This is a genomic window from Morganella sp. BCCO 40_0007 (assembly GCF_032989665.1).
GTDB classification, from domain to species: domain Bacteria; phylum Pseudomonadota; class Gammaproteobacteria; order Enterobacterales; family Enterobacteriaceae; genus Morganella; species Morganella sibonii.
On sequence record NZ_JAVBIN010000004.1, the window covers coordinates 1 to 230,686 of the forward strand.

205 protein-coding genes, 2 tRNA genes and 1 pseudogene (1 of these 208 cut by a window edge) are annotated in these 230,686 nt (G+C 51.1%); 92 read left to right on the forward strand and 116 right to left on the reverse strand.

The annotated features are described in order from the left end of the window. From R5268_RS05755 to fkpA, 9 genes are all read right to left on the reverse strand, one after another. Positions 1-92: GTP-binding protein (locus R5268_RS05755; RefSeq protein WP_001978617.1), on the reverse strand; the 92-nt coding region annotated here is incomplete at its 3' end. A gap of 77 nt (positions 93-169) precedes the next feature. Beyond that, a complete protein-coding gene (gene fusA / locus R5268_RS05760) occupies positions 170-2,296 on the reverse strand; it encodes an elongation factor G (protein ID WP_317419031.1) in 2,127 nt (708 codons plus the stop codon). Between the two features lie 80 nt (positions 2,297-2,376). Beyond that, entirely contained in the window at positions 2,377-2,847 is a 471-nt protein-coding gene (gene rpsG, locus R5268_RS05765) for a 30S ribosomal protein S7 (RefSeq protein WP_107680779.1), read from the reverse strand. Positions 2,848-2,943: 96 nt separating this feature from the next. After that, the gene (gene rpsL, locus R5268_RS05770; RefSeq protein ID WP_004236497.1) at positions 2,944-3,318 is read right to left on the reverse strand and encodes a 30S ribosomal protein S12; all 375 of its coding nucleotides are present in this window, start codon (positions 3,316-3,318) and stop codon (positions 2,944-2,946) included. Positions 3,319-3,450: 132 nt separating this feature from the next. After that, complete coding sequence (tusB, locus tag R5268_RS05775; protein ID WP_025154801.1) at positions 3,451-3,741, reverse strand: sulfurtransferase complex subunit TusB; 291 nt, start codon at positions 3,739-3,741, stop codon at positions 3,451-3,453. A gap of 19 nt (positions 3,742-3,760) precedes the next feature. After that, positions 3,761-4,120, reverse strand: a complete 360-nt coding sequence (tusC, locus tag R5268_RS05780) for a sulfurtransferase complex subunit TusC (protein WP_046894368.1) — start codon at positions 4,118-4,120, stop codon at positions 3,761-3,763. Positions 4,121-4,129: 9 nt separating this feature from the next. Next, the gene (tusD, locus tag R5268_RS05785; RefSeq protein WP_107680778.1) at positions 4,130-4,525 is read right to left on the reverse strand and encodes a sulfurtransferase complex subunit TusD; all 396 of its coding nucleotides are present in this window, start codon (positions 4,523-4,525) and stop codon (positions 4,130-4,132) included. A gap of 14 nt (positions 4,526-4,539) precedes the next feature. After that, positions 4,540-5,241 (reverse strand): transcriptional regulator, encoded by a 702-nt coding sequence (locus R5268_RS05790; RefSeq protein ID WP_046894370.1) that lies wholly within the window; start codon positions 5,239-5,241, stop codon positions 4,540-4,542. A gap of 337 nt (positions 5,242-5,578) precedes the next feature. Next, positions 5,579-6,337, reverse strand: a complete 759-nt coding sequence (fkpA, locus tag R5268_RS05795; protein WP_181257683.1) for an FKBP-type peptidyl-prolyl cis-trans isomerase — start codon at positions 6,335-6,337, stop codon at positions 5,579-5,581. A gap of 243 nt (positions 6,338-6,580) precedes the next feature. Between fkpA and R5268_RS05800 the strand changes: the two genes are divergently transcribed. Beyond that, a complete protein-coding gene (locus tag R5268_RS05800) occupies positions 6,581-6,799 on the forward strand; it encodes a SlyX family protein (RefSeq protein WP_046894372.1) in 219 nt (72 codons plus the stop codon). 71 nt (positions 6,800-6,870) lie between these two features. On the opposite strand, the gene slyD is transcribed toward R5268_RS05800, so the two are convergent. From slyD to kefG, 4 genes are all read right to left on the reverse strand, one after another. Further along, positions 6,871-7,506: a peptidylprolyl isomerase gene (slyD, locus tag R5268_RS05805; protein WP_046894373.1), complete on the reverse strand. Its 636-nt coding sequence runs from the start codon at positions 7,504-7,506 to the stop codon at positions 6,871-6,873. Positions 7,507-7,632: 126 nt separating this feature from the next. Next, on the reverse strand, positions 7,633-7,836 hold the full coding sequence (locus R5268_RS05810; RefSeq protein ID WP_046894374.1) for a YheV family putative zinc ribbon protein: 204 nt from the start codon (positions 7,834-7,836) through the stop codon (positions 7,633-7,635). A 3-nt stretch (positions 7,837-7,839) separates the two neighbouring features. Further along, positions 7,840-9,687 carry a glutathione-regulated potassium-efflux system protein KefB gene (gene kefB / locus R5268_RS05815; RefSeq protein WP_182105887.1) on the reverse strand — a complete coding sequence of 616 codons (1,848 nt, stop codon included), beginning with the start codon at positions 9,685-9,687 and terminating at the stop codon, positions 7,840-7,842. Continuing rightward, positions 9,674-10,240, reverse strand: coding sequence for a glutathione-regulated potassium-efflux system ancillary protein KefG (gene kefG, locus R5268_RS05820; RefSeq protein WP_218454927.1), 567 nt, complete (start codon positions 10,238-10,240; stop codon positions 9,674-9,676). The genes kefB and kefG overlap by 14 nt, the downstream gene beginning before the upstream one ends. Before the next feature lie 148 nt (positions 10,241-10,388). Between kefG and R5268_RS05825 the strand changes: the two genes are divergently transcribed. Then, positions 10,389-12,317 (forward strand): ABC transporter ATP-binding protein, encoded by a 1,929-nt coding sequence (locus R5268_RS05825; protein WP_317419030.1) that lies wholly within the window; start codon positions 10,389-10,391, stop codon positions 12,315-12,317. Positions 12,318-12,354: 37 nt separating this feature from the next. Here R5268_RS05825 and R5268_RS05830 read toward each other — a convergent pair whose 3' ends face one another. Next, on the reverse strand, positions 12,355-13,215 hold the full coding sequence (locus tag R5268_RS05830) for an SIS domain-containing protein (RefSeq protein WP_317419028.1): 861 nt from the start codon (positions 13,213-13,215) through the stop codon (positions 12,355-12,357). A gap of 265 nt (positions 13,216-13,480) precedes the next feature. On the opposite strand from R5268_RS05830, the gene murQ reads away from it, so the two are divergent. Both murQ and murP read left to right on the forward strand, forming a co-directional pair. Beyond that, entirely contained in the window at positions 13,481-14,392 is a 912-nt protein-coding gene (murQ, locus tag R5268_RS05835) for an N-acetylmuramic acid 6-phosphate etherase (RefSeq protein ID WP_317419027.1), read from the forward strand. A gap of 15 nt (positions 14,393-14,407) precedes the next feature. Continuing rightward, positions 14,408-15,853 (forward strand): PTS N-acetylmuramic acid transporter subunit IIBC, encoded by a 1,446-nt coding sequence (murP, locus tag R5268_RS05840; RefSeq protein ID WP_182105869.1) that lies wholly within the window; start codon positions 14,408-14,410, stop codon positions 15,851-15,853. Between the two features lie 70 nt (positions 15,854-15,923). Here murP and R5268_RS05845 read toward each other — a convergent pair whose 3' ends face one another. Both R5268_RS05845 and R5268_RS05850 read right to left on the reverse strand, forming a co-directional pair. Continuing rightward, positions 15,924-16,277, reverse strand: a complete 354-nt coding sequence (locus R5268_RS05845) for a type II toxin-antitoxin system HicB family antitoxin (RefSeq protein ID WP_218427225.1) — start codon at positions 16,275-16,277, stop codon at positions 15,924-15,926. Positions 16,278-16,428: 151 nt separating this feature from the next. Next, positions 16,429-17,031, reverse strand: a complete 603-nt coding sequence (locus R5268_RS05850; RefSeq protein WP_181257639.1) for a LysE family translocator — start codon at positions 17,029-17,031, stop codon at positions 16,429-16,431. A gap of 92 nt (positions 17,032-17,123) precedes the next feature. Here R5268_RS05850 and R5268_RS05855 point away from each other — a divergent pair, with 92 nt between their 5' ends. The 3 genes from R5268_RS05855 to R5268_RS05865 are packed head-to-tail and all read left to right on the forward strand — an operon-like array spanning position 17,124 to position 19,222. Next, positions 17,124-18,110, forward strand: coding sequence for a hydrolase (locus tag R5268_RS05855; RefSeq protein ID WP_107679937.1), 987 nt, complete (start codon positions 17,124-17,126; stop codon positions 18,108-18,110). After that, positions 18,107-18,325, forward strand: coding sequence for a YheU family protein (locus R5268_RS05860; RefSeq protein ID WP_046891934.1), 219 nt, complete (start codon positions 18,107-18,109; stop codon positions 18,323-18,325). Before R5268_RS05855 ends, R5268_RS05860 begins: the two co-directional genes overlap by 4 nt. A 21-nt stretch (positions 18,326-18,346) precedes the next feature. After that, entirely contained in the window at positions 18,347-19,222 is an 876-nt protein-coding gene (locus R5268_RS05865) for a phosphoribulokinase (RefSeq protein WP_046891933.1), read from the forward strand. A gap of 63 nt (positions 19,223-19,285) precedes the next feature. Here the strand turns inward: R5268_RS05865 and R5268_RS05870 are convergent, their stop codons facing one another. Continuing rightward, entirely contained in the window at positions 19,286-19,693 is a 408-nt protein-coding gene (locus R5268_RS05870) for an OsmC family protein (protein ID WP_015422409.1), read from the reverse strand. A gap of 303 nt (positions 19,694-19,996) precedes the next feature. On the opposite strand from R5268_RS05870, the gene crp reads away from it, so the two are divergent. Further along, positions 19,997-20,629: a cAMP-activated global transcriptional regulator CRP gene (gene crp / locus R5268_RS05875; RefSeq protein ID WP_004240730.1), complete on the forward strand. Its 633-nt coding sequence runs from the start codon at positions 19,997-19,999 to the stop codon at positions 20,627-20,629. 411 nt (positions 20,630-21,040) lie between these two features. On the opposite strand, the gene R5268_RS05880 is transcribed toward crp, so the two are convergent. From R5268_RS05880 to ppiA, 3 genes are all read right to left on the reverse strand, one after another. Then, the gene (locus R5268_RS05880; RefSeq protein ID WP_317419026.1) at positions 21,041-22,261 is read right to left on the reverse strand and encodes an aspartate aminotransferase family protein; all 1,221 of its coding nucleotides are present in this window, start codon (positions 22,259-22,261) and stop codon (positions 21,041-21,043) included. A gap of 112 nt (positions 22,262-22,373) precedes the next feature. After that, positions 22,374-22,949, reverse strand: coding sequence for an aminodeoxychorismate synthase component II (locus R5268_RS05885; RefSeq protein WP_107679933.1), 576 nt, complete (start codon positions 22,947-22,949; stop codon positions 22,374-22,376). Between the two features lie 267 nt (positions 22,950-23,216). Then, positions 23,217-23,783 (reverse strand): peptidylprolyl isomerase A, encoded by a 567-nt coding sequence (gene ppiA, locus R5268_RS05890; RefSeq protein ID WP_107679932.1) that lies wholly within the window; start codon positions 23,781-23,783, stop codon positions 23,217-23,219. Positions 23,784-24,339: 556 nt separating this feature from the next. On the opposite strand from ppiA, the gene yihA reads away from it, so the two are divergent. The 4 genes from yihA to def all read left to right on the forward strand — a co-directional run bounded on the left by yihA (position 24,340) and on the right by def (position 26,668). Further along, positions 24,340-24,963 (forward strand): ribosome biogenesis GTP-binding protein YihA/YsxC, encoded by a 624-nt coding sequence (gene yihA / locus R5268_RS05895; RefSeq protein WP_046891929.1) that lies wholly within the window; start codon positions 24,340-24,342, stop codon positions 24,961-24,963. Positions 24,964-25,133: 170 nt separating this feature from the next. Next, positions 25,134-25,505, forward strand: a complete 372-nt coding sequence (locus tag R5268_RS05900) for a hypothetical protein (RefSeq protein ID WP_317419025.1) — start codon at positions 25,134-25,136, stop codon at positions 25,503-25,505. A gap of 3 nt (positions 25,506-25,508) precedes the next feature. After that, on the forward strand, positions 25,509-25,736 hold the full coding sequence (locus tag R5268_RS05905) for a hypothetical protein (RefSeq protein ID WP_046891927.1): 228 nt from the start codon (positions 25,509-25,511) through the stop codon (positions 25,734-25,736). A 419-nt stretch (positions 25,737-26,155) separates the two neighbouring features. Then, positions 26,156-26,668, forward strand: coding sequence for a peptide deformylase (def, locus tag R5268_RS05910; RefSeq protein WP_107679930.1), 513 nt, complete (start codon positions 26,156-26,158; stop codon positions 26,666-26,668). A gap of 245 nt (positions 26,669-26,913) precedes the next feature. Here def and polA read toward each other — a convergent pair whose 3' ends face one another. The 4 genes from polA to R5268_RS05930 all read right to left on the reverse strand — a co-directional run bounded on the left by polA (position 26,914) and on the right by R5268_RS05930 (position 31,965). Beyond that, a complete protein-coding gene (polA, locus tag R5268_RS05915) occupies positions 26,914-29,712 on the reverse strand; it encodes a DNA polymerase I (protein ID WP_317419024.1) in 2,799 nt (932 codons plus the stop codon). 346 nt (positions 29,713-30,058) lie between these two features. Then, on the reverse strand, positions 30,059-30,682 hold the full coding sequence (gene dsbA, locus R5268_RS05920; RefSeq protein WP_046891924.1) for a thiol:disulfide interchange protein DsbA: 624 nt from the start codon (positions 30,680-30,682) through the stop codon (positions 30,059-30,061). An 18-nt stretch (positions 30,683-30,700) separates the two neighbouring features. Next, on the reverse strand, positions 30,701-31,696 hold the full coding sequence (locus R5268_RS05925; protein ID WP_317419023.1) for a serine/threonine protein kinase: 996 nt from the start codon (positions 31,694-31,696) through the stop codon (positions 30,701-30,703). Beyond that, positions 31,696-31,965, reverse strand: a complete 270-nt coding sequence (locus R5268_RS05930) for a YihD family protein (RefSeq protein WP_046891954.1) — start codon at positions 31,963-31,965, stop codon at positions 31,696-31,698. Before R5268_RS05930 ends, R5268_RS05925 begins: the two co-directional genes overlap by 1 nt. 274 nt (positions 31,966-32,239) lie before the next feature. On the opposite strand from R5268_RS05930, the pseudogene mobA reads away from it, so the two are divergent. The 10 genes and pseudogenes from mobA to R5268_RS05980 all read left to right on the forward strand — a co-directional run. After that, positions 32,240-32,776, forward strand: a pseudogene (gene mobA / locus R5268_RS05935) (molybdenum cofactor guanylyltransferase MobA); the annotation flags it as partial. Positions 32,777-32,812: 36 nt separating this feature from the next. Next, the gene (mobB, locus tag R5268_RS05940; protein ID WP_230061381.1) at positions 32,813-33,331 is read left to right on the forward strand and encodes a molybdopterin-guanine dinucleotide biosynthesis protein MobB; all 519 of its coding nucleotides are present in this window, start codon (positions 32,813-32,815) and stop codon (positions 33,329-33,331) included. Positions 33,332-33,541: 210 nt separating this feature from the next. Further along, positions 33,542-33,844 carry an HdeA/HdeB family chaperone gene (locus R5268_RS05945; protein ID WP_004236529.1) on the forward strand — a complete coding sequence of 101 codons (303 nt, stop codon included), beginning with the start codon at positions 33,542-33,544 and terminating at the stop codon, positions 33,842-33,844. A gap of 127 nt (positions 33,845-33,971) precedes the next feature. Then, positions 33,972-34,493: an isopentenyl-diphosphate Delta-isomerase gene (gene idi / locus R5268_RS05950; protein WP_317419022.1), complete on the forward strand. Its 522-nt coding sequence runs from the start codon at positions 33,972-33,974 to the stop codon at positions 34,491-34,493. Then, entirely contained in the window at positions 34,490-34,891 is a 402-nt protein-coding gene (locus tag R5268_RS05955) for a GNAT family N-acetyltransferase (RefSeq protein WP_182105857.1), read from the forward strand. The genes idi and R5268_RS05955 overlap by 4 nt, the downstream gene beginning before the upstream one ends. 630 nt (positions 34,892-35,521) lie before the next feature. Next, entirely contained in the window at positions 35,522-36,109 is a 588-nt protein-coding gene (locus R5268_RS05960; RefSeq protein ID WP_052927236.1) for a common pilus major fimbrillin subunit EcpA, read from the forward strand. 80 nt (positions 36,110-36,189) lie between these two features. Next, a complete protein-coding gene (locus R5268_RS05965) occupies positions 36,190-36,867 on the forward strand; it encodes a hypothetical protein (RefSeq protein ID WP_317419021.1) in 678 nt (225 codons plus the stop codon). Between the two features lie 32 nt (positions 36,868-36,899). Continuing rightward, positions 36,900-39,446 (forward strand): CS1-pili formation C-terminal domain-containing protein, encoded by a 2,547-nt coding sequence (locus R5268_RS05970; protein WP_317419020.1) that lies wholly within the window; start codon positions 36,900-36,902, stop codon positions 39,444-39,446. Next, complete coding sequence (locus R5268_RS05975) at positions 39,436-41,082, forward strand: hypothetical protein (RefSeq protein WP_107679922.1); 1,647 nt, start codon at positions 39,436-39,438, stop codon at positions 41,080-41,082. The genes R5268_RS05970 and R5268_RS05975 overlap by 11 nt, the downstream gene beginning before the upstream one ends. Positions 41,083-41,097: 15 nt before the next feature. After that, positions 41,098-41,769, forward strand: coding sequence for a molecular chaperone (locus R5268_RS05980; RefSeq protein ID WP_046891916.1), 672 nt, complete (start codon positions 41,098-41,100; stop codon positions 41,767-41,769). A 161-nt stretch (positions 41,770-41,930) separates the two neighbouring features. Here R5268_RS05980 and R5268_RS05985 read toward each other — a convergent pair whose 3' ends face one another. Both R5268_RS05985 and R5268_RS05990 read right to left on the reverse strand, forming a co-directional pair. Beyond that, a complete protein-coding gene (locus tag R5268_RS05985) occupies positions 41,931-42,854 on the reverse strand; it encodes an aminoimidazole riboside kinase (RefSeq protein WP_218454915.1) in 924 nt (307 codons plus the stop codon). 159 nt (positions 42,855-43,013) lie between these two features. Then, on the reverse strand, positions 43,014-44,009 hold the full coding sequence (locus R5268_RS05990) for a LacI family DNA-binding transcriptional regulator (protein ID WP_182105851.1): 996 nt from the start codon (positions 44,007-44,009) through the stop codon (positions 43,014-43,016). Between the two features lie 251 nt (positions 44,010-44,260). On the opposite strand from R5268_RS05990, the gene R5268_RS05995 reads away from it, so the two are divergent. Both R5268_RS05995 and R5268_RS06000 read left to right on the forward strand, forming a co-directional pair. Continuing rightward, positions 44,261-45,520, forward strand: a complete 1,260-nt coding sequence (locus R5268_RS05995; RefSeq protein WP_166706846.1) for an MFS transporter — start codon at positions 44,261-44,263, stop codon at positions 45,518-45,520. Further along, positions 45,517-46,950 carry a glycoside hydrolase family 32 protein gene (locus tag R5268_RS06000; protein WP_218454914.1) on the forward strand — a complete coding sequence of 478 codons (1,434 nt, stop codon included), beginning with the start codon at positions 45,517-45,519 and terminating at the stop codon, positions 46,948-46,950. Before R5268_RS05995 ends, R5268_RS06000 begins: the two co-directional genes overlap by 4 nt. A gap of 57 nt (positions 46,951-47,007) precedes the next feature. On the opposite strand, the gene gorA is transcribed toward R5268_RS06000, so the two are convergent. Next, complete coding sequence (gene gorA, locus R5268_RS06005) at positions 47,008-48,360, reverse strand: glutathione-disulfide reductase (RefSeq protein WP_046891950.1); 1,353 nt, start codon at positions 48,358-48,360, stop codon at positions 47,008-47,010. Positions 48,361-48,429: 69 nt separating this feature from the next. Further along, positions 48,430-49,272, reverse strand: coding sequence for a 23S rRNA (adenine(2030)-N(6))-methyltransferase RlmJ (locus tag R5268_RS06010; RefSeq protein WP_052927210.1), 843 nt, complete (start codon positions 49,270-49,272; stop codon positions 48,430-48,432). Between the two features lie 189 nt (positions 49,273-49,461). Here R5268_RS06010 and R5268_RS06015 point away from each other — a divergent pair, with 189 nt between their 5' ends. Next, positions 49,462-49,851 (forward strand): DUF1090 domain-containing protein, encoded by a 390-nt coding sequence (locus R5268_RS06015; RefSeq protein WP_182105845.1) that lies wholly within the window; start codon positions 49,462-49,464, stop codon positions 49,849-49,851. A 45-nt stretch (positions 49,852-49,896) separates the two neighbouring features. Here R5268_RS06015 and R5268_RS06020 read toward each other — a convergent pair whose 3' ends face one another. Continuing rightward, positions 49,897-50,346, reverse strand: a complete 450-nt coding sequence (locus R5268_RS06020) for a putative T6SS immunity periplasmic lipoprotein (protein WP_410795824.1) — start codon at positions 50,344-50,346, stop codon at positions 49,897-49,899. 201 nt (positions 50,347-50,547) lie between these two features. Here R5268_RS06020 and yhjD point away from each other — a divergent pair, with 201 nt between their 5' ends. From yhjD to R5268_RS06035, 3 genes are all read left to right on the forward strand, one after another. After that, positions 50,548-51,540 (forward strand): inner membrane protein YhjD, encoded by a 993-nt coding sequence (gene yhjD, locus R5268_RS06025; RefSeq protein WP_046891913.1) that lies wholly within the window; start codon positions 50,548-50,550, stop codon positions 51,538-51,540. Between the two features lie 107 nt (positions 51,541-51,647). Then, entirely contained in the window at positions 51,648-51,854 is a 207-nt protein-coding gene (locus R5268_RS06030; RefSeq protein WP_046891912.1) for a 2-hydroxymuconate tautomerase family protein, read from the forward strand. Between the two features lie 2 nt (positions 51,855-51,856). Continuing rightward, the gene (locus tag R5268_RS06035) at positions 51,857-52,885 is read left to right on the forward strand and encodes a serine hydrolase domain-containing protein (protein ID WP_317419019.1); all 1,029 of its coding nucleotides are present in this window, start codon (positions 51,857-51,859) and stop codon (positions 52,883-52,885) included. A gap of 56 nt (positions 52,886-52,941) precedes the next feature. Here the strand turns inward: R5268_RS06035 and R5268_RS06040 are convergent, their stop codons facing one another. The 9 genes from R5268_RS06040 to R5268_RS06080 all read right to left on the reverse strand — a co-directional run bounded on the left by R5268_RS06040 (position 52,942) and on the right by R5268_RS06080 (position 63,648). Next, complete coding sequence (locus R5268_RS06040) at positions 52,942-54,627, reverse strand: M16 family metallopeptidase (RefSeq protein ID WP_218454909.1); 1,686 nt, start codon at positions 54,625-54,627, stop codon at positions 52,942-52,944. 163 nt (positions 54,628-54,790) lie between these two features. After that, positions 54,791-55,498 carry a HAMP domain-containing protein gene (locus R5268_RS06045; protein ID WP_107679917.1) on the reverse strand — a complete coding sequence of 236 codons (708 nt, stop codon included), beginning with the start codon at positions 55,496-55,498 and terminating at the stop codon, positions 54,791-54,793. A gap of 190 nt (positions 55,499-55,688) precedes the next feature. Beyond that, positions 55,689-56,687, reverse strand: coding sequence for a dipeptide ABC transporter ATP-binding subunit DppF (dppF, locus tag R5268_RS06050; RefSeq protein ID WP_247715701.1), 999 nt, complete (start codon positions 56,685-56,687; stop codon positions 55,689-55,691). After that, positions 56,680-57,663, reverse strand: a complete 984-nt coding sequence (dppD, locus tag R5268_RS06055) for a dipeptide ABC transporter ATP-binding protein (protein WP_107679916.1) — start codon at positions 57,661-57,663, stop codon at positions 56,680-56,682. Before dppD ends, dppF begins: the two co-directional genes overlap by 8 nt. 10 nt (positions 57,664-57,673) lie before the next feature. Further along, entirely contained in the window at positions 57,674-58,576 is a 903-nt protein-coding gene (dppC, locus tag R5268_RS06060; protein WP_046891907.1) for a dipeptide ABC transporter permease DppC, read from the reverse strand. Between the two features lie 12 nt (positions 58,577-58,588). Continuing rightward, entirely contained in the window at positions 58,589-59,608 is a 1,020-nt protein-coding gene (gene dppB, locus R5268_RS06065) for a dipeptide ABC transporter permease DppB (RefSeq protein ID WP_317419018.1), read from the reverse strand. A 200-nt stretch (positions 59,609-59,808) separates the two neighbouring features. Continuing rightward, positions 59,809-61,422 (reverse strand): dipeptide ABC transporter periplasmic-binding protein DppA, encoded by a 1,614-nt coding sequence (gene dppA, locus R5268_RS06070; RefSeq protein ID WP_218455564.1) that lies wholly within the window; start codon positions 61,420-61,422, stop codon positions 59,809-59,811. Positions 61,423-61,858: 436 nt separating this feature from the next. Further along, a complete protein-coding gene (locus R5268_RS06075) occupies positions 61,859-63,406 on the reverse strand; it encodes a ShlB/FhaC/HecB family hemolysin secretion/activation protein (RefSeq protein WP_317419017.1) in 1,548 nt (515 codons plus the stop codon). 165 nt (positions 63,407-63,571) lie between these two features. Continuing rightward, positions 63,572-63,648: transfer RNA gene (locus R5268_RS06080), tRNA-Pro, on the reverse strand. A gap of 267 nt (positions 63,649-63,915) precedes the next feature. Here R5268_RS06080 and R5268_RS06085 point away from each other — a divergent pair. Continuing rightward, on the forward strand, positions 63,916-65,193 hold the full coding sequence (locus R5268_RS06085) for a filamentous hemagglutinin N-terminal domain-containing protein (RefSeq protein ID WP_317419016.1): 1,278 nt from the start codon (positions 63,916-63,918) through the stop codon (positions 65,191-65,193). A gap of 44 nt (positions 65,194-65,237) precedes the next feature. Here R5268_RS06085 and glyS read toward each other — a convergent pair whose 3' ends face one another. Continuing rightward, positions 65,238-67,307, reverse strand: a complete 2,070-nt coding sequence (gene glyS / locus R5268_RS06090; RefSeq protein WP_317419015.1) for a glycine--tRNA ligase subunit beta — start codon at positions 67,305-67,307, stop codon at positions 65,238-65,240. Between the two features lie 9 nt (positions 67,308-67,316). Beyond that, positions 67,317-68,225: a glycine--tRNA ligase subunit alpha gene (gene glyQ / locus R5268_RS06095; RefSeq protein WP_046891903.1), complete on the reverse strand. Its 909-nt coding sequence runs from the start codon at positions 68,223-68,225 to the stop codon at positions 67,317-67,319. A gap of 186 nt (positions 68,226-68,411) precedes the next feature. Here glyQ and R5268_RS06100 point away from each other — a divergent pair, with 186 nt between their 5' ends. Continuing rightward, positions 68,412-68,981 (forward strand): DNA-3-methyladenine glycosylase I, encoded by a 570-nt coding sequence (locus tag R5268_RS06100; protein WP_046891902.1) that lies wholly within the window; start codon positions 68,412-68,414, stop codon positions 68,979-68,981. Between the two features lie 456 nt (positions 68,982-69,437). Next, the gene (locus tag R5268_RS06105; protein WP_080947934.1) at positions 69,438-69,776 is read left to right on the forward strand and encodes a YceK/YidQ family lipoprotein; all 339 of its coding nucleotides are present in this window, start codon (positions 69,438-69,440) and stop codon (positions 69,774-69,776) included. Positions 69,777-69,787: 11 nt separating this feature from the next. On the opposite strand, the gene R5268_RS06110 is transcribed toward R5268_RS06105, so the two are convergent. After that, positions 69,788-71,068, reverse strand: coding sequence for a DUF3748 domain-containing protein (locus tag R5268_RS06110; protein ID WP_317419014.1), 1,281 nt, complete (start codon positions 71,066-71,068; stop codon positions 69,788-69,790). A 138-nt stretch (positions 71,069-71,206) separates the two neighbouring features. On the opposite strand from R5268_RS06110, the gene R5268_RS06115 reads away from it, so the two are divergent. The 6 genes from R5268_RS06115 to recG all read left to right on the forward strand — a co-directional run bounded on the left by R5268_RS06115 (position 71,207) and on the right by recG (position 77,999). Next, a complete protein-coding gene (locus tag R5268_RS06115; RefSeq protein WP_046891899.1) occupies positions 71,207-71,824 on the forward strand; it encodes a trimeric intracellular cation channel family protein in 618 nt (205 codons plus the stop codon). 293 nt (positions 71,825-72,117) lie between these two features. After that, complete coding sequence (gmk, locus tag R5268_RS06120; protein ID WP_046891898.1) at positions 72,118-72,741, forward strand: guanylate kinase; 624 nt, start codon at positions 72,118-72,120, stop codon at positions 72,739-72,741. Positions 72,742-72,795: 54 nt separating this feature from the next. Further along, on the forward strand, positions 72,796-73,071 hold the full coding sequence (rpoZ, locus tag R5268_RS06125; RefSeq protein ID WP_004236565.1) for a DNA-directed RNA polymerase subunit omega: 276 nt from the start codon (positions 72,796-72,798) through the stop codon (positions 73,069-73,071). 17 nt (positions 73,072-73,088) lie between these two features. After that, positions 73,089-75,194 carry a bifunctional GTP diphosphokinase/guanosine-3',5'-bis pyrophosphate 3'-pyrophosphohydrolase gene (gene spoT / locus R5268_RS06130; RefSeq protein ID WP_182105814.1) on the forward strand — a complete coding sequence of 702 codons (2,106 nt, stop codon included), beginning with the start codon at positions 73,089-73,091 and terminating at the stop codon, positions 75,192-75,194. Positions 75,195-75,203: 9 nt separating this feature from the next. Further along, positions 75,204-75,899 carry a tRNA (guanosine(18)-2'-O)-methyltransferase TrmH gene (gene trmH, locus R5268_RS06135; RefSeq protein ID WP_046891896.1) on the forward strand — a complete coding sequence of 232 codons (696 nt, stop codon included), beginning with the start codon at positions 75,204-75,206 and terminating at the stop codon, positions 75,897-75,899. Between the two features lie 18 nt (positions 75,900-75,917). Then, positions 75,918-77,999: an ATP-dependent DNA helicase RecG gene (recG, locus tag R5268_RS06140; RefSeq protein WP_317419013.1), complete on the forward strand. Its 2,082-nt coding sequence runs from the start codon at positions 75,918-75,920 to the stop codon at positions 77,997-77,999. Positions 78,000-78,047: 48 nt separating this feature from the next. Here recG and gltS read toward each other — a convergent pair whose 3' ends face one another. Next, on the reverse strand, positions 78,048-79,280 hold the full coding sequence (gltS, locus tag R5268_RS06145) for a sodium/glutamate symporter (RefSeq protein ID WP_046891894.1): 1,233 nt from the start codon (positions 79,278-79,280) through the stop codon (positions 78,048-78,050). 241 nt (positions 79,281-79,521) lie between these two features. Here gltS and R5268_RS06150 point away from each other — a divergent pair, with 241 nt between their 5' ends. Both R5268_RS06150 and R5268_RS06155 read left to right on the forward strand, forming a co-directional pair. Next, entirely contained in the window at positions 79,522-80,907 is a 1,386-nt protein-coding gene (locus tag R5268_RS06150) for a uracil-xanthine permease family protein (protein ID WP_317419012.1), read from the forward strand. 129 nt (positions 80,908-81,036) lie between these two features. Next, the gene (locus tag R5268_RS06155; RefSeq protein ID WP_317419011.1) at positions 81,037-82,797 is read left to right on the forward strand and encodes a hypothetical protein; all 1,761 of its coding nucleotides are present in this window, start codon (positions 81,037-81,039) and stop codon (positions 82,795-82,797) included. 235 nt (positions 82,798-83,032) lie between these two features. On the opposite strand, the gene fabY is transcribed toward R5268_RS06155, so the two are convergent. From fabY to typA, 4 genes are all read right to left on the reverse strand, one after another. Continuing rightward, positions 83,033-83,950 (reverse strand): fatty acid biosynthesis protein FabY, encoded by a 918-nt coding sequence (gene fabY, locus R5268_RS06160; RefSeq protein WP_046891891.1) that lies wholly within the window; start codon positions 83,948-83,950, stop codon positions 83,033-83,035. Between the two features lie 50 nt (positions 83,951-84,000). After that, positions 84,001-84,438, reverse strand: coding sequence for a D-aminoacyl-tRNA deacylase (gene dtd / locus R5268_RS06165; protein ID WP_032098009.1), 438 nt, complete (start codon positions 84,436-84,438; stop codon positions 84,001-84,003). Positions 84,439-84,471: 33 nt separating this feature from the next. Beyond that, positions 84,472-85,089: a glucose-1-phosphatase gene (gene yihX, locus R5268_RS06170; RefSeq protein ID WP_107679902.1), complete on the reverse strand. Its 618-nt coding sequence runs from the start codon at positions 85,087-85,089 to the stop codon at positions 84,472-84,474. A gap of 221 nt (positions 85,090-85,310) precedes the next feature. Beyond that, positions 85,311-87,131: a ribosome-dependent GTPase TypA gene (gene typA / locus R5268_RS06175; protein WP_107679901.1), complete on the reverse strand. Its 1,821-nt coding sequence runs from the start codon at positions 87,129-87,131 to the stop codon at positions 85,311-85,313. Positions 87,132-87,693: 562 nt separating this feature from the next. Here typA and glnA point away from each other — a divergent pair. From glnA to glnG, 3 genes are all read left to right on the forward strand, one after another. After that, entirely contained in the window at positions 87,694-89,103 is a 1,410-nt protein-coding gene (gene glnA / locus R5268_RS06180) for a glutamate--ammonia ligase (protein ID WP_107679900.1), read from the forward strand. 153 nt (positions 89,104-89,256) lie between these two features. Then, on the forward strand, positions 89,257-90,306 hold the full coding sequence (gene glnL, locus R5268_RS06185; RefSeq protein ID WP_046895002.1) for a nitrogen regulation protein NR(II): 1,050 nt from the start codon (positions 89,257-89,259) through the stop codon (positions 90,304-90,306). 18 nt (positions 90,307-90,324) lie between these two features. Beyond that, the gene (gene glnG / locus R5268_RS06190; RefSeq protein ID WP_317419010.1) at positions 90,325-91,779 is read left to right on the forward strand and encodes a nitrogen regulation protein NR(I); all 1,455 of its coding nucleotides are present in this window, start codon (positions 90,325-90,327) and stop codon (positions 91,777-91,779) included. On the opposite strand, the gene hemN is transcribed toward glnG, so the two are convergent. The 3 genes from hemN to yihI all read right to left on the reverse strand — a co-directional run bounded on the left by hemN (position 91,776) and on the right by yihI (position 94,343). Further along, positions 91,776-93,146 (reverse strand): oxygen-independent coproporphyrinogen III oxidase, encoded by a 1,371-nt coding sequence (hemN, locus tag R5268_RS06195; protein ID WP_317419009.1) that lies wholly within the window; start codon positions 93,144-93,146, stop codon positions 91,776-91,778. The genes glnG and hemN overlap by 4 nt on opposite strands. A gap of 151 nt (positions 93,147-93,297) precedes the next feature. Continuing rightward, entirely contained in the window at positions 93,298-93,576 is a 279-nt protein-coding gene (locus R5268_RS06200) for a SemiSWEET family transporter (RefSeq protein ID WP_046895005.1), read from the reverse strand. A 263-nt stretch (positions 93,577-93,839) separates the two neighbouring features. Continuing rightward, complete coding sequence (gene yihI / locus R5268_RS06205) at positions 93,840-94,343, reverse strand: Der GTPase-activating protein YihI (protein ID WP_218454898.1); 504 nt, start codon at positions 94,341-94,343, stop codon at positions 93,840-93,842. 216 nt (positions 94,344-94,559) lie between these two features. Between yihI and R5268_RS06210 the strand changes: the two genes are divergently transcribed. Beyond that, positions 94,560-96,032: a glycosyltransferase family 39 protein gene (locus tag R5268_RS06210; RefSeq protein WP_317419008.1), complete on the forward strand. Its 1,473-nt coding sequence runs from the start codon at positions 94,560-94,562 to the stop codon at positions 96,030-96,032. A 66-nt stretch (positions 96,033-96,098) separates the two neighbouring features. Here R5268_RS06210 and R5268_RS06215 read toward each other — a convergent pair whose 3' ends face one another. From R5268_RS06215 to R5268_RS06230, 4 genes are all read right to left on the reverse strand, one after another. Then, positions 96,099-97,433 carry an NCS2 family permease gene (locus R5268_RS06215; protein WP_046895008.1) on the reverse strand — a complete coding sequence of 445 codons (1,335 nt, stop codon included), beginning with the start codon at positions 97,431-97,433 and terminating at the stop codon, positions 96,099-96,101. Between the two features lie 129 nt (positions 97,434-97,562). Then, positions 97,563-98,336: an amino acid ABC transporter permease gene (locus R5268_RS06220; RefSeq protein WP_317419007.1), complete on the reverse strand. Its 774-nt coding sequence runs from the start codon at positions 98,334-98,336 to the stop codon at positions 97,563-97,565. Between the two features lies 1 nt (position 98,337). Further along, on the reverse strand, positions 98,338-99,075 hold the full coding sequence (locus R5268_RS06225; RefSeq protein WP_046895010.1) for an amino acid ABC transporter permease: 738 nt from the start codon (positions 99,073-99,075) through the stop codon (positions 98,338-98,340). 77 nt (positions 99,076-99,152) lie between these two features. Next, positions 99,153-99,986 carry an ABC transporter substrate-binding protein gene (locus R5268_RS06230; protein ID WP_025151537.1) on the reverse strand — a complete coding sequence of 278 codons (834 nt, stop codon included), beginning with the start codon at positions 99,984-99,986 and terminating at the stop codon, positions 99,153-99,155. 631 nt (positions 99,987-100,617) lie between these two features. Here R5268_RS06230 and R5268_RS06235 point away from each other — a divergent pair. From R5268_RS06235 to R5268_RS06255, 5 genes are all read left to right on the forward strand, one after another. Next, positions 100,618-101,205, forward strand: coding sequence for a fimbrial protein (locus R5268_RS06235; protein ID WP_046895012.1), 588 nt, complete (start codon positions 100,618-100,620; stop codon positions 101,203-101,205). Between the two features lie 55 nt (positions 101,206-101,260). Next, positions 101,261-101,953, forward strand: coding sequence for a molecular chaperone (locus R5268_RS06240; protein ID WP_317419006.1), 693 nt, complete (start codon positions 101,261-101,263; stop codon positions 101,951-101,953). 14 nt (positions 101,954-101,967) lie between these two features. Continuing rightward, the gene (locus R5268_RS06245; RefSeq protein WP_317419005.1) at positions 101,968-104,478 is read left to right on the forward strand and encodes a fimbria/pilus outer membrane usher protein; all 2,511 of its coding nucleotides are present in this window, start codon (positions 101,968-101,970) and stop codon (positions 104,476-104,478) included. Positions 104,479-104,487: 9 nt separating this feature from the next. Then, on the forward strand, positions 104,488-105,567 hold the full coding sequence (locus R5268_RS06250) for a fimbrial protein (protein ID WP_218454894.1): 1,080 nt from the start codon (positions 104,488-104,490) through the stop codon (positions 105,565-105,567). 76 nt (positions 105,568-105,643) lie between these two features. After that, the gene (locus tag R5268_RS06255) at positions 105,644-106,273 is read left to right on the forward strand and encodes a molecular chaperone (protein WP_247719142.1); all 630 of its coding nucleotides are present in this window, start codon (positions 105,644-105,646) and stop codon (positions 106,271-106,273) included. Positions 106,274-106,305: 32 nt separating this feature from the next. Here the strand turns inward: R5268_RS06255 and R5268_RS06260 are convergent, their stop codons facing one another. The 9 genes from R5268_RS06260 to greB all read right to left on the reverse strand — a co-directional run bounded on the left by R5268_RS06260 (position 106,306) and on the right by greB (position 114,128). Continuing rightward, positions 106,306-106,560 carry a zinc-ribbon domain-containing protein gene (locus R5268_RS06260; protein WP_247716710.1) on the reverse strand — a complete coding sequence of 85 codons (255 nt, stop codon included), beginning with the start codon at positions 106,558-106,560 and terminating at the stop codon, positions 106,306-106,308. A gap of 123 nt (positions 106,561-106,683) precedes the next feature. Further along, on the reverse strand, positions 106,684-107,454 hold the full coding sequence (gene phoU, locus R5268_RS06265) for a phosphate signaling complex protein PhoU (protein WP_046895087.1): 771 nt from the start codon (positions 107,452-107,454) through the stop codon (positions 106,684-106,686). 13 nt (positions 107,455-107,467) lie between these two features. Continuing rightward, complete coding sequence (gene pstB / locus R5268_RS06270) at positions 107,468-108,244, reverse strand: phosphate ABC transporter ATP-binding protein PstB (protein WP_317419004.1); 777 nt, start codon at positions 108,242-108,244, stop codon at positions 107,468-107,470. Between the two features lie 31 nt (positions 108,245-108,275). Then, the gene (gene pstA / locus R5268_RS06275; RefSeq protein ID WP_107679889.1) at positions 108,276-109,163 is read right to left on the reverse strand and encodes a phosphate ABC transporter permease PstA; all 888 of its coding nucleotides are present in this window, start codon (positions 109,161-109,163) and stop codon (positions 108,276-108,278) included. Between the two features lies 1 nt (position 109,164). Further along, positions 109,165-110,121: a phosphate ABC transporter permease PstC gene (gene pstC, locus R5268_RS06280; RefSeq protein ID WP_046895018.1), complete on the reverse strand. Its 957-nt coding sequence runs from the start codon at positions 110,119-110,121 to the stop codon at positions 109,165-109,167. Positions 110,122-110,205: 84 nt separating this feature from the next. After that, positions 110,206-111,246, reverse strand: a complete 1,041-nt coding sequence (gene pstS / locus R5268_RS06285) for a phosphate ABC transporter substrate-binding protein PstS (protein ID WP_107679888.1) — start codon at positions 111,244-111,246, stop codon at positions 110,206-110,208. Between the two features lie 295 nt (positions 111,247-111,541). Beyond that, positions 111,542-112,876 carry a two-component system sensor histidine kinase EnvZ gene (envZ, locus tag R5268_RS06290; RefSeq protein ID WP_317419003.1) on the reverse strand — a complete coding sequence of 445 codons (1,335 nt, stop codon included), beginning with the start codon at positions 112,874-112,876 and terminating at the stop codon, positions 111,542-111,544. Further along, the gene (ompR, locus tag R5268_RS06295; RefSeq protein WP_046895021.1) at positions 112,873-113,592 is read right to left on the reverse strand and encodes a two-component system response regulator OmpR; all 720 of its coding nucleotides are present in this window, start codon (positions 113,590-113,592) and stop codon (positions 112,873-112,875) included. The genes envZ and ompR overlap by 4 nt, the downstream gene beginning before the upstream one ends. Positions 113,593-113,642: 50 nt before the next feature. After that, positions 113,643-114,128 carry a transcription elongation factor GreB gene (greB, locus tag R5268_RS06300; RefSeq protein ID WP_052927185.1) on the reverse strand — a complete coding sequence of 162 codons (486 nt, stop codon included), beginning with the start codon at positions 114,126-114,128 and terminating at the stop codon, positions 113,643-113,645. A 185-nt stretch (positions 114,129-114,313) separates the two neighbouring features. On the opposite strand from greB, the gene R5268_RS06305 reads away from it, so the two are divergent. From R5268_RS06305 to R5268_RS06325, 5 genes are all read left to right on the forward strand, one after another. Continuing rightward, positions 114,314-116,641, forward strand: a complete 2,328-nt coding sequence (locus R5268_RS06305) for a Tex family protein (protein ID WP_052927184.1) — start codon at positions 114,314-114,316, stop codon at positions 116,639-116,641. Between the two features lie 325 nt (positions 116,642-116,966). Then, positions 116,967-117,194 carry a ferrous iron transporter A gene (gene feoA, locus R5268_RS06310; protein WP_004237966.1) on the forward strand — a complete coding sequence of 76 codons (228 nt, stop codon included), beginning with the start codon at positions 116,967-116,969 and terminating at the stop codon, positions 117,192-117,194. Between the two features lie 85 nt (positions 117,195-117,279). Beyond that, positions 117,280-119,601, forward strand: coding sequence for a Fe(2+) transporter permease subunit FeoB (feoB, locus tag R5268_RS06315; RefSeq protein ID WP_052927183.1), 2,322 nt, complete (start codon positions 117,280-117,282; stop codon positions 119,599-119,601). Positions 119,602-119,616: 15 nt separating this feature from the next. Beyond that, on the forward strand, positions 119,617-119,850 hold the full coding sequence (locus R5268_RS06320; protein ID WP_046895025.1) for a FeoC-like transcriptional regulator: 234 nt from the start codon (positions 119,617-119,619) through the stop codon (positions 119,848-119,850). Between the two features lie 159 nt (positions 119,851-120,009). Next, positions 120,010-120,909 (forward strand): hypothetical protein, encoded by a 900-nt coding sequence (locus tag R5268_RS06325; RefSeq protein ID WP_317419000.1) that lies wholly within the window; start codon positions 120,010-120,012, stop codon positions 120,907-120,909. Positions 120,910-120,975: 66 nt separating this feature from the next. Here R5268_RS06325 and bioH read toward each other — a convergent pair whose 3' ends face one another. After that, positions 120,976-121,749: a pimeloyl-ACP methyl ester esterase BioH gene (gene bioH / locus R5268_RS06330; RefSeq protein WP_317418999.1), complete on the reverse strand. Its 774-nt coding sequence runs from the start codon at positions 121,747-121,749 to the stop codon at positions 120,976-120,978. Positions 121,750-121,785: 36 nt separating this feature from the next. Here bioH and R5268_RS06335 point away from each other — a divergent pair, with 36 nt between their 5' ends. From R5268_RS06335 to glpD, 6 genes are all read left to right on the forward strand, one after another. Next, positions 121,786-122,469, forward strand: a complete 684-nt coding sequence (locus R5268_RS06335; RefSeq protein WP_317418998.1) for a phosphoribosyltransferase family protein — start codon at positions 121,786-121,788, stop codon at positions 122,467-122,469. Positions 122,470-122,530: 61 nt separating this feature from the next. Next, a complete protein-coding gene (gene nfuA, locus R5268_RS06340) occupies positions 122,531-123,109 on the forward strand; it encodes a Fe-S biogenesis protein NfuA (protein WP_004237958.1) in 579 nt (192 codons plus the stop codon). Positions 123,110-123,243: 134 nt separating this feature from the next. Then, positions 123,244-123,570: a thiosulfate sulfurtransferase GlpE gene (gene glpE / locus R5268_RS06345; RefSeq protein ID WP_004237957.1), complete on the forward strand. Its 327-nt coding sequence runs from the start codon at positions 123,244-123,246 to the stop codon at positions 123,568-123,570. 14 nt (positions 123,571-123,584) lie between these two features. Further along, positions 123,585-124,418 carry a rhomboid family intramembrane serine protease GlpG gene (gene glpG / locus R5268_RS06350; RefSeq protein WP_054423444.1) on the forward strand — a complete coding sequence of 278 codons (834 nt, stop codon included), beginning with the start codon at positions 123,585-123,587 and terminating at the stop codon, positions 124,416-124,418. A gap of 84 nt (positions 124,419-124,502) precedes the next feature. Further along, complete coding sequence (locus tag R5268_RS06355) at positions 124,503-125,261, forward strand: DeoR/GlpR family transcriptional regulator (RefSeq protein ID WP_046895030.1); 759 nt, start codon at positions 124,503-124,505, stop codon at positions 125,259-125,261. Between the two features lie 216 nt (positions 125,262-125,477). Next, the gene (gene glpD, locus R5268_RS06360; RefSeq protein ID WP_317418997.1) at positions 125,478-126,965 is read left to right on the forward strand and encodes a glycerol-3-phosphate dehydrogenase; all 1,488 of its coding nucleotides are present in this window, start codon (positions 125,478-125,480) and stop codon (positions 126,963-126,965) included. A gap of 50 nt (positions 126,966-127,015) precedes the next feature. Here the strand turns inward: glpD and R5268_RS06365 are convergent, their stop codons facing one another. Further along, positions 127,016-127,648: a LysE family translocator gene (locus R5268_RS06365; RefSeq protein ID WP_317418996.1), complete on the reverse strand. Its 633-nt coding sequence runs from the start codon at positions 127,646-127,648 to the stop codon at positions 127,016-127,018. A 216-nt stretch (positions 127,649-127,864) separates the two neighbouring features. Continuing rightward, a complete protein-coding gene (locus R5268_RS06370; protein WP_230059748.1) occupies positions 127,865-129,295 on the reverse strand; it encodes a DUF4026 domain-containing protein in 1,431 nt (476 codons plus the stop codon). Positions 129,296-129,642: 347 nt separating this feature from the next. Here R5268_RS06370 and R5268_RS06375 point away from each other — a divergent pair, with 347 nt between their 5' ends. After that, entirely contained in the window at positions 129,643-130,554 is a 912-nt protein-coding gene (locus R5268_RS06375; RefSeq protein ID WP_317418995.1) for a 3-methyladenine DNA glycosylase 2, read from the forward strand. Between the two features lie 44 nt (positions 130,555-130,598). Here the strand turns inward: R5268_RS06375 and poxB are convergent, their stop codons facing one another. Then, positions 130,599-132,320: a ubiquinone-dependent pyruvate dehydrogenase gene (gene poxB / locus R5268_RS06380; protein ID WP_052927178.1), complete on the reverse strand. Its 1,722-nt coding sequence runs from the start codon at positions 132,318-132,320 to the stop codon at positions 130,599-130,601. 679 nt (positions 132,321-132,999) lie between these two features. Between poxB and R5268_RS06385 the strand changes: the two genes are divergently transcribed. Further along, the gene (locus R5268_RS06385; protein ID WP_046895089.1) at positions 133,000-134,178 is read left to right on the forward strand and encodes a M20 family metallopeptidase; all 1,179 of its coding nucleotides are present in this window, start codon (positions 133,000-133,002) and stop codon (positions 134,176-134,178) included. A gap of 76 nt (positions 134,179-134,254) precedes the next feature. On the opposite strand, the gene R5268_RS06390 is transcribed toward R5268_RS06385, so the two are convergent. Further along, complete coding sequence (locus R5268_RS06390; protein ID WP_107679876.1) at positions 134,255-135,232, reverse strand: LysR substrate-binding domain-containing protein; 978 nt, start codon at positions 135,230-135,232, stop codon at positions 134,255-134,257. 210 nt (positions 135,233-135,442) lie between these two features. Beyond that, the gene (locus R5268_RS06395) at positions 135,443-135,754 is read right to left on the reverse strand and encodes a helix-turn-helix domain-containing protein (protein ID WP_046895037.1); all 312 of its coding nucleotides are present in this window, start codon (positions 135,752-135,754) and stop codon (positions 135,443-135,445) included. A 1,230-nt stretch (positions 135,755-136,984) separates the two neighbouring features. Between R5268_RS06395 and proP the strand changes: the two genes are divergently transcribed. Then, positions 136,985-138,487 carry a glycine betaine/L-proline transporter ProP gene (gene proP, locus R5268_RS06400; RefSeq protein ID WP_046895038.1) on the forward strand — a complete coding sequence of 501 codons (1,503 nt, stop codon included), beginning with the start codon at positions 136,985-136,987 and terminating at the stop codon, positions 138,485-138,487. A gap of 64 nt (positions 138,488-138,551) precedes the next feature. Continuing rightward, entirely contained in the window at positions 138,552-139,991 is a 1,440-nt protein-coding gene (gene phrB, locus R5268_RS06405; RefSeq protein WP_317418994.1) for a deoxyribodipyrimidine photo-lyase, read from the forward strand. Here phrB and R5268_RS06410 read toward each other — a convergent pair. Then, on the reverse strand, positions 139,988-141,634 hold the full coding sequence (locus R5268_RS06410) for a sigma-54 interaction domain-containing protein (protein ID WP_317418993.1): 1,647 nt from the start codon (positions 141,632-141,634) through the stop codon (positions 139,988-139,990). The genes phrB and R5268_RS06410 overlap by 4 nt on opposite strands. 706 nt (positions 141,635-142,340) lie before the next feature. Between R5268_RS06410 and megL the strand changes: the two genes are divergently transcribed. Together megL and R5268_RS06420 are read left to right on the forward strand one after the other, a co-directional pair. Further along, positions 142,341-143,537 (forward strand): methionine gamma-lyase, encoded by a 1,197-nt coding sequence (megL, locus tag R5268_RS06415; protein WP_072872402.1) that lies wholly within the window; start codon positions 142,341-142,343, stop codon positions 143,535-143,537. Between the two features lie 240 nt (positions 143,538-143,777). Next, positions 143,778-145,061, forward strand: coding sequence for an aromatic amino acid transport family protein (locus R5268_RS06420; protein WP_107680155.1), 1,284 nt, complete (start codon positions 143,778-143,780; stop codon positions 145,059-145,061). 350 nt (positions 145,062-145,411) lie between these two features. Here R5268_RS06420 and R5268_RS06425 read toward each other — a convergent pair whose 3' ends face one another. From R5268_RS06425 to R5268_RS06490, 14 genes are all read right to left on the reverse strand, one after another. Beyond that, positions 145,412-145,744: a helix-turn-helix domain-containing protein gene (locus R5268_RS06425; protein WP_004237940.1), complete on the reverse strand. Its 333-nt coding sequence runs from the start codon at positions 145,742-145,744 to the stop codon at positions 145,412-145,414. A 556-nt stretch (positions 145,745-146,300) separates the two neighbouring features. Further along, positions 146,301-147,482 carry an acetyl-CoA C-acetyltransferase gene (locus tag R5268_RS06430; RefSeq protein WP_218454879.1) on the reverse strand — a complete coding sequence of 394 codons (1,182 nt, stop codon included), beginning with the start codon at positions 147,480-147,482 and terminating at the stop codon, positions 146,301-146,303. A 27-nt stretch (positions 147,483-147,509) separates the two neighbouring features. After that, entirely contained in the window at positions 147,510-148,832 is a 1,323-nt protein-coding gene (locus R5268_RS06435; RefSeq protein ID WP_317418992.1) for a TIGR00366 family protein, read from the reverse strand. After that, positions 148,829-149,494 carry a 3-oxoacid CoA-transferase subunit B gene (locus tag R5268_RS06440; protein ID WP_046895045.1) on the reverse strand — a complete coding sequence of 222 codons (666 nt, stop codon included), beginning with the start codon at positions 149,492-149,494 and terminating at the stop codon, positions 148,829-148,831. Before R5268_RS06440 ends, R5268_RS06435 begins: the two co-directional genes overlap by 4 nt. 10 nt (positions 149,495-149,504) lie before the next feature. After that, positions 149,505-150,155: an acetate CoA-transferase subunit alpha gene (gene atoD / locus R5268_RS06445; protein ID WP_004237936.1), complete on the reverse strand. Its 651-nt coding sequence runs from the start codon at positions 150,153-150,155 to the stop codon at positions 149,505-149,507. Between the two features lie 304 nt (positions 150,156-150,459). Next, complete coding sequence (atoC, locus tag R5268_RS06450; RefSeq protein WP_046895047.1) at positions 150,460-151,845, reverse strand: acetoacetate metabolism transcriptional regulator AtoC; 1,386 nt, start codon at positions 151,843-151,845, stop codon at positions 150,460-150,462. After that, positions 151,832-153,652 carry a two-component system sensor histidine kinase AtoS gene (gene atoS, locus R5268_RS06455; RefSeq protein WP_218455563.1) on the reverse strand — a complete coding sequence of 607 codons (1,821 nt, stop codon included), beginning with the start codon at positions 153,650-153,652 and terminating at the stop codon, positions 151,832-151,834. Before atoS ends, atoC begins: the two co-directional genes overlap by 14 nt. Positions 153,653-153,847: 195 nt before the next feature. Next, positions 153,848-154,483: a bifunctional 4-hydroxy-2-oxoglutarate aldolase/2-dehydro-3-deoxy-phosphogluconate aldolase gene (locus R5268_RS06460; protein WP_218454877.1), complete on the reverse strand. Its 636-nt coding sequence runs from the start codon at positions 154,481-154,483 to the stop codon at positions 153,848-153,850. A 20-nt stretch (positions 154,484-154,503) separates the two neighbouring features. Further along, entirely contained in the window at positions 154,504-155,466 is a 963-nt protein-coding gene (locus tag R5268_RS06465) for a sugar kinase (protein WP_317418991.1), read from the reverse strand. Beyond that, positions 155,466-156,887: a glucuronate isomerase gene (gene uxaC / locus R5268_RS06470; RefSeq protein ID WP_218454875.1), complete on the reverse strand. Its 1,422-nt coding sequence runs from the start codon at positions 156,885-156,887 to the stop codon at positions 155,466-155,468. The genes R5268_RS06465 and uxaC overlap by 1 nt, the downstream gene beginning before the upstream one ends. Positions 156,888-156,900: 13 nt before the next feature. Beyond that, positions 156,901-158,367, reverse strand: a complete 1,467-nt coding sequence (locus tag R5268_RS06475; protein ID WP_317418990.1) for a fructuronate reductase — start codon at positions 158,365-158,367, stop codon at positions 156,901-156,903. Positions 158,368-158,434: 67 nt separating this feature from the next. Beyond that, positions 158,435-159,619, reverse strand: coding sequence for a mannonate dehydratase (gene uxuA / locus R5268_RS06480; RefSeq protein WP_317418989.1), 1,185 nt, complete (start codon positions 159,617-159,619; stop codon positions 158,435-158,437). 321 nt (positions 159,620-159,940) lie between these two features. Then, positions 159,941-161,251 (reverse strand): TRAP transporter large permease, encoded by a 1,311-nt coding sequence (locus R5268_RS06485; protein WP_107680147.1) that lies wholly within the window; start codon positions 161,249-161,251, stop codon positions 159,941-159,943. A gap of 21 nt (positions 161,252-161,272) precedes the next feature. Beyond that, positions 161,273-161,776: a TRAP transporter small permease gene (locus R5268_RS06490; protein WP_317418988.1), complete on the reverse strand. Its 504-nt coding sequence runs from the start codon at positions 161,774-161,776 to the stop codon at positions 161,273-161,275. A gap of 258 nt (positions 161,777-162,034) precedes the next feature. Between R5268_RS06490 and R5268_RS06495 the strand changes: the two genes are divergently transcribed. The 9 genes from R5268_RS06495 (at position 162,035) to R5268_RS06535 (ending at position 173,436) form a co-directional block, all read left to right on the forward strand. Then, positions 162,035-163,015 (forward strand): TRAP transporter substrate-binding protein, encoded by a 981-nt coding sequence (locus R5268_RS06495; RefSeq protein WP_046895055.1) that lies wholly within the window; start codon positions 162,035-162,037, stop codon positions 163,013-163,015. A gap of 141 nt (positions 163,016-163,156) precedes the next feature. After that, the gene (locus R5268_RS06500; protein ID WP_317418987.1) at positions 163,157-163,918 is read left to right on the forward strand and encodes an FCD domain-containing protein; all 762 of its coding nucleotides are present in this window, start codon (positions 163,157-163,159) and stop codon (positions 163,916-163,918) included. Between the two features lie 295 nt (positions 163,919-164,213). Further along, positions 164,214-165,359 (forward strand): trans-sulfuration enzyme family protein, encoded by a 1,146-nt coding sequence (locus R5268_RS06505; RefSeq protein WP_046895057.1) that lies wholly within the window; start codon positions 164,214-164,216, stop codon positions 165,357-165,359. A 37-nt stretch (positions 165,360-165,396) separates the two neighbouring features. After that, the gene (locus R5268_RS06510; RefSeq protein WP_107680145.1) at positions 165,397-166,842 is read left to right on the forward strand and encodes a Na+/H+ antiporter NhaC family protein; all 1,446 of its coding nucleotides are present in this window, start codon (positions 165,397-165,399) and stop codon (positions 166,840-166,842) included. A 30-nt stretch (positions 166,843-166,872) separates the two neighbouring features. Beyond that, on the forward strand, positions 166,873-167,892 hold the full coding sequence (locus R5268_RS06515; protein ID WP_218454873.1) for a D-cysteine desulfhydrase: 1,020 nt from the start codon (positions 166,873-166,875) through the stop codon (positions 167,890-167,892). Positions 167,893-168,546: 654 nt separating this feature from the next. Beyond that, complete coding sequence (locus R5268_RS06520) at positions 168,547-169,113, forward strand: fimbrial protein (protein WP_317418986.1); 567 nt, start codon at positions 168,547-168,549, stop codon at positions 169,111-169,113. Between the two features lie 61 nt (positions 169,114-169,174). Continuing rightward, entirely contained in the window at positions 169,175-169,861 is a 687-nt protein-coding gene (locus R5268_RS06525) for a molecular chaperone (protein ID WP_317418985.1), read from the forward strand. Between the two features lie 12 nt (positions 169,862-169,873). Beyond that, positions 169,874-172,381, forward strand: a complete 2,508-nt coding sequence (locus tag R5268_RS06530) for a fimbria/pilus outer membrane usher protein (protein ID WP_317418984.1) — start codon at positions 169,874-169,876, stop codon at positions 172,379-172,381. Beyond that, the gene (locus tag R5268_RS06535; protein ID WP_218454869.1) at positions 172,381-173,436 is read left to right on the forward strand and encodes a fimbrial protein; all 1,056 of its coding nucleotides are present in this window, start codon (positions 172,381-172,383) and stop codon (positions 173,434-173,436) included. The genes R5268_RS06530 and R5268_RS06535 overlap by 1 nt, the downstream gene beginning before the upstream one ends. 39 nt (positions 173,437-173,475) lie before the next feature. Here the strand turns inward: R5268_RS06535 and R5268_RS06540 are convergent, their stop codons facing one another. From R5268_RS06540 to acs, 4 genes are all read right to left on the reverse strand, one after another. Continuing rightward, positions 173,476-174,054, reverse strand: coding sequence for a hypothetical protein (locus R5268_RS06540; protein ID WP_046895064.1), 579 nt, complete (start codon positions 174,052-174,054; stop codon positions 173,476-173,478). A 122-nt stretch (positions 174,055-174,176) separates the two neighbouring features. Further along, positions 174,177-175,832: a cation acetate symporter gene (locus tag R5268_RS06545; protein WP_182105740.1), complete on the reverse strand. Its 1,656-nt coding sequence runs from the start codon at positions 175,830-175,832 to the stop codon at positions 174,177-174,179. Next, on the reverse strand, positions 175,829-176,140 hold the full coding sequence (locus tag R5268_RS06550; protein ID WP_107680139.1) for a DUF485 domain-containing protein: 312 nt from the start codon (positions 176,138-176,140) through the stop codon (positions 175,829-175,831). The genes R5268_RS06545 and R5268_RS06550 overlap by 4 nt, the downstream gene beginning before the upstream one ends. A gap of 73 nt (positions 176,141-176,213) precedes the next feature. Then, a complete protein-coding gene (gene acs / locus R5268_RS06555; protein ID WP_317418983.1) occupies positions 176,214-178,169 on the reverse strand; it encodes an acetate--CoA ligase in 1,956 nt (651 codons plus the stop codon). Between the two features lie 369 nt (positions 178,170-178,538). Between acs and sodA the strand changes: the two genes are divergently transcribed. Together sodA and yiiM are read left to right on the forward strand one after the other, a co-directional pair. Then, positions 178,539-179,159, forward strand: a complete 621-nt coding sequence (sodA, locus tag R5268_RS06560; RefSeq protein WP_052927161.1) for a superoxide dismutase [Mn] — start codon at positions 178,539-178,541, stop codon at positions 179,157-179,159. A gap of 88 nt (positions 179,160-179,247) precedes the next feature. Beyond that, positions 179,248-179,937 carry a 6-hydroxyaminopurine reductase gene (gene yiiM, locus R5268_RS06565; RefSeq protein WP_317418982.1) on the forward strand — a complete coding sequence of 230 codons (690 nt, stop codon included), beginning with the start codon at positions 179,248-179,250 and terminating at the stop codon, positions 179,935-179,937. On the opposite strand, the gene R5268_RS06570 is transcribed toward yiiM, so the two are convergent. The 7 genes from R5268_RS06570 to R5268_RS06600 form a co-directional block, all read right to left on the reverse strand. Then, positions 179,908-181,155: a RhtX/FptX family siderophore transporter gene (locus tag R5268_RS06570; protein WP_046895070.1), complete on the reverse strand. Its 1,248-nt coding sequence runs from the start codon at positions 181,153-181,155 to the stop codon at positions 179,908-179,910. The genes yiiM and R5268_RS06570 overlap by 30 nt on opposite strands. Beyond that, the gene (locus R5268_RS06575) at positions 181,143-182,624 is read right to left on the reverse strand and encodes a PepSY-associated TM helix domain-containing protein (protein WP_317418981.1); all 1,482 of its coding nucleotides are present in this window, start codon (positions 182,622-182,624) and stop codon (positions 181,143-181,145) included. The genes R5268_RS06570 and R5268_RS06575 overlap by 13 nt, the downstream gene beginning before the upstream one ends. Continuing rightward, positions 182,579-182,842 (reverse strand): hypothetical protein, encoded by a 264-nt coding sequence (locus tag R5268_RS06580; RefSeq protein WP_107680135.1) that lies wholly within the window; start codon positions 182,840-182,842, stop codon positions 182,579-182,581. Before R5268_RS06580 ends, R5268_RS06575 begins: the two co-directional genes overlap by 46 nt. Further along, positions 182,842-185,004, reverse strand: coding sequence for a TonB-dependent siderophore receptor (locus tag R5268_RS06585; protein ID WP_317418980.1), 2,163 nt, complete (start codon positions 185,002-185,004; stop codon positions 182,842-182,844). The genes R5268_RS06580 and R5268_RS06585 overlap by 1 nt, the downstream gene beginning before the upstream one ends. A 46-nt stretch (positions 185,005-185,050) precedes the next feature. Beyond that, the gene (locus R5268_RS06590; protein WP_317418979.1) at positions 185,051-186,754 is read right to left on the reverse strand and encodes an ABC transporter ATP-binding protein; all 1,704 of its coding nucleotides are present in this window, start codon (positions 186,752-186,754) and stop codon (positions 185,051-185,053) included. Continuing rightward, entirely contained in the window at positions 186,744-188,459 is a 1,716-nt protein-coding gene (locus R5268_RS06595) for an ATP-binding cassette domain-containing protein (RefSeq protein WP_218454864.1), read from the reverse strand. The genes R5268_RS06590 and R5268_RS06595 overlap by 11 nt, the downstream gene beginning before the upstream one ends. Positions 188,460-188,560: 101 nt before the next feature. After that, positions 188,561-189,445 carry a helix-turn-helix domain-containing protein gene (locus R5268_RS06600; protein ID WP_182105722.1) on the reverse strand — a complete coding sequence of 295 codons (885 nt, stop codon included), beginning with the start codon at positions 189,443-189,445 and terminating at the stop codon, positions 188,561-188,563. Positions 189,446-189,536: 91 nt separating this feature from the next. Here R5268_RS06600 and R5268_RS06605 point away from each other — a divergent pair, with 91 nt between their 5' ends. Then, a complete protein-coding gene (locus tag R5268_RS06605) occupies positions 189,537-189,827 on the forward strand; it encodes a hypothetical protein (protein ID WP_218454862.1) in 291 nt (96 codons plus the stop codon). 66 nt (positions 189,828-189,893) lie between these two features. On the opposite strand, the gene dmsD is transcribed toward R5268_RS06605, so the two are convergent. From dmsD to dmsA, 4 genes are all read right to left on the reverse strand, one after another. Beyond that, on the reverse strand, positions 189,894-190,505 hold the full coding sequence (gene dmsD, locus R5268_RS06610; protein ID WP_317418978.1) for a Tat proofreading chaperone DmsD: 612 nt from the start codon (positions 190,503-190,505) through the stop codon (positions 189,894-189,896). An 85-nt stretch (positions 190,506-190,590) separates the two neighbouring features. Further along, positions 190,591-191,451, reverse strand: a complete 861-nt coding sequence (locus tag R5268_RS06615) for a DmsC/YnfH family molybdoenzyme membrane anchor subunit (RefSeq protein ID WP_317418977.1) — start codon at positions 191,449-191,451, stop codon at positions 190,591-190,593. A gap of 1 nt (position 191,452) precedes the next feature. Further along, a complete protein-coding gene (locus tag R5268_RS06620; protein ID WP_046895077.1) occupies positions 191,453-192,070 on the reverse strand; it encodes a DMSO/selenate family reductase complex B subunit in 618 nt (205 codons plus the stop codon). 11 nt (positions 192,071-192,081) lie between these two features. Next, positions 192,082-194,535 (reverse strand): dimethylsulfoxide reductase subunit A, encoded by a 2,454-nt coding sequence (gene dmsA / locus R5268_RS06625; RefSeq protein WP_317418976.1) that lies wholly within the window; start codon positions 194,533-194,535, stop codon positions 192,082-192,084. Positions 194,536-194,868: 333 nt separating this feature from the next. Here dmsA and R5268_RS06630 point away from each other — a divergent pair, with 333 nt between their 5' ends. Beyond that, positions 194,869-195,714 carry a 4Fe-4S dicluster domain-containing protein gene (locus tag R5268_RS06630; RefSeq protein WP_218454858.1) on the forward strand — a complete coding sequence of 282 codons (846 nt, stop codon included), beginning with the start codon at positions 194,869-194,871 and terminating at the stop codon, positions 195,712-195,714. 426 nt (positions 195,715-196,140) lie between these two features. Next, a complete protein-coding gene (locus R5268_RS06635; RefSeq protein ID WP_218454857.1) occupies positions 196,141-196,869 on the forward strand; it encodes a YadA-like family protein in 729 nt (242 codons plus the stop codon). Positions 196,870-196,944: 75 nt separating this feature from the next. On the opposite strand, the gene trpS is transcribed toward R5268_RS06635, so the two are convergent. The 11 genes from trpS to R5268_RS06690 all read right to left on the reverse strand — a co-directional run bounded on the left by trpS (position 196,945) and on the right by R5268_RS06690 (position 206,495). Further along, positions 196,945-197,973, reverse strand: a complete 1,029-nt coding sequence (gene trpS / locus R5268_RS06640; protein ID WP_218454856.1) for a tryptophan--tRNA ligase — start codon at positions 197,971-197,973, stop codon at positions 196,945-196,947. 2 nt (positions 197,974-197,975) lie between these two features. After that, positions 197,976-198,695 (reverse strand): phosphoglycolate phosphatase, encoded by a 720-nt coding sequence (locus R5268_RS06645; RefSeq protein ID WP_046895081.1) that lies wholly within the window; start codon positions 198,693-198,695, stop codon positions 197,976-197,978. Continuing rightward, complete coding sequence (rpe, locus tag R5268_RS06650) at positions 198,692-199,366, reverse strand: ribulose-phosphate 3-epimerase (RefSeq protein WP_046895082.1); 675 nt, start codon at positions 199,364-199,366, stop codon at positions 198,692-198,694. The genes R5268_RS06645 and rpe overlap by 4 nt, the downstream gene beginning before the upstream one ends. A gap of 40 nt (positions 199,367-199,406) precedes the next feature. Beyond that, a complete protein-coding gene (gene dam / locus R5268_RS06655) occupies positions 199,407-200,225 on the reverse strand; it encodes an adenine-specific DNA-methyltransferase (RefSeq protein WP_107680157.1) in 819 nt (272 codons plus the stop codon). Between the two features lie 87 nt (positions 200,226-200,312). Beyond that, entirely contained in the window at positions 200,313-201,266 is a 954-nt protein-coding gene (locus R5268_RS06660; RefSeq protein ID WP_046895083.1) for an SPOR domain-containing protein, read from the reverse strand. A gap of 148 nt (positions 201,267-201,414) precedes the next feature. Continuing rightward, a complete protein-coding gene (aroB, locus tag R5268_RS06665) occupies positions 201,415-202,497 on the reverse strand; it encodes a 3-dehydroquinate synthase (protein ID WP_218454854.1) in 1,083 nt (360 codons plus the stop codon). Positions 202,498-202,528: 31 nt separating this feature from the next. Next, the gene (gene aroK / locus R5268_RS06670) at positions 202,529-203,053 is read right to left on the reverse strand and encodes a shikimate kinase AroK (protein WP_004237896.1); all 525 of its coding nucleotides are present in this window, start codon (positions 203,051-203,053) and stop codon (positions 202,529-202,531) included. Positions 203,054-203,568: 515 nt separating this feature from the next. Next, positions 203,569-204,627 carry a secretin N-terminal domain-containing protein gene (locus tag R5268_RS06675; protein WP_317418974.1) on the reverse strand — a complete coding sequence of 353 codons (1,059 nt, stop codon included), beginning with the start codon at positions 204,625-204,627 and terminating at the stop codon, positions 203,569-203,571. Beyond that, positions 204,620-205,132: a hypothetical protein gene (locus tag R5268_RS06680; protein WP_317418973.1), complete on the reverse strand. Its 513-nt coding sequence runs from the start codon at positions 205,130-205,132 to the stop codon at positions 204,620-204,622. The genes R5268_RS06675 and R5268_RS06680 overlap by 8 nt, the downstream gene beginning before the upstream one ends. Then, a complete protein-coding gene (locus R5268_RS06685) occupies positions 205,129-205,689 on the reverse strand; it encodes a hypothetical protein (protein ID WP_218454851.1) in 561 nt (186 codons plus the stop codon). The genes R5268_RS06680 and R5268_RS06685 overlap by 4 nt, the downstream gene beginning before the upstream one ends. After that, a complete protein-coding gene (locus R5268_RS06690; protein WP_317418972.1) occupies positions 205,686-206,495 on the reverse strand; it encodes a hypothetical protein in 810 nt (269 codons plus the stop codon). Before R5268_RS06690 ends, R5268_RS06685 begins: the two co-directional genes overlap by 4 nt. Before the next feature lie 150 nt (positions 206,496-206,645). On the opposite strand from R5268_RS06690, the gene mrcA reads away from it, so the two are divergent. Beyond that, positions 206,646-209,171 carry a peptidoglycan glycosyltransferase/peptidoglycan DD-transpeptidase MrcA gene (gene mrcA / locus R5268_RS06695; RefSeq protein WP_218411114.1) on the forward strand — a complete coding sequence of 842 codons (2,526 nt, stop codon included), beginning with the start codon at positions 206,646-206,648 and terminating at the stop codon, positions 209,169-209,171. A 122-nt stretch (positions 209,172-209,293) separates the two neighbouring features. Here mrcA and nudE read toward each other — a convergent pair whose 3' ends face one another. Then, positions 209,294-209,848 (reverse strand): ADP compounds hydrolase NudE, encoded by a 555-nt coding sequence (gene nudE / locus R5268_RS06700; RefSeq protein WP_046895329.1) that lies wholly within the window; start codon positions 209,846-209,848, stop codon positions 209,294-209,296. A 342-nt stretch (positions 209,849-210,190) separates the two neighbouring features. On the opposite strand from nudE, the gene R5268_RS06705 reads away from it, so the two are divergent. From R5268_RS06705 to pckA, 4 genes are all read left to right on the forward strand, one after another. Continuing rightward, positions 210,191-212,314, forward strand: a complete 2,124-nt coding sequence (locus tag R5268_RS06705) for an IgaA/UmoB family intracellular growth attenuator (protein WP_317418971.1) — start codon at positions 210,191-210,193, stop codon at positions 212,312-212,314. A 28-nt stretch (positions 212,315-212,342) separates the two neighbouring features. After that, positions 212,343-212,759 carry a ribosome-associated heat shock protein Hsp15 gene (hslR, locus tag R5268_RS06710; RefSeq protein WP_052927143.1) on the forward strand — a complete coding sequence of 139 codons (417 nt, stop codon included), beginning with the start codon at positions 212,343-212,345 and terminating at the stop codon, positions 212,757-212,759. A gap of 25 nt (positions 212,760-212,784) precedes the next feature. Continuing rightward, complete coding sequence (hslO, locus tag R5268_RS06715) at positions 212,785-213,675, forward strand: Hsp33 family molecular chaperone HslO (protein WP_046895326.1); 891 nt, start codon at positions 212,785-212,787, stop codon at positions 213,673-213,675. Between the two features lie 202 nt (positions 213,676-213,877). Beyond that, positions 213,878-215,497 carry a phosphoenolpyruvate carboxykinase (ATP) gene (gene pckA, locus R5268_RS06720; RefSeq protein ID WP_218454848.1) on the forward strand — a complete coding sequence of 540 codons (1,620 nt, stop codon included), beginning with the start codon at positions 213,878-213,880 and terminating at the stop codon, positions 215,495-215,497. 68 nt (positions 215,498-215,565) lie between these two features. Here the strand turns inward: pckA and R5268_RS06725 are convergent, their stop codons facing one another. Both R5268_RS06725 and R5268_RS06730 read right to left on the reverse strand, forming a co-directional pair. After that, complete coding sequence (locus R5268_RS06725; protein WP_317418969.1) at positions 215,566-216,264, reverse strand: pirin family protein; 699 nt, start codon at positions 216,262-216,264, stop codon at positions 215,566-215,568. Between the two features lie 880 nt (positions 216,265-217,144). Next, positions 217,145-218,347 (reverse strand): NAD(P)/FAD-dependent oxidoreductase, encoded by a 1,203-nt coding sequence (locus R5268_RS06730; protein ID WP_317418968.1) that lies wholly within the window; start codon positions 218,345-218,347, stop codon positions 217,145-217,147. 253 nt (positions 218,348-218,600) lie between these two features. On the opposite strand from R5268_RS06730, the gene pitA reads away from it, so the two are divergent. Further along, positions 218,601-220,091, forward strand: coding sequence for an inorganic phosphate transporter PitA (gene pitA / locus R5268_RS06735; RefSeq protein WP_046895323.1), 1,491 nt, complete (start codon positions 218,601-218,603; stop codon positions 220,089-220,091). Between the two features lie 73 nt (positions 220,092-220,164). On the opposite strand, the gene uspB is transcribed toward pitA, so the two are convergent. Next, positions 220,165-220,500 carry a universal stress protein UspB gene (uspB, locus tag R5268_RS06740; RefSeq protein WP_046895322.1) on the reverse strand — a complete coding sequence of 112 codons (336 nt, stop codon included), beginning with the start codon at positions 220,498-220,500 and terminating at the stop codon, positions 220,165-220,167. A gap of 349 nt (positions 220,501-220,849) precedes the next feature. On the opposite strand from uspB, the gene uspA reads away from it, so the two are divergent. Both uspA and gdhA read left to right on the forward strand, forming a co-directional pair. Further along, positions 220,850-221,287, forward strand: a complete 438-nt coding sequence (gene uspA / locus R5268_RS06745; RefSeq protein ID WP_127378677.1) for a universal stress protein UspA — start codon at positions 220,850-220,852, stop codon at positions 221,285-221,287. A gap of 368 nt (positions 221,288-221,655) precedes the next feature. Beyond that, the gene (gdhA, locus tag R5268_RS06750) at positions 221,656-222,996 is read left to right on the forward strand and encodes an NADP-specific glutamate dehydrogenase (protein ID WP_046895321.1); all 1,341 of its coding nucleotides are present in this window, start codon (positions 221,656-221,658) and stop codon (positions 222,994-222,996) included. Positions 222,997-223,123: 127 nt separating this feature from the next. Here gdhA and rsmJ read toward each other — a convergent pair whose 3' ends face one another. Together rsmJ and prlC are read right to left on the reverse strand one after the other, a co-directional pair. Next, the gene (gene rsmJ / locus R5268_RS06755; RefSeq protein ID WP_046895320.1) at positions 223,124-223,882 is read right to left on the reverse strand and encodes a 16S rRNA (guanine(1516)-N(2))-methyltransferase RsmJ; all 759 of its coding nucleotides are present in this window, start codon (positions 223,880-223,882) and stop codon (positions 223,124-223,126) included. 3 nt (positions 223,883-223,885) lie between these two features. Next, positions 223,886-225,934, reverse strand: a complete 2,049-nt coding sequence (gene prlC / locus R5268_RS06760; protein WP_218454845.1) for an oligopeptidase A — start codon at positions 225,932-225,934, stop codon at positions 223,886-223,888. A gap of 241 nt (positions 225,935-226,175) precedes the next feature. On the opposite strand from prlC, the gene R5268_RS06765 reads away from it, so the two are divergent. Both R5268_RS06765 and R5268_RS06770 read left to right on the forward strand, forming a co-directional pair. Continuing rightward, a tRNA-Sec gene (locus R5268_RS06765) sits at positions 226,176-226,270 on the forward strand. A gap of 210 nt (positions 226,271-226,480) precedes the next feature. Continuing rightward, entirely contained in the window at positions 226,481-227,689 is a 1,209-nt protein-coding gene (locus R5268_RS06770; protein WP_262864146.1) for a tyrosine-type recombinase/integrase, read from the forward strand. A gap of 493 nt (positions 227,690-228,182) precedes the next feature. On the opposite strand, the gene R5268_RS06775 is transcribed toward R5268_RS06770, so the two are convergent. After that, entirely contained in the window at positions 228,183-228,947 is a 765-nt protein-coding gene (locus R5268_RS06775) for an HNH endonuclease family protein (protein WP_317418967.1), read from the reverse strand. A gap of 171 nt (positions 228,948-229,118) precedes the next feature. Here R5268_RS06775 and R5268_RS06780 point away from each other — a divergent pair. The 3 genes from R5268_RS06780 to R5268_RS06790 form a co-directional block, all read left to right on the forward strand. Further along, positions 229,119-230,287 (forward strand): IS3 family transposase gene (locus R5268_RS06780; RefSeq protein WP_317418966.1). Its coding sequence is split into 2 segments (ribosomal slippage): positions 229,119-229,368 and positions 229,368-230,287, totalling 1,170 coding nucleotides; the frame shifts between segments, so codons are not numbered across the junction. Positions 230,288-230,331: 44 nt separating this feature from the next. Beyond that, the gene (locus R5268_RS06785) at positions 230,332-230,628 is read left to right on the forward strand and encodes a hypothetical protein (RefSeq protein ID WP_317418965.1); all 297 of its coding nucleotides are present in this window, start codon (positions 230,332-230,334) and stop codon (positions 230,626-230,628) included. Continuing rightward, positions 230,625-230,686: the 5' end (the start) of an ogr/Delta-like zinc finger family protein gene (locus tag R5268_RS06790; protein WP_317418964.1), read on the forward strand. 181 nt of this gene lie beyond the right edge of the window; the window shows 62 of its 243 coding nt (coding positions 1-62); its start codon is at positions 230,625-230,627; its stop codon lies off the right edge, out of view. Before R5268_RS06785 ends, R5268_RS06790 begins: the two co-directional genes overlap by 4 nt.

The following is a 230,686-nucleotide window of genomic DNA, read 5'->3' on the forward strand; positions in this document are numbered from 1 at the left end:
GCAGCAGTCAGGGTAGTTTTACCGTGGTCAACGTGGCCGATAGTACCAACGTTAACGTGCGGTTTCGTACGTTCAAATTTTTCTTTAGACACGACTCTATTCCTTATGGAGTCCCTTCTTCATTCTGAGAAGGGACTGAAATTAACGAGTTAAACCGGTAAATTACCGATTATTTTGCATTACGAGCTTCAATAACAGCCTGAGCTACGTTGTTTGGTGCTTCATTATACTTCAGGAATTCCATGGAGTAAGAAGCACGGCCCTGGGTCTGTGAACGCAGGTCAGTTGCATAACCAAACATTTCAGACAGTGGCACTTGCGCACGGACGATTTTACCGGTAGGCATGTCATCCATACCTTCAATCATACCGCGACGACGGTTCAGGTCACCAATGACGTCACCCATGTAGTCTTCCGGTGTTTCCACCTCAACTTTCATGATTGGTTCCAGCAGAACTGGTTTCGCTTTTTTGAAGCCGTCTTTAAACGCCAGAGATGCCGCCAGTTTAAACGCCAGTTCAGAGGAGTCAACATCATGGTATGAACCGTAATGCAGACGAACACCCATGTTCACAACAGGGTAGCCTGCTAACGGACCAGATTTCAGCTGCTCCTGAATACCTTTGTCAACCGCAGGGATGTATTCACCAGGAATCACACCACCTTTGATTTCGTTGACAAATTCGTATTCCATGTTGACGCCGTCAGCATCTTTCTTGTTCAGCGGGTACATGTCGATAACAACATGACCGTACTGACCACGACCACCAGACTGTTTAGCGTGTTTACCTTCGATATCAGTCACTTTCATAGTGATTGCTTCGCGGTAAGCTACCTGTGGTTTACCCACGTTCGCTTCAACTTTGAACTCACGACGCATACGGTCGACCAGAACGTCCAGGTGTAATTCACCCATACCGGCGATGATAGTCTGATTAGTCTCTTCATCACTTGATACGCGGAATGACGGGTCTTCCTGTGCCAGACGGCCCAGTGCGATACCCATTTTTTCCTGGTCAACTTTGGTTTTCGGTTCAATTGCAACAGAGATTACCGGCTCAGGGAATTCCATACGCTCCAGGATGATTGGTGCTTCAATCGCACACAGAGTATCACCTGTAGTGACGTCTTTCAGACCGATAGCAGCCGCGATGTCACCAGCGCGAACTTCTTTAATCTCTTCACGTTTGTTAGCGTGCATCTGAACGATACGACCGAAACGCTCTTTCTTGGATTTAACCGGGTTCAGTACGGTATCACCGGAGTTAACAACACCAGAGTATACGCGGAAGAACGTCAGGTTACCCACAAACGGGTCGGTTGCAATTTTAAATGCCAGCGCAGCAAACGGATCTTCATCAGAAGAGTGACGTTCAGCAGGAGTGTCTTTACCGTCGTCCAGAATACCTTTAATAGCAGGAACTTCTGTCGGAGATGGCAGGTACTCAACAACCGCATCCAGCATCGCCTGAACACCTTTGTTCTTAAATGCAGAACCACAGGTTACCAGGATAATTTCGTTAGCCAGTACGCGCTGACGTAATGCTGTTTTGATTTCAGCTTCAGTCAGTTCTTCACCGCCGAGATATTTTTCCATCAGCTCTTCAGAGGCTTCAGCTGCGGCTTCAACCAGATTCTGGTGCCATTCAGCAGCTAATTCCTGCATGTTTGCCGGGATATCTTCGTAAGTGAAAGTAACGCCCTGGTCTTCTTCACTCCACTGAATCGCTTTCATTTTAACCAGGTCAACAACACCGGTGAATGACTCTTCAGCGCCGATAGCTAACTGAAGTGGTACCGGGTTGGCCGCTAAGCGGGTTTTGATCTGATCAACAACTTTCAGGAAGTTTGCACCCATACGGTCCATTTTGTTAACGAACGCGATACGAGGTACATGATATTTGTTTGCCTGGCGCCATACGGTTTCAGACTGTGGCTGAACACCACCAACGGCACAGTAAACCATTACAGCACCATCAAGAACACGCATAGAACGTTCTACTTCGATTGTGAAGTCAACGTGCCCCGGGGTGTCGATGATGTTGATGCGGTGTGGTTCAAATTGTTTACCCATACCAGACCAGAACGCAGTGGTTGCTGCGGAGGTGATAGTAATACCACGCTCTTGTTCCTGTTCCATCCAGTCCATCGTTGCTGAACCTTCGTGGGTCTCACCAATTTTATGGTTCACACCTGTATAAAACAGAATACGTTCTGTTGTGGTGGTTTTACCGGCGTCGATATGTGCACTGATACCGATATTACGGTAACGTGAAATGGGTGTTTGACGAGCCATTTTTTCCTCTCTCTTGGACGTTCGTTTAATTTGGTCGGGCAGCCTTACGGCTACCCTATACACAATTCACTACGGTTTGATTACCAACGGTAGTGTGCGAACGCCTTGTTAGCTTCTGCCATACGGTGAACGTCTTCACGTTTCTTAACGGCAGTGCCTTTGTTTTCAGCTGCATCGGATAATTCATTTGCCAGGCGCAGAGCCATGGACTTATCACCGCGTTTACGGGCAGCTTCAACGATCCAGCGCATTGCTAATGCATTACGACGGACCGGACGAACTTCAACCGGCACCTGGTAAGTAGAACCACCAACACGGCGGGACTTAACTTCGACAGTCGGACGCACGTTATCCAGTGCGGTTTCGAATGCTTCCAGGTGATCTTTACCTGAACGCTGAGCCAGGGTCTCAAGCGCGGTATATACGATTGATTCTGCGGTAGATTTTTTACCGTCTACCATCAGGATATTTACAAATTTGGCCAGCAGCTCTGATCCGAACTTAGGATCTGGCAGAATTTTACGTTGACCAATTACACGACGACGTGGCATGGAAATACTCCGTTGTTAATTCAGGGTTGTCCAAAACTCAATGAGTTTATTTGACATTAATGCGATAAATGTTTGGCCTTACTTAACGGAGAACCATTAAGCTTTTGGCTTCTTCACACCGTACTTAGAACGAGCTTGTTTACGGTCTTTAACACCGGAACAGTCCAGTGCGCCGCGAACAGTGTGGTAGCGAACACCCGGTAAGTCTTTAACACGACCACCGCGGATCAGGATCACGCTGTGTTCCTGCAGGTTATGACCTTCACCACCGATGTATGAAGAAACTTCAAAACCGTTGGTTAAACGTACACGGCATACTTTACGCAGTGCTGAGTTAGGTTTTTTAGGTGTGGTGGTATATACACGGGTACATACGCCACGTTTTTGCGGGCAGGCTTCCAGTGCAGGAACGTTGCTTTTCACAACTTTCGAGCTACGGGATTTGCGAACCAGCTGATTAATCGTTGCCATTATAAAAAAAGCTCCTGGTTTTTTGCTTCGTAAACACGGATTTGTGCCTCGTATCTGTCAAAGACAAAACACGAGGACGCGAAATTTTATTGCTGACGCAACAGGGTGTCAAGAAATATACAATGATATTTGCTATTCCCACGCAAAATGTTGCGTGTGTGTGACGGTGAGTGCCACAAAACCAGTATAGTCTGTGATTCTCACTTTGCCCGAAAGGAACGGTAATAAACCGCGTGCTTCGGCATCCTCCCGCAGCACACAGGGAATATGACCCGACTGAATAAGCGCCTGCAACAACGGGTTACCTTCCGTTGCTGCGATTACGCCATCTTCGGTAAAAAGGATGTCATCCTCAGGGGATAACAGATTCAGTAATGATTGGATATCAGTACGAAATGGCGATTGGCTGACAGTATATAGCATCTTGCTCACCGTATGTAGATCAAAATGACACCACGGCGTCAAATGCCGCCAGTTTCCGCGCCAGTTCCGCCGCACTCAGGCAGGTCACCGGCAGAATATACGGTGTCTCCGGAGACAATCCCCGTGCGGCCATATCTTCTGTGCAGCAGTAGCACTCTTCAATATCGTAAAGCGGCAGGACTTTGAAGGTGGAAATATAATCACGGGCAAGAATATTTGCCGGTGTTTGTTCCGGTAATAACTGTAACACCCCGTCGGACACAAAAAAGGCCGCGACCCCTTCAGTATAATTACTGGTTGCCAGCAGCGCATCCAGCCCTTCCCGGCCACTGCTGCTGCCGTGAGGCGCACTTCTGAAAACAAAGGCAATACGTTTCACCGGATCTCCCTAAAACTGGATAACACGGTCACAGGTCACCATGGCTTCTGCCAGCGTGCCCAGACCGCTGAGGGCGAACCCGTCCGCCAGATTAGCAGCCGTCAGCTGCAGCGATGCCGCCTGAGCAGCATCAGTGACACCTCGGCGCAGTGCCGCCGCCACACAAACCGCAAGCTGAATATCGTTGTCACGGGCAAGCTGCTGCCACTGACGCACCATATCGGTTTCGTCCCCGGCCGGTGATGTCAGCACATTGGCGTTGCTGACGCCTTCACGGTAAAAAAATACACACTGAATCCGGTGTCCGGCCGCAATCACATGCCGGGCAAACAACAGTGCGCTGCCGGCACGCTGTGTACCGTAGGCAGGGCCGGTAACCAGCAGGCAGTAAGATAACGGTGTCATTGCTCCGCGCTGCCTTACTCGCCGTTTTTAAACTGGCGGATGTAGAGATAAACCGTGTGTTTGGAGATATTCAGACGCACAGCAACAAGGTTGATGGCATCTTTGATATCAAATATCCCTTTCTCATACAGGTTCAGCACCACTTGTTTGTTCTTCGCGTTGTTTGCCACATTGCGGTCGGCATTCACTTCTTCGATTGTCTGTTCCAGCGTCTGTGCCACCAGGTCTTCAACGGAAGAGGCGAAGTTTACATTGGACGTTTCTTCCGCCAGTTCTTTCGGGATGAAGGTCTGAACGACCTGAGAAAAAGGCACATCCAGGTTCATGTTGATACACAATAACCCGATGATACGGCGTGACTTATTGCGGATAGCAATGGTCAGCGATTTCATCAGTGCCCCGGTTTTTGCCCGGGTAAAATAGGCTTTCGACGTGCTGCAGTCTTCATCAGTAATGTCGTGCAGCATACGCAGCGCCAGGTCTGTGATCGGAGAACCGACTTTACGGCCGGTATGGTGACCGTTTGCGATCTTCACCGCTGAGCGCTTCAGGTCTTCCAGTGAGTGGAGAACGATTTCACAGTGCTCACCGATGAGCAGCGCCAGACCATCAACGGCCGCCTCATAGGATTTCAGAATTTCATAATCCGTTTCAGTAAACGGATGATTTACGATGTAATCTGAATCATTGTCATTAAATAATACTGGGTTAGACATTTAATACACCACTCTTTGTAACGTGTGAACGTCGTTGGTTTTACTCATCTGTAATCTTTCACTGCAGGAGGATTACCCTGTCATCATGTATCAATTATATACCCGGATTTACCGGGTGCAGGAAAGCTGCAAATGACGGGCTTCCGGCTCTGTGCAGATACCCGCAGGTTAAGTTATAGCGAAAAACAGGCCGTTTTGCGCCTGAGGTGATCAAATTCTGGTAAAAAATACAAAAAAACACGGATGTTTTGCAAATTTTTCATAATCCTGATCGCCGCGGAAACAAAAACCCGCACAAAAAAGTGCGGGTTTTGTCAGTTTCCGGTATCAGCAGGGCTTATTTGGCCGCTGGTTTGATATCCAGTAACTCAACGTCAAAGACCAGGGTAGAGTTTGCAGGGATACCCGGAACACCATCGGTGCCGTAAGCAGCTTCAGGCGGGATAACCAGTTTGGCTTTACCGCCTTTTTTCATCTGCTTCAGGCCATCAGCCCAGCCTTTAATCACGCTGTCCAGACGGATAGTCAGCGGCTCGTTACGATCGTAAGAGCTGTCAAACTGAGTGCCGTCGATTAATGCGCCTTTATAGTGAACGACAACGCTGTCTGTTTCTTTCGGAGATGCACCGTTACCGTTTTTCTCAGATTTGTAAAGCACACCGCTTTTGGTTTTTTCCACGCCTTTTTCTTTGGCGAATGCCGCACGGTATTTGTCACCGGCTGCTTTGTTCTCAGTAGCCTCACGTGCCATTTTTTCCTGAGCGGCACCTTTCACCTGCTCTTCAAAACCACGCAGAGTCTGGTTGATCTCTTCATCACTCAGCTTACTTTTGTTGCTGAATGCATCCTGAACACCCGCCATCATCTGGTCACGATCCAGATCCAGACCAATGGATTTCTGCTCATTCAGGGCATTTTCCATATAACGACCCAGTGACGCTCCCAGCGCATAAGCATTCTGCTGACTTGCGGTTTTAAATGCGCTGTTCAGTTTTACTTCTTCTTTTTTCGGCGCGGTATCCGCATAAGCCTGTGACATACCTAATGTCATTGCCAGCGAGGTTGCGACAACAGTCGCTTTAAACAGTGATTTCATCCTTTTCTCCATAAGTTTTGCAACAGTTACAGGACATACCGCACAGCAGATCACGCCAGAGAGTCCTTGCAGCCGTCACCGGGCGACATCATAATGTCACGGTTTTGTGATGCTGAGACAACCTTAGCAAAAAGAGGTTTCATAGTAACCCCCCAATAAAATATATCCTCTCACTCTAAGTGTATTTCACAGGAATATTACATACTTTTACACAGTAATCCCCGTCTCAGACAGGAGAAAACGATGGACCTTTTTGAACTGGAACAACGCCTCGAACAACTGGAGAGCAAAACTGCCTTTCAGGATATGACTATTGAGGAACTCAATCAGGTGGTCACACAGCAGCAGATGGATATCACCCGGCTGAATGAAAGGCTCCGCCTGCTGACCGAACGCCTGAAAGCCACCCCGGGCTCAAATGTGGCACCGCTGTCAGAAGAAGTGCCGCCGCCGCACTACTGATAAACAACGGACATAAAAAAAGCGCATCCGTCAGGAATGCGCTTTTTTTTGTCCGGTTCAGACGCGGGTTATCAGTGACAACCGCAGCCGCCGTTACCGTGGCCGTGACCTTTACCGTGACCACCGCCGCCACAGCAGCCGCCTTCACCGTGTTCGTGACCATGGTCGTGATCGTGACCATGACCGCCGCCGCAGCAACCGCCTTCTTCGCCGTGGTCGTGACCACCGCAGCAGCCGCCTTCTTCACCGTGAACGTGACCATGCTCCAGCTCTTCTGCTGTTGCTTCACGCACACCGATAACTTCGACGTGGAATTTCAGGTTCTGACCGGCCAGCATATGGTTGCCGTCAACGATCACTTCGTCACCTTCGATACCGGTGATTTCAACCGGCACAGGACCCATATCGGTGTCTGCCAGGAAACGCATGCCGACTTCCAGTTCGTCAACACCGACGAAAACATCTTTCGGTACGCGCTGAACCAGGTTTTCGTCATACTGACCGTATGCATCATTTGCGCCGACATCAACGTCGAACACATCACCGGCAACGCGGCCGTCCAGTGCACTTTCCAGCCCGCTGATCAGCGCACCGCGACCGTGCAGATAGTCTAACGGAGCACTTGCCGGAGACTCATCAACTAATACACCGTCTTCTGTTCTTACCTGATAAGCCAGGCTCACTACCAGGTCTTTTGCTACTTTCATTGGTATCTCCTACACATCCGCGGGGGATAAGATTTTAATTAACGCGCCGATTGTAACGGAATTTACAGCCACTGTATCTGTTTTGGGACAAATTCCCCCAAATTCTCTGTGAAAAACCGTTGCCTGTTATTCCCCCGGTGTAAAGATACCAATTACCTGTTCATCTTTACGTATATGCTGCTCCGCGGGTGCATCCGCCCGGCGCTCAAGATGGCCGCACTGCACGCACTGAACCACATCCACATTATCTTCACGCCACATCGCGAGTGTGTCCTGCGTCTGACACTCAGGGCATACCGCACCCGCAATAAACCGTTTCCGGTTGCTCATTTTTCAGCTCCTGTCATCTGTCCGTCCGCTGCCCGGAGAGTCTTCCGTCAGGTTCCAGCTGTCCGGCAGATGTTTTTCCCGTTTCATTTCATTATCAAACAGATTTTCCAGCTCACGCCGCGCTTCTTTGACGCGGGAGATATGCGAGATTTCCTCTTCCGCCTGCGGAATCAGCTCACGCAGCAGCTGCATATCCAGCCTGCGGAATAACTGTTGTGCCCGGTGAGCCTCTGCCGGGTGTGTTCCCAGCCCGATCAGGGTTTTTCGTGCCAGTTCCAGTGCCGACGAGAACGTTTCACGGCTGAACTGCGTCACGCCGTGTGTGAGCAGCTCATGCGCTTCCACCCTGCCCCGTGCGCGGGCAATGATTTGCAGGTGCGGAAAGTGCTCCTGACACAACTGCACAATCGTCATGGTATCTTCCGGTTTATCACAGGTAATGACAATCACCTTTGCTGTCTCTGCCCCGGCAGAACGCAACAATGCGAGTCCGGTCGCATCCCCGTAATACACTTTGTAACCGTAACGCCGCATGGCACTGACCGCACTGACATCTTTTTCCAGCACCGTCGGATGGATTTTATTGGCCATCAGAAGGCGGCCGATGACCTGTCCCATCCGCCCGAAACCGACCAGAATCACATGCGGATGATTATCTTCCACAAACGGCGTTTCACCCGTTCCCGGTTCAGCATTATTGTAACGACGTGCCAGAATCATATCGATTCCCTGCATCAGCAGCGGCGTGGTCATCATGGAAAGAGTAACCACCACCAGCAGCAGTGCCATCTGATGATCCGTGATAACACGGCTGGCCAGCGCCGCCGAGAACAGGACGAACGCAAATTCACCGCCCTGGCTGAGCACCCCGGCAAACTGTAAGCGCCCGCTGCGGCGGCAGGTAAGATGTGCCAGCAGATACAGCACCGTCATTTTGACACTCACCAGCACAATCACACCCAGCAGGATTTGCGGCAGATACTGCCACAGCACGCCGATATTCAGCGACATGCCGACAGAAATGAAGAACATCCCCAGCAGCAGCCCTTTGAACGGCTCGATGGTGATCTCCAGCTCATGGCGGTATTCCGTATCCGCCAGCATCACACCTGCAATAAATGTCCCGAGCGCCATGGAGAACCCGAGCTGCTCCATAAACACCGCTGAGCCGATCACCACCAGCAGTGAGGCAGCGGTAAAGACTTCACTGACCCCGGATTTCACCACCAGCCGGAACAGCGGCCGCAGCAGGTAGCGCCCGCCGATCAGCAGTCCGGCGAAGGCCAGAATTTTGATACCGATACGATACCAGTCACTGCCCGCGGTTTCCCCGCCCAGCAGCGGGATCACCGCGAGAATCGGGATCACCGCCATATCCTGGAACAGCAGCACAGAAAATCCCATCTGGCCGCTGTCGTTGTTGGTCATGCCCTTTTCATCCATCAGCTGTAATGCCATCGCGGTGGAGGACATCGCCAGTCCCAGTCCGCCAACAATGGCCGCCTGCCAGGAAAAATCAGTCAGCCAGAGCAGTATCCCGAGGATCAGTGCGGAAAACACCACCTGGGCGGTTCCGGTGCCGAAAATAGATCGCCGCAGCTTCCATAACTCACGCGGATTCAGTTCCAGCCCGATCAGAAACATCAGGAACACCACCCCCAGTTCGGAGAAGTGCAGTAATTCATTGACGTTTTTGATAAATCCCAGCCCCCACGGGCCGATAGCAATTCCCGCCAGCAGATACCCCAGTACCGCACCGATGCGCAACCGCTGCGCCACCGGCACCATCACCACGGCCGCTGCGAGAAAAACAATACCTGCATGCAGCAGGTTGCCGTCAGCTGGCTCCATAATTACGTCCTCCGGTCAGTTGTGGTTCCCGCAGCCAGTCACAATAAGCCTGCGCCTGTTCATGCAGCATCGCTTTCCCCTGACGGCGCGCAGCATAAAGGATCACCGGCGCCAGCCAGTGCATTGCACACAGTGCCGCGGTCAGTTCAAAGGGGCGCAGTAATTCACTGATCGGAAAGCGATTATAACCGCCGTGACGGTATGCTTCGGCAGGTTCTCCGGTGGTGATTACCTGCCGCCAGTATTTGCCCGACAGCTGTCTGCCGCCCTGCTCACCGGAGAAATCACGGGTCAGCACGCGGTCAAACCACTCTTTCAGCAGTGCAGGACAGCTGTAGGTATACAGCGGGTGCTGAAACACAATGATGTCATGCTGCCGCAGCAGTTCCTGCTCATGCCGGATGTCGATAAAAAAGTCCGGATAAGTGCCGTACAGGTCGTGCACCGTGACATGCCCGAGCTCCGACGCCGCAGAGATAAGCGCCTTGTTGGCGATGGAGTGATGCGGTTCCGGATGCGCGTAAATCAGTAATATGGTCGGATTATTTATCATCACTTCCTCTTAAAAACGTGAGAATCTTTGCGATTTTCGCTACTATGCCCGCTGCAACGATACTCCTCGCCTGCTGACGGGTGATTTGCTGCTGACAACGCACGAATTACATTAATTTTACTCTCAATTACTTACCCTATCGATATTTATGATTGTTTTCTCTTCACTTCAGGTCCGCCGCGGCGTCCGTGTTCTGCTCGACAACGCAACGGCCACCATCAATCCGGGTCAGAAAGTCGGCCTGGTGGGAAAAAACGGCTGCGGTAAATCCACTCTGCTGGCACTGCTCAAAGGCGAATTACAGGCCGAAGCAGGCAGTGTGACGTTTCCGGGAAACTGGTCCATGGCCTGGGTCAACCAGGAAACCCCGGCGCTGGATGAACCGGCGATTGAGTATGTCATTGACGGTGACCGTGAATTCCGTGAGCTTGAGGCAAAATTACAGCAGGCGAATGAACAGAATGACGGCCATGCGATTGCGGTGATCCACGGTCAGCTCGATACCCTCGATGCCTGGACCATCCGTTCCCGTGCCGCCACACTGCTGCACGGGCTGGGATTCTCGCAGGAACAGCTGGAAACACCGGTGCGGGCTTTCTCCGGGGGCTGGCGGATGCGTCTGAACCTGGCACAGGCACTGATTTGCCGCTCAGATCTGCTGCTGCTCGATGAACCGACCAACCACCTGGATCTCGATGCCGTGATCTGGCTGGAAAAATGGCTTAAAAGCTATCCCGGCACCCTGATTCTCATCTCCCATGACCGCGATTTCCTCGATCCGATCATCGATAAAGTGCTGCATATTGAGCAGAACGGCCTGTTTGAATACACCGGCAACTATTCCTCCTTTGAAGTACAGCGCGCTGAAAAAATGGCACAGCAGCAGGCACAGTATGAAAGCCAGCAGTTACGCCGCGCACATCTGCAGAAATATGTGGATCGCTTCCGCGCCCAGGCCACCAAAGCCAAACAGGCACAGAGCCGCCTGAAAATGCTGGAACGCATGGAACTGATCGCCCCGGCCCTGGCGGATAACCCGTTCCGTTTCAGCTTCCGCCCGCCTGAAGTGCTGCCGAACCCGCTGCTGAAAATGGAAAAAGTCAGCGCCGGATACGGTGAGAAAGTGGTACTGGACAATATCAAACTGAACCTGGTGCCCGGTTCACGTATCGGCCTGCTGGGACGTAACGGTGCGGGTAAATCCACCCTGATAAAAATGCTCGCCGGTGAACTGGAGCCGTTACAGGGTAAAATTGGTCTCGCCAAAGGCATTAAACTGGGGTATTTCGCCCAGCATCAGCTGGAATTTTTACGGGCGGATGAATCCCCGTTACAGCATATGGTGCGCCTCGCGCCGGATCAGACAGAACAACAGCTGCGCGATTATCTCGGCGGTTATGGTTTTAAAGGCGATCAGGTGACCGATAACACCGGCCGTTTCTCCGGCGGGGAAAAAGCGCGTCTGGTATTGGCTATGATTATCTGGCAGCGCCCGAATCTTCTGCTGCTCGATGAACCGACCAACCACCTGGATCTCGATATGCGTCAGGCGCTGACCGAAGCGCTGATCGAATTTGAGGGCGCGATCGTCGTGGTTTCCCACGATCGTCACCTGCTGCGATCCACTACCGATGATCTGTATCTGGTACATGATGGTCAGGTCGAACCGTTTGACGGTGATCTGGACGACTATCAGCGCTGGCTGGCAGACAGCCAGAAACAGATGCGTCAAAATGCAGAACCGGCAGCGGAAAACGGTGAGGAAAAAAATACCGTCACCGCCCAGGATCGCAAAGAGCAGAAACGCCGTGAAGCGGAATTCCGCCAGCAGACTCAGCCGCTGCGCAAAGAATCGGAAAAACTGGAAAAAACCATGAGCCGGTTGTCAGATGCCATTGCCGCCGTTGAGGAAAAACTCGGTGACAGCGGCCTGTATGATCAGTCCCGCAAAGCCGAGCTGAACACCTGCCTTCAGGAACAGGCACAGTTCAAAGCTGAGCTGGAAGAGGCGGAAATGGCCTGGATGGACATTCAGGAAAACCTCGAAGCCATGACACAGACGTTTGAAAATCAGTAAGTGATGAAGAGCGGCAGATGCCGCTCTCTTTACCTTATCAGCTGTCCAGGCTGTTAATCATGGTGCGGGCATTAATCACCAGTTGCCGTGCCTGTTCTTCCCGCCGCTGTAACAGCGCCATAAACAGTAAATCCGTCACCGTATTTTGCGCTGTCCGTGAGGAAATGGACGAACTGCGCCACTCATTTTCCTCCGCGACCGTTTCCAGCACATAATCCGCCATTTTCGCCAGCGGTGACTGACGGTTGCCGGTAATCGCAATCAGCGTGGCATCCTGTTTTTTCGCCGTGGCTGCGGTGACCAGCATATCCTTGCGCTTGCCGCTGAATGACAACACCACCAGCACATCTTTTTCGGTCAGCGTCTGGGAAAAGGCGATCTGGATATGGTGATCCGCTTCCGCCAGTGTCATCAGCCCGATTTTCTGAAGTTTGTACGCCAGGTCTTTCGCCGTCAGCCCGGAGCCGCCGATACCGGCAACCTGAATACAGCGGGCATGATCCAGACACGCGACAATCGCTGCCATCTGTTCAAAATCGATCCGCCGTGTGGTTTCCGTGATGGAATGCTGTTTTTCCTGTGCCAGTTTCTGGGCAATCACCAGCAGCGAGTCATGTGCCTCTATCCGGTTATGCAGCGCCTGCTGCTGATTGGCCGCCAGTACCCGGTTACGGCCAATCTCTTCACTGATAGCCACTTTCAGTGCCGGAAAGCCCTTAAATCCCATTTTCTGACTAAACTTCACAATAGCAGACTGACTCACCCCCACCCGCTCAGCCAGTACCTGAGAGGAGAGCGTTACCGTCTCTTCCGGCTGCGCCAGGATAAAATCAGCAATATGCTGCTGATTGGCCGCCAGCTCTGCTTTTGCCCAGCTGATTTTTGTCAGGATCGCCATGCGTGTCTGTTTTCCTTATCCGGATAATAAAAAAGGAATAAAGTATTTCAAAAATTAATGCCGAATTATTCCTGATAAATAACGACCTTGAATAATAAAAAATACATTTATATTCAATGCAATACTTAAAAATAAAAGATGGCGGGATACAGAAATATTCCTGCTATACCATCATAGTTGAATAGATCGCTCTGTGATAACTCTCACATAAAAAGAATAATTAATTCTCTAGCATGCCGATTATATCTTATACAAAGGATCACGCATGAAGATTGACTTAACCTCTATGATTACCGAGAGCCGCAACCCGGCCAGCGCGGATATCGACAGTCTGCCGACACTGGATATGCTGCGGGTGATTAACCGCGAAGACCAGACCGTCGCGCTTGCCGTGGAAAAAACCCTGCCGCAGGTGGCACAGATCGTGGATGCAGTGGCTCAGGCGTTCCGTCTGGGCGGACGGCTGATCTATATGGGCGCGGGCACCTCCGGCCGCCTCGGGATACTGGATGCCAGCGAATGCCCGCCGACCTTCGGCACCCCGGCTGAGCAGGTAGTCGGTCTGATTGCCGGCGGTCATAAAGCCATTCTGAAAGCCGTTGAAAATGCAGAGGATAACCGCGAACTGGCCGTAAATGATCTGAAAGCGCTGAATTTCAGTGAGAAAGATGTACTGGTCGGGATCGCCGCCAGCGGCCGCACCCCTTATGTACTGGGCGGCATGGAATACGCGCTGTCTCTCGGTGCTACGGTTGCCGCCGTCAGCTGCAACCCGGACAGTGAAATGAGCCGCCTGGCCGGTATCGCCATCACACCGGTGGTCGGTCCGGAAGTGATCACCGGCTCCTCCCGCATGAAAGCCGGGACCGCCCAGAAACTGATACTCAATATGATCACCACCGGGGCGATGATCCGCTCGGGGAAAGTGTACGGCAACCTGATGGCGGACGTGGAAGCGACCAACGCCAAACTGGTTGAGCGGCAAAAACGTATTGTGATGGCCGCAACGGAATGTGACAGAGCGACCGCAGAACAGGCGCTTACCGCCTGTGACGGACACTGCAAAACCGCCATCGTGATGATCCTGGCACAGCTGAGTGCCGGTGACGCCAAAGCCCTGCTGGCACAGCATCAGGGGTTTATCCGTGACGCGCTGACCGGTGCGGCACACTCTTAACGCAAGGTAATCACCATGGCCAAAATCAGTCAGTCAACCATCATACAGATTCTGGATGCCATCGGCGGTCCGGGTAACGTGGCGCAGAGCGGAAACTGTATGACCCGCCTGCGTCTGACACTGCACAACACACAGCTGGCGGATAAAATCGCCATCAAAAAAATTGAGGGCGTGCTGGGTGTGATTGAAAGTGATGAGCAGTTCCAGATTGTGCTGGGACCGGGAAAAGCACAAACCGCCGCAGAACTGATGCAGAAACATCTCGATGACTATGTTCCCGGCAGTGAACCGGACAGCCGCAGTCTGAAAGAGATTGCCGCCGATCAGAAACAGCATCTGAAAGAGAAACAAACGAACCCGGTACAGCGTTTTCTTGCCAAATTTGCCACGATTTTTACCCCGCTTATTCCGGGTTTTATCGGCGTGGGTCTGCTGCTCGGCTTTGCCACACTGTTTGAATCGCTCTGGGTCACCGGAAATCCGGCCCCGAACAGCACGCTGGTTGAAGTGCTCAGTTACATGAAGGTCTTCGGCAAGGGGCTGTTTACCTTTATGGGAATACTGATTGGTTATAACGCGCAGAAAGCCTTCGGCGGTTCCGGCGTCAATGGCGCAATTATCGCGGCGCTGTTTATCCTTGGTTATGATCCGCAGGCAACCAAAGGTTTCTACTCCGGTATGGAAACCTTCTTCGGTCACGGCATTGACCCGCGCGGTAATATCATCGGTATTCTGATCGCCACCATCACCGGTGCTTGGGTGGAGCGGCAGGTACGGCGCTTTATCCCGGCAAACCTGGATATCATTCTGACATCCGCCATCACCCTGCTGATTATGGGTGCACTGACCTTTATTGTGATTATGCCGATCGGCGTCTGGCTGTTTGACGGCATGTCCTGGCTGTTTATGCACCTCAACGCCAATCCGTTCGGGGCGGCAGTTCTCGCCGGTCTGTTCCTGATTGCAGTGATGTTCGGTATCCATCAGGGGTTTATTCCGGTGTATACCGCACTGGTCGGCACTCAGGGTTTTAACTCCTTGTTCCCGATCCTTGCCATGGCGGGTGCCGGTCAGGTCGGTGCGGCACTGGCACTGTATATCCGCGCTAAAAAAGACTCGGTTCTGCGCAATCAGATCCGCGGGGCGATTATCCCGGGTTTCCTCGGCATCGGCGAACCGCTGATCTACGGCGTAACCCTGCCGCGCGTGAAACCGTTTATTACCGCCTGTTTCGGCGGTGCGGCGGGCGGGTTCTTTATCGGACTTATTGCCTGGTTCGGCTATCCGGTCGGGCTGAATACGGTTTTCGGACCATCCGGCATTATCGCCATTCCGGTCATGACATCCGACAGCGGTATCTTCATGGGGATGGCGGTCTATACCGGCGGGTTACTCGTCGCCTATCTGGCCGGATTCCTGCTCACCCTGCTGTTCGGCAGTAAGAATGTGGATTTAAGCTGATTTCGCTGTAGTGATACAAAAACAGACCGCAATGCGGTCTGTTTTTCATGATTATTCAAACAGGATAAAATCAGCGGGAAATAAGTGCCTGCTCCAGTAACTGAACAATAAACTGATTTTTTGAGACCGAATTCGCTGTTGTGGCAGCATTCAGCCGCGCCTCAAGCCAGCCCGGATAACGCAGCGTAAAGGCCTTTAATTTATCAGTCTCTTTAAAAGGCTCAATGCCTTCTTCAGTACAAGATTGTATAAACTCCGCCAGAGACACTGCACCTTCTTTTTTCAGGCCTTCAATGCTGTCAGATACAAAATCGCAATACCCGTTTACATCCAAAAACTTACCGCGGAATGCCTTAATTTCATCCTCATAAGTTACGGATGCAGGGTGACCTTCGATAGTCATGATATTTGTGCTCTTAATCATTACTTATCCTGCCGGTATCATTCAATGATATCACTCTATGCAGGAGTAGCATGACGTCAACTCATGATATCACATGAAATAGTGAGGCAGATTATTGTGAGCCATTTTTCATTCAGCTTCTGTTTTTGTTCCGCAGGTTATATTATGTCGGCTATTCAAGCCAGATGAGCGGCACACAGGCGGCGGTGAGTAACCCCATCACAATGTTGAAGGTGAACCAGGTATTGCGGCTGCGCAGAAAACGGCCGATAAAGGCACCGAATCCGATCCAGATAAACCCGGCAACCAGGTTCACTGAGACCATCACGATACTCATCACCCCGACAGACAGCATATAGGCGTCACCGCTCAGGCTGTAACTGCCGACAGCGCCCAGTCCCATCAGCCAGGCCTTGGGATTGATAAACTGTAACAGTGCGCCCTGATACCAGGTAACGGCTTTACTGACCTGAGGTTCATTAAGAGGCTGATAAGGTGCGGTGGCCAGTTTTTTGGCAAGCCACAGAAGGTAAAGACTGCCCGCAATTTTCATAGCAGTATGCAATGTCGGATAAATAAGTAAAATAGCCGCAACGCCAAAGGCAGAAAGGTATAATACTGTCTGCATACCGAGCATAATACCGGCCATCAGCACCAGTGTGCGGCGGAAACCGTACTGCGCACCGGAGGCAGTCAGCAGCAGATTATTAGGCCCCGGCGTGACTGCCGCAATAAACATAAAAACAGAAAGTGAGATAAAAAGGTGTGCAGTCATGAATAATCCGGCAACATGGTCATTTCCTTTACCGGAAATTACCAGCATGTTTTTCATTAAACAAGAGACGTTTTTTCATTACGAACCAAACTATGTCTAGTCATTTTCAACCGATTTCCTGGGCAACAAATCCGCACCTGCAAACACTGCTGCCCCGGATTTTCCGCCGGAAACCGGCGATAAAACCATTCTGGCAGCGCCTGACGCTGCCGGATAATGATTTTATTGATCTTGCATGGAGCGAAGACCCGGATACCGCACGCCACAAACCACGCCTGGTTATTTTTCACGGCCTGGAGGGCAGTTTCCGCAGTCCTTATGCGCACGGTATCCTGGCAGCAGCCGCCCGTCAGGGCTGGCTGGGCGTTGTCATGCATTTTCGCGGCTGCAGCGGCGAGCCGAACCGATCAAAACGGATTTACCACTCCGGGGAAACCGGTGATGCCCGTTATATGCTGAAGTGGCTGCAGGATACCTACGGCAAAGTGCCGACCGGTGCGGTCGGTTATTCACTCGGTGGCAATATGCTGGCCTGTTATCTCGCCGAAGAGGGTGAAAATGCGGCGGTGGATGCAGGTATTATAGTTTCTGCCCCGCTGATGCTGGAACCCTGTTCCTTCAAAATGGAAAAAGGGTTTTCCCGTTTTTATCAGTGGTATCTGCTTAAAGGACTGAAACGCAATGCCACCCGCAAGCTGGTGCGCTACCCGAATTCGCTGCCGACAAACCTGCTGCATATCCGTGCAATTAAACGTATCCGGGAATTTGATGACATTATCACTTCACGCATCCACGGATTCCGCGATGCCTCTGATTACTACCGCCGGTGCAGCGCCCTGCCGAAACTCCCGGCCGTACGTAAGCCGATGCTGATCATCCACGCCAAAGATGATCCCTTTATGGCTCAGGAGGTGGTGCCGGATCTGTCACAGCTGCCGCCATGTGTGGAATATCAGATGACCGAGCACGGCGGCCATGTCGGCTTTGTGACCGGCAGCTGGCGCCGCCCGCGCTTATGGCTGGAAGAACGCATTCCTGAATGGCTGGCACCGCATCTGACCGCGAAGGAGACCGAATGATTATTCCCTGGCAGGATATCGCGCCGGAAACACTGGAAAGCATCCTGGAAAGTGTGGTGCTGCGCGAAGGCACCGATTACGGCGAACATGAAAAATCACTCAGTGATAAAGTGGCGGATCTTTACACGCAACTCAAAAACGGCGACATTGTGATCGTCTGGTCGGAATTACACGAAACACTCAACATCATGCCGTCGGCAGAATTCCGCGGCTGATTCAGCCGGAGGAAATGCCGCATGTCACGGACCCACCCGATTATCGCCGTTACCGGCTCCAGCGGAGCCGGTACCACTACCACCAGTCAGGCTTTCCGTAAGATTTTCCAGCAGCTGGATGCGGTTCCGGCCATTATTGAGGGTGACAGTTTCCACCGTTACACACGGCCGGAAATGGATGCCGCCATCCGTAAAGCCCGCGAACAGGGGCGTCACATCAGCTATTTCGGGCCGGAAGCCAATGACTTTGCCCTTCTCGAAAGTACATTCCGTCAGTACAGTGAAAACGGCAGCGGTGAGCGCCGTAAGTACCTGCATACTTATGATGAAGCAGTGCCCTATAACCAGTTGCCCGGTACCTTTACCCCCCGCGAGGCACTGCCCGCCGGTACAGACGTGCTTTTCTATGAGGGTCTTCACGGCGGCGTGGTCACACCGGAACATAATATTGCCGGACACGTGGATTTGCTGGTCGGCGTAGTGCCGATAGTCAACCTGGAGTGGATACAGAAGTTAGTCCGTGACACCAGCGATCGCGGGCATTCGCGGGAGGCAGTGATGGATTCCGTCGTACGTTCGATGGATGATTACATCCGCTATATCACCCCGCAGTTTTCCCGCACCCACATTAACTTTCAGCGGGTACCGACTGTGGACACCTCGAATCCGTTTTCGGCCAAATCCATTCCGTCACAGGACGAGAGCTTTACCGTGATCCGCTTCCGTGGCCTGAAAAAAATCGATTTTCCCTATTTGTTATCCATGCTTCAGGGGTCGTTTATTTCCGCCTCAAATACGATTGTTGTACCCGGCGGCAAATTAGGACTGGCAATGGAATTAATAATGGCGCCCCTGGCAGAGCAATTATTACAGGGAAAACAAATAAACAAGCGATAAAAAAACCGGGTAATAATGTATTACCCGGTTTATGTTCAAAAATAAAAATAATCTTTCAAAAAATTATTCAATATTTTTCACTTCAAAACTATGTGTAATGTTAACACTTTCGCCTAACATTAATGAAACAGAACAATATTTTTCAGCGGATAATTGCACGGCACGCCCGACAACGTTTTCTGTCAGGTCACGACCGGTTACAATAAAATGCAGATTGATGTGAGTGAATAAACGCGGCGCGGTTTCACGACGTTCAGCAGTAAGTTTTACATCACAATCAATGACTTGATTACGGCCTTTTTGCAAAATAGAGACAACATCAATGGCGCTGCAGCCGCCGGTTGCCATCAGTACCATCTCCATCGGGTTCGGGGCTTTTTCACCGGCATTACCGTCCATCGTAATCTGGTGTCCTGACGCGGATTCCCCTAAGAAAGTCATGTTCTCAACCCACTTTACACGCGCTTCCATTTTTATACCCTCATCATCAATATAATTCACGACAGACTACCCTTTCATTCACGGGCTGGCAATCTATCTCATAGTTTATTATGCTGAAGCGAGACAGTGGAAGACAGGACTGTTTTCCTGTGCTAAAAACACGGCAAGGATTTATCTATGGCTAAGATCAATATCTTTCCGTGTGGATTATTATACTATTTTAATAAACTAACTTGCCGGAAATTCAGCAAGTTAATATGATAAGCTAAGACTTTATATAATTGCAGAGCGTAAACAACGGTTTGCAATAACTAACAACAGAGGATAACGCGAATGGTTCTCGGCAAGCCACAAACAGACCCCACGCTTGAATGGTTTTTGTCTCACTGCCATATCCACAAATATCCATCCAAAAGCACACTTATTCATCAGGGCGAAAAGGCAGAAACACTCTACTACATTGTAAAAGGTTCTGTTGCGGTACTGATCAAAGATGAAGAAGGCAAAGAGATGATTTTATCCTATCTCAATCAGGGTGATTTCATCGGTGAACTCGGATTATTTGAGGAAGGTCAGGAACGTACAGCGTGGGTACGGGCAAAAAGCGCCTGCGAAGTTGCAGAAATCTCGTACAAAAAGTTCCGCCAGCTTATCCAGGTTAACCCGGATATCCTTATGCGCCTTTCCGCGCAGATGGCAAGCCGCCTGCAAACCACATCAGAAAAGGTCGGAAACCTTGCATTCCTTGATGTGACAGGCCGCATCGCCCAGACATTACTGAACCTGGCGAAACAGCCGGATGCGATGACGCACCCGGACGGTATGCAAATCAAAATTACCCGTCAGGAAATCGGCCAGATTGTGGGATGTTCCCGCGAAACAGTCGGCCGTATTCTGAAGATGCTGGAAGATCAGAACCTGATCTCCGCACACGGTAAAACCATCGTGGTATACGGCACCCGTTAATCCGGACGACCTTTATCACCAAAACAGGCGCAATTGCGCCTGTTTTTCTTTTCTTAATCATCAGTGATTACTGAAGAATATCTGCCCTGCGGTATCGCAGCTTTCCTTCACGGCAGGCTTGATCAAAGGATGCTTTCAACTGACGCATTGCTGCTGTTTTACGCTCTGCAATGTTCATTTTTTTATCTCAGAAATGTCGTGTTTTAAGTACATACCCTTTACCTCCTTCACCAAGACCAGCCCTTGGTAAAGATGAACATAAAAGCTGCCATGAAGAAATTCTTCAAATTTGCCTGAAAGCCGGATTGTTATTATTTTACTGAAAGCAGATAAACATCCGGCAAACTTATCATGACAAAAACAATAATAAAATATACAAATCAGTTAGTTAAATACGTTAATGCGGTAAAATTACTGCATTTCCCGGAAGTCATTCAGGGTTTTTGCCAGTCGTTTCATTCCCTCATCCACATCTGCTTTTTCAATAATCAGCGACGGCGTAAAACGCAGAACATTGGTGCCGGCATTCAGCAGCATCAGGCCATTTTTGGCCGCGAGTCCCAGCAGTATTTTTGATTGATCGCGGAAGATACCCGCCAGTTCGGCACCTATCAGCAACCCTTTACCGCGGATCTCCGCAAACGCGCCAAATGTGCTGTTCAGGGATTGCAGAGCATCGGCAAACCACCGGTGACGTTCATCCACTCCCGCCAGCAGCGCCGGGTCATTAATCAGATCAAAGGCGGCATTGCCGACAGCGCAGGCCAGCGGATTGCCGCCATAGGTGGTACCGTGGGTACCGGGCACCATGACCTGCGCGATCGCCTGTTTTGTCAGCATCGCACTGATCGGAAAACCACCACCCAGCGCTTTCGCCGTGGTCAGAATGTCCGGCTCAATGCCGTAATCCATATAGGCAAACAGTTTTCCGCTGCGCCCCATCCCGCTTTGCACTTCATCAAAGACCAGCAATGCCTGATGTTTATCACACAGATCACGCACACCCTGCATAAAAGCAGGAGTGGCAGGCGTGATCCCCCCCTCACCCTGGATAGGTTCCAGAACCACGGCACAGGTGTGATCGTCCATCACCGCTTTGACAGCATCGAGGTCGTTGAAAGGTACATGAATAATATCTGCCGGTTTCGGCCCGAAGCCATCGGCATATTTCGGCTGGCCGCCGACAGAAACAGTGAAAAGTGTCCGGCCGTGGAAGCCATGGTGAAAAGCAATAATTTTGGTTTTATAAGGATGATGACGGGTCAGTGCATAATGACGTGCCAGTTTGAATGCAGCTTCATTCGCCTCCGCGCCGGAGTTGGCAAAGAAAACCCGTTCCGCGAACGTGTGTTTTATCAGCTTCTGCGCCAGTGTCAGTGCCGGTTCATTGGTAAAAATATTGCTGACATGCCAGAGTGACTCACTCTGGGTTTTCAGCGCAGCGACCAGCGCCGGATGACAATGCCCCAGAGCCAGTACGGCAATACCACCGGCAAAATCGACATATTCGGTGCCGTTCTGATCCCATACACGGCTTCCCTGTCCTCTGACAGGAATAAAATCAGCCGGTGCATAAATTGGCAGCATTACTTCATCATAAGTGCCGCGCGTTACCGCATTCTGTTTTGTCATCGTTCCTTACCTGATCTATCCACAAGTGAAAATATAATCACCAAATATGAATAAAAAATCAAATTAAAACGAATGAAAAAACAGAACCTAGGATAAAATAATCGATAACTGATTAGTATTTCAGGAAATTATTCAGGAGTTCATGCCCCTGTTCACTGAGAATACTTTCCGGATGGAATTGCACACCTTCAATCGGCAGGGTTTTATGGCGGATACCCATGATTTCATCCACATTACCGTCGTGCAGGCTCCATGCCGTGACTTCAAAAGAGGCCGGCAGTGTTTCCGGGGCAATCACCAGTGAATGATAGCGGGTGACGGTCAGCGGACGGTTCAGCCCTTTGAACACCCCCTGCTGATTATGATGGATTGCGGTGGTTTTGCCGTGCATGACTTTACGTGCCTTCACCACCTGTGCGCCAAACGCCTGACCGATAGCCTGATGCCCGAGGCAAACCCCGAGGATCGGAATCTCACCGGCGAAATGACTGACGGCATCCAGTGAAATACCGGCGTCAGACGGCGTACAGGGACCCGGTGAGATCACCAGGTGAGACGGCGATAATTGCTCAATATCACTGAGGCTGACGGCATCATTTCGTTTAACCTGTACATCTGCACCTAACTCACAGAAGTATTGATACAGGTTATAAGTAAATGAGTCATAATTATCGATAATTAATAGCATGATTAATCTATATCCAACTGATATATTTATCTTTTTTATTTTCAAACTGCTGCGTCAGGCACACGTTGACAGCGCCCGGCAACCACAGGGGATTGCACAGTCAGCTTCATGAAGCGGGCTATAATACCACAGCCGGACAGAGAAAATAGCCCGAATGCGGCATGGTACCGCAGAGGCAGATATCGTCTGATTCAGACTATCAGGGAGTTTGACATGCTTACGGGGAATATCCGGAAATATTCCCCTTAGTCTGCACGAAAATACGGTTTATTTTACGATAGTTGCAGAAATAATTTTGATCGGTGTTGACGGTACATTCTGGTAAGGACCGATGTTTTCAGTCTTCACTTTTGAGATTTTATCGACAACATCCATGCCGTTCACGACTTTACCAAACACGGCATAGCCAAAATCACGCTGGCCGTGGTCGAGGAATGCATTATCCGCCACGTTGATAAAGAACTGGCTGGTTGCGCTGTCTTTATCTGCGGTACGCGCCATCGCAATGGTTCCGCGCAGATTACGCAGGCCGTTATCCGCTTCGTTTTTGACAGGCGGGCGGGTCTGTTTCTGATTCATATCCGCCGTAAAGCCGCCGCCCTGCACCATAAAGCCCGGGATGACGCGGTGGAATGTTGTATCGTCATAGAACTTATCTGAGACATACTGTTTAAAATTTTCCACAGTTTTCGGCGCTTTTTCATTATCCAGCGCAATTTCAAAATCACCTGCGGTGGTGGTAAATTTAACATGCGTCTGCTCCGCCGCGAACGCCAGCGAAGTTGCACTGAGGGTACAGGCTGCCACAAATGAAACTAAAACTCGTTTTAACATTCCCAATTCCTTTCAACGAAATAAACTTACACTAATCTTAACGATTTTAATGGGCAATGGCGCGAAGTGCCACCGATTTACTTTAATTTACTTTCACGGCAGGGATGAAGAATTAATATAAGAATTTTTCACGTATTTGTACTGATGATATTTCGCTCACGGCCCGTAATTAAGCAAAATTCGGCGAAATTTTTCATCCCGCTGATACATTTATTCCATTTAACGTGTAAATATAAATATCATACTGATCTTTATGGATAATTTTCATTTACTGATAAAAAACTCAACTTATGCCAAATAAAAAATAACATCCGGACTTATAACCAATAATAAACCGCCCTGATTTTTTATCTTTTTACGCGTAAATATCAGTGTCTTTTCTGCCGGAAACACTTTGTTTTCTCCGGATTATATCTGCTGCCGCCCCCCATCCTATTATTGTTGTCACTTTTTTCATTTCTGAAAATAAACAGGCGCAGTAATCTGTCTGCCGCAGTTCTTAAACAACATGCATTAGGCTATAATCATCCCGGTTTCGACCTGAGGAGAACAGATTTTGACCATTAAAACGCACAACTACCAAGTGACCCATTTTGTCATCAGCGCACCGGATATCCGCCATTTACCGGAAGATACGGGGATCGAAGTGGCGTTTGCCGGTCGCTCCAATGCCGGAAAATCCAGTGCACTGAATGCACTGACACAGCAAAAAAGCCTGGCGCGGACCAGTAAGACACCGGGACGTACCCAGCTTATCAACCTGTTTGAAGTCACTGACGGCTGCCGTGTGGTTGACCTGCCGGGCTATGGATACGCTGAAGTTCCGGAAGCAATGAAACGGAAATGGCAGGCCGCACTGGGCGAATATCTGCAAAAGCGCAACTGTCTGCGTGGTCTGGTGGTACTGATGGATATCCGTCATCCGCTTAAAGACCTGGATATGCAGATGATTGAGTGGGCAGTGGCAATGCAGGTACCGGTACTGGCATTACTGACCAAAGCCGACAAACTGGCCAGCGGCGCACGCAAAAAGCAGCTGATGGCTGTTCGCGATGCTCTGGCAGAACTGAGTGACACCGGCGATATTCAGGTGGAATACTTCTCCGCCCTGAAAAAAATCGGCATTGATAAGTTACGTCTGAAACTGGACACCTGGTTCAGCGAAAGCGACGCAGAGTGATCCCCTCCCGAAACAGATGGTTATTACTGACCATCTGTTCTTTTCTGTAATCATCATCCCTTAGCCAAAAGACCGAAAAAAGCCGCTCTGCCGGCCATAATCTGTCCGACCCCTCTCTTCCCTGCTATACACAATCTGATGATATGTTCACAAACATAAGGATGTGTTTTATGCGGGAAAAAACATTATATATTCTGGCCAACGATTTATACCGTATGGGCAACAGTAGTTCATCCCGGCTGGCGAATGTCAGAAAGAGCGATATTAATACCAGAGAAATTGGTGAAACGGATTTCATTGTTGCTGATAATAACGGTGTGAGTGTATTTACCAAAGAAGGTCTGGATGAATGTCCGCTGAGCGGGTGGGTATGGGAGTTAAAAGCAGGTACTATCCTGCCTGCCGGCCTGACTATTGTTAAACGGGGTTCAAAGGGCCATCATATGATTGTACCGGCGGAAAATATGCCGCTGACAAAATATATCAGCCTGCTGGAAAGTGTGGCCATGTTCTGTGAAAAACAATATATGAAGAGAGCATAACAGATGCGGGTACTCGAACTCAAAATCGACAGAAGCACATTTAACTTACTGTGGAAATCACTCCATGCCAGGGAAGAAGCACTCCTTCGCAGAGTTGAGGAATACGGGGAAGATTCAGATGAAGGTGCTGATGCCCTGAACGATATCATGGCACTCCGCCTTTACCGGAACGAACTCCGGGAAGATGCCGAACCGGTTTTTGATGCGAATGCCTTTCTCACTGACGATTAACCTTTCCCCGCCTTTATTCAGGACAAAAAAAATGCTCCGGTCAGAAGTTGTCTGACCGGAGCAGCTAATATTCAGCTAAATCCGATTACGTGAAGTAAAAGGTCTGAAAGATAGAACATCTTACCTCTGTACCCTACACAAATAACTTTACAGCAAATTTACGGACAAAAAAACCTTTTTTGTAATTTTTTTTCAGATTACGCACGATTCAGCTTGTCATAAAACCGTAAAATTCATCTCAAATGTTCTTTAATTACATATTTATGCGATCTGGATCTATAGGTAGTCCGAGCCTGTCCGCACAAAATAGCAACAAAACAGCACAAATGATGCCGTTTTAATACCATACTGTTATGATAGTCTGAGCGCATCCGGGAGTATGCCTCCCCATTATTCCGAATTATATTAGTGAGTTAGCTATGGCATTACTGACATTACGGCATTTTCCTGATCCCTGCCTGCGGGAAACGGCTCAACCGGTCACGGTTTTTGATGACGACCTGAAAACATTTGTTACTGATATGACAGAAACCATGTATGCCGAACGGGGCATCGGCCTTGCTGCGCCGCAGGTGGGTGTCTGTAAACGTGTGATTATCGTTGATGTCTCTGAAAACCGGGATCAGCCGATGGCGCTGATTAATCCTGAGTTTATTCAGTGTGACGGAGAAATGATGATGATGGACGGTTGCCTGTCCCTGCCGGAGAGTTATACGGAGACACAGCGCTATTCTTCAGTCATGGTCCGCTATCAGGATGTGAACGGTACAGAGCACACTCTTGAGGCAGAGGGATTACAGGCCGGTTGCCTCCAGCATGAAATAGATCATCTCAACGGTAAGCTGTTTATCGACCATCTCTCGCCGCTGAAGCGCCAGCGCATTGAGAAAAAAGTGAAGAAAACCCTGAAAATGCGGGAAGAAAACGCATAACAGAAAAATCCCCCCGGAACACAATACCTTTGCGCTATAGATTTAGTTTGTGGCTGAAAAATGATACCGGATGCTAAGGCTAAATCATTCGGTTTGCAGCGGAACCAGAGCACAATCCCTTTACGCTATAGATTTCAATTCGTGGTAAGGCGGCAAAGGAAGAAATCCGGGGAGCATACACCAGTATGTGACCCGGATTTCTGAGTGCGGCCAACGCAGCCACGGATTGAAAGATGACGCGTAAATTAGTGGGCTTCGTCCCAATTGGCACCGACTCCCGCTTCCACTTTTAACGGCACATCCAGTTTCATCGCTGCTTCCATCAGCCCGCGGATCTTCTCTGCCATCTCTGCCTGCTGTTCTTTTCTGACTTCAAACACCAGTTCATCGTGTACCTGCATAATCATCAGCGCATCGATGTTCTCTTTTTGCAGCCAGTCATCCACGGCGATCATCGCTTTTTTGATGATATCCGCTGCGGTACCCTGCATCGGGGCGTTGATCGCCTCGCGCTCAGCAGCCTTGCGGCGCATACCGTTACGGGAATTGATTTCCGGCAGCCAGAGACGACGGCCTTCCAGCGTTTCCACGTATCCTTTTTCTGCCGCATGTTCACGGGTGCGGGCCATATACTCCAGCACGCCCGGATAGCGTTCAAAATAGAGATCCATATAACGCTGTGCTTCACCGCGCGGGATACCCAGCTGACGTGCAAGACCAAATGCGCTCATGCCGTAAATCAGGCCGAAGTTAATCGCTTTCGCGCTGCGGCGCTGATCAGACGTCACTTCTTCCAGCGGCACACCAAACACTTCTGCGGCGGTGGCGCGGTGGATATCCTTGCCTTCGGCAAAGGCTTTCAGCAGCCCTTTGTCCTGTGACAGATGCGCCATGATACGCAGCTCAATCTGCGAATAGTCCGCCGCCATAATGCAGTAGCCGTCACGGGCGATAAACGCCTGACGGATACGGCGTCCTTCATCCGTCCTGACAGGAATATTCTGCAGGTTCGGGTCACGGGAAGACAGGCGGCCGGTTGCCGTCACGGCCTGGTGATAAGAGGTATGCACACGGCGGGTTTTCGGGTCCACCATCAGCGGTAGTTTATCGGTATAGGTAGTTTTCAGTTTGGACAGACTGCGGTGCTCCAGGATCACACGCGGTAACTCATGGTTATCCGCCAGCTCTTCCAGCACTTCCTCATTAGTTGACGGTGCGCCGCCCGGGGTTTTCTTCACCACCGGCAGATTCAGTTTTTCAAACAGAATGGCCTGTAACTGTTTCGGTGAAGAAAGATTGAATTCTTCACCGGCGATGGCAAATGCCTGTTTTTCCAGCTCATCCAGACGGGCTGTCAGTTGTACTGACTGTGCCGCCAGCACATTGGCGTCGATCAGAACCCCTGTCCGTTCCATACGGGAAAGCACCGGCACCAGCGGCATTTCGATATCCTGATAGACATGCAGCAGGGATTTTTCCGCTTCCAGCTGCGGATAGAGCGCCTGATGCAGCAGCAACGTGATATCCGCATCTTCCGCCGCATAATTGGCGGCTTCTTCCAGCGGGATCTGATTAAACGTCAGCTGCTTTTTGCCTTTCCCGGCGATCTCTTCAAATGTCGTGGTTTTATAATTCAGATGGCGATCGGCCAGGCTGTCCATATCATGACGCCCGGCAACACTGTTGAGCACATAGGATTCCAGCATGGTGTCGAAAGCGATACCGCGCAGCTCCACATCGTAATTTTCCATAATCCCGCGATCAAACTTGAGGTTCTGACCGATTTTACGGATTTTTTCATCTTCCAGAATCGGTTTCATCACCCGCAGCACCTGCTCAGTCAGCAGCTGATCCGGTGCATCCAGGTAATCATGGCCGATCGGCACATAAGCTGCATGGCCCGCTTTTGCGGCAAATGACATGCCGACCAGGCGTGCAGAAAGGTTATCCAGACTGTCGGTCTCGGTATCAAAAGCAAATTCACCAGCTTCACGCAGGATATCCGCCCAGCGGTTCAGTGCCGCTTCATCAAGGATAGTTTCATAGTTTTCATTGCTGATTTCCGGCGCCGTTACCGGTGCTGCCGGAGGTTGTGCTGCGGAGGCGGCACTCACAGCTGTTTTTGATGGTGCGCTGCGGGTGCTTTTCTTCGCCAGCCAGCCGCCGTTTTCCAGATCACTTATCCAGCGTTTGAATTCATACTGCGTGAATAATGCATGCAGCTTATCCAAATCCGGCTCTGACAGCACAAGGGTATCCCAGGTACGATCAAGCTCCACGTCGGTTTTGATGGTCGCCAGGGTGTAAGAGAGATACGCCATCTCTTTGTTGGTTTCCATCTTCGGCGCGAGGGTTTTGGCACCACGGAAGCTCAGTCCGGCAATTTTACTCAGGTCTGTATAGATATCATCCAGACTGCCCAGCCCCTGTAACAATGCCTGAGCCGTTTTTTCACCGACGCCCGGTACGCCCGGGATGTTATCGGAGGAATCGCCCATCAGCGCCAGATAATCGATAATCAGTGACGGCGGAACACCATACTTGGTTTCCACTTCCTCCGGCCCGAGAATGGTATTATTCATGGTATTGATCAGCGTGATGTCCGGCGTCACCAGCTGCGCCATATCTTTATCACCGGTGCTGATCAGCACCGCGCGGCCTTCGGCTGCCGCCTGTTTCGCCAGTGTCCCGATAACATCATCGGCTTCCACACCGGAAACAGATAACAGCGGCATGCCCATCGCGATAACCATGTCATGCAGCGGCGCTATCTGCTCACGCAGATCATCCGGCATCGGCGGACGATGTGATTTATAGGCTTCGAACAGTTCATCGCGGAACGTTTTACCTTTGGCATCAAATACCACGGCAACATGGCTGGGTTCATACTGCATCACCAGGCTGCGCAGCATATTCAGCACGCCGTACATGGCACCGGTCGGTTGCCCGGCACTGTTGGTCAGCGGAGGGAATGCGTGGTAAGCACGATAGAGGTATGATGAACCATCGACTAAAATCAAGGGGTTGTCTGCAATCTGAGCCATAATTGCCTTCACAGTATTAAATGGAGTCTTGCGGGTAGCATGCCACAGACTGCGGCATCCGACGACTATTATCGGCCGCAGCCGTTAATCTTCCCGCACATCAGAACAGGACGGGTACGCCGGTAAAATAAAAAATAACAAACTGTGGATAACTTTGTGGGTAAATTTATGAACCCTATGTAAATCACTGTCTGCAGCGTGATATGCCTGAATCTCATTCAAAAAAATCAATAGGTTATAAACGAATAGCGCAAGATAATCTGCCGTTGTAATCACTTGATTAATGTGGATAGTAAAAAAGCAATGGCGTTACCGCCATTGCTTCCGGGAGATACAGATTCTGAGATTAGTTCTGCTTCAGCAGATAATTGACCGTATCAGAGAACGCTTTGCCGTATTCATTCACATCTTTGACTTCCAGACCGGCGTTGTTGATCTGGTATTTGCCTTTCACAAAGACGGCCGGAACACCGCGTAATTTGTAATCTGCCGCCGCTTTCTGCTGCTTGGCGATCAGCGATTTCACAAAAATGCTGTTAGCGGCGGAGTCATAATCCTCACCGGTCACACCCGCTTTGATAAAGGCTTCACGGACATCAGCAGGGGTTTTGATTGTGCCGGTTTTCTGAATGCCTTCAAACAGGATCGGCGTGACTTTATCCTCAACGCCCATCGCCATTGCCACAGCCCAGGCTTTGGTCATTTCAGGACCCATCGGGCCACCGAGGAAATCAACATGATAGCGCTCATGTTTCGCGCCTTCCGGCAGGTTTTTGCTGATGGATTCCGGCACTTTGAAGTTTTCTTCAAACTGGTAGCAGTGCGGGCAGTAGAAGGAGAAAAACTCCACCACATCCGGCTGATTTGTTACTGGTGTGCTCAGCTCGTTATACTGTTTCCCGGCCACCGGGTTTGCAAAAACACTGAATGACATCGCAAATCCGATCAGCGCTAACCAAAGTTTCTTCATCTTTATCTCTCCTGAAAATCAATAAGGCAGATAACGTGTCAGCGGAGGCTCCGCCAGCACAGCTATCTGTTCAGTCATCAGTGATTGCTGCTGTGACCAGAAATCACTTTCCGCCATCCATGGAAAAGCTTTAGGAAAAGCGGGATCCTGCCAGCGGCGTGCCACCCAGGATAAAAAATGAACCATGCGCATGGCGCGCAGCGGTTCAATCAGTGCCAGCTCGCGCGTATCAAAGTCACAAAACTCCTGATAGGCATCGAGCAGAATGTCCAGCTGATAACGGCGCGAGTCGGTATCCCCGCTGAGCAGCATCCACAGATCCTGCACTGCCGGGCCGTTGCGGGCGTCATCGAAATCCACCAGCCACGGCTCATCACGCCATAAAATATTACCGGGATGACAATCCCCGTGCAGACGAATGGAATGCCAGTCATCGTGCCAGCGGGCAGATGTCTCGCGGATCAGGGTATCCAGCGTCTGTATAAAATCACTCCGCCGCGCCTGCGGGATCAGCGGACACTCCGCAAGAATCTCACGCGGTGTCAGCAGATATTCCTGCAATCCGATCGTCGGCCGGTGCTCAAAACAGCGCTCACGGCTTATCTGGTGCAGCCGTCCGAGCAGACGCCCGGTGCTTTCCAGCTGATCAAGATTATCCGTTTCATACGCCCGCCCGCCGACTGACGGGAACAGCGCAAACAAATAACCGTCCTGTGACAGCAGTGTGTCGCCGTCAAAGGCCAGTGGTGCCGCGACCGGCAGCCCGGCCTGAGCCAGTGTCAGCGTCAGCTCGTGTTCCTCACGGATTTGAGCCTCATTCCAGCGTGCCGGACGATAAAATTTCACCACATAGCGGGTGCGGTTTTCATCGGTAAACTGATAGACACGGTTTTCATAGCTGTTCAGCTCGGTCAGACCGGAATCTAACCAGATGCCGTAACGGCTCAGACTGTCGATCAGGCGGTCAGGCCGGAAATCCTGAAACGTGAAAACCGGCGGAGTCGTCGTCTGCATTACTCTTTGATGATGCCGCGGGCGCGTAACAGCGCCGTTTTAAAATCGTCTTCGTAATCTTTTTTCAGACCCGGAATTGCGTCTGTTGCATCAGAGCCGCGCATTTTCAGGTGATAAATAAGAATATCATCGGTCAGATCTGACAGTTCGCCCTCAAACCCGGCTTCATCCGCCAGTTTCTGCAGCATCTGCATCAGGTTCAGATCAGAATGTTGCTGCCAGACCGGCTGCAGGAGTTCGATAACCTCATTAAGGCGATGACATTTCATAATAAATTCCTTATAAGCAAGATCGTAACACATTACCAATTATCCGCCGCTCCGGAAAGAACAGGACTGTCAGGATGCGTAAATATTGGCTGTCTGTAATAACTGCGGCATATTATCCGTGATTATCACAACCATTGCATTGATATTTGCGTACATAGGTATTCGCGGACATAGATATTTGCGTACATCGATATTCGCGCTCACTATACCGGAATCCTTGTTAAGATAAGTTCAGAATATTTATCAGAGATTGTCAGAGAAACTGAAAATGATGATGCAACTCAGCGGCTGTATTCTTGCCGGCGGCCGGGCCACCCGGATGCAGGGACAGGACAAAGGCCTGATATTACTGGGCGGGCAGCCGCTTTATCAGCACAGTGTAAAACGGCTCGCTCCGCAGACAGATGACATTTTTATCAATGCCAACCGCAATGCCCGGGATTATCACGCCACCGGCCTGCGGGTGGTGGCGGATACATTACCGGACTTCCCCGGTCCGCTTGCCGGGATGCTGGCCGGGCTTGAAAATGCCCTGCACGACTGGGTACTGTTTGTGCCCTGTGATGTGCCGCAGTTCCCGGCGGATCTGGCGGAAAAACTCTGGCAGCAGAAAGGGGATGCCCTGTGCGCTTATGCCTGTGATCACCAGCGGGCACATCCGGCCTTTGCGCTGTGTCACCGCTCACTGATCACCCCGCTGAAAGAATACCTTACCGGCGGTGATCGCAAACTGCTGCTGTTTATGGATAACATCGGCGCAAAAGCCGTCACATTCGATGCAAATCCCGGCGATTTTATTAATCTCAATACCCTTACAGAGTGCCGCGAATGGGAAAAACAGCACCGGCTGCCGCATCCGGTACCGCTGCTGGCGGTCACCGCCTACAGCGGTACCGGTAAAACCACCCTGCTGAAAAAACTGATCCCGCAGCTGCGGGAAAGCGGACTGCGTATTGGCCTGGTTAAACACACTCATCACGATATGGATGTCGATACCCCGGGAAAAGACAGTTATGAGCTGCGCAAAGCGGGAGCTTACCAGACTCTGGTGGTCAGTCAGGAGCGGTTTGCGCTGATGACAGAAACGCCCGGCGGTGCGGAGCCTGATCTGATGCAACTGGCCGCCCGCTTTGATACGCGGGAGCTGGATCTTATCCTGGTGGAAGGGTTTAAAGGTGAATCCGTGCCGAAAATCGCCCTGTTCCGCGATGTGACTGACCGTCCGTATCAGACATTACTGGATGAATTTGTCATTGCCTTTGCCTCTGATAAGCCACGGCAGGATGTCACGGTGCCGCAACTGGATATCAACAATATCACTGCCATCCGCGACTTTATTGTCAGCTGGCTGGAAAACAATCCGTAACCGCCACTCATATCGGGACTGACATAAAATCGTGTTACCCGGCCCGATATGAGTTTCATCTGCATGCTCATACTTTTTATCCTGAAAAAACCATTTAATCTTATTATTTACGTTTTAAAAACGGAGAAATATTGAATATGACGTTATTTGATCTATTCTGAAAACGTATTTGTTGTATTTCCCGAAACAAAAAAATGAGGTTTCTTTATCATGAAAAAGTATTTCGTCACCGCGTGTCTGGTTGCTGCAAGTGCATTTTCCTCAGTGGCTCTCGCTGAACCTGCTGATATTCAGGTTCCGGATAAAATGACCTGTAAAGAATTCGTGAATCTCAATCCGCAAAGCTGGGCGCCGGTTGCCCTGTGGGTGATCAGCAAAGATACACAATACCCGGGCGGTGACTTCGTGGCACTGTCAGAAAAAGGGGTTGCGGAAGCACCAAAAATTGTTGAATTCTGTAAGAAATTCCCGGAAGGCACACTTCAGGATTACCTGGCTGCCCGCAATAAATAACCCCCCCGAATAAATAATGAAGCGCCGGAGATATATTCCGGCGTTTTTATGCCACTATTCCGGCAAACTTTCCGCTGCATATTTGCTACAGTATATCTTTCAGCCGCTTTACCGGATAAAAGATATAATGAGTGATGAACTGATTCTGGTCGATGAACATGATAATACCGTCGGGTACGACGAAAAACTCCGTGTTCATCAGCTCGGGTTACTGCACCGTGCATTTTCTGTGTTCCTGTTTAACAATGCCGGTGAGCTGCTGATCCAGCAGCGTGCGCTCAGCAAATACCATTCCGGCGGATTGTGGGCTAACAGCTGCTGCAGTCATCCCCGGCGCGGGGAATCGCTGGCGCAGGCCACACAGCGTCGTTTGCAGGAAGAGTTAGGTATCGCCTGTCCGTTACAGCCGGCCGGTCATATCATTTACCGCGCCGAAGTCCCGCCATCACTTATTGAGCACGAGTATGATCACCTGTTCACCGGTCACTATAACGGAACATTTTCCCTGAATCCGCAGGAAGTGGCCGCCGTGCGCTGGATATCCCTCACTGAACTGAAAAAAGAGTTACAGAGCCATCCGCAGCAATTTGCCGAATGGTTTAAAGTCATCGCCGGAAAATTTCCGCCATTACAGATAACAATCTCATGACACTGATTACTGAAGAACGCGTACCTTCCGCACAGGAGTACTGTGCGCTGCGTATTAAAGCCGGATTATCGGCAAAATCACTGAAAGCCGCAGAGATCGGGCTGCCCAACAGTTTATATATGGTGACCATCCGTGATGCCGGAACACTTATCGCCATGGGACGCGTAGCCGGTGACGGTGCCTGCAATTTTGAGGTCGTTGATGTTGCCGTTGATCCGGCGTATCAGGGAACAGGACTCGGCCGTCAGATAATGGCATGTATCGATAGATACCTGGCATCTGCCACACTGGAAGGCTCCTATGTCTCGATGATTGCCGATAAACCCGGTTTCTATGAAAAACTCGGCTGGAAATCTGTCGGCCCGGCATCAGAGGGGATGTCGAAGAAGTTCAGGTGATTATCTTCGCTCTCAGGTGTTGTAATAACAAATAATAAAATTCCGGAATATGAATAAGCGTTTTACAGCACCTGAAATAGCGGCACGTTTCTGAATCTGTTAATCATAAATTGATGTGATGACCTGAAAAAAATATAGCCTGATACGCATCATTACAGAAAAATTAATGTATTAATTTAATGTCAATTACTTAACCGGTTGTTTTATATGAGGCGTTCTGTATACTACCTGCGGATGACAGAAGATAAAACATATCAGCTCCTGTTATCTTCTGAATATTTCTGTGTTGTTAACATGCCATCAAAAATGTATAAACCTTTCATTTACACTCATATATATCAGTAATATCAAAAACCAAAACAATCATGCCATGTTCATCTGACCGATACTTAATCGCGTATTCACCATAGTGATTTTATTTCTGTTTACTTATAATAAATATACGTAGATACTTTTAACTAGAGTATATTCAGATGTTATTCCATCTGCGTCTGGTTATTTTTTAAAAATCATATTGCACAGGTTAATTAACCAAACACATCTGAATCTATATCAGTATATTAGTCATTATTTATTTTATATCCGTTAATAATGGCTAATCAGTTTTATACATTACTTTCGGAATATATTATGAAAAAGCATTTAATCGTTGCTGCTTTAATCGCGTCCTTTTCAGGTATCAGTGCAGTGCAGGCAGCGGATGTTACAGCTCAGGCAGTAGCAACCTGGTCTGCAACCGCCAAAAAAGATACCACCAGTAAACTGGTTGTCACACCGTTAGGCAGCCTGTCATTTCAGTATGCTGAAGGTGTGAAAGGTTTTAATACCCAGAAAGGTTTATTTGATGTTGCTATTGAAGGTGATACTACCGCAACCGCATTTAAACTGACTTCCCGTCTGGTCAGCAATACATTAACTCAGTTAGATAACTCAGGTTCCACGCTGACTGTCGGCGTCGATTACAACGGCGAAGCGATTGAGAAAGCGCAGGATACAACTCTGATTGATACTAAGACAAGTAAACTGGGCGGCAATCTGAGCGCACTGTCTCAGGGCTATAAAACGACCGGCCGTACTACCGCACAGGATGCATTCACATTCTCCATCATCGGCGGCACAACTGACGGAACAACTCCGGCAACTGACTATTCCACATTACCGGAAGGTATCTGGAGTGGTGATGTCAGTGTTCAGTTTGATGCAACCTGGACCAGCTGATATTCCGCTGACAGCCTCGTTATCTTTTTAAGGGCAGATAACTGCCCTTCTATATCTTCATATTATGCCACGGAGTTATTATGAAAAAGTATCTGGCTGCCTTCAGTTTGCTGGCAGGCATAATATCACCATCCTACGCTATTGATGTCGGCGATATTTCAACCTTTATTTACAGTGATAAAGACAGTGTCAGTAAAGAAATTAAAAATACAACTGACAGCGGACGACTGATTAATATTTCTGTTGAACGGATCTCATCACCACTGGAAGACGGGCGGGTTATCCCGAAAGAAAGTAATGATGAATTATTATTGTCTCCGGCAAGTTTATTATTACCGGCTGACTCAAAAGAAAATATTCGTTTTTTCTACCATGGTCCGAAAGATAACACTGAGCGTTATTATCGTATTGTCTGGTTTGATCAGGCACTGAGTGATGCACAGAGCAATAATAATAACCGCAGTGCAATTGCCACCGCTTCTGCACGCGTCAGTACAATTCTGGTGGTTTCTCCGCGGAATATAAATTACGGCTACCGTTATGATAACGGCAAACTGACCAATACCGGGAATGGTACGCTGCGCGTGATTGCCTATGGCCCGTGCCTGAAACCATCAAAAGACAATCCGGAAAACGAGTATAAAGAAAATTATTATTTAATGCCGGGTCGTGACCGGACATTTTCCGCTGTTGATGTGACAGATAAAAAAGGCCGCGTTGCATTATGGCAGGCTGAGCAATTTATTTCCGTCAAATAAACTTCCGTTTTTATTAATTACAGGCATCCTCTATGAACAGGTATATTAATCAGACTATTGCGGCATTTCTTACCGCAGGAATAGTTACTGTTATACCTGTATCCGGATATGCTGGTAAACCATCATCCTCTGCTATCCGGGTCGGTGATGTTGTTATTCCTCAGGCATTTGGTAATGCACTACGCGACGGAATGAGTATTCCGCTGTTTATCCATCTGGACGATAATAAAGACAAAAATTCTGATATTCGTATTGGTACTGCCTTTCTCTGGCTGGACGGCGATAAGCTGACAATACGTAATATCGAACCGGATAATGATAACTCACTGCTTAATACCGATACCCATAAGCAATTAACCGCTTTAAGCGAACAGCCGTTTAATGATGAGCTTCGTATTCCTGTTTCGTCAGACAGCGAATTATATCTGGATCTCAAACAACTCAATTTACAACTGGTGATCAGCAAATCTGCATTAGGTACAGTGATGCAGTCCAAAAGCTCAGATATCGGTGAATCCGGTGTCAGTCAGCTCAGCAGCACCCTGAATTATAACCTCGGCGTTTATAATAACCGTGCACGCAACAGCTCAAGTAATACATCCGGTTATCTGTCCCTGGAAAATATCACAGCATTACTTGAGCATCATATTATCCTGAACGGCGCACTTTACGGTCTTGGCAGCGGGCACAATACCAGTACGCTCTACAAAGCCTTATATGAACGTGACTATAATGGTCACCGCTTCGCAGCCGGTTTACTCGACAGCTGGAGTCTCCAGTCTCTCGGGCCGGTCACCGCGATCCCGTCAGGAAAAGTGATGGGATTTTCATGGGGAAACCGGGCCGATTCAACCATTTTTGATAATAACCAATCTGTCACCCCGGTGGTGGTTTTTCTGCCTGCAGCCGGTGAAGTTTATCTCTACCGTGAAGGCCGGTTACTGAGTATCCAGAATTTTGATATGGGTAACCATGAGGTAGATACCCGCTCACTGCCTTACGGCAGCTATGATATCGATGCGGAAGTGATGGTTAACAGTAAAATAATCGAAAAAAGAAGCTACCGAATCAATAAATTATTCACCCGTAATGGCAATAATGCACCGTTCAGCTGGCAGTTCTGGGGCGGCAGTCTGAAGATGGATCGCTGGTATCCCGGCGGCAAACAGACCTCAGATAAAATCACCGCTGAACATACTGTTGTTGAACGCGAAAAAATCACGTCTCTTGCCGGGATTTCCGGCTCCGGTTCTTTCGGGGTTTTCAGCTGGTCAGCAACCGCCTACGGCTATGATAAAAACGCCATTCTGGAAACACAGGCATCCGTTCCGGTCTCCGATAAAGTTAATATCAATATCCAGAATATGGTTGCCAATGACGGCTCACACAGCAATATTGCCAATATCAGCGCAACATTGCCGGGCGATTTCAGTTCTGTCTGGATAACCAGAGAGAAAACCAATATCGGGGATCGGATACGGCGCAGTGATGTTGACAGCCTCTCTGTCGGGGGAACAATAAACCTGGGCGCAGCCTGGTCACCACTGGGTACACTGACAGCAAGTTATACTGATGATAAAACACATGAAAACCGTTATTACACCGTAGATTATAATCAGAACCTGTATTCAGGTTCATGGGGTAATCTGAGTATGCGGGTCGGTATGCAGGCCTATAACAATACGAATAATAACAATACCGGAAAATATGTTTCACTGGATTTCTCATTGCCGCTCGGGAATTGGTTCAGTGCAGGTATGACCCATCAGCGTGGTTATACTATGGCTAACGTTTCCGCCCGGAAGCATTTCGATGACGGCGCGGTACGTACCCTAGGTGTGAACGCATCACGGGCTGTTTCCGGTAATACCGGCGATGATAAAACACTCAGTGGTGGTGCATATGCGCAATTTGATACCCGTTACAGCAAAGGCACCGTCAATATCAGCAGCGGAGCCGACGGATACGTCAATACCAGTCTGACAGCCAGCGGATCCGCCGGCTGGAATGGTAAATATATTGGCGCCAGTGGTATGACAGACGGTAATGCCGGTCTTATTTTTAATACCGCTATCGATAATGACGGCTTATTAAGTGCCGATGTTAACGGCCGCAGAGTGGAACTGAAAAACGGATATAACTACCTGCCGGTATCATCCTATGCTCAATATGATATTGAAATCATGAACAGCAAGAAGTCCACCGCCAGCTATAATATTGCCGGTGGCCGGAAAACAAAAGTAACCCTCTATCCGGGGAATGTCGCTGTTATCGAACCGGAAATAAAACAGATGGTTACGGTATTTGGCAGATTCAGAGCGGAAGATGGCACATTACTCACCAATGCACATATTAATAATCATATCGGCCGGACACGTACTAACGAGGCAGGTGAATTTGTGATGGATATTGATAAAAAATTCCCGGTTATTGATTTCAGTTACGGCAATAATCAGACCTGTGAGGCTGAACTGAACTTAACCGGCAGCAACGGCGCAATCTGGGTGGGTGATGTGGTCTGTACCGGTCTGAAAACATATGCACAAATACAATCATCAGGGAAAAATTATGAAGGTTAATCATTTTGTTACTTCACTGATACTGGTCATTGCCATACTGGGCAGCACCCCGTTTTTTGCTTCTGCGGCAATCACCAAAAATCAGCTCCCTGATGGTGCAGAAAGGCAGTTTGCTTTTATCGAAAATAATACAGATAACAACTATTTTGTGACCCCTCTCGGTCCCCGTGATCCGCGAATGGGTGGTGCAAACCGATGGACCGGGCTGAAATATCAGGGTTCCGGCACCGTTTACCAGCAAAGCCTGGGATATATCGATAACGGATATAATACCCCTCTCGTTGCCGGCTACCGGTTTGATATGTGGCTGGAAAATACCCCGATCCGGAATCCTCTGCTCGGACTTCGTTGTATCAACTGGTATGCAGGCTGCAATATAGAAACCAGTCTGATACCTCCGCAGACAACTGACAATAAAGGTTTTTATGGCACGGTTGTCACCAGCGGCGGTGCAAAATGGATGCACGGCATGATGTCCGACCCGTTTTATGAATATCTCAAAGGTATGGCGGTCGGCGATATGCTGAATATGGAGATCAATACCTGCCAGACTGCTGTTCAGTATGATGCCGCCCGGGGTGAGCGTTGTATCGATCAGAAAACCGGTACATGGAATGCTGCCGTCATGCACCACCGGAAAGGGGCGCATATGTCACTGCATAATACTAATTCGCTCTCCGAAGTATTTATTAACAGTGATGGTATTCCGCTGATTGGTGAAGGAAACAGTGACTGTAAGGTCATGACCATTGGCCGGAAGAGCGGGCTTGCCTGTAAAATGGTGAACTACACCCTGCAAACCAGCATGAGTAACGTGACAATCCACATCTTCCCGGCGATTAACAATGCCGCACTGGCCTCCGCAATTGCCGCTGATGACATGCAATTCAGCCTGAATGGTTCAAACTGGAAATATGTGCTTAATAACGCGTATTACTACACATTCAATGATCTGAAATCCGCAGATTCTGTCTATATTTTCATGTCGAGTGATTTTTTTAAACAGATGGTAAAACTGGGGATCGCGGATTCAAATACCCGTGACTTATTTAATATCCGTTTTCAGAATACAGAGTCACCGGAATCCGGCTGGTATGAATTTTCCACATCAACGGCGCTGATTATAAAGCCACGCGACTTTGGCGTCAGTATCATATCAAAAGAGTATGAACTTCATCCGCACCGTGAGGGGAAAGTTGAACATATGGCTCCTCCGCTCGATTTCGAATATATTGTGACAACCAGCGGACGGACGAAAGCAGACCAGGTTTTAATTAATGTCACCGGCCCGTCACAATCACTGGGCGGAAAAAGTTACTGTATATTTTCCTCTCCGGACAAAAACGTCAACGTTCCGTTTCCGGGCTACCTGAGCTTTATAACGCAAAACGGAAAACAGGTGAAAGACGCCGGATGTAACGGTACCTGGTATGATATGACAGATGCATTATGGACAGCTACTCCGTGGACAGACATCTCCGGTGATCCGGGATTTCTGAATAAAACCACCGTTATGTTCAGCATTCCGATGGATAATAAAATATCGGAACGAACCGTGGAAAATAACGGCTGGTTTGGTGAGGTCAGTGCATCCGGCGAAATACACGTACAGGCAACATGGCGTAACGTTCAGTAACTGAAGGAGAATTCTGTGCTACGGTATTTAACTTTCATTATCGCGCTTGGTACCGTATCACTACCTGCGGCGGCGATTTACATCGGGAATATCACGTTCACACTGCCGTCAGATCAGAATTTCACATCAAAAAATGTTCTGAATAATAACCAGAGCGCGCGGATCTATCAGGTCAGTATTATCGGGATAGACAGCCCCGGTGAATCAGAAACCCGGACCAGACCCGCTGATGGTGAATTACTGTATGCACCGAAAGCAATGGCTCTGAGCGCCGGACAATCTGACTATTTTAAATTTTTCTACCATGGCCCGCAGGATGATAAAGAACGTTATTACCGCGTTTCATTCCGGGAGATCCCCCCGGAAAACCGGGCCGGACAAAATACCACCGGCGGAAAAATCAATATCGCACCGGTCATCATTATGGATTCAATTCTGGTCGTACGTCCGAGAAAAATTCATTTCAGTTATGACTGGGATAAAAAAAATCATACGCTGACCAATAACGGAAATACCTATTTTAAAATACTGCTGAAAAATGGCTGTCACTCATCGGAAGAAGACAGCGACAGCTACTATTTACGTCCCGGTGAGGTATTACGCAGCCCGGCACTGCAACGTTCCGGTGAAAAATATATTCTTTATAATGAGAAATTTATTTCACTTTCTGAGGAATGCAATAAATAGCAGCAGTTAAAAACCTGACGATAAGCTACGGCTAAAAAAGCATTTACCGGTAAATAATGGCATGAGATGAACGTTCCCTTCCCTTACAGATATATTTAAAAGGAACGTTCATCCGGCTCTGTTATACAAAACCCGGCAGAATAATTATAAACTGATTTTATTTAAAGACTATTCAGCAACTCCCGCCGGTAAGGTAATGCAGTCATAGCCCCTTTCGCTGTTGTCGCCAATGCACCGCAGACCTGAGCCTGCCTGATTATCGTACTGAGTACCTGCTCATTCTCCGCCAGTCCGTATATTGCAAGACCTGCCAATAAACCGGCCACAAATGCATCACCGGCTCCGGTGGTATCAACAGTAACAACAGGTGTTGCCGGGAAATGCTGTGTTTTTCCGTCCCAATATACCATTACTCCCTGTTTTCCCAGGGTTACCAGTAATAGCTCAGGAGAATACTTCGCCGCCAGCAGATCAATTCCCCGCTGAATATTCGTTTCACCACTGATAAAAAATAATTCTTCCTCTGATAATTTTACAACAGATGCAAACGTCAGTGCTTTATGCAGACAATCCCGCAGTAATGTTTCATCCTGCCATAAATCGGTACGGATATTGGGGTCAAAACTGACACGCCCCCCTGCATTACATATCTGAGCCATCGCCTGAAATGCTGTACTCCGGCATGGTTCGGCACTTAGTGCAATAGAGCAGACATGAAGCCATTCATTTTCATGAAATACCGGTAAGTCTTCCTGCTCCAGAAAAAGATCAGCCGAAGGACGAACCATAAACGTGAATGTCCGCTCACCATACTCATCAAGTTCCACCACAACAACTGATGTCCGGTGGCGGGGGTCACGGACCATATACGCTGTATCCACTTTTTCATTTGTCAGCGTCCGGTACATAAAACGACCAAACGGATCATCCCCCACCCGGCCGATAAAACCACTTTTCCCGTCAAGACGAGCAATACCGGCTGCCACATTGGCCGGAGCGCCTCCCGGAAGCTGCAACAGACAACCCGGTTTATCCGTTAATAAATCAACAACTGCATCACCTAAAACCCATACTTTTGATGTCATAATTAACTCCGCTGACAATTTCAAATCAAGCTAAAACGATTAAGCCACCACACCAAAAGATACAGCCCCGATAAATACGGAATAATAGTAACGCTATTCAGGGAGAATCTTACGGCATAAACTATGCGGAATACCGGCGCATTTTCCGGTTACAGCTATTCACACTGAGGCCCGATTCAGCCACGGCGAAGAAATACAAACTGTATCATGGTGCGTTTCACCGTTAATAATATGCAGGGCACTCTGCCTTCCTATTTCATAATGCGGCAATTGCACTGTTGAAAGTGGCGGAATAAACAGCCCTCCGATCCCGACCATATTGTCATAACCGGTCACAGCAACATCAGCAGGAATATTCAGTCCGCAGGCCAGTAAAATCTGATATACAATAAACGCGATTCTGTCATTTCCGCAGATAACAGAATCAAACTCCGGTTTACCGTGACGGATATACCTGCGCACCACATCCGGAATATCGGAATAATGTTCATCAGATAAATAATGATGCGGTAAGTTTCCGGTATCCACACCATAATCCCGGAAGGCACGCGTCAGGCCTCTTATACGGCGGGCTGTCGCCGGATGTTCAGCCGGCAGGTACAGGCACAGGGGCCGCCGGCGGCCTGCATTCAGCAATGCACTTACCGCATCATATTGTCCGCTTTCATCATCTGGTATATAAGACGCTGTCGATGTGTTAATACTTTCACAATTCGCCAGCACCAAAGGAACTTTCAGCATCCGTCCTGAAATTTCGACCTGCCGCAGACCCATTGTGGTAAAAATTATTCCGTCCGGGCGATGCGAGAGCAAAAGATCCGCAATGGATTCCGGATTATCCTCTGCCAGCATATTGACGATATAGCTGTTCCAGCCGTACGAGCGGGCCGTTTCCTCAACAGATAAAATAATATCAACACAGAATGGTGATGTTGCGGTATCCAGTGCTAACACACCTATCGTCCGCGGCCCCTGCCCTGAACGGGTGCTGCGTATCATCCGCGCCGACAAATCCGGCGTGTAGCCGGTTTTGCGGATGGCATCCTGAACACGAGCCAACGTTTCTTTTTTTAGTTTATCCGGCTTGTTGATAGCTCTTGATACGGTCATCATGGAAACTTCAGCCAGCTTAGCCACATCCTTCAGAAATACCATCCTTCCTCCCCGATTGCTCTGGCTGCTTTCTTAATCCCGGAAATAACGGTCACACCCGACGACCGGAGAGAGTATAGCAACCAATAATATAATTATTTATTCCACCTATCAGAGTAACGTGACATTAGTCACAAAACCTCAGTGTTAACATTAACATTAGTGATTAACATCCGGTTATCACCTTATTCGGGTTTTCGTAAAACAGTATTGACATTAAGAATATGACCAATCCAACGAAAGAGAATCTGCCCATGAGTAATAAAATACGTATTAATCGCTATGCTTACATGACTCTGAGCGGCCTGTTATTCACATTCTTCTGGACATGGTCATCAGTGTTTTCTTTGGTATCACTCTGGCTCAGCCAGAAAGTCGGTCTGAAGGGAACAGATACCGGTATTATTTTTTCCGTTATCAGTCTGACAGCATTTTGTGCTCAGCCGCTGTACGGATTCATTCAGGATAAACTCGGTTTACGTAAAAACTTACTGTTGTTTATCGGCTTACTGCTGCTTATCAGCGGTCCGTGGTTTATTTTTGTCTGTACCCCGCTGTTACGGTGGAATATTGTTTCCGGTGCTATCAGTCTGGGTGTTTACGTCGGGGCAACTTTTTTTGCAGGCATAGGAGCACTGGAGTCTTATACTGAACGGGTCAGCCGCATTGCCGGATTTGAATATGGCCGTGCCCGCATGTGGGGCTCTCTTGGCTGGGCTGGTGCCACATTTTTAGCAGGGATATTATTTAATATCGATCCTAATCTGAACTTTGCAATGGGATCTGTTTCTGCGGTCCTGTTTCTGATTTTATTATGGACGCTGCGGGACGTACGGCCTCACGCAATGAATGAACTTGAATTCGGAAAAAGCAATGCACTGACATACTCAGATGCCTTTGCTCTGCTTCGTATGCGTTCATTCTGGTCACTGGTTATATTTGTCTGCGGGGTCAGTGTCTATAATGTGTATGATCAACAGTTTCCGGTATATTTCGCTTCCATGTTCACCGATGTGAATGAAGGAAATGAAATGTTCGGATACCTGAATTCCCTTCAGGTTTTTCTGGAAGCAGGCGGAATGTTCCTCGCACCTTTTCTGGTAAACCGCGTCGGAGCCAAAAATGGCCTGCTTATCAGCGGATTTGTGATGGCGTTACGTATTTTCGGATCAGGGCTTGCAGCGGATGCTGTCACTATTTCACTGATGAAATTACTGCATGCAGTAGAACTTCCTATCCTTCTGATTTCACTATTTAAATATATAACAACTGTATTTGATAAACGCTTATCAGCAACGATTTATCTGGTCGGATTCCAGTTTATTTCCTCACTATGTGCGGCGATTCTGTCCCCGCTGGCAGGGTACGGTTACGATACCCTGGGCTTCGCCGATACCTATATGATCCTCGCCTCCATCGTTCTGATCATGACGATAGTATCAGGACTGCTGCTTAAGCAAACCGGCACACCCGGAACCCGCCACATCACCATTGAAAAACGGACGGTAATATGATGAAACAACAACTTCTGGACGCGCAATCAGCACTTGAACAACTCCGCTCCCGGCGTGGTGACCAATTCTATCCTGACTTTCATCTTGCCCCGCCGGCCGGATGGATGAATGATCCGAACGGGCTTATCTATTTTAACGGGTATTATCACGCCTTTTATCAGCATCATCCGGTTAATGCAGACTGGGGGCCAATGCACTGGGGGCATGCAACCAGCAAAGATATGATCCGATGGCAGCACGAACCGATAGCGCTGGCTCCCGGAGCAGAATATGACCGTGATGGCTGTTTTTCCGGTTGTGCTGTTGATGATAACGGTGTGTTATCACTCATTTATACCGGACATGTCTGGCTTGGTGATGAAGGAGATGACAGTGCTATCCGCGAGGTTCAGTGTCTGGCGACAACAACTGACGGGATACATTTCCGGAAACAAGGCGTTGTGCTGACGCCGCCTGATGGCATCATGCATTTTCGCGATCCGAAAGTCTGGCGTGAAGATAATGTATGGTGGATGGTTCTGGGGGCCCGTGATGCCTCAGATACAGGACAGGTATTACTGTATCGCGGAACGTCACTGAGAGAGTGGCAATTCGATCGTGTTCTGGCTCATGCCGGTTATGGCAACAGTTATATGTGGGAATGTCCTGATTTTTTCCGCTGCGGTGAACATCACTATCTGATGTTTTCACCACAAGGCATGCAACCTGACGGTTATCAGTACCGTAATCGTTTCCAGAGCGGTACTATTCGGGGACACTGGCAGCCCGGTACTGTATTTGCGCAAACACAGAAATTTCAGGAGCTGGATCACGGGCATGACTTCTATGCTCCGCAGTCTTTTACCGCGCAGGACGGACGCCGTATCGTCATGGCATGGATGGATATGTGGGAATCACCAATGCCGTCAAAACAGGAAGGCTGGGCCGGATGTATGACACTGCCGCGGGAATTATTCGAACGGGATGGACGGTTATGTCAGCGCCCTGTCCGTGAAACAGCGTTATTACACCGGGAAAGTACCCCGGTAACCAGCGGTATACTACATGGCAAAAAAGTATTAGCTGAAAATATCGGTGCGACAGAACTGGAAATAACCTGGAATACCGCAGAGAGTCATGCCGAACGTTATGGTATACGGCTGGGCAATGCCATGGAATTATATGCCGATAATCAGCAAAAACGCCTGATACTGTGGAGATATAATCCCGGCGACAATTCAAACAGTTACCGCAGTATTGCATTACCGGAAGGAGAGCAACTGACACTCCGTGTATTTATTGATCGTTCCTCTGCGGAAGTCTTTGTTAATGACGGGGATGCAACGCTGTCCAGCCGGATTTACCCGCAACCGGGTACCCGCGAACTCGCCTTATTTGCCGACGTGGGAAGTGCTGTAATATCCGCAGGCACTCTGCGGAAACTGGGATAATCTGAAAAAACGCAGCCGGTAACCCTGTTTCCCGGATAATCCGGCTGCGGTTTTCTGTCAGCGCATAGTCACAAACTCTTCCGCTGCTGTCGGGTGAATGGCCACGGTGTTATCGAAATCTTTTTTGGTTGCGCCCATTTTCAGTGCAACCGCAAAACCCTGAAGGATTTCGTCCATACCATAGCCGATGCCGTGGATGCCGACGATTTTCTCGTCTTTACCCGCACACACCAGTTTCATTTTGCATGGCTGGCGGTGGCTGGTGACCGCGGTATACATGGCGGTGAAAGAGGATGTGTAGCATTTCACATTGTCTGCGCCGTACTGCTCAATCGCCTGCGGTTCAGTCAGACCCACGGTGCCGATAGCCGGGTGGCTGAAAACAACGGTCGGGATATTGGTGTAATCCAGGTGTTCATCCGGTTTGTTGTTGAACAGACGCTCAGAGAGACGGCGGCCTGCGGCAACCGCAACCGGTGTCAGTTCAACTGCACCGGTGTTATCACCCACCGCGTACAGGCCCGGAACCGAGGTGTTCTGGTATTTATCCACCTGAATATAACCACGGTCATTCAGTTGCACGCCGGTCACATCCAGATTGATATTGTCTGTTGCCGGTTCACGGCCGATAGCCCAGATCAGGCAATCCACAGTCTGCTCGTGGCCATTTTCCAGTTGCAGGGTCAGACTGCCGTCCGCATTTTTCACAACGGCTTTCGGTACAGAGTTGGTGTGCAGTGAAGGCCCTTCGGTGTTCATGACTTCTACCAGCGTTTCGGTGATCAGCGGGTCAAAGTTACGCAGCGGCGCATGTTTGCGGACAAACAGGTGTGTTTCGCTGCCCAGCGCATTCAGCACCCCGGCCAGCTCCACAGCGATATAACCGGCGCCGACAACCGCCACACGCTGCGGCAGGGCTTTCAGTGCAAAGAAACCGTCAGAATCAATCCCGTATTCCGCGCCCGGAATGGACGGCGGAACCGGACGGCCGCCGGTGGCGATCAGGATATGATCCGCCGTGTACGTTTCGCCGTTCACTTCCACAGTATGCGCGTCTTTAAAGCGGGCAAACCCGGTGATCACGTCCACTTTGTTATTGCCGAGAACGCGCTCATAAGACTGGTGAATACGATCAATATATGCAGAACGGCTTTCCAGCAGTTTGTCCCAGCTGAAGTGGTTGATGGTGGTATCAAACCCGTAATCCGGGCCGTACTGGCGAATGGCTTCTGCAATCTGCGCACCGTACCACATCACTTTTTTCGGGACACAACCGACGTTAACACACGTGCCGCCGAGCGCCTTTGCTTCAATCAGGGCACATTTCTGCCCGTACATCGCAGCCCGGTTTACAGACGCAATACCGGCACTGCCGCCGCCGATTGCAATATAATCGTAATGTTTGCTCATAGTTGGCTCGTTCCATTTATCAGTCAATACATAAACACCCGCTGCTGTCATGCCCGCAGCGGAAACGAATTATTCCGGTGTGATCCATTCAACCAGTGTATGCCCTGTGCCTTCCGGCACCAGGACTTTATGCAGCCACGGCAGAACAGATTTCATCTGCGATTCCAGCTTCCACGGCGGGTTAATCACGATCATACCGGATGCGGTCATACCGCGCTGATCACTGTCAGGACGCACTGCCAGTTCGATTTGCAGAATTTTGCGGATACCGGTTGCCTGAAAATCTTTTACCATCCGTTTGATCTGCTGGCGCAGCACCACCGGATACCAGACAGCATAAGTGCCGGTGGCAAAACGGCGGTGGCCTTCCTGAATCCCTTTAACAACGGCCTGATAATCACTTTTCAGTTCATACGGCGGGTCAATCAGCACAAATCCGCGCCGGGATAACGGCGGTAACTGTGATTTCAGTTGCTGATAGCCATCTTCCCGCACCACACGGGCACGATTATCACGGCTGAATTCATTACGCAGCAGCGGGAAATCAGACGGATGCAGTTCGCTGATATTTAACTTATCGTAGTCACGCAGCAAATGTGCGGCGATCAGCGGAGAACCCGGATAAAAACGCAGATCACCGCGCGGGTTCAGTGCGCTCACTGCTTCAAGATACGTTTTCAGTTCTTCCGGTACCGATTCCTGCGCCCAGATACGGGCGATCCCTTCCAGGTACTCCCCGGTACGCTCCGCGTGCTCGCCACTGAGCTGATAACGCCCGGCACCGGCGTGCGTATCCAGATACAAAAAAGGTTTGTCTTTCTCTTTTAATGATTCAATGATCAGACTCTGGACGGTGTGTTTTAACACATCCGCATGGTTGCCGGCGTGAAAGCTGTGGCGGTAACTAAGCATACAAGGGCCTCAGATGGTCGGGTGTGAACCACCCGGAACAAGAATATCAGTACAGATTGAAGTACTCAGTATAACCTGATTTCAGCAGGAAAGAACCAATGCCCTTTCCTCATCTGTGCGGCGTGATAATGAACCATTATCATTACAGGTAGTCATAAAATGACGACTAATATAAAAAACGAGGTAAACATGACACGTTTTACAACCGCCGTTCTGGCACTGGGAACATTACTGGTAAGCACCTCTGCACTGAGTGCGCAGAATGGCTGTGATATCAAAAAGAGCAAAATTCAGGAGCAAATCAGCTATGCCAAAGCACACGGCAATACACACCGGGTGCAGGGGCTGGAGCGGGCTTTGCAGAATGTGAATACTTACTGCACACCAAACAGCCTGCGTGATGATGCCCGCGATGAAGTCAGCGACCGGACAAAAGAAGTCGCTGAACGCAAAGCGGATTTACAGAAAGCCGTTGATAAAGGTGATATCAGTAAGATTGCCAAACGCGAACGCAAACTGGCCGAAGCCGAAGCGGAATTAAAAGAAGCGCAGGCGGAACTGGATACATTATTAAAGTGATAACACTGCTGCCGGTTTTTTGAAAATAAAAACCGGCAGGCCCGGTTAAATTTCGGTTACTCTTAACCCGCCAAAATAATTAGTCAGATGAAAGCGGATTTCAAAATTCCGTGTTCCCGGGTGAATATTCAGGCGGCGCTGAATTTCTGACCCGACAGTTATCAGTGCCGTATAAGCATAGCCGCTCCGGAACGGATAATTTTGCGTTGAAATACAGTGTTCCCGGCTGACAGCAGACTGCTCCGGAGTAAAAGTCTGTGTTAACAGCCGTTTATTCACACTCCCGATCTCATTAATATCCAGCCGGATAATTTTTTCATCACCCTGCGGACGGATCAGCAGACAGACCTGATCTGAAACAACCATGACTTGTGCCGGTAAATACGGCCCTTCGGGTTTATAAACACATCCGGTGATAAACAACGGAATAATAAGCATCAGAAAAGAGAGATTCTTTTTCCTGTTATTACGGAAAAAAACATATTTATTATTCATATTATGAACACATTATAAGGTGATATTTACTTAATTGTTTTAAGCGCTAATACGCTGATTAATTAAATATTATTATCCCTGTTAATCAATCGGTAAATTCTGAAGCCGGTTATATCCGGTTCCGGTCAGAGCCTGAATTGTTCATCCGGTTAGTCCTGTAGTAAACTTAAACGGAATCAATTTCCGAACAAGCGAGGATACATGACCCGGGAACACGACACACCGGAAGATGACAACAGCACATCATCATTAAAACCCCTGCGGAAGAATTTTGATGAAGGGATAAAACAGGGAAAAAAAGCCCTGAAATGGAGTGTGAAAGCCGGAAATTATATCCGCAATATTCCGTTTATTTCTCATCTGATCCGCACAGCAACCCGCTTTAATGACAGAATGGGCAGCCCGTTCGGTGCAGCGATTACCTATTTCTCGTTTTTATCCATGATCCCGATCCTGATGGTCTCTTTTGCCGCAGCCGGTTATGTGCTGGCCTTCAATCCGGAGCTGCTGACCCGGCTTATCCGCGGTGTCGCCAACAGTATCAGCGATCCGACACTCGCCGGCACCATCGAGCGCAGCATTGATACCGCTATCCGCCAGCGTGCGACGGTCGGGTTAACCGGTCTGGCGCTGGCTCTCTATTCGGGGGTGAACTGGGTGGGTAATCTGCGGATGGCTATCCGTGCGCAATATCACGACCAGTGGGAGCCGGATATTGAAGTGAAAGAAAATATGTTCCTGCGCTATCTGCGCGATTTCCTGGCGCTGATCGGCCTGCTGGTGGCGCTGGTGGTCACCCTGTCCCTGACGTCTATTGCCGGTGCCGCTCAGGCCCGGATTGTCGCGTTTCTCGGCCTGGATGCAATTGAGTGGCTGCGTCCCGCCTGGACAGCGATCGGCCTGACAATCTCTATCCTCGCCAACTATCTGCTGTTTACCTGGATTCTCTGGATACTGCCGCGGATGAAGCTGAACCGCAAATCACTGCTTAAAGGCACGCTGCTGGCCGCGATCGGGTTTGAGATCCTGAAAACCATTATGACCTGGCTGCTGCCGAATATGGCGGCTTCCCCGTCCGGTGCCGCATTTGGTTCTGTTATCGGCCTGATGGCCTTTTTCTATTTCTTCGCGCGGCTGATCCTCTTTTCTGCTGCCTGGATTGCGACTGACATCCAAAAAAATAAAACCGCCTGAGATTTTGGCTGCAATATGGTATGAATATCAGTCAGTGTAACGGATACTGAACCGTTACCGGCTGATATTCAGACAGTTGCAGACCAACACATCTATCAGGAGTCACTATGCCATTCATCAATATCCGCATCACCAAAGAGGGTGCGACCGCAGAACAAAAACAAAAGCTGATTGAAGGTGCCACACAATTACTCGTTGATGTGCTGGGGAAAAATCCGGCCTCAACCTTTGTGATTATTGATGAGGTGGAAACCGACAACTGGGGTGTCGGCGGGCAGACCGTAACAAAACTGCGCGCCGGTGCGAAGAAATAATCATGCCGGTACAGAATTTGTCATCCCTGCTACAGGATGTTCAGCCGGAAGGTTTTGCCACGGCATTTTACTTCACCGGTGCAGGTTGTGACCTTCCGGACGGAGCAGCACACGGCGGGCTGAGCAAACACGACAGCACGCCGGTCACACCGGATACCCCGGTGCGGATCGCCAGCAATACCAAAACCTTTACGGCAGCAGCGGTATTGCGCCTGTATGAACAACAGAAACTCAGTCTCAGTTCACCTGTCGCCCCACTGCTTTCCCCGCAGTATGTCCGCTGGCTGACAGAGGCGGGTTATGATCTGAACGCCATCACCGTACTGCATCTGCTCAGTCACAGCAGCGGGCTGTATGACCATGCTGATGAAAAATATATCCGCGACGTACTGGCTGATCCGGAGCACCTCTGGACACGGGATGAACAGATCCGCCTGTATGTCAGCCGGGGTTATCCGCTGATGAAACCGGGTCTTTGTTATCTGTATTCTGATACCGGATATCTGCTTCTGGGGGATATTATTGAGCGGGTCACACAGCTGCCGCTGGCACAGGCTGTCCGGCAGCTGCTGCGCTTTGATATGCAGGGCATGGAATCCGCTTACTGGGAACTGGAAGAACCGGCTCCGGCGGGTCTTCCGCCGCGGGCACATCAGTATCTCGGCAATACCGACGGGGATACCATCAGCCCGACAATGGATCTTTGGGGCGGCGGCGGGCTGATTATGTCCGTAAGCGCCCTCGCCGCTTTTATGGCGAATCTGTTTGAGGGACGTATTTTTGATAAACCGGAAACCCTTGAAATCATGATGAAACAAGGCAGCCATGACGGTGCGGAAGCGTACCGTTGCGGTGTGATGGTCACAGAGCGGGACGGGCAGACACTCTGGTATCATTTGGGATTCTGGGGAACCGCCGCTTATTATCATCCGCAGAAAAAAATTGCGGCGGCGGGATTTGTGAATAACCGGGATACCCGGCCGTGGCTGATGAATCTGCTGGAAAGCAGCTTGTGTCAGGACGATGAATAGTCATAAAAAAAGGGTATCTTGCAGATACCCTCTTTATTTCATATCGTTACCAAAAATCAGGCACTGACACCGTCGGTATTATTATCTGCCGCCGGTGGCTCGGCATTACCGTTTTGCCCGCCTTTTTTAGCCGGAGCCTGAACCGGTGCTTCCGGTGCTGCCGGTTTCACCGCCGGTGACGGCTCTGCTGCCTCCGGGGTTACTGCCTGTGCTTTAGCCTGCTCTGCTGCGGCTTTCTCTGCCGCTGCCTTTTCCGCAGCGGCTTTTTCAGCCAGTTCCGCATCAGCCGCAGCCTGTTTCTCCGCCGCCGCAACGGCTTTCTCCGGATGCATTATCTTATCGAACTGCGCGCGCAGCTGATCCACATTCATTTCTGTCTCGCCTTTAGGCTGAGTAAAGAAGAATGCGGTATCCTGCTCTAAAATCGCATGAATTTCGGTATTCAGAACTTCCGGTGTCAGATTATTCAGAAATGCCTGACGCAGACGCTGATACTGTTCCGGCGGAATATCAATGATATTACTCTGCTGGGACATCAGACGCTGGTTGATCAGAATATCGCTGGTGGTACGGGCATAGATAGCAAACAGCTGCTGAAGCTGGGCCTGTTTCATGGCAATCAGAGCATTGAAATTCTCAGCAGAAATACCTTTCTCTTTCAGAACAGCCAGTTCACCCGCCAGTTCCGGGACAATCCCCGGCATTTTTTCATTCGGTGCACGCAGGCTGAGCATGCAACTGGCACGCTGGTACTGCATCCGGCAATCCATGTTCATCGCCATGAATTTTTCATTTTTCCTGCCGATGCCCTGCTGTAATGAACCGAAAATTGCTTCGCGGGCAAGGTCATTTAACCAGTAGCGGTTCAGTGCCTCCGAATCTTTGACAGAAGACCAGTTCAGATCCCAGACCAGTGCCAGCATGTCGTCTTTCTGATTTTCATTTACGGCATGGACTGAGCGCGGTTTCATCCGCGGCAGTGTGGCCACACTGACCGGCGCCTGACGTTTGCCTTCCAGGGAACCGAATGCTTTGCTGATACCCTCTTCCAGTGCACGTTTATCAACCGGACCGGCAACATACAGTGTCGCCATATCCGGCGTGTACCAGCGCTGATAGAAGTTGCTCAGCGCTTCGATATCAATTTTGCCCGCAGGCGGCGGAACCGGGTCAAACCCCTGCAGAGTGGTGCCTTTTATCCGGGCACGCCAGATAGGATCATTGATATTCGGCGGATAGGTGGCGACAGGTGAATCCGGTGCGGCCAGAGCGGCGGCAACGGTTTCCTGATTAAAAATTCCGTGACCGGAGACATCCGCCATCCAGCTCAGTGCCGCTTTCAGCACCTCCGGATTATTATTCGGCAGGCTCAGGTTATAAAGTGTGAAATCATAAGAAACAATCGCCGGCGGCAGTGGCATATCCGGGCTTATCCCGTTACGCAGCAGGTTCGATAACTGCTGTGTGTTCAGGCTCTGACTGTTGAACATAACCACTTTCGGAATGAGATAAGCAAACCCTTTTTCAGCCGGTTTTTCCATCATAGAACCGGTCTGAACAGAAAGACGCATCTGTATACGATCATTCGGGCGTTGTGGCGTCTGAAGCAACTGCCAGCTGAATCCGTTTGCCAGTTTCCCCTGCTGCCACGCAGGGTCCGGCTGCAGAGCTTCTGCGTGTAACTGAGATGTGACGGCAATCAGGACGCCACCGAGTAAAACACGTAAATAAGAGCGTTGCATGCTAACCTCTTTTAATATGAATCCCTGGTATGCCTTCTTCTGAGGTTTACCACTGATGCCGGAAATACTGCTATGTCAGACGATACGCACAGGCAAAACTGACCGGCTTCCGGGACGTCCCTTTGATTCGTCTGGGTTTAGACAGCAAACCGTCCGGGAAGTTTTATGATGAGCCTGATTTATGTTTGTTCACCTGGTTCCGGTAACCCTTCGCCAGCAAACCGAGTTCATCATCCTCATGATATGCCGAACAACTGAGCTGCTCCGCAGGCTCATCACTGTTCAGTTCACAGGCCATATTACGCAGCGGCCGCACGATCAGGCGGTTAATACACCAGCTTATTGCGATCACCAGCACCAGTGCCAGTAACAGATAACTGGTCACCATCAGTGCCACGATATTCATCGCGAAGTGGTATATGCGGTTATCATCCACCTGAAGAATGAGATAACCCTGCGGGGGTTTCCCGGTATGTGCCACGCCGTAAGCGTAAAGCGGCACCTGAATTTCAACCGGTATCCCGAAAATCATTTTTGCTGCGCCGGGAATAGGACGGTGTGTGGCAAAATCCAGGCTTATCACCTGAACATTTTCCGGCGTCATCACAATCGCGCGTCCTAAAATCCCGCTGGCCCGTAATGTTATCAGCGTCGATTTTACAGCGTTTAAATCTGACCCTAACAAAGCATCTGCCAGCGGTTTCCTGACCTGTACTGACGAGTTATAAAGCTGATTGATATAATCCGCTTTTCGCTGTTGTATCAGATGTGATAACAGAAGCGTCATAAAAAGTGCGATAGTCACCAAAGTCACCGCAGCGACAACTGACATCTGTTTGATAGTCAGTGACTTTCTGACTTTTACACGCATATTCCACGCCTTTCGTTACAATTCAGTTATCACATCTTTCGTCGTACGCAGTGATTATACGTCATCATTATGCTTTGTGCTGATCTAATCTCACCCCTCAGACAGCAAAAAGCGATAACGGAGCCCTCCATTATCGCTGTTTGTGTTCAGTTAAAACATATTTTTCTGTAATTTCCGGTAAAACAGAATGTTATGCAGATGTTTTTTCCTGTTCTTCCCTGTCTGCCGCAAAACAGGCAATCAGCTGTCCGCCGTAGGATTTCAGCTCCGGGCGGAACTGGGTACAGGTGCCGAACGCATGACGGCAGCGGGCGGCAAAAGCGCATCCCGGCGGAGGATTCAGCGGGCTCGGCAGTTCACCGGTCAGTTTTATCCGCTCGCGGCGCTGCGCCGGATTCAGCCGTGGTGTTGCGGACAACAATGCCTGTGTGTAAGGATGGCGCGGATTCTCAAAAATCTGCGCTTTAGTGCCTTTTTCCACACAACGCCCCAGATACATGACCATCACATCATCCGCGATATGCTCCACCACGGATAAATCATGCGAAATAAACACATACGACAAGCCCAGCTCATCCTGGAGATCCATCATCAGATTCAGCACCTGAGCACGGACTGACACATCCAGTGCCGATACCGGCTCATCGGCAATCACCACATCCGGGTCCAGCATCAGACCCCGGGCAATCGCAATACGCTGGCGCTGACCGCCGGAGAACATGTGCGGATAACGGCTGTAATGCTCGGTTTTCAGACCGACTTTCGCCATCATCGCCAGCACCTTCTCTTTTCGCTCCGCCGCACTGAGTGATGTGTTGATAATCAGCGGCTCTTCCAGAATCTGCCCGACTTTTTTACGCGGATTGAGCGAACCGTACGGGTTCTGGAACACAATCTGGATTTTCTGCCGCCGCAGTTTCTCCGCATGTTTATCCGCCACCAGCAGATCCTGCCCCTGATAAAACAGTTCCCCGCCGGTCGGTTTTTCAATCATGGTCAGCAGACGGCCGAGTGTCGATTTACCGCAGCCGGACTCCCCGACCACTGCCAGGGTCTTTCCCCGGTTCAGATCAAAGGATACGCCGTCGAGGGCTTTCACCATCCGTTCCGGTGAAAAAAAGCCTTTCTTCACCGGATAATATTTTTTCAGATCACTGACATGTAACAGCGGCTGTGTGGTTTCACTCATGGCCCGGTCTCCCTTCATCATCCAGCGGGGTATGACATTTCACCTGACGCGCCCCGACAGTACGCAGTTCCGGTTCCGTGCTGCGGCATAAATCCGTGGCATACGGACAGCGCGGGTTCAGCAGACAGCCTTCCGGCCGGTCATATTTTCCGGGCACCACGCCCGGCAGTGATGCCAGCCGGCTCTTGTTACCGGCAAACTCCGGCAGCGCCCGCAGCAGCGCCTGAGTATACGGATGACGCGGCGCGCGGAAGATATCCGACGCCTTACCGGACTCCGCCACCTGCCCCGCATACATCACAATAATGTGATGAGCGGCTTCCGCCACCAGCGCGAGGTCATGGGTGATCAGCACCAGCGCCATGTTTTCCTGCTGCTGCAATTCCAAAAGCAGTTCAATAATTTGTGCCTGAATAGTCACATCCAGCGCCGTTGTCGGCTCATCCGCAATCAGCAGCTTCGGACGGCAGGCTATCGCCATGGCAATCATCACCCGCTGGCTCATCCCGCCGGACAACTGGTGCGGATACACATCCAGCCGCGATTTCGGATCCGGGATACCGACCAGTGTCAGCAGATCAATAGTCCGCTGTAACCGGGTTTTCCGGTTGCCGCCCTGGTGAACTTTCAGGGCTTCCATAATCTGATACCCCACGGTATAGCAGGGATTCAGGCTGGTCATCGGATCCTGGAAAATCATCGCCACATCCGCACCCACCAGCTCGCGCCGCTCTTTTTCTGAGATGGTCAGCAGATGACGGCCGTCAAATTCCAGGTTCTCCGCCATCACGCGGCCCGGAAAATCGATCAGCCCCATAATCGCCAGTGAACTGACGGATTTACCGGAGCCGGATTCCCCGACAATCCCGAGCACTTCCCCTTCCTCAACCTGATAACTGATCCGGTCAACGGCGCGGAATGGCATCTCTTTTTCACCGAAGTGAACAGATAATTTATCAACTGTTAATAACGCCATGTCTGCACCTCTACTGCTTAAGCTTAGGATCAAGGGCATCACGCAATCCGTCGCCCATCAGGTTAAACGCCAGTACCGTCAGTAAAATCGCCAGGCCGGGGAAAGTCACCACCCACCACGCGCTCTGCGTAAACTGTAAAACATCGGACAGCATGGTTCCCCACTCCGGTGTCGGCGGCTGTGCCCCCATCCCGAGGAAACCTAATGCTGCCATGTCCAGAATAGCGTTGGAGAACCCCAGCGAGGCCTGCACAATCAGCGGTGCCAGGCAGTTCGGCAGAATATTGACAAACATCTGGCGCACCGGGCCTGCACCCGCCACCGCAGAGGCGGTCACATAGTCACGGCTTACTTCAGTCAGCACCGCCGCGCGGGTCAGACGGATATAGTGCGGCAGTGCCACAAAAGTCAGTGCCAGCGAGGCGTTAACAATCGACGGGCCGAAAATCGCCACCAGTACCAGCGCCAGCAGCAGGCTCGGCAGTGCCAGCATAATATCGACGATACGCATGATCAGAGCATCAACCCAGCCGCCGAAATACCCGGCCGCCAGACCAATCACCACACCCAGCAGCAGCGATAACGCTACCACCAGACAGCCGACCAGCAGCGAAAGCCGGGCGCCGTACATCAGGCGTGACAGAATATCGCGGCCGATATCATCAGTACCGAGAATAAACTGCCATGAGCCGCCCTCCTGCCAGACCGGCGGCTGTAATAAATGGTCACGGAACTGCTCATCCGGCAGATGCGGGGCGAGCAGCGGGGCAAAAACAGCGATCAGCAGCATCGCCAGGATATAAATCAGACCGATCAGCGCGCCTTTGTTGCGCCGGAAGTAGTGCCAGAATTCGCGCAGCGGGGAAAGCGGCTCAGGCGCGCGGGTCACGGTAGTATTTGTCGTTTCAGACATTGTGCGCTCCTGTTATTTTTTATGACGAATACGCGGGTTAACGACGCCGTAGAGTAAATCCACGCACAGGTTAACCAGGATAATCAGAATGGCGATCAGCAGAACGCCGCCCTGCACCACCGGATAGTCGCGGCGCTGAAGCGCATCGATCAGCCAGCGGCCGATACCGGGCCAGGAAAAGATAGTTTCGGTCAGAATCGCCCCGGCCAGCATCACACCGACCTGTAAGCCGATCACCGTCACCACCGGCAGCAATGCGTTGCGCAGTGCATGTACCACAATGACGCGGAGGCGGCTCAGCCCTTTGGCACGGGCAGTACGGATATAGTCCTCACCCAGCACTTCCAGCATCGCCGAGCGGGTCATACGGACAATCACCGCCAGCGGAATAGTACCGAGCACAACGGACGGCAGAATAAGATGCATCACGGCATCATGGAAATCGCCGTCCTCACCCCAGATCAGGGTATCAATCAGCATAAATCCGGTCAGCGGCTGGCTGTCATCGAGGAACACGCTATCTGATAAGCGCCCTGAAACCGGTGTCAGATCGAGATTTACGGATACCAGCATGATCAGCATGATGCCCCACCAGAAAATCGGCATCGAATAACCGGTCAGGGAGATCCCGATAGCGGTGTGATCAAAGACCGATCCCCGTTTGACTGCCGCCAGCACCCCGACAGGGATCCCGACAGAGATAGCGAAAATCATGGCGCAGGCCGCGAGTTCCAGCGTAGCTTTAAAGCGGGGAACAAATTCGTCCCATACCGGCTGACGGCTCTTCAGAGAGAGGCCAAGGTCACCTTGCAGGACACCATTGATATAATGAAGGTACTGTTTCCAGTATGGCTGATCCAGCCCCAGAGCCGCCATCAGCTGTGCGTGACGTTCAGGGGAGATCCCACGCTCACCCGCCATGATAGTGACCGGGTCTCCCGGGATCAGATGAACAAATATAAACGTCAGTAACGTAATACCGATAAATGTCGGTATTACCATCCCGACACGCCGGAGGATAAATTGCAGCATATCCCTGTTTCTCTTGTAATGGCCGCTGACAGCGCTCAGGTCATAAGACCGGACGAAAGGGAGGACTTTCCCTTTATACTCACACGATGAATAATATTGTTTTAATTATGTGTTCTGCGTCGTCCGTGCAATGCGGTTCGATACAGGGTTGCCGCCTCCGGGTGGAGGCGGCAGACCGGTAACACTGATTTCCGGTTTACTTATTTTTCGATAGAGACATTGTCAAAGTGGTGTTTACCCAGCGGGTCCACCACGTAGCCTTTCACTTCTTTGCGAACCGGCTCAAACACGGTGGAGTGCGCAACGATCAGAGCAGGTGCCTGATCTTTCATCACTACCTGAGCCTGTTCATACAGCTTGGCGCGCTCTTTCGGATCAGCCGTGGTGCGTGCCGGCTGAATGATGTTTTCAAAGGACTGATCACACCATTTCGAGTAGTTCGAACCCTGCTCTTTGGCCGCACAGCTGAAGAGTGTGGCGAAGAAGTTATCCGGGTCCCCGTTATCACCGGTCCAGCCCATCATGACGGTCTGAGGCTCACCCGCTTTCGCGCGCTTGAGGTACTCACCCCACTCATAGGTCACAATCTTGGCTTTCACGCCGACTTTCGCCCAGTCAGCCTGGATCATCTCAGCCATACGGCGGGCGTTCGGGTTATACGGACGCTGAACCGGCATCGCCCACAGGTCGATTTCAAAGCCGTTTTCCATACCCGCTTCTTTCAGCAGCGCTTTGGCTTTCTCCGGATCATACGGATAGTCTTCGATACCGTTGTTATAACCCCACATGGTCGGCGGGATCAGGTTTTTCGCTTTCTGGCCTGCACCCTGATAAACCGCGTCAATGATGGCATCTTTATTAACGGCCATATTCAGCGCCTGACGGACTTTGACGTTATCCAGCGGTTTTTTCGTGACGTTATAGGAGAGATAGCCGACGTTCAGGCCCGGCTGCTCTTTGAGAACAATGTTTTTATCCGCACGCATACGCTCCAGATCAGCCGGATTCGGGTACGGCATTACCTGGCACTCATTCTTCTGTAATTTGGCGTAGCGGACAGAAGCGTCCGGTGTGATGGAGAAGACCAGGCGGTCAATTTTCGGTTTACCGTTCCAGTAATCATCATTAGCTTTATACAGGATACGGGAGTCTTTCTGGTACTGCTGTAACACAAACGGCCCTGTACCGATCGGGTTCAGATCCACTTTCTCCGGTGTACCGGCTTTCAGCATTTGATCGGCATATTCTGCGGAGAGAATTGAGGCGAAGTCCATCCCGAGGTTGGCCAGGAATGGCGCTTCAGAGCGGCTCAGCTGAAAACGGACGGTGTTGTCATCGACTTTCTCAACTTTGTCGATGATCTTGTCCATATCCATACCGCTGAAATATTCATAACTACCGCCGGATACTTTGTGATACGGGTTATCCGGGTTTTTCTGACGATCGAAAGTAAATATCACATCATCAGCATTTAAATCGCGGGTTGGTTTAAATTCCTTGCTGCTGTGGAATTTCACCCCTTTACGCAGGTGGAAAGTATAGGTTTTTCCGTCTTCGCTCACTTCCCAGGATTCAGCCAGACCCGGCTCCAGCTCTGTCGTACCGGCTTTAAACTCGACCAGCCGGTTATACAACGGCACGGAGCTGGCATCATAGGTGGTTCCCGAGGTGAACAGCTGCGGGTTAAATCCTTCCGGTGACCCCTCAGAACAAAAAACCAGCGTTCCCGCCGCATTGACGCTTGCAGACACCGCCAGGGCAACCAGTGTAATACCCAGCTTCGCAAATCCTGTCTTACGTTTGGCGCTTCTCATCATCATTATCTCCGCCTGTCGTTGAATGTCGTGTTTGCTCTGTCGTCCGGCAGCACCGGACCACAGATTTCAGTTTGTTTATTATTTTCTGACACTTCACTAAATCAACTGTCACAGAGGCAGTCAATACTATTGACTATGGATGATGACTACACATAAAACACATAAATCAAACGTTTTAGTAACAAAAACAGCTAAAATGTTTGAGCAGGCGTACACCTGAGCATTTATTCACCTGCCAGGCAAAACGTTCACAGAATAAACAGCTGACAAAAATTATCCGGATTTTGTGACTGAATGCTTAATTACTGCGCGATTATTTTGTCTGATATCATTGTCACAGTGTTTTCCGTTGCACCTTTTGCCACGTTTGCCGCTGTAATCCGCTTCCGGCCTGATATACAGCGGAACTATCACGTAACGAAAGCAATTATCGTCAGTAACTGACGCTGACCGAGATCCCGCCCTCCGGGGAGAATGCCCGCACACCTTCAGCCTCTTTCAGCGGCATACCGGCAAAAACCTGATAACCCAGTGACTTATAAGCACCTCTGATTCCGATCTCTGTACCTGCCAGGCCATGAGACCGCGCACCCCCGGCAATTTTCACCCCGGGCAGAGCGGCATCCGCCGCCAGATAGAGGTTATGCCCCGGCAATACCTGCTGCCAGACCACCTCATTACGGCTGATAAATACCCGCGCAGCGCTCATGCTGTGGGAAAAAGGATAACCGCGGACCGAATAGCGGCCGCTCAGCGATTCATAATCCATCTCATCCGCTTTATCCGCATTGACGGAGCCGCGCATCACATTTTCATAATAAAACGGCAGACCGGCCAGACGGAACGGCACTGTCAGTGTTGTTTCCGCCATCAGTTGCCGAGTCGGTTTCAGTTTTTTTTCTGTTACCGGCAGAGCACCAAAACGGTTCAGCGAATGCTTATACTGAACCTGATACTGAAAGGTGAATGCCGGATGATACCAGCGATGGTTCAGCCCGGTATTCCAGTAAACAGAACGGCGCTCAGGTAATATCAGTGGCGAGTGCCCGAGCGTAACCTGCCGGGTTACCACAGAAATTCCGCTGCTGAGAGTGACATCATGCACGGGGGTCAGAAACAGTTTGCGGCCGAGATTCAGATCCAGTGTTTTACTGCGGGTAAAATAGTCCAGTGATCCCCGGTATACCGGGTATTGCTGCTTTTGCTCAATATAACTGCCGTCTGCCGTAAACTCCCAGTGCCGGAAAGGGATTCGGTACTGACCATAAATAAATTTCACACCGGCAGAATGATCGCGATCCATATCCCGCTGGGTATAAATAAACAGACGATCATACAGCTGCAACGGATTCTCAATACTGAGCCGGTTGCTTATCTGCCTGTTACCGGTTGACCGGCTGCCGTGATTATTGACTTCAAGCGAACCGCTTATGCTGCGTTTTTTCTGCTGTGTAATCGTGATCACACTGTTGCCGGGGTTCAGCGGATCGGGTTCCACTGCTGCCTGAGCACCCAGTCCCGGCAGCTGATTCAGATGTGCCATCCCCTGTTCGGTATCGCGGATATTCAGTTGTCCGTCAGCCCGCTGCGGAAAAATCAGATTCAGGCCGAATCGTGTATCCCCGCTTTCCTTATCGCGGTAACCGCTCAGATAACCGGGCTGATAGTGGAGTGTCAGCGTACCGTCACTGACATTCTGCGGCGGCACACTGATTTGTGCCGTGATGAACCCGGCCTCGTGCACCGCTGACTCCAGCGCAATAACCGCTTCCGCCATCTGTTCTGATGTCAGGCAGTGTCCGGTAATATTCTTTTCAAATTGATCCGCCAGATAAGACGGCCCGATTAATTCCCGCTGTTCAATCACCACCTCTGACAGTATGGCGCAGGAGGCCGGAGAAACCGCAGAAGAGGTGTAAGTGCTGCCCCATGCACAGCCACAGGCCGCCATCGCAACAGCAACCACTGTTTTTTTTATCATGTATCCGTCCGTCTGATGAAATCCTTTCAGCGGGCAGTTAAACGGATAACAGAAAACAGCGATATCAAAAAAGCAGCGTAATTTTTGAAAGCAGCAGATAAGAGAAGAATGCAAGGATGCTGAAAAGCAAAAAACCCTGCTGTAAAAGCAGGGTTTTTCTTAATATGGTCGGCGAGATAGGATTCGAACCTACGACCCACTGGTCCCAAACCAGTTGCGCTACCAAGCTGCGCTACTCGCCGAAAGCGGGATGGATATTACTGCCGGAAAGGATAAACGTCAAGAGCCGGAACCGGAATTTTTTGTTTTTCGCCGTATTATTTTTATTTCGCCGGTTTATCAGCCAAATTTCTGTTTTCTCTCCGCTTATTGGTAAACGATATGTTTTTTATTTGCTATCGGAATGCTGAAAACTGACAAAAAATAACCACTTCATTCATATCTGTCAGCAGAGACTTTATTTATTCTGCCTGTGTTTTTTATATCTCAACAACAACCAGGGAGTGGTTATGCAAAAAATAGTGAAGCTATCCGTTATCAGCAGTGCCCTTTTACTCGCTCAGTTTGCCTCAGCAGCCGGTATTACCGTTAATCCGGTATCCGCAGAGACGACTCAGGTCACCCGCCATAAAAACAAAACGACCATTGATATCGCACCGGCAAACACACACGGTGTTTCTTATAATGCCTACGATCAGTTTAATGTTAATAAACATGGTGTGGTATTTAATAACCGTGAAGCTGGTGCTGGGACAATTATTAACGAAGTGCTTTCAACCGAAAAATCACAACTGCGCGGTAATATGCATGTCGATGGTAAAAAAGCCCATCTGATTATTGCCAACCCGAACGGTATTGCCTGTAACGGATGCAGTGTTTCCGGTGCAGAAAAACTGACACTGGCTGCCGGAAAAGCGGTGATATCTCAGGAAGGAGAGTTTCTGGGTTATTACGGTAATACAGGTACTATCCGCTTTAACCAAATTAACGATGATGCATTTTCATCAGTTCAACGACTTGCTGTGATTGCCGGCAATATTGATTTTCGTGACAGTAACGTCCGGACACCTAATCTGACCTTATTTACCGGCCATGAATTAGTTAAATATATACCAAGCGGTATACGTGACCTGGAAGCACTCCAGAGTGACAGTGACCAGACAGGTAAACTAACTATTCGCCACGGCAGCCGGATTAAAACAGATGATCTGCATATCAGTGCGAATAATGCCATGATAAAAAACCACGGTGAAATTGAAACAGGCCCGGTGAATAATCCCCAGAAACAGCGTTATATGAACAGCCAACTGACAATGGACCTGATGAATTCAGTACTGACAAATGGCAATAAAGGAATTATCCGTACCACCAAAATCGATTCTGTACTGAAAAACAGTACACTCACCAATAATGGCAACATTCAGATTGACGGCGACCATAAAATAACGGCTATCGGCCGGGCAATTATCAATAATAAAGGCAATATATCTGCCACTGCCACACATATCCGGGGATTAGACGGTATTGAAACCGGAGTAGGTATTAATAACCATGGTAGCATGTCAGGAAGCTTATTTATAAAGGCAAATACCGTTGCTTTAAATAATAAAAAATACCTGGAAGCACTTGATATCGCAACCGACAGTGATGTTTTAGCCTACATTAATGATGGTGAGATAATGAATGAAACAGCTAAATTCCGAGCCTACGAGCTTTACCATTCCGGTAACGGGAAAATTTCATCTACGCCGGTATTCGAATCTGAAATAAAAAAATCACTTCCGTAAAAAAATGAAGCCCGGCAACGCCGGGCTTTTCATTTTTCAGCCGATTACTGCAACAGCGAGATATCCGCGACACCCAGGAACAGGTTGCGCAGTTCATTTAATAATGTCAGACGGTTGCGGCGGATATTGTCATCCTTATCCATCACCATCACGCTATCAAAGAACGCATCCACCGATTCGCGCAGAGAAGCCAGTTCAGTCAGCGCTTCCTGATATTTGCCTTCCGCGTAAAGCGGAGCCAGCTGGGTTTTCAGGTCAGTCACATACGCAGCCAGACGGATCTCTTCCGGTGCATTCATTAATGACGCCAGAACCGCATCATTCAGTGCATCATCACTCTTCGACAGAATGTTAGATACACGCTTGTTCGCCGCGGCCAGAGCTGCTGCTTCATCCAGTGTGCGGAAGTGAGTGACCGCTTTCATGCGGGCATCAAAGTCCGCAGGGCGGGTCGGGCGGCGCGCCAGAACGGCCTGGATAGTATCAATCGCATAACCTTGTTCCTGATACCAGGCACGGAAACGGCCTAACATGAAGTCAACCACGTCAGTGACCACATTCGCGTTTGTCAGCTTATCGCCATACAGACGAACCGCTTCCTGTGTCAGCGTTTCCAGGTCGAGGTTGTAACCTTTCTCAACGATGATACGCAGCACACCCAGCGCGGCACGACGCAGTGCAAACGGGTCTTTGTCCCCTTTCGGATGCTGGCCGATACCGAAGATCCCCGCCAGGGTATCCATTTTATCGGCAATCGCCAGTGCATCAGAAACCGGCGTTGACGGCAGGCTATCACCGGCATAACGCGGCTGATACTGCTCTTTCAGTGCCAGTGCCACATCTTCAGATTCACCGTCATGGCGTGCATAGTGCATCCCCATCACACCCTGGGTATCGGTGAATTCAAAGACCATGTTGGTCATCAGGTCACATTTGGCCAGCAGACCTGCACGGGTGGCGTGATTCACATCTGCACCAATCTGCCCGGCAATCCAGCCTGCGAGCGCTTCAAGGCGATCTGTTTTATCACGCAGTGTGCCCAGCTGCTGCTGGAACAGAACGGTGCTCAGACGCGGCAGGTTATCTTCCAGACGTTTTTTACAGTCGGTTTTAAAGAAGAACTCAGCATCTGCCAGACGCGGGCGAACCACTTTTTCGTTCCCGCTGATGATCTGTACCGGGTCAGAAGACTCGATGTTAGCGACAAAGATAAAGTTCGGCATCAGGTTGCCGTTTTTGTCGTAAACCGGGAAGTACTTCTGGTCACCTTTCATGGTGTAAACCAGCGCTTCTGACGGAACTTCGAGGAATTTTTCCTCGAATTTTGCTGTCAGCACAACCGGCCATTCCACCAGTGAGGTAACTTCCTCCAGCAGGCTGTCAGTCAGATCAGCCACGCCGCCCAGTGCCTGTGCTGCTTTTTCCGCGTCGCGTTTAATCATGGCTTTACGGGCATCGTATTCCGCCATCACTTTACCGCGGGTTTCCAGAATAGCCGGATATTCATCCGCATGCGCGATAGTGAATTCCGCTTCGCCCATAAAGCGGTGACCACGGATAACGCGGTCAGAAGTGATTCCCAGGACTTCACCCGGAATAACATCCGCACCCATCAGCATTGTGACGGTATGAACCGGACGTACAAAGTGAGTCTCTTTATCACCCCAGCGCATCAGTTTCGGGATTGGCAGTTTTGCCAGCGCACGGCTGACCATACCGGCCAGTAATTCTTTGGCGTTGTTCCCTTTTTCCACCGCACGGTACAGCAGCCATTCACCTTTATCGGTGACCATGCGATCCGCCTGATCAACGGTGATCCCGCAACCGCGGGCCCAGCCTTCCGCAGCTTTGGTCGGTTTGCCTTCGGCATCAAATGCCTGAGCAATTGCGGGGCCGCGTTTTTCCACTTCGCGATCAGCGGCAGATTCCGCCAGACCGGCAATTTTTACCGCCAGGCGGCGCGGAGCCGCGTACCAGGTCACATCACCGTGAGCCAGGTTAGCCGCGGCCAGTTCTGCGGTCAGGTTAGCCGCAAAAGATTCAGCAAGAGAACGAAGCGCCTTCGGCGGTAACTCTTCTGTGCCGATTTCCGTCAGGAAAGTCTGTTGTGTCATGACAGCCTCTTAGTTCTTTTTACACATCGGGAAGCCCAGTGCCTCACGGGAGGCATAGTAAGCTTCGGCAACGGCTTTGGTCAGGGTACGGATACGCAGGATATAACGCTGACGTTCTGTCACCGAAATCGCTTTGCGCGCATCAAGCAGGTTGAAAGAGTGAGCCGCTTTCAGAATACGTTCGTAGGCCGGTAACGGCAGCGGAGTTTCCAGTGCCAGCAGCGCCTGCGCTTCTTTTTCATACTGTTCAAAACAGGTGAATAAGAAATCCACATCCGCGTATTCAAAGTTATACGTGGATTGCTCAACCTCGTTCTGATGATAGATATCACCATAGGTGGTTTTGCCCAGCGGGCCGTCACACCAGACCAGATCGTAAACGCTGTCCACGCCCTGGATGTACATCGCCAGGCGCTCCAGACCGTAAGTGACTTCCCCGGTAACCGGTTTGCACTCCAGGCCGCCGACCTGCTGGAAGTAAGTGAACTGAGTGACTTCCATCCCGTTCAGCCAGACTTCCCAGCCTAAACCCCAGGCACCCAGAGTCGGGTTTTCCCAGTTATCTTCAACAAAACGGATGTCATGAACCGTCGGGTCAATACCCAGCTCTTTCAGCGAGCCGAGATACAGCTCCTGGATGTTATCCGGGGACGGTTTGATAATGACCTGAAACTGATAATAGTGCTGCAGGCGGTTCGGGTTTTCCCCGTAACGGCCGTCCGTCGGACGACGGGATGGCTGCACATAGGCCGCCGCAATCGGCTCCGGCCCTAACGCTCTCAGACACGTCATCGGGTGTGAAGTGCCGGCGCCGACTTCCATGTCCAGTGGTTGAACAATGGTACAGCCCTGGCGCGCCCAGTAATCCTGTAATGTCAGGATAAGACCCTGGAAGGTTTTGGTATCAAACTTTTGCATGTTGGATCCGCACGCGAGAAAATGAATAATAAAATAAAAGTCATTCAGTATACCCTCTGACCGCCGGACTATACAGCGCTTCTCTGATCTTTTTCCGCCCGGATCGAAAAACCGGGAATATCCCCGTTTACATGGATATTTATCCAGTATAAATTAATGAAAACGCCGTTTTCCGGGAGAACATAAATGCCAATATCCGCTGCTGCTCAGACCCGCTGTGCCTGGGTTACTGATGATCCGCTCTATATTCAGTACCATGACACGGAATGGGGTGTCCCCGAGCGGGATAATCACAAACTGTTTGAAATGATCTGTCTTGAGGGTCAGCAGGCGGGGCTTTCCTGGCTGGTGATCCTGAAAAAGCGTGAAAATTACCGGCAGGCATTTTTTCAGTTTGATCCGGAAAAAGTCGCCGCCATGACAGATGCGGATACCGACAGGCTGATGCAGAACCCCGGCATTGTCCGCCAGCGGGCAAAAATCAATGCCATTATCAGCAATGCCAAAGCGTATCTGGCAATGAGAGAAGCCGGTGAAGATTTCAGTGAATTTTTGTGGGCGTTCACCGGTAACACACCGCAGATTAATCACCATACAGACAGCAGCACAATCCCCGCGGATACCCCGCTGTCTCATACACTGGCGAAAGCGCTGAAAAAACGCGGATTTAAATTCTGCGGGCCGGTTATCTGTTATTCCTTTATGCAGGCCGTCGGTATGATTGATGATCACCTGGCACATTGCCGCTGCCGGTAAAAAAAATCCCCGTTATGTGGTAAGAACATAACGGGGTAAAGGTATAACGAGGACTTTGGATCTGTTAACTGACATCACTGACCGGTATAAAGCACAAGGCATATTTCCCTCATACCGTTCAGTAATGCGTCCCAGTTTACCCGGAAGATCTTCCCGCAATGACTGAAATAATCCTGTTATTACCACTGTATTAGCGTCAAAAAACCGAACTGTTTAATAAATTTCGTCACATTTTCTGACAGATTATTTTGCTGGTTCTGTTAAAACAGTTCCCGTGAATGATACCCTTTGTCTGTAACCTGTGTGTTTCAGCCGGTAACAGAACGCCGGCAGTAAGCAGAAATCCGGATCACACAAAAAAACAAAAACTTCTCAGTACACTCTATTTATGGAATAGTACGCCGGTCGGGTGAAATAATTACCGGTACCCGCCCGCTGTATATGCAGGGATATGTTATGACGCGCAAATATATGATGATAAGCGGATTGCTGGGACTGAGTACGATACTCGGCGGCTGCTCAAGTATTATGACCCGGACCGGCCCGACAGAGGGCTACTATTCCGGCACCAAAAACAGCATCGCGATGTTGCAGGATGACGAAACCGGCTGGGTAATGAAACCGATTGTCGCCATTGACCTGCCTTTCTCTGCTGTGCTCGATACCCTTCTGGCGCCGGTCGATTATGCATTCGACGGCAAAGACAACACTGAGTCATCTCCTGCGGAACGGGTAAAACGCCTGGAAGCAGCGGAAACGGCTCATAATTCCCCGGCACCTGCACCGCAGGAGTAATCAGCCCGCCGTTACAGCCCGGTATCTGCCCCCCAGATCTGCTGCCAGCCATTTGTACGGCGCAGAAATGCCACCCGGCGGTTATCCGGTGAGAACACGACCGCATCTCCTGAAACCGGTTCTGCCGATGGTGCTGTCACCGCCCGGCACGCACCGGTTTCTGCACAACACACCACCACCTGCCCTTTGCGGACAAAAGTCAGATACTGCCCGCGGCTGTCCCAGCTGAATGCAGATGCAATACCGTCACTGCCGGAAGTGACCTGACGCGGCTCTCCGCCTTGCGGGGAAATCGTCCACAGCTGAACAATCCCCTGATCGTCCTGCATCAGAAACGCAATTCTGTCGCCCTGCGGTGAACTGCGCAGCCAGAAACGCGGCTGTTTTGCCAGCCCCGGGTATTTGCGCTGATGAGTAAACGTCAGACGTGTCTGGATAACACCGGCCGGTGGTGCGGGCATCGTACGGTCTGTTCCCTCAAGCGGCTGATCACCGGCAATGGCATAATCTTCAGGCATTTCCGGTAAATCGAGACGGAAAACCTCCGGGATCACTTCCCCGTTTTCTGCCCGGGTGTCACCGATAAACGCAATCGCCCGCCGCTGACGGGTACCGTCAGCACGCAGATACCCCTGCTGACCAATCCAGCCCTCTTCATATGCACGGCTGATATCATCACTGCCCTGCTGCGGCACCGGCGTTGTCCGCGATACCACACAACAGAAAAACTCACCGTCATATTCACGCGGGTGATGTTTCCCGGTACATACCGGATGCAGCGGAACCGCCACCGCCACATTGCGCAGATCCTCCGCCGGGTTCCGTTCATGCAGGACATGGTCGTTATACGTGAAACTCAGCCATTCCCCGTCCGGACTGAACACATGCACATGTGTTCCGCCGCGCAGAGCGCCGGGCTGATAAGGCGGTGTAATGCAGAAAGCATCAATATTATGTGCGATACCCGGTGCGTCATCGCTGACTATCACCCCCTGACGGTGGTGAAAATCATACTGCCACTGCTGATCCGGATTCAGCGGCCCGCGGATAAAGGCATAACGCACGGGGAGCTGCGGACTGACAGTCACCACACCGGCACAGGCACCGGCGGTTCCCCGGTAGATTTTACGGATCTCCTGTGTATTCACATGAATTTTTTCTATCGTTTCACCGGTAAATGACGATCCCTGAGGCCGGACATCATAAACAAGCCATTGGCTATCCGGTGTCCATATATTAATATTAGTAAGCTGATGATGACGGGGTGTTGTTGTTATCTGATATTCATTCATTAGAGTGATACTCTCTTTTTATACCATCAGTTCGGATAACCTCAGGTAATCCGATTGGGTCAGACTAAAAAAACTCAGTCGAGACTTACGGCTGCGCTGACTATGCTAACCTTCCGATAAACCGGCAATGATAAAACTATGTTACTCAGTATCCTGTACATTATTGGTATTACCGCTGAAGCCATGACCGGTGCTCTTGCTGCCGGCCGCCGTAAAATGGATGTCTTCGGGGTGATTATTATCGCCTCCGCCACCGCTATCGGCGGCGGGTCTGTCCGCGATATGCTGCTGGGCCATTACCCGCTGGGCTGGGTCAAACACCCTGAATATATTATTACGGTTGCCTGTGCTGCCGTTATCACTATCTGGGTTGCGCCGATGATGAAACATCTGCGCCGCCTTTTCCTGATCCTGGATGCCATCGGTCTGATGGTATTTTCCATTATCGGCGCCCAGATAGCACTCGATATGAATTACGGCCCGATCATTGCCGCCATTGCCGCTGTTATCACCGGTGTTTTCGGTGGTGTGCTGCGCGATATGCTGTGTAACACCATCCCGCTGGTCTTCCAGAAAGAATTATATGCCGGCATCTCCTTTGCCGCCGCCTGGCTCTATATGGGATTACTGTTCTACACACCGCTGCCCCGCGATGCCGTCATTATTATTACCCTGGTGGCTGGTTTGTCATCCCGGTTAATTGCCATCCGCTACCGCCTCGGGTTGCCGGTCTTCAATTACGAAAACCAGGATTAACCGCATCCGCCCCGCCCGGAACCGGACAATACCTGCTCCGGTTCCGGTTATCAGCCCGGTTTGTCTGTTTTTTCCTGCCGGTCCGCACTGTCATGTAATCCCGGATCTGTACGTACATTTTTATTCCGCCGGAGCGGAAAAATGAAATATCCGCCCTCATCTGACCGGAAAAATAAGAAATTTTCAGCAGATAATCACCTGAACGCTGCATGTCGCTGCGCGTGTGTGTATACTATATACGGGGATTTATTCCCCGAGGCTTTTTCAACCCCCAATCAGACAAGACATCAACAATGACCCAAGGTACGTTATATATTGTCTCTGCGCCGAGTGGCGCGGGAAAATCGAGTCTTATTCAGGCATTACTGAAAACGCAGCCTTTATATGACACCCAGGTTTCTGTTTCGCACACCACCCGCGGTGTCCGCCCGGGCGAAGTGCACGGAGAGCACTATTTCTTCACCACTGAAGATGAATTCAAAAGCATGATCGGCCGTAATGAGTTTCTCGAGCATGCCTGTGTTTTCGGTAATTATTACGGCACCGCCCGTAAAACAGTGGAAGATATCCTGAACTCCGGTGTTGATGTTTTTCTTGATATTGACTGGCAGGGAGCCCGCCAGATCCGGGAACAGATGCCGGCAGCACGCAGTATCTTTATTCTGCCGCCGTCCCGCGAAGAATTGCTGCGCCGTCTGCGCGGCCGTGGTCAGGACAGTGACGAAGTCATTGCCGGACGTATGGCACAGGCGGTCAGTGAAATGCAGCACTATGGCGAGTACGATTATCTGATTGTGAACGATGATTTCAATGTCGCACTGACCGATTTGCAGACCATTATCCGTGCGGAACGTCTGCGTTCAGGTCGCCAGGTTCAGCGACATGATGCTTTAATCGCCAAATTATTGGCACAGTGATACAACTTTCAGTATCATGCCGAGTCATTTATTTATCTGTGGAGTAGCACACCTATGGCACGCGTAACAGTCCAGGATGCAGTAGAAAAAATTGGTAACCGTTTTGACCTCGTATTAGTGGCAGCACGCCGTGCGCGTCAGTTACAGGCCGGCGGCAAAGAGCCTCTGGTTCCGGAAGAAAACGATAAAGTCACCGTGATCGCCCTGCGCGAAATCGAAGAAAATCTGATCAACGGCCAGATCCTTGACGCCCGTGAGCGCCAGGAACAACAGGAGCAGGAAGCTGCTGAAATGCAAGCGGTTTCTGCAATCGCCGAAGGACGTCGTTAAGTTAAGGTAGGTCTGCCTTGTACCTGTTTGAAAGCCTGAACCATATTGTTAAGGATTATCTGCCGAAAGAGCAGATTGATCTGTTAAAACAAGCCTATGTCGTTGCGCGGGATGCTCACGAAGGGCAGACCCGTTCCAGTGGCGAACCGTATATTACCCATCCGGTCGCTGTTGCCTGTATCCTGGCCGAGATGCGTCTCGACCTCGAAACACTGATGGCTGCACTGCTGCACGACGTCATAGAAGATACACCTGCCACCTTTCAGGACATCGAACAACTGTTCGGCACGACCGTTGCCGGGCTGGTGGAAGGGGTATCAAAATTAGACAAACTGAACTTCCGCGATAAAAAAGAAGCTCAGGCTGAAAACTTCCGCAAGATGGTAATGGCGATGGTAAAAGACATCCGCGTCATTCTTATCAAGCTGGCAGACCGCACGCACAATATGCGCACGCTCGGGTCTTTGCGTCCCGATAAGCGCCGCCGTATTGCGCGCGAAACCCTTGAAATCTACAGTCCTCTGGCTCACCGTCTTGGTATTCACCATATCAAAACGGAGCTTGAGGAGCTGGGATTCGAAGCCCTTTACCCGAACCGCTACCGCGTTATCAAAGAAGTGGTGAAAGCCGCACGCGGCAACCGTAAAGAGATGATCCAGAAGATTTTATCTGAAATCGAAGGACGTCTGACGGAAGCCGGTATCAGTTGCAAAGTCAGCGGGCGGGAAAAACACCTTTACTCCATCTACCGGAAAATGCACCTGAAAGAGCAGCGATTTCACTCGATCATGGACATTTATGCTTTCCGCGTGATTGTGAGCACCGTCGATACCTGCTACCGCGTACTGGGTCAGGTTCACGGCCTGTACAAACCACGTCCCGGCCGCGTCAAAGATTATATCGCTATCCCGAAAGCCAACGGCTATCAGTCATTACACACCTCCCTTATCGGTCCTCACGGGGTGCCGGTAGAAGTGCAGATCCGTACCGAAGATATGGATCAGATGGCAGAAATGGGGGTCGCGGCACACTGGGCTTATAAAGAGCACGGAGAATCCGGCACCACCGCACAGGTGCGTGCTCACCGCTGGATGCAGAGCCTGATAGAACTTCAGCAAAGCACCGGCAACACCTTTGAATTTATTGAGAGCGTGAAATCCGATCTCTTCCCGGATGAGATTTATGTCTTCACCCCGGAAGGCCGGATTGTTGAGCTGCCGACCGGCTCCACGCCGGTGGATTTCGCCTATGCCGTCCATACGGATATCGGCCACTCCTGTGTCGGTGCGCGTGTTGACCGCCAGCCGTATCCGCTCTCCCAGCAACTGACCAGCGGACAAACCGTTGAGATTATTACCGCGCCGGGCGCAAGACCGAATGCTGCGTGGCTGAACTTTGTTGTCAGCTCAAAAGCCCGGGCAAAAATCCGTCAGCTGCTGAAAAACCTCAAGCGCGATGATTCCGTCAACCTCGGCCGCCGTCTGCTTAACCATGCCCTCGGTAACGGTCGTAAGATCACTGATATCCCCCAGGAAAATATCAGCCGCGAGCTGGTGCGGATGAAACTGGCCACTCTGGATGATCTGCTGGCGGAAATCGGTCTGGGGAATGCCATGAGCGTGGTGGTTGCCCGTAACCTGCTGAATGAACCGGAAAGTAACACCGAAGAGAACACCACCCGCAAACTGCCGATTAAAGGTGCGGACGGGGTGCTTATCACCTTCGCCAAATGCTGCCGTCCGGTACCGGGTGACCCGATTATCGCTCATATCAGTCCGGGTAAAGGTCTGGTTATCCACCATGAATCCTGCCGCAATATCCGCGGATATGAAAAAGAGCCGGAAAAATTCATGGCCGTTGAGTGGGACAGCGACATCGACACGGATTTCATTGCTGAAATCAAAGTGGATATGTTTAACCACCAGGGCGCGCTGGCTAACCTGACTGCCGCAATTAATGATGCCAACTCCAGTATTCAGAGCATGAATACCGAGGAGAAAGATGGCCGCGTTTACTGCGCCTTTATCCGTCTGACCGCAAAAGACCGTATCCAGCTTGCGAATATTATGCGTAAAATCCGCATTATGCCGGATGTCCTGCGCGTCAGCCGCAACCGGAATTAATCACACGGTATGAATTCCCAACGTTATGAGCGCATCTGCCGGATGATGGCGATGCGCCAGCCCGACCTCACTCTGTGTCTTGAGGAAGTGCATAAGCCGCACAATGTCTCCGCCGTGATCCGCAGTGCGGATGCTGTCGGTATCCATGACCTGCATGCCGTCTGGCCGGAGAAAATCAAAACCCTGGTTTCTTCCGCCGCCGGCAGTAACAGTTGGGTGAATGTGCATAACCATGACACACTCGGCGATGCCGTGACACTGCTGAAATCGCAGGGTATGCAAATTCTTGCCACTCATCTGTCTGACAGTGCGGTCGATTTCCGGGCTGTCGATTTTACCCGCCCGACCTGCATTATCATGGGCTCGGAGAAAACCGGCATATCTCAGGAAGCGGTCAGACTGGCGGATCAGCATATTATGATCCCGATGTCCGGCATGGTACAGTCACTGAATGTGTCTGTTGCCGCCGCCGTGATCCTCTATGAGGCACAGCGTCAGCGTGAAGCCGCCGGTCTTTATGAACATCCCAGTTGCGCCCTGGCACAGGATGAACAACAGCGCCTGCTGTTTGAACGCGGCTATCCGGTGCTGGCACAAGTCGCCCGTGAGAAAAAACTGCCCCGTCCGCAGATTGATGAACAGGGTCATATTATTGCGCCGGACAGCTGGTGGGCTGCCATGCAACAGAAGAAACCATCCGCCTGATACGAAACGGAGCAGAAAATGAAAGGTCAACTGCTTGATGCTATCCCACTCACGACTTTGCACGGCGTCGGGGCCGGACAGGCGGGCAAACTGGCCGGTATCGGTCTGCATACCCTTCAGGATCTGCTTTTCCATCTGCCGCTGCGTTATGAAGACCAGACCCGGCTGTATTCCATCACCGATCTGTTACCGGGAATTTATGCCACGGTCAGCGGTGAAGTGCTGCGCACCGATGTGGTCTTTGGCCGCAAACGGATGATGACCTGTCAGATAAGCGACGGCACCGGTATCTTAACCCTGCGTTTCTTTAATTTTTCAGCCGCAATGAAAAATGCACTGGCGGCCGGCAAACAAGTCACGGCCTACGGCGAAATCCGGCGCGGCAAAAATGGCCCGGAAATCTTTCACCCCGAATACAAAGTCCGCCAGAGTGATACTTCCGTTGAATTGCAGGAAACACTCACCCCCATCTACCCGACCACCGAAGGTGTCCGCCAGGCCACGCTCCGCAAACTGCTCGATCAGGCGCTGGAGCTGCTCGATACCTGTGCCATCAATGAATTACTGCCGCCGGAACTGACCCGCTCCATGATGAGTCTGCCGCAGGCGCTGAAAACACTGCACCGGCCACCGGCGGATACACAGCTTGCCGAACTGGAAAGCGGGCAGCATCCGGCACTGAAACGGATTGTGCTGGAAGAACTGCTGGCGCATCACCTCAGTATGCTGGCGGTCAGAGCAGGGGCACAGCGCTACCATGCACTGCCTCTGCCGCCACAGGAGACGCTGAAAAGTCAGTTCCTGGCACAACTGCCCTTCTCTCCGACTAACGCCCAGCAGCGCGTGGTGGCGGAAATAGAGCAGGATCTGGAAAAACCGGTGCCGATGATGCGCCTGATTCAGGGGGATGTCGGTTCCGGGAAAACGCTGGTCGCCGCGCTGGCGGCACTCCGTGCTATCGCACACGGCAAACAGGTCGCACTGATGGCACCGACAGAACTGCTGGCTGAACAACATGCCAATACTTTCCGTCAGTGGCTGGAGCCGCTGGGTATCAGCGTCGGCTGGGTAGCCGGAAAACAGAAAGGCAAGGCACGGCTGGCGCAGGAAGAAGCCATTGCCGCCGGTGATGTGGCGATGGTTATCGGCACGCACGCCATTTTTCAGGAACATATCCGTTTTCATTCCCTGGCGCTGGTGATTATTGATGAGCAGCACCGCTTTGGTGTTCACCAGCGGCTGGCGTTATGGGAAAAAGGCGAACAGCAGGGATTCCATCCGCATCAGCTGATTATGACCGCCACTCCGATCCCGCGCACCCTGGCCATGACCGCCTATGCGGATCTCGACACCTCCGTTATCGATGAACTGCCGCCGGGCAGAACCCCGGTGACCACGGTGGCCATTCCGGACAGCCGCCGCCATGAGATTATTGAACGGGTGCGCAGCGCCTGTCAGGATGAAAAACGCCAGGCCTACTGGGTCTGCACACTGATCGATGAATCTGATTTGCTGGAAGCACAGGCCGCTCAGGTGACGTTTGATGAGCTTTCCGCCACTCTGCCGGACCTGCGGGTCGGGATGGTGCACGGTCGTATGAAACCGGCAGAAAAGCAGGCGGTGATGGCGCAATTTAAGGCCGGAGAGCTGGATCTGCTGGTCGCCACCACAGTTATTGAAGTCGGGGTGGATGTACCGAATGCCAGCCTGATGATCATCGAAAACCCGGAACGGCTGGGCCTGGCGCAACTGCATCAGCTGCGCGGCCGGGTCGGACGCGGCTCTGCGGTCTCCCACTGTGTGCTGCTGTATAAAACCCCGCTGACTCAAACAGCAAAACTGCGTCTTCAGGTACTGCGGGACAGCAACGACGGCTTTGTTATCGCGCAGAAAGACCTCGAAATCCGCGGGCCGGGTGAACTGCTCGGTACACGGCAGACCGGTAATGCGGAATTTAAAGTCGCGGATTTACTGCGCGATCAGGGTATGCTGCCGGAAGTACAGCGTGTGGCACGTCATCTGCACCAGAATTACCCGGAGCAGGCAAAAGCGCTGATCGAGCGCTGGCTGCCGGAACGCACGCAATACACTAACGTATAACGAAAAAAGCCACCCCGGAAGGTGGCTTGCCTGCTTAAGCGTTGTTTGTTACCCGCCCGCAACCGGGAAGATAGGTAATGCCAGGAAGAACGGGATAACCAGTGCGTTAATCAGATCGAGGAAGAACGCCCCCACCATCGGTACCACCAGGAAAGCCACATGGGAAGGACCGAAACGATCTGTCACTGCCTGCATGTTGGCAATCGCGGTTGGTGTGGCCCCCATCCCGAAACCACAGTGACCGGCCGCCAGAACCGCCGCATCATAATTTTTGCCCATCACACGGTAAGTGACGAAGACAGCATACAACGCCATCACGATAGTCTGTACTGCCAGGATTACCAGCATCGGTACCGCCAGAGAGGCAATTTCCCACAGTTTCAGGCTCATCAGTGCCATCGCCAGGAACAGTGACAGACTGACGTTACCCAGTACCGACACCGCCCGCTCAAACACACGGTAAAAGCCCATCAGTGACAGACTGTTGCTCAGGATAACCCCGATAAACAGAACACACACAAATGCCGGGATCTGGAACTTCCACTGCATTGACGTGAAGAAATCCGTCAGAACACCATACAGATACGTTCCCGCCAGTAAACAGATAGCAATCAGTGCAATTGTTTCAAGCAGAACCATTGAAGTGATCATGCGTCCGGCCTGCGGTTTTTCAAACGCGGTCGGTGCTTCATCATCCTGTAATTTCACATCGCTCATGGCCGTTTTTTTGATCAGGAAACGGGCTACCGGACCACCAATCAGGCCGCCGAGCACCAGACCAAAGGTTGCGCAGGCAATCGCGATTTCTGTTGCGGAGCTGAAACCATAGCTGTCGCTGAAAATTTTACCCCATGCAGCCCCGGTACCATGACCACCGGAGAGTGTGATAGAACCGGCCAGCAAACCAATCAGCGGATCAAGCCCCATCATTTTTGCCAGAGAGATACCGACTGAGTTCTGCACAATCAGTAAACCCACAACCGCAATCACAAAGATAAATAACGTTCTGCCGCCCGCCTTAAGGCTGGCTAAGTTGGCGTTTAAGCCGATGGTGGCAAAGAAAGCCAGCATCAGCGGGTCTTTGAGTGAATCATCAAATTTCACTTCCAGATCCATACCGGATTTGAACCCCAATAATACGATCGCAACCAGAAGACCACCGGCCACAGGTTCAGGAATTGTATACTTTTCGAGGAATGGTACAGTTTTTACGAGTTTACGTCCCAGTAATAGGACGAGTGTGGCCGCAACCAGCGTGCCGTAAACGTCGAGTTGATACATTCACGTACCCCTTTTATTGTTGGTATTTGTTACATCAATATCGCGTTAATAACGTCCCTGTTACGCAAAAAGAAAAAGCAGGTATCCGGATTAAAGAAAAAAAAGCGGATAAAGACAAGTTAAAATAAATAAAACTGTGATTATATTCCGCTATAAAAAATAACATCTCATCGGCGCAAACGATTGCTTTTGTGCCCCGGATCATTAAAATACGGTAATTGCTTATCCCGGACCTGTTGATATGAACTCTGCAATTTCTGATAAAACCAGTGTAAATCCCGCAACTAACACAAATAGTGAACTCATCTACCGGCTGGAAGATCGTCCGCCGCTGCCGCAGACGCTCTTTGCCGCCTGTCAGCATCTGCTGGCGATGTTTGTGGCGGTGATTACACCGGGGTTGCTTATCGCCCAGGCGCTCGGCCTTTCCGCCCACGACACCCAGCGGATTATCAGTATGTCACTGTTCGCTTCCGGACTGGCATCACTGCTGCAAATCCGCACCTGGGGGCCGGTCGGTTCCGGGCTGCTTTCTATCCAGGGCACCAGCTTTAACTTTGTGGCCCCGCTGATTATGGGCGGTATGGCGCTGAAAAATAATGGTGTGGATACCGAAGGGATGATGGCTGCACTGTTCGGCACTCTGATGCTGGCGGCCATGACAGAAGTTATCCTCTCCCGTTTTCTGCATCTGGCGCGCCGCATTATCACGCCGCTGGTTTCCGGTGTGGTGGTGATGATTATCGGGCTGTCGCTGATTCAGGTCGGGCTGACCTCCATCGGCGGCGGTTATGGCGCCATGGCGGATAACACCTTCGGCTCTGCTAATAATCTGATCCTCGCCGGTATTGTGCTGGCGGTGATTGTGCTGCTTAACCGCCAGAAAAACCCGTATCTGCGTGTCGCCTCTCTGGTGCTGGCGATGACAGCAGGCTATCTTGCTGCCTGGTGGATGGGTATGCTGCCGGATAACCATGCGGAAATCCCGGAGGAAGTGGTGGTGATCCCGGCCCCGCTCTATTACGGCTTATCCATCGACTGGAACCTGCTGCTGCCGCTGATCCTGATCTTTATGGTGACCTCGCTGGAAACCATCGGTGATATCACCGCGACGTCCGACGTCTCCGAACAACCGGTATCCGGCCCGCTCTACATGAAGCGCCTGAAAGGCGGTGTGCTGGCAAACGGACTGAACTCCGCCCTGTCTGCGGTCTTTAATACCTTTCCGAACTCCTGTTTCGGGCAGAATAACGGGGTGATCCAGCTGACCGGCGTTGCCAGCCGCTATGTCGGTTATGTTGTGTCGCTGATGCTGATCATACTGGGGCTGTTCCCGGCCGTCGCCGGATTTGTACAGCACATTCCGGAACCGGTACTCGGCGGAGCCACCATTGTCATGTTCGGTACGATTGCGGCATCCGGTGTGCGGATTGTCTCACGCGAAACCCTGAACCGCCGGGCGATTATGATTATCTCGCTGTCACTGGCTGTCGGCATGGGTGTTTCCCAGCAGCCGCTGATCCTGCAATTTGCACCGGACTGGCTGAAAACCCTGCTCTCTTCCGGAATTGCGGCGGGCGGCCTGACCGCGATTGCCCTGAATCTGATTTTTCCGCCGGAGAAATAATCATCTGTTTAACCGCGTGACCGGAAACGGTCACGCGTGCTGCTCTGTGCGGAAAAACCGCGATAATCCTTGTCACCGTAAAGAGCCTCACGCTAGTATGCCCTCAGGATTATCTCTCGGGAGCGCATTATGAAATGGTTGGGACGGGCTGTTTTCTGGCTGATAACACTGGTCATTATTCTTATCGTTGCCACTGCCCTTGTGGTGCAGACATCATGGGGCACAAAACAGATTTCAGCCCTTATCAGTGACAATACACGCTACAAGGTGTCACTTTCTGCGATAAGTCACTCGCTCTCCTCCCCTTCCCTTATTTCACTCAGTGATATCAGTATCAGCACAGTATCGGGGGATTTTGCCCTGGAAGCAGCCAATGTTGAGCTGACGCTGGACTGGCGCAGTTTCTCTGAACCCGGCTGGTTTGCCCGCATTATTGTGCAGAAAGGGGATATCGAAATTTCTGATGCTGCTGACAGCGGCACTCTGCCGGTCAGTGCCGGGCTGTTACAGCTCAATCAGACAAATGTCCGCCGCACCGACGGCAACCGCAGTATTGATGCAGAGGGCGTCACCGGAGGTATCACCCCGTGGCAGCCGCAGGGTAGTGACCTGACCGGTAACGGCAAATATCAGTTTTCCGCTAACGGCCTGAATTACTACGGCCTGCCGCTGAAAAATATCCTGACGCAGGGTGAGGTCAGCGGAAAACAATTCACGTTTGATAACCTGACCGCCACCCTGGAAAACGGGCTGATCACTGCGACCGGCCGCCGCAGCGCCGAAGGTCAGTGGCAGCTTGATACTCTGCTGCTCAATGACATACGCTGGCAGACACCTCAGTCTCTGACACAATTGGCAGACAGTACAGAAAGTCTGCCGGATATTCAGGCCAAAAATATCACTGCCACCAATATTAAACTTGAAGGCCATCAGTGGGCGGTAAACTATCTGGAAGGCACGATCAAAAATCTGGCCTTTAAACAGGGACGCTGGCAGACGGACAACGGACAGGCAGATATCGCCGCAGCGGATCTGACACTCAGCGGGCAGCATTTTTCTGACATTATCAGCACGCTGGAACTGCGCGGCGATCAGATTGACGTCAACCGCCTGACCGGCCGCTATGACAAGAGTATTCTGCGTTTTACCGGGAACTGGAACCGCGCCACCCGGACACTCGATATCACCAGCGGTGTTACCGACAATCTGCTGTACAGCTTCCCGGAACAGTGGTTCTCTGCATTGCAGGAAGCGGCCCCGCAGGGGATTGATACTATCCGCTTACAGGATATAAAAGTCTCCAATGCCCTGCTGATTGATACACAAGCGATTTTCCCGTTCCAGCTCACCAATGTGAACGGCTACATCAAAACGATGCAGATCCTGAAATCCGGCCAGTGGGGACTATGGGACGGCGAACTGTCGGTCAGTGCGGGCAATGCCACCTTTAACCGCGTCGAACTGCACCGTCCGTATCTGACACTGACCGCCGGGGCGGACAGTGCGGCAACCACACAATTTGCGGCTTCCGCCGGAGAGGGACTGCTGAAAATGCAGTTTCAGGTCACCCCGTCCGGTACTGCGCCTTTCCGTTTCGCATTACAGGCTACCGGAGCTGACAGCCAGATCCTGTCACAATGGGGCTGGCAGCCTGCTCCGCTCTCCGGCAGTGCCAATTACACACTGCACCTGAACGGACAACTGCGGACAGAAGATATCCGCAGTACACTGAGCGGTATGCTCTCCGGACAGGATAAACAGGGGAATCAGATAAACCGGGCTATCACGCAGGGGCAGATGGATAACGCCCCGGTATCCGCAGAGCCGGTGCCTTCTGCCCCGCCTGCACAGCGGGTGATCCCGGATAACAGCGAAACCGGGGAAATTTAGCAGCACCTGCTGATACAGAAACAGCGCCGTAAGGCGCTGTTTTTCTTTATCGGTAACATGGCGGGTTATGTACCGTGATGATAACAGGCAAGCAAACGAAAAGCGTAAGCGCCATGGATGGCGCGATCCGAGCGCACAGGGATGTGTTTACAGCGTCTTTTCGTTTTGCCTGTTATCAGAGCATCCCGGATCTGACAAATTCGATCAACAGCGTCGTAAGACGCTGTTTTATCCGTTACTCCGCACTGTGTTTCTGTCCGGGCAACACCATATAAGTGCCGGTAAAGACCGCCCCGACCTCATCGCCCTGTCCGACGGTCACTTCCAGCTTAATCCGCGCCTTACTGCCGCGCGCCAGGCGATCCAGGTCACCGCTGAGTTTATCGCGGGAAGCAATCGCCTCCGGCCGGCCTGCCACTGCTTTGCGGTAACGGATGTTGGCATCCACCAGCACGATATCGCCGTCCAGTGAATTTTCCTGTAACAGCAGCCAGATAAGTCCCCAGCCGGTCAGTGTCGCCATAGAAAACTGGCTGCCTGCAAAAATTGTCTGATGCAGATTCTGATTCGGGCCTTCCGGCATGGTGGTCATAAATTTCTGACCGGTATACTGCGTAATACGAATCCCCATCTTTTCACTCAGGGGGATGGTTTCATACCATGCTTTCTGTAACTCAGCACACCAGTCGGGGCGATGCAGAATCGCATCGAGGGTTTCAACGGATTTAATCATAAAAAAATGACGAACAGGCGTCGTTTGCGGGCCTGTAATCGGTCCTCTGTTTTCAAAACCTGATTTTTCAAAAAATGCGACCGCTTCCTCACGGGCACTGCACACAATCCGCTTCACACCCTCCTGACGGGCCACTGACTCCAGTGCGCGTGCAATCAGTGTTCCGAACCCGCGTCCCTGCATCTGCGGATCAACAGCCAGAAAGCGGATCGCGCCTTCATTTTCTGCATTGATATACAAACGGCCGACAGCCACAGGCTGCCCGGTTTCATCCACCACCATCTGATGATGTGCATAGGTATCATAGCCGTCCTTTTCCGACCCCTGCGGCTGATTCAGCGGTTTGCGCAGCATCGCCCAGCGGAAATGAAAATAGCTTTCCAGCTCCTGATCGGTTTTGGGTACCCGTAAATGATACATTGCACTTTCTCCTGTCAGTGGTAACCGGTGACCGGCCTGAGACTGTTGTATCATACCTGCAGCCAGAAAGTGACCGGACCATCGTTTGTCAGACTGACCTGCATGTCTGCCGCAAACCGGCCTGTTTCCGTCACCATTCCTGCTGCCCGGCACTGTGCCACAAAGTGCTCATATAAGGCATTGGCTTTTTCCGGTGCCGCGCCGTTTGAAAATCCCGGGCGCATTCCTTTTTGTGTTTCTGCTGCTAACGTAAATTGTGACACCACCAGCAGCTGACCGCCGGACTGCGCCACATTCAGGTTCATTTTTCCGTCCGCATCACTGAAAATGCGGTAACCCATCACTTTCTCACTGAGGCGTTTCGATTTCTGTTCGTCATCATCCCGCTCAACACCCAGCAGAACCAGTAATCCGGGACCGATTTCACCGGCAACTTCCCCGGCGATCCGGACATCCGCGCGGGTCACACGCTGTATTAATGCAATCATGTCATATCCGTTTAAAAAACAATCAAATCTGAATTATTCAGTCACTTCTGCGGAAAAATCATATTCTGCAAAATAACGGGAGACAGTATCGCGATCAGTAACAAACACGCCTTTGATACCGAGTTCCGTTGCCGCATCCACGTTCTCACGGACATCATCGAAGAACACGACGTCCTGCGGTTCAAACTCTTCGGTTTCAAGCACATACTGATAAATATCCGGGTCCGGCTTGCGCAGCCCCAGATCCTGGGAAAGATACAGAAAATCGGCGGAAGCGGCGATTTCCGGATAGTGCTGCGGCCAGTAATCCTGATGCAGACGATTGGTGTTAGAGAGTACCACCACGCGGTGCCCCTGCTCACGCAGCCTGTTCATGATATCAATCACTTCAGGGCGGACAGAGATAAAGATAGCCTGCCAGCCTTCGGCAAACTCATCGAAACTCAGCGACATTCCCAGCTCATCATTAATGGCTTCGGCAAATTCAACATCGGAAATTTTGCCGCATTCATGCTGTTTAAAGGTTTCGCCGTGAATAAAATCACTGCTCAGTTCAGACAGCGGCTTGCCGCTCAGATTACTCCAGACTGATAAAACACGTTTAAAATCAATATCAATAATGACATTACCCATGTCAAAGATATAAAGCATACCATCCCTCCGGGTTGATGAATTATTTTTACTCTACCCGCAGACTCTCTTCCTGAACAGAGTGAAAACCGTTTTCGGTGAGAAAAAATATCCGGGACTGCGATCGCCGCCCATATTTCAGTGCAGTTATCAGTCTGTGACCGGTATGTAACGGCAGACAGAAAAAGCTCAGGGCGCCCGGAGGCGCCCTGAGTGGCATGAATCAAAACAACCGGCAGAGATTAATCTTTGCTGCGGTGTGCGCGTTTGCGGTCGTTTTCAGTCAGGTGGCGTTTACGCAGACGGATAGACTTCGGCGTAACTTCCACTAATTCGTCGTCATCGATAAATTCTAACGCCTGTTCCAGGGTTTTCTCGATAAACGGAGTCAGTGTGGTCGCTTCATCTGTACCGGACGCACGCATGTTGGTCAGTTTCTTACCGGTCAGGCAGTTAACTGTCAGGTCGTTTGAACGTGAGTGAATACCGATCAGCTGGCCTTCATACACTTCAGTACCGTGACCGACAAACAGCTTACCGCGATCCTGCAGGCTGTACAGTGCATAAGCAACTGCTTTACCCTGGCCGTTGGAAATCATCACACCGTTCTGACGGCGGCCGATTTCACCCTGTTTAACATCATCATAGTGACTGAATGTGGCATACAGTAAACCGGTACCGGAAGTCATGGTCATGAATTCAGTACGGAAACCGATCAGACCACGGCTCGGGATGCTGTAATCCAGGCGTACGCGGCCTTTACCATCCGGCATCATGTTACTCAGTTCGCCTTTACGCTCACCGAGTGCGCGCATAACGTCACCCTGATGCTGCTCTTCGATATCCAGAGTCACCTGCTCGAACGGCTCTTGTTTACGGCCATCGATAGTACGGAAGATAACGCGCGGACGGGATACCGCCAGCTCAAAACCTTCACGGCGCATGTTTTCGATCAGAACAGATAAGTGCAGCTCACCACGGCCTGATACACGGAATGCATCCGGGTCTTCAGTTTCTTCAACACGCAGTGCCACGTTGTGAACCAGTTCTTTCTTCAGGCGGTCAAGGATCTGACGGGAAGTCACGTATTTCCCTTCTTTTCCGCAGAACGGAGAGGTGTTAACGCAGAAATACATGCTGACGGTTGGTTCATCAACGGCCAGTGGTGTTAATGCTTCAACACAACCGGTGTCACAGATAGTATCGGAGATATTCAGTTCGCCCAGACCGGTCAGTGCGATGATATCACCGGCTTCCGCGATTTCAGATTCGATACGATCCAGACCTAAATGGCTCAGCACTTTACCGATTTTAGCGTTACGGGTTTTACCTTCCGCATCAATAATAGTTACCTGCTGGTTTGGTTTGACTTTACCGCGCTTGATGCGGCCAATCCCGATAACACCTAAATAGTTGTTGTAATCGAGCTGGGAGATCTGCATCTGGAACGGGCCGTCGAGGTCAACCTGAGGCGGCTCAACATATTTCACGATCGCTTCGTACAGCGGGGTCATGTCATCCGCCATATCGTTATAATCGGTACCCGCGATACCATTCAGCGCAGATGCGTAAATGATCGGGAAGTCGAGCTGCTCGTCGGTTGCGCCGAGGTTGTCAAACAGGTCAAACACCTGGTCGATAACCCAGTCAGGACGTGCACCCGGACGGTCAATTTTGTTGATAACAACGATTGGTTTCAGGCCGTTTGCAAACGCTTTCTGCGTTACAAAGCGGGTCTGCGGCATAGGACCGTCCATCGCATCCACCAGCAGCAGTACGCTGTCAACCATGGACATCACACGTTCTACTTCACCACCGAAATCGGCGTGCCCCGGGGTGTCAACGATGTTGATGTGATAGTCGTTCCACGTAATCGCGGTATTTTTTGCCAGAATAGTAATGCCGCGCTCTCTTTCCAGATCGCCGGAGTCCATTACACGCTCTTCCGGTTTTGAACGCTCATCAAACGTACCGGACTGCTGTAATAATTTATCGACCAGCGTGGTCTTGCCATGGTCAACGTGAGCGATGATGGCAATATTTCTTAATTTCTCGATAGACAAAGACTTGTACCGTTTTCGTTAATGGATGGGAATTACGTCACAGATAGCATTCTTTTCAACAACGCCCATCTATGGTGTAGATGTTTGGTGGTATTTTACACGTTCTCTGAGGCAAGTGAAAGAAGTGTGATACATCTCACTTAAAAAATAAATGATTATAAAACATAGAGATAAAATCCATCCTGCCATTTTTTTACAAAATCAGCGGCGCATACCACGCTCAGCGACGAATTCAGAGGGGCATATCATAAACCTATTCAGGATAAAAGAGATACTTTTTTTGCGTTTGCGGCCGGGAAACAAGCGGGCCGGCCTGATTGCACCACATTGGTGCACTACCATCTCACAGACAGAATCAGAAACGCACCAATATGGTGCAATTTACGGCATTTCCGCTATCCTTATTTGAGTAATACGCTGCAGTAACGCGGTTTACCCCCTTTTAAAAAAGTTGGCACGCTTTTCGCTTTATATTTATCAAGCAATGTGAGAACCGCAATCAGTGTCCCTCCGGGTGACCACCAGAGGATTGACGGAACATCCCAAACCAGGAGATCTGAATATGTCTGTTGAACATGTATTGACCATGATGGAAGAGCACAACGTTAAATTCGTGGACTTACGCTTTACCGATACCAAAGGCAAGGAACAGCATGTATCGATCCCTGCTCATCAGGTAGATGAAGATTTCTTCGAAGACGGAAAAATGTTTGACGGTTCCTCAATGGCCGGCTGGAAAGGCATCAACGAATCCGACATGGTACTGATGCCGATCGCGGAATCCGCCCTGATCGACCCGTTCTTTGAAGTCCCGACACTGGTTCTGCGCTGTGATGTCTTAGAGCCGAACACCATGCAGGGTTATGACCGCGACCCGCGCTCTATCGCCAAACGTGCCGAAGATTTCCTGCGCACCAGCGGTATTGCGGATACCGTCCTGTTCGGGCCTGAACCTGAGTTTTTCCTGTTTGATGACATCCGTTTCGGTGCGGATATCTCCGGCGCTTACTATCATATCAATGATATCGAAGCGGCCTGGAACACCGGTACTGTCTATCCGGAAGGCAACAAGGGTCACCGTCCGCGTGTGAAAGGTGGTTACTTCCCGCTGCCGCCGGTCGATTCCTCACAGGATCTGCGTTCTGAAATGTGCCTGGTTATGGAAGAGATGGGCCTGGTCGTTGAAGCGCATCACCATGAAGTCGGTACTGCCGGCCAGAACGAAATCGCCACCCGCTTCAATACCATGACACTGAAAGCGGATGAAACCCAGATGTACAAATACGTGGTGCAGAATGTGGCGCACCGCTACGGTAAAACCGCAACCTTTATGCCAAAACCGCTGATCGGCGATAACGGCTCCGGTATGCACTGCCATATGTCTCTGTCAAAAGACGGCGTTAACCTGTTCTCCGGGGATAAATATGCCGGTCTGTCAGAAATGGCGCTCTATTACATCGGCGGGATCATCAAACACGCCCGTGCCCTGAATGCCTTTACCAACCCGACCACCAACTCTTACAAGCGTCTGGTGCCGGGCTATGAAGCACCGGTGATGCTGGCATACTCTGCGCGTAACCGTTCGGCTTCAATCCGTATTCCGATTGTGTCCAGCGCGAAAGCCCGCCGTATTGAAGTCCGCTTCCCGGACCCGGCAGCTAACCCGTACCTGGCCTTTGCCGCACAGCTGATGGCCGGTCTGGATGGCATCATCAATAAAATTCATCCGGGTGATGCAATGGACAAAAACCTGTATGACCTGCCGCCGGAAGAAGCAAAAGAAATCCCGACAGTCGCACCATCTCTCGGTGATGCACTGGATGCACTGGCTGCTGACCACGAATTCTTAACCCGTGGCGGTGTATTTACCGAAGATGCGATTAACACCTATATCGACCTGCTGCGTGCTGATGTTCAGCGCCTGAATATGACTCCGCATCCGGTTGAATTTGATATGTATTACAGCGTGTGATTCTGATTGTGCCTCAGAATGAGGCACACAGAGTGACAGGTTCCGGTTTATTTTGTTGCCGTGAAGCACTTGACCCGCCGTTGGGCGGGTCCTTTTCTCCTGCGGGGTAAATACGCTACAATGCACCAAATTGGTGCAAAGAGGTGGATGACAATGAACCCGGATAACAGACCGCAGGCGGAACAACTCCTTGATTCACTGATTAACTGTGTCCTGCTGCTGGATAATGACCTGATTATCCGCTACGCCAATCAGTCGGCTATGCAGTTATTCGCCCAGAGTGCCCGTAAACTCACCGGCACACCGCTCCCTATTTTATACAGTTACCTTTCCCTCGATACCGCTGCCTTTCAGTCCGCACTGGCAGAAGGCCACAGTTTTACTGACAACGATGTGACCCTGGTGGTAAATAATCAGATGCATGCACTGTCCCTGAGTGCACAGCCGGTATCCGGGAATTTTATTCTGCTGGAACTGACCCCTCTCGACAGTCACCGGCGCATTACCCAGGAACAGTTACAGCAGGCGCAACAGGCCGCTGCCCGTGATCTGGTGCGCGGACTGGCTCACGAAATCAAAAATCCGCTCGGCGGACTGCGCGGTGCCGCACAGCTGTTATCCCGCGCGTTACCGGACCCGTCACTTCAGGAATACACACAGGTTATTATCGAACAGGCTGATCGCCTGCGGGCGCTGGTTGATCGCCTTCTTGGCCCCCAGCATCCGGGCCGGAAAAGTATGCAGAGCATTCACCATGTGGCGGAGCGGGTCTTTCAGCTTATCAACCTGGAAAAGCCGGACAATATCACGCTGGTCAAAGATTATGATCCCAGTTTGCCGGAGTTATCGCATTATCCCGACCAGATCGAACAGGTTATCCTCAATATTATGCGTAATGCCCTGGAAGCCCTGCACGCCTCAGGGGGCACGATTATTCTGCGTACCCGCACTGCATTCCAGGTGATGCTGCACGGCGAGCGCTACCGGCTGGCAGCCAGAATTGATATTGAAGACAACGGCCCGGGAATTCCGCCGCATATCCTGGATACCCTGTTTTACCCGATGGTCAGCGGCCGTGAAGGCGGCTCCGGGCTGGGTTTATCCATTGCCCGTAATCTGATCGATCAGCATAACGGCAAAATTGAATTCAGCAGCTGGCCGGGTCATACCTTATTTTCACTTTATCTGCCAATCCGTCAGTAAGCCTGTTGAGGAGGTCATATGCAGCCGGGAAAAATCTGGGTCGTTGATGATGACAGCGCGATCCGCTGGGTGCTTGAACGGGCACTGAACAGCGCCGGTTATACCTGTCTCTGTTTTGACAGTGCTGAAAATGCCCTGGCGGCGCTGAACAGCGGGCAGCCGGACGTGCTGATCTCCGATATCCGGATGCCGGGCATGGACGGATTGTCCCTGCTGGCGGCGGTCAAACAGCATAACCCCCTGCTGCCGGTAATTATCATGACCGCCCATTCCGACCTGGATGCCGCGGTAAATGCGTACCAGCAGGGTGCGTTTGATTATCTGCCGAAACCCTTTGATATTGATGATGCCGTCACGCTGGTCGCCCGTGCTCTGGAACATTACCGGGAACAGCATCTGCCGGTACGGCAGGAAGTCACTGCTGATCCGGTTTCCGGCATTATCGGGGAATCCCCGGCAATGCAGGAAGTGTACCGGGTGATAGGCCGGTTATCCCGCTCCTCCATCAGTGTGCTGATTAACGGTGAATCCGGGACCGGGAAAGAGCTGGTGGCTCACGCTCTGCACCACCACAGCCCGCGTGCGGACGCGCCGTTTATTGCTCTCAATATGGCAGCGATCCCGAAAGACCTGATTGAATCAGAACTCTTCGGCCATGAAAAAGGGGCGTTTACCGGTGCCTTACAGGTACGTCAGGGGCGTTTTGAGCAGGCTGACGGCGGCTCGCTGTTTCTCGATGAAATCGGTGATATGCCGCTCGATATTCAGACCCGGCTGCTGCGCGTGCTGGCAGAAGGCCAGTTTTACCGTGTCGGCGGTTATGCACCGGTGAAAGTGGATGTCCGGATTATTGCCGCGACTCACCAGGATCTGGAACGGCTGGTAACAGAAGGTAAATTCCGCGAAGATCTGTTTCACCGCCTGAATGTTATCCGCATACAGTTACCGCCGCTGCGGGAACGGCCGGGGGATATTCCGCGTCTGACACGTCATTTTCTGCAAAAAACAGCAAAAGAGCTGGGAACCGAAGCGAAAACACTGCATCCGGATACGGAAAAATTACTGATGCAGCTACGGTGGTCCGGTAACGTCCGCCAGCTGGAAAACGTCTGCCGCTGGCTGACCGTGATGTCCGCCACTCAGGAAGTGCTGCCGCAGGATCTGCCTGCTGACCTGACAATGACCGCTGCCGGAGAGCAAATCTGTTATGAAAACAGTTATGGCCCGGCTGCCGGCAACTGGGATAAACAGCTGGCACAGTGGGCGGATGCACAGTTACAGGCCGGAAAAACAGATTTGCTGGCGGATGCCCTGCCGCTGTTTGAGCGCACCCTGTTGCAGTGCGCACTGAATTACAGCAACGGACACAAACAGGATGCCGCCCGTCTGCTGGGCTGGGGGCGTAATACACTGACACGGAAACTGAAAGAGGCCGGGATTGATGACACCGCATCAACCCCGGAAGCAGATTAAATCACGCGGGAGAACTGACGCTGCCGCATCTGGTTACGCAGGTAAGTATCAAAACACATACAGATATTACGGATAAGCAGACGTCCGCGCAGCGTGACCACCAGAGCATCATCGCGGATCTCAACCAGCCCGTCATCGGCCATCGGCTGCAATAATTGCAGATCTTCGGCGAAATGGGTTTTAAAATTCAGATTGTACTGTTTTTCAATCTGCGCATAATCCAGGCGGAAATTACAGATCAGCGCCTTAATCACATCACGGCGCAGGCAATCCTCTTCCGTCAGCACCAGCCCGCGGCACAATCCGTTGCCGTACTCTTCCACCTGTGCATACCAGGTTTTCAGGTCTTTCTGGTTCTGGGCATAGTGATCACCCAGCATGCTAATCGCAGAGACGCCAAAGCCCAGCAAATCACACTCTTCATGGGTGGTATACCCCTGAAAATTGCGGTGCAGAATGCCGTTATTCTGAGCGATAGCCAGTTCATCATCCGGTTTGGCAAAGTGATCCATCCCGATAAACTGATAGCCGCTGCCGGTCAGGCTTTCAATCGTCTGCTGTAAAATCGTCAGTTTCTGCTCTGCGGACGGCAGGTCTTCATCTTTGATTTTCCGCTGGGCGGCAAACAGGTTCGGCAGATGAGCATAGTTAAAGACACTCAGGCGATCCGGTGACAGCTCCGCCACCCGTTTCAGGGTAAACGCAAAGCTCTCCGGGGTCTGTTTCGGCAGGCCGTATATCAGGTCGATACTGACGGATTCAAACCCGGTTTCACGGGCACGCTCCACCAGGGCAAAAATCGTGGCTTCATCCTGCTCGCGGTTGACCAGGCGCTGTACTTCTTTATTGAAATCCTGCACACCCATACTCAGGCGGTTAAATCCTTCCGCCCGCAGATGGTCGATAACATCCAGTTCTATTTCACGCGGGTCGATTTCAATAGAAAGCTCGGCATCCGCCGCAAAATCAAAATGCTGACGCAACATACCGGTCAGACGGCTGATCTGCGCTTTATCGAGATAGGTCGGCGTGCCACCGCCCCAGTGCATCTGATGCACTTCGCGCCCGGCAAATAACGGGGCACGGGCGGCGATCTCTTTCTCCAGCACAGCCAGATATTCATCCGCCTTATGCTTCTGCCGGGTGACTAATTTATTACAGCCGCAGAAATAGCATAATTTATGGCAGAACGGGATATGCACATATAACGACAACGGGCGCTGCGGATAGCGGTGTGCCGAGGCGATAAAATCACTGTCACTGTACTGCTGATTAAATTCCAGTGCAGTCGGATACGACGTGTATCGCGGACCGGAATAGTTATATTTCCGGATCAATGCCAGATCCCAGATGATCGCGTCAGACATGCTCTCCCCTTTGCTCACCTTTGCAGAATTAATATGTTTCCGTTCTCTGACGGTTTAGTGTGCCGCACAGTTTATCGGATCTGCCGCCCGATTAATATGATCACACCACAGACAGACAATCCGGTGTACATCACTTGATCCGGTGACATTACTACAGAGCCGTCAGCATCGCCGCTAATCCGAACAGAACACCGGGCGCATTGGCGACCGCCACCGGCAGATCTTTCACTTTAATGCCGTAAATCACCCAGAGTGTACAGTTAAATGCGGCAGCCAGCGGCTGTAACGGGGATGTTTTATGCCCCGCCAGATTGTCCATTATCTGAGGAATATACGAGACATACATACAGAATGCTGTAAAGGTTGCCACCCAGCCAAGGCAGCGGATAAAGCGGCTGTGATCATGCGGCTGACGTTGTGTATTACTCATTGGAATCTCCCGGAGAACCGTATCAGCATAACTTTGCATTATTCTTCAGAATTATTTATTATTTTCAATAATATATCTGCTCGTGCCGTCACAGAAAAACCGCTCTGATATTGCAGATAACCGCCTTAATGCCGGTATTTAATCCGCTATTAAGGCAGATAACACGGCAAACACGTAGGCTGAATATAAGAAAACCGGCATAACAGTCGCCTGTTACGCCGGTTTTAATGCAGTACCGCCGGTTTCAGCGGAATAACGGAAGATCAGCGCCCTTTCAGCAGTTGCATGATGTCATCGGTTTTCTCTTCATCATCATCTTCATCAAGAGAAATACCGAGTTTTTCCATCAGCGCATCGATACGTTCAAGCATGGTATCGACGTAAGTATTTTCTTCTGCGGTCAGGGTTTCATTGTTCTCAAGACGCTGCAGTAATGCATCGAGACGCTCGTCGTTCTCGAGTTTTACCAGCTCTTCTTCCGGAGACAATCCGGCTTTGAGCGGCTCAGCCGGTTTTTTTACCGCCGGTTTGACAGAGGTTCTGCCTTCAGCAATCAGCGGAACCGGTTTTTTACTGCCGATACGCGGATCAGCAACCGCATTATCCGTACCACGGCCGGTCTTGCGGGCATCATCCTGCTGACGGGCACCGGACGGATTACCGCGGTGCTTTTTCTGCCGTTTACGTTCACGGCCTTCCGCGTTGAGCTCCTCACGGCTTTTTTTGGGTGTCCGTGACCGGGATGGTTTTTTTGAAATAGCGGCCATATACCTTACTCGCTTAAAAATTAACTGATTAATTTGTGTTAACATTTACCACGTAAATGAACAGTACAAAACTATATTCACGGCTTCCGGGTTACCCGCAGCCATGACAGTGATTCGCTGGCGGCTAGTTTACCCTGATTTCCGTCAAAACGATCTATCATTTCGCCTCCGGGTGAATAATGAACACAGCTATTATTTTAACCAAGATATAGAATTATGCACTTTTCACAACAAACGTCACACCGCCCCGTCTGGTTTTGGGTCGCAGCTTATGTCACGCTCTGGATTATTATCAGTTACAGATTCGATCCGACAGTACCGTATGATGCAGTAGAAGCCCTCAACTGGGGAAAAACCGGTGAATGGGGTGCGCCGAAAAACCCGTGGCTGGTCGGCATGCTGATGTATCCGGTCATCGCCTTCCCTGATCTGATTGCCGCCGATTTCTACTGGTATTTCATTCATTTTACCGGCATCGGGATCGGTATGGCCGGCGTGTGGTATCTGACACACCGCCTCACACAGCGTACTGATTTTGCCTGGCTGGCACTGCTGTCACTGAATCTGTCGGGGATCATTAATTTTGATTTAATTCCTTATAATGATAACTATATCCTGGTCACCTTCTGGCCATGGGTGCTGTACTTTTTTGTCCGTGCCGTTTATGACAATCCCGCCTGGTGGATGGGTTTTGCACTGACGTCGGGGCTTGCCACCATGGGCAAATATTCCACCCTGGCGCTGGTCGGTATGGTCTTTCTGTTTACCTTGTTTGTGCCGAAAGCGCGGGAAAGTTACCGCTCGCCCTGGTTTTATGCCGCTATCGCCCTCTGGTTTGCTCTGGTCATTCCGAATGTTATCTGGCTGGTTAACAATGATTTTGCCGCCTTTAAATGGGTCGGTTCACAAATTAAAACCGGTTTAACCCTGAAAACCACCGGTTCACTGTTCACGGTTTTTTATCCGCTGATCATTATTGCCGTCATTATCCGTCTTAAAGGCGGCCGTTTCGGCTGGCCAAAAGAACAGGCAAAACGGCTTATCAATATTATGATTCTGGCACCGCTCGCCGTAATTTATATCTGGTTCACCTTCCATAAAGGCGGACGCATTACCGAGTGGTTACAGCCTTTTGTCCTGCTCAGCATCCCCGCGCTGATCTGCTCGGTGGTAACACCGCCGGTAAAACCGCTGAAAAACGTGATGAACGGGCTGATAGCCTTTGCGGTTATCGTTATCGCAGGCTATGCCACAGTGATGAGTCTCAATATCCGCGATGCCGGACAGAAAAATATCGGGCTGAAAATCTTTACTGCGGAGGCGGAAACCTGGTGGGAGCAGGAAACCGGAAAACCGCTGAAATATACCGGCGGGGAATACCTGCATGAGTGGCTGACCTTTTACGGTAAGCACCAGCCGGAAACTATCCAGCCGTGGATCAATGAGTTTGGCCATACCTACCGGGCAACCAATATTTATAACCTGCATGTCACCCGTGAGGATATCCGCCGGGACGGTGCCCTGCTGATCGGCAAAGCGAACAGCACCTGCGCGGATGAGCCGTTTACCGGCGCGCTGGAAGACTGGCCGGATCTGGTTATCGCGAAGCGGAAACAGGTCGTATATCAGTCACAGCCCGGCGCAAAAGAAGAAGCCGTCTGTCTGGGGATTGTGTATCCCGCCCGCTAAAACAGAGACAAAAAAACCGCGCCGGTATCACCGCGCGGTTTTTTCACATCTGACTGACGGCCTGAATCAGGCGTCCACAAATACCATCTTCAGAATAAACAGCAGTGACACCACCACCACACACAGGTTCAGCTCACGCCAGCGGCCGGTGCCCAGCTTCATGGCGCAGTAAGCGATAAACCCTAATGCAATCCCTTCAGTGATAGAGAAACTGAACGGCATCATCACGGCGGTCACAAACGCCGGAACCGATTCGGTCAGATCATTCCAGTTCACGCGCACCAGGCTGGAAGTCATCAGAACGCCGACATAAATCAGCGCTCCGGCAGTCGCATAAGCAGGAACCATCGCTGCCAGCGGTGAAATAAAGATCGCCGCGAGGAACAGCAGACCGACCACAATGGCGGTCAGACCGGTACGTCCGCCGACAGAAACCCCGGAAGTACTTTCAATAAATGCGGTCACGGAAGATGTCCCCATCGCAGAGCCGGCGACGGAGCTGATACTGTCCACATACAGCGCTTTTTTCATGTTCGGGAAACGGCCTTTCTCATCCGCCAGCCCGGCTTTATCTGTCACACCGATCAGGGTTCCGGAGGAGTCAAACAGGTTCACCAGCATAAACGAGAAGATAATCCCGGCGAGGGATAAATCCAGCGCGCCCATGATATCCACATGACCGACCACAGAAGTAATTCCCGGCGGCACATCAAATATGCCCTTATAGGTGACATCGCCGAGGAAAAGCCCGATGGAGGTGGTCACCACGATTGACACCAGTACAGCCGCGTGGATATTACGCGCAGCCAGAATGGCGATAATAAAGAAGCCCAGTGCGCCCAGCACCACACCGTGATCGGTAAACTTACCGATAGTCACCAGCGTATCCGCGTTCGGCACAATAATACCGGCGTTTTTCAGCCCCATCATGGCGATAAACAGCCCGATACCGCTGGTGATCCCCACCCGCAGGCCCAGCGGGATATGCGCAATCAGCCAGTAACGGATGCGCAGCAGGGTCAGGATAAACAGCCCGACCGCCCCCCAGAAAATCGCGCCCATCGCCACTTCCCAGGAGTAATGCATTGCACCCACCACCACAAAGGCAAAGAAGGCATTCAGCCCCATCGCCGGCGCAACCGCCACCGGCAGGTTAGCAAATAACCCCATCCCGATACTGCCGATGGCCGCAATCAGACAGGTGGTGACAAACACCGCTTTGATATCCATCCCGGCGAACGAGAGGATTTGCGGGTTTACAAAGATGATATACACCATGGTGAGGAACGTGGTCAGCCCGGCAATAATTTCTGTGCGGACAGTTGTGCCGTGTTCCTGTAATTTAAACACGCGCTGGAGCAGGCCCTGATGAGGATCAGTGCCGGAAGTCGGAGTAGTCATGAATAAGGAGTCCCGGAAATTTGTTTTTTTCGGCTTATCCTACCGCATCATTTTCAAAAAGAAAACGTTTGCGTTTCATTGCGGGAAAATCCCGGCCATTAACTGTACCGGGATTGTCACTGATCAAACTTATGATGTACAGGCAGCCGGTTTTTCTGACAACTGTACCGGTTTCTCCCTGCCGCGGCCAAACAGACGGGCGAGCCATGACTGACGGGGCTGCCGCTGCAATGAATAACGGTGCATCAGGGCATTTGCGCCCAGTTCCAGCCCGGAACACATCACAAAATAGATAAAGGCGACAAACAGGAAAATCTCTGTCGGATACACCATACTGCGGTTATTGACCTGAGTCGCAAGAAACGACAGTTCCCCCACACCGACAATATAGGCCAGCGAGGTGTCTTTAATCAGCGCAATCCACTGATTAATAAAGGACGGGATCATCATCCGCAGCGCCTGCGGTAACACGATATGCCACAGCACTTCCCACCGGCTGAAGCCGAGAGACATACCCGCCTGCCACTGCCCTTTACCGATAGCCAGAATACCGGCCTTCACGCCATGAGCGATATAGGCCGAGGTGACCAGCGCCAGCGCACAGACCACCGTGGTGATTTCCGGCACATCCACGCCGAACGCGATTGGCAGCAGGAAATAGACCCAAAATATCAGCATAATGATGGGAATAGCACGGAAAAAACCGAGAAATGCGGCAAACAGGTTCACCCACCAGCCGCGCAGCATCGCCAGCATCACCCCGCCGATAGTCCCCAGCACCACGGAAATGGCCCCCGCAATCAGGCTGATCACCAGCGTCAGTGCCGCACCTTCCAGCGGTCCGTCAGGAAAAGTACCAAACAGCAGATATTCCCAGTTATCACGAATTACAGAAAAATCCATCTTAATACCCCCGTGCCAGAGCCCGCTGTGTCCGCCACTGTCCGAATGCTTCCATCACAGCGATAATGGCGATATAGAGGATCGTCGCGACGCCGAAAGCTTCAAAAGTTTGTAAGGACTGACTTTCTACCTGACGCGAGGCATAAGAGAGCTCAGCCACACCGATCGCCATGGTCAGGGACGAGTTTTTCACCACATTCATATATTGGCCGAGCAGCGGCGGCATGGCGATTCTGACCGCCTGCGGCAGCACCACATACCGCATGGACTGCCACGGCGTCAGCCCGAGCGCCAGCGCCGCTGATTTCTGCTGACGCCCGGTACCGGCAATGCCCGCCCGCAGTTCTTCCGCAATAAACGGTGCGGAGTAGAGCGTCAGCCCGAACCACCCGGCGATAAATTCAAATGACGGCCAGGCGAGTGTCAGCCCGGCCAGTTCAATCTCATGCGGCGTATTCAGCCAGATTTTCAGCGCCTGCGGCAGAATTTCCCCGGAGGCGAAATACCAGAAAAACAGCTGTACCAGCAGCGGCGTGTTACGGAATACACTGGTGTAAGCACTGACTAACCAGCGGGTCGGTGCAAACTGACTGTCCCGCCCGGCCACAAGCAGAAAACCGAGCAGTGTCGCCGCGAGAATTGTCCAGAATGCGATAAGCAGGGTGATTACAAACCCCTGCCCCAGCCATTCCAGATATTCCGGCGCAAGTAAGTGCGTACTTATAAATTGCTCAAACATCCGCTAATCCCGTCTGTTACCGCAGAAATGCAGGAAGCCTCACCGGAGTGAGGCCTGAATCAGATAATACAATCACATTACTTCGGCTGGTCAGCCAGCGGTGCAAACTTAAATTCACCGCGTGGCTGTTCCGCTTTGGTACCCGGACCAAACCACTGGTTATAAATCTGCTGTGATTTACCCTCACTTTCGAGTTTCAGCAGGGTTTTATTCACAGCTTCCACCAGACGGGTTTCCCCTTTCGGTGCGGCCAGCGCCTGATATTCACGGGTCAGGCTGAACGGTGAGAGTTCAAATTCTGCTTTTACTGACTCCGGCAGGTTACCCAGCAGCCCGACCAGTTTGGCATCATCCTGCGTGATAGCATCAACGTTACCATTACGCAGCGCGGCGAACGCCAGTGGGGTATCATCATAAGAAATCACTTTGGTACCCGGATATTTCTCGCGCAGCGTCACTTCCTGAACGGTACCTTTATCCGCACCGATGCGCAGTTTGGCTACATCTTCCGGCGTTTTCAGCACACCTTTGCGGGCGATAAATTTCTGTCCGGTCTGAAAATCAGGAATGGAGAAATCCACCTGTTTGGCGCGCTCATCCGTAATGGTGAAGTTCGCCCCGATTAAATCCACTTTGCCGGAGACCAGCAGCGGAATACGGTTTGCCGGGTTGGTCGGGCGCAGCTCCAGTTTAACACCCAGGTCATCCGCGACAGCCTGCGCAATATCCACATCATAACCGGCCAGTTTTTTGGTCTGCGGGTCGATAAATCCGAACGGCGGGTTGCTGTCAAAAACCGAAATACGGATCACACCGGCTTTCTGAATATCATCAAGCTTATCCGCCTGTGCGGTACCACTTACTAACGCTAAACCGGCAAGCAGAGCCGGAACAAATAATGTCGGTTTCATACACACCCCTGGAATCAGTCACGGAAAACGTCAATTTGTGTAAATCACACTCTCACGCTACCAACTCCTGCTTAGTTCCTGAAATACTAAGAAAGAATAATTCCATAACTGATTGTTCTAAGATGAACATAAGAGCAGATGCTGCGTCCGTAATAACAAGCCATTATCTTTAATTCATATACTTTTATCAAAAAAACTAATTACATTATTTATGATTATTTTTTGAAATAAAATCATGCGTTATTTTCTCCATTGAAATATTTCCTGTTCCCGATAAGAGATACTTAACAACCAACATTCTATTTAATTAAAATTAATATCATAGAGAAATTATTTATTTGCAACCCATTAATAAATAATCACATCTTATTATTTGTATATTTATCTTTCCGGCACAACCAAAGTAAAAAACGGATACAAATTTATAAAAAAAATACAGGACAGAAAAATAAAAATTTATAAAATTTGATAATAATCACATATCTGTAAAATACAAAATTAAGTACTGGTAAATATACCTGGTGATTCTAGATTTAAAGAGACTAATCCACATAGTCTCTTTAAATGAAAAACCGCAAAAATAGACGCTTATTTTTGTCAGTCTGGTATCTTATTTTTACCGGAGTTAACCATGTTAAAGAAAACGCTTATTACAGCAGTAGTTTCTGCCGCTCTTTTTTCAGGCTCCGCGTCTGCAATAACAGCAGCAGGCGGTATTATTAACATCACAGGTGCTATCAGTGATACTACCTGTACTATTAACGGAGGCAACAGCGCCGACTTCGCCGTATTATTAGATCCGATTACCGTAACCGATGCCGGCGTGACGGCAAATACCGTCATTACCAAAAATCAGAAAGCATTTACCATGACGTTCTCTGATTGTGCACCCGCATCAGTCCCGCCCGGAAGTAACCTGAAAATACATTTCGCATCCCCCAATAATATATCGTCAACCGGGAATTACCTGATTAACGATACTGTTAATGAAGGGGACCCGGCTGTCGCGAAAAATGTCGGGTTCAGTTTATCGTCAACAACCGCACCGTCAGTGGCACTTTCACTGAATGCGGCGTATGACACCGGAGTGAAAGGCGATAAAACGGCACCGGCATCGGATCAGGTGACATTAATTGCCAGTTATTACAAAACCAATACATCTCCTGCAAAAGTCGGGCCTGTACATTCCAACGTGATTTATACAGTCTCTTATTTATAACCATTGTCAGACAGTCAGGCTTGTCAAAAAGCCTGACTGTTTACGGGTGAATATAATGAAACGCCGATTCTTTTTTCTGATAATGATTATTTTGTCCGGTAATGCCGCTGCAAATATCGTGATTAACGGCACGCGGCTTATTTACCATGAAGAAAATGACAGCATTACTGTTCAGCTGAATAACAACAGTCAGATATCATCATTAGCCCAGAGCTGGACTGATGACGGTGATATTAATGCAACACCGGAAAACAGCAATTCCCCGTTTTATGTTTATCCGCCGATTGTCAAAATAGACGGAATGCAGGGACAGCAGCTTAAAATAAAGAAAAATAATGAAAAACTGCCGGATGACCGGGAAAGTGTCTTTTATCTCAGTGTGCTGGATATTCCGGCCACACCCGCCAATGCCAAAGGAAAAAGTGTGTTACAGGTGGCCCTGCGGTCACGGATAAAGCTGTTTTACCGCCCTGCCGGGCTGACCGCAAACCCGGAAACCGTCATTGATAATATTCAGTGGCAGCTTAAAGGTGATCATTTATCTGTCACCAATAATTCTCCGTACCATTTTACTATTGCGGCAGTCAATGCCAATGACAGCAGCCGCACATGGCTGGCGGCATCCGAAATGATCCCGCCCTTTTCTGAAAAACAATTGCCTCTGAAAAATAAACTCCCGGCCCGTAATGCCTCAGTAACCTATGTGGATGATTACGGTGTGTATAAGCCGAAGAATATTACTTTCTGACGGACGATAATAACGTGAAAACACAACACTGCCTGCCGATTCTCATTATTGCCGGATTATGGAGTTATCCCCGCGAAGGCGTTACGGAGGAATTCGATACCACTCTGCTGGCCGGAGAGTCCGCCAAAGGGGATATTTCACGTTTATATCAGGAAAATACACTGCCGTCCGGCGAGCAGCTGATGGATGTTTATGTCAATAACACCTGGAAAGGCCAGTTCACGGTTGAGGTGGGAGAGCACAATAATGCCCTGAATTTTCAGCCGGAAGATATTAATAAGCTCGGACTGAACCTTTCTGATGATGCAAAAAAATTATCCGCAGAGAAACAGCCGGTTCCGGCAGATACTCTGACATCCGGACTGACTTACCACCTGAATAAAAGTACATTACGGTTAGATCTGTCCGTTCCGCAAATCGGGGTAAAAACAGCCGATGCCGGTTATATCGATCCGGAATTATGGGATCACGGACAACCCGCCTTTATTCTCGGCTATAACGCCAATTACTATAACGCCAGACAAAAAAAGAATAACAAACAAAGCAACGACAGCTTTTTTGCCACGGTAAATACCGGGCTGAATCTCGGTGTCTGGCAATTTCGTGATGAATCCGTTTACTCCGCTTATTCCGGCGGACATAAGGGCTGGAAAAATAACAGCCGTTACCTTTATCGTCCGCTCAGCCGTATTTTATCTGCGCTGACACTGGGGGATTTTTATACACCACCTTCTCTGTTCGGCAGCTTTAAATTCAGAGGGGTATCACTGGCTACGGATATGAATATGCTGCCACCGTCCGGCCAGGGATTCGCGCCGATCATCCGGGGGATTGCCCGGACTAACGCTCTTGTCAGTATTTACCAGAACGGTAATCTTATTTTTCAGGAAAATGTGCCGCCGGGTGAGTTTATGTTCCGTGATATTCAGCCGACCGGCGGCAGCGGTGATTTTTCTGTCGTAATTCAGGAAGCAGACGGCCGGAAAGAATCATTTACCGTCCCCTTCTCCGCGGTGCCCGATATGCTGAAAGAGGGGATTTATAATTACAGTCTGACCGCCGGTCAGGCGCGGCTGGATAATACACATTACCGCCCGGAGTTTATTCAGGGAGAATTTCGTTACGGGCTGAATAATACCGTAACGCTCTACACCGGCGGGATTGCCGGAAAAGATTACCGTTCCGTTCTGGCGGGCAGTGCCTGGAACCTGCCGTTCGGCGCGCTTTCCGTGGATGTCACTCAGGCAAATGCGGACTTTAAAACCGGCCGCAAAAGCGGCCAGAGCTACCGTATCGCATACAGTAAGTTTGTCAGTACCACCTCCACAAACCTGACGCTGGCGACATACCGCTACTCCACCGGGGATTTTTACAGTTTCACGGATGCTGTCTATCAGCAGGATAATTACCGTGCCTGGGATGCTTACCGTAATGAGCAGGAAAACCTCACCGATAACACGCCGCGGCAGATACCGGATCTGATGACACTGGATGCCATGCGCGGTGCACGGGCTAAAAATACGTTCACCGTGAATTTAAATCAGTATCTGGGGGAAAACCGGGGGGTGATTTATATCTCCGGTACCCACCGGGATTACTGGAATTCCGGCGGCAGCAACCGCGAATATCAGCTCGGATATTCAAACAGTTATAACGATATCAGTTATACCGTGTCCGCATCACGGACACGTAATTTCGATGATAAAAATGAAACCCGGTTTTACCTGAATGTCAGCGTGCCGGTTTCTGTTTTCGGCAAAAGTGCATCACTCAGCAGTGGTATTTACGCCACCGATTCCCGCTATCAGCAAACAACAGTCAGCCTGAGCGGTACTGCCGGTAAAGATGACCTGGTCAACTACACGCTGACCGGTTCAAATCAGAACGGCGGCAATAACATGGCGGGCGCTAACATCAATTACCGCAACCCGTACAGCACGTTGTCCGGCTCATTCAGTGAGGGCAGTGATTACCGTCAGGCGGGAGCCGGGGCGAAAGGCACTATCGTCGCGATCCCGGGCCATATCGCCATGTCCGGTGACACCGGCAATACCTATACCATTATTGATGCCCCGCAGGCCGGTAACCGGATGGTGAATTCAGATAAAGCGTCACTGACAAACAGTGATGGTGTGGTGCTGATGACACAATCCGTCCCTTACCGCACTAATTCATACACGCTGTCAGACACAGAAAAAAGTTCCGGTGCCGAAGTGACCGGTAATATCGGCCAGATCAGCCCGTATAAAGGTGCGGTCAGTTATATCCGCATGGAAACCGATCCCCGTCAGACCTTCATTCTGCGGGCGGCACGGGAAAACGGCGGCATACTGCCGTTCGGCACAGAAGTTACCGATGAACAGCATCAGCCGCTGGGGTATGTCGGGCAGTCCGGGTTGCTCTATCTGAAAAGCGGGCAGTTGCCGTCCTCGCTGCTCATAAAACTGACAGCGGACGGGAAACAGCAGTGTGTTATCCGCAATCCGGTGGTGACACCGGATAAAAACCACAATATCTGCCGGTAAAAGGAAACAATGATGAAAACCTCCGCCGCTGTATTACTTTTATTCCTGACCGTGATAAGCAGCAGGGCGGCTTATGCCACCTGTTCGGTAACATCCACCCAGACAGCACCGGCCGTAATACTGGATATTTCCACTGATCTGACAGGCGCCACCACACCGGTATCGAAAGTATCTCAGACCAACTTCAGCGGCCAGTTTACCTGTACGACAGCAGTGGTGCTGTTTCCGAATACCATCGGAATCGACTCCCCTTTTAATGGCCGGACAGCGACAATCGGATTTAATAACGGTGCACAACTCGTCAATATCACCCTGACGGCTCAGACAAAAAAGAGTGTTTCCGGCCTGGCGGCAGGTACTCACAACGGGACAGAACTCAATACCGGTTTCACACTGCGTTTTGATCTCGTCACTACACCAACCGGTAACTACACTAAAGTCCCGGGTGATACAGTGACGATTACACCCGTCATTTTTGCCTCTGATGCCACCACACTGGGGCTGGTCGGCTGGCTGGCCGCGCTTGTCAGTAAGATTGTGCAGTTTTTACTGACACTGCAATGGCCGGCTGACCCGAATGATATGTTTTTGCAGCCGGTGCAGATTACCTACAACCCGCCGGTGACCACCTGCACCTTTACTAACGCCGGGCTGACCGTCAATCTGCCGCTGATGAGCATCAATGCCGTTAAAACCACGGATAAAGCCGGATATACCCCGTTCCGCCTGAATTTTACCTGTGGCAGTCTCCTCCCGGGCAACACCGCATCACGGGATATTACCGTTTTCCTGTCCTCATCCAATTTGCTGCCGGCCGATAAAAGCGTGCTGACCAATACCGTTTCCGGCGGTGCGGGCGGTGTCGGCTTCCGGGTGGTGAAAGCCAATAACCTCAGCAGCCCGGTACAATTTTCTGACAGTGCCAATGCTCAGGGCAGCGCCACCGGCATTTTCACTGCCGCCAAAGGCAGTGCGGTTTCACCGGCTTTCTCTGTCGATCTCGGTGCGTATTACTATCCCTACAGTCCGGGTACGGTGACACAGGGAAAAATAAGCAGTTCCGCGACCCTGGTTTTTTCCTACAACTGAACCACCGGAGGACACTATGCGGGCAGCTGTTTTTATTATCATGCTTATGTGCATTCCGGCGGGATATGCGGGAGTGATGATCAATACAACCCGGGTTATTTTTCCGGGAAATCAGGATAATACCGTGATCCAGCTGACCAACAGCGGAGAAATACCATCACTGGTACAGAGCTGGGCAGATGAGGGGGATATCAATTCCTCACCGGAAACGACCGGTGCGCCGTTTATGGTTGTGCCGCCGGTGACGCGGATCGCCGGAGGCGGCGGGCAGCAGCTGAAAATCCGGATTACGGAGAACAGCCTGCCCCATGACCGGGAATCTGTTTTTTATCTCAATGTGGTGGATATTCCGGCGAAAACCGCCGCCACCGGTAATACTCTGCAATTTGCCCTGCGGACGCGGATAAAGCTGTTTTACCGGCCGGATGACCTGCCGCTGCCGCCGGATGACGTCCCTGAACAAATTTCTGTTTCTCTGTCAGGCGAAACACTGATTCTGAACAACCCGTCACCTTACTATTTCACATTATCCGCACTCGTTTCCGGCGGAGGCAATACGCCGTCACATATCAGCACCGTGATGCTTGCCCCTTACTCAGAGAGCCGGGTGGCATATGCTGGGCATTTATCTGCGGGCGGGTCTGTCACATTGATCAGTATTGATGATAAGGGGCACAGTGTGCGGACAGAGAAAACGCTGAATTGAAAATGCCGGTCAGGTGATGACCGGCATTTGCCTTACGGATTGAGTGTATTACCGCACCGGCCGCAGAAACGGCTGTCCGGCGGATAGCCGGTGCCGCACTTCTGACAATATCCGCTGATATCCTGCGGTGCTTCCCTGCTGATCTGCTCCGGGTAACCATTATTGTCACGGCCATGCTTGTTGTAACCGGTATTACCGTGTTTGCTGCCATGACCACTACCGCCGCCGCGGTTTCCGTGACCGGAACCGGAGCCGCTATTAAAAAACCGGTTGAATAAACTCATCATATACACCTCCGGAAACACTGTTTTGTCTGTTTTAAAAAGTATAAACCCCGGAGTTAACTCCAGGGTCAAATCAAAACGGGTACTTTTACAAAAACAGACAATAGAGCCGGAGAACCCCCCCTGTTACGCCGGGTCATCCCCTTTTTCGCCGCTGTTACTGTGTGCGGAAACTTCAATCACATGCTCACCGAGCAGGATGCGTTCCACATCATCCCCTTTTACATGACGGAAATCCTGTCCCTTCACATAGTAGAAGATAAACTCACAGATATTCTGGCAACGGTCACCGATACGTTCGATAGAGCGGGCGCAGAACAGTGCGGTCAGGACACTCGGGATAGTGCGCGGATCTTCCATCATATAAGTCATCAGCTGACGGACGATCCCCTCATATTCCTGATCGACTTTCTGGTCTTCGCGGTAGATACGGATAGCTTCCTGAATATCCATACGCGCAAAAGCATCCAGCACATCATGCAGCATCTGAATCGCATGACGACCAAGGGATTCAAGGCTGACCAGCAGCGGCTGATGCTGTTGTGAGAATTTTTCCAGTGCAGTTTTGGCAATTTTATCCGCCACATCACCAATGCGCTCAAGTTCGGCGATTGTCTTTGAAATTGCCATAATCAGGCGCAGATCACTCGCCGTCGGCTGACGCTTGGCAATAATACGGACGCAGGCCTCATCAATCATCACTTCCATGATATTGACCTGCTTGTCACCGGCGATAACCTCACGCGCCAGGTCTTCATCCTGGTTATGCATGGCGGTGATCGCTTTGCTGAGCTGCTCTTCCACCAGCCCGCCCATCGTCATCATTTCTGTGCGGATATGCTCTAATTCAGCATTAAACTGCCCGGAAATATGTTTATTGTGATTCAGATTTTCCATGATTGTCTCCGCATCAGCCATAACGACCGGTGATGTAATCTTCGGTTTGTTTCTTACCCGGGGTGGTAAACAGGGTATCAGTATCACTGAATTCAATCAGTTCGCCCAGATACATAAACGCAGTGTGGTCAGAACAGCGCGCCGCCTGCTGCATGTTATGGGTGACGATCACCACGGTATATTCTGATTTCAGCTCGCTAATAAGTTCTTCAATACGCCCGGTGGAGATGGGGTCCAGCGCCGAGCACGGTTCATCAAGCAGCAGAACCTCAGGGCGGATAGCAATACCGCGCGCAATACACAAACGCTGCTGCTGACCGCCGGAGAGGCTGTAACCGCTCTGATGCAGCTTGTCTTTGGTTTCATTCCACAGCGCCGCTTTGGTCAGCGCCCACTGTACCCGCTCATCCATTTCGGCACGCGGCAGTTTTTGAAACAGACGGACACCGAAAGCAATATTGTCATAAATAGACATCGGGAACGGTGTCGGTTTCTGGAACACCATCCCCACTTTGGCGCGTAATAACGCGATATCCTGGGTATCTGTCAGAATATTGGTGCCATCCAGCAGGATTTCACCTTCCGCACGCTGTTCATTATACAGCGCGTACATTTTATTGAAGGTGCGCAGCAGGGTCGATTTCCCGCAACCGGACGGGCCGATAAAGGCCGTGACTTTATTTTTGGCAATATCCAGCGAAATGTTTTTCAGCGCGTGGAACTGGCCGTAATAGAAGTTCAGATCACGGACCTGAATTTTGCTTTCAGTTACGTTTTGAATTTTACTCATGACTCTCTCTCATTCATCCGCAGTCATTTAATCAGTGCTTTTTCTTCGCAAACAGCACACGCGCCACGATATTAATTAACAGCACACACAGTGTGATCAGCAGGACACCCGCCCAGGCCAGACTCTGCCACTCCGCGAACGGACTCATGGCAAACTTGAAGATGGTGACCGGCAGGTTGGCAATCGGCTGCATCAGATCCGTACTCCAGAACTGGTTGGAGAGGGAGGTAAAGAGCAGCGGAGCCGTTTCCCCGGCAATACGGGCAATCGCCAGCAGTACCCCGGTGATAATCCCGGAAACCGAGGCTTTCAGGGTAATCGCTGAAATCATTTTCCATTTCGGTGTGCCGAGGGCATACGCCGCTTCACGCAGGCTGTCCGGTACCAGACGCAGCATGTTTTCCGTGGTACGGATAACAATCGGGATCTGTAACAGTGCCAGGGCAATCACCCCCGCCCAGCCGGAGAAGTGCTGCATTTGCATCACCACAATGGTGTAAACAAACAGCCCGACCACAATCGACGGTGCGGATAATAAAATATCATTAATAAAACGGGTCACTTCCGCCAGCCAGGATTTACGGCCGTATTCCGCCAGATAAACCCCGGCGAGAATGCCCAGCGGTGTCCCGATAACCGTAGCCCATAAGATCAGCAGGCCGGAACCGACAATGGCGTTCGCCAGCCCGCCGCCTTCCGTATTCGGCGGTGGTGTCATTTCGGTGAACAGCGCCAGCGACATGCCGTCCATCCCTTTGGTGACTGTCGAGAACAGTATCCAGATTAACCAGAACAGCCCGAATGCCATCGTGGACATGGATAAGAACAGGGCAATGCGGTTTTTCTGGCGGCGCCAGTACTGACGTTTCTGCCGTGCGCTGATATCCACTTTCGGTTGTTGAATATTCATTTCAGCCATCTCAGCGCCCCTCTTTCTTATTCAGACGCATCACCATAAATTTGGAGATAGCAAGGACGATAAAAGTGATGACAAACAGAATCAGCCCAAGCTCCATCAGTGCTGCGGTATGCAGCCCGGATTCCGCTTCCGCGAATTCGTTCGCCAGTGCCGAGGTAATACTGTTGCCCGGCATATACAACGAGAAGCTGTCCAGCTGATAGGTGTTACCGATGATAAAGGTCACCGCCATGGTCTCCCCCAGGGCGCGCCCCAGACCCAGCATCACGCCGCCGATCACCCCGTTTTTGGTGTACGGCAGTACAATCCGCCAGATCACCTCCCAGGTGGTACAGCCGATGCCGTAAGCCGATTCTTTCATCATCACCGGCGTCTGCTCGAACACATCACGCATGACCGAGGCAATATAAGGGATGATCATAATGGCGAGGATAACACCCGCCGCCAGAATACCGATACCGAATGCCGGACCGGAGAACAGCTCGCCGACAATCGGGATGCTCGACATCACCTCGCCGACCGGCTGCTGGAAATAGGTGGCAAATAACGGGGCAAAGACAAACAGTCCCCACATGCCGTAAACGATACTCGGAATAGCCGCTAACAGTTCGATTGCGATACCCAGCGGGCGGCGCAGCCAGTTAGGTGCCAGTTCTGTCAGGAACAGCGCGATCCCGAAACTCACCGGGACGGCAATCAGCAGTGCGATAACCGAGGTCACGATGGTGCCGTAAATCGGTACCAGTGCCCCGTATTCTTCCGCCGGCGGGTTCCACTCTTTATTCCATAAGAAACCTAAGCCGAATTTTTCAATACTCGGCCAGGACGCAATAATCAGTGAAATAATAATTCCGCCCAGCAACAACAGCGTAATCAGCGCCGCCAGTTTTACCAGGGCACTGAAAAATTGGTCGCCGCGTTTGCCGGGTGGTTTCATTGCCGTGTTCAGTTCGGCCATAGTCGCTTCCGTCTTTAACACAGATCCCCCCGGTACGGGGGGATCAATTACTGGTAATTCAAAATCACTTCATCATCTGCCGCATCAGTACAGCGGCTTACCGCTGCTGTCTTTGACACTGGTTTTCCATGATGCACGGACTTGTTCAATCACTTCCTGCGGCAGTACTGCATAATCCAGTTTTTCTGCCTGCTCACCGCCGTTCTTGTATGCCCAGTCAAAGAATTTCAGAACTTCCTGCCCTTTGGCGGCATCTTTCTGATTGGTGTGAACCAGGATAAAGGTCGTGGAGGTAATCGGCCACGCATTCGGCCCCGGCTGGTTAGTCAGATCCTGAGCGAAGCTTTTTGTCCACTCGGCTTTACGCGCTGCGTTACTGAAGCTTTCACCGGTCGGGGAAACCGCATCACCGTCCGCAGAAATCAGCTTGGTGTAAGCCAGTTTGTTCTGTTTGGCGTAGGCGTATTCCACGTAACCGATAGAGCCCGGCAGACGCTGAACGAACGCTGCGATACCGTCGTTACCTTTACCGCCCAGGCCGACCGGCCAGTTAACGGTAGAGCCTGCGCCGACTTTCTCTTTCCAGTCAGGGCTGACTTTGGACAGGTAGCTGGTGAAGACGAACGAGGTACCGGAACCATCCGCACGACGGACAACCGCGATATCCTGATCCGGCAGTTTCACTGACGGGTTCAGTTTGGTAATTGCCGGGTCATTCCATTTTTTGATGTTACCCAGGTAGATATCACCCAGGGTTTTACCGTCGAGCACCAGTTCACCGGACTTCAGACCCGGCAGGTTGACGGCCAGTACCACACCGCCGATTACGGTCGGGAACTGGAATAAGTTATCAGCGGCCAGTTTATCTTCGGACAGCGGCGCATCTGACGCCCCGAAATCAACAGTGTTGGCGACAATCTGCTTCACGCCGCCGGAGGAGCCAATCCCCTGATAGTTGACTTTGTTACCGGTTTCTTTCTGGTAAGTATCAGCCCACTGCGCATACACCGGCGCAGGGAATGTTGCACCCGCCCCGGTCAGACTGGTCGCGGCAAATGCAGAAAATGCAGAGAGAGAAAGTGTCGCTGCCATAACAGTGGCTACTGCGGTACGCATCGGTTTCATGATCCCTCCTGACGGGATTTATAGATAATGACGATAAACGTTGTATCTGGTTAATGTCGGAACATGAGGGAAAATAGGACAATCTGGTGACAATAATATGTAGGTTATATGACAGTTTTATGACACTGCAGGTGCGCGGGAACACAAAAGCGGAAAAATGATGCGAAAGAACAAAAGCAGGAGACACAACCAACAAACTGATTTTATTGAGATTAAAAACAAAACCCCCGGGATAATCGCTTACCGCAGGGATTTATGACAGCCACATGACGATGACATGCCGCTGTCACAATAATTAATCGTCTCTGTCATCCGGCAGCGGCAGCATCACGCGGATACGGAATCCGCCGCGCTGACTGCGGCCGACCTCAACTTTACCGTCATGCGCATCCACAATACGGCGCAGAATCGCCAGCCCCAATCCGGTGCCTTTATTGCTGCGCGCTTTCTCACCCTGCACAAACGGCTGGAACAGGTGCGGGATATCCGCCTCATCAATACCGTTGCCGTCATCTTCCACCTGAAACCAGGCAAAATGCCCATCCAGGCCACTGCTGACACGTATCCAGCCGTTACCATAGCGGGTGGCATTGACCAGCATGTTGCCCAGCGCGCGTTTAATCGCAATCGGGTTACCGGTGAGATAAACCGGCGCCTGAATAACATCATTCTGAAGTGTGACATCCGAGTGGATGTGCGCTTCAGTCACTTCATTAAGAATGGATGTCAGTTCCAGATGCATCATCTCCATTTCACGGCCGGTACGCAGATACGCCATAAACTGCTCAATGATACCGTCACACTCTTCGATATCATTGTTAATGGATTCCGCCAGATAGTCATCCTCCGGGCTCATCATTTCCGTTGCCAGACGGATGCGCGTCAGCGGCGTGCGCAGGTCATGACTGACACCGGCCATCAGGACAGTACGATCCTGCTCCAGTGTTTTGATATCGCGGGACATCTGGTTAAACGAACGGATCACCGAGCGCACTTCCGCAGCGCCGGCTTCCCGTACGGGGACCAGTGGCCCCCCGGTTCCGATTTGCCGCGCAGCGGATTCCAGCTCGGTCAGCGGGCGGTTCTGATAACGGATAAATAACCAGACCCCGGCAAAGACAATCAGCAGAAAGGCAAAAATATAACGGAAGACCGGCGAGAACTGATCCTGACCAATTTCGGTCAGCGGCACTCTCACCCAGACATCCGGCGCAATATAGGAGTTCAGCCACAGCACGGGATAATCACGGCTGACTTCCAGCCGGACATCCGCATAGCCATCCAGATAATGACTCATCTGTTTACTGAGGGATTCAAAATGACGCGCCCAGCGCAATCCGCCCTCATCAGCTGTTTCTTCGGTAAAAAAGGTAATGCCCAGCTCTTCATAAATTTTCTTACGCAGTGCCGGCGAAACACGTACTGCGGTTCCGTCCTTCAGCACCATTTCTTCGCTCATCAGTGTGCGCACTTCATAAGCCAGAACCCGGTTAAACTGTTGCAGACTGGGCATGACAATAAAGTTCACTACGGCCAGATAACTTGTTGTTATAGTTGCAAACAACAGGAAGATGACCAGAAATAACGAGCGCGAAAAGGTACTTCTCGGCGAGAACCGCAGCCGCTTCATGCTTTATTGCCGTCCGGAACGAAGACGTAACCCAGTCCCCAGACGGTCTGGATATAACGCGGGTGTGTCGGATCTTCCTCAATCATGCGGCGCAGACGGGAAATCTGCACATCGATTGAACGTTCCATCGCACTGTATTCACGGCCGCGCGCCAGGCTCATCAGCTTATCGCGGGACAGCGGTTCACGCGGGTGTGACACCAGCACTTTCAGTACGGCAAACTCACCGCTGGTCAGCGGCATGTTTTCATCTTCGTGGAACATCTCGCGGGTGCCGAGGTTCAGCCGGAACTTACCGAACTGAATCACCGCGTCATCCTGGGACGGCGCACCCGGCAGTTCATTCGCCTGACGGCGCAGCACCGCACGGATACGTGCCAGCAGTTCACGCGGGTTAAACGGTTTCGGAATATAATCATCCGCACCGATTTCCAGCCCGACGATACGATCCACTTCTTCCCCTTTCGCCGTCACCATAATGATCGGAATCGGGTTATTCTGGCTTCTCAGACGGCGGCAGATAGACAGCCCGTCTTCGCCCGGTAACATCAGATCCAGGACAATAAGATGAATTGATTCGCGCGTCAGCAGACGATCCATTTGTTCCGCGTTTGCGGCGGTACGGACCTGGAAACCCTGCTCACTCAGATAGCGCTCAAGCAGCGCACGCAGACGCATGTCATCATCAACGACAAGGATCTTATAACTTTCCTGCATGTTTGACTCCCGGGTTCATTTTTTCATGCAACTCTTCAGATTAATTGTGCCTATTCAGCAATCGGCTGATAGCGGATAGACAAAATGACATAATTCACTTCACCGTTAGGTGTTATTACCGTTACTTCATCTTCCGCCTGTTTTCCGATTAATGCCCGGGCCACAGGGGAATCAACTGAAATCCATTTCTTTGCCGGTGAAAATTCATCAGGTCCGACGATGCGAAAAGTCTGAATTTCTTCATCATCATTTTCCAGCTCCACCCACGCCCCGAAAAATACTTTTCCTTCCTGGCGGGGGTCCGGCTCAACTATTTTTAAATTATCCAGACGTTTTGAAAGAAACCTCACGCGTCTGTCAATTTCACGCAGACGTTTCTTTCCGTATATATACTCGGCATTTTCCGAGCGATCACCCTGCGCAGCGGCTTCTGACACTGCCTGAGTGACTTGCGGGCGTTCTGTTTTCCAGAGATATTTTAACTCCTGATCCAGCGCATCCCATCCTTCACGGGTAATCAGGTTACTTTTTGCCATATGTTACCTAAACAAAAAATAAATTATTTAAATAAATTGTAATACTAAATGCATTTTCTGAAAGATAACAGCCATGCATAATTCATTTATATTACTTTATATCGGCTGGTAATTCCCGTTTTGAACACGTATAACTGTCCCCTGAAATTTTTTTACGTCAATTTATCGCAGCCGGAAAGAATATCATGATGAATGAATCTCTGAGCCAGATTATTGCCGGTGAACTGAAGGCGCAAACCCGCCAGGTCACCGCCGCAATTACCCTGCTGGATGAGGGAAATACTGTCCCTTTTATCGCCCGCTACCGGAAAGAAGTCACCGGCGGCCTGGATGATACTCAGCTGCGTCAGCTGGAAACCCGTCTCAGCTACCTGCGCGAACTGAACGACCGCCGTCAGACCATCCTCAAATCCATTGAGGAACAGGGCAAACTGACTCCTGAACTGGCGGGGGCGATTAACGGTACTCTCAGCAAAACAGAGCTGGAAGACCTCTACCTGCCTTACAAACCCAAGCGCCGCACACGCGGACAGATTGCGGCGGAAGCCGGTCTGGAACCGCTGGCAGACACGCTGTGGCAGGATCCGTCACAGACTCCGGAAACCCTCGCCGCCACCTATATTGACAGCGAAAAAGGCGTGGCAGACACCAAAGCCGCCCTTGACGGTGCACGCTACATTCTGATGGAGCGTTTCGCGGAAGATGCCGGTCTGCTGGGAAAAGTCCGTGATTACCTGTGGCGTAATGCGCACCTGGTTTCCGTTGTGATCAGCGGCAAAGAAGCGGAAGGCGCTAAATTCAGTGATTATTTTGATCACCATGAACCGATTGCCAATGTCCCGTCACACCGCGCCCTGGCGATGTTCCGCGGCCGTAATGAGGGAATTCTGCAACTCTCCCTCAATGCTGATCCGCAGTGTGAGGAGCCGCCGAAAGAGAGCTATTGCGAAGAACTCATCCGCGATTACCTCGGTGTCCGCTTTAACAATGCCCCGGCAGACAGCTGGCGCAAAGCGGTGGTGAGCTGGACATGGCGGGTGAAAGTGCTGCTGCACCTCGAAACCGAACTGATGGCCGCGCTGCGCGAAAAAGCAGAAGATGAGGCCATTAATGTCTTCGCCCGCAACCTCAGTGATTTGCTGATGGCGGCACCGGCCGGTATGCGCGCGACGATGGGACTGGATCCGGGTCTGCGTACCGGGGTGAAAGTCGCGGTGGTGGATGCCACCGGTAAAGTGCTGGCCACTGACACCATTTATCCGCACACCGGACAGACCGCCAAAGCAGCGGCGTCAGTCGCGGCACTCTGCCTGAAATACCATGTAGAACTGGTGGCTATCGGTAACGGTACCGCCTCCCGCGAAACCGAGCGTTTCTTTGCGGATGTGCAGAAACAGTTCCCGGATATCAAAGCCCAGAAAGTGATCGTCAGCGAAGCCGGAGCCTCAGTTTACTCCGCGTCAGAACTGGCAGCGGCAGAGTTTCCGGATCTGGATGTCTCACTGCGCGGCGCGGTTTCCATCGCCCGCCGGTTACAGGACCCGCTGGCTGAGCTGGTAAAAATCGACCCGAAATCCATCGGAGTCGGCCAGTATCAGCATGATGTCAGCCAGACACAACTCGCCCGCAAGCTGGATGCGGTGGTGGAAGACTGCGTAAACGCCGTCGGCGTTGACCTCAACACCGCCTCTGTCGCCCTGCTGACCCGCGTTGCCGGACTGAGCAAAGTCATTGCACAGAATATTGTTGACTGGCGTGATGAAAACGGCCGTTTTGCTGACCGTAAACAACTGCTGAAAGTCGCACGTCTCGGCCCGAAAGCTTTTGAACAGTGTGCCGGATTCCTGCGTATCGCGGGCGGAAAAAATGCGCTGGATGCCTCCACTGTTCACCCGGAAGCCTATCCGGTAGTGGAAAAAATCCTTCAGGCCACAGAGAAAACCCTCAGCGACCTGATGGGTAACAGTGATGTGCTGCGTAACCTGAAAGCACAGGACTTTGTTACTGAACAATTCGGTGTGCCGACGGTTTCCGACATCCTCAAAGAGCTGCAAAAACCCGGCCGTGACCCGCGTCCGGAGTTTAAAACCGCGACCTTTGCCGATGGCATTGAAACCATGAATGATCTGCGTCCGGGTATGGTACTGGAAGGTGCGGTCACCAACGTGACCAATTTCGGTGCTTTTGTGGATATCGGTGTTCATCAGGACGGACTGGTGCATATCTCCTCGCTGGCAAACCGCTATGTGGAAGATCCGCATACTGTGGTGAAAGCCGGGGATATTGTCAGCGTCAAAGTGCTGGATGTGGATATCGCCCGTAAGCGTATCGCGCTGACCATGCGGATGGATGAGGAGCCGGAAACGGCAGCCCGCCGCGGCGGCGGCAGTGATAAGCCACGGGCGGAAAAACGTCAGAACAGCCGCCCTGCCCGTAACGGTAATAGTGACACCTCTGCCGGCAACAGCGCGATGGGTGATGCCCTCGCCGCCGCTTTCGGTAAGCGTAAGTAACTCCCCTCTGTATCCTGTACGCGGCAGCGCCTGCTGCCCGTACTTTCCCCTCCCGTTAGTCGTGTATTGCGTTAATCAGTGGTAAAAATTGTTACTAACGTAAATCAATACGTGAAATATCTGCTCTCAATTGTTTTATACGCCGGATATCTTGATATACATCAAACTTCACTGGTTACTTTTCGGGCTAAATAGGTAAAACATTGTTGGTTATGATTTGCATTTACAGTATCAATTAAATTTGTAAGGATATTTTTCTGCCGGACTGTTCGTGCGATAATCATTTGCAATATCATTCCTTTTTGCATGGTTAACCGGAGCCTTTATGACACTTCAGCCACAACACAGTTATAAAATTCTGGGCTTTTCCGGGCAAATCAGCCCGGCATACCGTCAGAAATTATTGTCTCTGGGCATGCTGCCCGGCTCCGTTTTCCGGGTGATCCGCAGCGCACCGCTGGGCGATCCGATCCAAATCGAAACCCGGCACGTCAACCTGATGCTCAGAAAAAAAGACCTGGCGCTGCTGATGCTTGATGACGTGCAGGCATAACCCGCCGCACATCCCGCGCTGACTCACTTCTTTCCTTCTGCCACCGGCAGGAGGGGTTTGTATTTATTGATTGGCATATGACACTATGAAAGCACTCACCCTGGGACTCATCGGTAATCCCAATTCAGGGAAGACCACGCTGTTCAACCAGTTAACCGGTTCCAAACAACGCGTCGGCAACTGGGCCGGTGTGACCGTGGAACGGAAAATCGGTTATTTCACCACACCGGAACACAAGATTGAGCTGGTGGATTTGCCCGGTACCTACTCACTGACCACCATCTCCGAGCAAACGTCCTTAGACGAACAAATTGCCTGTCACTTTATCCTCAGCGGTGAAGCGGACATGCTGATTAACGTCGTCGATGCATCCAACCTCGAGCGTAACCTTTATCTGACACTGCAACTGCTGGAACTGGGTGTTCCCTGCATTATTGCCCTCAATATGCTGGATATCGCTGATAAAGCGAATATCAATATTGATATCAAAGCCCTGTCAGAACGCCTCGGCTGCCCGGTCATCCCGCTGGTCTCCACCCGCGCGTCCGGTATCTGTGAGCTGAAAGCGGCGATCGATAAACACTCAATGGCACCGCATGACGTGCTGGTGAACTATCCGGCGGCACTGCTCGACAGCATGAACAGCCTCGCACAATCTATTCCCGCAGAGGAATTCAGTGCCACACAGCGCCGCTGGCTGGCACTGCAAAGTCTGGAAGGGGATATCTACAGCCAGGCCCGCGCCGGTTTCACACCGGAGCATGTACAGTCCGTCCGTGATGCGATGCAGGCACAGCAGCAGGAAGAGCCGGAACTGGTGATTGCGGATGCCCGCTACCAGACGATTGCGGATATCTGCGAAAAAACCATTGATAACAGCCATTCCGAGCCGAACAAACTGACCGCCTCGATGGACAGAATTGTCCTCAACCGCTGGCTGGGCGTGCCGGTATTCCTGTTTGTGATGTATCTGATGTTCGTGCTTGCCATCAATATCGGCGGGGCATTGCAGCCGTTGTTTGAAGGCGGTTCGGAAGCCATTTTCATTAACGGGACACAATGGCTGGGGATCACCCTCGGCTTCCCGGACTGGCTGACCATCTTCCTCGCCCAGGGGGTCGGCGGCGGTATCAACACCGTGCTGCCGCTGGTACCGCAAATCGGGATGATGTACCTGTTCCTCTCCTTCCTGGAAGATTCCGGCTATATGGCCCGCGCTGCATTTGTGATGGACAGACTGATGCAGGCACTCGGACTGCCGGGTAAATCCTTTGTGCCGCTGATTGTCGGTTTCGGCTGTAACGTACCGTCCATTATGGGTGCCAGAACCCTGGATGCGCCGCGTGAGCGGCTGATCACCGTCCTGATGGCACCGTTTATGTCCTGCGGGGCACGGCTGGCAATCTTTGCGGTTTTCGCCGCGGCGTTCTTCGGCAAAAGCGGCGCAAGCATTGTATTCTCCCTGTATATCCTCGGGATTGTGGTGGCTATCCTCACCGGTCTGCTGCTCAAGCACACTATCATGCGCGGGGAAGCCTCACCGTTCGTGATGGAACTGCCGGTGTACCATGTACCGCATATGAAAACCCTGTTTATGCAGACCTGGCAGCGCCTGAAAGGCTTTGTGGTACGTGCGGGTAAAGTGATTATTGTCGCCAGTATGGTGATCGGTGCACTGAACAGCTTCAGTTTCTCCGGCAAACCGGCTGACAGCATCAATGATTCCGCACTGGCTTCGGTCAGTAAAGTGGTCACGCCGCTGCTCAGCCCGATTGGTGTAACCAATGATAACTGGCAGGCGACTGTCGGTCTGATCACCGGTGCGATGGCGAAAGAAGTGGTGGTCGGGACACTGAACACCCTCTACACCGCCGAGAGTATCACCAACGAACCGTTTGATCCGGAAGCTTTCGATTTATGGGGTGAGCTGGGTGATGCCGTCAATGAAACCCTGGATTCACTGGCAGATACGTTCACGTTCGCAGCCTTATCCAACCCGATCGAAGCCAGTAAAGGCGACGGTGAAATGGATGGCGGCACCATGGGTACCATGGCCGCGAAATTCGGTTCTGGTGTCGCCGCATACAGCTATCTGATCTTTGTACTGCTGTATGTACCGTGTGTGTCGGTGATGGGGGCTATCGCCCGTGAAACCAGCCGCGGCTGGATGACGTTCTCTATCCTGTGGGGTCTGAACGTGGCTTACTCACTGGCCGCACTGTTCTATCAGGCAGCCACATTCAGTGCGCATCCGGGCAGCAGTTCTGTGATTATCGCTGTGGTGGTGATTTTCAACCTGATTCTGTTTGCGCTGTTGCGCCGCACACGCAGCCGGGTGAATCTCAGCGGCTTCCGCCGTGATGCACACAGCCGCTGCGGTGGATGCTCCGGTAACGAGTGCCACTGATAAAAGGACACGGACATGATCAGCCTGATCGCAGTACGTGACGCCATTGCTCTGAACGGCCGGGCAGATGCCCGGCTCCTCAGCCACCAGCTGAATACCCCGGAAACCCTGGTGCAGGCCATGATGGAAAAGCTGGCAGCCATGGGAAAAATTGAGGCCGTGGATGTCAGCAGCTGCCTGAGCAGCAGTTGCAAACAGTGCCCGGAAAGTCAGGGCTGCGATACAAAGGTGTATCAGATCCGTTCATAATAAAAATTTAAAACGAATCATTTTTAATTAAATGATTCGTTTTTTATTAAAAATAAGCACTGACATTCCATATTATTAAGACATCCGAAATAAATAGCATCAATTTTTATCAGAATATAAAATATTATTGTTCTCTGCTCACAGCCAATAAAAATAAAGATGACAACAATAATATCAAAAGAAACTGTTTTTTCCGCAGCGGATGAGCGCTGGACAGATCAATTTGATCGGCCAGCCCAACCTCCCTTTAAAAAATTCTATGTCTTTAATGACAGCATCCTGTTTTTTTCCGGTGATATTAATCCGATATTAGCAACGCTGGCCTCATATCTGACATCCGCCCCCGGTGTGGATGAAGAATACGCGGAACGAATGGCCGAAATATCTGAAATCGATAACGATGAATGTGAAATCATAGAGGTAGACCGTACTGACGGGCGGGTTGTTTACTCGCAGAATGCATCTGTCAGTGAAGAAAACGGCCACATTTTTTACGGTGCAGGCTCAGGCTCTGCCCGCGCTATACAATCATTTATTACCGGTATCCGGGTGATTAATGAGTCAGGCAATCACTATCAGTTTATAAAACACGGGCTGCATCTTCTTATGCGAAGTATGAAATATGCGTTTAAGACAGACAAATGCTCCGGCGGAAATATTGCAAAAATAATATGGTATGACGATGGTATTATTGATAACCAACTTAACTGGATAAAACCATCAGAAATTAATAATTACCATGATAGTATAATAAAAAAGATCGCTGAGAGATTTGAAAATAAAAACGCATTAACTGAACTGATAACCATGATAATTGATGAAGAAAAACAATATGCAAAAGAATTAGAATTTGAGTCAAAAATTTTTGACGATAATTCTGCCCCGCGTTATAGTGCAAAAAACAATCAGGCTGCCAAAGGAAGATACAGCATGAATCAAACCGCCAATACAACACCGGGAGTCGCCGTTAAAACATCAGGCTCTTCTGAGGGCAAAGTCTTCAGTGCCGCATCACTTAAAGCACGCCTGGCGCAGCGTAAAGCAGAAGGCCGCAGCTGAGTCCTTCATCTGAATCAGAATTCGGCAAAAGCCGGTTGGTGATTAAACTGACCGGCTTTTTTCTGATTACCGGCCTGCAAACCCCGTCAGTACCTCACAAAACTCATCCGGATGTGAAATAAAAGGCGCATGTGCACTGTTGCGCATAATCACGGAGGATGATGACGGCAGTTGTTCATCCAGCAGTGATGCCACTTTACGCGGCACCAGCCCGTCCAGATAGCCGTAGATCCGCAGGAACGGCATCGTCAGGGACGGCAGTCCGCCGCGCAGATCGGCGGTTCTCAGAATTTCCAGTCCGGCGTTCAGTACTGCCGCATCCGGCATCGGCTGTTCCAGCACGACGGATTTCAGTGTGCGGGCATCCTGACGGGCACTTGCGGTTCCCAGTGTCTGCAATGCCAGAAAACGCTCCACGGTGCGCTGAAAATCTGTTGCCAGCTGATGCTGAAAACCGCTCAGTACTGTCGGTTTGATCCCCGGCCAGCCCTCTTCTTCCTGCGCACTAAAACAGGGCGACGAACAGATTGTCACCAGATGACTCACCGCCTGCGGATAACGCAGCGCAATATCAGCAGCCACCAGCCCGCCCAGCGACCAGCCTGCCAGTACCGCATTTTCCGGCATCTGTGCGAATACGGTATCCGACATCTCCGTCAGTGACATCTCACCAAATTCCTGACTGCGCCCGTAACCCGGTAAGTCAACCTTGTGAATACGAAAATGCGGTGCGAGCCGCATTTCAATGCTGTTCCACACTTCGCTGTTCAGTCCCCAGCCGTGTAACAGCACAAGATCGCGTGAACCTTGTCCGCTCTGCTGCCAAAAAAGCGTAGCCATCGTTATTGTTTCCTTATTTATCCGGAGGGAAGACGGATGGTTATTATTGAGAATTACTGCCTGCTGTGCAATCAGCCGCTGGCAATTGCCGTACACGGTATCTGCGGATTCTGCATGTGCGGACTCCCGGAGATGCCACCGGTCTGCCGGAGATGCGGCCTGCCGCTGGTAACCCCGGAGCCGGAGTGCGGCCGTTGTTTGCAGACTCCGCCGCCGTGGCAGAGCCTGCTGGCGGTGACCGGCTATCAGCCGCCGCTGGCCGCCCTGGTTCACCGTCTCAAATACAGCGGGCAGACCCATACAGCACGTGCGCTGGCACGACTGCAGCTGCTCCGGGTTCTGGCATCTTACCGCGCGGGAGAATATCCGAAGCCGGATTTGCTGCTCAGTGTGCCGCTTTACCGTTACCGGCAATGGCGGCGCGGGTTTAATCAGAGCGAACTTATCACCCGCCCGCTGGCAAAATGGCTGCGCTGTCCTTATGACAGTTCCGGCCTTATCCGTACCCGTGCTACACTGAGCCAGCGGATGCTGTCCCGCACGCAGCGCCTGACAAACCTGTCTTCTGCTTTTGCCTTAACCCGGGATGTCCGCGGACTGCATATTGCGCTGACCGATGATGTCATCACAACAGGGGCGACCATGACAGCGCTGTCTGAATTGCTCATTCGTGCGGGTGCGGCGGCAGTCCGGGTGTGGTGCCTTTGCCGCACCTTGTAGTGAACCCGCAAATGGGCGTATTATAACCAACCGGAACAGTCAACTATTTTTGGGCAATGTTATGATTACTATTACTGACGCTGCGCAGGCACATTTTTCCAAACTGCTTGCCAACCAGGAACCCGGCACACAAATCCGTGTTTTTGTTATTAACCCGGGCACTCCCAATGCGGAATGCGGAGTCTCTTATTGTCCGCCTGACGCTGTGGAAGCGACCGATACCGCGCTGCCGTTTGAGCAGCTGACCGCCTATGTTGATGAACTGAGCGCGCCGTTCCTTGACGAAGCCGTGATCGACTTCGTGACCGATCAGCTCGGCTCTCAGCTCACCTTAAAAGCCCCGAACGCCAAAATGCGTAAAGTGGCTGATGACGCTCCGCTGATCGAGCGTGTCGAATATGTCCTGCAATCTCAGATCAACCCGCAGCTGGCCGGACACGGCGGCCGTGTTTCCCTGATGGAAATCACGGATGAAGGCTATGCCATCCTCCAGTTCGGCGGCGGCTGTAACGGCTGCTCAATGGTCGATGTCACTCTGAAGGAAGGGATCGAAAAAGAGTTACTGAATATGTTTGCCGGTGAACTGAAAGGCGTTAAAGACCTTACTGAACATCAGCGCGGCGAACACTCTTATTACTGATAGTGCTGTTTACTGATAGTGCTGTACCGGCCGGATATCGCACGGCCTTGATATACACCGTCCGGTGAACTGCCGGGCGGGTTTCCGGCGGTGCTCTGTCACCGCTGATATTCACCTGCATACGAAAAATCATTATGGAACAAATCCGCTTAATCACACCCGATACGGCGTATGAACTCTGGCAGCAGAACGGCGCTGTCCTGGTTGATATCCGTGATCCGCAAAGCTTCCGTGCCGGTCACACTGACGGCGCATTTCACCTGACAAACGACACTGTAAACACCTTCATGGATCAGACAGATTATGAGCAGCCGGTTATGGTCATGTGTTACCATGGGCACAGCAGTCAGGGCGCGGCTCAGTATCTGCTTAATGTCGGCTATGAAACGGTATACAGCATCAACGGCGGCTTTGAGGCCTGGTTGCGCAACTACCCGGACACAGTCAGGTCACTCGCTTAACAACGGACAGCTATATGGTTTATCTGATCACCATCGCCAACCCGCGCATTGCCCAGTCATTTATTGATTATATGGCCTCGCGGGATATTGAGCTTACCATGCGTGCCACCCGCGAAGGGCGCGGTGCGGAATTGTGGCTCGAAGACGAAAGCAAGCTGGCGCAGACACAGTCTGAGCTGGACACCTTTATGCGTGATCCGATGAACAAACGCTATCTCGCGGCCAGCTGGGAATCCGGAGAAACCGATTCCCCGTTCCGCTATCCGGCTTCCCGCGTCTTCAGCAATCTGGTGACGCCGGCCGGGCCGCTGACTATCGCCGTCACGGTGCTGTGCGCACTGGTCTTTCTGTGGATGCAGATAAGCGGTACTGACGCGGTGATGGACTATCTGGCATGGCCGCAGCCTGACCAGCAGGGTGAACTGTGGCGATGGGTAAGCCCGGTTTTCCTGCATTTTGGTCTGACGCATCTTCTGATGAACCTGGCGCTGTGGTGGTATCTCGGCAGCCAGGTGGAAAAACAGCTCGGCAGCGGACGGCTGCTGGTGATCACCCTAATCTCTGCCCTGGTCAGTTGCTGGGCACAATCCTTTTTCAGCGGTTCATCTTTCGGCGGCTTATCCGGCGTGGTCTTCGCGCTGATCGGTTATGTCTGGTACACCGGCGCACGCAATCCGTCGGCCGGTATTTATCTGCCCGCCGCCATGATGATGTTCTCCGTATTATGGCTGGTTATCGGTTACTTTGATTTATTTGGTACAATACCGATTGCAAATATGGCGCATGCGTCCGGTCTGGCGACCGGCCTGCTGATGGCTGTATGGGATAACCGCCGCCGGGCGGCCTGAATAATAATGACAATATGACACCACCACCGCCTGTCACAGCACGATCCTGACTATGAGGTGGTATTGATCTGACCGGGGGATTTTGTGAAACAAACACAGCGTCACGATGCTATCGTTGAGTTAGTCAGTAAACAGGGCTATGTCAGCACAGAAGAGCTGGTCGAATACTTTAAGGTCAGCCCGCAGACCATCCGCCGTGATCTCAATGAGCTGGCGGAACAGAATAAAATTCACCGTCACCACGGCGGGGCGGCACAGCCGTCCAGTTCGGTAAATGCCGCGTATCATGAACGGAAAAGCATGTGGTCGGATGAAAAACGCCGGATTGCGCGCCGCGTCGCGGCACTGATCCCGGATGGCGCCACACTGTTTATTGATATCGGCACCACGCCGGAAGCCGTTGCGCATGAACTGCTGGAACACAAAAATCTGCGTATCGTCACCAATAACCTGAATGTCGCCACCCTGCTGATGGCGAAAGACGATTTCCGTCTGATCCTGGCCGGTGGTGAAGTCCGTTCCCGCGACGGCGGAATTGTCGGCGAAGCCACACTCGATTTTATCTCTCAGTTCCGTCTGGATTTCGGTATCCTCGGGATCAGCGGTATTGATACTGACGGCTCCCTGCTGGAATTTGATTATCACGAAGTCCGCACCAAACGGGCGATTATTGAAAACTCCCGCTGTGTGATGCTCGTTACCGACCATTCCAAATTCGGCCGTAACGCTATGGTTAACCTCGGAAATATGGGGCTGATTGATTGCCTGTTTACCGACAAACGCCCGCCGGAAAGCATCATCAAAATTCTCGGTGAGCAACAGGTACAGCTCGAAGTCTGCTGATTTTCTCCGCCCGCGTCACCGCCCGGTGGCGCGGTATTTCACCCTCTTTTCTCCCCCGCCTTAATTCATTACTTTTTGTATGGATATGCTAACAAATTGTTATCCGTGTCACGGAGAACGTTTTTTTATGTCATGAATGTTGGAATATCGTTCACATTGAACTATTATGAGCGATAACGAACATTAAAGAACAAATATGGTCATGCGGGAGTGAGGATGGAAACGAAAGATTTGATCGTTATCGGGGGCGGAATCAACGGCGCGGGAATTGCCGCTGATGCTGCCGGACGCGGGTTGTCAGTGCTGATGCTGGAAGCCCGGGATCTGGCCTGTGCCACCTCATCGGCCAGTTCAAAACTGATCCACGGCGGATTGCGCTATCTCGAACATTATGAGTTTCGTTTGGTGAGCGAAGCGCTGGCTGAACGTGAAGTATTATTAAAAATGGCACCGCATATCGCCTTCCCGATGCGTTTCCGCCTGCCGCATCAGCCACATCTGCGTCCGGCATGGATGATCCGCGCCGGGCTGTTTCTGTATGATCATCTCGGCAAACGCACCACATTGCCGGGCAGCCGCGGCCTGACGTTCAGCAATGCCTCCCCGCTGAAAGCGGAATTTAAAAAAGGATTCGAATACTCTGACTGCTGGGTGGATGACGCCCGTCTGGTGGTGCTGAATGCACAGGAAGTTGTGCGTCAGGGCGGCGAAGTCCGCACACGGACAAAAGTCACCCGCGCATGGCGCGAAAACGGCTTATGGCAGGTGGAAGCGGAGAATGCCCTGACCGGCGAGACGCTGCGCTGGCAGGCAAAAGGGCTGGTCAATGCCGCCGGGCCGTGGGTGAAAACCTTCTTTGATGACGGATTACAGCTCAAATCCCCTTACGGTATCCGTCTTATCAAAGGCAGCCATATTGTGGTACCGCGCGCGCATGATGAACCGCAGGCCTATATTCTGCAAAACGAAGATCACCGTATTGTGTTTGTTATCCCGTGGATGGATGAATTTTCCATTATCGGCACAACCGACGTGGAATATCACGGTGATCCGGCAGACGTTAAAATCGATGATAACGAAATTAATTATCTGCTGGATGTCTATAACGACCACTTCCGCAAAACCCTGACCCGCGACGATATCCGCTGGACATACTCCGGCGTCCGTCCGCTGTGTGATGATGAATCGGATTCACCGCAGGCAATCACCCGTGATTACACGCTCGATCTGCATGATGATAACGGGCAGACACCACTGCTGTCGGTCTTTGGCGGGAAACTCACGACTTACCGCAAGCTGGGCGAACACGCACTGGATAAACTGGCAGCCTACTATCCGCAGGCCGGAAAAGCGTGGACAAAACAGGCGGTACTGACAGGCGGTGAACTGAACGGCCTGAGCCGCGACGACTATGCACGGACACTCACCGGACGCTGGCCATGGCTGCCGAACGGACTGGCGCTGCGCCTTGCCCGTACCTACGGCAGTCAGACAGAAAAAATTATCGGTGATGCGCAGTCCATCAGCGACCTCGGACAGTTATTCGGCCATAACCTGTATGAAGCCGAACTGCGCTATCTGGTACAGCACGAATGGGTGATCACCGCAGAAGACGCACTCTGGCGCAGAACCAAGCTGGGGATGTGGCTTACACAGGAAGAACAGCGTCAGGTGGAGCAGTGGCTCCGCCGGGAAGAACAGTAAGATAACAACACAGACCGGCTCACAAAGCCGGTCTGTTTTTTTTTATGACCTCAGCGCCGGGATTCCAGCGCCATCCGGACAGCCAGTCCGGCCAGTACCGTTCCCATCAGCCAACGCTGCACAACCTGCCAGAACGGGCGGCCTGTCATGAATACAGAAACCGATCCCGCCATCAGAATAATCAGTCCGTTCACTGTCAGACTGATCATAATTTGAGTTGTTCCGAGTGCCAGAGACTGCACCAGCACACTGCCGTGTCCCGGCACAATAAACTGCGGCAGCAGCGACAAATACATCACTGCCACTTTCGGGTTCGCAATACTGGTCAGAAACCCCATCGTGAACAGTTTTTTTGGCTTATCTTCCGGCAGCTCCCGCACTGAAAATGCAGAGCGGCCGCCGGGTTTTACTGCCTGCCAGGCCAGATAAAGCAGATATAATGCACCCGCGATACGCAGGACATCATAAGCATAAGGAACTGCCAGAAAGAGAGCCGTGATCCCGAACGCCGCACTCAGCATATAAAAAATAAATGCCAGACCGACACCCGCAAGAGAAATATATCCCGCCCGCCTTCCCTGACAGAGTGAACGGGAGATCAGATAAATCATATTAGGGCCCGGCGTTAATACCATTCCCAGCGCAACCAGAGCAAATGCAAACAATGACGTAATATCAGGCATAATGCACTCCATAACAGATAATGCATAACAAATAATAATGTAATTTATTGTTTTTTCAGGATATGTAACCACCATGAACAGGTGATCATTGATTATAGCCGGAACAAAAAAAAAGCAGCAACAACATAATTTAGTATGTATTAATAACGTGGGTTACTGCACAAAACAGCAGACACAAAAAAAGCGCTTTTCAGCGCTTTTCCGGACCGGTTGTTCTCAGTGCACCTGTGCCGGGCTGAGAAGCTGATAGATCGTGTCCGGGGTATATTTCTCACCGGAAAAATAGATATTCCAGTCAGTGAGCATCGCGGTATTCAGCGGATACACGCCGCCCTCTTCCATCTCTTTCACATAGAACGGATGGTTAATCAGTTTGCCGGTAAAGACATCATTATCGAGGGTTTCCGGGATAAACCACATGTGTTCCAGGTCATCCTCATCCCCGTACGGAATGCCGCATTTGACCATAAATACCCACGGATTTTCGTCCTCATCATCACGGGTTTTTTTGCCGAATAACCCGCCGAACAGACCTTTTTTCACTTTGGCCTCCGGCTGCCCGTACTCTGTAAACATCTGGGCAAAATAGTGCCAGCGCAGCCGGGCTTTTACCGCCATTTCGTGAGTTTCACTGTTCGGGCGATAAAACATGATGGCGGCATCATCGTCGAAACCACGGAAAAATGTCTGTAACTCCGGCGAACTTTCATTCACACGGAACAACATGCAGGACGGATGGTCATGCTGATCATCACGGTCGCCGCGATCACCAAGAAACTCATTTTCCGGCATATTATCGTGAGAATAATCAATATCTTCCAATGATTTCAGCTGGTCGATTGGCGTATTTTTGTTGATCTGCCGAATACCTTCCTGGTAAGGCAGCGCCACAATATATTCCAGCTGTTTTTCAGTCTGTCCGCACAACATAGGCTCATTGAACAGTACTTTGCCTTCATTGAGGCTCTGTCCGATAAAACTGCGCAGCAGATCAGGAATGCCGTAGTACGCATTAATGGTATGCGGCAGCAAGAGTTCCACTTCAGGGATGCCGCAGCGCAGCAGGCCGTGTGTATGGAACCAGTACATGGTCGGCGGGGTGTTTTCCGTGTCATAGATAGCATGAATGGTATACAGAGACTCGATGTTCAGCTGCACGTCATTTTCCAGCTGAAAATTGAGCCACTCACGGGTAAATCCGCGTCCGGCTGCTGAGATATCAATACCCAGCAGTAAATCCGGCACCAGAATCTGTACCATTTTCAGCTGATGCCGGTAACTTCTCAGTACGTCATTCTGCAAAAGGCACTCAACATAAATGTCCTGCACGGTCTGGTTGACTTCAGCCAGCAGCGCGGCAGAAAGCGGGTCCGTTGAGTAGTAAGGATTGATTTCCAGTTCCGGTGCCCGCGGTGCCAGCGACACCAGAAACAGCAGTTCTTCATCGCCATAATGACAGCTGTAATAAAAGCTGTTTTCATCATGTTCTGCGTATTCAATATCACCCTGTGTGAAAAAGGTTTGTGATGCCAGACGCTCTTCTAACTCTGCGAGGTTAAGCCGCGAGGGAGGGAATGCCACTACCTCCGACGTCATCCTCTTACCTTTACCTTCCGCAACCTCAAGGTAATATTGTTTTATATCCATCGGTAATGCCTTTATCCGCTCTGAGTTATGCTGCTGTGCTGTAATAGTCTCCGGCGGAACACTCCTTCCGGGGAACATAAGAACTTCGGGCGTCAATTATATTCATTGTGGCAACAATAACCTCTGCTTTTGTCCCGGTTATGCCAAACGAAGTACTGTAAAAAATGAATGTGCTGAAATTAAACTCATTTGTTCATACGTATAAGTACCATACTTCGTATGTGTCTTTCATTCAGAATAATCCACCTATTATTCTGTAAACAGATATTTTGGCCAAAATTATACGGCCGGAAGCAAAAACGGCTATAATCCGATCAGTTGACCGCACCGATCTGAGGTATGAGAAGTTGATAAATAACAAAAAGTTAACGATTACTGTTCCGTTACCGGAGCCTTATCATACCGCGGATTTTCTCGCATTTCATTTACGTGATAATCACCATGTGGCTGAGCAGGTCACAAAAAACCGGGTGATGAAAGGTATTTGCCTGCACGGCCATCCTGCTTTACTGACACTTGACATCCGCGCCGGGGAAGCCGGCATCACACTCAGTACTGACGGCCCGGCCATTCTGCCGGAAGACGGGGCGCGGATGCATCATCTCGCCCGGCATATGCTCGGTCTGATCCAGCCGGTTGAGGAATTCGAGGCACAATATCAGGATCACCCGCTGGCCGGGCCGCTGATCCGGCGGCAGAAAGGCCTGAGGATCTACCAGTCCGCCACCCCGTTTGAAGCGATTAACTGGGCGATTATCGGACAACAAATCAGTGTACAGGCCGCGATATCCATCCGCCGCCGCCTGATTCAGCATATCAGTCTGCGCCACTCCTCCGGGCTGTTGTGCTACCCGGATGCGGCACATATTTTACAGACCAATTTTGACGGACTGCGCAGCTGCGGTTTTTCTGCCGGTAAAGCCCATGCGCTGCTGGCACTGAGCGAACAGCTGGTAAGTGGTAAACTGACGCTGCCTGATGTGGTGACGCCGGATAATGCGGATACGGTTTCCGCCTCTCTGACCGCCATTAAAGGTATCGGTACCTGGACCGTCAGTTATGCCCTGCTGCGCGGCTTTAACTATCTGAACGGCTCACTGCACGGTGATGTTGCGGTGCGGCGCAATCTGCAGCGCCTGCTGATGCGGGATGAAAAGATAACCGCGGATGAAACTCAGGCGTGGCTGGCGGATTTTGCCCCCTGGCGGGCACTGATAGCAGCGCATCTGTGGCGGCAGGAATCCGCCGCCGGGTACTGAGCAAAAAAAATGCCGCACATGCGGCATTTTTTCCCTCTGCTGACTCAGCGCAGCCAGTTGGTTTTTGCCAGCTCCACAATCTCATCACCGCGCCCGTTAATAATCGCACGCAGCATATACAGACTGAAGCCTTTGGCCTGCTCAAACTTAATTTCCGGCGGCATGGCCAGTTCCTGTTTCGCTGTCACCACATCCACCAGAACCGGGCCGTCATGGGCAAATGCGGTTTTCAGTGCATCATCCAGTGATTCGCTGTCTTCAACCCGTATCCCTTTGATCCCCATAGCATTAGCCATCGCAGCAAAATCCGGGTTATGGAGATCAGTTCCGTCAGTCAGGTAACCGCCTGCTTTCATCTCCATCGCAACAAATCCCAGCACACTGTTGTTAAAGATGACAATTTTTACCGGCAGCTGCATCTGTGCCAGGGAAATAAAATCCCCCATCAGCATACTGAACCCGCCGTCACCGCACATTGCCACCACCTGACGTTTGCGATCAAGTGCCTGAGCACCGATAGCCTGCGCCATAGCATTTGCCATTGAGCCGTGGTTAAAGGACCCAATCAGCCGCCGTTTGCCGTTCATAGTGAGATAACGTGCCGCCCAGACCGTCGGCGTGCCCACATCACAGGTGAAAACGGTATCGTCATCCGCCAGTTCACTGATTTTTTTCGCCAGATACTGCGGGTGGATCAGTTCCCGTTTGCTTGCGGTTGCCAGTGCATCGAGGTCACTGCGGGCGGTCTGATAGTGTTTCAGTGCCGCATCCAGATGGGTGCGATCCTCTTTGGCCTGTAAACGCGGCTGAATGGCATTAAGTGTGGCTTTGATATCCCCGATAACCGCCATATCCACCGCGCAGTGCGCGCCGAGGCTGCCCGGGTTGATATCCACCTGAATAATCTTTGCTTTGGCCGGATAAAACGCGCGGTACGGGAAGTGTGTGCCGAGCAGCACCAGGGTATCCGCGTTCTCCATAGCATAATAGCCGGAGGAGAAGCCGATAAGCCCGGTCATCCCGACACTGTACGGGTTATCATACTCAATATGCTCTTTCCCGCGCAGCGCATGCACCACCGGCGCTTTCAGGGTTTCCGCCAGTTTGATAACCTCATCATGTGCCCCGGCACATCCGGCGCCGCACATCAGTGTGATATTTTTCGCGCCGTTAAGGGCATCCGCCAGTTTCACCAGCTCATCCCGCTGCGGCATGACCAGCGGCAGCGACGGCTCATACCAGACATTGCGGGCCGATTCCGGAGCCGGTCTTAACGCCACATCCCCCGGAATGACCACCACGGCCACGCCGCGTTCCAGAATAGCCTTGCGCATGGCAATACCGAGTACCTGCTGGATCTGTTCCGGATTGGAAACCAGCTCACAATAGACGCTGCACTCGCGGAACAGCTCCTGCGGATGGGTTTCCTGGAAGTAGTGGCTGCCGATTTCGCCGGAAGGAATATGTGCGGCAATTGCCAGCACCGGCACGCGGTTGCGCTGGCAATCAAATAATCCGTTGATTAAGTGGAGGTTACCCGGCCCGCAGGAACCGGCGCATACCGCCAGTTTCCCGGTCAGATGCGCTTCCGCCCCGGCGGCAAACGCGGCCACTTCTTCATGCCGGGTGCCCATCCATTCAATGCTGCCCAGTTTACGTAAGCTGTCACTCAACCCGTTCAGTGAGTCGCCTGTGACACCCCAGATACGGTTGATTCCTGCATCCGCCAACATTTTTGCGATATAACCCGCTACAGTCTGCTTCATCGTAAATCTTCCCTCTTAACTGGTGATAAATCTGATTCGCAATAAGGTGCTGCACAGAACAATACCCGACTGCTCTGTGTGTTTATCCTGTCAATTCAGTGTAGCCCGGGCTTGGCGCAGATAAAACCACCAGTAATAAGGTAAATTTTCAGTACTAATTCAGGATATTGCCGGAGATTCGGCGGAATAATACAAAACCGGCTGTAATTATATATAAGTACACTTCTCTTAATTTCTGTTTAATAATATTTATATTATCTTTATTTCGGAGAATGAATTTATATTCCATCCGGAATAAACATAAAATCAGAGTAAATGAAGATAGAGTATAACCAATTGATAAATATAAATTAAATAATAGATCCACATCGGTATAATATTATTTCAATACAGATATCATCGTTATTATTCATGCACCATGAAATACTGATATGATATAAACACGATCTCCGTCACGCTCGTTTTTTTAATACTGACGTTAAAATCCCTCCTGCAAATAATAACGAAAACAACTGCTGACAGAAACCCGCCGGTTCCGGAAGGCAGATTCTTTTCGTAAAAATAAAATGTACTCATGTTGCGCCGGCGCTGTGGTATGACCGGTTTCCGGTCATACCCGCGCTTACATCAGGGATTCTTTATCAGCACACAAACCGGTTTCAGTTACGGGGTAAATGTAATGACCAACAAATACAATATCAGTGAAAAACTCTTTGCGCTTGAGGCGTTCAGCAAGAAAACGCGCCAGGATTTACATAAAATCCCTGAGCTGTCCGGTGAAGAATATAAAACCTCAAAATACTGCCGCGAACTGATGGAAAGCTTCGGCTACACCATCCGTCAGTTTGAGGGCTACACCGGCTTTACAGCTGAACTGACCGTGAACCCGGCATACCGGCTGATTGCTTACCGCACCGATATCGACGGCCTGGAAATGCCGGACATGACCTGCAACGAACACAGTTCCGTACACGAGGGTTGTGCCCACAACTGCGGCCATGACACCCATATGACCATCGCCCTGACGGCGGCAAAATACCTCAGCGAACACCGTGATGAGCTGACACACAACGTCCGTTTTATCTTCCAGATGGCAGAAGAAGATATGCGTGTGCCGGGTGCGGATAAAATGGTGGAAATGGGCTGTATGGACGGCGTGGATGAAGTCTACGGTCTGCATAACGACGCGGCGATTGAAACCGGCTGTATCCGTTTTAACGCCGGGGTGATGTCCTCTTACGGCTCTGCCTGGACGCTGGACGTACACGGCGTTTCCGCGCACGGCTCCACCCCGCACAAAGGACTGGATGCTATCCGCGAAGCCACCCGCATCATTGATTACATGGATTATATCGTCGCCAAGAAAACCGATCCTTTCAGCCCGGCCGTTTTCGGCTGCGGTATGATCAACGGCGGTACTATTCCGAATGCACTGGCTGATTACGTGCAGGCACGCGGCACCATCCGTTCAATGGATGAAGAAACCGATAAGATCTTAAAAGCCAGCTTTAAAGAAATTGTTGCCCGCAGTGAAGCCGGTGGTTTTAAAACCACACTGGAAGCCTGTGGCTATCCGGCCGTGATTAACCATCCGCAGGCAGCAGACGTGATTAAAAACGCAGCAGCCGCTTTCTTACCGGCTGAAAATATTGATTCGAACGGTAAGCCGATGACCGGCAGTGAAGATTTCAGCTATATGATTAATGCCACCAAAGATAAACTGGGTGCCATGTATTTCCTCGGCAGCGGTAATAAAGCCAAAGGAATTAATAACTATCTGCATGCCAATCCGTATTTTGTTGATGACGATTGCCTGCTGATCGGTGCGCAAATCTTTATTAATATTGCCACCCGGTAAAAAAAGATAACACACAGCAAATGCAAAGCCCGGTAACTGATGTTACCGGGCTTTTTTTATCAGAAATACAGAAAAATCAGAGTTCAGGTAATGCGCGGTAAAGCAGATCACGGGCTTTTTGATCAGCCGGCAGCCACTGTTCCGGCTGGTGAATATAATTCAGGTCAAGATGCGGCGCATAACAGGAAATAAAGTCATACATATAATCCTTCAGATGTGTATGACGGCTGATACAAATATGGGTATAGCTCGGTTTCACCAGATTACCGATATTAATACAGCGCAGTGAATCACTGTCTTCTGCCGGATCAAATGCCACGGATGAAATAACACCGACACCCGTTCCGCGCTTGACATAAAATTTAATAATTTCTGTATCGACGGCGGTTAATACCACATTCGGCGTCAGGTGATTCTGATAAAATACCTGATCCAGTTTGGAACGGCCGGTAAATCCGAATACATAGGTAATCAGCGGATAATGCGCCAGTTCCTGAATCGTCAGCTGCTCATGTTGTGCCAGCGGGTGATCATGCGGCACAATCGCACTGCGGGACCACTGATAGCAGGGCAGCGTCAGTAAATCATCATAAAGATGCAGGGATTCCGTGGCGATCGCAAAATCCACATCCCCGTTTTTCACCATTTCTGCCAGCTGTGCCGGTGCTCCCTGATGAAAATGCAGCGAAATATTCGGATAACGCGCATTAAAGCGTTCGATTACCTTCGGTAATTTATAGCGGATTTGTGTGTGCGTGGTGGCAATACGGAGATTCTGTTTTGTCGTGGTATCTTCATGTGAAACCAGACTTTTAATTTTATCAAACTGCGCAAGAATATCGCAGGCAACACGATGAACTTCTTCACCAATCGGACTGAGCGATAATAAGTTATTATTTTTCCGGTTGAATAAAGAAACGTTCAGTTCATCTTCAAGAATTTTGAGCTGTTTACTCACTGTTGGCTGTGAGGTATACAGCTTCTCGGCAGCATTCGTGATATTAAAGTCACTCCTGACCACCTCAACAAAACTTTTGAGCTGATTAATGTTCATTGCTTATTTATCCAGTAATAAAACGGATTAAAAATACTAAAATTATTAAGAAACAGGGTTATAAGAGTAATACAACATGCTGTGTATCAGAATGATAGCACAAGGCAGGTGACGAATAAATAAACACGTCCCGCAAAATGCGGTATCCGTTATTAGCAGGCTAATAACGGATTTTTGAGATGAGATTCAGTATCACTCAATATCACAACATTACATCAGTTCGGATTCGACCGGCAAAATAACGGTTTCTGCTTTCCAGGATTCCCGTTCATTTCCGCTGTCGCGTTTACTCCGGCCTTCAATCCCGGTGAAGAACCAGCCAACCGGTACTTCAAAGATATCCGCAATACGGACTAAACAATCCACATCCACACGATTTACACCACGTTCATAACGTGACATCTGCTGCTGGCTGATTTCAATCATTTCAGCCAGTCTTGCTGCTGTAATACCATGATCTTTTCGTAACACCTGAATTTTTTGCCCGACTGCACGCGCGATCGAGTTTTTTGCTTTGGTCATGTCGCTATCCCTCACATATGGCTGTGATAATCACCGGATTCCTCTCCGGTAACTAACAAAAATATGCGTTTATTAAAGAAAGTGGACCAATTGATATTCACAAAGTTTTACTCTTTGTTGTTGTTTTAACTTCCGCATGATTGTACTTATTACAAACCAGCAAAGTACACATGTTGAAACATATATTACATATTCATTTACTAAATTGAAACCTGCCTTTCCTTCACTTAACGGATTGTAAAAAAAGAATTATTCGGTGCATGAAAGAGTTATAACCCTATGTATTATAGTATATTTACCTCCGCAACCACCCTTGGACTAGGTATAAACCACTAAAAATAAAATGACTCATCATTAGCATAAAATAGTAATTATTTAGCTTTAATGGAGTAAGAAACCACAATTAAATGGAAAAAAAACGATATATCTTGAAACATTTATGTCTTTCTTAAATTGCCATTGACAGATATCACTTCATGAAACGCATATTCAGCATATAATTCCAAAGTTTATCTTATAATTACGTAAAGAAATCATTGATGGCTGTTATTATGCATTAATGACCAGCAGCACCACCTTCGGAAAAATACATACAGAAAATTGAGAAATAAGATGAAACATACTGATAACATTGTTTGTTTTCTGAATTCACCTTATATTTTGCTTATATTTAAACCATAAGCACTATTATTTCACTAACAATTTCAAATACATCGGATTTAGATACCTTTAATTACTCCTTTAATGCAATAAAATCGCCCGGAAAACATCATTTCAGGATAAGATTTTTCAAAAAAAACCGCCTTTTCGTTGATTTTTAAGAAAAAAACAACGCTGAATATTTAGTGACAATCAGACGTTAAATGCCAAATCAGCAATTAAATTCAGTACAAAAAACCGTTAATTTTACAAAAAATACGATTTATGCTAAATTAGGTGACCTCGTTTCAAAACAAAGGTACTTTTTTTGGTTATTACAACGCACAACTTTCCTATTCTCCCTATCCTGTCTGCGGTTTCCTGTGCCGTCTGCCGTTAGCGCCGCTATACTGATTAATCAATCTATTTAACGGGAAACATGAATACGGGAAAAATTACGTATTTATACTTACCAATTTAGTATTAAACATCTTCTGCTACCGATGAATTCACTATCATACAAAAAGTCGTTGTGGGTTTGAGTGAATCTCAGTCACGTGAATCCCCGTCATAAAACAAAAGGATACAACGATGAGACGCAAGAAAACAAAACAAAAACCTTTAAATATCAATGATATTACTATTATTGATGATGGAAAATTAAAGAAAGCTATCACCGCTGCCTCACTGGGTAATGCCATGGAGTGGTTTGACTTCGGGGTCTACGGCTTCCTGGCGTATGTGCTGGGTCAGGTCTTCTTCCCTTCCGCCTCCCCGGGTATACAGATGATCGCGGCGTTAGCCACGTTCTCCGTACCGTTTCTGGTGCGTCCGCTGGGCGGGGTATTTTTCGGCATCATGGGCGATAAGTTCGGCCGCCAGAAAGTCCTTTCCGTCACCATCATTATTATGGCCATCAGTACCTTCTGTATCGGTCTGATTCCGTCTTATGAAAGTATCGGGATCTGGGCACCGGTTCTGCTGCTGCTGGCAAAACTGGCTCAGGGTTTCTCCGTGGGCGGTGAGTATTCCGGTGCAGCTATCTTTGTAGCGGAATATTCACCGGATCGTAAACGCGGATTTATGGGCAGCTGGCTGGACTTCGGCTCAATTGCCGGTTTCGTCTGCGGTGCCGGTGTGGTGGTTCTGATCTCCAGTATTCTCGGCGAAGCAGCATTCCATGAGTGGGGCTGGCGTATCCCGTTCTTCCTGGCACTGCCGCTGGGCGTCATCGGCCTGTATCTGCGTCATGCCCTGGAGGAAACACCGGCTTTCCAGCAGCATGTTGAGGATATGAAAAGTGCCAACCCTGAAACCGGCGAAGATAAGCCACGGGTTTCACTGCGCAGCATTGCCTCACAATACGGTAAGGGTCTGATGATCTGTGTCGGACTGGTCATTGCCACCAACGTCACGTATTACATGCTGCTGACCTATATGCCGAGTTATCTGTCGCATAACCTGAATTACAGCGCGGATCACGGTGTACTGATTATTATCGCAATCATGATTGGTATGCTGTTTGTACAGCCGCTGATCGGCATGATGAGTGACCGCATCGGCCGTAAACCGTTTGTTCTCGCGGGCAGTATCGGGTTATTTTTCCTTGCTATTCCGGCATTTATGCTGATTAATAGTGATGTTATCGGACTGATTTTCTTAGGGTTGCTGATCCTGGCGGTTCTGCTGAACTGCTTTACCGGCGTGATGGCATCTATCTTACCAGCCATCTTCCCGACAAAAATCCGCTACAGTGCACTGGCTATCTCATTCAATATTTCCGTGCTGATTGCAGGTGCCACGCCGACAGCCGCAGCCTGGCTGGTCGAGGTCACCAATAACCTGTATATGCCGGCTTACTATCTGATGGTCATTGCGGTTATCGGGATGATCACCGCGATTGTGATGAAAGAAACCGCCAATAAACCGTTACGCGGTGCCACACCGGCGGCATCAGACCGGGCGGAAGCCAAAGAGATTTTACTGGAGCATTACGATAATATTGAACACAAGATTGAGGCGATTGATGAGGAGATTACCGCGTTGCAAAAACGCCGTCAGTCACTGATTGATCAGCATCCGAAGCTGGACTGATGTCCTGCTCAGGCCCGCCTCTCCGGACGCGGGCTTTTTTATTGTTTATGCGGGAGATAAGACGATGACGGACTCAGCACCGGCGGTTGTCTGGCTGCGGCAGGATCTGCGGCTGACAGATAACACAGCGCTTTATGCCGCCTGTCAGGCACACCGGCAGGTAAAACTGATTTTTACCCTCACACCGGGACAGTGGGAACAGCACGCCATGTCTCCGTCACAGCAGGCACTGATTTTCTGTCAGCTGCATTCCCTGAACACATCCGCTGCCGCACTCGGGATCACCCTGCATGTGCAGACGTGCAATACCTTTGAGGATGCCGCAGACTGGCTGGCGGCGTGGTGCCGTGAGCATCGCATCCCCGCCGTGTATGTCAATAAACAGTACGGACTGAATGAACAGCGCCGTGATGAACGTCTGGCTGCCCGCCTGCCGGAAAGCTGCCGTTTTTATGCCTTCGATGACAGTGTCCTGCTGCCGCCGGGAAGCGTAAGTACACAACAGGGCGGGCTCTACAAAGTGTTTACCCCATTCCGCCGCGCCTTTCTCACCGCACTGATGCAGGCCACTGTCCGTGTCTTACCGGTACCGGACGCCAAAGGGCCGCCTGTTTCCCCGGCACCTCTTAATCTGCCGCAGCAGGAACACACTCTTTTTCCTTCCGGAGAAGAGGCTGCCCTGCAACGGCTGGCGGATTTCTGTCAGAAGCATGCTGCGGATTACAAAACTGAACGGGATTTCCCGGCGATTGACGGCACCAGCCGGATCTCCGCCTATCTCGCGACCGGAATTTTGTCCCCGCGCCAGTGCCTGAGCCGTCTGCGCCTGCATTTTCCTATGGTGTCAGATCAGCCGGAGAGTGGCGCTTATACCTGGCTCAGTGAGCTTATCTGGCGTGAATTTTATCTGCATCAGCTGGCACTCCACCCGGATATCAGCCGCCACCGTCCGATGCAGCGCTGGACGGAGGCCATTGTCTGGTCACCGGACAGCAGCGGGCTGCTTGCCTGGCAGCAGGGAAAAACCGGCTTTCCGCTGGTCGATGCGGCCATGCGCCAGCTGAATGAAACCGGCTGGATGCATAACCGCCTGCGGATGATCACGGCAAGTTTTCTGGTCAAAGATTTATTAACGGACTGGCGGCGTGGTGAGCACTACTTTATGTCACAACTGATTGACGGTGAATTTGCCGCCAATAACGGCGGCTGGCAGTGGGCGGCGTCCACAGGCCATGATTCGGTGCCGTATTTCCGGATTTTCAACCCGGTCACCCAGGGAAAACGGTTTGACCCGGACGGCAGTTTTATCCGCCGCTGGCTGCCGGAACTGGCTGATGTACCCGCAAAATATATTCACACCCCACATGAATGGGCGGAGAAGAATCAGCGGGAGATTGATTATCCGAAGCCGGTGGTTGATCACCGGATGGCGAGGATCAGAGCTATCGATGCGTATGAAACTGCCCGCCGGACAGCTGCCGGCGGGGATGAAAACCAGGGTTAATCTGCTTTACCTGCTGACCGCCGCACAGTGCTGTAGGTCAGCAGATGTTCCAGATTATAATAACGGGCTTTATTCAGCACGGTCGTGTGAGACATCCCGATTTCGCGGGACACCTTACGGGCTGAACCATAGCGGCGCAGATAATCCTCCAGCAGGCTTTTTTCCTGACGCGCCAGGGACTCTTTCAGGTTGATCTCTTCCGGTACCGGCTGCACCGCAGGCAGCACATCGGCTCTCTGTACCGGATGAGGCCGCTGCACCGGAGAAACCATCACTTCCTCATGCGGCAGCCACAGATCGCCGACGGTAATTTCCCGGCCGGACGCCAGATGAATCGCCCGCAGAATCACGTTTTGCAGTTCCCGCACGTTACCCGGCCAGGAATAGGCCATTAACTGATGATAAGCGTCCTGAGATAAACTGAGCTGCTTATTCAGTTCCGTTGTGTATTTGCTGATAAAACGCTGTAATAACAGAGGAATATCCGTTTTCCGCTCTTTCAGCGGCGGAATGTTAATCGGGATCACGTTGATCCGGTAATAGAGATCTTCACGGAATGATTTGTTCTCGATCATCTCTTCCAGATTCCGGTTGGTCGCCACAATGATCCGCACATCTACCGGGATCTCTTTATGCCCGCCGACCCGCCGGATCACACCTTCCTGTAATACCCGCAATAATTTACTTTGCAGGATAAGAGAAAGCTCGCCGAATTCATCCAGAAATACCGTACCGTGGTTGGCGGATTCAAACAGCCCCATTTTCCCGCCTTTGCTGGCACCGCTGAATGCGCCGCCCTCATAACCGAACAGCTCGCTCTCAATCAGGTTTTCCGGCAGCGCGGCGCAGTTAATCGGTGCAAACGGATGAGCACTGCGGTCACTGGCGTTGTGAATGGCGCGGGCAAACAGTTCCTTACCGGTTCCGGTTTCACCGCGGATCAGCACGGTATAAGGACTTACTGCGATCTTTTTAGCAAAATCAATAAGATTCATCATGATTCCGCTTTCGCAGATAATGTCATCAAAACTGAACGGCAGGCTTTTATTCACTGATGATGCCATCTGCTGTACAGATCGCAGGCTTTTGAAGGTGATCACCGCCCCCATGACCTGGGACTCTTCACTCAGAATCGGACGGCCGGAACAGATATAGTACAGCTCCCCTTTCGGGGTACTGGTCACCATCTGATAGTGATCGAAACTGTTGCCGCCGAGCAGTTTGGTGAGCACGGCCTGGTTTTTGCCGCTGAGAATTTTACTGATATTAACGCCGACAATATTTTCCCGCGATATCGAGAAAAAGTCTTCCGCCACTTTATTAAAGTAGTTGATGTTACCCTGATTATTGATACCGATAATACCGTCAGTGGTGGATTCCAGAATCGCCTGTAATTCTTTTTCTTTACGTTCGTAGGGCTGTAATTTGGAACGGGTGACACTGATAACATCAGGATTAAGCAGGAGTTTACTCAGCAGCAGCTTAACATCCCGCTCGCATTCCGCGTTGAATTTGACATAAATTTTGCACGGAAAAACTTCCATGGAATTGATGCTGATTTCTGAGGCCGAAAACTCATTGATGACTTCTTCCACCATGGCGACGCGGTCAATGGTATTAATTAACCATCTATATGCAGACATGTGTTTAGTCACTCCCGGTTAGTGTATGTAGTGCTCTGTTTCACCCGCCTACCTACCAGAGTTACCTATCTTAGGTACTCACTGAAAGGTGAATCAAAAGCGAAATACAACAAAATGGTGCGCAATTAAGGAAAAACCACATGATAAGTAACCTTATCATATAGATGTAATTATTATTTTTTGGTTCAGTTATACTACCTACTATAAACAACTTGAATCAGCTTGTACCCGCCATATATCTCAATTCTATGAAAAAAATCGGCCAGACATCGGGTTTACATCCGGACGTAGTGAGATCGAAAATCATTAAAAATGCGGTAATTAATAGAATTGATTATTTCTGACGTTGATCATTATCAATCACCGGACGTATCGATTCAGGAAAAAATTTAAAAAGAGATCTGGATCACCCTTCCCTTTTGGGGCTATAATGTGACGCAAGTCCGGTTTTATACCCCAATGTGATTAACCTCACTATCAGAAAGTGGCAACCTACTGTCAACTTTCTTTCCACTTTGTCATTTTTACTTACACTCTGCTTTCCACTTCCTCTGCGTTGTCTTTGTCTAAGCTATGCCTTAAAATTATTTATCTCTTTTAATTCAATATGTTATAAACATAAATCCTGAGTTGGCACGGCTATTGCTTTTATTACTGCAACAACAGCACATGTTGGCATAATAAAAAATTATTCTTTGGAGGATTTATGCACGATTATACGAATAAAGGTTATGACACTAAGATTGTTCACGCTGGCCAACAGGCAGATCCACTGACTGGCGCGTTATCAACCCCAATCTATCAGACCTCTACATTCGTCTTCGACAGCGCAGCACAAGGGGCAGCACGTTTCGCATTAGAAGAAGAAGGTTATATCTACTCACGTTTAGGTAACCCAACTAACGCAGCATTAGAAGAAAAAATGCGTGTACTGGAAAACGGCGAAGCTGCTCTGGCGACTTCTTCCGGTATCGCAGCTATCTCTACCACTATCCTGACTATGTGCGGCCAGGGCGACCATATCGTTGCTTCTGACACTCTGTACGGCTGTACTTATGCTCTGCTGTCTCACACCCTGCCTAAATTCGGTATCGAAGTCACTTTCGTTCGCGCAAATGACCCTGCGAACATCAAAGCGGCAATGAAACCAAACACCAAAATGGTTTACGTCGAAACTCCGGCTAACCCGACTCTGGCAATGATCGACCTCGAAGCAGCGGCAAATGTTGCTCACGAAGGCGGCGCGATGCTGGTTGTGGATAACACCTTCATGTCTCCGTACTGCCAGCGTCCTCTGGAATTAGGTGCGGACATCGTTGTTCACAGTGTGACCAAATACATCAACGGCCACGGTGACGTTATCGGTGGTGTGATTGTCGGTCCTGCTGACTTCCTGGTTCCTGCGCGTCTGGTTGGTGTTAAAGACATCACCGGTGGCGTAATGAGCCCGTTCAACGCATGGTTAACCCTGCGCGGTCTGAAAACACTGCACGTCCGTATGGAACGTCACTGCTCTAACGCAATGAAAGTTGCTAAGTATCTGGAATCTAACCCGAACGTGGAAGCTGTCTTCTATCCGGGTCTGCCATCTCACCCGCAGCACGAATTAGCGAAAAAACAGATGAGCAACTTCGGCGGTATGATCAGCTTTGAAATCAAAGGCGGTATCGAAGCAGGCCGTAAAGTGATGGATGCTGTTGAGTTATGCATGCTGGCAGTAAGCCTGGGCGATACTGAAACTCTGATTCAGCACCCTGCATCAATGACTCACTCTCCGGTTCCGGCTGAAGAGCGTCTGAAAGCAGGTATCACCGATGGTCTGATTCGTATCTCTGTCGGTCTGGAAACACCTGAAGACATCATTGCTGACCTGGAACAGGCTATTGCGAAAGCAGTTGCTTAAGATCAGAGCGGAAAATTAAGTCTTGCAGTATGTACTCACCTCATTTGCCATTTACACAGACGGGGTGAGTACACGAAGCACGCGGAAAAATTCATTGAGAGCCACTCTGAATTCTCTCCGGCGTGCTTTTTAAGTATTTAACAGGTTATTTTTAGCGGTAACAAAAAGAACAACGCAGTGCTGAAATTTTTTAGAAACCATAATCACAATAAATTATTATGAAAACCAAGGGGGCTTAGTATGGCGGACATGACCTCAACCGATAATTCCGCGAAAGCGCTGGGCAAAATACCATTCACAATGTATGACGCCGGCTGGGTTGTGCTTTGTATTGGTATGGCTATCGGTGCCGGTACCGTTGTAATGCCGATTCAGATCGGTCTGAAAGGTATTTGGGTATTTATTTTAGCTTTCATGATTGCGTATCCGGCAACGTATATGTTGCAGAAGCTGTACATGAATACGTTATCTGAAAGTGAAGAATGTGAAGACTACACAAACATAATCACACAGTATCTGGGCAGTAACTGGGGTGTGGCTCTGGGGGTTATTTACTTCCTGATGCTTATCCACGGTATCTTTATTTACTCTCTTTCTGTTATTTTCGACAGTGCTTCCTATCTCCATACGTTCGGTGTTACTGAAGGTGTGCTTTCAGATTCACTGATCTATCGTGTCGTTGTTTTTGCCGCGCTGATTTTTATTGCCTCCAAAGGTGAGAAGCTGCTGTTTAAAATCTCCGGTCCGATGGTTATCGTGAAAGTGGGTATCATTGTATCGCTGGGTCTGGTGATGATCCCTCACTGGGATTTCAATAACATCACTGCGTTCCCGCCGATTGCTGACTTTACCCGTGACGTGCTGCTGACCGTCCCGTTTGCTTTCTTCTCTGCGGTCTTCGTTCAGATCCTGAACCCGATGAATATCGCATACCGTAAACTGGAATCTGACAAACGTGTCGCCACCTACCGTGCTATCCGCGCTCACCGCGTGGCCTATATCACCCTGGTGACTATCATCCTGTTCTTCTCATTCTCCTTTACGTTCTCTATCAGTCATGAGCAGGCCGTATCCGCGTTTGAACAGAACATCTCTGCACTGGCCATTGCCGCTCAGGTTATTCCGGGCGCGGTCGTGAGTGTGATGACAACCGTTCTGAACATCTTTGCGGTTCTGACAGCATTCTTCGGTATCTATCTGGGCTTCCAGGAATCCGTGAAAGGTCTTGCGATTAACATCCTTTCCCGTTTCATGGATAAAGAAAAAATCAACCACACGTTATTAAACATCTGTATCTCTGTCTTCATCGTTGCATTACTGACTGCATGGGTGTCCACAGGGTTCTCAGTGGTTGTCTTCTTCCAGATCGGTAGTCCGTTATACGCTATCGTTTCCTGCTTAATTCCTGTTTACCTGGTATTCCGTGTCGCGAAACTGAAAAAATTCAAAGACTGGAAAGCCTGGTGTGTTATGGGCTTCGGTATCCTGCTGCTCATCGCACCATTCTTCAAATACCTTGAGTGACGGGTAAGATAAAACAGGCCATTTGTCAGTGCACGCACTGACAGAAATAAAGTAACACCCCGGAACCGGTCACAATACCGGTTCCGGAAAGTTAAAAAACTCAGCACCGCAGTCTGAATAAAAAAACCTCTGTCCTTCTAACCATATTTATTAAGTTCCTTGATTGGTTAGCATATTGCGGGAGATATCATCTCCCGCTTTTTTTCGCCTGAACGCAGCCTCTGACCAGACATATCACCATTCCCGCTGTTTTATTTCCGCCGGATGAGAGACACGGCAAACCCGTACAGTAATCCGCAAATCAGCTGTACTGGTCTGTCTTTTTTATTTAAAAACGGAAATTCTGGTAATTAAAAATCGCGCGGAGAAATAATACTGTCCGCAATAAGGCTCATCCGGATTTCCTGAATATCCCCTTCTTCATTTTCATAAAGAATGTCATCCAACCCGGTTCCGGTCATATTCATTTCCTCAAAGAAACGACCCGGTGTGAGTTTAAAGGCCAGACTGACACGCAGGAGTGTGTCCACATCAATACGATTAACACCCCGCTCATAACGCGAGAGCTGCTGCTGGCTAATCCCTATTCTGTGTGCCAGCTGCTTTGTGGTTAAACCTGCATTGGTCCGGTATTGTCTGATAACCTGTCCGATAGCTTCGGAGATCGCATATTTCTTCATCATTAATCAATAACCCTATAAAGACCATCACTAAAATTCCTTATTTAGCTCACTGATCATAGAAAAAGCACTTAAAACTATAAGTAGTTTATCGTAGATAGGGGCATTTTTGAAAAACCAAAGGATATGCTGTTTGTGAGTACATTACGGGGTAAGTGAGACTGAATGTTTCAGTATATTTCGCCTTTAAAATCATAGCGTAACGCAACAATATGACAAAATATAAATCGATTGAAAGTGCAATGGGTTAGTAGAATAAGTGTTATATACCAAATAATTAGGAAAAAAATATGTTTTCACTCCATTCGAATACAAATACCGAGTTTTTACAGGATGTGAAAAAGTGTGTTTGATCCCACACATCGGATTTCAGAATAATAAGTTAATACATAGTCTTAATATGAATATCAAACAGAACTTAATAAATTAAATTAATGTAAATATTTTGCACGAATAATTAACTTATTTCGGATTTTGTCAAAAATACTGAAAACAGCGCAAAAAAGCCGGTGACAGTTATCCTGACACCGGCTGAATATACGGCGGTTATTTAACCGGATTACAAACGTTCAATCACCATCGCAATTCCCTGCCCGCCACCGATGCATAATGTCGCCAGCCCGGTGGTCTTATTCTGAGCCTGTAATGCATGCAGCAGTGTCACCAGGATACGGGCACCACTCGCACCAATCGGGTGACCCAGGGCAATCGCCCCGCCGTTGATGTTTACTTTGTCAGGATCAAAACCCAGGTCACGGCCGACCGCAAGGAACTGGGAGGCAAATGCTTCGTTGGCTTCGATAAGATCGATATCCTTCAGTGACAGCCCCGTTTTCTCCAGCACTTTCCGCGTGGCCGGAACCGGCCCCAGCCCCATCATCGACGGTGAAACCCCGCCGGAGGCATAACCCCGGATACGGGCGAGCGGTGTCAGTCCCAGTGATTTGGCACGGGTTTCCGTCATCAGCATCAGTGCTGCCGCGCCGTCATTGATACCGGAGGCATTACCGGCAGTCACCGTTCCCGCTTTATCAAAGGCCGGGCGCAGTTTCGCCAGCCCTTCTGCCGTTGATCCGGCTTTCGGGAATTCATCAGTATCCACCACGATATCCCCTTTACGGCTTTTCACCGTAACCGGCACGATTTCCGCCTTAAAGGCCCCGCGCTCAATCGCACTGACCGCTTTCTGCTGCGATGACAGTGCCAGCGCATCCTGCTCTTCACGTGTCAGGTTATAGGCTTTGGCAATATTCTCCGCCGTGATCCCCATGTGATAATTATTTTCAGCACACAGCAGACCGTCACGCAGGATCACATCGTGCACCGTACCGTCACCCAGCCGGTAACCCCGGCGGGCACGGCTGTCCAGCAGATACGGCGCCTGACTCATATTTTCAGTACCGCCCGCGATAATAATGTCCGCGTCACCGCTGCTGATCGCCTGTGCGCCCAGCGCGACACTCTTCAGGCCGGAGCCGCACACTTTATTGACAGTGAAAGCACAGGCACTTTCCGGTATACCGCTGCGCAGCAGGATCTGGCGCGCCGGGTTTTGTCCGAGCCCTGCCTGTAATACGTTTCCCATAATAACTTCATCCACCAGCCCCGGTTCCAGCTGCGTTTTTTTCAGTAACGCGCTGACCACTGCCGAGCCGAGTTCCACTGCACTGACATCTGCCAGTGCGCCGTTAAAGTTGCCGATTGCGGTACGTACGGCACTGACAATAACGATATTTTCCATTGCAAAATCCTTACTGTTTAGTATCTGTCAGAAGAAAACGAGGCCAAGAATAAAAATCGGAGCCGATAGCAGCAGGGCAGTGATGCAGTACCCCATAATGTCCCTGACCCCCAGCCCGGCAATCGCCAGTGCAGGAAGTGCCCAGAACGGCTGCGCCATGTTCATCCACTGTTCACCGTAGGCAATCGCCATCACGGATTTACCGAGATCAGCTCCCAGCGCCTGGGCAGCAGGAATAACAAACGGCCCCTGAATCACCCAGTGACCGCCGCCTGACGGTACGGCGAAGTTGATCAGCGCAGAGCTGAAGAAGGTCATCAGCGGGAAGGTTTCTTTGTTGGCAACGTTAATGAAGAATTCAGTGATAAGCCCGCCCAGTCCGGAGCCTTCCATCATGAGCTGGATACCGGCATAGAACGGGAACTGCACGAGTATTCCGGCGGTACTGCGGGCGGCTGCACTGACGGCACGCATATACGCCATCGGGGTTTTATGCAGCAGCAGACCGGCCAGCAGGAAAATCATATTCACGGTGTTAATGGTGATGTTGAAACCGTTTTTGATGAAATACATGCCGAGGAACGTGAAGCCCAGAATCCCGATAATCCACGCGATAAGGCGGCTTTCTTCCATCCGGAGAGAAACCGGCGCGTCTTCCGGTAATTTTTTCTGGAAATCCGGCTCTTCTTCGAGCAGCGCCGGGTCGATCATCATGATGTCGTCTTTGCGCGGCATCATCATGCGGGTGACAAACGGCATCACCAGAATCAGTGTCAGGGTGATAAACAGGTTATACCCGGTGAACATGGTCTGGCTGACAGGGATAAGCCCGGCGATATGCTCGACAGGGTTACCCGGTGTGGCGGCCAGCAGCGGCATGGAGCCGGAGAAACCGCCGCCCCAGGTCATAAACCCGATATAGGCACAGGCGATCAGCAGCGGGTAGTCAGAGCCCGGTACACGGCGGGCGACTTCGCGGGCAAACATCGCCCCGACCACCAGTCCGAAACCCCAGTTAATGACACAGGCAACCGAGCCGAAAAACGTCACCAGCATCACCCCCTGAACCGGGGTTTTTGCCAGTGAGGCAGTCAGCCGCAGAATGCGTTTAACCGGCGGGGAGCTGGCCAGCGCGTGACCGGTCACGATGATCAGCGCCATCTGCATCCCGAACGCCAGCAGGTTCCAGAATCCGTTCCCCCATAAGTTCACCAGATCCATCGGTGTGCTTGGTGTGAGTGCCAGCGCGATGACAAACGTCAGCATGGTCAGCAGCATTGCGAAGATCAGCGGATCAGGCAGATAGCGGCTCACCACACGGGTCATGACTCGTGAGATGCGTCCTATCATACGGCTTCCCCCGCAGTCACCAGCGGCATTTCACAGACATCCGGTGAAACAATAAAATGCGCTGCGGTTTTTTCGCGGATAGTACCGATATCCGTACCCGGCGCGTATTCGCACAAAATCATCTGATCGTTTTCAAAACGGAATAACGCCAGTTCCGTCACCAGCACATCCACCGCTTTCACGGCGGTCAGCGGCATGGTGCATTCCGGCAGGATTTTGGCGGAACCGTCTTTTGCACAGTGCTCCATGGCTATGATCACTTTGCGCGCACCGGTCACGAGATCCATCGCACCGCCCATACCCGGCACCATTTTGCCCGGTACCACCCAGTTGGCGAGGTTGGCCTGTTCATCCACCTGTAAGCCGCCCAGCACGCTGGCATCCACATGACCGCCGCGGATCAGCGCGAAAGAGAAAGCACTGTCAAACATGGACGCGCCCGGCAGAATACCGCACGGCTGACCGCCTGCATTGACCAGATTCTTATCCGGCGTGGTTACCGGCCCGAGGCCGAGGAAGCCGTTTTCTGACTGTAATGTGATATGCACGCCTTCCGGCAGATAGTTCGCCACCTGTGTCGGCAGCCCGATCCCGAGGTTCACCACATCACCGTCATTCAGTTCAAGTGCCACACGGCGGGCGATTAATTCTTTTGCATTCATGATGTTTTCCTTATTCTGCAATCAGCCAGTCAATAATTGCCCCTGGTGTGGCAACACAATCCGGGTCGATATCCCCCACCGCGACCATTTCGTCCGGTTCGGCAATGGTGATATCCGCCGCCAGCGCCATCAGCGGGTTAAAGTTACGGGCACTGAGGTCATAGGTGAGGTTGCCGAGCGGATCGGCTTTTTGTGCCTGAATCAGCGCCAGGTCGGCGCGCAGGGGAAGTTCGAGGAGGTAATCACGGCCATCGAGGGTAATTTTCTGTTTGCCTTCTTCCACGACCGTCCCGACACCGGTCGGGGTGAGGAATCCGCCCAGCCCGGCACCGCCGCAGCGGATTTGCTCTGCCAGCGTGCCCTGCGGGATCAGCTGTACTTCCATTTCACCGGCGATCATCCGGCGTCCGGTTTCCGGGTTTGTCCCGATGTGAGAAGCAATGACTTTTTTCACCCGGCCGTTGACGATCAGCGGGCCCAGACCGGTATCCACAAATGCGGTATCGTTGGCGATAATGGTTAACTCTTTGACGCCGGATTCTAATAATTCAGTCATTAAACGCGGCGGTGTACCAACGCCCATAAATCCACCGACCATAATTGTCATGCCGTCACGAAAAAATTCACCGGCTTTTTTTACCGTTATTTGTTTATTCTTCATAGCACTTCCCTTTTATAAAAAAATATAGACACAAGGGTAATAGCAAGTGCTATGCCAATAATAAAACTGTATTTTTGTTATAATTTAATTTATGTACTCAATTGAAATTTAATGACTTTATTTTAACTTAAATAAATCAGTTAACATATTATGAATAAATAACAAAGGCCGGACAGTGAAATAAAATGCACAGTGTGAAAAATTATTCACAGTAAAAACAAAAAACACGGTGAAATTATTTACACCGTGTTTTTATTTAAAATGATATTTTTTAAAATGTATGTTCTATTATTATCACTATAAATTATTCAATATCGTATTCCTGTAATTTATACATTAATGCCCGGCGGCTGATCCCCAGCGCGGAGGCCGTATGGGTTTTGTTATTCTGGAACTCCCCCAGAGCGGAAATAATCAGCTCTTTTTCGTAGGCCTTAATATTCTCTTTCAGGTTCAGCCCCGGTTCCTGCGTAACCGGAATCAGAGCCACCGGCTGGCTGCGGACCTGTGCCAGCAACTGCTCCGGCAGATCTTCCGGGAAAATCACATACCCGGTGCTCATAATCACTGCCCGTTCAATTACGTTGGAAATTTCCCGCACATTGCCCGGCCACTGGTAGTTCATCAGTAATGCCAGCGTTTCCGGCGCCAGCTCGACAATATCGCGGTTATTTTCCTGACTGAATTTCTGCAGAAAATGGGCGGCCAGCAGTCCCACATCCTCCGGCCGCTCACGCAGCGGCGGCAGATTCAGGTGAATTACATTGAGGCGGTAAAACAGATCCTGGCGGAAATGGCCTTCCCGCACCCGTTCATGCATATCGCGGTTGGTCGCGGCAATAATGCGGATATCCACACGGATGGTTTTACTGCCGCCGACGCGCTCAAATTCTTTCTCCTGCACCACCCGCAGCAGTTTCACCTGTAAATCCGCCGGCATCTCACCGACCTCATCGAGCAGCAATGTTCCGCCGCTGGCACGTTCAAATAATCCCTGACGCTGTACCTGCGCCCCGGTAAAGGCGCCCTTTTCATGGCCGAACAGCTCACTTTCCAGCAGCGAGCCGGGCAGCGCCCCGCAGTTCACTTTAATAAAGGGGCCGTTGGCCCTTTCGCTGTTGTAATGGATAGCCCGCGCCACCACTTCTTTCCCGGTACCGCTTTCCCCGGTGATAAGTACCGTCGCCTGGCTGCGCGAGACTTTGGCGATATCGCGGCAGATTTCCATCATTTTCGGGTTACGGGTCAGCACCCGTCCCCACTGGTAGCTGTCGCTCAGTTCGCGGTGCAGCAGATTGATTTCCTGTTTCATCTCCTGCAACTGCAATGCACGGGAGATAAGCAGCTTCAGCTCTGTCAGATCAAAAGGCTTGATGACATAATCAAACGCGCCGAGACGCAGTGCGTCCACTGCGGTTTCCACGGCTGCATAGGCGGTCATCAGAATTACCGGCACTTCCGGGTTCAGTTCCCGCATCCGTTTGAGAGCCTCAATGCCGTCCAGTTTCGGCATACGGATATCCATCAGCACCACATCAGGTTTATCCTGCACAAAGCTTATCAGCGCCGCCTCGCCATCTTCCGCCACCCGGGTTTCATGACCATCAATAGAAAAGGCGGTCTGTAACATCCGGCTGAGATTCTTTTCATCATCAACGATCAGAAGCCGGTACGATTTATGTGTAATCATTTTTTTTACCCTGCGTTATCGGCAACGTTATGGTGAACGTCGTTCCATGATGTTCCTGACTTTCAAGGAAAATATCACCACCGTGACCGGCGATGATCCGCTGACTGATCGCCAGTCCCAACCCGGTTCCCGAGGCTTTGGTGGTAAAGAACGGGTCAAAAATTTTCTTTTGCAGCGCCGCCGGAATCCCGGTGCCGTCGTCGCGGATCACCACCATGACCCGCTGCTCTTCCATACAGCAGGTGGAGATAAAGATATTGCCTCTGGCCGGAATCGACTGTACCGCGTTTATCATAATATTGAGCAGCACCTGGCGCAGCAGTTCGCTGTTGGCCTCAATCAGCGGCAGTGTGTCATCCGGCTCCCAGGTAAATGTGACCCGTGCTTCCATCCCTTTGGTTTTGATCAGCACCAGCGCCTCTTCAATCAGCCGGTTGACACTGATCGGGCGGAATGTGCCGGTCTGAGGCCGGGAAAAATCAAGCAACTGCCGGATGATCCGGTCAATAGAATCCACTTCCTTGAGAATAATACTGATGTATTCCAGTTTATCCGGGTGATGTTCCAGTTCTTTGAGGATCTGCACGAAACCACTGATCGCCGTCAGCGGGTTGCGCACCTCATGGGCGACACCAGCCATCAGCTCGCCGAGGGTAGCGAGTTTTTCAGCCTGCTGCATACGGCGCTGAACCTCTTTCTGAGCGGTGAGATCTTTAAATATCACCAGTGCACCGATAAGTTCCCCGCCCGCATTACGGATGCGGCTGGTGCTGACATTTATCTGAATGGTGCGGTCACGGGCAGGATATTCAATTTCCAGGCTGACATGCTCAATACCACGCGTCAGGGTGTCCAGCACCGGGCTGGAAAAGCTGCGCCCCTCAAAAACATCACCGTAATATTTGCCGTGCAGATCCCGCTCCAGATAGCCGGTTATCTCTTCTGCCGCCGGGTTAATCATGGTAACGCAGCCGTTGATATCCACCGCGATCACGCCATCCGCCGCGCTTTCAATGATCAGTTCGTTGAGGGTTTTCATCTCCCGCAGTGTCTGTGCCAGCGCGTTAACGCTGTCGCTAATCTCCCCCATTTCCCCTTTCATCATCGGCAGATGAGTATTGAGGTCATGTGAGAGATCACTGAGGCCGCTTTTAATCGCACCGATATCACGGCTGAAATGACGTGAAAAGATGATAATAATCAGCAGGCTGAACAGTATCCCGAACGCAATGACTGCGATAATTTTGACATCCATCGCCAACGCCTGACGGTCAATATCATCTGTCAGTTCATTCGCCCAGATATAACCGATCACCCCGCCGTTACGCCTGACCGGAATCATGGCGTTCATAATATTGCCGCGTACCTGGGTTCCCCAGCCGACTTCCGGCTCTCCCGTTGCCATCACATGACGGCCGGGGTGATCTTCACTGATGCGGGTGCCGGTTTTATTGCCGTAACGGGCTCGTGGTGAATAGGTCACAATACCGTCAAGCTCACGGTGATAGTAACCGGCGCCGACCCCCGGGAAGGTGGAGGTGATAATTTCCGCCGCCGGATACAGTTTTTCGCTGATCAGCGCCAGGCGCTGGTCACGTGGCAGGGATGCGGCAAGGTTATATTCATCATTCAGCGCCTGTTCCAGCAGACCGGCAACGGAATAGAGTTTGTTGCGCTTCTCCTGCAACAGAGCAGAACGCCCCTCTGTTTCCACAAAATAACCGATGATAAGTGTCGGCACGGTGACCAGCAGAATGGCCATTAATATGAGTTTGTCACGCAGACTGAAGGGATAATATTTATGCAACACAGAAGGCCCGTCTGAAAAACTGTATGATTTACCAGCATATACAACTGATTAAAAAATATCTTTGCGAACGGTCATAGTTCCGGAATCTCTGTAAAAACAACAGGATAATTGATGATTAAGAAAGTTACCGGCGGGAGAAAGCAGACAGGACGGCAGCAGAGAAAAGCTCCGCTGCCGGAACAATAAAAATGCTTACTTCACAAACTCACTGGCTTCACGCACCAGTTTACCGATGGCTGCCCAGTCTTTTGCTTTGATAAGCGAAGCCGGTACCATCCACGAGCCGCCGCAGGCCACAATCTGCGGGATCGCCAGATAGTCGCGGATATTATTCAGCCCGATTCCGCCGGTCGGCATCACCTGTAACTGGTGATACGGCGCCAGCATGGCTTTGATCATCGGAATACCGCCTGACGGCTCTGCCGGGAAGAATTTTACGAAATCGATGCCCAGCTCCAGTGCCTGCTCAACCGCGCTCGGGTTGTTGATCCCGGGAACAATCGGGATATCCATCTGCTGACACGCCTGAACGGTGTTCGGGTTCAGACCGGGAGAGACCACAAACTGTGCCCCGGCGGCTTTCGCCTGACGCACCTGCTCGCGGTTAATCACGGTTCCCGCGCCCACCAGCATATCCGGGCGGGCTTCACGCAGCAGTTTGATCGCTTCCGCCGCACACGCTGTACGGAAAGTGATTTCCGCCACCGGCAGACCGTTGTCCGCCAGTGCATTGCCTAACGGGATAATATCTTCCGCGTTATCCACGGCGATCACCGGCACAATTTTCAGCTGCCGGAAACGGGTAATCATTGCCTGTAATTCGGACATCTCGTTCTCCTCTTTTCCCGTTAAAACGTATTATTCAGTAAAGTATCGGTGACCGGGCGGGTTGCCGCCTGCGGGATAATCGCCCCTTTGTGCTGAATCACCACTCCCGCGAGCCGGTGCCCCATCCGGGCAGCATGTTCAATATCCGCACCGGTCAGCCAGCCAGCCAGGAAACCGGCGTTAAAGGCATCACCGGCAGAGGTGGTATCAACCACCTGTGCCACCGGCGTGGTGGCAATATTGATGACCGGCGCATCAGTGCGCAGATCACGGTAGTCACACCCCTGAGCCCCCGCTTTGATGATCGCCTGCTTCACCCCGGCCTTTGCCAGACGGGCAAAGGTGGCATTACGGTCGCTGTCACCCCACAGACGCGCTTCATCATCATCAGTGACCAGCGCCATATCAGTCAGTGCATACATCGCCTGATAACAGTCACGGGTTTCATTTTCATCCGCCCACAGAGCCGGACGGTAGTTGCTGTCAAACAGAATGGTTTTGCCCTGCTGTGACAGTGTTTTCAGATCATCCAGCAGCCGCAGACGATCTTCCGGCGGCAGAATGGCCAGACTGATCCCGCTGAGGTAGATGGCATCCATCTCCGCCATCTGTGCCAGCAGCGCCGGATAATCCGGATGGCGGACAAGATAACGCGCCGCTGAATCATTACGCCAGTAGAGGAACGTGCGCTCACCCTGTTCATCCAGCTGAATAAGATACAACCCCGGCTGATGGTGCGGATCAGTCAGCACATGTGAGGTTTTCACCCCCTCCGCCTGCCAGCGGCTGATCATGCCTTTACTGAGCGGGTCAGTTCCCATGGCTGAGATAAAATTCACCTCAACGGCCTCCCCCGCCGCGCGGGCCAGATAGACCGCGCTGTTCAGGGCATCACCGCCGTAACGCTGAACCATCTCTCCGAACGGCGCACCGTTGAGTTCAATCATGCACTCGCCGATCAGACCAATGCGTTTTACTGTCATTATTCACCTTTCGCTGCGGAAAAATAACGCTGTGCATTATTGAAACAGATATCACGCACCATCTGCCCCAGCATGGTTTCATCAGCCGGAATTTCACCGTTAACCGCCAGCGTACCAAGCATATTGCACAGAATGCGGCGGAAGTATTCATGACGAGTATAGGACAGGAAACTGCGTGAATCTGTCAGCATGCCGACAAACTGACTTAACAGCCCCAATTGTGATAACTGTTCCAGCTGACGCTGCATGCCGTCTTTCTGGTCGTTGAACCACCAGCCGGAACCGAACTGAATTTTGCCCGCAATACCACCGCCCTGGAAGTTGCCGATCATGGTTGCCAGCACTTCGTTATCACGCGGGTTCAGGCAGTAAAGGATGGTGCGCGGCAGTTCATCGGTTTTATCCATTTCATCAAGCAGACGTGACAGCGGATAAGCCACCGGCGCGTCACCGATGGAATCAAAACCGCTGTCGGCACCGAGCAGCTTAAACATGCGCGTGTTGTTGTTGCGCAGCGCACCGATGTGCAGCTGCATCACCCAGCCACGTTTTGCATACTGCTTACCGAGCCAGACCAGCACTGCCGTTGCGAACTGCGCGGTGGCGGTTTCATCCGGGATTTCCCCGGCAAGGCGTTTCTGCAGAATCGTATCCAGGACAGATTCATCCGGCACCGGTGCATAACGCAGGATCTCAATACCGTGGTCAGATGCAACACAACCGTGCTGTGCAAAGTGAACCAGGCGGCGATCCAGCGCGGTCAGCAGATCGCTGAAACGGCGGATATCCACATCGGCACTCTGTCCGAGCTTCGCGATATAATCCGTGAAACCGTCCAGTTCAATTTTAAAAGCGCGATCCGGGCGCCAGCTCGGACGCACTTCAATATCAAAGCTGTCATCCTGTGCAATCTGCCGGTGATATTCCAGTGAATCCGCCGGGTCATCGGTGGTGCCGACCATATGCACATTCATCTGCTGCATAATGCCGCGTGCGGAGAATTCCGGCTGTGCCAGTTTTTCATTGGCCTCATCCCAGATACTCTGCGCTGTTTCCGGCCCGAACACTTTGCCGGTAATACCGAACGGGCGGCGCAGTTCCAGATGCGTCCAGTGATAAAGCGGGTTACCAAGTGTCATCGGCACCGTTTTTGCCCATGCCTGATATTTCTCATAATCACTGGTGTCACGTCCGGTGATAAGCGATTCCGGAATTCCTGCCGAACGCATGCCGCGCCATTTGTAGTGATCCCCCTCCAGCCAGATCTGCCCGAGGTTATCAAAACGGCGGTTTTCCGCGATTTCACGCGGATTCAGGTGACAGTGATAGTCATAGATTGGCATGTCCGCCGCATAGTCATGATAAAGACGGCGGGCGATGTCGCTGTGCAGTAAAAAGTCTTCGCAAAGAAACTGTTTCATAAACTCTCCGGGATTACAGTGCGGCAACGGCCTGACGGGCACCGACATCAAGTAACTGCTGATACGCGCGTTTCACCGCATCAACAAAGCCCTGCTGCTTCGGCAGGTTGCTACCGAAAATGGATTCAATCGCCAGCAGCTCATCCACCACCGCGACAGACAGGCCATGTTTCGCGTAGATTGCCGCAAACGTGTCTGCCAGCGGGTCACGCACATCAATTTTATTGCCCTGCTCATCGGTACCGCTGATATAACGCATCCAGCCCGCCACACCCAGCGCCAGATGACGATAGTCACTGCCGTCCGCGATATGCTGCGCAACCGGGTCCAGCAGGCGCTGCGGAAGCTTCTGGCTGCCATCCATCGCAATCTGCCATGTCTGGTGTTTCAGGGACGGGTTGGTAAAGCGGTCAATCAGGTTATCCGCATAGGCAACCAGGTCGGTATCTTCCGGCATGGTAAGGGTCGGCGCCTGCTCATCCAGCATCAGTGCGCGGGCGGCTTTGCGGTAATCCGGGTTGGTCATGGTATCGGAAATATGGGCATAACCGCCGAGATAGCCGAGATACGCCAGGAAAGAGTGGCTGCCGTTGAGCATCCGCAGCTTCATTAATTCAAACGGCACCACATCCTGAACAAACTGCGCACCGGCGCAATCCCACTCAGGGCGGCCGTTCACAAAATTATCTTCAATCACCCACTGGCGGAACGGCTCACAGGCGATAGCGCAGTGATCTTCCGTTCCCAGCAGTTGTGCGATTTCAGTCAGTGTTTCCGGGGTGGCCGCCGGCACAATGCGGTCAACCATGGTGCACGGGAAAGTGACAGACGATTCAATCCACGCTGCCAGCGCCGGGTCCTGCAACCGCGCCAGGCCGAGCACCGCTTCGCGGGCAACATGACCATTCTCACGGACGTTATCACAGGAGAGCACCGTAAACGGCGGTAAACCGCGTTCGTGACGGCGTTTCAGTGCCGCCGTGATGTAACCGATAGCCGAACGTGGTGTCTCCGGTGTCGCCAGATCTTGTTTAATCAGCGCATTTTCCGGGTCGAGCTGCCCGGTCGCCGGATCGGTGCAGTAGCCTTTTTCAGTCACGGTCAGGGAAACAATACTGACATCCGGGGACGCCATTTTCTCAATCACCGCATCAATACCGTCGATCAGCGGGTGCATCGCTTCTTTCATCGAGCCGATAATTTTCAGCTCTGTTTTATCCGCCCCTTTCTCCGCCACGGTATACAGCATGGACTGGGCTTTCAGCCCTTCAATCAGTGCCGCATCCTGTGCCGACATCAGGTTAACTTCACAGTAACCCCAGTCGCTGTCTGTTTTTTCTAATACGTGATGGGTGTACAGCGCCTGATGTGCGCGGTGAAAAGCGCCGCAGCCGAGGTGAACAATACGGGTGGTGAGACGATCAGTCGTCCAGTCAGGACGCGTTGCGGTGATGTCCGCAGTGACAAGATTCTTTTCCATTACAGGCTCCCGGGGAGCAGGCTGCGGAAGAGATCCCGCAGCCCGGCAGGTACAAAGGTATGAGATATTATTTTGTATAGAATGCGCGGTGAATACCCATTTCCAGACCACGGATTTCAGCCAGCCCTTTCAGACGGCCGATCGCGGAATAGCCCGGATTGGTTTTCTTCTTCAGATCATCCAGCATCTGATGGCCGTGATCCGGACGCATCGGGATCAGGGACGCTTCCCCGCTCTCACGGCGGCGGTTCTCTTCGGCAGCCACCGCACTGATGACATTATACATATCCACATCACCGGCCAGATGTGCCGCTTCATGGAAGGTATTCGGGTTCTCTTCACGCATCGTTGAACGCAGATGCAGGAAGTAAATCCGCGGACCAAAGGTCTTAATCATATTGACCAGGTCGTTGTCAGCGCGCACGCCGTAAGAGCCGGTGCACATGGTGTAACCGTTGGCATCACTGTTGACGGTATCTGCCATCCACTGCATATCTTCAATCGTGGAAACGATACGCGGCAGGCCGAGAATAGGACGCGGAGGATCATCAGGATGCACTGCCATTTTCAGGCCGCACTCTTCAGCAACCGGAATAATTTTATTCAGGAAATACGCAAAGTGCTCACGTAATTTCGCTTTACCGATACCGGCGTAACGTTTCAGGTGCTGGCGGAATTGTTCAAGTGTATAGCCTTCTTCCGCACCCGGAAGACCGGCAATAATATTGTTTATCAGTTTTTGTTTTTCGTCATCCCGCATGGTTTCAAAGCGGGTTTTGGCCTGTGCCAGTTCTTCTGCGGTATAGTCCTGCTCAGCCCCTTCGCGCTGTAAGAGATAAATCTCGAACACCGCAAATTCAATCTGATCAAAACGCAATGCTTTTGAGCCGTCCGGCAGCTCATATTCCAGGTCAGTACGGGTCCAGTCGAGAACCGGCATAAAGTTGTAACAGACAGTATAAATCCCGCAGGCGGCGAGGTTGCGCAGGGATTGCTGATAGTTGGCAATCCATTTTTCATACTCACCGGTTTGTGTTTTGATATCTTCGTGGATAGGCACACTTTCAACCACGGTCCATTCCAGATGATTGGATTCAATCAGCGCCTTGCGCTTCTGAATTTCGTCTGTGGTCCAGACTTCTCCGTTCGGGATATGGTGCAGCGCCGTTACGATACCGGTAGCGCCCGCCTGACGAATATCAGATAAAGTAACCGGATCTGCCGGTCCGTACCAACGCCAAGTTTGTTTCATACTAAACCTCGTTTATGCTCCGCGAATATCATCACTGTTTATTTGGTTGACCAATTAAATCCCCGGTGTGGCGAGTATTGCTGTCAAACCTTGCTGTCACGAGTACAGCATTGTCATCTTCCTATCAACACAGAGAGACGTCAAGCCTGAAAACAACATTGGTCAACCAATATCACATTTTGTTTTATAATTAATTTATTGTTTTAACTGTAAATAAAATTACATCAAGGGTACGTGTGTTTTTATCACTTTCTTTTATTAAAACTGGTAAACCAAAGATGTCACTCACCCGGCAGGACAGATGAGTGACAACACCAATAATTATGATGGTGTATAGTTCAGAACCAACTCAGGCAGCCACAGGCTGAGCTGAGGGAAATAGGTCACCACCGCCAGTGCCGCAATCAGCGCGATATACATCGGCACCAGTGGTTTCAGGACTTTATCAATACTGACACCACCCACAGAGCACCCGACAAACAGTGCGCTGCCGACCGGCGGCGTACAGATACCGATAGCCAGGTTGAATGTCATAATGATCCCGAAGTGTACCGGGTCAATCCCCATATCCATGGCCACCGGCAGGAAAATCGGGGTGAAAATCAGTACCGCCGGTGTCATATCCATAAAGATGCCGACAATCAGCAGAATGATGTTAATGACCAGCAGGATAGTCAGCGCGTTATCGGAAATCGCCATCAGACCGTCCGCAATCAGATACGGCAGATCCGCGTTCGCCATCGCCCATGACATCCCCATGGATGCACCGATCAGGAGCAGCACGATAGAAGTGGTCACTGCCGATTCCAGAATAATTTTCGGCAGACGGCTGAAGCTGACTTCACGGTAAACAAGTACCGCCAGCACAAAGCTGTAGATGACGGCAATCGCGGAGGCTTCTGTTGCGGTAAAGATACCGGCGATAATCCCGCCCATAATCACCACAATCAGCATCAGTGACGGCACCGCTTTCCAGACCGTTGAGAAGAACATCCCCCACGTCGGGCGCGGAGCGACCGGATAACCGCGTTTTTTCGCGATAATCCCGGAAACAATCATCAGAGACAGTCCCATCAGAATGCCCGGAATATACCCGGCCAGGAACAGTGCGGCAATTGATGTGCCGCCGGAAACCAGTGAGTAAACAATCAGGGTGTTGCTCGGCGGGATAAGCAGACCTGACGGGCAGGACGCAATATTTACCGCCGCAGACAGTTCCGGATCATAACCCTCTTTTTTCTGCATCGGTGACATGGTGCCGCCGACCGCCGCTGCGGAAGCCACCGCAGAACCGGAGATAGCGCCGAACAGCATGTTAGCCATAATATTAACGTGCAGCAGCGAGCCCGGCAGACGACCGCCAATCACTTTTGCCACATTAATCAGCCGGGCAGCAATACCGCCCTGGTTCATAATGTTACCGGCGAGAATAAAGAACGGGATCGCCAGCAGCGAGAAGTTATCCACCCCTGCCGCCATACGCTGGGCGACAACGGTAATCGCGGAATCGAGCGGCAGCGTCATGGCAATCGCCACTAACGATGACAGGCCGATAGCGAAAGAAACCGGAACACTGAGAACCAGAAGAAACGCAAAGGTGCCGAAGAGCGCGGCAATCACATACCAATCCATAATTAACCTCTCATCGCACCATTAATGGCTGTCAGTCAGTTCAGTATTGGCTGAACCCGGCTGAAAGAGTGAAAAGATATCAACCAGTGCATACATAATCATCAGTAAGCCGCTGATTGGTAAACAGAGATAGATGTAGCCCATCTGCCAGCCCAGTGCCGGGGTGATCTGGCCGCTTTCCAGTGTGGAAGCGACCAGCGTGCTGCCGCCGTACACCAGCACAATGCCTGCAAAGGCAATAATGGCAATCTGGATAATGAAGCTGACAAACTGTTTTTTCGCACCTGACAGTTTCATAACGAGAAGGTCAATCGCGAGGTGCCGGTGTTGTCCTGTGGTGTAAGCCGCGCCAATCATGGCGACCCACATAAAAAGGTAACGGGCGAGTTCATCTGTAATCGTACTCGGGGAGCTGAGGATATAGCGGGATAACACCTGCCATGTCACACAGAACACCAGGAATGCTGATAAACAGATAGTAAAAACAGCAAGCCCTTTATTAATCAGCGCTACAAGGTTTTTCATTGGCCTTGTCCTTGTTCTTATTTTGGTTAACCAATTTGGCAACTGTCATACCAAATACAAATTTTGCTGTTCGAGCATAGTCTATCCCGCTGAAAACAGTGAGTGACGGCGATCACATTATGATTTGGTTAACCAGAGATTGGGGTTATTTTGTGATAGTGGTCAACCAATAGAGGTTTACCTTTTGACCACTTAGTGACTTGTGATTAAGGTGAGACAACATAATAAGAAGCTCATTTTCCTCCGGAGAACCCTAACGTGAAAAACAGCAAACGTATCCTCAGCACTGTTATCGGCGCGGTATTTGCTCTCAGCGCTACCCAGGCTTTTGCCGCCACCACGCTGAAACTCAGCCATAACCAGAACCGTGATCATGCTGTTCACAAAGCCATGACACAGTTCGCGGATGACGTAAAAACAAAAACAAACGGTGATGTCCGCATCCGTATCTACCCGGACGCGCAATTGGGCAACCAGCGTGAATCCATGGAATTGATGCAGAACGGTGCGCTGGATATCGTCAAATCCAATGCCGCTGAACTGGAAGCGTTCTCACCGGCCTACTCCGTCTTTAACCTGCCTTACCTGTTCCGTGACAAACCACACTACGAAAAAATTATTTACGGTGATATCGGACAGGAAATCCTCGACTCCAGCAAAGACAGCGGATTTGTCGGTCTGACTTACTATGATGCGGGCGCCCGCAGCTTCTATGCCAAGAAACCTATCCGTACCCCGGACGATCTGAAAGGTCTGAAAATCCGCGTACAGCCGAGCCCGACCGCTATCGCGATGGTAAAAGCACTCGGCGGTAACCCGACCCCGCTGGCTTACGGTGAACTCTATACCGCATTACAGCAGGGTGTGGTGGATGCGGCAGAGAACAATATCCCGTCCTATACACTTAGCCGTCACAGCGAAGTCACCAAATTCTTCTCTCTGGATGAGCACACAATGGTGCCGGACGTGCTGGTGATGTCGACCAAATCACTGGATAAGCTGACGCCGGAACAGCAGGCGATTGTGAAGCAGGCTGCCAAAGATTCCGCGCAGACAATGGCGAAACTCTGGGAAGCTTCAGAGAAAGAAGAACGTGCGAAAGTTGAGAAGCAGGGTGTTGAATTTATCACTGTCGATAAAGTGACATTCCAGGATGCGGTAAAACCGATGTATGACGATATTGCCAAGTCCAACCCTGAATTATCCAAAATGGCAGATCGCATCCGCGATGTGAAATAATCTTCGCTGCACCTCTCATATAAACCACCCTGTATTATCAATATCGGGTGGTTTATTTTATATTATAGTCATCAAAATCATTTTTGGTTGACCAATATCTGGTAAACTGACTCCGATTTCATTTTATTTATGGCACCGCAGATGACTCAATTTATCGAATCAAAACGTCCTTATCAGGAAGTCGGTCACGCATTGCGTCAGATGATCACCAACATGCACTATGCCGCGGGTGACAAGCTTCCTCCTGAGCGCGAAATTGCTGAGATGCTCAGTGTGTCCCGTACCGTGGTACGTGAGGCACTGATTATGCTGGAACTGGAAAACCTGATCGAGGTCCGTAAAGGGTCCGGTATCTACATTATTGACCTGCCGCACCAGAAAGACAGCGATACGGATAACGGCTCGCTCAATGCCGCCGGTCCGTTTGAACTGTTACAGGCCCGCCAGCTGCTGGAAAGCAATATTGCAGAATTTGCAGCCACTCAGGCCACGCCGGTGGATATTGCGAATATGCGCAGCGCTCTCCAGCGGGAACGCGACGAACTGAAAACCGGGGAAGATGAAACCGGTGACCGCGAATTTCACCTGGCCATCGCGCAGGCGACACATAACAGCATGCTGGTGGAATTGCTGAAGCAATCCTGGGCATGGCGGGAGAATAACCCGATGTGGCTGAAGCTGCACACGCGGATCACCAATAAAGATTACCGCAAAGAGTGGATAACCGATCACCAGGCGATCCTCGCGGCGATGATTAAAAAAGATCCGGCAGCGGCCAAAGAAGCCATGTGGCAGCACCTGGAAAATGTGAAACAGCGCCTGCTGGAGCTGTCCGATGTCGATGACCCGAATTTTGATGGTTATCTGTTCAATTCCTATCCTGTTGACCTGGTCCGGAACTGATCCCGCCACACACATTTTTTACTTTCAGACACCAGAAACCGGGCAAAATCAGCCCGGTTTTTTTGACTGTAAAATAAAAATAATACCCTTATTATTCATAGTGTGATTCACCTCTCATTCATAAAAATGATTCAATCCTCTGATATATAACAATTATTTTATAACAGAGAAATTTATTCTCTGCCGTCTGCGGCTGCGTAATTTTTTTAGAAAATTTTTTCTGACTACCTGTGCCACTATCCGGCCATTACAATAACCATTAAATATTCATCGCATATTTTACAGGACACCAACTATGAGTAAGAAAATTGCCACTGTGCTGATCCACGGCGGACAGCAGCAGGATAAAGTCAACCATGCTATTTTCCCGGCGATCACCACCGCCAGTACGTTTGTGCAGACCAGTCTGAGCGAACACGGTGAATACGCCTATTCCCGGGTCAGCAACCCGACCCGCCACGCCTATGAAACACTGCTTGCCGATGTTGAGGAAGGCACTTACGCCACCGCAACGGCTTCCGGTGTGGCCGCCGCGGCACTAGTGCTGAATATTTTCCCGCAGGGCTCTCATATTATTGCGATGAAAGGCGTGTACGGCGGCACTTTCCGTCTGTTTGAACGCGTGGCAAAAGAAAACTGCGGTCATGAATTTGATTATGTTGATCTCAATGATTTAGCGGCTGTACGCAGCAAAATCAAAGACAATACCCGCATGATCTGGATAGAAAGCCCGACCAACCCGTTACTTGAACTGGTTGATATTGAGGCCGTCTGCGGGCTGGCCAAAGAACACAACATCGTAACCTGCATTGATAACACCTTTGCGACACCGTGGAACCAGAAACCCCTGACGATGGGTGCGGATCTGATCATGGTCTCCTCCAGCAAATATATCGGCGGTCACTCTGATTTAATCGGCGGTGCGGTGATCACCAACCGTGACGACCTCGCGGAAAGACTGAATTTCCTGAAAACCACCACCGGCGCGATTGCCTCACCGTTTGATGCCTACCTCGCCCTGCGCGGCCTGAAAACCCTGGCACTACGGATGGCGGCACAGTGCAGCAACGCGCAGGCCGTGGCGGAATTCCTGTCCGGTCATGCAAAAATTGAAAAGGTGTTTTATCCCGGTCTGAAAGATCATCCGCACTATGAGTTATGCAAAAAACAGATGCGCACCGGCGGTGCTGTGGTCACTATTCAGCTGAAAGGCGGTCTGGCCGAAACCGAAGCCTTTGTGAAAAAACTGCGCTATTTTGTGCTCGCGGAATCGCTGGGCGGTGTGGAAAGCATGGTGAATCACTCAGCAACCATGTCCCACGGCTCCATGAGCCGCGAAGAGCGCGAATCCATCGGTGTTTTTGACAGCACGCTGCGTTTGTCTGTCGGCATCGAAGATATCGGTGATTTACTGGCTGATTTACAGCAGGCTCTGGCCTGACACAGCATCATTACCACAATAATAAAAGAGAAAGCGTATGCAGGACTATGGTATCTGGACGGTCATTACCCCGGTCGTCACAATTATTCTGGCCATCTGTACCCGTCAGGTGATTTTATCACTGCTGATCGGGATACTTGTCGGCTTTACTGTTATTAATGATCACAACCTCTTACTGGGTGTCCGCGCGACCCTGGAAGGGATTATTGATGTCTTCAAATCCTCAGGCAACGCCAAAACCATCATCTTTATGCTGATGATTGGCGGGATTATGCGGCTGGTCGTGGTGACCGGCGGTGTACGGGCACTGGTCCGCCTGCTGACCAACAAAACACAGATCATCAAAGGCCGCAAAGGTGTACAGCTGCTGGCGGTGATTATCACTTCCCTGATTTTTATCGAAAGCTCGATTAACCAGCTGGTTTCCGGTGCCTCCACCAAAGCGCTGGCGAAAAAATACGGCGTACCGCCGGAGAAAATGTCTTACATCATCCAGACCGCCTGTGTGTCTGTCTGTTCTTCCGCCATGATCAACGGCTGGGGTGCGGCAATGATGGGCGTTATCGGTGTGCAGATCTCTCAGGGACTGATTACCGGCGAACCGTTTGATATCCTGGCACATTCCATGGTTTACAACATCATGGCCTGGTTCTCTCTCGCCAGCATCCTGTTCTATATCTTCAGTAATGTCTCCTGGGGACCGATGCGCAAAGCAGAAATGCGTGCACAGGCACTTATCAGCTCTGCGGATGTTATCACCGGCACACCGGAAGAAACCCATGACGAACCGGAAGATGATAACGATATTATCAATCATCCGAACTGCCATACTTCACTGAACTTCTTTATCCCGATCCTCTCCACCATTCTGATGGTGCCGGTGGCGCTGTATATCACCGGGGACGGCGAATTCAGTAAAGGCAGCGGCTCCACGTCTGTTTACTGGGGTGTGATGTTCGGTACGATGGTATCATTTGTCTGGTTCCTGGTACGCCGGGTCATGAATGTCGATACCTTCTTTAAAGAGCTCTATATCGGCTACGCCAGTATGATCAAAATCAGCTCGGTGATGATCCTCGCTTTCCTGATGGGCTCAGTCTCTTCTGATCTCAACACCGGTGCTTATATTGCCCAGGTGACATCCGGAGTTATTGCGCCGGGATTCTCTGTCGGCTTTATCTTCCTGATCAGTGCCGTGATGTCGCTGGCGACAGGTACCTCGTGGGGAACATTCGCCATCATGATCCCGATTGGTGTACAGCTGGGTCTGTCCGTTGGTATGCCGCCGGAATATATGATTGGTGCGGCTATCGCCGGGTCTATCTTTGGTGATATGACATCCCCTATCTCCAGCGATGCGATTGTTGCATCGATGGCGACAGACTGCGACCATATTGAACATATCCGTACCCAGATGCCGTATGCGGTATTAACCGCGAGTTTTGCGCTGGCCGTCTACCTCTGGTTAGGATTCACCTACTGAGTATGACCGCGAATTCAATAAGGAAATGATATGTCTTCTTCTGTAAATACCGCCGGGGCAACCCGGCTGCAACAGACATTAGCGCAGTTCGGCAGGCTTAATCTGCTCAGCGGTGTAACACCGCTGAATAAACTGAACAATCTCTCCCGTCTTCTGGGACGGGAGATTTACATCAAACGCGATGATCTGACACCGCTGGCGGCGGGCGGCAACAAACTGAGAAAGCTGGAATTCCTGATGGCGGATGCCCTGGAAAAAGGCGCACAGTTTATTGTCACCGCCGGTGCTGTTCAGTCTAACCATGTCCGCCAGACAGCGGCTGTCGCAGCGATGTACGGTCTGAAATGTGTGGCACTGCTGGAAAATCCTATCGGCAGTCAGGACGCGGATTTCCTGAATAACGGCAACAAACTGCTGACCGATTTATTCGGTGCTCACTGCGTGATGTGTGATGCACTGACCGATCCTGATGCGCAGATGCAGGCGCTGATCAACCATATGCAGCTCAGCGATGCGTATATCGTGCCGGTCGGCGGCTCCAATATGCTCGGTTCACTCGGCTATGTGCAGTGCGCCCTGGAAATCGCAGAGCAGACACCGGAAGGTACGGAATTCGGTGCTGTGGTGGTGGCCTCCGGCAGTGCAGGAACACACGCCGGGCTTTCTGCCGGATTGCAGCTGGTTATGCCGCAGACGCCGGTTATTGGTGTCACAGTATCGCGGACTTATGCCGACCAGGCACCAAAAGTCGTGAAACTGCAAAATGAGCTGGCGCCGCTGTTTGGTATTGAAACCCCGGCACCGGTCGCCCTGTGGGACAGTTATTTTGCACCGGAATACGGTATGCCGAATGCCGGCGGGCTGGAAGCCATTGAGCTGCTGGCACGTCACGAAGGTATTTTGCTCGACCCGGTTTACACCGGTAAAGCGATGGCCGGACTGATTGACCAGGTTCGCCGGCATCCGCAGGATACCTCGCCGCTGCTGTTTGTACACACCGGCGGTGCCGCAGGATTGTTTGCCTATCCGGCAGTGAGCGCTGCAATATAAATTAATCCCCGCGTACAAAACAGATACCGGTAATAAATCGTATTACGGTATCTGTTATTTCCCGTCTGACTGATAATACTCCCCGCTTTCATAAAATATTATTTATCAATCATTGATGTAAATCATTATTTAAACCTGCAAAGAATCACCACACTATTTTAGTTTCAAAAAATACGCCTGTCAGATGTAAGTAAATACTGCATACCCTTCACGTTTTCCTTTCATTTATTATTCTTTAATATATTGATATTTAATCATTTATTCTGATTACTCTTTTGTGATGTATCAAAGAGTGCAAAACAGGAAAAACAAACACAACAAAAATACGTATAAAAATCAAAAAATTAGAACAAATAGCTCCGGGAAAATAATTTGAAACACAACATTACATAACGATACCCCGGTGGGTATTCTGAACAAATTATTCCGATATACTCAATCCATGAGTGGATGAGAAGAACTCATATATCCATAAACTAAACAAATAATAAACAGCAGAAAAATAAAACCAAACTCCGGAAAATGAGAAATACAGCAATCATTATCCGGATATGTTCTGCTTTTATTAATTATTGTTTCAGGTAAGACAATAAGATTTCACGTTATTCAGTTCATATTACGTAATAACAAACATTCATTTAAGTAAGGTTTAATATGAAAAAGTCTTTAATTGGTAAAACGTTAATTTCTGTATTATTTGCAGGTACAGTAATGAACGCTTCAGCCGCAGAGCAAACAGGTACAATTTCATTCAAAGGTTTTATTTATAACGCCACGTGTTCGATTGTCCTGAATGACACCAATTCCCCTAATGCCGATGTTTTAATGGGTCGTTATCCGACAAGTGCCTTTACTAAAGCCGGTGATGAAGTTGGCGGCGAAGACGGACATGGTTCTTTAAGTATTTCATTACTGGATTGTCCGGAAAAAGGCAAAGTGACATTACAGCTTCACGGAAAGCCAAAAGATGGCCTTAACGCTATTCTGGAACTGGATAACCCGGCATCACCAAATACCGCTAAAAATATCGGTATTGTTCTCTATGACCGCAATGATATGAATACGGATATTATCATTAATGGTTCTGTTACCAAAGAATATGAAGTTTCCTCCAGTGCCGAATGGCATGTTGATTACGTCGCAAAATATTACAGCACCGCTGATAACGTTGAAGCAGGCCAGGCTGATGCAACGCTGAATTACACGCTTTCATATAATTAATTATTTATGCGCAGATGAAATATTCTGCGCGCCCTCATATAAAAATAAATAAGGCTTAATTATGTTCACTAAAACAAATATTATCGCTGCCTGCACATTACTGCTTTTGGTATCAAAAAGCTATGCCGGCTTTGGTTTAGAAACAACCCGCGTTATTTATCATGAAAAAAATAACAATGAGGGAGTTGTTGCATTTAATACGGACAAAGGCAGAAACTATCTGCTGCAATCCTGGGTTGAAGATAAAGCCGGAAATGTAAGCTCTGACTTTGTTGCAACACCACCACTCGTCAAATTACGGGCTGAAAAAAAGAACACATTACAGGTCACAAAAGTGGCCTCATTACCCGCTGACAGAGAGTCACTTTACTGGCTGAATGTTAAGTTTGTGGCACCTGGTGAAGAAGGCAGGGAAAACGTCCTGCGCTATTCGATGACGAACAGAATAAAGATTATTTATCGTCCGTCTGTTCTGGATAACAACCGGGACACCGAAACCGGCACGGACAAGTTAGCGTGGTCTGTGTCCGGTAATCGCCTTACGGTTAATAATCCTGCACCCTATTATGTGAACATTTCAAAGATAACCGTAAATAATCAGGAAGTAAAATTACCTTCCGGATATCTGTTACCGAAATCGACAGAAACACTAACTGTTTCGCAGGCAATTAAATTACCTGCAAATATAAAAATGACATACATCAATGATTACGGCAAAGCCGTTGAATTAAATTACTCCGCTAAATAACACGTGATAATAATGATGAATAAATATCATAATAAAAATAAATTTATGTCATTATCTGTGATGTCTCTCCTTCTGGCAGGGACATCTCTCTCTGCTATGGCAGATGATTATTATCCGGCCAGTTTATTTAATATTCCCGGCACTGACTCACAACTGACCAATGAAGATATTGATGTTTTTAAAGACAATGATAACGCACCGGGAAAATACAAAGTTACCCTGATCATTAACAATAACAAGGTTGCTGTAAAAGAAATTGATTTTGTTCTGAAAAAAAATAAAGCCGGAGATGAAAAACTCATCCCCTGCTTATCACGGGAAGAATGGAAAAATGCAGGACTGGATTTCCCGTTATCAGATAATGATGATACCGATAGCTGCCTTAATATCAATGACATTGAATATACGCATGGCTATCTCGACCTTAATACAAAGGTCTATGCACTGACGACACCACAGTCATATATCAATAAAGATAAGCTGGAAGCATTAGCGCAGGAAACCTGGGATAACGGCATTCCTGCTCTGTTTGTTAACTATTTATTTTCAGCCGTGAATCGTCAGCACAATGGTGACTCAAAAGACAGCTATTACGGAAATATTCAGACCAGAATCAATTTAGGTGCCTGGCGTTATCAGAATTACTCCACCTGGATGAACGATGATAACAATAAAAACAAATGGAAAAACATCAGTAATACCTTATCAAGAAACATAAATTCCCTGAAAAGTGAGTTTACCGCCGGTAATTTATATTCATCATCACAGTTATTTGATTCTGTTAAATTTCGTGGTGTCCGTCTGACCACAGACAGATCAATGGACCCGGTCAGCAAAACAAACTATGTTCCGTCTATCTCCGGAATCGCCAATTCCGAAGCTGTCGTGACGGTTGTCCAGAATGGCGAAATTATCCTGAGACAAAGCGTCCCGGCCGGGCCGTTTAATCTGACTGAATATTACCCGATGAATAATGGCGGAAATCTTTATGTTAATGTGAAAGAAACTGACGGCAGCGAGAAAAATTTCATCGTCCCTTTCTCCTCGATTTCCACTCTGGAAAAGAAAGGAAATGTTCGATACAGCATTTCCGGCGGAACCTACGACAGCAACAACAAGGGTAACGGAAAAAAAATTAATCAGGCTGAAATATTTTATGGTCTGACTGACTTTGTCACGGTATTTGGCGGCGCATTTGTGGCCGGGGGTTATCAGTCCGGCGGTATCGGTGCTGCATTCAATTTTGGCGCCTTTGGTGCCATCACCGCGGATGTCCTGCATGCAAAAGCAACACTTAATAATGATAAAACCTCTGCCGGTAATGCATTCCGCGTTAACTACGCAAAAAGAATAGAAGCAACAAATACCAGCGTCTCTCTGGTCGGTTACCGTCACTTTGATACTAAGTTTTATCGTTTTGAAGATGCGATGTCATATGATGAAAACCGGAATGATCGCAGCAAACTTAAAAATGAGTATACCTTATCGCTGAATCAGCCTGTTTTTTCCGGTAACTCATCTCTCAATCTGTCTGCCGTTATTTATGAGTATACGTCCGGAAAGAAACAAAAATCCTATAATACCGGGTTTAACAGCTCATTTAATAAAATGAACTATGGTATTTATTACAACTATTATCAGGGTGCAAGAACGGAGAACGGCAAGAGCAATACGTATAATGTGAGTATGAATCTCAGCGTTCCGCTTAATATCAAAGATAACGCCATATGGGCAAATTATAATATTTCCTCCGATGGTGATCATCAGACATTACAGACGGCCGGACTCAGCGGAAATTACGGTAAAAACCAGCAGGGCAGCTGGGATATTTATCAGAGTCAGGGTAACAAAGGCACAGGTAATTCCGGCGGCCTGAGCAGCGCCTACCGCTCACAATATGCGACGGTTAATGCCGGTTACTCATACAGTAAAAATAATAAAAACCTCAGCTATGGTATGAATGGTTCGTTACTGGCAACGCAATATGGCGTACTCGCCGCCCCTGCGTTACAGAATACCAATGCACTGATTCTGACCAAAGATACTGCCGGTATCGGTATCATTAACGGCCAGTCTGCTCAGACCAATAATTCGGGCCTTGCGGTTGTTTCCGGTATGACGCCGTACCGTAAAAACAATATTGTGATTGATACACAGACAATCCCGGACGATACCGGGATAGAAAACAATATTATTAACGATATTGTTCCGACAAAAGGTGCGCTGATTCTGGCAGATTTCAATGTGAAAAAAGGCTATAAGCTGCTGATCACACTAAAAACCCCGGATAATAAAGAAATTCCGTTAGGTGCCAAAGCGACAATGCCCGGTGATGCTGAATATTTAGTGTCTAATTTTAATACGCTCTATTTTATTGCGGATAAAGAAAAAGGTGATATCCGCGTAACGTGGAAGCAGGACGGAAATATACAGCAATGTGTTGTCAGATATGACATTACCGGCACGTTACCCAAGAACGGAATATATATTACAGAACTGAACTGTCAGCGGGAGATTTGATGAAATACTGTCACCTGATAAAAAGAACCAAACATCTGATTTTATCTCTGTTAATTGCCGCGGGCGGATTAGGTACAGCGGGCCACGCTTATGCGTTACAGGACTGTCTCAGAGGCGGAAATCAGAACCATTCCACCATGACCTCAACCATTAATCTGCGTCTTACCGGCAATATAAAACAGAACCAGGAAGTCGGCCGCTTCACATTTGTCCGTGAAGGCGGTATCGGCGGCGTGGCGAACTGCGGGCCGGATGCCGGTATTCACGGCTATACCAGCTACAGTGAAGGCAGCGGTATTGTCGCCAAGTATTACGGCGATATTGACGGCTATCCTGCATATCATATTTATCCGGGCGGCGATCGGAACTTTGTTTATGTACTGGTCGATAACCGGACCGGTATGCATTTTCAGAATCAGCCGGGAAGTAATGTGCCGGTACCGGAAGGCCCGCTGCTGCCGCTTGATTTAACGGTCATTATTTATGCCGCAAAAGATAACCCTGATACGCTTTCTTTAACCGGCGGGGCATATATCGGTACTGTTTTAATTCAGGCCTACAACCCCGGCGGCGGCACAACCGCGGTAGGCTATAGCTACAGATTAAAAGGTAAAATTGAAAGTGCACCGGCATCATGTTCGCTGGACAACGCTAATCTGGAATTTAATTTACCCCGGGCGCCGCTGAACGCGTTTTCATCAAAAGGACTTCCGGACGGTAATTATAAAGCTGAAGATAATTTACTTATTTCATGTAATGGCGGGCTGTCTGCCCGGATGAAATTAATGGCGGCTAAAACCGAAAGTTATAACGGAAAAGAGTCTGTTATTGTTCCTGATAACGACGGCAATAATAATGCGTCCGGTGTTGGTTTTGTTGTCACATCACCGATGAATGATGATGCCGTACTGGTTAACCATGAATTTGTTAAAATTGCGGAATTACAGGATGGAAAAACACGTGTTCCGCTGGTTGCCGAATATTACCGCTATAGTGATTCGGTCAGCCCCGGCAAACTGGAAGCAAACACCCAGTTTATTTTACAGTTTGACTGATATCAGCGCCGTCCGGATTATCCGGGCGGCGGCCGGTATTCAGCTGATACCGGTGCAACCCCGCCATGCCATCGGCACGGCGGCAAGATTGTAGAGCGGTGTTCCCAGCAGGTAATGGTCATACACCGTCAGTCCCGGGGTTTTATCTTTTTCCATCGCGTAATATTCAACCGGAAGAATAAACGACAGTAATAACAGAGAGATACCGGCATTACGGATTGCACGGCGCGGCAATGCGCTGCTCAGCAGATGAACTACCGCGAAATAGGCCCCGGAAACCACAATAAAAAACAGCACAATACCACTGTTTTCAGTCAGGAATTCACCGGCGGACAGGGAGTATCCCTGATGAAGCAGATCAGGTAAGTTTGTCAGATATTCGGCCCCCGCCTCACGGCGGAAAAAAGCCGAGGCAGATAAATTCAGCCCCCACAAAATCGTCAGCAAACCAACCACGATTTTTCCTGCTGTATAACGACAGAGATACACATTCGCCAGCAGCAGTAATATGCCCATCACCGTAATTTTCACATTGTACTCCGCCCCCGGCCCGCCGGCTAAAACCGCCGGTGCCAGAGCAATCAGCACAATCAGTAAAACAGAAGAAAACAGACGCATAAATTAACTTTTAAGTAACATAAACAAGCGGGTTGCAGTAAACCATTAACAACCTGATAAAACAAGTGGCGGAGAAAAAGAAAAGCGCGGTCCCCGGGCCGGAAACCGCGCTGTCACCTCTGTCAGTGAGATTTGCCCTGCTCAACTCCCAGCCCGATCTGAGAGCGGATAAACTGCGCCTCAAAGCGGCTTCGTTCTTCCTGAGCCTGTGCGGAGTTATCCGTCACAGACACCAGCCAGGCTGCGATAAAGGCAGCAAACATTGAGAAAAGTGCCGGATATTCATACGGATAAATCGCTTTTTCATGTCCGAGAATACCCACCCAGATTGTCGGACCCAGGATCATCAGTACGACTGCGGTTACCAATCCCAGCCAGCCTCCTGCCAGTGCGCCGCGTGTGGTCAGCCGTTTCCAGTACATGGAAAGCAGGATGATCGGGAAGTTACAACTCGCCGCAATAGAGAAGGCCAGCCCCACCATAAAGGCAATATTTTGTTTTTCAAACAGAACACCCAGCCCGATGGCGACAATCCCGAGGATAATAACGGTGATTTTGGAGACTTTTAATTCATCCCGCTCATTGGCTTTGCCGTCTTTGATCACACAGGCATACAAATCATGGGAAACCGCGGATGCACCCGCCAGGGTCAGCCCGGCCACAACCGCCAGAATTGTCGCGAACGCCACCGCAGAGATAAAGCCGAGGAAGAGGTTACCGCCGACCGCATCCGCCAGGTGTACCGCCGCCATGTTAGTGCCGCCGATCAGAGCCCCCGCTGCATCCTTAAATACCGGATTCGGACTGACCAGCAAAATGGCACCGAAACCGATGATAAAGGTCAGAATATAGAAGTAACCAATAAATCCGGTGGCATAAAACACACTTTTACGGGCTTCTTTGGCATCACTGACCGTAAAGAAGCGCATAATAATATGCGGCAGCCCGGCAGTACCAAACATCAGCGCCAGTCCCAGGGATAATGCAGAAACCGGATCTGACACCAGGCCACCCGGGCTCATAATCGCCAACCCGTTTTTATGTACCGCAACCGCGTCTTTAAACAGGGTGTTAAAGTTAAAATCCACGGCTTTCATCACCATCAGCGCCATAAAACTGGCTCCGGCAAGTAACAGAACCGCTTTGATAATCTGCACCCAGGTCGTTGCCAGCATGCCGCCGAACAGGACATAAAACACCATCAGAATACCGACCAGCACAACCGCCACGATATAATTCAGCCCGAATAACAGCTCAATCAGTTTACCGGCACCCACCATCTGCGCGATCAGATATAACGCCACCACCACCAGCGAACCACTGGCGGAGAGCACACGAATCGGACGTGCTTTCAGGCGGTAAGAGACCACATCCGCAAAGGTATAACGGCCGAGATTACGCAGACGTTCCGCAATCAGAAACAGGATCACCGGCCAGCCGATCAGAAAACCGATGGAGTAAATCAGACCATCATACCCGGATGTGTAGACCAGTGCGGAGATCCCGAGGAATGATGCGGCGGACATAAAGTCACCGGCGATCGCCAGCCCGTTCTGAAACCCGGTAATTTTCCCCCCTGCGGTATAATATTCCGCCCGGGAACGTGTCCGTTTTGCCGCCCAATAGGTGATATACAGTGTCAGGCCGACAAAGATCAGGAACATAATAATGGCCTGATAGTTTACCGGCTGGCGCTCCACCGGCCCGCTGATGGCATCAGCGTGACTGAACAGCGGAAACAGCAGGGATAGCAGAAGAGCAGAAAGGCGCGTTTTCATTGTTTCACCCCGCGGATAATTTCGGCAGTCAGACGGTCAAATTCCCCGTTTGCCCGGATGGTATAAATACCGGTCAGGACAAAAGCACTGACAATCAGTCCGACCCCGACAGGTATCCCGCGGGTGATCGTCAGACCTTCACCGAGTGGTGTGCCCAGCCATTGCGGGTCAAAAGCAATCAGAATAATAAAGCTGACATACAGCACCAGCGTAATAGCGGACAGTGTCCATGAGAACCGACTGCGTTTTCTGACCAGTTCCTGAAAGCGAGGGTCATTCTCCACCTGTTGATAAATGGATGCGCTCATTGAGGATACTCCTCTGTTTTTGTTATCCGGAGTGTCAGTGCCGCATAACCCGGCACTGACTGAGGTTAGCGTGCTAGTTCATTTTGATGGCCTGCTTTTCTTCGAGCAGTTTTTCGACGACACCCGGGTCGGCCAGTGTTGATACATCACCCAGATTACCGGTATCACCGGTGGCGATTTTACGGAGGATACGGCGCATAATTTTACCGGATCGCGTTTTCGGCAGAGAGTCGGTCCAGTGCAGAATATCCGGGGTGGCAATCGGGCCGATTTCTTTACGGACCCAGTTCCTCACCTCCGCATACAGCTCCGGTGTCGGCTCTTCGCCGTGATTGAGTGTGACATAGGCATAAATAGCCTGCCCTTTGATGCTGTGCGGGATACCGACCACCGCCGCTTCGGCAATTTTCGGGTGTGAAACCAGCGCGGATTCCACTTCGGCAGTACCGAGACGGTGTCCGGAGATATTCAGCACATCATCCACCCGGCCGGTGATCCAGTAATAGCCGTCTTCATCACGGCGGGTACCATCCCCGGCAAAGTACATGCCTTTAAAGGCGGAAAAATAGGTCTGTTCAAAGCGTTCATGATCACCGAACAGGGTACGTGCCTGGCCCGGCCAGGAATCCAGGATCACCAGATTCCCTTCTGTTTCACCGTCCAGAATGTCGCCCTGGTTATCCACCAGCGCAGGCTGAACCCCAAAGAACGGCACGGTCGCGGAGCCCGGTTTCAGCTCAATTGCTCCCGGCATTGCACCGATCATGCAGGCACCGGTTTCAGTCTGCCACCAGGTGTCGACAATCGGACAGCGGCTGTCGCCGATGGTTTTGTAATACCACTCCCAGGCTTCCGGGTTAATCGGTTCGCCGACCGATCCCATAATGCGCAGGGATTTGCGGGACGTGCCTTCAATCGCATTCAGCCCTTCCGCCATCAGGGCGCGGATAGCCGTCGGTGCGGTATAGAGGATATTGACCTGATGCTTATCGACAATCTGACACATCCGGTTGACCTTCGGATGGTTAGGCACACCTTCAAACATCAGTGTGACAGCGCCATTGGACAGCGGGCCGTAAACCAGGTAGGTGTGTCCGGTCACCCAGCCGACATCCGCGGTACACCAGAACACTTCATCGCCATAATAATCAAAGATATATTTGAATGTCAGCGTGGCGTAGACCAGATAACCGCCGGTGGTATGAAGCACCCCTTTCGGTTTACCGGTCGAGCCGGAGGTATAGAGGATAAACAGCGGATCTTCCGCATTCATTTCTTCCGGCGGACAGTCAGCACTGACACCGCTGACAGCATCGTGCCACCAGATATCACGCCCCTCCTGCCACTCCACCGGATTGCCGGTACGGCGGAAGACGATCACACTGCTGACGGTGGTCACGCCCGGATTTTTCAGGCCGTCATCCACATTTTTCTTCAGCGGGATAGTGCGTCCGGCGCGCAGACCTTCATCTGCGGTGATCACCATTTTTGCGCCGGAATCAATCACACGGCCGGACACCGCCTCCGGTGAGAACCCGGCAAAAATCACCGAATGCACCGCACCGATACGGGCGCAGGCCAGCATGGCAACCATCGCCTCGGGGATCATCGGCATATAAATGGCGACCACATCACCTTTGCGTATCCCCTGCTGTTTCAGGACATTGGCAAACTGACAGACATCATGATGCAGTTCACGATAGGTGAGAGTACGGGACTCATCCGGGCTGTCGCCCTCCCAGATCACCGCCGGTTTGTCACCACGCTCTGCCAGATGCCGGTCGAGACAGTTGGCACTGAGATTCAGTGTGCCGTCCTCAAACCATTTTATGCTGACATGGCCGGGGTCGAAGGAGGTGTTTTTCACCCGCGTATAGGGCTTTATCCAGTCTACAATCTGGCCTTTCTCACGCCAGTAGCCGTCAGGATCCTGAACAGACCGCTGATACTCGTCCAGATACTGCTGATGATTGATTAGCGCATTTTTTGCAATTGCTTCGGGTACAGGATATTTCGTTATTTTTGTCATGATGCATCTCCTTTCAATTGTTAATGCTATGTCAAAATCACGTTAAATAAAGTTGCCGTTTCGCCTTTGTTTCTTTTTTGCGCTAAAGATCACGGATTGAAAAAGGGGAGATTCACAGCGTTATCATTTGATGCGAAAAGCACCAACGACATAAAACATCACCATTGAGATAAAAATCAGTGTATGACATCATGCGGGGAGTGTTAGCTAAAATATTTAACTAAAATAAGACGGTAAAATAACAAATAAAAAGAATCCGCACAGATCGCACAGATCTGATAATCATTTTCATTATCATCTGTTTCATTATAATGTTTAGCCTGTTCACACATGGTGTGAGCGGTTCGGTCAATTACTGGAGTTATAATTATGAGCTATGTATTACCTGCATTACCGTACGCTTATGATGCGTTAGAACCGCATTTCGATAAAATGACAATGGAAATTCACCATACCAAACATCATCAGACGTATGTGAATAACACCAACACCGCGCTGGAAGCCTTCCCTGAGATGGCAAACCTTGATATCGACGATCTGATCGCACAGCTCGATAAATTCCCGGCGGACAAACGCACCTTTATCCGTAACAACGCGGGTGGTCATTCCAACCACAGCATGTTCTGGAAAGGCCTGAAAACCGGCACCACATTACAGGGTGACCTGAAAGCCGCTATCGAACGCGATTTCGGCAGTGTTGATGCATTTCAGGCAGAGTTTGAAAAAGCGGCGGCAACCCGTTTCGGTTCCGGATGGGCATGGCTGGTGCTGAAAGACGGCAAACTGGCTGTCGTTTCCACCGCTAACCAGGACAGCCCGCTGATGGGTGAAGCGATTTCCGGTACTTCCGGTTATCCGATCATCGGTCTGGATGTGTGGGAGCACGCCTACTACCTGAAATTCCAGAACCGCCGTCCGGATTACATCAAAGCATTCTGGTCTGTGGTCAACTGGGATGAAGCAGCAGCACGTTTCGCTTCTGCCAAATAAGTTCTGAAATATGTGCGGACATCGTCCGCACATATTCTTCTTCCCCGCTTTCGATTATGATGTCTGTCTCACTCAATACGGAGGCGGCATGGCATACACACCTTTAGTTTTCACCGGTCCCGTCAGGGATACAGCCCGCTGCGGACGCAGCGCAATTGAGAAGCGTCAGACTGAAGGTGTCCTTCAGCTGGGTGCCACCGGACTCGCCGGTGATGAGCAGGCGGAAAAAGCCTTTCACGGCGGCCCTGACCGCGCGTTATGTCACTATCCCCGCGAACACTACGATTACTGGAAAATAATGTATCCGGAGATTGAGGATCGCTTTGTCGCGCCGTTTTTCGGGGAAAATATTTCCACTCTCGGTATGACGGAAGACACCGTTTTTATCGGCGATATTTATCAGTGGGGCGGGGCGGTTATCCAGATCACCCAGCCGCGCTCACCCTGTTATAAGCTCAATCCGCTGACTGATGTGTCCGATTTTGCGCAGGTGATGCAGGACAGCGGGCGTACCGGCTGGCTGTACCGCGTGATCGGCAAAGGCGAAGTCAGCGGACTGCATCCCCTGAAACTGCTGACGCGAACCAGCGCGGTATCTGTCAGAGAAGCCGTGGCAATTGCGTTTCATCTGCCGTTCGATGAGACGGAATACCGCCGTCTGCTGCATGCTCCCGGCTTATCCGCCAGCTGGACGCTGACTATGCAGCGCCGCCTGACCAGCGGAAAGGTTGAAGATTTCAACCGCCGGTTATTCGGTTTCGCCGGACCGTTCGGCTGACAACTGAACCCGCCGCTGATAACGGACATTGGCGACAGTGAACAGCAGAGCCGCCAGCGCAATCACTGCCGCCAGTACGAATCCGCCGGTATAGCCAATCGCCGCCGTCAGGCTGACCAGCATCATTGCGCAGGCCATTTCACCGATATCCCGCATGCTTTGCACCGCTGTCATATCTGTTCCGGCCTGCTTCGCCTGTGAGGCGAAACGCATCCCCGCCGTCATAATTGCCACCGATGTTATCCCGGAAGAGAGCGAGCCGAACAGAATACACACGGCCACCATGATGACACTGACACTGCCCTGAGACTGTGCAAACCACAGCAGTGATGAAACCAGCGCACACAGAAGACCCGCCGAAAATGCCCGCCATACCCCTATTTTTCCGATAAGCCAGGCACCACCGCCGCAACCGAGCACCAGCGTGACCATTCCGCCCGCCATGCCCGCTTTACCGACATCTTCCAGCGCCCAGCCCGCATCGGTGAGAAATAATTTTGCCAGCCCGAAACCGGAAACCGCCGTCACCGCCGATAACAGCGTCAGCGTCAGCAGACGGACAGCTCCGGAACGGCGGACAGTTTTCAGCAGACTGGCCTGAGCCTCATCAGGCCGGACGTCCGCGTGATAACGCGGCGGCTGCCGGAAACGGCTGATCAGGATCAGGCTGAATGCCGGTACTGCCGTAAAAATCAGTAATGCGCCCTGCTGACCCAGCACACCGCTGAGCATCATCATACCGGCGCCGCCGAGAAAAAACCCGCCCATCACACCGGCTATCTGAACTGCGTTGATATTTGCCAGCAGGCTGCCTCCCGCATGTTCCGCCGCCATACCGTCAGTGGCGATATCCTGGGTGGCACTGGCCAGAGAAGCCACCGCGAGCAGGGCAACACACAGACCGGCATTGTCAGCTGTAATACCGGTCAGGCTGAGTGCCAGCAGACAAAGTGTGACGATCACCTGCATCGGAATGATCCAGCTGCGCCGCCGGCCCAAAGAGACAGACCAGTGATTATCCACAAACGGCGCCCATAAAAATTTGACCACCCACGGCAGCCCGACCAGCGGAATAAACGCCAGAGCCGCAAGGTCAGTTCCGGCACGGCGTAATATCGCGGGCAGCGCATCCATAGCGATACCCATCGGAATACCCTGTGCCAGATACAGAAAGCCCAGGGTTATCACCAGGCGGCGATGTTTAATCAGTTCATGCATAATTCACTCCGGCAGCGGTTTTTCCGCCATAACACAACAGCACATAACAGACACCCCGCCGCAGCCAGCAGCAGCGCGGCATCGGTATACCACTGCGCACCGGCGCAGGAAAACAGATGAGCCAGCGCCGCAAACACGAATCCGGCGGCACAGAACAGACAAATCAGCAGCAGTGCGCGGCTGAGCGACGGGTACAAAAGGGTGAAAAAAACCGTTATCAGCCATACCGCAGGAAATACCGCAGGGGCTGATAACGGGGAGAACCACGCACTGAGCAGCAGTACGGTACAGGCAAGTACCGGGCCACCGCACAGGCCGATGGTTAAACGGGATGAGAGACTGTCAGGAGCATTCAGTGCCCGCAGCGACAGACCGCTCAGTGTCAGAAGACAGGCAGCGAATCCGGCCAGAAAATGCAGCGCGCTGAGCCACGGCGCAGCACCGGCAAGCCAGGTATATTGTCCGTAATGCAGCGGCTGGACTGCAATAAAAGCACGGGTCCAGATTCCCTGTTCCGCTGAATCACGGATGCCGGTCAGTCGCAGCGGTGTTCCCTGCCAGCGCAGCTGTTCAAAATACGCAGATCCCGGCTGCCCTTCACGGACGCCGCTGATAGTCACCACCCGGTCATCACGTCCGGGGTTTTGCAGAGACACCATCTGCGGAATAAAGCCGGGATAGCGGGCCGGTAACTGCGCAAGCAGTTCAGTAACCGATGAGAACACGGGTTCTCCTGCTGCGTCCGGCTCACGGAATGATCCCATCAGCTGCTGCATAATCTGCTGCGGTGCCTGCGGACTGACGCGATCGGCCAGCATCATTGTCCCGAATGCCCCGAGTCCGGACAGTGCACCGGTCAGCGCGAACAGCACCAGCCACGGATAACACCACAGGCCGGTCAGGTTATGCAGATCAAAGGCAAAGCGCCGTATTCCCTGCCGCCATCTGAGACGCAGCAACAGCCGGATTTTACGGTGATGAATAACCAGCCCTGTGATCAGTAAAACCGTCAGCACAACGCCGGTCAGGCTGACCAGCATCCGGCCGGGGAAACCGAGAAACAGATTTTTGTGGAGTGTCACCGGAATATCTGTCGGTGCGGCAGTACTTACCGGCTGACCGGTGACGGCACTGAGCAGCACCGGGCAATCCCCCGGATGACGGCAGACGCTGATCACCGGATAACGGTCTGAAGGCAGTACGATGTGAACCCCGTTCTCCCCGCGCAGCTGCGCCATCCCCTGCTCTGTCAGAACAGACAGCGGCAGCGGTTCACCGGCAGGCAGATGCTGCCACCACAAACGCAGGCTGTCACCGCCGAGGCTCCAGGTGCCGCTGAATAAGATGATAAACAGCACCACACCAAATACAGACCCCGCACTCCTGTGTAGTTGTGCGAACGATGCCTTCAGTCCCGGACGCATCAGCAGACTCCCGGCAGCAGCAAAAGCGGCGGCCACCAGCTCCATGCCCGCAGAAATACCGCCCCCGGTCCGGGGGATGTCAGGGCATAACACAGAATGGCGCACAGGATAAAGAACGGGATAAAAACCCCGGCATAGAGACGGTTAAGTGCATCACTGCCGGGATAAAAAACGGTGATCACCGCAGACAGTGTTACCGCACCGGCAACACAGCCGGTGACCGCCATCAGCATCATCCACCGCCGTAACCCGGCTGACTTCATCAGAAATCCGCCTTCAGTGTCAGCATAATATTACGCGGCTCGCCATAGCGGTTATTCCACTGCGGGGTGAATAATCCGGCGTAATAACGGCGGTCAAACAGGTTATTAATATTGACCGCAGCGGACCAGTTATCATCTATCTGATAGCCCAGCCGGGTATTAACCACCGCATATCCGCCCTGGCGCAGAGTGACCCGGCCGTTGGAATTACTGAACTCACTTTGTGCCTGAACACCACCGCCGACACTCCATTTCCGTTCGTTCCACGGTAACTGATACTGCGTCCAGACCCGGACCATATTCCGTGGTGTCAGGCTGTTAAAGGTTTCGCCCTGATTCTGTGTGTCTTCTTTATAACGGGTGTCGGTATAGGTATACCCGGCCGTGATATCCCAGAACGGCGTGATATAGCCGGTTCCTTCCAGTTCAAAGCCCTGACTGACCACTTTTCCGCCGCTGATATAGTTGGTATCAAAGGCGCCGCCCGGGTGCTCAGGGTCAGCCTGCGGGTTATTTTTCATATCAATCCGGTAAACCGCAGCAGAGACATTCAGTCCGCCGTTGAGCAACGAGCCTTTCACGCCGCTTTCCAGTGTCTGTCCCTCAACCGGTTTCAGCATGTTACCGTTGTAGGTTTTGCCGGTCTGCGGCTGATACACCGTGGAAAAACTGCCGTACCATGACCATTCCGGCGCAAAGTCCCAGATCAGACCGCCGTAAGGTGTGATTTTCCCGTCTTCGGTAAATTTTGCATCCGGCTTGCGTACCTGCCACCAGTCCGCTCTGGCTCCGGCCACCACTGTCAGCGGCTCCGCAACCTTGATCCGTCCCATGGTATACAGGCCTTTGCGGATCGTTTTTGTGGTTCCCGGCGATGAATACGCGCCTATGCCCGGCACCGGTACACTGTGCGGATCCCAGCGGTAGACATTGACCGGCACATTGAACGGTGTATCAAAAGCAGCAGTGAGCTGCTCTTCCTGCGCACCGGCATAGCTGATTCCGGCTATCAGATCATGCTGTAAGCCGCCGGCGGTCAGTTTGCCGGTCACATTACTGTCCAGGCTCAGCTGGTGGTTACGGAATTTATACGCGCCGCCTGTCAGCATCGCGCCATCCCCGGTCAGAGGGTCAATATTTCCCCATGCCCCGGCATACAGCAGGCGGGCTTTTACATGCTGATAATCAAGATGGGTATTAAACTGCCAGTCATCATTAATCTGATGTTCCAGTTGCGCAAAGGCACGGGTGGTATCCCATTTGAATTTATCCCAGCTGACATCCAGATACGTATCACGCGGCAGATGCAGATCACTGCCGTCGGCCGCCATCGGGACACCGGCCATGTTAGTGACAGAATCAATGGTCTGATATTGCAGGCCGGTACGTAACAGCGTATCCGGTGTGAGATCCGCATCCACGGTGGCATAGATCAGCCGTGTCTGCTGGTCAGACACATCGTAGAAGAAATCACGATCTTCCCACGCCACCACAACCCGGCCACGCACGCTGCCCGATTCATTGAGCAGTCCCCCGGCATCCGCCTCTGCACGGTAGCGGTTCCAGCTGCCGGCCGTCAGCGTGATATTCGCCTGATCCCGGTGCGGAGCATGTTTACGTACCATATTCACAGTCGCAGCCGGATTACCCATACCATGCAGCAGGCCATTAGAGCCGCGCAGAATTTCCACCCTTTCATACACTGCCATATCCTGCGGCGACGAGGCCATATTACCGAGCAGAGCGGGCACGCCATCAAGCTCAAAAGAATCGACTTTAAAACCCCGGGTATAATACGCCGTGGTCAGCAGAACAAACGGCGCACTGGTGACGCCGGTCGCCCGGCTCATCACATCATCAAGTGTATTCAGGTTCTGCTGTTCAATCTGCGTCCGGTCAATAACACTGACCGACTGTGCGATTTCACGCGGCTTCAGTGCCATTTTCCCCAGCGTGGTGACACCGGGCGCGATATAGTCATCCCCGGCGGCAGCCGGGCGATCAGTGACCACAATGACATCACCGGTGTCCGGCGCGGTTGTCTCTGCCGCTGACGGCAGCGCTGAGAGCAGCAGTGCGCACATCAGTGTGTGTTTGCTGAGTGTGAAACGGGCCGGTAAACCGGGTGTTTGCTGTGTATGTGTTATTGTCAGGCGCGTCATGTCTGTTCCGGCTTATGAAATGATAATCGTTATCATTTTATCCGTTTCAGATAATCTGCGGTTTCGATTGCCGGACAATTTCTGTCGATTGCCGATCAATTTCAGCGGTCTTCTGTCCGGCGGCACAAAAACCGGCGAACCAGTCAGATTGCTGTGCGACTTCCGCCGGAGTGCCCTGCGCACAGAGATAACCGTTGTCCAGCACGATAACCCTGTCAGCTGCACGGGCAAGTGCCGGGCTATGCGTCACCACAATCCGTGTCCCCGGAAACGAAGCCAGCAGACGGATGACGTTATCACGGCTGACCGCATCGAGACTGGCGGTCGGTTCATCCGCCAGCAGTATCGCCGGTGCGGCAAACAGCGCCCGGGCCAGACACAACCGCTGCTTTTCGCCCCCGGAAAAGTGATCACCCTGTTCACCGGTGTCGTCATCCAGTTGTGCCGCGGTAAGGTGCAGACCTGTTTTCCGCAGTTGCGCAAGCAACTCCGCATCGTCCGGGATTGCAGCTCCCTGTAACAGTGACCAGCGCAGAGAGCCGCGCAGCAGCCGGGAAGATTGCGGCACCAGCTGACGGAACGATGCCAGTACCGTTTCAGACAGCGACGTCACCGGCAGATCGCCGTAGCGGATCGTTCCGCTCTGCGGATCAGCTGTCCGCGCCAGCAGGTGCAGTAATGTGGTTTTTCCGGCACCGGACGGGCCGGTAATGACGGTCAGACTGTTCTCCGGACAAGTCACTGATACCCCATGCAGCAACGTTTTTCCGTCATCAGACAGTGCTGTCAGCGACTCAGCCGAGATCCCGGCTGACTGTGGTTTTCCGCTGTGTGCCGGTGAACAGCGGGTTTCCCCCCTCAGTTCCTGCTCTGCCGCATTCAGCGCAGCCTTCGCCTGGCGCAGCGCCTGATCAATATGGGAAAGCTGGTTCAGCGGCTCAATAAAACGGGCGATCAGCACCATCACCGCCAGCCAGCCGTTCAGTGTGATTGTGCCGTGAGAAACCTGCCATGCACCTGCGATCAGAATCACGATAAAAATCAGCTGGATCAGCAGCCCGGATAGCAGGTGATACGGCAGGCTGCGGCGCAGAAGCCTGATTTGGGATTCATGCTGTGCCGATAGTGTCTGCTGTAATTGCTGTACTGCTCCGCTCATCTGACCGCTTTTGCGCAACAATGCCTGATGGAATGCAAAATCACCCAGCGCCTGCGCAGCCCCGGCACGGGCGCGGAGGAGTCCGGTTTCATCCCGTTTCAGCCGCTGCGCACTGAGGCGGAGTGCGGCAATCAGTATACCGGCGGTCACGGCAAACAGGAGCGCCGTCACGGGGGAGTAAAACAGCAGACCGGTAACAATCGTCAGCGGTATCATGACGGTACTGATCAGCGGGGAAAGCAGATGCGCCGGAATCGCCGCCGCCGGGATAAGTGCTCCCGTCAGTAATTCCCCGGCGCTGTTATCCGGTGACAGACGGCGCGGGATATGCCGGATCAGTGCAAGTGTCAGGCGGCGCATCACGGTTGTTCCGGCCAGAAAGCCCTGTTGCAGGGCAATATACTGTACGATCAGCGTGATAACGGACGCGATCCCCAGATTCCGCAGCGCCGGGAGCGGATCAGACGGCAGAGTCAGGATCACCGGGATCAGCAGTAATCCGCAGATCCCTTCAAGTACCGCACCGGTGGTCATCAGCAATACCGGTCCTTTCAGGGAATAAACCAGCGCTTTCAGCGGATCATGCTTCATGTTGTTTCTCCTGCTGCGTGATAAATTCCCGGTATGCCGCGCACTCCGCCATCAGCATCTCATGTGTGCCGGTTGCGGCAATCGTGCCGTCAGCCATAAACAGCATCCGATCCGCGCGTCTTGCCAGTATAAGGTCATGCGTGACAATCAGCCGGGTTCCCGGGCTGCTGAGCAGCACATCAAAAATCATACCGGCGTTCTCCGGGTCCAGTGCGGATGTCGGTTCGTCCGCCAGCAGAAGCGGACTTTGCGCAATCAGGGCGCGGGCAATGGCCAGCCGTTGCGCTTCACCGCCGGAAAGCTGAACATCGGTGCCGATCAGCGCATCAATCCCTTTCGCCTGTGCCGCAATCACCTCATCAAAACAGGCGGCAGTGACCGCATGCTGTATCTGTGATTGCGAAGCCTGCGGGTTAAACAGCAGCAGATTGTCACGCAGCGTGCCGGGCAGCGGCTCACTGTTTTGCATCACGATCGTCACCAGCTGGTTCAGCCCGGTATGTGACCATGCAGACAGCGGCCTGCCTGCAAGGAGAATATCGCCGGTATCCGGCAGCATAAAACGTGCAATCAGCCTCAGCAGCGAGCTTTTACCGGCACCGGACGGCCCGATAATCGCAACACTTTCCCCTGCCGCCAGCGAAAACGAGACATCACGCAGTACAGATGTCTGTGTGTGCCCTTCCCCGGCATGCAGTGAGATATTCAGTACCTCCAGCGGTACTGATTGCGGCAGCAGAGCGGTATTATCATACTGCCCGCTGCCACAGGTAATTTCCGGCTGCCGCAGCAACTGACTGATACGCGCGGCGGCACGGGCGCCGGCCTGCAATGCATCGGCGCCGTGCCCCATCGCCGCAACCGGCTCTGCGATACTGCGCAGCAGGAGAATAAACAGGATCAATGCCGGTGCCGATAATGTCTGCCCGGTCACAAACGCACAGAGAAGCAGCCAGACCGCCAGCAGAACCGAACTGAGCAGGATCTGTGCCATTGCCGCCGGACGGCCGGTTTTGATGACCCACTGATGAAAAACAGACAGGAAATGTGACAGCGATAATTCGGTTTTGCGCACAATGCCGCGGCCGGGAAATTGCTGCGCAATCAGCGGGTTTTCGGCCAGAGTCCGGTAATCACCGGATAATGCACGTAATGCGTTATCACGCTGAGCAAAAATATCGCGGCAGCGTTCAGAACGGGTCAGCCGGAAACAGTAAAATGCCCCGCACACCGGCAGCAGTGACAGGATCAGCAACAGGGGATTAATCAGCAACAGTAAAAGTACCGCCGGGAGCGGAACCAGTATCAGCCGGACAATATCGGCCGGTGCATGCGCAACCAGCTGATGCAGTGCGCTGATATTCTGCTGCACATATTGATCCACCCCGCTGCGCCCCTGCTGAACAAACCAGTTCAGCGGCAGATTGCGCATTTTCTCCGCCAGTTGCAGCCGCAGCCGGTAACTGAAACGGGCATCGGTGATGTGGGTAAGATGAAACGCCAGTGTCTGAGCCGCCAGCCAGATAACACCACCGGCCGCCGCAGCCACCAGCCAGCCGTTATGGCCGGCCGGTTGTGCATCCGCCCACTGATACAGTGCCAGCCAGGGTAACAACGAGGCGATACCGGCGATCGTCTGAAAGAAAAGTGCTGTCACCAGCAGGGTATAAAAGGGGCGCAACAACGCCCGTAAGTCGTGATACATGATGTTCTCCGCAGTCCTCTGCGGAGAGTAACGGACAGCCGGTTATGTCACCAGCGGCAACCCTTTCGTTTGCGGGGCTATTTCTTTCGCTTGCCGGACATTCAGTTACAAAAATGCCGTTTGCGCACATCCCCGGGCGCCAATCCGAAGCGTTTGCGGAAAACCACCGAGAAATGGGCGGGGGTGTAACCCACATGATACGCAACGGCAGATATCGCCTCACCCTGCGTGGTCAGCATCTGCCAGGCCGTCTGTAAGCGCAGTTCCTGCAACCAGCCGTAAACAGACTGACCATGCCTCTGCCTGAATCCCTGAGTCAGTTTGCGGCTGTTCAGCCCGGTACGCAGCGCCAGTTGTTCCAGGCACGGCGGGTTTTCCATTTCATCACGCAGGATCTCTTCTGCCCGTTGCAGACCGCTTATTTCCCGGCGGCTGAGCGGTTTATGTGCCGCCGCCGGTGCGGCTATCACCTGTTGCAGGCACAATGCCGCGAATTCACCGGCTTTTCCGGCATAGTAAAGCGGTTTCAGTGCATCCTGTACCGTACTGTCAAACAGTTGTCCCGCACAGGCAGCGATCCGGCCGCCGAGAGCGATATGGCGGAGCGACAGCGCCTGTCCGCTGCCGAAAACTGCCGGCAACAGAATCTGCTGCTGTTCAAGCCAGTCAGGAGAAAGTTGTAAGAGTGTGTAATGCAGGGGTACACCGGCTTTAAACCGATTCTGTAATGTGTAATTATCACTGCCCGCCGCAATAAAAACTGCCGGTGAATCGATCGTAATCTGCTGTCCGCCGGTGCTTTCGCTGTGAACCCGGCCGCTGTGAACAACGATCAGTTTGAGCCCCGCGTCATAACGTTCTTCCAGCGCAATATCATCGCTGACAGACATGATCCCCTGACGCAGCAGAATTTTGTCGCGGAAATGATATTCCGCCACCTGTTTATGCAGAGGCGGGATACAGGATAAAGATGCGTTTTCAGTCATAAGGCCCGACCGTCGTCTGGTGAAATACCGGGCTATACTGGCAAAAAAAACATCAAATGACAATTATTATCATTTAAAACAGGAGACACGGATGAAACACCTGATAATGCTGCTGAGCCTGGCAGCGCTTTCTCTGTCTGCCGCCGCGGCAGATCAGAACAGTGCGGATGAGATGGAAATCTTTACGGATAATGCAGAAAACTGCATTTATTTCTCTGGTGAATGGGATGTATCCCTGCCGGAAGATCAGAAAAAAGATATCAGAAAAGCACTGGATGAAACCTGTCCTCCGGCTAAAGAGCAGCAGAAAGTATTGCGTGAAAAATACCGCAATGACCCGGAGATGCTGGCAAAAATTAATGAATTTGACCTCGGCCGGTAATATCTGCCATAAAAAAGCGCCCCCGGTACAGACCGGAGGCGCTTTTTATTCTGATGCAGCGGTACGTCAGGCGAAGATAGTTTTCTCCGCCGGGATCACCAGCAAAGCATCCTGCCAGCCGCGGAGTGTCAGGGCGGTCAGGGCAGATAATCCTTCATAGAACGGGCTTCCGCATCTTTCCTGCATACGTGCCAGATAGAAACGTGCCCATGGCAGCAGGTGTTCCGCCAGCAGTGAATTCAGGGCATCAGGACGGTTTTCCGCTGTCCAGGCCACCATCATCAGTAACAAACCGATGTGATCTTCCGGCTCATTCTGCGACAGCGCAATATCCACCTGATGTGCACGCATCCATTCACGCAGGGCAACTGCGGAATCCCCGAACAGCACCTGCTCTTTATCCAGCCAGACAGAACCCCACGGTGATGCGGGCAGAGCCTGCGGGCCGATAAACAGCCGCTGATACGCCTGCGGTAACGTTTCCTCCCCGCTGACAGCGGTATTCAGTTTCTGCGCTGCATTCTGCTTTTGTGCGTCATCACCATACGGCCATTCCGCCACCCACTCACCGGAAGAGAGCAGTTCCGTTATCTGTGCGATTTCTGATGGCGGATAATAAAATGCCGCCCCGAGAATACGGGCCGTTAAGGCAATATCGCTGACTGCTTGCTCATTCATAACTCAGGCTCCCCGCCATAAAATACCGGCGTATCCTGCCACGATTTCCGGACGGAAAACAGTAACAGGATACGCGCTGACTGTATCAGGACAGATAGGCCATACCCACTGTCATGTGCAGCCCGTAGAAAATACCGCGGCCGATGATTTCCCCCGCCAGCACCAGGATAAAACCGGCCAGCATCATGATCACCGGCGGATTCGCCCGTTTCACCAGCGGCAGGATCCAGCAGGCCAGACCCAGAACCAGCAGAACCAGACGCCAGCCCATATACAGGCCGAACTCCGGCACCAGCGCGGATGCGCTCTGTACTGAGCTGCGGATAGAGGCCAGATCAAACGCCTGTGAGGTCACCGCAACCGCACTCGCCACCAGCGCGATAATACTCACCAGCGGCAGCCAGCTGATACAGCGCAGGTCAAATCCGGCAATCCGCAGCAGCAGAGCAGCCAGTACCGGTCCGCCCAGCAGCGCTGTCAGCACAAAGTGAATTGTCGTGTACGGGGTATACCAGGTCGGCACCGTGGCAATCTGGTAAACCTGCGGAATGGCGTAAATAAAGACCACCGCGAGAACCATTACCATCAGCAGCCAGAGTTTACCGAGCGCCGCCGGCATTTTATTCAGCACTGCCAGCAGCCAGTAAAAACCACCGGCAGCGAAGAAGATCGAACCTGCCGCGATTTCATTACTGAGTGACGAACTGCCCAGACGGTTAAACGCATTAAATGCGCGCAGCGGTGTACCCATGTGCATCATAGAGAGCAGGAAACCCACGCCCATCAGCACCCACAGGCCGAACATGCTGTAATGCACTTTACGGTTCATCTCCGGAGACAGTTTTCCGGACAGCAGCACTGCCGCCATCACAATAAACGCCCCCGCCACACTTTGCCCGATGGTGGTAAAGAACATCAGCGGCCATTCATGAATTCCCGATCCCATGTTATACCTCCTCCGGGTTCGCCAGATGGCCTGTGGTATCCCCGACAGGACGGCTGTTGGCATTCAGTTTTAAAACGATATTCGGATGTGTGTATTCCGCAGACGGCAGCGGCGCGATTTCCGCCAGTGTGCCGTATTTGGCACGCAGTTCCTCAATCGGCCCCATATCCAGTGCCCGCAGCGGGCAGGATTCGACACAAATCGGTTTTTTACCTTCCGCGACGCGCTCATAACAGCCGTCACATTTGGTCATGTGGCCTTTGACCTCATCAAACTGCGGTGCACCGTACGGACACGCCATATGGCAGTAGCGGCAGCCGATACACACTTCCTCATTCACCACCACAAAGCCGTCTTCCCGTTTGTGCATCGCACCGCTCGGGCAGACTTTGGCACAGGCCGGGTCATCACAGTGGTTGCAGGAGATGGAGAGATAGTAAGCAAACACATTCTGCTGATACACCCCATCCTGCTCTGTCCAGTCGCCCCCCGCATATTCATAGATGCGGCGGAAATTCACGTCCGGAGATAAGTTTTTAAAGTCTTTACAGGCCAGCTCGCAGGTTTTGCAGCCGGTGCAGCGACCTGAATCAATGTAGAAACCATATTGCGTTGACATAATTCGCTTCCTCAGGCCTTAACGACTTCAACCAGGTTGGAATGGGACGGATTCCCTTTCGCCAGCGGCGACGGGCGCTGAGTGGTTAACACGTTGATACTGCCTGCGTGATCGATACGATCACCGTCCGGGCTGTACCATGCGCCTTCACTCAGACCGACAACACCCGGCAGAATACGCGGTGTGACTTTCACATTAACGCGCACTTCCCCGCGATCGTTGAAGACCTTCACATTATCGCCGTGCGCAATCCCGCGTTTCGCGGCATCAACAGGGTTAATCCACAGTTCCTGCGGACAGGCGGCTTTCAGCACATCAACGTTGCCGTAAGTGGAGTGAGTCCGGGATTTGTAGTGGAAACCGGTCATCTGTAACGGGTATTTTTCCTGAAGCGGGTCACCGGCATGCTCAAAGCCTGCGGAATAGACCGGCAGCGGATGGATCTCATCGCCGTCGTTCAGTTCCCAGGTATCACGGAGTTCCGCCAGCTGCGCGGAATAGATCTCGATTTTACCTGACGGTGTGGTCAGCGGATTAGCCTGCGGATCTTCGCGGAAATCGCGGTACGCGACATGGTGTCCCTGCGGGTCACGTTTTTTGAAAATGCCCTGTTTGCGGAATTCATCAAACTCCGGCAGTTCCGGCAACGCGGCGCGGGACTGTTCATACAGGTGACGCAGCCACTCTTCCTGGGTACGGCCTTCGGTAAACTGTTCACCGACGCCCATACGTTTGGCGATTTCACTGGTCATGTCATAGATGTTGCGGCTTTCAAAGCGCGGGGCGATCGCCTGATCAGCAAAAATCACATACCCCATGTTACCTGCGGAAGCATCCATACAGAAATCCATCTGTTCGGAGGCGGTGCAGTCCGGCAGCAGGATATCGGCGTATTTGGCGGAGGAAGTCAGGTGGTTATCGATCACCACAATCATCTCGCACTTGCTCTCGTCCTGAAGAATGTCATGGGTGCGGTTGATTTCGGAGTGCTGGTTTACCAGGCAGTTACCGGCATAGTTCCAGACCATTTTGATCGGCACATCCAGCTTGTCTTTACCGCGCACACCATCGCGGGTGGCGGTCATCTCTTCGCCGCGCAGAATGGCATCTGTCCACATAAACATGGAGATACTGGTTTGCACCGGATTGGTCAGCGTCGGCATACGGACAAACGGGATGGCATAAGAGCCTTCACGTGCACCGGTGTTACCGCCGTTGATCCCCACGTTGCCTGTCAGAATTGACAACATGGCAATGGCACGGGATGCGGTTTCGCCGTTTGAACGGCGCTGCGGACCCCAGCCCTGGGTAATGTAAGCCGGTTTGGCAGTCCCGATTTCGCGCGCCAGTTTCACAATCCGCGCGGCAGGAATACCGGTGATTTTGGCTGCCCATTCCGGGGTTTTCGCCACACCGTCCGGCCCCTCACCTAAAATATACGCTTTATAGTGACCGTTGGCCGGTGCACCGGCCGGCATGGTGGTTTCGTCATAACCGACGCAATATTTGTCGAGGAACGGCTTATCCACCAGATCTTCGTTAATCATCACATACGCCAGTGCACTGACCAGGGCGGCATCTGTTCCCGGACGGATCGGTATCCATTCATCCTCGCGTCCTGCCCCGGTATCGGTATAGCGCGGATCGATGATAATCATACGGGCATCTGATTTTTCGCGTGCCTGCTCAACATAATAGGTCACACCGCCGCCGCTCATGCGGGTTTCGCCCGGGTTGTTACCGAACAGCACCACCAGCCTGCTGTTTTCAATATCTGACGGGCTGTTACCGTCCGCCCAGCCGCCGTAGGTGTAGTTCAGACCGGCCGCAATCTGCGCGGTACTGTAGTCGCCGTAGTGATTCAGATAACCGCCGCAGCAGTTCATCAGACGGGCGATCAGTGTTGCTCCCGGCGGCCAGGATTTGGTCATGGTGCCGCCGAGGGTACCGGTACCGTAGTTGAGATAAATGGATTCGTTACCGTAATCGCGGATCAGGCGTTTCATCGTGTCTGCGATGGTATCAAATGCCTCTTCCCAGGTAATTCGCTCGAACTTATTTTCGCCGCGTTTACCGACACGTTTCATCGGGTATTTCAGACGATCCGGATTATATACCCGGCGGCGCATGGATCGGCCGCGCAGACAGGCGCGTACCTGATGCAGCTCTTCGTAGACATCATCACCGGTATTGTCGGTTTCCACATATCTGATTTCACCGTCAACCACATGCATCCGTAACGGGCAGCGGCTGCCGCAGTTAACCGTACAGGCGCTCCAGACCACTTTTTCATCAGAAGCCGCCGCAGGTGCAGAGGTATTCTCAGCGGCAGATGCCGCATGGCTGAACGGAAGAGACAGACCGCCTGCCGCAACTGCCAGACCGCCCGCCGCACCGGAGGCTTTGACAAACCCGCGGCGCGTCAGCGGCGCGGTGAACAACGACGTTTTTTTCATCTTTGTCATATACATTGCTCGCTTAATTGATTTTGTTATCGTTATTATTGTTATTGCCGGTTAACGGCTTATTGTCTGATCGCGACTGGTAACCATTCGCAATAAAGTATTTGAAATACAATAACCTGCATTTATTTTACGGTTTTACGATTCAGCCGGGTTGTTTTGTATCAAGAAATGAGTCTGTGAAACGCAGATTATTGATCCCGTTGGGGGCAGGCAGCTTCCGGTCATGGGAAAATGGTGGTCAGATTACTATGATGATCGGGAAAAGGAGTTAACGTTATCAGACGCAGCGCACTCAACTACCTGATAAACGGCGGGAAAACTATACCACCGACAGTGAATGATCACTGTGTCAGGAAGAAACTCAAAAACAGTCAGTGTGATAACTGTGCCGCCTGCTGCCCGGCAGATGCGGTAACGTTCGGCTATCTTGATGTCAGAATTGATAACGACCGCTGTTTTCAGTGCGGAAACTGCCTGTTTGTCTGCCCCTCTGATGCGATTGAACACATACCTGTCCGCGAACGCAGCTATAACAATCACGGACAACTGGTGGTGGAAAAGAAAGAAACACCAGCCAGTGCGGAAGAGCTGCTGGTCTGGCACCGGCAGTACCATATCCGCGGAATACAGATAACAGAGCCGGAAACCGATAACTGGCTGCCGGTGCTGGCGGAGCTCAATCTGCGCCTGAAAGCGCTCGGTGAGCAGGTCTGGCAACTGACCATCATCCCGCCGCCGCAAGTGGATACCGGAAAGCGCTTTGCCTTATTCCGGCAGAAAACCGTCAGTGCGGGGCTGAATACCGGCCGCGCCATAACCGGACTGAATGAACGTAAAAAACTCTGGCCGGATGACAGCTGGTTTGATGTGCGCCCGGATACAGAAAACTGTATTTTGTGTACCGCCTGCGCGGCAGTGTGCCAGGAGGGTGCGATCACGATTGCGGATAATCAGTTTACCGTGGATAAAACGAAATGCAGCGGCTGCATGAGCTGCCGCGATGTCTGCTTCCCGAAAGCGATTGATGTCATACCGCAGGCAGAAAAAAACAGTCAACCGGTTCGTTATGCGTATTTTGATGCCCGGTGCAGCAGTTGCCATCTGCCTTTTATGAGCTGGCAGCAGGGGCAGACATTGTGCCCGGTATGTCGTTCCCGCAAAGAAAAAGGCTGGCTTTAATGATATTAAATCCGGATGATTAAATTAATATAATCTGTAATCATTCAGATTAAGAATTATATATTCACTATTGCGCCACATAAAAAAACAATTAATCAACATTAAAGATTTGATATTATTTTATGAATATAAATTCATATTTTATGTGTAAAAAAACAATGAAGTTATAACCAATAAATTACAAACACATAATCACACAAAATACATCAAAAAATGACATGTAACAGACTAAAATTCCGCCATAAAACACAATTATTACGATGGTGAAAATATAATAATTAGCCGATTGAAAACATAATAAAACAATGCCACATTAGCATTCAACATATCCTTCAAAATAACTTTTTATTCTCAACATCAAAAATAAACACATCATAGCCATATCAATAACAATGGTAAACTATATTTAATTAACCGGAAGAAACCATGAGCACCAGATATAAAATAGTTATCAGCACACTGTTTTTACTGATTACCGCAACAGCTTCTGCGGATACAACTAACGAAAAAATAGATGCCGTATTCAGGAAAAGTAAAGATTATACCGATATACAGATAACCAAAAAAGTCATGGAAACACGTCAGAATTTGATGATCGAAACAGTTAAATTATTAGGTACAACAACTCAGGTTCTGACGAATGATATAGAACACGCTTCTTCAGAATCAGTCACTGCCAGTAATAATTATACTGACAAAAAAATCAAAACAATAAATACCGATATTGCGCGCAGTAAAGCAGATGCTCTCTCCGAAAGTAATACTTACACAGATAACAAAGTCAGTAATATTCATACAACAATTAAACACTCTGAAAAGCAGGCCGTTTCATCTTCCCGCCAGTATACTGATACCCGTTTTAATGAACTCGAAACATCAATGAACGGGCGGCTGCATTCTGTTGAGCAGCAGGTCAATAAGAATGCCGACCGCGCCAACGCCGGTATCGCCTCTGTCGCAGCGATGACTAATATCCCGTATACCGATAATACCCGGTTCAGTGTGGGCCTGGGGGCAGGTAATTACCGTAACGGTAATGCAGTGGCCTTCGGCGGACAGTTGCGTCTGGAAAATAACGTTAATCTGCGCAGTTCTGTCAGCTGGAACAGTGAAGACAGCGCGGTATACGGCGCAGGTGTTGCATTCGGATTCTGATATCCGCAGGCACAAAAAAAGCGCCGCTTCATTCCGGGGCGCTTTTTTCAGTTTATCAATTTATCATTTCTGCCGTTACAGCGGGCGGCGCACAAAACCAATTGCGTCGTGGACTTTATCCAGCGTGACCTGTGCGCGGGCAGAGGCTTTCTCCGCACCTTCTTTCATCACCCGGTTCAGTAACACATCGTCGTTACGGATTTCGTGATAACGGGTCTGTAACTCTGTCAGCATACCGGAAACAGCATCTGCGACCGCACCTTTCAGGTGACCGTACATCTGGCCTTCAAATTCCGCTTCCAGCGCTGAAACCGGTTTGCCGGTAACACCGGAGAGGATATCCAGCAGATTGGAGACACCCGGTTTATTTTCCAAATCATAAATCACACGAGGCGGCTCTTCGGAGTCTGTTACCGCGCGTTTGATTTTCTTCGCTGCCGATTTAGGGTCTTCCAGCAGTGCGATCAGGTTGTTACGGTTATCATCAGACTTCGACATTTTTTTCGCCGGGTCCTGTAACGCCATCACACGGGAACCGCCTGAAGGGATAAACGGATCAGGCACCACAAACACATCACCGTAAATCGCGTTGAAACGCTGTGCGATATCGCGGCTCAGCTCCAGATGCTGTTTCTGGTCGATACCGACCGGTACCTGATTGGTCTGATACAGCAGGATATCGGCGGCCATCAGCACCGGATAGTCAAACAGACCGGCGTTGATGTTTTCAGCATGACGGGCGGATTTATCTTTAAACTGCGTCATACGGCTCAGTTCGCCGAAATAGGTGTAGCAGTTCAGAGCCCAGCCCAGCTGTGCATGCTGCGGCACATGGGACTGTACAAACAGGGTGTTTTTCGCCGGTTCCAGTCCGCAGGCCATATAGAGAGACAGCGTATCCAGAGTGCGTTTGCGCAGCTCTGCCGGGTCCTGACGGACGGTAATCGCATGCTGATCGACTATGCAGTAAATGCAGTCAAAATCATCCTGCATTTTCACCCACTGACGCAGCGCGCCCATGTAGTTACCGATAGTCAGTTCGCCGGAAGGCTGTGCGCCGCTGAAAACAACGGGTTTATGTGCTTTGGTGTTAGTTCCGCTCATGATTATCCTTCCTGATGAGTTAACGGAGACAGCCCGAGCGCCGGTAACAGCCCGGCAAAGTCGGACAGTACGCAATCCGGGTTGCTGTCCGCAATCGGAATACCGTAGTTGTAGCCGTAGGTCAGACCGACACACGGACATTCTGCTGCCTGTGCCGCCAGGATGTCATTGCGGGAATCCCCGACAAACAGCATCTCTTCCTTACGCAGCCCGAACTCACCCAGCGTCAGGTAGAGCGGAGCCGGATGCGGCTTTTTATTCTTCACATCATCCCCGCCGAGAACGACAGAGAAGAAATCAGCAATATCCAGCTCTTTCAGCAGCGGGGCAATAAACGGGGTCGGTTTGTTCGTGACGATAGCCAGATCCATGCCTGCATCCGCCAGTTCCTGTAATACCGGCTTCACGTGTGCAAACAGCGGACTGCCGGTTTTGACGGCATCAGCATAAAATTCATCAAATAACTGACGGCATTTCGCATGCAGCGCGGCATCCGGCGCAGAGCCGGTCGCCCACGTCAGTGCGCGCTCCAGTAAAATATCAACGCCGTTACCAATCCAGACGGTGACATTCTCTTTCCCGGCTTTCTGATAGCCGAGTGCCTCTAACGCGCGGTCTGTGGCATCTGCCAGGCCGTGAATACTGTCAACCAGTGTGCCGTCCAGGTCAAATGCAACGGCTTTAATCCCTGTAAATTGCTGTACTGCTGTTTTCTCTGTCATGCTGAAACCTTTGTTAATTCTTTACGCATATCATCAATCACGGCTTTGTAGTCCGGTTTGCCGAAAATCGCGGAACCGGCCACAAACATATCCGCACCGGCCTGCGCCACTGCTGCGATATTTTCAGTATTAATCCCGCCATCCACTTCCAGACGGATGTCACGGCCGCTGGCATCAATGCGGCGGCGGACTTCTTCCACTTTTTTCAGTGTTTCCGGAATAAAGGATTGACCACCGAAGCCCGGGTTTACCGACATCAGCAGGATCAGATCTAGTTTATCAATGACATAATCGAGGTAACTGAGCGGCGTGGCCGGGTTGAATACCAGACCCGGTTTACAGCCGCATTCGCGGATAAGCTGAATGGTGCGATCAACGTGCTCGCTCGCTTCCGCGTGGAATGAAATGTAAGTTGCGCCCGCTTTGGCAAAGTCCGGCACAATGCGGTCCACCGGTTTGACCATCAGATGCACATCAATCGGTGCGGTAATACCGTAGTCACGCAGGGCTTTACACACCATCGGTCCGATAGTCAGGTTCGGGACATAATGGTTGTCCATCACGTCGAAGTGAACCACATCGCCGCCTGCGGCGAGAACCTTCGCGGTGTCTTCCCCCAGACGGGCAAAGTCAGCAGATAAAATGGACGGAGCAATCAAAAACTCTTTCATTCCTGTTTCCTCTTAATAAGACGCCGCCGGGTTCAACGGCTTACTGTCCGCGGTAAAGCGCCAGTAATTCATTCACTTTCTGGCGGTTAAGTGTATTGCGGCTGATAGTGCGGCGCACTTTAACAATGTGCAGTTGCGCCTGATGATACCACTCCCGGGTCAGGGGGGTGTCATGATTCGAGATCAGAACCGGAATTTTGCGATCCGACGAAAGCATTTGTGCAAGCTGTGCCAGGTTCTGCTGCTCAGGTAATCCGAATCCGCTGGTGTGATAGGCCGTAAAATTAGCCGTCACGGATAACGGCGCATAAGGCGGATCACAATAGACAATATCCCCGGCGCCTGCATTTTCCATGCTGGTCACATAAGACTGGCAGACAAACGTGGCGTTGCGGGATTTTTCCGCGAACCACAACAGTTCGGCTTCCGGGAAATAGGGCTTGCGGTAGCGCCCGAAGGGCACATTAAACCGGCCTTTGGAATTGTAACGGCATAAACCGTTATAACAATGGCGGTTCAGATACAGGAACAGAATGCTGCGCTCGAAATGATCCGTGCTCTGATTAAACTGTTCCCGCAGGGCATAGTATTGTAATTCATCATTAAATTGCGGCGTAAACAGCTTACGGGACTCATCGATAAATTCCTGAGTCCGCAGTTTTACCACCGTATAGAGGTGGATCAGATCACTGTTGATATCCGCCAGCACATAGCGCGGATAATCGGTATTGAGAAACACTGACCCCGCGCCGACAAAGGGCTCTATAAGACAATCACCCTCCGGCAGATGCCGTTTTATTTCATCTGCCAGAGTGTATTTTCCGCCGGCCCACTTCAAAAATGCGCGTTGTTTCTTCATGCTGTCTGTAATCATTGCTCAAAAAGGCCAGAGCCGCCGATTCTGCTCTGTTTCAGACAGCAAATCAGCACCTGACGGAATCCGTGTTTATTTTTTCATGTCCTGATGCACTTGCTGCATCTTTCTGACCCACGGTTTTTTCCCCTGAATTTCAGCAGGCAGACGCTCAACTTCCCGTTTTGCATCCCCGACTGTCGGGAAATTACCGTATACCAGGACATACCACGATTTTCCGTTACGTGTTGTTTCATAAACCTGATAGTTGGATAAACCGTGCTTCTGTGCAAACGCTTTCAGCGTATCCGCACGGCTCGCACTGCTCAGCTGCAGGGTATAACTCCCGGCAGGGGCTTTGGCGATCGCAGTACTGCTTTTTGCCGGTGCCGCTGTGGCCGGTTTGGTGGTTTCACGCGGTTTAGCCGGAGCCGCTGTGGTGGTTTTCACCGGCTGCGGTTTCACCTGCTGTACCGGTTTCTTCGGTTCTTCCTGCGGAGTAACCACCGGCGGCAGATTATTCATATTCTGCTGAGCTGCATTATTGATACCGGTCTGTGTGCTTCCCTGATTCAGGGCATCGTTAATATCCCCCGGGATATCCACGCGCTGACCGGTGCCGCCTGTCTGTGACGGCTGTTGTGCCTGTGTCGGCAGGTTATTGATAGCCGGAAGATTCACGCCGGTCTGCCCGCCCTGTGACGGAACCGGTTCGGACGGCTGTAACGGTGTTGCCCCGTCATTACTGCCGGTACCGAGCGTAATCGGGCGTTCGCCGTTTTGTGCCTGCTGCGGTGCTTCCGGTTCTGACGGCGATTTCAGCGCAGAGCTTATCGCAATAATCAGTAATACCAGGACCACAACCGCCACGCCAATCATCATCTGCTGGCGGGAGACGGCAAACTTAGGCCGTGACTGAGGCGGGCGCGGACGCGGATTACGGCGTTCCGGGCGCTCCGGCCTGTCAGATGCGTCCGGACGGATAGATTCATCATCCGGCTGGCTGAAAATCTGTGGTTCTTGCTTTTCGGGTTTAAAGCCGTCCATTTTGCCCTCCCATCAGAGCAGAAACTGTGTCTTTGGATATAACAGAAGAGAACTGACGCCCGGTGCGCGCGTCATAATGCGTAGTGTAACCATTTTCCCGGCACTCAGCGAGACAGATATAAAAAAACATTCTGCCGCGCGTCTCCCGTTAAACGGACTGAATGGCAGCCAGCACCTTGTCATGCGGAATATCCGCACGGACAACCGACCGGCCGATAGTTTCCGGAACAATCAGATGCAGTTTACCGCCCTGCACTTTTTTATCCCGCATCATATGCGGCAGATAGGCTTCCGCCGGCATAGATTCCGGTCCGCGCACCGGCAGTCCGGCACGGCTGAGCAGCGCAATGACCCGCTCAGTCTCTTCCGGGCGGAAGGTACCGAGCAGTTCAGCGGTACGTGCCGCCATTACCATCCCTGCGGCGACGGCCTCGCCGTGCAGCCAGACACCGTAGCCCATTTCCGCCTCGATAGCATGGCCGAATGTGTGGCCGAGATTCAGCAGCGCACGCAGCCCGCTGGTCTCTTTTTCATCCGCAGCCACTACCTGAGCTTTCAGTTCACAGCAGCGGCGGATACAGTACGCCATCGCCTGCGGCTCAAGTGACAGCAGACTGCCGATATTCTCTTCCAGCCAGAGGAAGAAATCGTGATCCAGAATAATGCCGTATTTGATGACTTCCGCCAGGCCTGAAGCCAGTTCACGGCGCGGCAGAGTGTTCAGGCAACCGAGGTCAATCACCACACTGACCGGCTGCCAGAAGGCACCGATCATATTTTTGCCCAGCGGATGGTTCACACCGGTTTTGCCGCCGACAGAAGAATCCACCTGAGACAGAAGCGTGGTCGGCACCTGAATAAAACGGACGCCGCGCTGATAAGAAGCCGCTGCAAAACCGGTCAGATCCCCGATAACACCGCCGCCCAGCGCAATCAGCGTGGTATCACGCCCGTGATTGTGCTCCAGCAACGCTGTAAAAATACGATCAAGGGTAGTCAGGGATTTGTACTGCTCGCCGTCCGGCAGAATCACGGAATCCGCCTGCACACCGGCGTGCGCAAGGTTATCGGTCAGTGTCTGAAGGTACAGCGGGGCAAGGGTTTCGTTGGTGACGATCATTGCACGCTGACCGGCGGTCAGCGGCGCAAAGGTGCCGGAAAGGGAAAAGAGACCCGGAGCAATTGAAATAGGATAAGCACGCTCACCCAGAGTCACAGTCACTTTTTCCATGGCACCTCCGCATGTTGCCGGTAATATAAAATTAACTGTTGGTTTCTAACAGTTCAATGATTTGATTTGCAACCACTTTTGCACTCTGATCATCGGTGTGGATAGTGATATCCGCGATCTCTTCATACATCGGATTACGTTCATCGGCCAGTTTGACCAGGACTTCCCGGACCGGCTCATCGACCTGTAACAACGGACGCTTTTTATCGCGCTGTGTCCGGGCCAGTTGTTTTTCAATATTGGTCTCAAGGTATACAACCACACCCCGCGCAGACAGGCGGTTGCGGGTTTCCCGTGACTTGACGGAACCCCCGCCGGTAGCCAGGACGATACCCTGCTTTTCAGTCAGTTCATTGATGATTTTTTCTTCACGCAGGCGAAAACCTTCTTCACCTTCGACATCAAACACCCAGCCCACATCGGCTCCGGTGCGGCGTTCAATTTCCTGGTCGGAATCAAAAAATTCCATATTTAATTGCTGAGCCAGCTGACGACCAATAGTACTTTTGCCGGCACCCATCGGGCCGACAAGAAAGATATTGCGTTTCTCTGCCATGTTTTTGGTATAACTAAGAATATTCGTTAATGATAACCCGCCCCGCTCACCCGATCAGCGGCGGGACCTCAAATGAAACCTCATGAGTGAATCTGCGTGAGTAACCTGAAATTATCTCCGCACATTCCGCCCGATTGCAACCCTACCGGCACAAAACCGGAAAGATACCTCAGGTGCTGCTGTGTGATGCCTGTCGCAATCCGGCCTCTGAACATCCGCACATACTATCATAACGCCTGCGAAAAACCGCGCCTTATATTTCCGTGAATCCTCCCGCAAACAGGAGCTGTACAGAAACATAAGGCGCGATCTGAAAATCAGGACGTTGTCCGTCAACGAATTAACGGTCTGTTTTACGGCGGCAGTGATTTCATACCTGCTAAATTTGCTAACTCTTGTATGCTAAATCGTTGCAATCGTCAAATGTATAACACCGCAGAGCCGGTAAAAAAACCCGCCATCCTGCGTATATTATCCGTGAATTATGATACAACATGCTGATATTGATACAGTTACTAAATATCGATCAACTGCGGTGTAATGAATATCACTAATTCACGGCGGCTGAGTTTATCGTATTGATGAGTAAAAAGCTTTCCCATCAATGGGATCGACGACAAATAGGGCACTCCGGTTACCTGTCTGCCCTTATCCTGCTGAAAAATACCGCCGAGGATCAGGGTTTCCCCGCTGCGGACAACCACCTGTGTGGTGATCTCCTGTTTATCGATAGCGTACTGCTCGCTGCCGTTCTGTATCAGTGCCGCACCGGGTGCATTACGGCTGATATGCAGGGTCAGGCGCACCTTGTTATCTCTCAGGATCTGCGGTGTGACCTCCATTCCCAGTACTGCCTCGCGAAACTGTACCTGTGAGCCGGATTCATGGTTTTGTGTGGTGTAAGGAATTTCCGATCCCTGCTTGATACTGGCCGGGTGCTCATGGGCTGTGGTGAGACGCGGGCTGGCGATAATATCCAGTTGCTGCTCCTGCTCCAGTGCGCTCAGTTCCATCTCCAGCAGATGCCCGCCGAGACGGGCAATATTAAACGTGAACGTGTTGTTTCCCCGAGCCTGATGCAGTTGCAGGCGGTTGCCGGACTCCGGTGACGGCAATACCGTTCCCCACTGAAGCCCCAGCTCATGCAGCCCCTCGCGGGAGCCGGACACAATATGCGCCGTAATCTGCACCTGCTGCTGCGGCTGATCCATCTGAGTCAGCCAGGCTTCCGCCCGCGACAGCACGTCCGGCGCGGCCTCTATAAAGAGGGAATTGGTCAGCCGGTCGGCTTCCGGCATCCTGTTACCGGCAAACCATTGCGCATGATGTTGTTTCAGCATGACCAGCATCTCTGCCGCATCCGCATATTGCAGGGAAAACGTGCGGCTTTGCAGGCTCTCCGCTGTCAGTGGCGGGGAATATACCGCAGGAGATTCTGTCAGTGCGGTCTGCGCTTCATTTATGATCACCGGCTGAAAAAGATCCCGCGGATACTGCCCGCCACACGCCGCTGCCGCAAACAGCAGAGCGCAGCCGGTGATCAGTCCGGCAGCGGATTTTACGTTGTTAATCATCGCGCCATTCCTTATCTGAGTCCGGTAAATCAGAACCCGGTAATGCAAGATGCAGCGTCATCTGTAACAGCGGCGGCGATGCGGATGTTCCGGAGGTCAGCGGATGAAGCGAGAGCCGGGTAACCGACAACTGAGTCAGCTCCCCGCAGAGGGTATCCAGCAGATCCGCCAGTGCCGGATAATGCGCCTCAAATGTCAGTACCCAGCGCTCCGGCTGTTCCGGCGGTTCCTGCTGCCAGCCGGTCAGCAGCGGCAGTGCATTTTCGGGCAGCAGGGTAAATAACGGCGGAATATCCGGTGCCGGTAATATAATCACTTCCGGTACCGCCTGTTCTGACCGTGCGATCAATTGTTGCAGCTGCCGGAGCTGCATATCGGTTTCCCCGGCCGCCGGTTGCAGATAAAAACACCAGAACATCACACCGGCCGATAACCAGATCCCGGAAATCACACCCCACTGCACACGCCGGTACTGCACAAAGTGCCACACGGTATTCAGATTCATGGCAGGCTCTCCCCGGTCACCAATACGAACTGCCGGATATTGGCGGTTTTGTGATGATGCAGGCTGATCAGCCTGAGCGGTATCAGCCCCGGCGGCGCATAGTGTAATAAAGGATGGGACGGGGCGATCACCTGACGGCGGTTGATCGCCAGAGCATGGCGTACAGTACTTTCTTTATCATGCTGCTGCCGCTCAGCCTGATAGCGTGCCAGCCAGGCATCTTCCGGCAATTGCCTCTGCAAAAAAGACAGTAACTCGCGGTAACGGCAGTTTTCCCGGCCGGTTTGCTGCTGCCGCAGTTTATCTGCCTCCGCCTGCTGCTGTATGGCAAGCCGGCGGGTAAATTCAGCCCGCTGAAGCACCAGGCGGGCTTCCCGTTCATCAGAAACCACCAGCAACAGCGCCAGATGCTGCACAGTGAGGGAATGCAGCAGATAAACCGGCAGCAACGCGGATAACATCACCCAGCCCGCCGCCAGAAACCGGACTGCTATCCCGCGGCAGATCTGCCGTTTCAGCCGGGGGCGCCATGCGGTCAGATTCACCCGGAGTGTCATAGCCGATCCTCCCCGCAGAACACCATGCCTGCCGCCGCCGCGTAACCCGGTGGCACATCATCCGTCTCTGCATTCTCATAACACAGGCATTCCGCCTGCCATGCGTCCGGCAGGCTGCTGAGATCGTGCAGACAACGCAGTGCGGCCCGGGCATCATCAAAGCCCTGCTTTTTCAGTTCTGCCGGTAACGACGGCAGTGTCAGATCCACCCGTCCGCTCAGTACCGGCTGAGTTTCACCGGCCGTCCAGCAGACACTGTTACCCTGACGGAAAACCAGCCAGTCCTGTGCTGTCACACCCCGGGTCCGGGCGAAACGGCGCAGTGCGCAGGGAATAATACTCAGCATCGTCAGTTCCGCCCGAAGCGCTGCCGCCAGCGCCAGCCACTGATCCCTGACAGCGCGGTGCAGCGCTGTCAGAATGATATCACCGGAAAAGAGCCGGTAATCATAGATAAGATCCTGATGACGCCCCGGAAACGTGCGCGCCAGCCAGGTATCAATCAGCGGAACCACCGCAGATTGAGCGACACGGCTCTCCGGCAGGCGTATCTGCTGCTGAAGACAGAGTGACACCGGCAGTGCCGCCCGGCATACCGGACGCCCCCGGATACGCCGCCGCCATTTCCCCAGCGCAGCCGCAGCGACAGACAAACCGGGTACGCCGTTTTCTGCTGATTCCGCTTCCGGCAGCGTCAGCGTGATAAAATCCTCAAAATCCCACCCCCTGCGTTTACGCCGCGCCAGAGCTATCCTTAATTCCCCGTCCTGAAGGGAAATTCCCGCCATCCGTGAAGCAATCTGCATAAATAATCCCTGAATTATTAATATAAAAAATAATCTTTTCTGTTAATTTTCCGATAGTTATAAAATACGTATTCAAGAAACGTATGAAGCTTTATACTACAGGGTCGCTGTTTATAAACTGTCCACCACACGGCTAACGGAAATTTTCAGGTGAAGTTCTTAAAGTATTTATTGATCTTTGTTGTCTGTTGCATTTTTCTTGGAGCAGCATCGATATATGGCATGTACAAATATGTCGAGGCCGATCTGCCCGATGTCGCCACACTGAAAGATGTCAAATTACAGACACCAATGCAGGTCTACAGTGCAGATGGTGAACTGATTGCACAATTCGGTGAAAAACGCCGTATTCCGCTGACACTCAGCCAGATCCCGCCGATGGTAAGAAATGCCTTTATCGCGACGGAAGACAGCCGTTTCTATGAGCACCACGGAATCGACCCGATCGGGATTTTCCGCGCCGCATCGGTTGCCATGACCTCCGGACGGGCATCACAGGGTGCCAGTACCATCACACAGCAGCTTGCCCGTAACTTCTTCCTCAGTCCGGAAAAAACCGTTATCCGTAAAGTAAAGGAAGCGTTCCTGGCCATCCGTATTGAACAGTTACTGACCAAAGACGAGATCCTTGAGCTGTACCTGAACAAAATTTACCTCGGTCAGCGCGCTTACGGCGTAGGTGCGGCGGCGTATGTCTATTTCGGTAAGAGCCTTGATCAGCTGACACTCAGTGAGATTGCGGTGATTGCCGGTCTGCCGAAAGCACCGTCCACCTTTAACCCGCTTTACTCCAAATCCCGTGCCCTGGCCCGCCGTAATGTGGTGCTGACGCGGATGCTGGAAGAGAATTACATTACCCGCGCGCAATATGATGAAGCGCGCAGTGAACCTATCGAAGCCCGTTATCACGCTCCGGAAATTGATTTTTCCGCGCCGTATCTGGCGGAAATGGTTCGTATGGCCATGATTGAAAAGTACGGTGAAAATGCCTATACCGATGGTTATAAGGTCTACACCACCGTCAAACGCAAAGATCAGCTCAGCGCCGAAGAGGCCGTTCATAACGGTATTATCGATTATGATATGCGCCACGGTTACCGCGGGGCTCAGCAGGTATTGTGGCCGCAGAACGGTATGCCGTGGGATACCGAACAGATCCTGAGCAAACTGAAGACATTACAGGTTTACGGCCCGCTGAATCCGGGTGTGGTACTCAGTTCAGATGCCGGACGCGCGCAGGTGATGCTCAAAGACGGCTCCACCATCGACCTGACCATGGACAGCATGCGCTGGGCACGTAAATTTATCTCTGACCGCGCCATGGGCCCGGCTCCGCGGGCGGTAAACGGCGTAGTTCATGCCGGCGAGCAGATCTGGGTACGTCAGAATAAAGACCGCTGGATGCTGTCACAAATTCCTGACGTCAACTCCGCCCTGGTGGCACTCAATCCGGCAGACGGTGCGGTGATCGCGCTGGTCGGCGGGTTTGATTTTGAACTGAGCAAATTCAACCGTGTCACCCAGTCCCTGCGCCAGGTCGGTTCCAGCATCAAACCATTGCTGTACACCGCCGCGCTGGATAAAGGCCTGACACTCTCCTCCCTGCTCAATGACCTGCCGATTGTCCGTGCGGACGGCGCAGGCCCGGACTGGCGGCCGAAAAACTCACCGCCGCGTTATGACGGCCCGATCCGTCTGCGCCAGGGGCTGGGACAATCCAAAAACGTGGTCATGGTTCGTGCCATGCGGGCTATGGGCGTGAACTATGCCGCTGATTACCTGCTGCGCTTCGGCTTCCCGGACAGCAACATTGTCCGGACTGAATCCATGGCTCTCGGCTCTTCCTCCTTCACACCGATGCAGATGGTGCGGGGTTATGCGGTCATGACCAACGGCGGTTATCTGATTGATCCGTATTTTATCAGCCGGATTGACAGCGCGGACGGCAAAGCGCTGTTCACCGCAGAGCCGAAAATTGCCTGTCCGCAGTGCACCAATATCCCGGTGATTTACGGCGAGGGTTCACATGACCTGGAAAGCAGTCTGAACAAAGACGCGCTGGAAACAGATGTGGCGCAATCAGACAACCAGCCGCAGGACAATGACCAGCCGGCAGCACCGGAAGCCGATCTGGAAAAAGCACCACTGGCGGGCAGTGATTCCCCGTATGCTCCGCATGTGGTCAGCACTCAGGTCGCTTTCCTGATCAAAGACGCCATGAACTCCAATATCTACGGCGAACCGGGCTGGAGCGGAACCGGCTGGCGGGCAATGCGGGATATCAAACGCCGCGACCTCGGCGGCAAAACCGGAACCACCAACAGCTCAAAAGATGCCTGGTTTGTCGGCTACGGCCCTGACATTGTGGCGGCGGTCTGGATTGGTTTTGACGAAAACGCCCGTGATCTCGGCCGTGGTGAGGCAGGTGCGAAAAGCGCCCAGCCAATCTGGAACGACTTTATGAAAGTCGCGCTGGAGGGTGTGCCGGAGCGTAAAGATCCGCCGCCGCCGGGAATTATCTCCGTTCAGATCAACCGCAGCACCGGTAAACTGGGCTCCGGCGCCAACTCCCGTTCCGAATACTTTATTAAAGGCACCGAACCGACAGATTACGGTGTGTCAGAAGTGGGTACGACGATTATTCAGCAGGACGGCGGTTCCGAAGAGCTGTTCTGATTAAGCGGATAAAAACAGAAGGGCTGCCTGAGGGCAGCCCTTTTTTTTCAATCGCTGTTACTTAACACAAATGTATGTCTTTTTTCGATGATTAACACAAATCAATTTGTGTTAAAAATAGTTCACTGACCGGTACGCTGTAAAAATTTCTGTGCCAGGAACAGCGCGGTAATATTGCGGGCTTCGTTAAAATCCGGATGCGTCAGCAGATCCATCATCTTACTGACCGGCCAGCGCTCCTGAACCAGCGGTTCCGGCTCATCGCCCTCCAGCTTTTCAGGATACAGTCCTTCCGCCAGCAGAATATTCATCTGCCCGGAGAAATAGGACGGAGACATGGTGACGCGGCGCAGCGGCGTCAGAGTCCGGGCACCAAAGCCGATTTCTTCTTTCAGCTCGCGGTTGGCGGCAGTCAGCATATCCTCACCGGGATCGACCGCGCCTTTCGGGAAACCCAGCTCATAGCTGTCCACCCCGGCCGCGTATTCCCGGATCAGGATAAGTTCGTTATTAATGACAGGAACAATCAGGACAGATTCACGGGTTGCAGGACGCATACGCTCATAGATCCGTTCCGCACCATTACTGAATTTTAGTGCAACAGACTGGACAGTAAACAGACGGGATTGGGCAACAGTCTCGATGCGGATAATTTTCGGTTTTTGTAATTCAGCCATGTATGCCTCAGTACGTAATATAAAAACGCAGTACAACCATACAGCGTAAAACTGTACAGCATCAAACAGTACCGCTTTGCGAATAAGTAAAAACCGGGGTAAATTCCCTGGTTCACTCACTTATTGCTCTGCTTCATATTACCCGTTCCTGAGACAAAGAAAAGCGCCGGACGGGATGAATGAATAACAATAACCTACAGCATAATCAACAGGTGAATGTAAAAATAACCAGTTATAACAGACTGTTATTTAAAATAATTTTTTTTGCATAATCAGAAAAGGCCGATTTTTTAACAGCTTCTTTCACTGTTATGCTGCACAGGCAATTGCAACGGGGAAAAAATGAATATTACCCTCATTATAGCGGCCGCTCTGGTGATCGGTTGTCTTATAATGGTTTCGGTTATCAGCCGCCGGCGGAAACAGCACCGTGCGGGTTATGTCTTACCTTCACTGGCAAGTCTGACGCATCACCGGCCGGGTACCGATGAAATTCAGGCTATTGAGTACCATCTGACCCGTGCGGCCCGGCAGGCCGTCAGTGATGATCTGCATTTTACATTACCGGCTTTCCCCGGAAAAAATGATCACGTCTATCGCCTGTGTAACCGCATCAACCGTTATGCTATCCCGGAAAAAAACGGACAGCAGTGGCATTACTACATTGAGGGCAACGAAGTTTATCTGCCCGCGGTTCTGGATGAATTTATTCAGGCCACGAATGTTATTGATGTCATGTTTACCGCCCGGGTGCCGATGATTGTCGGGCTGAACGGCCATGATTTACGTGAGTTTACGGATGACTACCCGCTGACAGGACTAATGACAAAAAATAATAACGTACCGGTACAGGCCGCGATACTGACTAACAGCAATGCTGATATTGAGTTTCTCGGCACACGCAGGGAGAGCAGGCAGGAATATAACCTGCAGCACAGTCACGGATTTATCAGCGGAACGCTGATTATCTCCGGCGTGCTGACGGCGCTCACTGCTGTCTTTATGCCGCCGTTTTTATTTTACTGGATGATAGCGGCCGGCGCCGGATTGTTACTGCCCGGAATTATATTATCCCTGATCCCGATCCGTAACCGCCGCCGTCTGCGGGATATCCAGTGCTACCGGGGGATCCCGAAACGCTGGGGTCTGTTCGGCGATTTTGATCACAGCCAGAAACACAGCATTTCCCTCGGCGGTATCGACCTGATTTATCCGCGCCACTGGGAACCCTGGCTGCATCAGGATCTGGGCTCGGTTACTCAGATTGAAATGTATGAGGATCAGCAGGTTGTCCGCCAGGGGAAATACCTTTCCCTGCGTGAGGAATCCACCCTGTTTCCCTACCGCCGTTACGGAAAAAATCTGCTTATCACCCTGACCAGTGCCTTTGCCCTGCTGGTTCTGGCCTGTAATCAGCCGGTTAATCTGCCGCTCAAACTGGCCCTGAACTGGCTGACCGGCACAGATACCAAAGTCACCACAAACTTCAGTGAACTCCAGAGTATGCCGCTCTATGTGGGGGATTTTCTGGAAGCCAAAGGTGTGGGGATGTGCTATATGCCGCCGAACCTCTCCGCCCAGGACAAACCCAATTTCCGGGCGTTTGACTGCTCAGGGATTTACTGGAACAACACCTCCCCGCTCCCGGTTCCGGAATCCGAACAGGTTGATCGCGCCGCCGCACTGCTTACCGAACTGAATAACCAGCTGCATCCCGATGCCGGGTCCCGTAAAGTGAATGACAGTCTGCGCAATGTTATCACCCGCTCCGGGATGAGCCTGCTGGACGATTTCTCCTCACTGGTTCTGAAAACCCAGGCGTTATGTGAATTTGAAAACAGCGACTGCGTCCGGCTGAAAAACGCCCTCGTCAATCTGGGGAATTCTCCGAACTGGGAAAATTTATTAGCCCGCGCCAGAGCCGGTAAACTGGAGCAATCAAATGTTTTATTGCGTCCGGCAAGCGCCGAGGCCTTGGAAAAGCTGGTTATCGCCACCACATCTACTGCTATAAACAAAGAAGTGGAAAATGCGGCGATGCGGCTGAACAGTCCGCCGCCGGGTGGTGTGCTGCTGATCAGCGATGAAGGCAAATCGCTGGTGGAAAACGTCCCGGTCAATGAACAGACCGAGGAAATGACACCGCTGGCGCACTGGCAGTCCCTGCAGAAGCTCTCCAATATGCTGCTGCATACCCCGTTTGAGGTTCAGGGCATCATCACGGATGTGTCTGTGGATGCCAACGGCACCCGTCATATCCTGCTGCACTTCCAGCCGGATAATGTCATGCTGGCGCGCTTTATCGGCAGCTGTGTTTTACTGGTCGTCTTTTCCCTTCTGGCTATTATCAACGGTATATATACATTTATCCGCTGGCGTCAGCGCCGCCGCCGGATGACGGATATCCGCCGTTATTACGACAACTGTTTCCGGCACGACTACCCTTCTTCTGAGGTGCAGCCGTAACGGCTGCACTGTCTGTCACGGAGTAACCATGCAACAGGCTTTACAGGTCACAGAACCTGTCCGCCTCGATAAATGGCTCTGGGCGGCCCGGTTTTACAAAACCCGCTCCATCGCCAGAACCATGATTGACGGCGGCAAGGTTCATTATAACGGGCAGCGGACCAAGCCCGGCAAACTGGTTGAAAACGGTGCGGTTATCGTCCTGCGTCAGGGAAATGATGAACGGACAATCCGCGTGCTGGGCGTTACTGATAAACGCCTGAGCGCGCCGCTGGCGCAAAAACTCTGGGAAGAAACCCCGGAGAGCATCGAAAAACGTGAAAAAACCGCACTTGCACGTAAAATGAATGCCCTGACGATGCCGCACCCGGAACGACGTCCTGATAAAAAGGAACGACGGACATTGTTAAAATTTAAACACAGTAATTCAGATACCGCGGAATAACCGGCGGTTAAGACGAGAGAAAATTATGTCTGCACGACAAGATACATTACACCGGTTCCTGTTTAACAAAAGCGATGTCCGGGGCGAACTGGTCAATGCTTCCGGCACATTACAGCAAATCCTGGATAACCATCATTATCCGGAACCGGTCCGCCGCCTGCTCGGCGAACTGCTGGTCTGCACCAGCCTGCTGACCGCAACACTGAAGTTTGAAGGGGACATTACCGTTCAGATCCAGGGCGACGGCCCGGTCCGTCTCGCTGTTATCAACGGCAACGACCGCCAGCAGATGCGCGGGATCGCACGTATGAACGGCGATGTTCCTGCCGGTGCCGGTTTCCACGACATGATCGGTAAAGGCTTTATGGTGATCACCATTACACCGCGTCAGGGTGAACGCTATCAGGGTATCGTGGCTCTCGAGGGAGATACCCTTGAAGCATGTCTGGATGCCTATTTCCGCCAGTCTGAACAGCTGCCGACCAGCCTGTTTGTCCGCGTTGCGGAACACGACGGTAAAATGCAGGCCGCAGGGATGCTGTTACAGGCACTGCCGTCATCGGCAGAAGCCCGTACCCCGGAAGAAACACAGAATATGTTCAGTCACCTGATGCAGCTGACCGCTACCATTTCGTCTGATGAGCTCTTTACCCTGGATGCCGAAACCATCCTGTACCGCCTCTATCACGAAGAAGATGTTGTGCTGTATGAACCGGCACCGGTAGCATTTCATTGCGGTTGTTCCCGCGAACGATGCGCAGATACACTGGTAACACTGCCGGAAGACGATGTTAATCATATTTTGCAGGAAGATGGCAAAATTGATATGGAGTGTGAATATTGCGGTGCTCACCATATCTTTAGTGAACAGGATATCCGTGAAATCCGCAGTGAGAAAAACGCCTCTCTGCACTGATTCGTTTTAGCTGACGCAATACCAGGCCGCGCCGGGCTTCCCGGGTGCGGCCTTTTTGTTTATTTTTTCTTATGGTATCGAGTCAGCTCACAAAATAAAGTCAAATAAATTCCGGATTTTCATTTATTTGATAGCAATCGCTGTTAACCAGTCGTAAATAATTATGATATATGGAGATATTCCGACAACCCGGAGGCTTTGGATGAGCGTAAAAACAATGGCTGTGAATGAACTGGAGCAGTATGGTATCCGCGATGCCGCAGAAATAATCTATAACCCGAGTTATGACTTACTTTTTGATGAAGAAACCCGTCCCGGCCTGACCGGTTACGAACACGGCGTTGTCACCACCAGCGGCGCAGTCGCGGTGGACACCGGCATTTTTACCGGCCGCTCTCCGAAAGATAAATACCTGGTCAGAGATGATCTCACCCGCGATACGGTCTGGTGGGCAGATCAGGGAAAAGGTAAAAACGACAACAAACCTCTGTCACAAGAGACCTGGAACGCCCTGAAAAACCTGATCACCCGTCAGCTGTCCGGCAAGCGTTTATTTGTGGTGGATGCGTTCTGCGGCGCCAATGCCGATACCCGCCTGAAAGTCCGCTTTATTACCGAAGTTGCCTGGCAGGCACACTTTGTCAAAAACATGTTTATCCGCCCGGATGAAAATGAACTGCATAATTTTGAACCGGATTTCATTGTGATGAACGGTGCGAAATGTGTGAACCCTGACTGGCAGGCACAAGGGCTGAATTCTGAAAACTTTGTGGCATTTAACCTGAGCGAGCGTATCCAGCTTATCGGCGGTACCTGGTACGGCGGTGAGATGAAAAAAGGCATGTTCTCCATCATGAACTACCTGCTGCCGTTACAGGGCATTGCCTCAATGCACTGTTCGGCAAACGTGGGGGAAAAAGGTGATGTGGCTGTTTTCTTCGGCCTGTCCGGTACCGGTAAAACCACGCTGTCCACTGATCCGAAACGTAAACTGATCGGCGATGATGAGCACGGCTGGGATGATGACGGCGTCTTCAACTTTGAAGGCGGCTGCTACGCCAAAACGATTAATTTATCAGAGGAAGCAGAGCCGGATATCTATAACGCCATCAGCCGTGATGCGCTGCTGGAAAACGTGGTTGTCCGTCCGGACGGCAGTGTGGATTTTAACGACGGCAGTAAAACCGAAAACACCCGGGTTTCCTACCCTATCTACCATATTGAAAACATTGTTAAACCTGTATCAAAAGCAGGACACGCCAGTAATGTGATTTTCCTGACCGCCGATGCGTTCGGCGTGCTGCCGCCGGTGGCGGAACTGACACCGGAGCAGATGCAGTATCATTTCTTATCCGGCTTCACTGCCAAGCTGGCCGGTACCGAGCGCGGCGTCACAGAGCCGACCCCTACTTTCTCCGCCTGCTTCGGCGCGGCATTCCTGACATTGCACCCGACACAGTATGCAGATGTGCTGGTTAAACGGATGAAAGCGGCAGGAGCAAAAGCGTATTTAGTGAACACCGGGTGGAACGGAACCGGAAAACGCATTTCAATTAAGAATACACGTGCTATCATAGACGCCATTCTTAGTGGGGATATTGATAAAGCAGCGAAACATACGCTGCCGGTCTTTAATCTGGCCATTCCCCGCGAGCTGCCGGGTGTCGACAGTCATATACTCGACCCGCGCAACACATACGATAATGTGGCGCAGTGGCAGGAAAAAGCGGAAGATCTTGCGGGACGGTTTATAACTAACTTCGATAAATATACCGATACCCCGTCAGGTCAGGCTCTGGTCAGTGCAGGGCCTTCGCTGTAAACGGATAACAAGAAAAGTAGTGTGAGCAACACAGTAGCCCCGGGTCAGATGATCCGGGGCTTTCTGTTTTATTGTGCCGGCGGCAGGTCAAACAGCAGAATTTCACTGTCTTCCGCGGCTTTCAGGCTGATTAACGACTCATCCCATATGGCCACACCGTCACTGGTTTTTACCGTCTGACCATTCACGGTCAGTTCACCTTTCACCACCTGAAGCCAGATCATCCGTCCGCTCTGAGGCTGATAGTCACCCTCTTCACCGTCAGCCAGTGTCCAGCGCCACAGCGTCATATCCTGAAAGACTTTCAGCGAACCGTCACGGGCATCCGGGGAGAGCACCAGCTGGCGTCCGTTCGCCGCATCAAACCGGCGCTGCTCATAGCGCGGGGTCAGACCGGTTTTTTCCGGGATAATCCAGATCTGGTACAGATGCAGCGGGTTGTCATTACTCGGGTTATATTCCGAGTGACGTATCCCGGTTCCGGCGCTCATAATCTGGAACTCACCGGCAGGTACCTGTTCTTTATTCCCCATGCTGTCCTGATGCTCAACCGCACCACCCAGCACATAGGTCAGAATTTCCATATCTTTATGCGGATGGGTGCCGAACCCCTGGCCTTCCGCGATAAAGTCTTCGTTAATGACCCGCAGGGCAGAAAAGCCCATAAAATTCCGGTCGTAGTAATCGGCAAACGAAAAAGTGTGCCAACTGTCGAGCCAGCCGTGGTTGGCATGGCCGCGTTCATTTGCAGGGCGTACATAGATCATAATTTTTCTCCTCAATCTGATGAGGTTAAGTTTACGTCCTGCCGGTAATTTCACCAGTAGCCGGGTTTAACGCAAGGATTCAAAAAATTTGAATAAACATTGTGAGGAGTGTCAGGGAATGACTGGTAAGGTGGAAAAAATAAAACCATCTTCTCTCAGACCCGGGCGGCGGGATAACCGGCAAAGCGGAAAGCCGCTGACACATCCATGTCCGCGAAATCTGCTGAATCATCCGGTTTGCGGCAAGGCGGCAAGGGAAGGATTCCGGGGAGCATACACAAGTATGTGACCCGGAATCCTGAGTGCAGCTAACGCGGCCACGGGCCGGAGGATGACGCAGATTCGGATCGCGCCATCCATGGCGCTTTACGCTTTCCTTTTTTTGCCGGTTAACCCCTCATGTACTTAAACTCAGAAAAAACAGAAAATCAGGAAATCAGGAAATCAGGAAATCAGGAAATCAGGAAAATGAATCTGCTAAATCATCTGGTTTGTGGCAAGGCGGCAAGGGAAGGATTCCGGGGAGCATACATCAGTATGTGACCCGGAATACTGAGTGTAGCCAACACAGCCACAGGCCGGAGGATGACGCAGAAAAGCCAACGCACCTGCGGCGCGAATGGCCCCGGGGAAAAAGGGGAAAAAAAAAGCCAGCACTGGGCTGGCTAAATAAACACTGGAAGCAATGTGAGCAATGTCGTTCTTTCATCTGAACCCTGAAGGTGGTCATCTGAAAGTGATTTGATGATAATAGTTCTCAGTATCATTTGTAAAGCACTTTTTGCTCAATATTTCATATAATCACTGATGTTTTCTGTTAACCCACTGATACCGTGATTTATTTTAATAAAATTAAATAATTCCATAGGGTTATCATGGATTAAGCATCCGGCGAAAACGGCAGTGCTTGCGCACATGCCCACGCTGAACTCCATGCCCACTGGAAGTTATAACCACCGAGCCAGCCGGTGACATCGGTTACTTCACCGATAAAATAAAGATCGGGCACATCGCGGGCTTCCATGGTTTTGGAGGAGAGCGCCTGTGTATCCACGCCGCCGAGCGTCACTTCGGCTGTCCGGTAGCCTTCTGTACCGTTCGGCTGCACCTGCCAGTTCTGCAATTTTTCGGTGATTTCCTGCTGTGCGGCTTTGGATAACTGATTCAGGGTGATATCCGGCAGATCGCCGGTTGCCTGTAAACACTCCGCCAGCCGTTTTGGTAACAGCTTCGCCAGCGCATTACGCAGGCTCAGATTCGGGTGTTTTTCCCGCTGCACGGTGAAGAACTCCGCCAGATCAGTGCCCGGAAGTAAGTTAATACTCACATACTCCCCGGGATGCCAGTAACTGGAAATCTGAAGAATTGCAGGGCCTGACAAGCCACGATGGGTAAATAAGATATTTTCAGCGAAACGGGTGCCGTCCTGTGCGGTAACGGTAGCAGGTACTGCCACACCGGACAGTGTCTGTAAGGCTTCCAGCAGCGGTTTATGCAGCGTGAAAGGCACCAGCGCGGCGCGGGTCGGCAATACCGGCAGACCGAACTGCTCCGCGAGACGGTAACCCAGCGGAGTCGCACCCAGTCCCGGCATCGATAATCCGCCGCTGGCCACCACAAGTGAGTGAGCACTCACAACTTTTCCGTTCACCGTCACACAGAAATCGTTGCCCTGTTTCTGCACTTCCGTCACTTCACTGCGCAGGCGGATAACCACGTTTCCCTGTTCACACTCCGCCAGCAGGAGATCAACGATCTGCTGTGCGGAGTCATCACAGAAAAGCTGACCGAGCGTTTTTTCGTGATACGCAATCTGATATTTCTGCACCAGGGCAATAAAATCCCACTGTGTGTAGCGGGCAAGCGCTGACTTACAAAAATGCGGGTTTTTGCTCAGATACGCCGCCGGTTCGGTATAAAGATTGGTAAAATTACAGCGCCCGCCCCCGGACATCAGGATTTTCCGCCCGGCTTTTTTGCCGTTATCCAGCACCAGTACCCGCAGTCCGCGCTGCCCTGCCAGCGCGGCACAGAACAGCCCGGCAGCACCCGCACCTATTACAATCGCGTCAAACTTTTCCAAAATAGTGTTCTCTGTGTCTTAAAATGTGGAGAAATTCCGATAAATGTCTTAAATTTGTCATGATGATTAAATCGGGCCTGAAATTTATTATTTCCAATAAAGGAGACTAATCCGATGATATACAAGGATTAATAATTCCTTAAGCTGATTTGATAAAGGTATCAAATCAAAAAAAGGCCATATTTCACTTCCCCGTGACGCATTTGTCGCTGATAATGCGCCGCGTTCATGTCCAACAACTGGCTTAACGTCTATGCTACATCTATTTACAGGCCTGGAATTTCACACCGGCCTTTTGTTAGTACTGGCACTGATCTTTGTGCTGTTTTACGAAGCCATCAACGGCTTCCATGATACCGCAAACGCGGTAGCAACTGTTATCTATACCCGTGCAATGCGCGCGCAGCTTGCTGTCGTCATGGCGGGTGTGTTTAACTTCCTCGGGGTACTGCTCGGCGGTCTGAGCGTGGCGTATGCGATCGTGCATCTTCTGCCCACGGACTTACTGCTGAATGTCAGTTCGGCCCATGGTCTTGCCATGGTCTTTTCCCTGCTTCTCGCCGCTATCATCTGGAACCTGGGCACCTGGTACTTCGGTATCCCGGCCTCAAGTTCTCATACCCTGATCGGCGCCATTATCGGGATCGGCCTGACCAACGCGATTGTGACCAACAGTTCCGTGGTTGATGCGCTGAATATTCCGAAAATGATCAGTATTTTCCTTTCTCTGATTCTGTCACCGCTGGTCGGCCTGGTCATTGCCGGATTAATGATCTGGTTCCTGCGCCGCTACTGGAGCGGCACGAAGAAACGCCGCCGTATCCACTTAACACCGGCAGAACGTGAGAAAAAAGACGGCAAACGCAAACCGCCTTTCTGGACGCGTACCGCCCTTATCCTTTCCGCAGTCGGCGTCAGTTTCTCACACGGCGCAAACGACGGGCAGAAAGGTATCGGTCTGATTATGCTTGTTCTGATTGGTGTGGCACCTGCCGGCTTTATGGTGAATATGAATTCCAGTGATTACGAAATAGCCCGTACGCGCGATGCCGTGGTCAACCTGGAGCAGTATTACACCACCCACAGGGAAGCACTGGCGCACGCCATTGAGCTGACACCGGCACTGAACACTGAGAATACCGTTCTCAATGAACAGTTCCACTGTGACAGCTCGCGTACCGGCATCGTATTGAGACAAGCTCAGGATCTGCTCGGTAATATTCATACCTATGATGACTTATTACCGGAACAGCGCAGCCAGATGCGCCGTCTGCTGATGTGTATTTCGGATACCGCCGCAGAAGTGGCGAAATTACCGGAAACCAAACCGGAAGATGCGCGTTTCCTGAAACGCCTGTCCAATGACCTGCTGAATACTGTTGAGTATGCCCCTATCTGGATCATCATTTCTGTCGCGCTGGCACTCTCTCTGGGTACCATGTTCGGCTGGAAACGTGTTGCAGTGACTATCGGTGAAAAAATCGGTAAGAAAGGCATGACATACGCCCAGGGCGTGTCTGCACAGGTCACCGCGGCTGTCTCCATCGGTGTGGCAAGTTATACCGGGATGCCGGTGTCCACCACTCAGGTGCTCTCCTCTGCGGTGGCAGGTACGATGATTGTTGACGGTGGTGGTGTTCAGACCAAAACCATCAAAAACATCATGCTGGCCTGGATTCTGACACTGCCGGTGTCTATCGTGCTGTCCGGCGTACTTTACTGGATCTCTCTGCAAATCATCTGACCGCAGATTGCCATCCTCTGAAACTGAAAAGCCTGACACATGTGTCAGGCTTTTTTTCGTATCCGGTTATCCCTTACGGCCAGATAATCATCATCAGCAGTGAAGCAATGACAATGCCGCATATCGCACTAATCATGGTGAACTGACGACGGATTCGTTCACAGCGTAAAACCACTTCAGGATCATGATGAGTGAGATATTCCCGCTGGTTGATATAGCGGATAAGGCGCAGCTGTTTCTGCCACTGAGTGTGGTCAGTGAACGCATTATTACCGCCGACAGCATGATACAGCAGCGGGTCGCTGTCACGCAGGACAGAAAGCAATGCCCGGGTGGATGAATAAAACCGGATCATGTTAATCAGACAGAGAAAACATAACGCCCAGAACAGTGTAAGTATACTGAACATAATCCACTCCTTAGACTATCTGCGGAGAAAGGACCGGTGATATCAGTGTCTATCACATCATACTGACAGTATTTTATGTATTCAGTATGGACAATGCTGTGAAGTTCCACAAACTCTCGCATTCTTTCACGATAATCTTCTGAAAATATTCGTTTTGCCACTCTCATCCTTGTGAGAAGTGTGCAGACTGGTATATCTTATAAATCAGACATTCTCTGCTGCCTGATAAAAGCATTGAGTTGTGATCCGCATTACACTCTTTAATGATATTAAGCAGTTATAGTATTCATAAAGGATAGCGGCGCAAGCCCTGCCAACCCCTTAACCCTTTGAACGGAAGGAGTTTCTTATGGCATATAAACATATTCTGGTCGCAGTCGATCTTTCGCCTGAAAGTGAAGTGCTGGTAAGCAAAGCAGTTTCCATGGCAAAACCTTACGACGCCAAAGTTTCTCTGATCCACGTTGATGTCAATTACTCTGACTTATACACCGGACTTATCGATGTAAATCTGGGTGATATGCAGCAGCGCATTACTGAAGAAACCAGTAATTCACTGAAGAATCTGGCAAAAAATTCCGGTTACGAGATTCAGGAAATGCTCAGCGGCAGCGGTGATCTCGGCCAGGTATTAGTCGATGCCATCAGAAAATATGATATGGATCTGGTTGTCTGCGGACACCACCAGGATTTCTGGAGCAAACTGATGTCTTCCGCCCGTCAGCTGATTAACACCGTTCATGTCGATATGTTAATTGTTCCGCTGCGGGATGATGATAACGCATAATCATCTGCTGAAAAATTATTCATCTGAAATGCCTGCTTATGCAGGCATTTTTTTTGGCTGAAAATGCGGCAGCCGGATCAGTGAAAAAGGTCGTCAATGAATTTTTTTTGTTATATATGAAAAAAACAGCTTGAAAACAGGATATAAACAAGAGATAAATTCAAGTGGTAAATGCAAACACATCTCACATTATTCGAAAAATAAAACAAAAATGTTCGGGATACCTCACAAAGTAACGTAACCCGATATCATTCGTGTCACAGATATGCCGTACGCAGAAATATTCCGGAGAACCTGCCCCGGGAGACAAGTGTGGCCTGCATAACTGCTGCATGAAATGAGAAGGGCATGACAGACAGGAAATCAACATGAGTAACTTTATCTCTTTGGAATCGTTTCTGGAAAGTGTTCAGCGCCGTGACCCGTCACAGCCGGAATTCCTCCAGGCCGTGCGCGAAGTCTTCTCCACACTGTGGCCGTTTCTTGAAAAAAATCCGCAGTACCGTGATCAGAATCTGCTCGCCCGCTTTGTTGAGCCGGAGCGTGTGATTCAGTTCCGGGTGACCTGGGTTGACGATCAGGGTCAGGTGCAGGTAAACCGCGCCTGGCGTGTGCAGTTCAGCTCAGCCATCGGCCCGTTTAAGGGTGGTATGCGCTTCCATCCGTCCGTGAACCTCTCTATCCTCAAATTCCTCGGCTTTGAACAGACACTGAAAAATGCCCTGACCACACTGCCGATGGGCGGCGGGAAAGGCGGCTCTGATTTTGATCCGAAAGGTAAAAGCCAGGGTGAAGTGATGCGTTTCTGCCAGGCACTGATGACCGAGCTGTACCGTCACCTGGGTGCGGATACCGATGTTCCTGCGGGTGATATCGGCGTCGGCGGCCGTGAAGTCGGTTACATGGCGGGGATGATGAAAAAACTGTCCAACAACACCGCCTGTGTGTTTACCGGCAAAGGCCTTTCTTTCGGCGGCAGTCTGATCCGTCCGGAAGCCACCGGTTACGGGCTGGTTTACTTCACTCAGGCCATGCTGGAACGTCACGGTATGAGCTTCGACGGTATGCGTGTTGCGGTTTCCGGCTCCGGTAACGTGGCGCAGTACACCATCGAAAAATGTCTGTCGCTGGGTGCGAAAGTGATCACTGCGTCTGACTCCTCCGGTACTGTCGTCGATGAAGACGGTTTCACCGCCGAAAAACTGGCGCGTCTGACCGAAATCAAAGATCGTTACGGCCGTGTGGAAGAGTATGCAAAAGAGTTCGGACTGGTGTATCTGAAAGGTCAGACCCCGTGGGCTGTACCGGTGGATATCGCCCTGCCGTGCGCCACTCAGAATGAGCTGGATCTGGCAGATGCGGAAGTGCTGATCAAAAACGGTGTTAAAGCCGTGGCGGAAGGCGCAAACATGCCGACGACTATCCCGGCAACCGATGCCTTCCTGGCCGCAAATGTCCTGTTTGCACCGGGCAAAGCAGCGAATGCGGGCGGCGTGGCAACATCCGGCCTGGAAATGTCACAGAACTCCGTCCGTCTCGGCTGGAAACGTGACGTGGTGGATGAGCGTCTGCATCACATCATGCTGGATATCCACAATGCGTGCGTTGAGTACGGCAGTGAGGAAAAACAGACCAACTATGTGCAGGGTGCGAATATCGCCGGCTTTGTAAAAGTCGCTGATGCCATGCTGGCGCAGGGTGTGCTGTAAGTCTGTAAACTGTTACTGAACAATGTCACAGTGTCGAAGGGGGTATGACAAGCGTTACGGAAGTCTCACTTGTTGCCCCTTCGCGAAACGGGAACTGCCCTGTCCCCTTTTCAGATATTATTCAGTGTTATCCCTCTGCTTTCACGCAGGGATAGATATCAAAACGATGATTTTTTGTCTCAACTGCCGCCGCAGCTTTCTGCCCGGCTAACGGCTCCGCATAATCCGGCCGTTTCACCACCACACGACGGGTTGCCAGCGCCAGTGCAGGCGCCAGCAGAAGATCAGCATCCTCATCCGCGCCCACCAGCGACTGAAACACCCGCATTTCTTTCTTCACCAGCGCGCTTTTCTGCCGGTGCGGATACATCGGGTCGAGATAAACCACATCCGGCGGTGGTGTGATATCCGCCAGCGCATCAATCCCGGACGCATGGATAAGGATCATCCGCTCCTGCATCCATTCACCGATTTCACTGTCCCGGTAAGCCCGCTGTAAGCCATCATCCAGCAGTGCCGCAACGACCGGATGGCGTTCAATCATCCGTACCCGGCAGCCCAGCGACGCCAGAACAAACGCATCACGTCCCAGACCGGCTGTCGCGTCCACCACCGACGGAAGATAGGATTTTTTAATCCCGGCAGCCTTTGCCACCGCTTCACCGCGCCCGCCGCCGAAACGGCGCCGGTGTGCCATCGTTCCTCCGGCAAAATCCACACGGATCCCGCCGAGCTTCGGTTCATCACACTTGCGCAGCTCCAGCCCTTCCGCCGTCAGCACCAGCGCCATCAGCGCGGTATCGTCATGTTCCAGACCCCACCGCGCCGCCAATACATCAAGGGCGCAGCTGTCTGCGCCCTGTTCACACTGTAAACGAATCTTCACGTATTACCCGTTGATTCCGTAGCCTTTTAACATCGCATCCAGTTCCGGCTTACGGCCGCGGAAGCGCTCAAACAGGACCATCGGCTCTTCCGAACCACCCCGGCTGAGAATGTTATCCAGGAAAGACTGCCCGGTCACCGGGTTGAAAATACCTTCCTCACTGAAGCGGGAGAACGCATCCGCTGCCAGCACATCCGCCCACAGGTAGCTGTAGTAACCGGCTGCATAACCCCCGGCAAAGATATGACTGAAGGCATGCGGGAAGCGGTTCCACGGCGCAGCAGGCACCACAGAGACTTTCTCTTTCACGGACATCAGTGTCGGCATTACCTGCGCGCCGGTTGCCGGGTCATATTCCGCATGCAGACGGAAATCAAACAGACCGAACTCCAGCTGGCGCAAAATAAACATCGCAGACTGATAATTCTTCGCCGCCAGCATGTTATCGAGCAGTGACTGCGGCAGCGGCTCACCGGTTTCATAGTGACCGGAGATAAAGGCCAGTGCCTCCGGCTCCCAGCACCAGTTTTCCATAAACTGGCTCGGCAGTTCGACCGCATCCCACGGCACACCATTGATGCCGGAGACATCCGCCACATCAATCTGTGTCAGCATATGATGCAGACCGTGTCCGAACTCATGGAACAGTGTCAGCACTTCATCATGGGTAAACAGCGCCGGTTTGCCGCCGACCGGTTTGTTAAAGTTACAGGTCAGATACGCGACCGGTTTTTGCAGTGAATTATCTTTATGGCGCATACGGCCGATGCAGTCATCCATCCACGCCCCGCCGCGTTTGTGCTCGCGGGCATACAGATCCAGATAGAAACTGCCGCGTAATTCACCGTTCTTATCAAATAAATCAAAGAAACGAACATCCGGATGCCAGGTTTCCACCCCGAAACGCTCTTTGGCGGTGATCCCGTAGATCCGGCGGATCACTTCAAACAACCCGCTGATCGCTTTCTCTTCCGGGAAATACGGACGCAACTGCTCATCACTGACCGAGAACAGATGCTGTTTCTGTTTGTCGGCAAAATAGGCCATATCCCACGGCTCGAGTTTATCAACACCGTAATGTTCTTTGGCAAAGGCGGCCAGCTGAGCGACTTCCTGCTCACCCTGATGATGGGCGCGTTCCGCCAGATCATTCAGGAAATCCAGCACCTGCTGCGGGTTTTCCGCCATTTTGGTGGCAAGGGATTTTTCCGCGTAGTTTTTAAAGCCGAGTAACTGTGCCAGTTCATGACGAAGCGCCAGGATCTCCGCCATCACACTGCTGTTATCCCACTTGCCGCCGTTCGGCCCCAGCTCGGAAGCACGGGTACCGTAGGCTTCGCTCATCTCTTTGCGCAGTTCGCGGTTATCCGCGTAAGTCATCACCGGCAGATAGCTCGGCATATCCAGGGTAAACAGCCAGCCCTTCTCACCTTTGGACTCCGCCAGTGCCTGTGCAGCGGCAACCGCACTCTCCGGCAGACCGGCCAGCATGCTTTCATCGGTGATGAGCTTGCTCCAGCCCATAGTTGCATCCAGCACATTATTACCGAACAGCGACCCCAGCTCGGACAGACGGGCCGAAATCTCACCGTAACGCTTCTGTTTCTCCGGTGGCAGACCAATACCGGATAACTCAAAATCACGCAGGGAATTTTCCACTGACTTGCGCTGCGCCTGAGACAGTGACGCAAACGCAGGGCTGTTTTTCAGTGATTTATACGCGTTATACAACCCCTCGTGCTGACCCATCCAGGTACTGAACTCAGACAGCAGCGGCAGGCACTGCTCATAGGCTTCGCGCAGTTCAGGGCTGTTTTTGACCGAATTCAGATGACCGACCGGCGACCAGACACGGGATAATTTATCGCCGGCTTCCGCCAGCGGAACACACACATTTTCCCATGTAAAATCAGGTGCATGACTCACTACCTGCTCTACCGTCTGACGATAATTATCCAGCGTTTCTTTCACCGCAGGCACAATACATTCCGGATTGATGGCAGAAAATGCCGGTAACTGATTCTGGGTCGGGGTAAGCAAAGGGTTCATCATAAACCATCCTGTTGGCTGCTGGTGCACGTCCGCCGCGGCGCACATACACATGAAAAATGAATACTGAAACTCTCTATAAGATGGGGACACACACCGGCAAGTTCAATGATTTTTCGTGTTATTAAGCTGATTAAAAATCATTCCCGTAAAAAATCGCACGATACTGATGTACCTCAAAGGAAAAAACGAGAGAGAACTTTTGAATCCCTGCCGGAAAGCGTATACTGTGCAACCTCAAAACGGAAGATCATCGTCCCCGGTGGGGCGGCCGGACTTCAAATCCGGTTGGGGCCGCCAGCGGTCCCGGGCAGGTTCGACTCCTGTGATCTTCCGCCAATCAGGTTCAACACTCCTCTCCTGACATCAATTATCCCTTTATATTTCAATACAAAGTCATCATTATCACTCAACTAAGTTCAACTGAAGTCAATCCACATCAACCCCTATGAGGGGGTGTAAAACAGGGGTGTATTTCGGTATGGTATACCGACACCCCCAAATCATCTTTTTCTTTTGTAATACACAGTGTGCCCGGAGGTTTTGAACATGGCCCTCACTGACATAAAAATTAAGACAGCGAAACCACTGGAGAAACCTTACAAACTCTCTGATAGTGGAGGCCTTTACCTGCTTGTAAACCGTAATGGATCTAAATACTGGCGATTGAAGTACCGGTTTGCCGGTAAAGAAAAAATGCTCTCCATTGGAGTGTACCCGCAAGTCACACTTGCTGAAGCCAGAAATCACCGCGATGAAGCCAAAAAATTACTGGCACAAAACAAAGATCCGAGCGAAGAAAAACAATTAGCTAAACTGGAAAAATACTTATCTTCAGAAAGTACCTTTGAAGCCGTAGCTCGTGAGTGGCACACATCAAAAGCAGATCGCTGGTCACTACGCTATCGTGATGAAATCATCGATACCTTTGAAAAAGATATTTTCCCATACATCGGCAAGCGCCCCATAGCAGACATAAAACCTCTGGAGCTTCTGGAAACGCTGCGTAAGATGGAAAAGCGCGGTGCCTTAGAGAAGATGCGGAAGGTGCGTCAGCGCTGCGGAGAGGTCTTTCGTTACGCAATCATCACGGGCAGAGCTGAATACAACCCTGCACCAGATTTAGCTACTGCTCTAACCCCACCAAAGAAACAGCACTTCCCATTCTTAACCGCTGAAGAACTGCCGTATTTCCTGAATGACTTAGCTGGATATACAGGAAGTGTGATTACTAAAACAGCCACTAAAATTATTTTACTGACAGCTGTACGTACACAAGAGCTCCGTTTTGCCCGTTGGCAGGATATTGATTTAGAGAAAGGGATTTGGGAGATCCCTGCTGAAGTGATGAAGATGAAACGACCACATGCTGTGCCGTTATCGAAACAGGTGATCGAACTATTTAACTCACTTAAACCTCTATCAGGGCATTATGAGCTCGTGTTTATAGGCCGTAACGACCATAGAAAGCCAATCAGCAAAGAGAGCGTGAATCAGGTTATTGAGTTACTAGGGTATAAAGGAAGGCTTACAGGACATGGCTTCCGCCACACAATGAGTACAATTTTGCATGAGAGGGGATATAACTCTGCCTGGATTGAAACTCAGCTCGCGCATATCGACAAGAATGCGATCCGTGGTACGTATAATCATGCTCAGTATATGGATGGGCGAAGAGAAATGATGCAGTGGTATGCAGACTACATGGACGAGTTGGAGGACAGTTTGGATAATGTTGTTAATTTGAATTTTAAGTAATATTTAATAGCCATCTTTACGTCTGAACGTAAAGATGGCTATTGTGATGTGCTTTATTTTTTTATATTATAAAATATATAAGGTATTTAAGCAGTATGGATAAAGATCTCTGAAAGAGAATGGGACTTTTTGTTGGGATACTTACAAAATCAATACATATCCAGTGACCTCGGAGGAAGAAGCGGATTCCGTGAAGCGGCTGGAAAAGTTAAGAAATCGACAGGCAAAAGGAAAGGCTGAGTAACGTAAGTCTGGGGTGAATTGATTAAATAATGCACAGGTTAGTGAGGTGGCTGCGGAACGGTGGATACAGTCTGTTTTCCCTCAGGATTCACTGATTTACCCACAGAATTTCTGGAAAAAATGCCCTGCTCTGCTCTTCCTGTCAATGCTATACGTTTTACCGGACAGTTCGGTAAATCGGTTCTGAAATCAGTTTACCGGCTTCCGGCGTGTAATGGATACCGTCAGCAGTACGCAGAACAATCCCGTTTTATGCGATCTGTTGTTCTCGTTGTTCACTCTCTGCGAGAAAGTCTAAGTGAAGTAATTTGGCTTTAAACTGCTCGTCACCCAGTGAGATTCTCCAGCGTTTCTCCATAAACTCGAACAATGCGAGACCTCGGGAAAGAATAGTCTCAGGTAGCCATTCCTCTAACTGAGCAATTTCATTTTCGGCTGCTGAACCGTTGTAATAACCAATGCCTGAACCATTATTCTTCTTGTCATCGAATCCATCGTTTTGCAGGCTGGAGTTTTTTGCTCGGCTCAATGGTACTAAGTTGCCTAGGGAGTTAGCTAACCATGTAGTTTGCTCTTTGGTCAAATTTCCGAAGCGATCCTGCCAATATTGGTTAGAAGGTGTCTGTGGGAATATATGCTCAATGGTGATCTTATCTTTGCTTGTCGCTTTGAGATCATTCCAACCAAGTTTCATGGTTTCTTGTTTGCCACGTTTGGTTAGCCAAGCGTCATATTCAAACAAGAAGTAACGCAAGCCATCCCATTTAAAGAAACCTTGTTCTCCTAACTCATACTTTTCTGCAATGTAGCTGTAAAACCGAGCTGGGTCGTAGTAGTAATCGGCCCATTCATTGAATGTACCGATGACTGAATTGATGGTTCGATTGCCTTTCAATAACTCTCTTGCCATACCAAAAAACTCAGAATCGCCAGTATTAGAACGACGATGACATAGCGAAAATAGGGTGAAGTTATAGCGCTCCGCTGCTGAAAGTAGGTCGTTAATCTCTTCCAACGGCTGCCTGGATACAAACGCGGCGAGCAGGAGAGGTCTGAATGAACGGAAGCTTAGACGTTGCAATCTATCAAGTAGCAACTTGTTCTTATCGTCATTTGTAGTGGTTTAATAAATTTGGCCACCTGAACAGAGGTGATATGCTCACCTCAGGACAACACAGGTGCTTTAATGAAAAAACGAAATTTCAGTGCAGAATTCAGACGTGAATCCGCTCAGTTAGTGGTGGATCAGAACTATACGGTTGCAGATGCCGCAAACGCCATGAATGTCGGACTTTCCACTATGACTCGGTGGGTAAAGCGGTTACGGGATGAACGTGCCGGCAAAACACCTAAAGCCTCCCCTATCACTCCGGAGCAAATTGAGATACGTGAGCTGAAGAAAAAACTCCAACGTATTGAAATGGAAAATGAAATATTAAAAAAGGCTACCGCGCTCTTGATGTCAGATTCCCTGAACAATGCTCGATAATCGGGAAACTCAGAGCGCATTATCCTGTGGCCACGCTTTGCCACGTGTTCGGGATTCACCGCAGCAGCTATAAATACCGGAAAAACCGTCCTGACAAGCCAGATAGCAGGCGAGCCGTATTACGTAGTCAGGTTCAGGAATTGCACGGTCTCAGTCATGGCTCCGCTGGTGCAAGAAGTATCGCCACGATGGCCACACTCAGGGGCTTCCGGATGGGGCGATGGCTTGCCGGCCGTCTCATGAAGGAGCTGGGGCTGGTAAGTTGTCAGCAACCTGTTCACCGATATAAACGTGGGGGACACGAGTATATTTCTATCCCGAATCACCTCGGACGTCAGTTTGCAGTGACAGAGCCTGACCAGGTATGGTGCGGCGATGTGACGTATATCTGGACGGGTAAACGCTGGGCTTACCTTGCAGTGGTACTCGATCTGTTTGCGCGGAAACCCGTGGGGTGGGCAATGTCGTTCTCTCCGGACAGCAGGCTGACCACCAAAGCACTGGAAATGGCATGGGAAAGACGCAGTAAGCCATCCGGGGTCATGTTCCACAGTGATCAGGGTAGTCACTATACAAGCAGGCAGTTCAGGCAGTTACTGTGGCGATACCGGATCAGGCAAAGTATGAGCAGGTGCGGAAACTGCTGGGATAACAGTCCGATGGAGCGCTTCTTCAGGAGCCTGAAAAGCGAGTGGATGCCGGTGACCGGTTACACCAGCTTCAGTGAAGCTGCTCATGCAATAACGGATTATATCGTCGGGTATTATAGCGAACTCAGGCCGCACGAATATAACGGTGGATTACCACCAAGCGAATCGGAAAACCGATACCGAAAAAACTCTAAAACCGTGGCCAGTTTTAGTTGACCACTACATTCTCTGCCTATGCCCGGAATGAGTGGGCGGTGGTAATGAAAGATACTCCCCCTGCACTGGTACGTGCATTTGCTTTACGTCTGCGTGAGCTTGAGATTAAGGGGGAAGAACACCCTCACACTATTCTGATTCAGGAGCTGGGCGAGAATGTACTGACACAGAGCCAGTATTACGCATTCAACATGGAAAATGAGCCGGTGATTTCACAGATTGGCCTTCATCGCCCGGCACTCACCGGCGTAGACATGAAGCTCTTTAAAAGTCCTGCCCTCAGAATGGCGCGAGCTAAAGCGCTGGCACAGAAGAAACAACCGCAGGGGGTGAAGTCATGATGCGCTGTCCGTACTGCAAACAAGCGGCCCATGTTCGCACCAGTCGTTACCTGTCGGA

What these genes read in the sequence shown, in the direction of transcription:
- fusA (WP_317419031.1), bottom strand. Translation starts at nt 2,296, where the DNA reads ATGGCTCGTCAAACACCCATTTCACGTTACCGTAATATCGGTATCAGT.
- rpsG (WP_107680779.1), bottom strand. Translation starts at nt 2,847, where the DNA reads ATGCCACGTCGTCGTGTAATTGGTCAACGTAAAATTCTGCCAGATCCT.
- rpsL (WP_004236497.1), bottom strand. Translation starts at nt 3,318, where the DNA reads ATGGCAACGATTAATCAGCTGGTTCGCAAATCCCGTAGCTCGAAAGTT.
- tusB (WP_025154801.1), bottom strand. Translation starts at nt 3,741, where the DNA reads ATGCTATATACTGTCAGCCAATCGCCATTTCGTACTGATATCCAATCA.
- tusD (WP_107680778.1), bottom strand. Translation starts at nt 4,525, where the DNA reads ATGACACCGTTATCTTACTGCCTGCTGGTTACCGGCCCTGCCTACGGT.
- R5268_RS05790 (WP_046894370.1), bottom strand. Translation starts at nt 5,241, where the DNA reads ATGTCTAACCCAGTATTATTTAATGACAATGATTCAGATTACATCGTA.
- fkpA (WP_181257683.1), bottom strand. Translation starts at nt 6,337, where the DNA reads ATGAAATCACTGTTTAAAGCGACTGTTGTCGCAACCTCGCTGGCAATG.
- R5268_RS05800 (WP_046894372.1), top strand. Translation starts at nt 6,581, where the DNA reads ATGGACCTTTTTGAACTGGAACAACGCCTCGAACAACTGGAGAGCAAA.
- slyD (WP_046894373.1), bottom strand. Translation starts at nt 7,506, where the DNA reads ATGAAAGTAGCAAAAGACCTGGTAGTGAGCCTGGCTTATCAGGTAAGA.
- R5268_RS05810 (WP_046894374.1), bottom strand. Translation starts at nt 7,836, where the DNA reads ATGAGCAACCGGAAACGGTTTATTGCGGGTGCGGTATGCCCTGAGTGT.
- kefB (WP_182105887.1), bottom strand. Translation starts at nt 9,687, where the DNA reads ATGGAGCCAGCTGACGGCAACCTGCTGCATGCAGGTATTGTTTTTCTC.
- kefG (WP_218454927.1), bottom strand. Translation starts at nt 10,240, where the DNA reads ATGATAAATAATCCGACCATATTACTGATTTACGCGCATCCGGAACCG.
- R5268_RS05825 (WP_317419030.1), top strand. Translation starts at nt 10,389, where the DNA reads ATGATTGTTTTCTCTTCACTTCAGGTCCGCCGCGGCGTCCGTGTTCTG.
- R5268_RS05830 (WP_317419028.1), bottom strand. Translation starts at nt 13,215, where the DNA reads ATGGCGATCCTGACAAAAATCAGCTGGGCAAAAGCAGAGCTGGCGGCC.
- murQ (WP_317419027.1), top strand. Translation starts at nt 13,481, where the DNA reads ATGAAGATTGACTTAACCTCTATGATTACCGAGAGCCGCAACCCGGCC.
- murP (WP_182105869.1), top strand. Translation starts at nt 14,408, where the DNA reads ATGGCCAAAATCAGTCAGTCAACCATCATACAGATTCTGGATGCCATC.
- R5268_RS05845 (WP_218427225.1), bottom strand. Translation starts at nt 16,277, where the DNA reads ATGATTAAGAGCACAAATATCATGACTATCGAAGGTCACCCTGCATCC.
- R5268_RS05850 (WP_181257639.1), bottom strand. Translation starts at nt 17,031, where the DNA reads ATGACTGCACACCTTTTTATCTCACTTTCTGTTTTTATGTTTATTGCG.
- R5268_RS05855 (WP_107679937.1), top strand. Translation starts at nt 17,124, where the DNA reads ATGTCTAGTCATTTTCAACCGATTTCCTGGGCAACAAATCCGCACCTG.
- R5268_RS05860 (WP_046891934.1), top strand. Translation starts at nt 18,107, where the DNA reads ATGATTATTCCCTGGCAGGATATCGCGCCGGAAACACTGGAAAGCATC.
- R5268_RS05865 (WP_046891933.1), top strand. Translation starts at nt 18,347, where the DNA reads ATGTCACGGACCCACCCGATTATCGCCGTTACCGGCTCCAGCGGAGCC.
- R5268_RS05870 (WP_015422409.1), bottom strand. Translation starts at nt 19,693, where the DNA reads ATGGAAGCGCGTGTAAAGTGGGTTGAGAACATGACTTTCTTAGGGGAA.
- crp (WP_004240730.1), top strand. Translation starts at nt 19,997, where the DNA reads ATGGTTCTCGGCAAGCCACAAACAGACCCCACGCTTGAATGGTTTTTG.
- R5268_RS05880 (WP_317419026.1), bottom strand. Translation starts at nt 22,261, where the DNA reads ATGACAAAACAGAATGCGGTAACGCGCGGCACTTATGATGAAGTAATG.
- R5268_RS05885 (WP_107679933.1), bottom strand. Translation starts at nt 22,949, where the DNA reads ATGCTATTAATTATCGATAATTATGACTCATTTACTTATAACCTGTAT.
- ppiA (WP_107679932.1), bottom strand. Translation starts at nt 23,783, where the DNA reads ATGTTAAAACGAGTTTTAGTTTCATTTGTGGCAGCCTGTACCCTCAGT.
- R5268_RS05900 (WP_317419025.1), top strand. Translation starts at nt 25,134, where the DNA reads ATGCGGGAAAAAACATTATATATTCTGGCCAACGATTTATACCGTATG.
- R5268_RS05905 (WP_046891927.1), top strand. Translation starts at nt 25,509, where the DNA reads ATGCGGGTACTCGAACTCAAAATCGACAGAAGCACATTTAACTTACTG.
- def (WP_107679930.1), top strand. Translation starts at nt 26,156, where the DNA reads ATGGCATTACTGACATTACGGCATTTTCCTGATCCCTGCCTGCGGGAA.
- polA (WP_317419024.1), bottom strand. Translation starts at nt 29,712, where the DNA reads ATGGCTCAGATTGCAGACAACCCCTTGATTTTAGTCGATGGTTCATCA.
- dsbA (WP_046891924.1), bottom strand. Translation starts at nt 30,682, where the DNA reads ATGAAGAAACTTTGGTTAGCGCTGATCGGATTTGCGATGTCATTCAGT.
- R5268_RS05925 (WP_317419023.1), bottom strand. Translation starts at nt 31,696, where the DNA reads ATGCAGACGACGACTCCGCCGGTTTTCACGTTTCAGGATTTCCGGCCT.
- R5268_RS05930 (WP_046891954.1), bottom strand. Translation starts at nt 31,965, where the DNA reads ATGAAATGTCATCGCCTTAATGAGGTTATCGAACTCCTGCAGCCGGTC.
- R5268_RS05945 (WP_004236529.1), top strand. Translation starts at nt 33,542, where the DNA reads ATGAAAAAGTATTTCGTCACCGCGTGTCTGGTTGCTGCAAGTGCATTT.
- idi (WP_317419022.1), top strand. Translation starts at nt 33,972, where the DNA reads ATGAGTGATGAACTGATTCTGGTCGATGAACATGATAATACCGTCGGG.
- R5268_RS05955 (WP_182105857.1), top strand. Translation starts at nt 34,490, where the DNA reads ATGACACTGATTACTGAAGAACGCGTACCTTCCGCACAGGAGTACTGT.
- R5268_RS05960 (WP_052927236.1), top strand. Translation starts at nt 35,522, where the DNA reads ATGAAAAAGCATTTAATCGTTGCTGCTTTAATCGCGTCCTTTTCAGGT.
- R5268_RS05965 (WP_317419021.1), top strand. Translation starts at nt 36,190, where the DNA reads ATGAAAAAGTATCTGGCTGCCTTCAGTTTGCTGGCAGGCATAATATCA.
- R5268_RS05970 (WP_317419020.1), top strand. Translation starts at nt 36,900, where the DNA reads ATGAACAGGTATATTAATCAGACTATTGCGGCATTTCTTACCGCAGGA.
- R5268_RS05975 (WP_107679922.1), top strand. Translation starts at nt 39,436, where the DNA reads ATGAAGGTTAATCATTTTGTTACTTCACTGATACTGGTCATTGCCATA.
- R5268_RS05985 (WP_218454915.1), bottom strand. Translation starts at nt 42,854, where the DNA reads ATGACATCAAAAGTATGGGTTTTAGGTGATGCAGTTGTTGATTTATTA.
- R5268_RS05990 (WP_182105851.1), bottom strand. Translation starts at nt 44,009, where the DNA reads ATGGTATTTCTGAAGGATGTGGCTAAGCTGGCTGAAGTTTCCATGATG.
- R5268_RS05995 (WP_166706846.1), top strand. Translation starts at nt 44,261, where the DNA reads ATGAGTAATAAAATACGTATTAATCGCTATGCTTACATGACTCTGAGC.
- R5268_RS06000 (WP_218454914.1), top strand. Translation starts at nt 45,517, where the DNA reads ATGATGAAACAACAACTTCTGGACGCGCAATCAGCACTTGAACAACTC.
- gorA (WP_046891950.1), bottom strand. Translation starts at nt 48,360, where the DNA reads ATGAGCAAACATTACGATTATATTGCAATCGGCGGCGGCAGTGCCGGT.
- R5268_RS06010 (WP_052927210.1), bottom strand. Translation starts at nt 49,272, where the DNA reads ATGCTTAGTTACCGCCACAGCTTTCACGCCGGCAACCATGCGGATGTG.
- R5268_RS06015 (WP_182105845.1), top strand. Translation starts at nt 49,462, where the DNA reads ATGACACGTTTTACAACCGCCGTTCTGGCACTGGGAACATTACTGGTA.
- R5268_RS06020 (WP_410795824.1), bottom strand. Translation starts at nt 50,346, where the DNA reads ATGAATAATAAATATGTTTTTTTCCGTAATAACAGGAAAAAGAATCTC.
- yhjD (WP_046891913.1), top strand. Translation starts at nt 50,548, where the DNA reads ATGACCCGGGAACACGACACACCGGAAGATGACAACAGCACATCATCA.
- R5268_RS06030 (WP_046891912.1), top strand. Translation starts at nt 51,648, where the DNA reads ATGCCATTCATCAATATCCGCATCACCAAAGAGGGTGCGACCGCAGAA.
- R5268_RS06035 (WP_317419019.1), top strand. Translation starts at nt 51,857, where the DNA reads ATGCCGGTACAGAATTTGTCATCCCTGCTACAGGATGTTCAGCCGGAA.
- R5268_RS06040 (WP_218454909.1), bottom strand. Translation starts at nt 54,627, where the DNA reads ATGCAACGCTCTTATTTACGTGTTTTACTCGGTGGCGTCCTGATTGCC.
- R5268_RS06045 (WP_107679917.1), bottom strand. Translation starts at nt 55,498, where the DNA reads ATGCGTGTAAAAGTCAGAAAGTCACTGACTATCAAACAGATGTCAGTT.
- dppF (WP_247715701.1), bottom strand. Translation starts at nt 56,687, where the DNA reads ATGAGTGAAACCACACAGCCGCTGTTACATGTCAGTGATCTGAAAAAA.
- dppD (WP_107679916.1), bottom strand. Translation starts at nt 57,663, where the DNA reads ATGGCGTTATTAACAGTTGATAAATTATCTGTTCACTTCGGTGAAAAA.
- dppC (WP_046891907.1), bottom strand. Translation starts at nt 58,576, where the DNA reads ATGTCTGAAACGACAAATACTACCGTGACCCGCGCGCCTGAGCCGCTT.
- dppB (WP_317419018.1), bottom strand. Translation starts at nt 59,608, where the DNA reads ATGCTGCAATTTATCCTCCGGCGTGTCGGGATGGTAATACCGACATTT.
- dppA (WP_218455564.1), bottom strand. Translation starts at nt 61,422, where the DNA reads ATGAGAAGCGCCAAACGTAAGACAGGATTTGCGAAGCTGGGTATTACA.
- R5268_RS06075 (WP_317419017.1), bottom strand. Translation starts at nt 63,406, where the DNA reads ATGATAAAAAAAACAGTGGTTGCTGTTGCGATGGCGGCCTGTGGCTGT.
- R5268_RS06085 (WP_317419016.1), top strand. Translation starts at nt 63,916, where the DNA reads ATGCAAAAAATAGTGAAGCTATCCGTTATCAGCAGTGCCCTTTTACTC.
- glyS (WP_317419015.1), bottom strand. Translation starts at nt 67,307, where the DNA reads ATGACACAACAGACTTTCCTGACGGAAATCGGCACAGAAGAGTTACCG.
- glyQ (WP_046891903.1), bottom strand. Translation starts at nt 68,225, where the DNA reads ATGCAAAAGTTTGATACCAAAACCTTCCAGGGTCTTATCCTGACATTA.
- R5268_RS06100 (WP_046891902.1), top strand. Translation starts at nt 68,412, where the DNA reads ATGCCAATATCCGCTGCTGCTCAGACCCGCTGTGCCTGGGTTACTGAT.
- R5268_RS06105 (WP_080947934.1), top strand. Translation starts at nt 69,438, where the DNA reads ATGACGCGCAAATATATGATGATAAGCGGATTGCTGGGACTGAGTACG.
- R5268_RS06110 (WP_317419014.1), bottom strand. Translation starts at nt 71,068, where the DNA reads ATGAATGAATATCAGATAACAACAACACCCCGTCATCATCAGCTTACT.
- R5268_RS06115 (WP_046891899.1), top strand. Translation starts at nt 71,207, where the DNA reads ATGTTACTCAGTATCCTGTACATTATTGGTATTACCGCTGAAGCCATG.
- gmk (WP_046891898.1), top strand. Translation starts at nt 72,118, where the DNA reads ATGACCCAAGGTACGTTATATATTGTCTCTGCGCCGAGTGGCGCGGGA.
- rpoZ (WP_004236565.1), top strand. Translation starts at nt 72,796, where the DNA reads ATGGCACGCGTAACAGTCCAGGATGCAGTAGAAAAAATTGGTAACCGT.
- trmH (WP_046891896.1), top strand. Translation starts at nt 75,204, where the DNA reads ATGAATTCCCAACGTTATGAGCGCATCTGCCGGATGATGGCGATGCGC.
- recG (WP_317419013.1), top strand. Translation starts at nt 75,918, where the DNA reads ATGAAAGGTCAACTGCTTGATGCTATCCCACTCACGACTTTGCACGGC.
- gltS (WP_046891894.1), bottom strand. Translation starts at nt 79,280, where the DNA reads ATGTATCAACTCGACGTTTACGGCACGCTGGTTGCGGCCACACTCGTC.
- R5268_RS06150 (WP_317419012.1), top strand. Translation starts at nt 79,522, where the DNA reads ATGAACTCTGCAATTTCTGATAAAACCAGTGTAAATCCCGCAACTAAC.
- R5268_RS06155 (WP_317419011.1), top strand. Translation starts at nt 81,037, where the DNA reads ATGAAATGGTTGGGACGGGCTGTTTTCTGGCTGATAACACTGGTCATT.
- fabY (WP_046891891.1), bottom strand. Translation starts at nt 83,950, where the DNA reads ATGTATCATTTACGGGTACCCAAAACCGATCAGGAGCTGGAAAGCTAT.
- dtd (WP_032098009.1), bottom strand. Translation starts at nt 84,438, where the DNA reads ATGATTGCATTAATACAGCGTGTGACCCGCGCGGATGTCCGGATCGCC.
- yihX (WP_107679902.1), bottom strand. Translation starts at nt 85,089, where the DNA reads ATGCTTTATATCTTTGACATGGGTAATGTCATTATTGATATTGATTTT.
- glnA (WP_107679900.1), top strand. Translation starts at nt 87,694, where the DNA reads ATGTCTGTTGAACATGTATTGACCATGATGGAAGAGCACAACGTTAAA.
- glnL (WP_046895002.1), top strand. Translation starts at nt 89,257, where the DNA reads ATGAACCCGGATAACAGACCGCAGGCGGAACAACTCCTTGATTCACTG.
- glnG (WP_317419010.1), top strand. Translation starts at nt 90,325, where the DNA reads ATGCAGCCGGGAAAAATCTGGGTCGTTGATGATGACAGCGCGATCCGC.
- hemN (WP_317419009.1), bottom strand. Translation starts at nt 93,146, where the DNA reads ATGTCTGACGCGATCATCTGGGATCTGGCATTGATCCGGAAATATAAC.
- R5268_RS06200 (WP_046895005.1), bottom strand. Translation starts at nt 93,576, where the DNA reads ATGAGTAATACACAACGTCAGCCGCATGATCACAGCCGCTTTATCCGC.
- yihI (WP_218454898.1), bottom strand. Translation starts at nt 94,343, where the DNA reads ATGGCCGCTATTTCAAAAAAACCATCCCGGTCACGGACACCCAAAAAA.
- R5268_RS06210 (WP_317419008.1), top strand. Translation starts at nt 94,560, where the DNA reads ATGCACTTTTCACAACAAACGTCACACCGCCCCGTCTGGTTTTGGGTC.
- R5268_RS06215 (WP_046895008.1), bottom strand. Translation starts at nt 97,433, where the DNA reads ATGACTACTCCGACTTCCGGCACTGATCCTCATCAGGGCCTGCTCCAG.
- R5268_RS06220 (WP_317419007.1), bottom strand. Translation starts at nt 98,336, where the DNA reads ATGGATTTTTCTGTAATTCGTGATAACTGGGAATATCTGCTGTTTGGT.
- R5268_RS06225 (WP_046895010.1), bottom strand. Translation starts at nt 99,075, where the DNA reads ATGTTTGAGCAATTTATAAGTACGCACTTACTTGCGCCGGAATATCTG.
- R5268_RS06230 (WP_025151537.1), bottom strand. Translation starts at nt 99,986, where the DNA reads ATGAAACCGACATTATTTGTTCCGGCTCTGCTTGCCGGTTTAGCGTTA.
- R5268_RS06235 (WP_046895012.1), top strand. Translation starts at nt 100,618, where the DNA reads ATGTTAAAGAAAACGCTTATTACAGCAGTAGTTTCTGCCGCTCTTTTT.
- R5268_RS06240 (WP_317419006.1), top strand. Translation starts at nt 101,261, where the DNA reads ATGAAACGCCGATTCTTTTTTCTGATAATGATTATTTTGTCCGGTAAT.
- R5268_RS06250 (WP_218454894.1), top strand. Translation starts at nt 104,488, where the DNA reads ATGATGAAAACCTCCGCCGCTGTATTACTTTTATTCCTGACCGTGATA.
- R5268_RS06255 (WP_247719142.1), top strand. Translation starts at nt 105,644, where the DNA reads ATGATCAATACAACCCGGGTTATTTTTCCGGGAAATCAGGATAATACC.
- R5268_RS06260 (WP_247716710.1), bottom strand. Translation starts at nt 106,560, where the DNA reads ATGATGAGTTTATTCAACCGGTTTTTTAATAGCGGCTCCGGTTCCGGT.
- phoU (WP_046895087.1), bottom strand. Translation starts at nt 107,454, where the DNA reads ATGGAAAATCTGAATCACAATAAACATATTTCCGGGCAGTTTAATGCT.
- pstB (WP_317419004.1), bottom strand. Translation starts at nt 108,244, where the DNA reads ATGAGTAAAATTCAAAACGTAACTGAAAGCAAAATTCAGGTCCGTGAT.
- pstA (WP_107679889.1), bottom strand. Translation starts at nt 109,163, where the DNA reads ATGGCTGAAATGAATATTCAACAACCGAAAGTGGATATCAGCGCACGG.
- pstC (WP_046895018.1), bottom strand. Translation starts at nt 110,121, where the DNA reads ATGGCCGAACTGAACACGGCAATGAAACCACCCGGCAAACGCGGCGAC.
- pstS (WP_107679888.1), bottom strand. Translation starts at nt 111,246, where the DNA reads ATGAAACCGATGCGTACCGCAGTAGCCACTGTTATGGCAGCGACACTT.
- envZ (WP_317419003.1), bottom strand. Translation starts at nt 112,876, where the DNA reads ATGAAGCGGCTGCGGTTCTCGCCGAGAAGTACCTTTTCGCGCTCGTTA.
- ompR (WP_046895021.1), bottom strand. Translation starts at nt 113,592, where the DNA reads ATGCAGGAAAGTTATAAGATCCTTGTCGTTGATGATGACATGCGTCTG.
- greB (WP_052927185.1), bottom strand. Translation starts at nt 114,128, where the DNA reads ATGGCAAAAAGTAACCTGATTACCCGTGAAGGATGGGATGCGCTGGAT.
- R5268_RS06305 (WP_052927184.1), top strand. Translation starts at nt 114,314, where the DNA reads ATGATGAATGAATCTCTGAGCCAGATTATTGCCGGTGAACTGAAGGCG.
- feoA (WP_004237966.1), top strand. Translation starts at nt 116,967, where the DNA reads ATGACACTTCAGCCACAACACAGTTATAAAATTCTGGGCTTTTCCGGG.
- feoB (WP_052927183.1), top strand. Translation starts at nt 117,280, where the DNA reads ATGAAAGCACTCACCCTGGGACTCATCGGTAATCCCAATTCAGGGAAG.
- R5268_RS06320 (WP_046895025.1), top strand. Translation starts at nt 119,617, where the DNA reads ATGATCAGCCTGATCGCAGTACGTGACGCCATTGCTCTGAACGGCCGG.
- R5268_RS06325 (WP_317419000.1), top strand. Translation starts at nt 120,010, where the DNA reads ATGACAACAATAATATCAAAAGAAACTGTTTTTTCCGCAGCGGATGAG.
- bioH (WP_317418999.1), bottom strand. Translation starts at nt 121,749, where the DNA reads ATGGCTACGCTTTTTTGGCAGCAGAGCGGACAAGGTTCACGCGATCTT.
- R5268_RS06335 (WP_317418998.1), top strand. Translation starts at nt 121,786, where the DNA reads ATGGTTATTATTGAGAATTACTGCCTGCTGTGCAATCAGCCGCTGGCA.
- nfuA (WP_004237958.1), top strand. Translation starts at nt 122,531, where the DNA reads ATGATTACTATTACTGACGCTGCGCAGGCACATTTTTCCAAACTGCTT.
- glpE (WP_004237957.1), top strand. Translation starts at nt 123,244, where the DNA reads ATGGAACAAATCCGCTTAATCACACCCGATACGGCGTATGAACTCTGG.
- glpG (WP_054423444.1), top strand. Translation starts at nt 123,585, where the DNA reads ATGGTTTATCTGATCACCATCGCCAACCCGCGCATTGCCCAGTCATTT.
- glpD (WP_317418997.1), top strand. Translation starts at nt 125,478, where the DNA reads ATGGAAACGAAAGATTTGATCGTTATCGGGGGCGGAATCAACGGCGCG.
- R5268_RS06365 (WP_317418996.1), bottom strand. Translation starts at nt 127,648, where the DNA reads ATGCCTGATATTACGTCATTGTTTGCATTTGCTCTGGTTGCGCTGGGA.
- R5268_RS06370 (WP_230059748.1), bottom strand. Translation starts at nt 129,295, where the DNA reads ATGGATATAAAACAATATTACCTTGAGGTTGCGGAAGGTAAAGGTAAG.
- poxB (WP_052927178.1), bottom strand. Translation starts at nt 132,320, where the DNA reads ATGAAGCAGACTGTAGCGGGTTATATCGCAAAAATGTTGGCGGATGCA.
- R5268_RS06385 (WP_046895089.1), top strand. Translation starts at nt 133,000, where the DNA reads ATGACCAACAAATACAATATCAGTGAAAAACTCTTTGCGCTTGAGGCG.
- R5268_RS06390 (WP_107679876.1), bottom strand. Translation starts at nt 135,232, where the DNA reads ATGAACATTAATCAGCTCAAAAGTTTTGTTGAGGTGGTCAGGAGTGAC.
- R5268_RS06395 (WP_046895037.1), bottom strand. Translation starts at nt 135,754, where the DNA reads ATGACCAAAGCAAAAAACTCGATCGCGCGTGCAGTCGGGCAAAAAATT.
- proP (WP_046895038.1), top strand. Translation starts at nt 136,985, where the DNA reads ATGAGACGCAAGAAAACAAAACAAAAACCTTTAAATATCAATGATATT.
- phrB (WP_317418994.1), top strand. Translation starts at nt 138,552, where the DNA reads ATGACGGACTCAGCACCGGCGGTTGTCTGGCTGCGGCAGGATCTGCGG.
- R5268_RS06410 (WP_317418993.1), bottom strand. Translation starts at nt 141,634, where the DNA reads ATGTCTGCATATAGATGGTTAATTAATACCATTGACCGCGTCGCCATG.
- megL (WP_072872402.1), top strand. Translation starts at nt 142,341, where the DNA reads ATGCACGATTATACGAATAAAGGTTATGACACTAAGATTGTTCACGCT.
- R5268_RS06420 (WP_107680155.1), top strand. Translation starts at nt 143,778, where the DNA reads ATGGCGGACATGACCTCAACCGATAATTCCGCGAAAGCGCTGGGCAAA.
- R5268_RS06425 (WP_004237940.1), bottom strand. Translation starts at nt 145,744, where the DNA reads ATGATGAAGAAATATGCGATCTCCGAAGCTATCGGACAGGTTATCAGA.
- R5268_RS06430 (WP_218454879.1), bottom strand. Translation starts at nt 147,482, where the DNA reads ATGGAAAATATCGTTATTGTCAGTGCCGTACGTACCGCAATCGGCAAC.
- R5268_RS06435 (WP_317418992.1), bottom strand. Translation starts at nt 148,832, where the DNA reads ATGATAGGACGCATCTCACGAGTCATGACCCGTGTGGTGAGCCGCTAT.
- R5268_RS06440 (WP_046895045.1), bottom strand. Translation starts at nt 149,494, where the DNA reads ATGAATGCAAAAGAATTAATCGCCCGCCGTGTGGCACTTGAACTGAAT.
- atoD (WP_004237936.1), bottom strand. Translation starts at nt 150,155, where the DNA reads ATGAAGAATAAACAAATAACGGTAAAAAAAGCCGGTGAATTTTTTCGT.
- atoC (WP_046895047.1), bottom strand. Translation starts at nt 151,845, where the DNA reads ATGATTACACATAAATCGTACCGGCTTCTGATCGTTGATGATGAAAAG.
- R5268_RS06460 (WP_218454877.1), bottom strand. Translation starts at nt 154,483, where the DNA reads ATGTCCGAATTACAGGCAATGATTACCCGTTTCCGGCAGCTGAAAATT.
- R5268_RS06465 (WP_317418991.1), bottom strand. Translation starts at nt 155,466, where the DNA reads ATGACAGTAAAACGCATTGGTCTGATCGGCGAGTGCATGATTGAACTC.
- uxaC (WP_218454875.1), bottom strand. Translation starts at nt 156,887, where the DNA reads ATGAAACAGTTTCTTTGCGAAGACTTTTTACTGCACAGCGACATCGCC.
- R5268_RS06475 (WP_317418990.1), bottom strand. Translation starts at nt 158,367, where the DNA reads ATGGAAAAGAATCTTGTCACTGCGGACATCACCGCAACGCGTCCTGAC.
- uxuA (WP_317418989.1), bottom strand. Translation starts at nt 159,619, where the DNA reads ATGAAACAAACTTGGCGTTGGTACGGACCGGCAGATCCGGTTACTTTA.
- R5268_RS06485 (WP_107680147.1), bottom strand. Translation starts at nt 161,251, where the DNA reads ATGGATTGGTATGTGATTGCCGCGCTCTTCGGCACCTTTGCGTTTCTT.
- R5268_RS06490 (WP_317418988.1), bottom strand. Translation starts at nt 161,776, where the DNA reads ATGAAAAACCTTGTAGCGCTGATTAATAAAGGGCTTGCTGTTTTTACT.
- R5268_RS06500 (WP_317418987.1), top strand. Translation starts at nt 163,157, where the DNA reads ATGACTCAATTTATCGAATCAAAACGTCCTTATCAGGAAGTCGGTCAC.
- R5268_RS06505 (WP_046895057.1), top strand. Translation starts at nt 164,214, where the DNA reads ATGAGTAAGAAAATTGCCACTGTGCTGATCCACGGCGGACAGCAGCAG.
- R5268_RS06510 (WP_107680145.1), top strand. Translation starts at nt 165,397, where the DNA reads ATGCAGGACTATGGTATCTGGACGGTCATTACCCCGGTCGTCACAATT.
- R5268_RS06515 (WP_218454873.1), top strand. Translation starts at nt 166,873, where the DNA reads ATGTCTTCTTCTGTAAATACCGCCGGGGCAACCCGGCTGCAACAGACA.
- R5268_RS06520 (WP_317418986.1), top strand. Translation starts at nt 168,547, where the DNA reads ATGAAAAAGTCTTTAATTGGTAAAACGTTAATTTCTGTATTATTTGCA.
- R5268_RS06525 (WP_317418985.1), top strand. Translation starts at nt 169,175, where the DNA reads ATGTTCACTAAAACAAATATTATCGCTGCCTGCACATTACTGCTTTTG.
- R5268_RS06530 (WP_317418984.1), top strand. Translation starts at nt 169,874, where the DNA reads ATGATGAATAAATATCATAATAAAAATAAATTTATGTCATTATCTGTG.
- R5268_RS06535 (WP_218454869.1), top strand. Translation starts at nt 172,381, where the DNA reads ATGAAATACTGTCACCTGATAAAAAGAACCAAACATCTGATTTTATCT.
- R5268_RS06540 (WP_046895064.1), bottom strand. Translation starts at nt 174,054, where the DNA reads ATGCGTCTGTTTTCTTCTGTTTTACTGATTGTGCTGATTGCTCTGGCA.
- R5268_RS06545 (WP_182105740.1), bottom strand. Translation starts at nt 175,832, where the DNA reads ATGAAAACGCGCCTTTCTGCTCTTCTGCTATCCCTGCTGTTTCCGCTG.
- R5268_RS06550 (WP_107680139.1), bottom strand. Translation starts at nt 176,140, where the DNA reads ATGAGCGCATCCATTTATCAACAGGTGGAGAATGACCCTCGCTTTCAG.
- acs (WP_317418983.1), bottom strand. Translation starts at nt 178,169, where the DNA reads ATGACAAAAATAACGAAATATCCTGTACCCGAAGCAATTGCAAAAAAT.
- sodA (WP_052927161.1), top strand. Translation starts at nt 178,539, where the DNA reads ATGAGCTATGTATTACCTGCATTACCGTACGCTTATGATGCGTTAGAA.
- yiiM (WP_317418982.1), top strand. Translation starts at nt 179,248, where the DNA reads ATGGCATACACACCTTTAGTTTTCACCGGTCCCGTCAGGGATACAGCC.
- R5268_RS06570 (WP_046895070.1), bottom strand. Translation starts at nt 181,155, where the DNA reads ATGCATGAACTGATTAAACATCGCCGCCTGGTGATAACCCTGGGCTTT.
- R5268_RS06575 (WP_317418981.1), bottom strand. Translation starts at nt 182,624, where the DNA reads ATGGAGCTGGTGGCCGCCGCTTTTGCTGCTGCCGGGAGTCTGCTGATG.
- R5268_RS06580 (WP_107680135.1), bottom strand. Translation starts at nt 182,842, where the DNA reads ATGAAGTCAGCCGGGTTACGGCGGTGGATGATGCTGATGGCGGTCACC.
- R5268_RS06585 (WP_317418980.1), bottom strand. Translation starts at nt 185,004, where the DNA reads ATGACGCGCCTGACAATAACACATACACAGCAAACACCCGGTTTACCG.
- R5268_RS06590 (WP_317418979.1), bottom strand. Translation starts at nt 186,754, where the DNA reads ATGAAGCATGATCCGCTGAAAGCGCTGGTTTATTCCCTGAAAGGACCG.
- R5268_RS06595 (WP_218454864.1), bottom strand. Translation starts at nt 188,459, where the DNA reads ATGTATCACGACTTACGGGCGTTGTTGCGCCCCTTTTATACCCTGCTG.
- R5268_RS06600 (WP_182105722.1), bottom strand. Translation starts at nt 189,445, where the DNA reads ATGACTGAAAACGCATCTTTATCCTGTATCCCGCCTCTGCATAAACAG.
- R5268_RS06605 (WP_218454862.1), top strand. Translation starts at nt 189,537, where the DNA reads ATGAAACACCTGATAATGCTGCTGAGCCTGGCAGCGCTTTCTCTGTCT.
- dmsD (WP_317418978.1), bottom strand. Translation starts at nt 190,505, where the DNA reads ATGAATGAGCAAGCAGTCAGCGATATTGCCTTAACGGCCCGTATTCTC.
- R5268_RS06615 (WP_317418977.1), bottom strand. Translation starts at nt 191,451, where the DNA reads ATGGGATCGGGAATTCATGAATGGCCGCTGATGTTCTTTACCACCATC.
- R5268_RS06620 (WP_046895077.1), bottom strand. Translation starts at nt 192,070, where the DNA reads ATGTCAACGCAATATGGTTTCTACATTGATTCAGGTCGCTGCACCGGC.
- dmsA (WP_317418976.1), bottom strand. Translation starts at nt 194,535, where the DNA reads ATGACAAAGATGAAAAAAACGTCGTTGTTCACCGCGCCGCTGACGCGC.
- R5268_RS06635 (WP_218454857.1), top strand. Translation starts at nt 196,141, where the DNA reads ATGAGCACCAGATATAAAATAGTTATCAGCACACTGTTTTTACTGATT.
- trpS (WP_218454856.1), bottom strand. Translation starts at nt 197,973, where the DNA reads ATGAGCGGAACTAACACCAAAGCACATAAACCCGTTGTTTTCAGCGGC.
- R5268_RS06645 (WP_046895081.1), bottom strand. Translation starts at nt 198,695, where the DNA reads ATGACAGAGAAAACAGCAGTACAGCAATTTACAGGGATTAAAGCCGTT.
- rpe (WP_046895082.1), bottom strand. Translation starts at nt 199,366, where the DNA reads ATGAAAGAGTTTTTGATTGCTCCGTCCATTTTATCTGCTGACTTTGCC.
- dam (WP_107680157.1), bottom strand. Translation starts at nt 200,225, where the DNA reads ATGAAGAAACAACGCGCATTTTTGAAGTGGGCCGGCGGAAAATACACT.
- R5268_RS06660 (WP_046895083.1), bottom strand. Translation starts at nt 201,266, where the DNA reads ATGGACGGCTTTAAACCCGAAAAGCAAGAACCACAGATTTTCAGCCAG.
- aroB (WP_218454854.1), bottom strand. Translation starts at nt 202,497, where the DNA reads ATGGAAAAAGTGACTGTGACTCTGGGTGAGCGTGCTTATCCTATTTCA.
- aroK (WP_004237896.1), bottom strand. Translation starts at nt 203,053, where the DNA reads ATGGCAGAGAAACGCAATATCTTTCTTGTCGGCCCGATGGGTGCCGGC.
- R5268_RS06675 (WP_317418974.1), bottom strand. Translation starts at nt 204,627, where the DNA reads ATGATTAACAACGTAAAATCCGCTGCCGGACTGATCACCGGCTGCGCT.
- R5268_RS06680 (WP_317418973.1), bottom strand. Translation starts at nt 205,132, where the DNA reads ATGAATCTGAATACCGTGTGGCACTTTGTGCAGTACCGGCGTGTGCAG.
- R5268_RS06685 (WP_218454851.1), bottom strand. Translation starts at nt 205,689, where the DNA reads ATGACACTCCGGGTGAATCTGACCGCATGGCGCCCCCGGCTGAAACGG.
- R5268_RS06690 (WP_317418972.1), bottom strand. Translation starts at nt 206,495, where the DNA reads ATGCAGATTGCTTCACGGATGGCGGGAATTTCCCTTCAGGACGGGGAA.
- nudE (WP_046895329.1), bottom strand. Translation starts at nt 209,848, where the DNA reads ATGGCTGAATTACAAAAACCGAAAATTATCCGCATCGAGACTGTTGCC.
- R5268_RS06705 (WP_317418971.1), top strand. Translation starts at nt 210,191, where the DNA reads ATGAATATTACCCTCATTATAGCGGCCGCTCTGGTGATCGGTTGTCTT.
- hslR (WP_052927143.1), top strand. Translation starts at nt 212,343, where the DNA reads ATGCAACAGGCTTTACAGGTCACAGAACCTGTCCGCCTCGATAAATGG.
- hslO (WP_046895326.1), top strand. Translation starts at nt 212,785, where the DNA reads ATGTCTGCACGACAAGATACATTACACCGGTTCCTGTTTAACAAAAGC.
- pckA (WP_218454848.1), top strand. Translation starts at nt 213,878, where the DNA reads ATGAGCGTAAAAACAATGGCTGTGAATGAACTGGAGCAGTATGGTATC.
- R5268_RS06725 (WP_317418969.1), bottom strand. Translation starts at nt 216,264, where the DNA reads ATGATCTATGTACGCCCTGCAAATGAACGCGGCCATGCCAACCACGGC.
- pitA (WP_046895323.1), top strand. Translation starts at nt 218,601, where the DNA reads ATGCTACATCTATTTACAGGCCTGGAATTTCACACCGGCCTTTTGTTA.
- uspB (WP_046895322.1), bottom strand. Translation starts at nt 220,500, where the DNA reads ATGTTCAGTATACTTACACTGTTCTGGGCGTTATGTTTTCTCTGTCTG.
- uspA (WP_127378677.1), top strand. Translation starts at nt 220,850, where the DNA reads ATGGCATATAAACATATTCTGGTCGCAGTCGATCTTTCGCCTGAAAGT.
- gdhA (WP_046895321.1), top strand. Translation starts at nt 221,656, where the DNA reads ATGAGTAACTTTATCTCTTTGGAATCGTTTCTGGAAAGTGTTCAGCGC.
- prlC (WP_218454845.1), bottom strand. Translation starts at nt 225,934, where the DNA reads ATGATGAACCCTTTGCTTACCCCGACCCAGAATCAGTTACCGGCATTT.
- R5268_RS06770 (WP_262864146.1), top strand. Translation starts at nt 226,481, where the DNA reads ATGGCCCTCACTGACATAAAAATTAAGACAGCGAAACCACTGGAGAAA.
- R5268_RS06785 (WP_317418965.1), top strand. Translation starts at nt 230,332, where the DNA reads ATGAAAGATACTCCCCCTGCACTGGTACGTGCATTTGCTTTACGTCTG.